The sequence below is a fragment of the Vreelandella songnenensis genome, from assembly GCF_003002925.1.
Lineage (GTDB): Bacteria > Pseudomonadota > Gammaproteobacteria > Pseudomonadales > Halomonadaceae > Vreelandella > Vreelandella songnenensis.
Map to the genome: position 1 here is coordinate 1 of NZ_PVTK01000004.1, position 226,899 is coordinate 226,899.

The following is a 226,899-nucleotide window of genomic DNA, read 5'->3' on the forward strand; positions in this document are numbered from 1 at the left end:
AACAAAAGCGGATCAAACTTGGCTCAAGGTTCAAACGAATTATACTGTGATACTCCGAAGAGTATCGCTGTGTTCGTCTGCCTTGATATTTGGTGACTTGTCACCCTCATCGGCAAACGCCCACATGAATTACCTGATCAAATTGTTAAAGAGCGGTTTCGCTTGAAGAAAGTATCGACTCGATGACCGGAGCCGCTTGCCTCAGCGAGGAAGGCGTATTCTACGCATTTCCTGGTGTTTGTCAAGGGCGTTGTTTTCGATGTAAAACCTGCCACATCCAAAACCGCTAACTACCTGACAAACCGAAGGTTTTCACCTTCGTGCACCGCTGGTAACGCTTGGCGTCCCCGGCAGCGGATGCGTACTTTACGGATTCGCTGCCGGTTGTGCAAGGCCTTTTTGCAAACAGGCTGAAAAAGTTTCAACCGGCTCTGATTTAGTGGTGCAAAGCTTCGATGCCACCTTGTTGGCAGTTACACTTAGCGCCATGCATGCCCCGCCCACTTATTATGAGGTCCATGATGAGCCAGCATCTGTTGACAGTCGATTCATTAAATCGCGCGAGCGTTGACCACCTTTTGCGTGTGGCCGCACGCATGGAGCCCATTGCCAGCCGCCGCCAGGTAACGCGGGTGCTGGAAGGTGCGGTGCTGGGCAACCTCTTTTTCGAAGCCAGTACCCGTACCCGGGTAAGTTTTCATACAGCGTTTTGTCGGTTGGGCGGCAGCGTATGCGATACAACGGGCTTTACCTTCTCCTCCATGGCCAAGGGCGAGTCACTTTACGACACCAGCCGGGTCATGAGCGGCTACTGCGACGCGATCGTGATGCGTCACCCAGACCAGGGGTCGGTTGCCGAGTTTGCTGCCGCCACTAACGTACCGGTCATCAACGGCGGTGACGGCCCGGGCGAACACCCGAGCCAGGCGCTGCTGGATCTCTACACCATCGACAAGGAGTTTCAGCGTCTGGGCAAGTCGCTTGGTGGAGCGCACATTTTACTGACCGGCGATCTCAAGTACGGGCGTACCGTGCACTCGCTGATAAAGCTGCTCTCTTTATACGATCCGCTGCGCATCACGCTGGTGTCACCGCCCGGGCTTGAAATGCCGACGTCCTTGATCGATCTGGTCACAGCCCGCGGGCATCAGGTAGAGGTGCGCGATCATCTGGCGACGGATTTCAGCGATCTGGACGTGGTGTACACTACGCGGATTCAGAAAGAGCGTTTTACCGAAGAGATGAACGAGAGCTTCAAGGGCGTCTCGGATGACTTCATGGTCAACAAGGCGTTTCTGGATCAGCGGTGCAGCGATTCGACCATCGTGATGCACCCGCTGCCTCGCGACAGCCGTGCCGGGGCCAATGATCTGAACGTGGATCTTAACGGCGACCCGCGCCTGGCGATCTTCCGCCAGACCGATAACGGCATCCCCATGCGGATGGCTATCTTTGCCACGCTGCTGAAAGTCGATGAACTGATCGAAAAGGATATGCGGCCCGTACGCTGGTTTGTACCCAGCCAGCTTGGCACGCTGGACCGTTAAGCGTTAATAGATAGCGCGCCCATCGGGAAGGCCTTCCTGATGGGCAAACCAGCCCTCCAGAATCAACACCGCTGCAATGCCATCCACGCTCTCTTCACGATAGTTGCCCCGGTGCCCGGCATCGCGGGCGATCTGCTTGGCTTCGCGGGTGGAACCGCGCTCGTCGACCATCACGCACGGCTTGCCGTAGCGCCCATGCAGGCGGTTACCAAACTTGCGCGCCCGCTTGCTCATCTCCGACTCGCTGTCATCCATATTGAGCGGCAAACCAACGACCAGAAGGTCTGGCTGCCACTCCTTGAGCAGTTGCTCTACTTTATTCCAGTCAGGAATACCGTCACGCGCGGTAAGCGGGGCAAGCTCACGAGCACTTCTGAGCAGCTCGTTGCCGACAGCCACGCCGATGCGCCGCGTGCCGTAGTCAAAGGCAAGAATCAAACGTTGGCCAGCTGCTGCCATCAGGCGTGCCCTGCGTCTCGTGTCATCAGATTGAGATCAACCCCGAGCAGCCCGGCCGCCGCCGTGAGACGCTCGGCAGGCGGCGTGCTGAACAGCACGTTGGCCTCGCCCTCCACTGTCAGCCAGGAGTTCTCCTTGAGTTCGTCTTCCAACTGACCCACTTCCCAACCCGCACAGCCCAGGCAGACCAGAAAATGTTCGGGGCCCTCACCGTTGGCCAGCGCCTGAAGGATATCCATGGAGGTGGTCAGCGCGATGCCGTCCTCTACCTGAACGCTGGAATCCCACGCCTGGCTTTCGCCAAGGTGCAGGATAAAGCCGCGGTCCTTGTGCATCGGCCCGCCGTAGTAGACCGGCGCATTGCGATGCGGACTCTCGTCACCGCCAAGCTCCAGCTGATCGAACAGTGCATCCAGGGTAATTTCCAGCGGGCGGTTGGCAATCACCCCCATGCAGCCGTTGTGATCGTGGTCGCAAAGATAGATCAGGCTGCCCTCGAAATTGGGGTCGTCCAGATGGGGCATGGCCATCAAGAAGTGGTGTTTCAGACTTTGCATGCGGCTCCTACGGCCTGCCGACCCTGCCGGCAGACCTTTATATCAGTAGTGAATCAGGCGTTCTGGGCGGTGCTCAGGCGGCGTTCGATGGCGTCGAGCAGCAGTCCGGCAATGTCGGTGCCGCGCTGATCATCGATCTCGCGCACGCAGGTGGGGCTCGTCACGTTGATTTCGGTGATGTAATCCCCGATCACATCAAGCCCCACGAACATCAGGCCCTTTTCACGGATCATGGGCTGGACCTGCTTGATCAGCCAGTGATCGCGCTCGGTCAGTTCGCGCGCCACGCCGCGCCCGCCGGCAGCCAGGTTGCCGCGGGTCTCGCCGGCCGAGGGAATGCGCGCAAGGCCAAAGGGCACCGGCTCACCATCGACCAGCAGAATGCGCGTATCGCCATCCTTGATCTCCGGCAGGTAGCGCTGAACCATGATCTGACGCTGACCGCGCAGTGTCAGCTGCTCGATGACGGCGCCGATGTTGCGCCCATCGGGACCAATATGAAAAATGCCGGTACCGCCCATACCGTCCAGCGGCTTGAAAATCACATCGCCGTGCTCGGCGTGGAAAGCGCGCAGCACATCGTCGCGGCTGGCCACCAGCGTCGGTGTGCAGCACTCGGGGAACTGCTGGGCAAACAGCTTTTCGTTGCACTGTAGCAGTGCAGCGGTGGGGTTCACGACCAGCACGCCATCAAGCTCGGCAAAGCCCAGAAGATGTACTGCGTTGGTGAAATCCGCATCCACCGGCGGGTCCTTGCGCATCAGCACCACGTCAAGCTCGGCAAGCGGGCGGTGGGTGGGCTCGCCCAGGTCGTACCAGTGCTCGGGGTCGCGATGAACCGTCAGCGGCCGCATGCGCGCGCAGGCCTGCCCCGCGTTCAAGAAAAGATCTTCCTGCTCCATATAGTGCAGGGTATAGCCGCGCTCCTGAGCCGCCCACAGCATGGCCAGGGTAGTATCTTTCTTGTAAGCGATGTCGCTGATGGGGTCCATCACGACGCCGAGATGCAGATTTGATTGACTCATCGGGGCAAATCCATACATGAACAATAGGTAAGCAGTATGCCGCACTGCCTGGCCGGCTCCAACCGTTGGCGCCGTTACGGGGCAAGCGCGCCTGGGTTCAGGCGTATTGCATCCGGTGCCAGGGTAATCAGTTGCTGCTTGTAGAGCCGCCCGATGGCCTGCTTGAACGCACTCTTGCTGACCCCCAGGCGCGCCTTGATGTCGTGGGCCGAACTCTTGTCGCCCAGCGGCAGGTAGCCTCCGCTTTCACGCAGCGCCTTGAGTATCTTCTCGCCGACTACGTCCAGGCGCGCAGCTCCCGGCGGCAGCATGGAAATGTCCAACCGGCCATCATCGCGGCGCTGCTTCACGTAGCCGGTGAGTGACTGCCCGCGGCGCAGCGGTTGGCTGATATCGTCCTGATAGATAAGCCCCCAGTAGCGATGATTGACCACCACCTTCATGCCCAGGTCAGTACGATCGGCTACCACCACGGCCACCTCGTCGCCCTGGGCCAGCGCCCAGGCGTCATCGGTCAGAAAACGGTCAAGGCGCATGGTGGCCACCGGGCGCCCCTGGTCGTCTTCATACAGCTTGACCAGCACACGCTTGCCCGGGTCCGGGCGAAATATCTGCTCGCTGTAGGGCAGCAAGACGTCCTTGGGCTGCCCCCAGCGCAGAAAGGCACCGGTGTTGTTCACCGCCGTCACCGTCAGATACGCCACTTCGCCTATCCGAGCAGATGCGTCACTGGCAGCGCGAGGGGGAGTCGTTGATTCACGGACCATGGATACCGTCCTTAAAAAATGAACCTGCATTATGGCGCCAGAAGCGCACAGGGCAAAGCAATAGCAGGCTCACCACAACCTGCTACGCTCAAAACATCAGCGGAATTAGCCTACAGGGACAGCACATGGAAGGTTTTACGCTCGTCGACATGACAGTCTTGATCGTTTATATCGGTCTGATCGCCTGGATCGGCTCACGCTTTGGCAAGGATCAGCATAGCCCGGAAGACTACTTTCTGGGCGGGCGCAAGATTCCCGGCTGGGCCATCGGCCTTTCGGTGATGGCCACCCAGGCAAGCGCCATCACCTTCATCGGCGCCCCCGGCTGGGGGTTCGAAGGCGGGCTTGAACGGCTGGTCACGTTCATCAACGTGCCCCTGGCGATGATCGTGCTGATCATGGTCTTCGTGCCGGTATTTCACCGGGCAGGCATCTACAGCATTTATGAGCTGCTCGAGCGCCGCTTCGGCCCGGCCACCCGCACACTGAGCGCTCTGCTGTTCTTGATCGCCCGAGGTCTTGCGACCGGCGTGGTGCTGTATGCGCCAGCACTCGTGCTTTCGGTGGTCACCGGATGGAGCGTCAACCTGACCATTATCATCATGGCGGTGCTGGCCATCAGCTACACCGTGCTGGGGGGCATGAGTGCGGTCATCTGGACCGACGTCATTCAGATGTTCGTGCTTTGGCTCGGGGCGCTTTTGAGCATCTTCCTGCTGGTGACCAGCCTGCCCGGCGGCTGGAGCGACGTGTTCGCCTTCGGTGCACAAAGCGGCATGTTCAATGCCATCGACCTGTCGCTCGACCCCAGCGTGACCTATTCGCTATGGGCAGGCCTGCTGGGCGGCTTCTTTCTTCACGTCGCCTACTTCGGGACCGACCAGAGCCAGATTCAGCGCGTGCTTTCGAGCCCTTCCGTACTCGATGCCCAGCGCTCGCTGCTGATCGGCGGCTACCTGTTGATTCCCCAGATGCTGCTGTTTCTGTTTATCGGCGTCATCCTGGCAACCTACTATCAGCAGCACGGCCTTACGCCGCCGGAGGACTTGAACGAGCTGCTGCCTCGCTATGTGGTCAACGCCTTCCCTACCGGCATGGCTGGACTGGTCATCGCGGGCGTGTTTGCCGCGGCCATGTCGAGCCTCGACTCGGCGCTCAATTCGCTGTCAGCGGTGACCGTGCGCGACTTCTACAGCCGCTATATCAAGCAGGACGCAAGCGACTCCCACTACCTGAAAGCTTCGCGGCTGGCCACGGTCTTCTGGGGGCTTTACGCTACCCTGTTCGCGTTTTTTGCTGGCAACCTGGGGCCGGTGATCGAAGCGGTCAATCAGATCGGCTCGTGGTTCTACGGCGCGCTGCTCGGCACCTTCCTGCTGGCGATCTTCAGCCACCGCTCCAACGCGCGCGGGGCGGTAACCGGGCTGATCGCCGGCATGCTGGCCGTCTGGTCGGTCTCCAGCCTGCTGGATGTATCATGGCTTTATAACAACACCATCGGCGTCGTGGTGTCGGTATCCGTCGGCTACCTGGTCAGCCTGACTAGCACCGCCCCACGCCCCGAGCAACTCTCCCACGTCATCATCGAAGAAACCGCCCCGGACATGCAGGCCATTCTTGCCGCCCGAAGTGCCAACGCTCCAAAAATAGGCCGAGAGGCACGCCTGACCAGGCGCCGCTGTATCGGCCTGTTTGTCTGGTTTGTAGTGATGCTGGGGCTGCTGGCCCTGCTGCAGGGGTGGGCCAATGGCTGAGCGCCTGACACTTTCCCGCCAGCTTGATGAGCACGCCGCCCGGCGTCGGCTTGGTCGGCTGGGCGCCACCACCCTGGAGCCTGCCTGGATGGCCCTGTGGGCCGCCCCGCTGGGCATGACGGGAAAACCACCCGGCGCGTGGCTGCTGGGTGCAAGAGAGATGCAGCGCGCGCTGCTGCTGACCGGCGCCGAGCTGCCCGTTCAGGTCGAGCGTCCCGATACGGGCATTCAATTGACCGGTGCCACTGCGCCCACGCCTGAAGCCACGCAACGACTCTGGCTATGGGAACGTATGGCCACACCCAGGCTATGGCGTATCCAGGCGCTGGATACGCCACCCACGCCGGTATGGCTACCCTGCTGGCTGGGTTACCGCGCGGGGCGAAAGCATCAGCTCACGGTGATCAGTGGTCTGTCAGGGGAAGTGCTCTCCATGATCAAGCCGCTGGTGCTTGCCGGGCTTGAACGCGCCCATGACCACGCCCAGGCAGACACCGAAAAGACGCTGCCCGCCGGATGACGCAGGAAAGAGAAGACAAGGTTAGTAAGCGCTTACAAATCGCCGAAGTAGTGCTGAAGAAGGGCCAGCGCCACCACTGGGGCTGTTTCGGTACGCAGCACGCGCGGCCCCAGCGTCAGCGGCGTGAAACCTGAGGCTTGAGCGGCACTGATGTCCGCCTCGGTCAGCCCACCTTCCGGGCCAATCAGCAGTGCTGCCGACGCCGGGCGCTCGGCGTGATCGAAGGCGTTGCCGGTGGCCAGGTGCAGCATCAGCCGCAGCGGCTCCTGGCGGTCCTTCAACCACTCATCGATTCCCAGCGGCGGATGCACCACCGGCACGACAGCACGGCCGCTCTGCTCGCAGGCACTGGCCGCAACGGCCTGCCAGTGGGCCAGCTTCTTGGCTTCACGGTCGCCTTTCAGGCGTACATCACCCCGCTCGGTATACAGCGGGGTAATGGCGGCGACTCCCAGCTCCACGGCTTTCTGGATCGCATAATCCATCCGGTCGCCCTTGGAGATCGCCTGGCCCAGGTGAACGGCCAAGGGAGACTCACCCGCCCCCGGCCATACCGCATCCACCGTAGCGGTGGTGTGCTTGCGGCTCACCTCCGTCAGGCGAACGCCGGCCTCCTGGCCCTGGCCATCGAACAGCACCAGCGGCGCGCCCTCGCCCATTCGCAGTACGCGGGTGACGTGGCGCGCCGGACCTTCCGGCAGCTCCAGCGCCTCGCCTACCGTGAACGGTACCGGCACATACAGGCGGGGCATCTTGCCATGCTGGGCATACCAGTCGTTGGCCTGCATGCTTAGTGAGTGCTTGCTTCGGCTTGTTGCTGCGCTTCGCGCTGCTTGCGCTGGGCGTACATGGCTTCGAAGTTCACCGGCGCCAGCATCAGCGGCGGGAAGCCGCCACGGTTGACCAGGTTATCCACGCACTCACGGGCGTAAGGGAACAGCAGATTGGGGCAAAACGCACCCAGGGTCTGCTCGAGCTGCGCGCCTTCGATACCCGAGATACGGAACAGGCCAGCCTGCTCGACTTCCGCCAGAAACGAGGTAGTGCCGGTCTCGCTGTCGTTGACCTGGGCGGTGACCTTCACGACCACTTCGTACTGGTCGTCGGCAATCTTGGTGCTGGTGGTGTTCAGATCCAGGTTGACCTTGGGCTTGAACGCCTGCTTGAACACGGACGGCGAGTTGGGCGCCTCGAAGGAGATATCCTTTACATAGATACGCTGCAAAGAGAACTTCAGCTGGGGCTTGTCATCAGACGCGCCAGCGCCCGCCTGCGGGGTGTTGTTATCTTCCGCCATGGAAAAACTCCTCGTTGTTCATTGAATAGATAAAAGGCGCAACTGCGCTTACTTCTTGACGACCGGGAGGCTATCCGCTTGCCACTGGGCCATGCCGCCTCTCAGTTTGGAGACACGCTCGAACCCGGCCTTGGCCAGCTTGGTCTGAACCGCACCGGCGCTCTGGCCATGCTTGCACACCACGATGATCGGCTGACCCTTCACTTTATTCAGCTCGTGCATGCGGCTGTCGATATTGGCCTGCGGAATGTTGCGTGCCCCGGCGATATGCCCAGCCTTGAACTCTTTGCTCTCGCGGATATCCAGCACGACCGCATCTTCGCGGTTGATGAGCTGGGTCGCCTGCGTGGACGTTACCGCATCAGTGGAAGCACTGCGCATTTCATAGGCAAGCCACGCGATCAGTACCAGGAAAAACGCCCCCACCAGCAGTGGGTGGTTCATTACGAATTCGTACAGCTGATCGATCATCGCGAACTCAATCTCTTGGTCTATGCAGAAAAAAGCGGCGAAGCCGCCGTCAAAACGCGACAAGTATACACGTCACAAGGCATCCCGCGCAGGCCTTGGTCATGACGCCCGGCAGTTGCCTACGTTATGATGCCCCAAGCGTGCGCCCGTCGCGACCCCCAAGGCATTGTCTACAAGGCAGGAGTCATACGCCCGAACTTTTTAAACAACGCCTTCGTCGCCAACAGCGCTTTCTTTTTGCCGCCTGGTCTACACAACCCAACGAGGTTCTCATGGCTACTTCTACCCCGCGCCCCGTTGCGCTGATCATCCTTGACGGCTACGGCCACAACCCGGATAGCGCCCACAACGCGGTGGCCTCTGCCCATACGCCGGTGATGGACGATCTATGGGCCAACCGGCCCCACGCCTTCGTGCACACCGACGGAGGCCACGTGGGCCTTCCCGATGGCCAGATGGGCAACTCGGAAGTCGGCCACATGAACCTCGGCGCCGGACGCATCGTCTACCAGGACTTCACGCGGATCACCAAGGCGATTGAAGAAGGCGACCTGGACGTGAATGAAAACCTGACCCAGCCCATGGATGAAGCGATTGCCCACGGGCGCGCCGTTCACCTGCTGGGCCTGCTCTCCCCCGGCGGCGTGCACAGCCACGAAGACCACTTTATCGCCATGGCGGAACTGGCGGCCCGGCGCGGCGCCCAGCGCATCTTCATTCACGCCTTCCTGGATGGCCGTGACATGCCGCCGCAAAGCGCGCTGGCTTCCATTGAACGCGCCAATGCTCGCCTCGCCGAGCTGGTAGGCGCCGACAACGGCTTCGTCGCCACTGTCATCGGGCGTTTCTACGCCATGGACCGCGATAACCGCTGGGAGCGCGTCGAGAAAGCCTACCGCCTGCTCACCGACGGCCACGCCGAGGTGTATGCCACCAGCGCCGAAACCGCTCTGCGCGACGCCTACGATCGCGGCGAGACCGACGAATTCGTTGCCCCCAGCAGCGTACTGCTCGACGATAACCCGGTCACGTTGCAGGACGGTGACGCGGCGTTTTTCATGAACTTTCGTGCCGACCGCGCCCGCGAACTCACCCGCGCGCTCGTGGAGCCGGACTTCACAGGCTTTTCACGCAAGGCCCGGCCCGCGCTTGCCGGCAAGGGGCTGGTAATGCTGACCCAGTACGCCGCCGACATTCCGGCGCCGGCCGCCTTTCCCCCGTTTGATCTGAACGACACCCTGGGCGAAGTGGTGGCCAAGCGCGGACTCAAGCAGCTGCGCATCGCGGAAACCGAGAAGTACCCCCACGTGACCTTCTTCTTCTCCGGTGGGCGCGAGGCGGAGTTCGACGGCGAGACGCGCATTCTGCTGCCCTCGCCGCAGGATGTCCGCACCTACGACGAAAAGCCCGAGATGAGTGCCTACGAGATTACCGAGAAGCTGGTCGAGGCCATCGACGCGGGGCAGTTCGACCTGATCGTGTGCAACTACGCCAACGGCGACATGGTCGGCCATACCGGCGATTTCGACGCGGCGGTAAAAGCCATCAAAACCGTGGATATCTGCGTGGGCCGGGTGGTAGCCGCCATCGAGCGTGCCGGCGGCGCCTGCCTGATCACCGCCGACCACGGCAACGCCGAGCAGATGGTGCACCCTGAAACCGGCGCACCGCAGACCGCCCACACCACCTTCGTGGTACCGCTGGTATACGTGGGCGAACGGGAAGGAGCGCTTGACGAGGGCCGCCTGTGCGATCTGGCGCCGACGCTTCTTACCATGATGGATCAACCCGTTCCCGAGGCAATGACCGGGAAGCCGCTGATCCGCTTCAACGGATGACAAGGCTTGCCCTGGCGCTCGGCGCGCTGCTGGTCTTGCTCGGCTCGACACCCGCCCTTGCCCAGCCGGATGAGGGCGCGGCCCGGGCGCAGCTGGATGCGCTGGGTCAGGAGATCGAATCGCTTTCCGGGCGCTTGAGCGCCACCGGCCAGGCCCGGGACAGCGCCGAGCGCGAGCTGCAAGGCGTGGAAACCGAGCTTGCCCAAACCCACCAGCGTCTGGATGCCCTGCAGGCCGAACGGCGCCAGGTGGATGATGAAATGACCCAGCTGCGCCAGCACCGCGACCGCCTGGAAGGCGAGCGTTCAAGCCAGTATGCAGCCCTTGGCCAGCAGCTGGCCGCGCTCTACCGGCTGGGCCCCACGCCTCAGCTCAAGCTCCTGCTCAACCAGGGCGACCCGGCCGAGCTTGACCGCATGCAGGCCTACCTGAACCGGTTTACCCAGGCGCGCAACCGGCGCCTTGCCGATATTGCCCGGCTGGATACCGCCCTTGCCGACACCGAACAGGCCCTGGATGAGCGCCAGACGCGCCTGGCAAGCCTTGCCGACGAGCTCGACACCCAGCGCGCCCGGCTGGTTGAACGCTCTGAAGAGCGGCGCAGCGTGGTAGCCACCCTGGACGACCGCTACGGCAGCGAAGCCGATCGGCTGGCGGATCTGAACGATAGCCGCGAGCAGGCCGAGCGCAAGCTGCGCGAAATTCAGGCCGAGCTTGCCCGCCTGGATGCGCCCACGCCCACCACCAATATCGTGCGCACCCAGGGCGATCTGCCCTGGCCGGTTCAGGGCGATATCACGTCGTCATTTAACCGTCGTGACGGGGTTCACTATAATGGTATTGTCATACAGGCCGGTGCTGGCACCCAGGTAGCCGCCGTGCATAGCGGACGGGTGGTGTTTGCCGACTGGATGCGCGGATTTGGCAACCTGCTGATTATCGATCACGGTGACCAGATCATGACACTCTACGCCCACCTTCAGCAGTTCAGCGCACGCCCCGGCCAGCAGGTCAGCCGCGGTGATGAAATCGGCCGAGTGGGAGATAGCGGTGGACAATCCCGCGCCGCGCTCTACTTTGAAGTACGTCAGCGTGGTGAACCCATCAATCCTCAGCGTTGGATTGCGCGCCGCTGACGGGATAAGCTGAAACGTATTAACAGCCAACTTAGGGTAGCGCCTTACGCCTGCCTATCGCCTTGCGGAGTCTGCATGACGCCATCTGTTACCCACATATCGGCCCCTGCCAAGCGCCTCTTGGCCGCCCTGCTACCCATTGCGCTGCTGTCGGCCCCGCTACCGCTGCTGGCCCAGTCCGCAAACCAGGCCTCCGCCGACCTGCCGCTTGAAGAGATTCAAACTTTCGCCGAGGTGTTCGAGCGCATCAAGCGCGGCTATGTGGAAGAGGTGGACGACCGCACGCTGCTGCGTAACGCCATGCGCGGCATGCTCAGCGAGCTGGACCCGCACTCCGCCTATCTCGATGAGGAGGAGTACCAGAGCCTGCGCGAGTCCACCCAGGGCGAGTTTGGCGGTATCGGTATCGAAGTGGGCATGGAAAACGGCCAGCTGATGGTGGTCACCCCCATCGATGACACCCCGGCCTCACGGGCGGGCCTGCTCTCGCGTGACATCATCATCGCCATCGACGGCACGCCCACCGACAGCATGTCGCTGCAGGAAGCCGTGACCATGATGCGCGGCGAGCCGGGCAGTGAACTGCGTATCTCGGTGCTGCGCTCAGGCGAAGAGACCCCGCGTACCTTCACGCTGAACCGCGAAGTGATTCGCAGCGAAAGCGTCAAGCACGAGCTTCTCGAAACCGGTTATGGGTACCTGCGCATCAGCCAGTTCCAGTCGCGCACGCCGGAGCAGGCACGTCAGGCCATCGAGCGCATGCAGCGCGACGCGCCGCTTGAAGGCCTGATTCTGGATCTGCGCAACAACCCCGGCGGCGTGCTGCAGGCAGCCGCAGGGGTAGCCGACCTGTTTCTGGATAGCGGTCTGATCGTGTATACCGAAGGACGGCTGGCCGATACGGCCATGTCGTTCTCGGCATCAAGAGACACGCCGGCCGGCGACGTGCCGTTGGTCGTACTGATCAACAGCGGCAGCGCCTCGGCTGCCGAGATCGTCGCCGGTGCCCTGCAGGATCAGCGGCGCGGAGTCATCATGGGCACGGACAGCTTCGGCAAGGGTTCGGTCCAGCAGATCATGCCGCTGGGCAACGGCGAAGGGCTAAAGCTCACCACCGCGCTCTACTACACGCCCAACGGCCGCTCCATTCAGGCCCAGGGCATCGAGCCGGATGTGGAAGTGGTGCGCGGCCGCCTTGAGCTTGCAGAAAGCCGCCTTGAGCTGCGCGAATCCGATCTCGACGGCCACCTGGGCGCCCAGCAGCCGGCATCCCAGGCGCGACAGTCTGCCTCGGAGCGGCTGCGTGACGACTACCAGATGAGCGAAGCGCTCAATCTGCTCAAGGCGCTTAACGTGGTGGACCGCCGCCGCCGTTAACGGCAGCTAAGCGGCAGGCGCCCCCGCTCTCCGGTCGCCTGCCGCATGACCACGCGTTTCACAGGGCTTAGCCGGTTCATGCCGCTCATGCCCAGATTGCGCGCCAGGGTAAACACCGGCATGCGCGAACCAAACAGCTCCCTGAAGCCCTTCATCAGCCCCAGCATGGCAGTGTTATCCAGCCGACGGCGGCGCTCGTAGCGGCCAAGCGTGCTCAACTCGCCCCAGGGCGCCCCGCGCGACCAGGCATTGATCACCTCCTCGGCCAGCACAGCGGCATCCATCAGTCCCAGATTCACCCCCTGCCCGGCCAGCGGATGAATGCTGTGCGCGGCATCCCCCACCAGTGCCAGGTGCGGTTTGACGTACTGCCGGGCGTGGCGCTGTACCAGCGCAAACCGGTAGACGCGATCGCACACGCTCACCTCGCCCAGGCGATGGCCAAACGCCTCGCCAAGCGCTTTGCCAAGCGCCTCGGGCGCAAGGCCGGCGAGCGTTTCAGCGTGTTCCGGCGTGGTCGACCAGACAATCGAGCAGTAGTGCGCATCGCCCTGAACCGTCAGTGGTAGAAAGGCCAGCGGGCCGCCTTCCATGAAGGCCTGACGGGCGCTGCCGCCATGTACCTGGGTGCATTTGACCGTCGTCACCACGGCTTCCTGGCCCATGTCGTCACTGGCCACGTCTATCTCCGCCAGATCGCGCAGCGTCGAGCGCGCCCCATCCGCCGCCACCAGCAGCGGCGCATGCACTCCCTGCCCGTCATCCAGGGTCAGCCAGCGCCCGGTCGCGGTGGTCTGCAGCGCCTTGATGGCGGTGCCAAAGAAGCACGTCACCTTGGGGTGCTCGAGCACAAGGTCGTTCAGAGCCATCTGGGTAATAGCGTTTTCGACAATATGCCCCAGCACCGCCACCCCGGCCTCGTCGGCGGAAAAATTGATCTCGCCGCTGCCTTCGGCATCCCAGACCTGCATGTAGCGATACGGGGTTACCCGCGCACGGGCCATGGCCGGCCAGGCGCCCAGATGGGTCAGCAGACGCTGGGATACCGGCGTCAGGGCGCTCACCCGCGCGCCGATCTGTGTGTCATCGAAGCCCTTCCACTGCAGCGGCTCTGCCTGCGCCTCCACCAGCGCCACCTGCATGCCGGCCTGGGCCAGCAAGGCGGTCAACGCCGTTCCCACCACGCCGGCCCCTACCACAATGACGTCAAAGCGTTTTGCCGGGTCCGTTTTCGTTGCAAGCGTATCCATAGCATTCCTGTATCAGGTGAAGGATTGCGGTTCGAGCAGCGTCTTAGCGCTCAAGCCCCATTGCTCGGCGCGCCAGACCGCGGCGCAGCGGGCCGAACAGGTTCAGACCGATCAATCCGGCCGCCCGGGCGTGGGGCAAGAGTGGCAGCGATTGGCCAAACAGACGCACCAGACCGTCGCTGAAGCGGATCACATTGCCACGGTCACGCGCACGCTTGCCCTCAAAGGCCAGCAGCGTCGTCATATCGCCAAGTGGCCGGCGGGCCTGTTCGCCCTGCTCAAGCGCCTCTACCAGATCCATGATGCCGCGTAGCGCCAGATTGAATCCCTGCCCCGCCACTGGATGCAGCGCGTGAGCGGCATTGCCCAGCACCGCCAGCCCCGGGCGCACAGGCTCCTTGGCCGTGACCAGCGAAAGCGGGTAGCTGTAGCGCTTGCCCGCCCGGGTAAAGCGCCCGACGCGGTCCCCGAACGCGGCTTGAAGCTGGGCAAGAAACTCGCGTTCGGGTAGCGCCATGCGCGCCTGCTCCTCGCCGCTCGGGTGCGTCCAGATCAGCTCCATCGCCTGGCCCGGCAGCGGTAGCAGCGCCATGGGGCCCTCCTGGGTAAAGCGTTCGTAGGCAACGCCCTGGTGCGCCTGACTGATCCCCACATGGGCAATCAGCGCCGTCTGCTCGTAGGAGTTGCGTCGGCTGCTGATGCCCAGCTGCTCCTTGAGCCCCGAGCGCCCGCCGTCAGCCAGCACGGTCAACGGCGCGCGCAGCTCGCTGCCGTCAGAAAGGCGCAGGTAGTGGCCACCCGCTTCCGGCGAGAGCTGCTCGACCTTGGCCGGGCAGAACCACTCGACGGGCAGGGTTCTCAAGTGGCGATGAAGCACCTGCCCCATCCAGGCGTTGGGAATCACGTGCCCCAGCGCCTCCACGCCAAGCTCCTGGGCATTGAGACGTGTAGCGCCCAGTCGGCCGCGCTCGCTGATATGAATCTGCCGGATAGGCGTGGCCTCTTCCTGCATGGCCTGCCACACGCCCAGCTGGCGAAAGCGCTGGGCCGAGCCTTCGGCAATGGCGCTTGCCCGAGCATCGAAGCTCGGCTGCCAGCGCTTGTCCAGCGCGGCATCATCCAGCGGTGCCGCCTCGATGATGGCGACTTTCCAGCCATAGCGCTCGATCAGTGGCGCCAGCGCGCAGCCCAGGCTGGCGCCGACCAGCCCCCCTCCTACGATGACGATATCGTGGGTCATCGCCCGCGGTGGCGTCTGCTCGGACTGCTGCATTGGCTTCTCCTGCTTACCCATCAATATTTCGTAATGGCGTAATGTAATTTACATAAATATGCTGATAACATGTTTTGACTGATTATTTATTGACCATCAACGCTTCAATTTCCGCCACTTGCTTGGGCGCCTTGGCGGTCAGATTTTCGTGTCCATCCCGGGTAACCACCAGGTTATCCTCGATTCGGATACCCATTCCGCGGTAGGCCGCGGGAATATCGTCTTCGTCGGGAATATACAAACCGGGCTCGACGGTCAGCACCATGCCTGGTTCGAGTGGGCGCGCCGTCTGTTCATCCAGGCGGTAGGTGCCCACATCGTGAACATCCAGACCCAGCCAGTGGGACGTGGAGTGCAGGTAGAAGCGCCGATAGCGTTGATCATCGATCAAAGCCTGCAGGTCGCCTTCCAGCAGGCCGAGGGCCATCAGCCCGGCGGTCAGATCCTCGACCACGCCCTGATGGATATCCGCCAGGGTAGCGCCGGGCCTGACCGCAGCAACGGCGCGCTCCTGGGCATCGAGCACGACCTGGTAGAGCGTGCGCTGGGCATCGCTGAACCGGCCAGCCACGGGGAAAGTGCGCGTAATGTCGCCAGCATAGAGCTCGAACTCGGCGCCGGCATCGATCAGTACCAGTGCGTTATCCGCCAGCACCGCGCGATTTTCAATATAGTGCAATACGCAGGCGTTCGCGCCGCTGCCCACGATGGTGCTATAGGCCGGGCCACTGCCGCCTTGCCAGACAAATTCATGCTCGAGCTCGGCCTGCAGCTGGTACTCGAAAAGGCCCGGGCGTGACGCTCGCATGGCGCGCACGTGTGCTTGTGCCGAGATCAGCGCCGCGTGGCGAAGCAGGGCGATTTCCGCTTCGCTCTTGATCAACCGCATGGCGTGAATCAGCGCGCTGACGTCCAGCCAGCCCTTGAGCGGCGCCCGCCCGCGACGAAGCCCCGCCTGGGCGGCCGCCAGGGCCTCTTCGGCGATGCCTTGGGCCTCGGTGTCTTGAAGCGGCAGGTAGAGCAGCTCGCGGCCTTCCAGCAGGGCAGGCAGCTGTACTTCGCGGTCGGTATTTTCGAACGCCTGCTCGATACCGTGCTCGCGCTCGACGCCCCGGGCACCCAGGCGGCGGCCGGTCCAGGCCTCCATGGTAGGGTCGCGGTCCTGGCAGAAAACGACGCTTTCTCCGGCCTCACGACCCGGCAGCAGCACCAGCAGCGCGTCGGGTTCGACAATGCCGGTCAGGTAATAGAAGTCGCTGTTCTGGCGAAACGCATATTCACTGTCGTGGGAACGCGTGACAAGCGCAGCGCCGGGCAGCACCACGGCAGCATTGGCAGGCACTTGTGCCATCAGCGCTTCGCGGCGTGCGCGGTACTCGTTTACCTCGATGGCCGGGGGCCGTGGCAGTAACTCGGGCAACATACAGCCTCCAAAGCTTAGTGGACGGGTGCGTCGGTCTGCTCGACCTGGGGCTTGCCGGGGTGCTGCTCGGTATACAGCAGCATGGCGGCCATGCGCGCATGCTCGGTCAGGGCAAACAGATCGTTTTCGTTTTCCGGGCTGTCATCGATATCGGTTTCGATCCGACTGAGCGCTTCCAGGTCGTCGATCGACTCGCGCAGCGCCTGGGACCAGCGCTCACGCAGCTCGCTGTCGACCACTTCATCGACCACCTCGATAAAGCCCAGCGTCCACTCCTTGAGCCCTTGGGCCTGCTCGGCCAGCGAGAAAAGCTCGTCAGGCAGCAGCGGGGCATAGTTCAAATCGCTGGCACTGAGTGCTTCCAGGGTCTGCTTGCGCCAGCCCAGCAGGCGTTCGGCGCTCGCTTCATCGCGGGGCTGCTCGACGCCCAGACTTATGCACACCTCTTCAAGCCAGGCCTGGGGAGTAACATCGCGCAGGGCCAGAAGCGCACATAGGCGGCCGTCCAGAAAGGCGGGCGACTGCATGCTGCCGTGAAGCAGAAAAACATCGGCAACGTCAGAAAAATCCTGGCGTTCATCGATCAGTGACATAGTGATAGCTCGCTGTGTAAATGGATCATACGTTAATGTGCCGCGGATACTTGCGCGTTGACCCCGCGCAAGCGCCTCTCTTATAGTGAGCGACGATAGTTTTTCCTATGCCATGATGTTAACGCATTGGGCCCCTCGCTGGCCCGCGCCGGAGCTTTTAATGAGTAACGCCAAGCGGCCAACGAAAGAGATCACCCTACTCGGGCGCAGCTACATGATCGCCTGTGATAAAGGGGAAGAAGCCAAGCTTGAGCGCGCGGCACGCTATCTGGACCGTGCCATGAACGGCATCAACGCCCAGAGCGGCACCCTGGGCAGCGAGCGCGTCACGCTGATGGCGGCGCTGAACATCACCCATGAACTGCTGGAAGCGCTCGACGAACACCGCGCCAGCGAAGCCAACCTGAACCGCCTGAACGACCGCTTAGAACGTGCCTTGACCAAGGCGCGGCAACCTTAGTTAACCTTTTATTCAACACTTTGGTATAAGCCGCAGCTCTGGTAGGATAGCGGGGTTCTCTGGGGTGTACGCCAGTCGTTATAGTCCCTCGAGCCTATGCGCAGTACCCAGGGGGCCAAATGCTAGCCAGGCCCGTGTGCATGTCCGTGCGTCGGAAAGCCTGACGGTCTGGCTGCGGCCACCCACTCTGAACCAGTAGGTTCAGGGCCAGAACGACAGCGGCATTCTGGGGAACACTCACTTTATGCAAAGCCTGCACGACCCTGACGCCAAGCGCGCCCTGCGCCGTCAACTGCGCCGCAAGCGCTCAGCTCTCTCTAGGGACGAGCAGCGCCAAGCCGCGCTCGATCTCTGCCTCAATCTCAAGCACCTGCCCGAAATTCAGCGCGCCCGGCGCATCAGCCTGTATCTGCCGGTCAATGGCGAGATTGATCCCACGCCGCTTTTATCCTGGTTTCAGAAACGTAACGTGGCGGTCTATCTGCCCGTTCTACGGCCGTTAAGCGACAATTCGCTCTGGTTTGTGGCCTATCATGCGCGCACGCCCATGGTGAAAAACCGCTTTGGCATTCTTGAGCCCGACACCCGGTTTGCCGCCCAGCGCCGCAACCGCCTGCCGGCCTGGGCGCTGGACACGCTGATCGTGCCGCTGGTGGGTTTCGATGGCCACGCCAACCGCATGGGCATGGGGGGCGGCTTTTATGATCGCAGCCTGGCCTTCATGCGCCGAGGCGGCCCGGCGCCTAACCTGATCGGCGTGGCCCATGCCTGCCAGCAGGTAGAAGCGCTGCCCGTGGAGCCCTGGGATGTGCCGCTCAGTGCGGTGGTGAGCGATGAGGCCGTGGTGCGAGCGAGCAAAAAAAAGAGCTGACCTTGATGAGGTCAGCCCGTATCGCCCTGCGGTAAATAGCGGCAATGCCTGAGCGTTTGGGTTAACTCCCCGATAACGCCTGGGCATAGCCAGTGGCCAGTACGCCCAATAGAAACACCACTGTCAACGCCATTACCATATCAGGCTTTTTCCGCCGCATGCCGACTCTCCAACACCTTGCGCCCTTGCACTGACGTATCACCCGGCTCATTTGGCAAGGGTGACGCGCCTCATCAATTTCGCTGACGACTATAGGGCTTTAAGGGTCTGGATGACAACTGCAAAACCGGTAATTTTTTAAGCCTATTTAAACCTTTTGATGATGTTCAAGCGCTCGGCACCTCTTGGCCTTGCAGTTAGTGAGCGCTTACATACATTTTGACTATCAAGCCATGAACAGTCGATAAGCTGGATTGTCGCTTTCCTGCCAGTAGCGATAGCCAATGGCGTCGAGATACTCGGCCACGTGTGTGCGGTCGCTGCTGGGTACCTGCATGCCTACCAGCACCCGCCCGTAGGCGGCGCCGTGGTTACGGTAGTGGAACAGCGAGATATTCCAGTCGTGAGGCAGCCGAGTCAAAAAGTTCATCAGTGCGCCCGGGCGCTCGGGAAACTCGAAGCGGTAAAGCTCTTCCTCGAACCGCTCGCTGGGCCGCCCACCGCTCAGGTGGCGAATGTGCAGCTTGGCAAGCTCGTTATCGGTCAAATCCTCCACCTGGTAGCCGCCTTCCTGAAGCTTTTCGATCACTGCGCGGCGGTCCTCGCCCCCAGGCTTCACCTGTACGCCGACGAAGATATGCGCCTCGCTGTTATCCGCGTAGCGGTAGCTGAACTCGGTCACCATCCGCTTGCCGAGCGTGCGGCAGAACTTCTTGAAGCTGCCGGGTTTCTCGTCGATGGTGACCGCCAGGATGGCTTCGCGCTGCTCGCCAAGCTCGGTGCGCTCGGCAATATGCTGCAGGCGGTCAAAGTTGGTGTTGGCGCCGGAGTTGATACATAAAAGCGTCTCGCCCTCGACCCCGGTCTGCTGCACGTACTTCTTCAAGCCGGCAAGCGACAGCGCCCCGGAAGTCTCGGCCACGGCCCGAGTGTCTTCGAAGATGTCCTTGACCGCCGCACACATCTCATCGGTATTGACCGTGATCACCTCGTCCACCAGGTCCTTCACCAGCATGAACGGCACCTCGCCGATCTGGGCAACCGCGACCCCTTCGGCAAAGACGCCGACCTGATCCAGCACCACGCGCTCATTGGCGTCGAGAGCCGCCTTGAGGCAGGCGCTGTCTTCTGCTTCAACGCCAATGATCCGGATATCCGGGCGCAGATACTTGACGTAGGCCGCCACGCCAGCGATCAGCCCGCCGCCGCCGACCGGCACGAAGATGGCGTCCAGCCGGCCACTGTGCTGGCGCAGTATCTCTACCCCGATGGTGCCTTGTCCTGCGATCACGTCTATGTCGTCAAAGGGGGGAATATAGGTGTAGCCATGCTCTTCCATCAGCTCCCGGGCGTGCTCGGCGGCGGCGGCAAAGGCATCGCCCTTGAGCACGACCTTGGCGCCACGGGCGCGTACCGCCTGCACCTTGATCTCCGGGGTGATGCGCGGCATCACGATGACCGCCTTCACGCCCATCAGCTTGGCCGCCATGGCCAGCCCCTGGGCGTGGTTACCCGCCGAGGCGGCAATCACGCCCTTGGCTTTCTGCTCCTCGGAGAGCTGGGCCATCTTGTTGTAGGCGCCGCGGATCTTGAACGAGAACACGGGCTGGAGATCTTCACGCTTGATCAGAATCTGGTTGTTGAAGCGACGCGACAAAAAGGGAGCGGGAGAAATCGGCGTCTCGCAAGCCGCCTCGTAAACATTGGCCTGGAGGATCTTTTTGACGGTAGCTTCAAGCATGGGGATATCCAAAGGAAAAACGTGAAGGTTGGGCAAGCAAAACGCGAACAAAGCCTGTATTGGTAGCAGATTACGCCTACCGGCGTCTACCGCGTTTCCATCGGCAGGCGCCGCTTTGGCCGGTATACTACCCCTACCATCCTCTGACTTACCCCTAAAGGCTTCCCCATGACGCAAGACGAACTCAAGGCCGCCGTGGCCGATGCGGCTATCAAAGAGATCGAATCAGGGCTTGAGAAGGACACCGTGCTGGGTATCGGCACCGGCTCGACCGCCAACCTGTTCATTGACCGATTGGGCCCGCTGCGCGACCGCTTCAAGGGCGCGGTGGCAAGTTCCGAAGCCAGTGCCAAGCGCCTGGAAGCGCTGGGTATCGAGGTGTTCGAGCTGAACAATGTGGGCACGGTGCCTTACTATATAGATGGTGCCGACGAAGTGAATGCTCACTTGCATATGATCAAGGGCGGCGGCGCTGCGCTTACCCGCGAGAAGATCGTGGCCGCCTGCGCCAAGCGCTTCATCTGCATTGCCGACGGTTCGAAATCCGTGGCCACGCTGGGCGATTTCCCGCTGCCCGTCGAGGTTATTCCCATGGCGCGCTCGTATGTCGCCCGCGAACTGGTGGCTCTGGGCGCTGACCCGGTCTATCGCCAGGGCGTGGTGACCGACAACGGCAACCAGATCATCGACTGCTACGACTTCATGATCGACGACCCGGTAGCCATGGAGGCCAGGATCAATGCCATCGTCGGCGTGGTCACCAACGGGCTGTTCGCTGCGCGCGGCGCTGACGTGCTGCTGCTGGGCAAGGCGGATGGCGTCGAGCGCATCACGAAGCCCTAGGCACCCCTAGGCATCGATCAGCATCGCCAGGCCATCCAGGGTGCGCGCCAGCGCGCCCTGGTGCGCTCTGATCACGCGGATCCCGGCCTGCCCCTCCTCCCTGCAGCGGGCAGGGTCATCGAGGCGGGCTTCGAGGGCGCGGACAAGCGCTGCAACGTCGTCTATGACCGTGAGCGCCCCCGCCGCCTGCAGCGGCTCGGTCACATCGGCAAAGTTTTCCATGAACGGACCGCTCAGTACCGGTTTGCCCAAAACGACGGGTTCCAGCACGTTGTGCCCGCCCAGGGGCACCAGGCTGCCGCCCACGAAAGCCACCTGCCCCGCGCCATACAGCAGGCCAAGCTCGCCCAGCGTATCGCCCAGGTAGATATGCGTTTCCCGGGTAGCAAGTTGGCCCAGGCTGCGCCGACGAGTCTCGAAGCCCTGAGCCGAACACAGGGCGGCCACCTCGTCAAAGCGCTGAGGGTGGCGCGGCGCCATGACCAGCAACGCGTCTGGAAAGCGCTCGAGCAGCTGGCGGTGGGCCTCAAGCAGCAGGGCCTCTTCGCCATCGCGGGTCGAACCCGCCACCCACACTGGCCGGTTTCCCCAGCTTTCAAGTAAGCGCTTACTTTCATCAAGCGCCGCTTCAGGCGTTACTTGTTCGAATTTAAGCGAGCCGACAATGGCGGTCTTCTCCGGCGCGCAGCCCAATGCTTCAAACCGTTCGGCATCGGCCGGGGACTTGGCGGCAAGCCACGTAACGTTACCCAGCGCGCTGGCCATCAGCGGAGTGATTTTCTGATAGCGGTTGAATGCTCGAGGCGACAGCCGGCCGTTGACCACCGCTACCGGCACGTCAAGGCGTCTGCAGACGTGCAGCAAGTTGGGCCACAGCTCGGTTTCAAACATGATCGCAAGAGCGGGCTTCACACGGCGCACGAAACGCCGCGCCGCGCCGGGAAAATCCAGGGGCAGGAAACAGTGGGCGAGCCGCGTCGGGTCATGCTGCTCATCGATGATCGCCCGGGCCTGCTGGGCACCGGTGGCGGTCATGGTGGTCAACAACAGGCCGTGCTGCGGGTAGCGCGTCAGAAGCGCGTCGATCAGCGGACGCGCGGCGCGCACCTCGCCTACCGACGCACAGTGCAGCCAGAGCCGTGGTGTATCGGGTAGCGTGCCCAGCTGAACGCCCAGCCGCTGCCCGCGCGAGTAGCCGGATAGCTGTTCACGCCAGATGCGCAGGCCAAGCAAGGGTGACAGCGCATACAGCGCGCCCGAGTAGGCCAGGCGCGGCCAGGCGCGGCGCTTTGGGCTATTGGCCACTACCCCTCGCGATCCAGAATGGAGCTGATCATGGCCGTGGTGGAGACGCCATCTTCAAAGCCAAGTACTTTGACCTCGCCGCCGTGGGCACGTACCGCGTCACCGCCGGCAATGTCTTCCGGCCGGTAGTCGCCGCCCTTGACCAGAATATCCGGCAGTACGGTTTCGATCAGTGCCTGCGGGGTATCGTTGCTGAACGGCACCACCCAATCCACGGCGCCCAGGCCTGCCAGTACCTGCATGCGCCGGTTGAGCGGGTTGATCGGCCGTTTGGGGCCTTTCAGGCGGCCAATCGAGGCGTCGTCGTTGACCGCCACGATCAGCCGGTCGCCCAGGCGGCGAGCCTGCTCGAGGTAGGCCACGTGCCCGGCGTGCAGGATATCGAAGCAGCCGTTGGTCATGACCACGCGCTCGCCGCGCAGCTGGGCGGCGCGTACCGCTTCGATCAGCGGCGCCTGCTCGATGACACCAAACTCGGCCAGCTTGTCACCGTGCAGCGCGGTATAAAGCTCGGCGACCGAAAGCGTAGCGGTGCCGGGCTTGGCCACCACCAGCCCGGCACCCAGGTTGGCCAGCATCATGGCTTCAGGCAGCGCGTGGCCGGCGGCCAACGCCAGGCCCATCAGGCCGATGACCGTGTCACCGGCGCCGGTAACGTCAAACACTTCCTGGGCGCGCGTGGGCAGATGAATCGGCGGCTGGCCCGCGCAGATCAGGGTCATGCCCTTTTCGCTCCGGGTAATCAGCAGCGCTTCAAGCTCGAGCTCGGCGCGCAGCGCTTCACCGCGACTGGCAAGCTCGGCATCACTTGCGCAGTGCCCCACCACCGCCTCGAACTCGGTAAGATTGGGAGTGATCAGGCTCGCGCCGCGGTACTTGGTGAAATCCTGGCCCTTGGGATCGATCAGCACGCGTTTGCCGTGGGCACGGGCCTGGGTGATCAGCCGCTCGACCTGGTTGAGAGTACCCTTGCCGTAGTCGGAAAGAATCACCACGTCGCAGTCGGGCAGGGCTTTTTCCACCTGCTCAAGCAGGCCGGTGGTGTCCACACGATCCAGGCGCTGCTCGAAATCCAGGCGCAGCAGCTGCTGGTTGCGGCTCATCACGCGCAGCTTGGTAATCGTGGGCACGTCGCTGCTGCGCTGAAAGTAAGTGCTTACATTGGCCGTATGCAGACGAGCTTCGAGCAGGTTGGCGTTGTCATCGTCTCCGACCACGCCGGCAAGTGCTGCATGCCCGCCCAGCGAGGCCACGTTGAGCGCCACGTTGGCCGCCCCGCCCGGGCGGTCGTCTGCTTCTTCCACGCGCACCACGGGCACCGGCGCTTCCGGGGAAATGCGCGACGTGCCGCCGTGCCAGTAGCGGTCGAGCATGACGTCACCCACGACCAGTACGTGGGCATGTTCAAGAGCGGTTAGATCAACTTTCATGACGGGATCCTGCAACGGTATCGGGGGCTGTATGCGCCAAGAGCGCGTCGAGCTTGGCGATGACGGTATCGGTCTTGATCAGCGCCATGGCGTCCTGATGGCGTACCCGCTGACCCCAGCTCACCGCGTCCACCTCTTTATGCAGGTAGGCGCGTACTGCTTCGGGGTAAGCGTTCACGGCAAAATCGCGCCAGCAGTAGGGCGCGGCGCGCTGCGGGTTGGTGGTCGCGTAGAGCCCAAGCGTTGGCGTACCCATGGCGTTGGCCATGTGTGCCGGGCCGGTGTCCGGGGCAATCACCGCCCGCGCCTGGCCAATCAGCGCCAGCACACCCTTGAGCGAGGTGCCGCCAATGGCGTTGATGACGCTGCCGGGCTGGCACAGGGCCTCGATCTGCTCGCCGATTTCGCGCTCCTGAGAGCTTCCACCGCCGGTCAGCACGCTTTTCAGACCATGCTGCACCCAGGCGTGTTCAATGACGCTGGCATAGCCTTCGACGGACCAGTTGCGAAAATTGCGCAGCCTGGCGTTGCTGCACGGGTTGATGACCAGATAAGGCGCCTCGCCGCTGATCGCCCGGGCTTCATCAAGGGCGGTTTGCGGTACCGGCATATCCCACTCAAGGCGGGTATCGGCAACGCCCAGCAGGCGGGCAAAATCCATGAACGACTCCAGCACGTGCGCCCGGTCATGAGGCGCCAGCTGATGTTGGGTAAACCAGTGCTGGGCATCCTTGGCGCGGGCCTTGTCATAGCCCACGCGCACGTCGGCTTTCAATCCCAGCGAAAGCACGCTGGCACGGATCGCCTGCTGCATGTGCAAGAGCACGTCAAAGCGCGTGTCGGCAAGCTCGCGCCACAGAGCGCGCATGCCGGCAATGCCGGTCGACTTGTCGTACACAACGAACTCGACCCCGGATAGCCCCGCCAGTAGACTGTGCTCCCCCTTGCCGATAATCCAGGTGATGCGCGCTTGTGGCCACTGGCGCTGTAGAGCGCGTACCGTCGGCACGAGATTGCACACGTCGCCCAGGGCGGAAAGGCGCAAAATGGCAATGTGTTTGGGTTCAGCAGGCAACGAGGGCTTCATGCGCTTAACGGCACTCCGGCAGAAAAATAGTCTGATTTTACATGATGCGGACAGTTTAAGTGACGCGCCGGGATCACACCAACTATCCCATCCCATCGGGCCTGCCCTGTTCAGCGCCGACTACTGGCGTGAACGGCAGCTGATAACCGGTGAAGCCCCTGGCCGGGGAAGCGCGCTTTTTCTACAGGCAACGCCGGATCAGCAGTGGGTATTGCGCCCTTATCGGCGTGGTGGCCTGGCCGCCAGGCTAAGCGACAAGCGCTACCTGTGGCTGGGCGCCGAGCGTACCCGGGCGTTTCAGGAGCTGCGCCTGACCGCCGCGCTTTTCGAGCAGGGCCTGCCGGTTCCCGCCCCCATCGCCTGCTGCGTGACGCGCCACGCCGTGACCTACGAGGCGGCGCTGATTACCGTGCGCATCCCCGGCGCCCGGGCACTGGCAAGCCTGCTTGAAGCGGATAGCGCCGACGACGCCCTGCTGCGCCGGGTGGGCGCCATGATCTGGCGCTTTCATCAGGCGGGGCTTGATCACGTGGATCTCAACGCCCGCAATATTTTGATCGACCCCGAGGCCGCCCCCTGGCTGATCGACCTGGACCGCTGCCGGCGGCGTAAACCCGGCAAATGGCAGGCGGCCAATCTGGCGCGGCTTGGCCGCTCGGTGGCCAAATTCAGCCCACCTGAGCGGGTCGAAGCCATCATGGCGACCGTTCATGAAGGCTACCGCGAGGATTACACCGCCCCCCGGTAAAGCTCGATCAACCGCTTGACGTGCTGCTTGTTGCTGAAGTGCTGCTCGACGCGCGCTCGGGCGGCCCGGCCCATCGCCGCGCGCCCGGCGTCATCGCGCACCATGGCGCCAATGGCACCCGCCCAGGCGTTGACGTCGTGCGGCCCTACCAGCACGCCGCAAGCGCTATCGACCAGCTCCGGCAGCGAGCCGGTGTTGGAGCCAATGATCGGCATGGCGCAGGCCATGGACTCGATGATCGTCAGCCCGAAGGCCTCGTTTTCCGAGGGAATGCAGACCATGTCCAGCACCGGCAGAATCTCGGTCAGATCGTCACGGTGTCCCAGAAAGGTAATCTTCTCGGCAAGCGGCGTGCCGGCAATCAATGCCTGCAGCTCGGCATAGAAACTTTCCGTACCGCCGGAGGCGTAGTCCGTCCCGCCGATGGAAAGTGCATGAAAATCAAGCGTGGGGGCAAGTTCGAGCAGCGCCTTGACCCACACATCCTGCCCCTTGCCGGGCGTGACCCGCCCCGGCAGGCCAATGGCCACCGCGCCTTCGGGCACGCCTAATGCGTCACGCTTGGCGCGGATCGCCCGCGGGTCATCCCACGGCCGGTAGGTATTGATATTCACCCCGTGGGGCAGGCAGATAACGTGTTCACGCGGCACGGGCAGGTTGCTGACATTGCGCTGGTGGGTAGCCTGGCTGATCGACAGAACGCGGTCCACCTTGCCATAGGCAAACCGGTGGTAGGGGTTTTTCTTGGGCCTGCGCCCGCCTACGTGGTCGGTATACAGCACGTTGAGCTCGGGCATCAGACACTTCAGCAGCGCGCTGAGCCTCAGATCGCTCGACTTGTGACAGTGAACCACCTTCACGCCCTGCTCGACCAGCCAGCGGCGGATACTCAGCACGCTGGCGAGCGCCGCGAGATTGCTCTTGAAGGCCTTGCAGGGCACCTCATGGCGCTGCATGTACGTTTCGATCCGGGTATTTTCAAGGCAGATGCCGATGACCTCCCAGCCCTCCGCCTTCAAATCCTCGATAACCCGGTCGACATAGAGCTCCATTCCACCCTTGCCGTCCGACATGCACAGTTGCAGCACCTTGTCCGCCATCCCGTCACCACCCATACGCACCGTTAAACAATGAATACAATCTCTTGTAGTATACAGGCTGCAATTAACAGGGCTTAAACCATGGCGAAGAAATTGCTCGTTGTGCGCAACGACAAGATCGGTGACTTTATGCTGGCCTGGCCAGCGCTGGCATGTCTGAAAAGCGCATCGCCCGCCCCGCACGTGACGGTACTGGTGCCCGCCTATACCGCTCCCTTGGCTCACGCCTGCCCGTGGGTGGATGAAGTGATCATCGACCCGGGCCAGCAGGCCGACAAAGCAGCCCAAAAAGCGCTGCTCGAAAGCGTCAAGGCCGCCCGGTTTGATGCCCTGCTGACGCTTTTTTCAACACCGCGGATTGGCTGGCTGGGCTTCAGGGCCAACATCGCCCTGCGCGTAGCCCCGGCGACCAAATGGGCGCAGCTGTTTTATAACGTGCGTATCCGCCAGCGGCGTTCGCGCTCGGAAAAGCCCGAGTATCAGTACAACGTTGATCTTGCCTGCGCGCTGCTCGCCCGCCTTTCGCTTTCGCTGAACGCCCTGCCCGCCCCGCCTTTCTGGCCGGTGGAGGACGCCCGAAAGGCCGAGCAGCGAAAGCGACTGGAAGGCGCCACCGAGGCGCCAGCCTCAGCCCGGCTGATAGTGGTTCACCCCGGCAGCGGCGGCTCGGCGGTCAATTTATCGATTGAGCAGTATGCGGCATTGATAGGTGGTGTTGAGCGGCAGTTGAGCGATTCAACCGCCTGCTGGCTGATCAGCGCAGGTCCTGGCGAGGAAGCGGGCGCCCAGGCATTGATTGATCAGTTGAAAAGTAGCGGAATTAGCGCACAGCGCCTGCCGGCAAGCGCAAGCGTGGCCGAGTTTGCCCAGCAGCTGGCCGGCACCGATATGTTGATCGCGGGTTCGACCGGCCCCCTGCATATTGCCGGCTGCCTGAACATTGCCACCGCCGGATTCTACCCGGCCAAGCGCTCGGCAACGCCGCTGCGCTGGCAAACCTGCAACAGCGCCGACCGGCGCCTGGCGTTCAGCCCGCCGGCAGCGGCCGACCAGCAGGATATGGCAGCGATCGATATCGATGCAGCGGTCAGGCAGATATCAGCGCTTCTCGACGGGTGACGTGCGGGTACGTATCCAGAGATCGGCGTACTTGTTGAACGTGGAGTGCGCCGAGAGCAGCGCCAGCAGAAAACCCTGCTTGCCGTCCCTGAAGCCCGCCTTGAGCACATACATCTTGAGAAAACAGGCAATCCCGTGGGTGACGCCGCTGCCTAATGTGGCGGTTTTCCCCTGGGCGGCGCGCTGTTCCGCCCAGGCCTGGGCGTAGTGGGCGGACTTTTCCAGGTAGTGGCGAAGATCACGATAGGTATAGTGCAGCAGGTCGCCGGACAGGCGCTTGACGGCCAACCCCTCCGGCACGTCCAGCTTTTCATGCACGAGCGCGGCGTTATAGACGGCCTGAGTTCTGGGATAAAGACGCAGTACCCGGTCCGGATACCAGCCGGAGTGGCGAATGAAGCGCCCGAAGCACCATGACAGGCGGCTGGCGCTGTAAACCGCCGGCGGCTGCTGTATGGCCTTGAGAATACTGGCACGCAGCTCAGGCGTTACCCGCTCGTCGGCATCCACCATCAGTACCCATTCGTGGCTGGCCAGCGCCTGGGCCCGCTGGCGCTGAACGCCGAAGCCCTGCCAGTCCGTCTCCACGCTGACGTTTTCGGTGTACTCGCGTGCGATGGCGCAGGTGTCATCCTGGCTGCCTGCATCCAGCACGACAATTTCATCGGCCCAGGCAAGGGTCTCCAGGCACTCACGCAAGTGATGCGCTTCGTTTTTTACAATCATAACGGCGGAAATCGGCACGGCTCACCTTTGCCAGAAAAGTGGGTAGGCGCGTATAAAAGCGTATTCGGCTACCGGGGATCAAGGCTCATGCTAGCACGCAGGGAGCAGGAATCGTCCCTTGGGCTGACAACATTTGGTAAGCTTGACGGCTTATTTTGCGCTATCGAAGGGATACGGCATGCCCGCATTGACGTCACTCAGGCTTACGCCTTGGCTGCCACTGGCGATTCTTGGCTTCAGCCTGGGCTATGCCACTACCGTGCTGACCCGCCTGCCCTGGTGGACCCTGCTTCCTATTGCGGCGGTGTGGATCGGCCTGGGCGTAAAGCTTGCCTGGGGCCGCCCGCCAAACGCTCGCTATCGTCGAATCTGGCCCTGGTCACTGGTGCCGCTGAGCCTGGCGGGCATCTACGTCTATCTGGCCGACAGCTTTGGCAACGTGGACCTGGGGGCGGTGTTCTTCCACTTGCAGGCCGGAATGGCGGAGCACGGCGGTGCAGGCAAGATGATCTCGGCGGTGCTTTATATCCTTGTAGTCATCGCCATTCTGGCCTCGGTCACCTGGCTTTCCCGGCACGATCAGCGCTGGCGTCTGGCCGAGCGCTTTTTTGCCATTCTCCTGCTGGCGGCCAATCCGCTGCTCTATGGCCTGGGCCAGCGCAGCGTGGCCCTAGTCGCGGATGATGGCGAGTGGCTCAATCGCCGCTACATGCCCCCGCCCATGGAAGAGCCCCAGCAGGCACCCAACCTGCTGATCATGTACCTGGAGAGTCTGGAGCGGACCTACGGAAACGATATCTTTGGCGACGCCTATGCCGATTTGAACGCGCTTGGCGAGCAGGGCCTGGTATTTGAAGGCATCCGGCAGATGGACAATACCGGCTGGACCATGGCCGGCATGATTGCCAGCCAGTGTGGTGTTCCGCTGATGCCTGCAGGGCTTTTACACGACACCCAGTTTGAGCCGCTCACGCAGGTGGTGCCGGGCGTCGACTGCCTGGGCGATATTCTTGCCGCCCAGGGCTACCGGCTCAGCTACCTGGGTGGCGCCAGCACGCAGTTTGCCGGCAAGGGGCTTTTCTATCGTGGACACCAGTTCAATACGGTAAAGGGCAAGGAGGACTTTCTGCCCGACATGGAGGACCCGGAGTATCTCAACAGCTGGGGACTCTATGACGACACGCTTTACGACCTGACCCTGGATGAGATCCGCCGCTTGAATGAGCAAGATAGCGGCCCTTGGGCGGTGGTGAATCTTAACCTTGCGGGCCACGCTCCCAGCGGCTTCCCGTCCCAGACCTGCCAGAATCGTCAAGGTCCCTTCGATGGCCAGGATATTCTCTACTCGGTGGAGTGTTCAGCCCATGAGGCGCGGGCATTCATCGAGCAGCTCGAGCGTGAAGGCCTGCTGGACAATACCCTGGTGGTCGTACTCAGCGACCATCTCACCATGCGGGTATCGGTATGGGATCAGCTCACGGCGCTGGATCGTGACAATACGCTGATCATGCTGGGCGACCATATCGCCCCCCAGCGTATTCGCCGGGATGCCACCATGCTGGATGTCTTCCCCACCATTCTGGAAGCGCTGGGCTTTACGCTCGATGAGCACCGCGCCGGGCTGGGTGCATCACTGCTTGGCGAAAAGCCCACGCTGGTGGAAGTCCACGGTATCGAAGTGCTCAACGAGCGCCTGCGCGAAGAGACCGCGCTACAGCACCGCCTGTGGGAAGGCCTTGCCCCCCAGCGACGTGATGTCGAGGAGTCGCCGGCCTCGCAGATATTCGAAACGCCGGCGGATCAGACCGACGAAGTGCCTATCATGCGTTGACGATCACGCCGCGTGCACGCTGTGCATCGGCGCGCATGGCCTGGTAGACCTGCTCGACATCCAGCTGATTCAGACAGTTGGTGTGCCCCAGCGGGCAGGTTCGCTCAAAACAGGGCGAGCAGGAAAGCCCCAGATAGTGGATCGCGGCGTTATCGGTGAGCGGCGGCGTATAGGCCGGCGAGGATGAGCCGTAAAGCGCATGAATGCGCACGCCTACCGCGGCGGCCACGTGCATCAGTCCCGAGTCGTTGGTGACCACCTGACGGCAGTCGGCCAGCAGGTCCACCGCGTCGGCCAGCTGGGTCTTGCCGCACAGGTTATGGGCGTGGGGCAGCCCCTTGACGATCGCCTCCCCTGCCGCATGGTCTTTCGGCCCCCCCAGTACGCGTATCTCGAAACCATCACCTATCAGACGTTTGGCCAGCGCGTGAAAATACGCCAGCGGCCACTGCTTGGCCGGGCCGTACTCGGCCCCCGGCATCATGCCAATCGCCGGGCGCGACGACAATGCATGGGTCAGACGCAGGTTCACCAGATTGTCCCGGTCAATGGTCAAACGCGGCTTGGGAATCGCGAACTCTCCCTGCTCGGCCTCGCTCAAGGGCAACCCCAGCGATACGAAGCGCTTGACGGTCTGATCCAGCACCTGCTTGTCGAGCTTGCGCCGCTCCTTGAGCAGCCCATAGCGGTGCTCGCCCAGAAACCCCACCCGCTCCGGTATGCGGGCCATGAACGGCACCAGTGCTGCCTTCCAGGAGCGCGGCAGTACGATGGCGCGATCAAAGCGGCCCTTCATCCGGCCGGCAAGTTCGCGGCGGTTGGCCAGGCCAAACTCGCCGTGGCCCACCGCCAGCGGCAGCACCTCGTCGACCTCTGGCATGCGCTCCAGAATCGGCTGCGACCAGGCCGGTGCCACCACGCCGATGGTGGCTTCAGGATCGCGGGCCTTGAGCGTCATGAACAGGCTCTGAGCCATGACCATATCGCCGACCCAGGAGGGGCCAACCACCAGCAAGCGTTTGGCTGAACTAGCCATTCAGCCACTCCAGATAGGCGGTCACGCCCTGTGCCACGGTCTTGAACTCGACGTCGCACCCGGCGTCGCGCAGGTGGCTGATATCCGCGCGCGTGTAGCTCTGATAGCGCCCCTTCAACTCTTCAGGGAAGTCGATGTAGTCAATCTGGCCCTTGCCGTAAAAGTCGATGACCGCCTCGCCAATCGCCTTGAAGGGTTCCGCCCGACCGGTGCCGAGGTTGAAGATGCCCGATGCCTGGGGGTTATCCAGAAACCAAAGATTGACGTCCACCACATCACCTACATAGACGAAGTCGCGACTCTGCATACCCGCTTCATAGCCGCCGTAGGCGCCAAACAGCTTGAGCGTTTCGCCGTTTCGGATCTGCAGATGGTTGTGGTAGGCCACGCTTGCCATCTTGCCCTTGTGCTGCTCACGGGGGCCATACACGTTGAAGTAACGAAACCCGACCACCTGAGTGGTCAGCTTGTCCCAGCGCGCACGCACGTGCTGGTCGAACAGAAGCTTCGAGTAGCCGTAGACGTTGAGTGGTTTCTCGTGCTCGGGGGCTTCCTTGAACACTTCGCTGCCGCCGTAGGTCGCTGCTGAAGAAGCGTACAGAAACGGGATGCCGAATTTCTCGCAGTAGTTGAGCAGCACCTTGGAGTACTCGAAGTTGTTTTCCATCATGTAGTGGCCGTCCCACTCCGTGGTATCGGAGCAGGCGCCCTCATGGAAAATGGCCTCGATTCTGGGCAGGTCCACGGTCTCGCCGCGCAGTGCCGCTTTCACTCGGGAAAGGAAATCGTCCTTGTCCAGATAGTCGGCCAGCGTGCAGTCCGCCAGGTTGACGAACTTGGTACCGTCGCGCAGGTCGTCGACCACCATGACGTCATCGCGGCCTCGCTCATTGAGGGCTTTGACAATATTGGCTCCAATGAAACCGGCACCGCCTGTTACAACGATCATTGCGTTCTCCTTACCAAAAGCTGCTGTGTTGGCATACGTGCCTGCTCGCATACATGGCTATTCGCATACGTGCCTATTCTCATACGTGCCTATAACCCATCTGCCTGGGATTGTATACTTGACGGCTTATGAATTCATGGCCAACGGTGCTTTCTGCGATGAGTGTCTCGACAAACCAATCGACACCTGATGTGTCGACCTTTCAAGGCTTGATCCTTGCTCTGCAACAGTACTGGGCAGAACAGGGCTGCGTGATCCTTCAGCCTCTCGATATGGAAGTCGGCGCGGGTACCTTCCATCCCGCCACCTTTCTGCGCTCGATTGGTCCGGAAAGCTGGAACGCGGCCTACGTGCAGCCCTCCCGCCGCCCGACCGACGGCCGCTACGGCGAGAACCCCAACCGCCTGCAGCACTACTACCAGTTCCAGACGGTGATGAAGCCCTCGCCCAGCAACCTGCAGGACCTTTACCTGGGCTCGCTCAAGCGCCTGGGTCTGGACCCGCTGGTGCACGACATCCGCTTTGTCGAGGACAACTGGGAGTCACCGACGCTGGGCGCCTGGGGCCTGGGCTGGGAAGTATGGCTCAACGGCATGGAAGTTACCCAGTTCACCTACTTCCAGCAGGCCGGCGGCATCGAGTGCTATCCGGTCACCGGCGAGCTGACGTACGGCCTCGAGCGTATCGCCATGTACCTGCAGAACGTCGATAGCGTCTACGACCTGGTCTGGGCCATCGCCCCGGACGGCAGCAAGGTGAGCTACGGCGACGTCTACCTGCAGAACGAGCGCGAGCAGTCGGCCTACAACTTCGAGCACGCCGACGTCGATCAGCTGTTTGCCTCCTTCGACCATCAGGAGCGCGAGTGCGCCAAGCTGCTGGCCGCCAACCTGCCGCTGCCCGCTTACGAGCAAGTGCTCAAGGCTTCGCACACCTTCAACCTGCTGGACGCCCGCCACGCCATTTCCGTGACCGAACGCCAGCGCTTCATTCTACGCGTGCGCACCATGGCCCGAGACGTTGCCCACGCCTACTATGAGTCACGCAAAGCAGAAGGTTTCCCAATGGCCCCTGAAGCCCTTCGCCGCGAACTGTTAGCCGATCAGGGAGACGCATGATGGCTGTTGATACACTTTTACTGGAACTGGGTGCCGAAGAGCTTCCCCCCACGGCGCTGGACGCTCTCTCCGATGCGTTTGCAGCCGGCATCGAAAAGGGCCTGCAGGAAGCCGAGATTCCGTTTCAAGGCGTGACGGCCTACGCCACGCCGCGCCGTTTGGCCGTTCAGGTCAGCGAACTTGCCGACAAGCAGCCTGACCGCGAAGTGGAGCGCCGTGGCCCGGCGCTTGCCGCCGCGTTCAAGGACGGCGCCCCGACGAAAGCCGCCGAAGGCTTCGCCCGCTCTTGTGGGGTCACCGTGGATGAGCTGATCCATCTGGAAACCGACAAGGGGACCTGGCTCGGCTTTCGCGAGCAGCAGCAGGGTGAAAGCGTTCAGGCGCTGCTGCCGGATATTCTGCGCAAGGCCGTAAGCGCCCTGCCGGTGCCCAAGAACATGCGCTGGGGCGCCTCACGGATTGAATTCTCCCGCCCGGTGCATTGGCTGGTCGCGCTTTACGGCACTGAGGTCATCGCCGCTGACGTACTGGGTTTGCAGGCCAGCCGCACGACCTACGGCCACCGCTTCCATGCGCCGGATGCCATTCAGCTCGAGCACGCCGACAGCTACCTGGCGGAGCTTGAGAACGCCTACGTGCTGGCGGACCGAAACATGCGCCGGGAACGTATTCGCGAGCAGGTGTTGGCCGAAGCTGAAGTTCAGGACGCCAATGCCGTCATCGATGAAGATCTGCTGGTCGAGGTAAGCGGCCTGGTCGAGTGGCCCGTCGCGCTGACCGGCAGCTTTGATGAGCGCTTTCTAGAGGTACCGGCAGAGTGTCTGATCTCCTCGATGAAGGCCAACCAGAAGTACTTCCACCTGCTGGATGACCAGGGCAAGCTCAAGCCGCTGTTCATTACCATCTCGAACATCGACAGTGCCGACCCTCAGCAGGTGATTTCAGGTAACGAGAAGGTCATTCGTCCACGCCTGGCCGATGCGGCCTTCTTCTACGATACCGACCGCAAGCGCACGCTTGCTTCGCGCATTGCGCAGCTGGAAAGCGTGGTGTTCCAGCAGCAGCTGGGTACGCTGGCGGACAAGGCGCGCCGCAGTACGGTGATTGCCACTTTCATCGCGCAGAAGATCGGTGCCGATGTTGCCAACGCCCAGCGCGCCGTCGCGCTTGCCAAGTGCGACCTGGTTACCGAAATGGTGCTCGAATTCCCCGAGCTTCAGGGCACCATGGGCCGTTACTATGCCGAGCAGGATGGCGAGCCTGCCGATGTTGCCCAGGCGCTTGAAGAGCAGTACCTGCCACGCTTTGCCAGCGACGCCATTCCGCAAAGCCTGACCGGCCAGGCGCTCGCCCTGGCGGACCGCCTGGATACGCTGGTGGGTATTTTCGGCATCGGCCAGCGCCCTACCGGCGCCAAGGACCCCTTTGCCCTGCGCCGCGCGTCTATCGGCGTATTGAACATTCTGGTGAAAGGCGAGCTTGATCTTGATCTGCGCGAACTGCTCAGAGTTGCCGCTGAACAGCATCAGGGGCTGCCTAAAGCAGAAGGCCTGGTCGAAGACGTGCTGACCTACATGCTCGACCGTTTCCGCGCCTGGGGCCAGGAAGAGGGTATCAGCGCCGAGATGTATCTGGCTGTGCGTGCCCGCCCGGTTACCAATCCGCTCGACTTTGCCCGCCGTCTGCGCGCCGTCAAGGCGTTTGCCCAGCGTGAAGAAGCTGCCGCTCTGGCCGCTGCCAACAAGCGAGTTTCCAATATCCTGAGCAAGCAGGAGCACGATGGCAGTACTCAGATCGATCAGAGTCTTCTCCAGGAAGACGCCGAGCGCACGCTGTTCGATGCCGTCAGCCAACGCCAGGCAGACGTTACACCGCTGTTCGCTGCGGGTAACTACCAGCAGGCCCTGGATACGCTGGCAACCCTGCGTGAGCCGGTCGACGCCTTTTTTGATCAGGTAATGGTCATGGCCGATGACGAGGCAATTCGCCGTAACCGCTTGGCGCTTCTGGCGAGCCTGCAAGCGCTGTTTCTTAAAGTGGCTGATATCTCCTTGCTGCCGCAATAAGCGCTAGTACGCTGCACTTAAAACCGATGGCAATGGCCATCGGTTTTTTTGTTTCACGTGAAACATTACGGTTATATGATCCCTGCTCAGGCAGCTGAGAATGGCTTATGGCTTTCGCGACCCAATAGCGAAGTCATTTCTGAACGTCTATTTCAATAAGCGTAACCACATTGCATTTGTTTTGTTTCACGTGAAACAAGGAGGTAAAATAATCGATATTTTATTCAAACGAATATTTTCTGCATATAAGTCGTTTTAGCGTCAACGATAGCAGCCGCTCCAGGCCAGCCAGGCCGTGAGGTAACCTTCATGTACGATCTCTTCTTGCTCGATACCATGCCTAAGCAGCAGGCCACCATGTCCGCGCATACGCTTAACGGCGAGCGAGTATGGCTAAAGCGTGCCGCCAAGCGTAATTCACACTTGGCCTATGCGCCTCTTAAACTGCTGGCCGCCTGGCTCAAGCTGGATGCTCTGAAACCCGTGCCTAACACCGGCGGCGAACAGAGTATCATCACCGAGGCTCAGCGTATCGAAGCGCTACGCCGCGCGGGCATTCAAGTCCCTACCATTCTGGCGCAAACGCCCAAGGCGCTGCTGCTGGCCGACGCAGGCACGTCAGAGGCGCCGGCCGTTACGCTGCTGGATAAACTCAAGAGTACCGATAACCCGGAGCAGATTGACCGGACACTTGCGCGCAGTATTGAAGCTCTCAACCGCGTTCACCAACGCGACTGCTACCTGAGTGAAGCCTTTGCGCGCAATATTCTGGTGACTGACGACAAGACCGTCTTCATCGATTTCGAAACTGATCCCGGCCAGGTACACCCGCCGGTGGACTGCATGGTGCGCGACTGGTACTGCTTTATCTTTTCGCTGTATGGCAAACTGTACAAGTCACCTACACAGTGCGAGCGTTTGACGCCTGCACTTCTGGAAGGCCTGCGTAACGCCAACCAGGAAGTGCGCGAACGCTTCTGCGAAATACTGCCGAAACTGCTTCGCTTGCAGCGCCTCCCCTTCAAGTTTCTGGGCAGCGACGGTCGCAAGATAAGCGTTACCCTGCAGGCGCTCGCCGTCCTCAACAAGCGACTTTAACGAGAGTTTCGATGCCGATAGCCCCTCAACAGCTGGTCATTCTTGATCGCGATGGTGTCATCAACCAGGATTCAGATGCCTACATCAAGTCGCTTGAGGAGTGGATCCCCTACCCCACCGCCATCAATGCCATTGCCCGCCTGAGCCAGGCGGGTTTCACGGTGGCGGTAGCGACCAATCAGTCAGGCATTGCCCGCGGCTATTACTCCGAGGCGGAGCTTGACCGCATGCATACGCGAATGAATTCACTGGTGGAAGAGGCCGGCGGGTGCATTGCGCATATTGCCTATTGCCCTCACGGACCGGATGATGCGTGCCGCTGTCGAAAACCCCTGCCCGGCCTGCTCCACGATATTCAGCAAGCATTGGCGTTGGACAGCCTGGCGGGTAGCTGGATGGTGGGCGACAGCCTGCGCGACCTGCAGGCGGGTGAAGCCTGCGGCTGCCGAACGGTCCTGGTCAAAACCGGCAAGGGGGAAAAAACCGCGGCAAAAGGCATTGGCCTGGAACACACATTGGTGTGCGCTGATCTGGCCGAATTTGTCGATACCCTGCTGGCGGGTACCATCGACTGACTCCACTCGACTGACTCTGCTTTTTATCGGTACGCCGTTAAAACAACCTGCATAAAAAAAGCCGCGAACCAAGGTCCGCGGCTTTCTTGTTTCAATGTTTCACGTGAAACATTCGTCAAGCGTCGCTACACATCGAGGTTCGCGACCAGAGCATTGGTCTCGATGAAGTCACGACGCGGCTCGACGTCATCGCCCATCAGCGTATTGAACATTCTGTCGGCGCCTACCGCATCTTCGATGGTTACACGCAGCATACGGCGACTGTCCGGATCCATCGTGGTTTCCCACAGCTGATCCGGGTTCATCTCACCAAGGCCCTTATAGCGCTGTACGGAAAGACCACGCTGGCCTTCCTGCATCAGCCAGGCAAGCACTTCAGAGAAGTGCGATACCGGCTTTTGACGCTCGCCGCGGGAAATGAACGCGCCCTCTTCCAGCAGCCCGTTGAGCGTGTCGCCGAGTGCGGCCACCGCGCGATAGTCGGCGCTTTCGAAGAAATCCAGGCCCCACTCGTACTCGGTAGTGACACCATGGGCGATCAGCGAAACCGTTGGCAGCAGCAGGCCGCGCTCGTCGTCTTCCTTGAGGTAGAAGGTGTAGCGTGGGCCACCTTCGTAGGCGACCATGTCGTCCATTGCCTTTTGCAGCTCGGCAATCCAGTTCTGCATGGTGACGCGATCTTTCAGGCTCGCCTCACCCTGTAGCCCGGAGGCGTGAATGATCTGCCTGAGCACTTCGATCGGGTACACGCGCGCCAGGCGATCAATACGCTTCATCACGTTACGGTATTGATTTACCAAGGCTTCAAGCTGCGAACCGGCAATACCCGGCGCGTCCGGATTGACGTAAAGCCCGGCACCGTCCAGTGCCGTGGTGGTCAGGTAATCGACCATGGCCTGCTCGTCTTTCAGGTAGAGTTCCTGCTTGCCGCGCTTGATCTTGTAAAGCGGCGGCTGGGCGATGAAGATGTGCCCACGCTCGATCAGCTCTGGCATCTGGCGGAAGAAGAACGTCAGCAGCAGCGTACGAATGTGCGAGCCGTCCACGTCCGCATCGGTCATGATGATGATCGAGTGGTAGCGCAGCTTGTCCGGATTGAACTCTTCACGGCCGATACCGCAACCCAGCGCGGTAATCAGCGTGCCGACTTCGGCGGATGACAGCATCTTGTCAAAGCGTGCCTTCTCGACGTTCAGGATCTTGCCTTTGAGCGGCAGAATTGCCTGAGTACGCCGGTCACGACCCTGCTTGGCGCTGCCGCCGGCCGAGTCACCCTCCACCAGGTAGAGCTCGGACTGGCTGGGGTCCTTTTCCTGGCAGTCCGCCAGCTTGCCGGGCAGACCTGCGATATCCAGCGCACCCTTGCGCCGCGTCATGTCACGGGCCTTGCGTGCCGCTTCACGAGCGCGGGCAGCGTCCAGCATCTTGTTGACGATAGCTTTCGCTTCGCTGGGTTTTTCGATCAGGTACTCGGCAAACAGACGGCCCATTTCCTGCTCAACGGCGGTCTTCACCTCAGACGAGACCAACTTGTCCTTGGTCTGCGATGAGAACTTCGGATCCGGCACCTTGACGGAAATAATCGCCGTCAGGCCTTCACGGGCATCATCGCCCGCCGTATTTACCTTGGTTTTCTTCAGCAGACCTTCGGCTTCGATGTAGTTGTTCATCGTCCGCGTCAGCGCTGCCCGGAAGCCGGCCAGGTGCGTCCCGCCATCCCGCTGGGGAATGTTGTTGGTATAGCAGAAAATGCTTTCGGTGAAGACATCGCTCCACTGCATGGCCACTTCGACTTCCACCCCGTCGTCGCGTACGGCGTTGAAATGAAACACCGGGTTGAGCACGGCCTTGTTGGAGTTCAGGTGATCGACAAAGGCCTTGAGGCCGCCTTCATAGTGAAACAGCTCTTCCTTGCCGCTGCGCTCGTCGATCAGGCGAATGGCAACGCCGGAGTTCAAAAACGACAGCTCGCGCAGGCGCTTGGCCAGAATATCGTAGTGGAATTCGATATTGGCAAAGGTGCCCGGCGAAGGGCGAAAATGCACGCGCGTACCGTGCTTTTCCGTTTTACCCACCACGCCCAGCGGCGCCTGAGGCACACCGTGCTGATAGATCTGCTCGAACACTTCACCCTGACGCCAGATGGTCAGACGCAGCTCTTCAGAAAGCGCGTTGACCACGGAGACGCCTACACCGTGGAGGCCACCCGACACCTTGTAGGAGTTGTCGTCAAATTTGCCGCCGGCGTGAAGCACGGTCATGATGACTTCAGCGGCAGAAACGCCCTCGCCTTCGTGCAATTCCGTAGGAATGCCACGCCCGTTATCGCTGACGGTAACCGATTCGTCGGCATGAATAACCACGCGAATCTCGCTGCAATGGCCTGCCAGAGCTTCATCGATGGAGTTATCCACCAGCTCGAAAACCATATGGTGCAGCCCGGTGCCATCATCGGTATCGCCGATGTACATACCGGGACGTTTACGTACCGCATCCAGCCCTTTGAGCACCTTGATGCTTGATGAATCGTAAGCCTGCTCGCTCATTGACCACTCCGTCGTGAAGTCTGTCTCGTTCCGTGTCGTTTACCCGTCCTGCCTCAACTGACCGAACCCCTGGTCGTCATGTTTCACGTGAAACATGCTTACTGCCGTCTGGGGTTGCCATGTGCGTTGTAGTGCAGTGGGTTCAACGCTGGTAATAAATGCCTGGCACTGCATCTCTTCAAGCAACTGACAAAAGCGCTGTTGATGCTGCGCGTCCAGTTCGGCCGGCAAGTCATCGATCAGATAGATACAGTGCCGCTGTGCTGTTCTTTCCAGAAACCGCCCCTGGGCGAGTTTCAATGCACTGACCACCAGCTTCTGCTGGCCTCTGGAAAGTACTTCAACCGCGGGCTGCTTGTTGAGCCTGATACGCAAATCCGCACGCTGTGGACCCTGCTGGGTAAACCCCATCTGCTGATCCGTGCTCCGACTGCCTTCCAGCACATCAAAAAGGCTGCGCTGCTTATCCCAGCCCCGCGCGTAGCCAAGTTTCAAGCCGGGCAGCGGAAGCAGTACGTTCAACGTCTCTTCAAATACCGGAAGAAACTCGTTGAACCACTCGCGGCGCAGTCTATCGACGACCTCGCCCCAAAGGGCCAGCTCCTGCTCCCAGGCAGCCATTTCCTGGGGATCTATTCTACCACGCCTGAGAAGCGCGTTCCGATGTTTCACTGCGCGCCGTGCGCGCTTCCAGGCCTCGAGAAAGTCATGTTTCACGTGAAACACTCCCCAATCGAAGAACTCACGCCGCCCGGCAGGCGAGCCTTCCAGAAGCCTGAAAGCATCAGGGTTGATCAGTTGCAGTGGCATGGCCTCGACAAGCTCGGCCAGGCGAACGTCCTTATCCCCGCGCAAACGCAGCTCAAGCTCGCGCTGCGCCCGCAAACGGCGCACCCCTATGCTCACCTCCGGCTCACCGGCAAGCCGGCCATAGAGCGTCATATGGGGAAGATCCGCCTGAATGGCATTCTTGAGCTGGCGAGTACGAAACGAACGGCCCATGCCCAGCACATGGATGCCCTCGAGCAGGCTGGTCTTGCCGCTACCGTTGGGGCCGCTGATGATATTGATGCCGGAAGAAGGTCGCATTTCAAGCGGCGTCAGATTCCGCAAGCCCTGGAAATTAAGCTGTATGAGGCTCATGTCAACTCGCAGGTGATGGCCGCAGCCACGCCATAAGACAAAGCGGCGCTTCTGCTGCCAGAAGCGCCGCTCTTGCTCAACAGTGGTTCAGCAGTTTGTTACAGCCGCATGGGCATGACGACGTACAGCGCATCGCCGCCGCCGGGCTCTTCCAGCAGCGCACTGCTGTTGGGATCGGCAAGGGTCAGCTGTACCCTGTCCTCATTCAGGACCGACAGTACATCCACCAGATAGCCTACGTTAAAACCTATTTCCATGGCCGAACCGTTGTACTCAACGGCAACGTTCTCTTCGGCTTCTTCCTGCTCGGGGTTGTTGGCCATTACCTTGAGGTTGCCCTCTTCAAGATAAAGCCGCACGCCGCGGTACTTCTCATTGGACAGGATCGCCGTACGCGAAAGTACCTGGCGCAGCTCGGCGCGCTCGGCAATCAATACCTTATCGCCGTTGCGCGGAACCACGCGCTCGTAATCGGGGAACTTGCCGTCGATCAGCTTGGAGGTAAAGGTAAAGTCACCAGTGTGAGCGCGCACGTGGGTCGAACCCAGCGTCAGGCTGACGGGCTCGTCGCTGTCATCCAGCAGGCGTGACAGCTCCATGATGCCCTTGCGCGGCACGATAAGCTTCTGCGACTGGCTGACCGCCACTTCCACCGGGCGCGAGCACATCGCAAGGCGGTGGCCGTCGGTCGCGACGGTACGCAGCAGGTTGCTCTGGATTTCCAGCAGCATGCCGTTCAGGTAGTAACGAACGTCCTGCTGTGCCATGGCAAAGGAGGTCGCTTCGATCAGGTGCTTGAGCGTTCCCCGGGGAACGCTGAGCTCCTGGCTACCGTCGCCATCTTCGATATTGGGGAACTCTGCCACGGGCAGTGTAGAGAGCGTAAACCGCGAGCGGCCGCTGCGCAGTACGGCGCGACCATCTTCAACCGCCAGATGAATCTCCGACTGGTCGGGCAACGATTTACAGATATCCATCAGCTTGCGAGCGGGCACGGTAGCCCCCCCTTGCTGGTCAACCTGGCTTGCCACGGTACGGCCGATAAGCTCGACTTCAAGGTCGGTGCCGGTCAGCGATACCTGATCGCCCTCTACCTGTATGAGTACGTTGGAAAGTACAGGCAGCGTCTGGCGCCGCTCGACCACGCCCGCCACCAGAGTCAGCGGGCGTAGCAACGCTTCTCGGGAAATTGAAAATTTCATCAACACTCCGGTTTATATCCTGAAAACCTGCAGACGGCAGGCCTATCCCTTGGATGGTTAGCTGGTTAATAGGCGCAGCAGATTCTTGTAATCCTCGCGAATATCCGCGCTCTCCTCTTGCAACGCTTTCACCTTGCGGCAGGCGTGAAGCACCGTGGTATGGTCGCGGCCGCCAAAAGCGTCGCCGATTTCCGGCAGGCTATGATTGGTCAGTTCCTTGGCCAGGGCCATGGCCACCTGCCGCGGGCGGGCCACGGAACGCGAGCGCCGTTTCGACAGCAGATCCGCGACCTTGATCTTGTAGTACTCGGCGACCGTGCGCTGAATATTGTCCACGCCCACCTGCTTGTCCTGAAGCGCAAGCAGATCCTTCAATGATTCACGGATGAAGTCCTGGGTAATCGGCTTGCCCATGAAGTGGGAGTCGGCAATGACCTTCTTGAGCGCGCCTTCCAGCTCACGAACGTTGGAACGGATCTTCTGAGCAATAAAGAACGCCGCATCATGTGGCAGCTCGACCTTAGCTTGGTCGGCTTTTTTCATCAAGATAGCCACCCGGGTTTCCAGCTCCGGCGGCTCGATGGCCACCGTCAGCCCCCAGCCGAAACGCGATTTGAGGCGCTCCTCCACGCCGCTGATCTCTTTTGGATAGCGGTCGGAGGTCAGAATCATCTGCTGACCGCCTTCCAGAAGCGCATTGAAGGTGTGGAAAAACTCTTCCTGAGAGCGCTCCTTTCCGGCAAAAAACTGAATGTCATCAATCAGTAACGCATCGACACTGCGGTAGAAACGCTTGAAGTCGTTGATCGCGTTCAGCTGAAGCGCCTTGACCATGTCGGCCACGAAACGCTCGGAGTGCAGATACACCACCCGAGCGTTATCCCGGCGGCCCGCCAGCGCGTTGCCCACTGCGTGCATCAGGTGAGTCTTACCCAGACCCACGCCGCCGTACAGAAACAATGGGTTATAGGCGCCGCCCGGGTTTTCTGATACCTGGCGCGAGGCCGCACGGGCCAGCTGGTTGGATTTACCTTCCACGAAGGTATCGAAGGTGAAATTGGGGTTGAGGCCGCTGCCGTGCTTGAGGCTGCCTTCTACCTGGACCTGGCGCTCGTTGTTGCGTCGCCGCGGGGCCTCTTCGCGCTCGCGCAGCTGGTCGATTTCACGCTCATCGCCGATATCGCCGCGCGCCGGCGTATGCACGGCGGGCGCCTCCGGGGAGGCCGACACCGGATTGCCAAGGTCTCGCGGCGCCGTGGCCGGGGTAGCCGGCCGACGGCTGCCTACGGTCAGGCTTACCTTGGGGGGCTTGGACGGTGCGAGTTCGCGGATGAGTTCGCTGATTCGCTTGGCGTACTTGTCACTCACCCAGTCGCGCACAAAGCGATTAGGCGCCAGTAGGCGCAGCTCGTTGGACTCTCCTTCTTCTGCCTGCAGCGGACGTATCCAGGTATTGAATTGCTGGGAATTCAATTCGTCCTGCAGGTAGTCCAGGCACTGTTGCCAAAGCGCGAGTGACACTCATCTCACCATCAGTTGAAAACGGCCGACCATTGTAGCGCCCTAAGCCCCGGTTATCCACACGGGTTTGGAGGCGATTTTTCGCCTGTGGACAACTTGTCATGAGCACGTGGGACAACCTCCTGAAGAGATGGGGACAGATCTGCTTTTTAGGGTTTTCCACACCTCTACTCACACCAAACCAACAGTTTACCGACCGGTTATTCGGCACTTATGCACACTGTTTTTATGATTTTAGTAATTTGATAAATAAAAGGAATAAGTGCTTATCCACAAATAGTATCCCCACTATTAATAACAACATCATTTAAAAACCTTAACTAGTAATAGTAGTTGTCGGTGTGTCAAACGACGATGGGTCATCGGGGCTTGGCCCTTTGCCTTTTTGTTGGTTTTTATGCAAGGAAAAATTGCACCCGACGCGGGAAGTCTCTACAATTTCCGGTCTTGAATTGAAACTCCCCGGCTAGTTTCCTCACTGGACCGGGTCTTTTGGATTCACATCCGTCCTAAACCACGTGGGAATTACGAGTTATGAAACGCACTTTTCAACCCAGCGTTCTCAAACGCAAGCGCACGCATGGCTTCCGTGCTCGCATGGCAACCAAGAACGGCCGCGCCGTTATCTCGCGCCGTCGTGCGAAAGGCCGCAAGCGTCTGAGCGCCTGATCTCGGATTGCGTGTGCCGCATCAAGGCTTTCCCCGGTGTTTACGTCTTTTAAACGCCGGGGATTTCAGTCACGTGTTTGAGCAAGCCGACCTCAAAGTGCATGGCAAAGGTATGATGGCGCTAGCGCGCATGAGTACCCGGGGCTACCCCCGCTTTGGACTGGTGGTAGGCAAGAAGAATGTAAAGCGCGCTGTAGATCGCAACCGCTTCAAGCGTCTTGTTCGTGAGTCCGCCAGACTTCGTCAGCATCACCTACCCTCCATGGATATCGTGATATTGGCCAAGCGCGGTGCGCAGGATATCGATAACGAAACGCTTAACCGCCAGCTACACGGCATGTGGAAACGCCTTCAGCGTGACGCCCAGACGGTACCAGCACCACCACCGCCTGATGGCGTAACACGTGACGCTTGACGATGCATCTCGCCGCTCGACCTCGGCCTGCCGCCTGGCAGGCTTTCGTGTGTCATGGGTCGAGTAAATGACACTGCGCCATAGCATGTTCATCACCCAGCGGGCAGACCCCTCATGGACGTAAAACGACTTCTCTTACTGATTCCACTGGCAGTACTTGCCTATCTGCTGGTCATCCAGTGGAATCAGGATTATGGGCCGACAGATTACGACTCGACGCCCGAGATTACGCAAAGCAGCAACAGCGCGCCTTTGCCCAATGCACAAAGTGGTAATGACGACCTGGCGGTTCCGTCAACGTCGGCACCGGACAGTGCAGTAGGCGAAGGCCTGGCTGGCGATACCGAAAGCGAAACCTCGAGCCGTGACTTTATCGCGGTGACTACCGATGTTCTCGACGTGCGCATTGATCCGCAAGGTGGCGATATCGTCTATGCCGCCCTGCCCCAGCACAAGATGACGCTGGATACCGAACGCAACTACGTGCTGCTTTCGGACAACGCCACGCGCAGCTACGTCGCGCGCTCAGGCCTGCAGCTGGACGGTCAGGCAAGCCGTATCGCCTTCACGCCGGAAAGCACCGCTTACCGCCTGGCCGATGATCAGGATCAGCTGAACGTTGACCTGCGCGCTGACATCAATGGCGTCGAGGTGATCAAGCGCCTGACGTTCAAGCGCGATAACTACGCGGTGGGCGTGAATTACTATATCGCCAACAACACCGATGCGCCGGTCAGCGCACGCTTTATCGGCCAGCTGGCACGTGATAATAGCCCCGACCCGTCCAGCGGCGTTGCCCTGGGCATGAAGTCCTATATCGGTGCTGCCTACTCCACGCCAGACGCGCGTTATGAAAAGATCGATTTTGAAGACATTCAAAATCGCAACTTTGAAAACCGCGAAGCGCAGGGCGGCTGGGTCGCGATTATCCAGCACTACTTCGTCTCTGCCTGGGCACCGGCGCAGGACCAGCAGAACCTCTACTACGTCACCACCGATTCAAGTGGTCGTAACGTCGTAGCCTTTGCTGGCCCGACCAGCAACATTGCCGCCGAAGGCGAAGCCACCCTGGGCGCAACGCTCTACATGGGCCCCAAGGTTCAGGACTACCTGGAACAGGTAGCGCCCAACCTGCGTCTGACCGTGGACTACGGCTGGCTGTGGTTCATCGCCAACCCGCTGTTCTGGCTGCTGGACAAGATCCACGACATCGTAGGCAACTGGGGCTGGTCGATCGTGCTGCTGACCGTGCTGGTCAAGGCCGCTCTCTTCCCGCTTTCTGCCAAGGCCTACAAGTCGATGGCACGGATGCGCAAGCTCGGCCCGGAAATGCAGCGCCTTAAAGAGATGTATGGCGATGACCGCCAGAAGATGTCTCAAGAGATGATGAAGTTCTACCAGAAGGAGAAGATCAATCCTCTGGGCGGCTGTCTGCCAATCGTCATCCAGATGCCGGTGTTCATCGCACTGTACTGGATGCTGCTGGAGTCCGTCGAGCTGCGCCACGCGCCGTTCATCTTCTGGATTCAGGACCTGTCGATCAAGGACCCGTACTTCATCCTGCCGATTCTGATGGGTGTGTCCATGTTCGTTCAGCAGATGCTGAACCCGACTCCGCCGGACCCGATGCAGGCGAAGATCATGAAGATGCTGCCGATCATCTTCACCTTCTTCTTCCTGTGGTTCCCGGCCGGCCTGGTTATCTACTGGGTGGTCAACAACATCATCTCGGTGGCGCAGCAGTACTTCATTACCAAGCGCATCGAGAAAGACCCAAGCGTCGGCAAGGGATTACGCACCAAGTAATCGTCCGCTTACGCTACCAGACCCCCGCCCTCGTGCGGGGGTCTGGCGTTTTATAGACGACAAATTCACAATGTATTCATCCATCAAAGAGGCGCGCCATGGCTGAACGACTTTATACCCAGGATACGATCACGGCACTGGCTACCCCGCCCGGGCGTGGTGGTGTGGGCATCATTCGTGTCTCAGGGCCCGCCTGCCGCGCAATCGCCGAGGCGGTACTCGGGCACTGCCCGGCGCCTCGCTACGCCCACTACGGCCCTTTCCAGGGCGCTGATGGCGTTATTGACGAAGGCCTTGCCCTGCTGTTCAACGGGCCCCACTCGTTTACCGGCGAGGACGTGCTGGAGCTGCAGGGCCACGGTGGCCCGATCATCATGGACATGCTGCTCGAGCGCTGCGTGGCCTTGGGAGCGCGCCTCGCCCGCCCCGGCGAGTTCTCCGAGCGCGCCTTTCTCAACGACAAGCTCGACCTGGCCCAGGCAGAAGCCATTGCCGATCTGATCGATGCCACCTCACGCTCGGCGGCGGAAAACGCCGTACGCTCGCTTCAGGGCGAGTTCTCGAGCCGCGTATCGGCGCTGGTTACTCGGCTCATCGAGCTGCGCGTGTACGTCGAAGCCGCGATCGACTTTCCGGAAGAGGAGATCGACTTTCTCGCCGATGGCCACGTGGCCACCCACCTGGCAGGCGTTCAGCAGGCGCTCGGTGAAGTACGCAAGGCGGCCGGCCAAGGGGCGCTACTGCGTGAGGGCATGAGCGTGGTGATTGCCGGGCGCCCCAACGCGGGTAAATCGAGCCTCTTGAACGCCCTGACCGAGCAGGACACCGCCATAGTGACCGATATTGCCGGCACCACCCGGGACGTACTGCGCGAATACATCCATATCGACGGCATGCCGCTGCATATCATCGATACGGCGGGCCTGCGTGACACGCCGGATGCGGTGGAGAAAATTGGCGTAGCCCGCGCCTGGGAGGAGATCGAGCGTGCCGACCGCGTGCTGCTGCTGGTGGACGCCTCGACCACCGATGCCACTGACCCGATGGCGATCTGGCCGGAGTTTGTGAAACGCCTGCCCGATCAGACCCGTCTGACCCTGGTGCGCAACAAGATCGACACGAGCGCCGAACCGGCGGAGATTGATTTATCCACAGCCACGCCCACCCTCCGCCTTTCGGCCAAGACCGGCGCCGGTGTGGATAACTTGAAAACGCATCTGAAAAGTGTGATGGGCTTTGCCGCCACCACTGAAGGCCGCTTCTCTGCCCGCCGGCGCCATCTGGATGCGCTGGATCGGGCCATGGCAGCGCTCGATAACGGCCGTGCCCAGCTGGAAGGCTTTGGCGCCGGCGAACTTCTGGCCGAAGACCTGCGCGATGCCCAGCAGGCGCTCGGCGAGATCACCGGTGATTTCAGCGCCGATGATCTCTTGGGTGAGATTTTCGGCAGTTTCTGTATCGGTAAGTAAGCTCGCCAGGGGCACTATCACTTTGCCCCGTGGGCCGACTTTTCAGGCGCGTAGCGACGATTGTGCAACTCCCGCGCGCCTTCCACCATAAGCACCGTCACCGCCAGCCAGATCGCGATATAGGTCGGCCATTCGCGAGCATCGATTGCCTCGCCTAACAGCAGCGCCACACCCAATAGCAGCACGGGTTCAACGTACACCAGCAGGCCAAAAAGACTTAGATTGAGCAGCGGAGCGGAGAGCGCCTGAAAGCCCAGCGCAAGCGCGCTAAGCAGTCCCAATCCCACCACCAGGGCGATAGCTTCGGCATCGAGTGCTTCCGTCATGGGTCCGCCATCGACAATGAAGTAAAGGCACACCGGCAGGCTAAGCAGCATATCCAGCCAGAGCCCGCCAATGTGGTTGGTATCGGTCTTGCGCCGTAGCCAGAAATAGGCCGGGTAGCCTAAGCACACCGTCAAGGTAGGCCAGGCCAGCGTTTGCGATATGACCAGCTGATTGACGATACCCGCCACCGCCAGCAGGCAGGCAACTTTCTGAAAGCCTGACAGGCGATCGCCGAACGCGATGCGCCCGATCACCACCATGGTGATCGGCATCATGAAATAGCCCAGCGATACCGCGAGGCCCTGACCATTGCGCGGCGCCCACATGAACAGCCAGAGCTGAATGCCCAGCATGGACGCTGACACCAGCCGGGTGGCCCAGAAGTAGCGCTCAGTGATCAGGCGCCGGCCAAGCGTCGCTACCTGCGCCCCATAGCCCCGCCACAGGATGAACAGACTCAGGCAGGGAAAGGTCAGCAGGATCCGCCAGCCGTAGATCTCACCGCCTTCCATGGCCGGAAGCAGAGCAGTATAGGCAAACAGTAAAGCAAACAAGGCCGAGGCGATCACGTTCAACGTAACGCCAGCAGCCGTCGTGGAGTCCGTGCGCATGAGCAGGTCCGGTCGGGAAATTCAGCGTCATTTTATTGCAGCACGCTTGATAAAGGCGCTTGTATTACCTACCGTCGGCGATAAATTTTCTCACCGGGCGCCCCTGATGACGCTGGATAATTTTGATCGCACCCTGCTTGAGCTTTTACAAAAGGATTGCCAGACGCCGCTTCGCGAGCTGGCCGAAAGGGTTCATCTGTCAACGGCGTCGGTACAGCGGCGCATACAGAAGCTCAAGAGCGGCGGCTTCATTCAGGCGAACGTGGCGGTACTCGACCCCGACCGTCTGGGCCAGGTGATCACCCTGCTGGTGGAAGTGCAGGCAAGCAAGACTCACGCCGCCGACCTTGCGCTGCTCAAGGCCCAGTTTTCCGGGCCAGAAATACAACAGTGCTACTACGTGACCGGCGAGGCGGACTTCATGCTGGTCCTGCTGGTGCCCAGCATGAGCCGGTTTCAGGAGCTCTGCGACACGCTTTTTCACAACAACCCCAACGTCAAATGGTTCAGAACCATCGTGGTGCTGGACCGGGTCAAGACCACGCTGGAGGTCATCTAGCTCTCGCTACTCCTCCACCCACCACTGCGCCTCATGGCGGCTTTCCTTGCCCAGGCGAGGAGTGATTTCGGCCATGGCGGCGGCCAGGCGCTCATCGAGGCCCCAGGGCGGATTGATGACCAGCATGCCGCTGCCGTACATGCCGTGGGTCTGCTCGCCGGGCGCGCGTAATAAAAGCTCGCTGCGCCATATCTTGCGTATACCGCTACCCTTCAGCGCGTCCAGCAGCACCTGGTGATGCCCGGCGGACAGCAGCGGGTACCAGATCAGCACCACGCCATGGCGGGCCTTTTCCAGCGTATGAATAACGGTGTCGGCCACCTCCTGGTACTCCGCCTTGCGCTCGAAGCTTGGATCGATCAGCACGCAAAGCCTCGGCGTCGCTACCGGCAGCATTGCCCCAAGCCCCGCCAGCCCATCGCCGTACACGCGCTTGGCCTGCGCGGGCAGCGCCTGGGCGCTCAAATGCTGGTGTTCGCCCGGATGAAGCTCGAACAGGTGCAGCCGGTCGTGCTTGCGCAGCGGCCGGCTCAGCCACCAGGGCGAGCCGGGGTAGTGCGTCAATGCATGATTATCTGGCTGTACTTCAGCGATGGCGCTTAGCCAGCTACCCAGCAACGCATCATCCAGCTGCTCACGCGCTTGCCACAGCGGCCAGATGCCCTCACGGTACTCCTGGAGGCGCTGGGTCTCCTTGGTAGCCAGTGGATAAAGCCCACGACCGGCATGCGTGTCTATATATGTAATGGCTTTTTCTTTACGTAATAGATAATCCATGACCGCGTAAAGCGTCAGGTGCTTGTGTACATCGGCAAAATTACCGGCATGGTAGGCGTGTTGGTAAGACAGCATGTTAGCTCGTGAAGTAAGGAACGAAAAAAGCCCGCTATGGGAGCATAGCGGGCTTTGAACGGCAATGCGTGGGTAAGAAAGTCTTAGCCCTGGCCGTTACCGGTAGGTGTCAAGGTGATCTCTACGCGGCGGTTCTGGGCACGGCCCTGGTCGGTGTTGTTGCTGGCGACCGGCTGATTGGCACCGTAACCCACGGTGTTAAGGCGTGAGGAAGAAACGCCGTTCTGGCTCAGGTAGCTACCTACCGCCTGGGCACGGCGCTCGGAGAGGCGCTGGTTGTAGCTGGCATCACCCGTGCTGTCGGTATGGCCGGCGATATTGATTCGCGTATCGGTATACTGGCTTACCACATTGGCCACTTCGTTGAGCGCGCTGCGCGCATCGCTCGTCAAATCAGAAGAGTCAAAGCCAAACGTAACGCTGCTGGGCATGTTCAGCACGATATCGTCGCCGCGACGGTCGATTTCAATGCGCGAACCCTGCAGGCTTTCACGCAGCTGGTTCTCCTGACGGTCCATGTACGCACCCACGCCCGCACCGGCAGCTGCCCCTACGGCGGCACCGATCAGCGCGCGGTCACGGCGGCTGGTGGCGCTACCCCCGGAAAGCGCGCCGGCAGCGGCGCCTACCGCGGCACCAATCCCGGTGCCAACGCCGGTAGATGAACGCTGCGTCTGGCCACCGTAAGGGTCGGAAGTAGCACAGCCGGCTACCAGGATGGCGGCTGCCAGCGGGGTCAGTAGTCGAGAAATACGCATCACTCACTCCTTGTTTGTCTTTGCGCTTGAGTTACTCGTCGCTGATCAAGGCCAGCAACTCGTTCAAGAATAATAGACCTTGGGGCGATGCACGCAGCTTTTCAGGCATTTCCATCAAAAGTCCTTTTTTGGAAGCACTCTGCAACCGGGCAAGCAAGACCTCTTCCGGGTGACCGGTATACGCCGCCCAGGTGGCCAGGGTGACGCCTTCGGTCAGGCGCAGCGCGTTCATGGCGAACTCCAGCGGCAGCTCATCCAGGGCGATTGGCTGCTTGCCGGCCAGAAAGCCGCGCGGATCATCCATGCGCCTCAAGTAAGCCTGCGGCTGGCGGGTCTTCCAGCGCCGCTCGATATGCCATTGTCCGTCAGCATCGATCACGGTCAGCTTGCCGTGGGCGCCGGCCCCGATACCCAGATAGTCGCCAAACTGCCAGTAGTTGAGATTATGGCGGCTCTGCTTGCCCGGCGTTGCATAGGCAGAAATCTCGTAGCGCGAAAAGCCGGCCTGCTCCAGACGCTGGTGGCCCATTTCCTGAATGTCCCAAAGCGCCTCCTCTTCGGGCAGCACCGGCGGGTGGGAATGAAACGCCGTATTGGGTTCAAGGGTCAGCTGATACCAGGAGAGGTGATCCGGCCTCAGCGCCAGTGCCTGGTCGATATCGGCCAGGGCGAGCTCTGGCGTCTGGCCGGGCAGGCCATGCATCAGGTCGATATTGATGTTCTCAAAGCCCGCCGTGCGCGCCTGGCCCACCGCACTGATCGCTTCATCGGCGCCGTGGATACGGCCAAGCGCGCTGAGCTGGGCGGGTTGAAAGCTTTGCGTACCCAGCGAAAGCCGGTTGATGCCCGCTTCCCGATAGCCGGTAAAGCGGTCCTGCTCCGTGGTACCCGGGTTGGCTTCCAGGGTGATTTCAATATCCTTTGAAAACGCCAGGCGCTGCTGAATGCGCTCGAAAAGACGCTTATAGAAGGCCGGAGACAGCAGGCTCGGCGTGCCGCCGCCGATAAAGATGGTGTGTATGTCACGCCCGGCGGCAAGCGCAAGATCGCCGTCCAGGTCTTTCAAGAGGGCATCGAGATACGCCGCCTCTGGCAGCGTTTGCGACTCGGGCTCGTGGGAGTTGAAATCGCAATAGGGGCACTTGCGAACGCACCACGGGGTATGGATATACAGCGACAGCGGCGGCAATGGCTTAGCCATGCGCCACCTTGAGCATATCCACCAGGCCTTTTAGCGCGCGACCGCGATGGCTCAAGCGATTCTTCATTTCGCTGGGCAGTTCCGCCACGCTCATGCTCTGTTCAGGCAGCCAGAAAAGCGGGTCGTAGCCAAAGCCCTGTTCACCGCGTGGATGCGCAAGCAACTCGCCTTCCCAACTGCGCTGCACGATGACCGGCACGGGGTCGGCCGGGTGGCGTAAATAGACCAGCACACACCAGTAACGCCCGGTGCGCTGACCCTCGGCGCAGTCGCTCAGCGCCGCCAGAAGCTTCTCGTTGTTACGCTGATCGCTTTTGGGCTCGCCGGCGTAGCGTGCCGAATAGATTCCCGGCTGGCCGGCCAGAGCATCCACTTCAAGCCCGGAGTCATCTGCCAAGGCAGGCAAGCCGCTGACCCGGCTCGCTTCACGCGCCTTTAACAAAGCATTTTCCACGAAGGTAAGTCCGGTTTCCTCGACATCGTGTACACCAAAATCAGCCTGCGGACGAACGTCAAAGCCTAAAGGTGCCAGTAACTGATTGAACTCTCTTAATTTTCCGGCGTTACCGCTGGCCAGAACAAGGGTATTAACCACGGACATCAGAGTATCTCCACGCATTGGAAAGCCAGTTTACGCCTAAAAAATTCGTTTCCTATCTAACAAAATGTTACCAAATGTATATTTAGATATTGGAAATCAAAGCATCAAAAAGATAATTAAACATATTTAATTACAACAGCTTATTAATATATAGCGCGTTTTCAAGTTAATCAGAAAAATCTTATTTACAAAGCACCTAGTAACAAAACTTTACGAAACCACACTTATGGATAACACTGTCTCCGTTAATGGCTCACTCCTTCTTACCAGAGGTTTTCTCATGAAGCGGGAACAATCCAACGATTCGGTGTATATCATCACCGAACAAAGCCCCCAATCTCAGCTATTTGCAGAATACCTGAACAAGCATACTGGTTATCAAGTAAGCATTTACTCTCGTGATTCTGCTCTTTCTATGGGCATGTCGGAAAAATTGCTGCTGCTGATCGACAGCGACCACATCAGCATCGATGCGCTACCCGAGTGGCAGGACCACCTGCCGGATGCGCTTTCAAAGGCAACGCTTGCGGCCTTCAATATCCGCAATATGGATCATGCGCTGGAGGCCCTCTCCTGCGCACATCTCACCGGCGTTTTCTACCGTGAGCAGAGCCTGGATATTATCTGCAAGGGTGTTCACGCGCTGTTGAATGGCGAGCTTTGGATGTCACGTGAGCTGATGGCGAAGCTGATCCTGTTTTACCGCAAATCACAGAACAATGCGTTCAGGCCGACCTGCGGGCTCACCAACCGGGAAATTGAAATCATCTCGCTGCTCAAGGCCGGCTCCTCCAACCAGCAGATCGCCGAGCGCCTGTTTGTCAGTGAACATACGGTCAAATCGCACCTTTATAATATCTTTCGAAAAATCAACGTACATAACCGCATTCAAGCGCTGAACTGGATTCACCAGAATCTGGGCCCCATCCTGCCGGCGATCGATAAGCCGCGCGGCCTGAAACACTAGGCTCAGGAGCGTGGGGAAATCGTTATGACGTCACTACGTTATCTGATGCTGGCCTGCTGCCTTTTCATGAGCATTAGCCCGCTTTTAGCCACCAGCGAAACCCAGCCCTCAACCGATGCACTGCCCATCAATGAGCAGGAGGCCATCGACTCGATCAATCAGCTCTCAAGTCCCGATGGGCCTGAAGTAGAGAGTGTCAGAAGCGCGAGTAGCGAGCTGACCGGCGTGATGGTCGACCGCACCATCACCATGGCCGGCAAGACGTTCTACCGCGCCTTCAGTCAGCGCGCCATGGACAACATGATTATCGGCAACGCCACCATCACGATCCAGGAGCGTCCCGATGCGCGCTGGGGCAGCCAGATCTGGGTGATGGACGGCAACCGGATGTATTTTCGCACGCAGCTTTCGCCAAGGATCAGCGAAGCGGATCGCGCCGCCGGAGAAGCGGTACAAATCGTCGAAGAGGCGCTGCTGCGCCATCAGATAGCCTCGGCACTGACCTCCGACAAAGACTTGGGAAGAGAGGAGATACGTTAATGAACGCAACGTTAAAAAGACCTGTAAAGCGGGCTCTTCTGGCCGTGGCTCTGAGCGCACTGATGATAACGACAGCAACGGGAGGCGAGCTGATCTACCAGCCGCTTAACCCCTCCTTCGGCGGCGACCCCTTCATGGGCACCTATCTGCTTGGGAAAGCGCAGTCTCAGGATACGAATACCGACCCCAACACTCGCAGTATCGAATCCATCTCCTCTACCGAGCGGCTGGTGCAGAGCCTGGAGAGCCGGCTGATTTCCCAGCTTATTTCAGACGTAGGCGCTGGCAACGTGGGGCAAGGCTCTTTCGATAGCGGTGATTTCAACGTAGTGGTGCGTGATGAGGGCGGGCAGTTGGTCGTACGCGTTGTGGATAAGGTAACCGGCGACGTCACCAATATCAGCGTCGGCGGTTTGTTCAATCCCTGACCCGCGCGTCTTGATAGCAATAACCAAAAACGAACAAGGCTTAAAAGGCCTCACCCACCTACTCAGCGGTCAGGGGAACACCATGAAATTCATAGCGCCACTTATTATGCTCGCCTTACTCAGCGGCTGTGCGGGGATGGTCGCCACGTCTGAAAACCTGGAAGGGGCACAGGCTACCCTCACACCCCGTGGGGCAACCTATCAGGACCTTGTCTCGCTACCGGCACCGTCCGGCAAGATCTTTGTTTCCGTATATGACTTCAGGGACCAGACCGGCCAATACCGACCCGCCCCGGCCAGCACCTTCTCGACCGCGGTTACCCAAGGGGCTGCGGCCATGTTGACCGGGGCGCTGGCCGACTCCGGCTGGTTCATTCCTCTTGAGCGTGTAGGCCTTCAGAACCTGCTTACCGAGCGGCGCATCATTCGAGCGGAATTCGAGCGCTTCGGCCAACCCGATACGCTACCTTCCTTGCGTGCGGCATCGGTCATGCTGGAAGGCGGTATCATCGCCTATGAATCCAACGTGCGCACCGGCGGCGCTGGCGCCGAGTATTTCGGTATCGGAGCTTCGGGGCAGTATCAGGTCGATCAGGTAACGGTCAATCTGCGCGCCGTGGAGATTTCCACCGGCGAGGTGCTGGCCAATGTCACCACGACCAAGACCATCTACTCCAAGGAGCTGCGCGCGGGCGTGTATCGATTTATCGATTTTCGCCGCCTGCTGGAAGCCGAAGTGGGTATCACGACCAACGAGCCCGTGCAGATGGCCGTCATGTCGGCGATTGAATCCGCCGTTATTCACCTGGTAGCCCGTGGCGTTGAAAGCAATCTGTGGAATCTTGCCAACGGAATCGACTTCCAGAACACTATTCTGGCCGATTATCTGAGCGCACCGACACCTATGCTTTAATCGATGGCACCTCTTTAGCCACGATCATCTTTTATTCGTCATTGTTTAATACTTGAAAGCGGTATTGCCACGGCAATACCGCTTTTTACTTATAGCCGACCGCGTTGAAAAAAGTATTAGTATCTTCACTATTTATACGTACAAAAGCATGAAAAATTGCGCCCATTAAATAACATATCTTCTGATAGCGTAAAACTTCAAATAGTCCAAACTCAACGCATGAAAGATAAATATACATAGGCACCTTATTTAAGCACTTCATGTAAGCACTCAAGAGTAAAAAAAATGAAACGTGAATCGGCCAACGTCCCAACGCAATCGATAACGGCAATCAATAAAACAGTAATGGCACTGATATTGATAACTGCTGTTTCATCATTTGCGATAAGCGCACAGGCTGATACAAGCCGGGTTCATCAATACTTCAACCAGGTCGATACCCAGAACCATCAGGGGAATTACAGCGTTATTTCCCAAGTGGGCAATAATAATCAGGTCAATGTCAAACAGTCCTATTCCGCCGCTTATCAAACCGGCAACTTTTCCCATATTCGCCAATACGGCAACGAGAATAACGCCTCTATCGCGCAAACGGGCGGTCGTAATATCGGCGTTATTCTCCAAGCGGGTAATTACCACACCGCCAATGTCAGCCAATCGGGAAGCCAACAGGAACTAAGCACCTACGTTTCCCAGACGGGCACTAGAAGCGACATACACGTTTCACAATCGGGGAGTGGCTATCGCAACATAGGCATAGAACAACAAGCATTCTCTGGCTATACACGACCAGTCACCGTCGAAACCTACTGAGCAACGCCGTTGACTCAGTAATAACTAAAGCAAGCATGACAGGATGGGGAAACACCATGAAAACACAAATTACGCTGATCGCCGCTGCCGTTGCCTTCACTATGAGCGCCGCTGCTTCTGCACAATCTTTCGGTAGCGGTGGAAGCGATTCCACTATTTACCAAAGCGGCAATAACAACACTAACGATATCACTCAGTGGGGCACGCAAACATCGCGTGTCTATCAGGAAGGCAGCTTCAACACCACGGCGGTTTCCCAGGATGACGTAGCAGGCGTGGCCACTACGCTGCCAGGTCGTAACGACTCGGGTATCGACCAGATTGGTCAGGCAAACTCGGCAAGCGTTGCGCAGTTAGGCGCCTGGAACGATTCGACCGTTTACCAGGAAGGCAGCAATAACGGCGCGTCGATCGATCAGGACGGTTTCAAGAATCGCTCTGTCACCACGCAAACCGGCCGTTTCAACGATGTCAGCGTCACGCAAGGTGGCCGGTTCAACGACAGCTACGCCTACCAGGAAGGTAGCAACAATACCGCGACCGTTACTCAGGAAGGTCTTGCCAACAAGTCCGTGGTCGAGGAAATCGGCAGCTTCAATGATGCCACTATTACCCAGAACGGCTCGTTCAACGATAGCTATGCTTACCTGGACGGAAACAACAACGTTGCCACCGTTACCCAGAACGGCGATTCGCTGGACAGCACCATCCTGGCAAGCGGCAATCACAACACCCATAGCGTGACCCAGTCTGGCTACGGACATGACTCCTACATCAACACCGTAGGCAGCTTCAACGAACATAACGTCAGCCAGAGCGGCGGCGCTTTCTGGGGCGGCGCTCAGCACACCTCCAGCATCGTGACCTACGGCAATGGCAACGTGAACACCGTAAGCCAGGCCAACTAAGCTCCAGGCCCAGGCTGCAAGCTCAAGCTTCGAACCTTAAAGATCGATTCAAGCCGCCCTCGCCGGGGCGGTTTTTTATGCTGGCCGCCTGGATGGGCTAGTGAATTCCAAGCGTCAGTACTCCCCCCGCCCCTTGGGTCGATGAGCGCGAACGGTTGCCGCCTTTCTGAATATCCACCTCCAGGCGCTGGTGATCGCCTAATGACCGGACGGTGCCTTCAAGCGCTGATCCGGTAAAGGTATATTCGGCGGGCACGCGGCCGCGCTCTTCAATATGCTCGATGGTTTCGCCATCCTGGGTAATACGCCAGTGGGCGGAAAAGACGGCGCCGGGGGTGCCTTCCATCTTGATATGGATGTTGTCCATTTCCTGCTCCTCATGAGCGTGGGCGTACAGCGAAAAACCAAGCACAAGCGCGGCGATCAGGGTATTGGGAAAGGGCTTGTCTATCAGCATGGTCAACCTCGCTAACCGCAAAAGCCGCTCGGGATGAGCGGCTTTTGAAGTGTAGCAGGCGCGTTACGTTCTGTTACATCACAGAAAAGGCTTTTTCCGCCGCGTCCAGGGTGAACTGGATGTCTTCCGGCGTATGTGCACTCGACATGAAGCCTGCTTCGAACGCAGAGGGTGCCAGGTAAACGCCGTGATCGAGCATGGCGCCGAAGAAACGGCGGAAAGCTTCCGGGTCGCAGGCGGTTGCCTGGGCAAAGTTGTCTACCCGGCGCTGCGAGGTAAAGAAGACGCCAAACATGCCGCCGGCAGACTGCGTCATCATGGGAATGCCCGCTGCATTGGCGCGCTCCTGCAACCCGTTGCACAGCGTTTCGACCCGCTGAGTGAGCGCATCGTGAAAGCCCGGTACCTGAAGTTTGGTGAGAAGCGCGATACCCGCCGCCATGGCCAGCGGATTACCCGACAGCGTGCCCGCCTGGTAGACCGGCCCCATGGGGGAGATATTCTGCATGATGTCGCGCTTGCCACCGAAGGCGCCGACCGGCATGCCGCCGCCCACGATCTTGCCCAGGCAGGTCAAGTCCGGGGTGATGTGGTAGTGCGCCTGGGCACCGCCCAGCGCCACCCGGAACCCGGTCATCACTTCATCAAAAATCAGGATGCTGCCGCTTTCGTTGCATACCCGGCGCAGGGTTTCCAGAAAGCCCGGCTGGGGTGGAATGCAGTTCATGTTGCCGGCCACGGGCTCGACGATAATACAGGCGATCTGCTCGCCGATGTCTGCAAAGCACTCCTCGACACCCTCGATATCGTTATAGGAGAGCGTGATGGTGTGTTCGGCAAGCGAGGCGGGAACGCCGGGCGAGCTGGGCTCACCGTGGGTCAGCGCGCCAGAGCCCGCCTTGACCAGCAGGGAATCCGAGTGGCCGTGATAGTTGCCCTCAAACTTGACGATCTTGTCGCGCCCGGTGGCCCCCCGCGCCAGGCGAATCGCCGACATGGTGGCTTCGGTGCCGGAGCTGGTCATGCGCACCATCTCCATGGAAGGGATCATCTCGCAGATCAGATCCGCCATGGTGGTTTCCACCGCCGTGGGCGTACCAAAGGAGAGGCCATTATCCAGCCGGGCACGTACGGCAGCCAGCACGTCCTGGTCGGCGTGGCCGGTAATCATCGGGCCCCAGGAGCCTACGTAATCGACGTAGCGGTTGCCTTCCACGTCGAACAGGTAAGCACCCTGAGCGCGTTCCATGAACACCGGCGGACGATGCAGCCCCTTGAAGGCACGGACCGGCGAATTGACGCCGCCCGGAATATGGCGGCTGGCAAGCTCAAACAGTTCTGCAGATGTGGTCATGGCGTCCTCAATATCAGTGGCGTTTAATGAGATCAAAAGCGGACCGGGCGTGGCAAGCGGTTGGGCAAACACTGCCCGCTGGGTGGCTGGTAGCCGTGAGACAGGCTTTCCCAGGTAAAGTGCTGGGCCTGCTCGCAGGCGGTAAGCAAGCGCTCACCCACGGCCAGACGCGCGGCAATGGCCGAGGCAAGCGTGCAGCCCGAACCGTGAAACTGCTCGGGCAGGCGTGGCCACTGCCATTGGCGGGTGGTATCGGGTGAATGCAACGTGTGCCTTACCTGCTGCTCGTTACCCGGCAGCGGCTCGTCGGTGGCGGTGACCAGCACCGCCTGGCAGCCCTGGGATAAAAGTGACACGGCGCGCGCCGTGTCGTCCCAGGGCTCGGTAATGTCCGGCGTCAGTTGAGCAAGCTCGAACCGGTTGGGCGTCAAGATATCCACAAGGGGTAGCAGGCGCTCGACGTAGAGTTTCTGCAATTCGGGTGTGGATAACCTGGCGCCGCCCCCGGCCTTGAGTACCGGGTCGGCGACGACTGGAATCCCGGGGAAGCGGCGAATGATCTGTTCGGCGGCGCGCAGCGTGGCCTCATCGGCCAGCAGCCCTATCTTGATCGCGGCAACCTGCATCTCGCTCAGCGCTTCGGCCATCTGGCGCATCAGCGCCGGATCCGCGGGCACCACGCGGGTCACGTCATGGCAGTTCTGTACCGTCAGGGCGGTAGGAATGGTGACCGCCCAGCCACCGCAGGCGGCCACGGTTTCACTGTCAGCTACCAGGCCCGCCCCGCCAGTGGGGTCGTGGCCTGCCAGTACCAGTACAACAGGTGAAAGCGGTTGGCGCATCAGAACGGTTTTACAACGGCAAGCAGCACGATCACTACCAGGGCAATCACCGGTGCTTCATTGAACCAGCGAAAGAAGGTGTGGCTCTTGGTGCAGCGATCCTGAGCAAACTGCTTCAAGTAGATCAGGCAGACGTGATGATAGGCGATCAGCAGCACCACAAAGGTGAGCTTGACGTGCATCCACCCTTGGCTGAACCAGCCGGGCACCAGGTAAAGCATCGCACCGCCAAAGATCAGCACCAGAATCATCGACGGCGTCATGATACCGCGATACAGCTTGCGCTCCATGGTCTTGAAGTAGGCCATGGACTGATCGTCGCCCTTGTCCCGCGCCATGGCGTGATACACGTAAAGCCGCGGCAGATAGAACAGCGCGGCAAACCAGGTCACCATGGCCATCAAGTGCAGGGCCTTTAACCATATGTACATTGTCTCTCCTTACTTACACGGCGGAATCGTTATCTTTCGGGTCGGCGTAATAGTAGTAACGCTCAATGGCGCCCCGGGTGATGATACCTGAAATTCGCTGCTGCTTTGGTCGATAGCCATGTACAACGTAGAGCGCGCCCAGAGCATCATCCTGCAGTTTCAAAAACGCCTCGGAAAGCGTCGCCTGCAGGCCAATCGGCGAAAGCTCCAGACGCTGCCCGGGAATCTCGAGTAAATCCACCCGCTCGCCTTCAGGGGGGTCCTTGCCCTCCAGCGCTTCGTCATGTTCCAGAAGCCAGCGCGCCAGCGTCGCGGCCTTCAGGGCCAGCACGGTCTTCTCCTCGCTCGAGCGCTCGATCACCAGCCACACCGGGTTGGACTCCAGCAGCCGCCGAGCCTGATCGATGGTTATCATGCGCTCGGTGCGCACCAGGTTGCGCTCCATTACCGCGGGCACCGAGACCCGGGAAAGCGCCTGCATCAACGGCTGCTGAAGCGGATGCAGCCCGTAGCGTACGGCACTGATGAAAAAGCCTTCGCAGCCGGTAAGCTGGCGCGAGGTCAGACAGGCCACCACCACCGCCAGCATCCCCGGCAGCATGATATTGGGCGTATGGGTAAGCTCCATCAAGGCCATCAGGGCGGCCAGCGGCGCCTGAAGTACCGCCCCCATCATGGCCGCCATCCCTAGCATGGCGTAGATACCCGGGTCGGCCGCCTTCTCGGGCCATATCCAGCCACCCAGCATGCCGCCGAGCGCTCCGGTGGCCGCGCCTACTACCAGCACAGGACCGATAATGCCAATCGGCACGCCGCCGGAAACGGTCAGCGCGGTGATCAGCAGCTTGGCGATCATCAGCGCCAGCAGCACCTTGATTTCCAATTGGTTGTTCAGCGCGGCGGCCACGCTGTCGTAGCCGATCCCCTGCACCTGGGGGAACCACCACGCCGCCACGGCGGTCGCCACGCCCACCGCTCCCAGACGAAGCCATAGCGGCCACTGCTGCAGGCGCGTGTTGCGTGAAATATGAATGAAGAGTCCGGCCAGCAGGCCGATCACAAGGCCCAGCAACACCACCCAGGGCAGGTTCATCAGCGAGCCCAGAGCCACCTCGGGAATGCGAAAGGCGGGTTCATTGCCGTACACCACCTGAGCCACCATGGCGGCCATGGTCGAGGCCAGAATGACCGGCATGAAGCTCATCAGGGTGTACTCCATCATGACCACTTCCATGGCAAAGATGACCCCGGCAATCGGCGTGTTGAACGATGCCGAAATTCCCGCCGCCGTGCCGCAGGCCACCAGCACGCGCAGGCTGTTGTTGGGCAGGCGAAGCTTGACTCCCAATCCGCTCGAGGCCGCCGCGCCCAGATGAATCGCCGGGCCTTCACGTCCGGCGGAAAGCCCGCCAAGTACCGAAACCACCCCCACCCACCACTGGTTGAGCCAGTTGTGCAGGGGAAAGCGTCCCTGGTGGTAGGAGAGGCGCTCGATCACGTGACCCACACCCATCTTGCGCGCACCGGCATTCTGACGGTAGAGCAGCACGCCAATCAGCGTGACCGCCACCAACGGCAGCAGCGAGCGCAGCCACGGCGTGAGGCCTTCGAACGCCTCCGGGTTGCCACCCGGCATGTAGAGCACGGCCCCGGCTTCGAGCAACAGCCGAAAAGCGACCATCACGGCCCCGGTAATCACCCCGGACAGCAGTCCCAGCACACACAGCTGCGGCAGGGCATCGACATTGGCCAGCTGGCGCCGAAAGCTCTCGAGAGTGAAATCAGACCGGGAAAAACGCGCCACGACGACCTTCCTTTGCTCTTGTGTTGTAGTTCTCTTGTGTATCATAGCCCGATACGCTTCGACAGCCTGCAGCAATCTGTTTAGGCTGTTAATTATTAACGTGTCTCAAGTGCGAAATTCGCAAGGAGTGGTTCGTGATCAAGGTAGGCATTGTGGGCGGTACCGGGTATACCGGCGTTGAGCTGTTGCGGTTACTGGCCCAGCACCCTCAGGTCAGCGTTGAAGCCATCACCTCGCGCTCGGAAACCGGCGTCAAGGTGTGCGACATGTACCCTAATCTACGCGGCCACTACGACACCCTGGCGTTCAGCGAACCGGATGCAAGGCAGCTGGGTGCTCTGGACGCCGTTTTTTTCGCCACCCCCCACGGGGTCGCCCACGCCCTGGCCGGCGAGCTTTTAGCCAACGGCACGCGAGTGATCGATCTTTCCGCGGATTTCCGGCTGCGCGACGCCGACGTATGGAGCGAATGGTACGGCCAGGCCCACGGCGCCCCGGAGCTGCTGGAAGAGGCGGTTTACGGTCTGCCCGAGATGCACCGCGAAAAGATCAGGAGCGCGCGCCTGATTGCGGTGCCTGGCTGCTACCCGACCGCTGTGCAACTGGGTTATCTGCCGCTGCTGGAAGCCGGCCTGATCGACCCGCAGCAGCTGATTGCCGACTGCAAGTCCGGCGTCACGGGTGCCGGCCGTGGTGCCAAGGTGGGCTCACTGCTGGCCGAAGCCAGCGAGTCGTTCAAGGCCTACGGCGCCTCGGGCCACCGCCACCTGCCGGAAATTCGCCAGGGGCTCAACGACATGCAGGCAAGCCCGGTGGGGCTGACCTTCGTGCCCCATCTGACCCCCATGATCCGCGGCATTCACGCCACCCTTTACAGCCAGCTCACCACCGGCGCGGATGACCTGCAGGCCCTGTTCGAGCAGCGCTACGCCAATGAGCCCTTCGTGGACGTCATGCCCGCCGGTAGCCACCCCGAAACGCGCAGTGTCAAAGGAATCAATACCTGCCGTCTGGCGGTACACCGCCCGGAAGGCAGCAACACGGTGGTAGTGCTGTCGGTCATCGACAACCTGGTGAAGGGCGCTTCGGGCCAGGCCATTCAGAACCTGAACCTGATGTTTGGCTTTGATGAAACCCTGGGGCTGAACGCCCCGGCGCTGATGCCTTAAGCGCTCCCTCCACGAGCGCCTGGTCATCGTTGTAAAGGGCAGCGTCACGCTGCCCTTTAGGCAATGCGCCAACACAATAGTTGACCCTTTTGCTCGGAATTACCCATAATTACCCCCCAATGCCGATTATTCGTTCTTAAAGCTCGCGGGAGGTACCCATGAGCGGTGCAGAAGCCTTTGTTCCAACCCCTTTAATGCTGTCCGACAGTGCGCGTAAACGTATCGGCGCCCTGATGGATGAAGAAAGCAACCCGGCCCTGAAGCTGCGCGTCTACGTCACCGGCGGCGGCTGTTCTGGCTTTCAGTACGGATTCGACTTTGCCGACAGCGTGGCCGAAGACGATACGGTCATCGAGTTCGGCAGCGCCACGCTGGTCGTCGACCCACTCTCCTACCAGTATCTGGTCGGCTCCACCGTGGATTACGAAGAGGGTCTTGCCGGTGCGCGTTTTCGGGTCCAGAACCCCAATGCCACCACCACCTGCGGCTGCGGCGCCTCGTTTATGGTCTAGTAGCGTTAACAGCAAGCGTTCCTCGTGACTTGACGCCTTGACGGTTTCTCGCCAAGGTTGATAGGTCAACAACCGCTCGTCGGGCGTCATACAGAGAGTCTTCTCTCGCTACAACGCCACAGAGCCAATAAAACACGGGGAAACGAATGAAAGCTTCAGCCACTAAAATCACTAAAACCGCTATTGCGTCCGCGATTGCCCTGAGCCTCTCCAGCGCCACCGTCGCCATGGCCCAGACGCCATCGGTCAACGTGGCCACCGACCCAAGTTTCGTCCCCTTTGAAATGATGGATCAGGAAACCGGCGAGATGGTCGGTTTCGATATGGACATCATCAACGAGATCGCCGAGCGCGCAGGCTTTGAAGTCAACCTGACCACCATGGAGTTTTCCGGTATCATTCCGGCAGTACAGACCGGTAGCCAGGAAATTGCCATTGCCGGCATCACGATTACCGACGAGCGCGCCCAGATCGTCGATTTCACCGATCCCTACTACGACTCCGGCCTGCAGATCATTGTCCGCGCCGATAACGAAGACGTCTCTTCCCTTGAAGACCTTCAAGACCTGACCATCGGCACCAAGATCGGCTCGACCAGCTACGACTTCCTGCAACAGGAACTGGGTGACAACGCCGATATCACGCCTTACCCCGGCACTGCGGACATGTACATGGCGCTGCTGGGCCGTAACGTCGACGCCGTGCTCTACGACTCCCCCAATGTTGCCTATTTCGCGCAGACCCGCGGTGAAGGCCGTACCAAAGTGGTCGGCCCGCTTTACGAAGGCCAGCAGTATGGCATCGTGTTCCACAAGGGCAGCGAGTGGGTAGAGCCTGCCAACGAAGCGCTGGCGGCCATGCGTGAAGACGGGACTTACGACGAGATTTATGAAAAGTGGTTTGGTGAAGCGCCCAGCGAAGATTAAGTAATCTGACGCTTTTATCCTTACCTACTGCCACAGGGCCGGGCGGCCATCCCCCCGGCCCTGTGGCGTTGTAACGTCGCTTTTTCTTCCTGGAGATAACGCGTGGATTTCGATTTTCAGTTTGACTGGTCGGCAGCGTTTGCATCGATCCCCTACCTGCTGCCGGGCATCCCCTGGACGCTGCTGATTTCCTTCGGCGGACTGGCGTTTGGTTTCTTTATCGGCATCTTCTTTGGCCTTTTGCGTATCAGCCCGATTCGCTGGCTGCGCTGGCTGGCCGTCTGCTACATAGAGATATTTCGCGGCACCCCCATTCTCGTGCAGGTGCTGTTCATCTTCTACGGCCTGCCCCAACTGCTGGGCAGCCCCATCAACGCCCTGGTGGCAGGTATCGCCGCCATTGCGGTCAACTCCGGGGCGTACATTTCCGAAATCGTCCGCGGCGGCGTGCAGTCGATCGAGCGCGGACAGCGCGAGGCCTCGCTTTCGCTCGGGCTTTCCCGTGTACAGGCATTTCGCTACGTGATCTGGCCCCAGGCGTTTCGCCGCATGATTCCGCCGCTGGGCAATCAGGGCATCATCAGCATCAAGGATACCTCGCTGTTTTCCGTGATTGGCGTGGGCGAGCTGGTTCGTCAGGGGCAGATCTATATCGCCACTACCTTTACCGCCCTTGAGGTCTACTTCATGGTCGCGCTGATGTACCTGGCGATCACCTGGACGCTCTCCATCCTGCTGCGCCAGCTTGAGCGCCGCGGCATCGCCGGCCAATAAGGACACGTACAATGACCGTTACTACGTCATCAGAACCCTCAATTGTGCGTATGCAGAAGCTCAACAAGCATTTTGGCAGCCTGCATGTACTCAATGATATCGACCTTGAAATTACCCCTGGCGAAGTTGTCGTGATCATTGGTGCCAGCGGCTCGGGTAAATCGACGCTGATTCGCTGTATCAACGGCCTGGAAGAGTTTCAGTCGGGCACCCTGACCGTCGATGGCAATACCCTGAAACCCGACGGCAAGAGCAGCAAGGCGCTGCAGACCATTCGTACTGAAGTCGGCATGGTCTTCCAGCAGTTCAACCTGTTTCCCCACCTCAGCGTCATCGACAACATTACTCTCGCCCCCATGAAAGTACGCGGCTGGAGCCGCAGTGATGCAGTGGCCACGGCAAAGCGCCTGCTGGATCGGGTAGGCATCGCCGACCAGGCCGACAAGTACCCAAGCCAGCTCTCCGGCGGCCAACAGCAGCGGGTGGCACTGGCGCGGGCGCTCGCCATGGAGCCACGCCTGATGCTGTTTGACGAGCCAACCTCAGCGCTTGATCCGGAGATGATCGGTGAAGTGCTGGACGCCATGCGTGAGCTTGCCAAGGAGGGCATGACCATGGTGATTGTCACCCACGAAATGGGCTTTGCCCGCGAGGTGGCTGATCGCATCATCTTTATCCATAAAGGTGAAATTGCCGAACAGGGCACACCTGAAGAGTTCTTCAGCGCGCCTAAAAATGACCATACGCGCTCTTTCCTTGCTCGCGTTCTGAAGCATTAAACGACGTAAAAAACGCGTTCAACGGCATTTTTTAATGGCCTGTCCCCGTGACAGGCCATTTTTTTGCCTGTGGATAATTTTTTTCCTGTTTAACGGCCCATGACGCTACGCTGCCCACCGTGCTGCCTTTCAAGCGGATTGAAAAGGCGTCAGCAACGTTGTTCACAGGTGCGGTAACAAGCCCGGTATGGGCAGGTGGATAAACGGTGTTTTCCAGGCGCTGTGGGTAAGTCTTCGTTTCATCCACAGGGCCCGCACCGCTTCTGCGCAGGCACTCCGCGCTTTAACCACGTAAAGGTCAACAATATAAAAGTATGAAATTTAAAACAATAATCCAGTTATGCACAGAAACTGTCCACACTAATAGTTACTACATCAATAGAACTTCTCTTATTTTATTTTTATGTTGTTATTAATAGAGACTGGTTAACGAATCGAGGTGTGGAAAAACCTGACGGTTACCCACAGGGGGTTTATACTGGCGGGCTTATTGAAACCGGGTGGTTATCCACCGACTCACATGATCCGTGCCGACTGGCGCAAGATGAGGTGTCTCTTGAATTACCCCGACCGCTTTGACGTGATTGTCATCGGCGGTGGCCATGCGGGAACTGAAGCCGCATTGGCCTCTGCTCGCATGGGCTGTCAAACCCTGCTGCTCACCCACAACATCGAAACCCTGGGCCAGATGTCGTGTAATCCCGCTATTGGCGGTATCGGCAAGAGCCATCTGGTCAAGGAAATCGATGCACTGGGCGGCGCGATGGGGCTTGCCACTGATTTGGGCGGCATCCAGTTTCGTGTGCTGAACGCCCGCAAGGGCCCGGCGGTGCGTGCCACGCGTGCCCAGGCCGACCGAATCCGCTACAAGGCAGCGATTCGCGGCATGCTGGAAAACCAGCCCAACCTGACCATCTTTCAGCAGGCAGCGGGCGATCTGATTGTGGATAACGACACCGTGCGTGGCGTGGTAACGGAAACCGGGATTCGTTTTCATGCCGAATCCGTGGTGCTTTCGACCGGCACGTTCCTGGGCGGCGTCATTCATATCGGTCTGGATCAAAGCCGCGGTGGCCGGGCAGGCGACCCGCCTTCCAATACCCTTGCAGAACGTCTGCGCGCCCTGCCGTTTCGGGTCGACCGGTTAAAAACCGGTACGCCACCGCGCATCGATGCCAAAAGCGTGGATTTTTCCCAGCTTGAAGAGCAGCCGGGCGACACGCCAACGCCGGTGATGTCCTATCTTGGCTCGCGGGACATGCACCCGCGGCAGGTCAGCTGCCATATTGCGCACACCAATGAGCGCACCCACGAGATCATCATGGCGAATCTTGACCGCTCGCCGATGTACTCTGGTGTCATCGAAGGCATTGGCCCGCGCTACTGCCCGTCGATCGAGGACAAGGTGCACCGCTTCGCGGACAAGTCGAGCCATCAGGTGTTCATCGAACCCGAAGGACTCGACACTCACGAGCTCTACCCCAACGGTATCTCCACCTCGCTGCCGTTTGACGTTCAGCTACAGGTAGTACGCTCGATCAAGGGACTGGAGAACGCGCACATCACGCGGCCGGGTTACGCCATCGAGTACGATTTCTTCGATCCGCGCGATCTGAAGCACTCGCTGGAAACCAAATTTATCCACAACCTGTTTTTCGCCGGTCAGATCAACGGCACCACGGGTTACGAGGAGGCCGGCGCCCAGGGACTACTGGCTGGCCTGAACGCCGCACGTCGTGCCAAGCAGCTGGACGCTTGGCACCCGCGCCGCGACGAGGCGTATCTGGGCGTGCTGGTAGACGACTTGATCACCCTGGGCACCAAGGAACCCTACCGCATGTTCACCTCCCGGGCGGAGTACCGCCTGCTGCTGCGTGAAGACAACGCGGATCTGCGCCTGACCGAAAAGGGCCGCGAGCTGGGGCTGGTCGATGATCAGCGCTGGAAGGCGTTCAGTGAGAAGCGTGAAGCCATTGCCCTTGAAACTGCCCGTCTGGCCAGCGTCTGGGTTCAGCCGACAAGCCCGGCGGCCGAAAGGATTGCCGAGAAGATCGGCAAGCCGCTCACGCGTGAATACCGCTTGAGCGATCTACTTCGCCGCCCCGAGCTTGGCTACGCCGACCTTGCGGATCTGCCGGGGCTGGATAACGTCCTCATCGATGACGAAGCGGTCGCCGAACAGGTGCAGATTCAGGCCAAGTACGAAGGCTATATCGAACGTCAGCAGGGTGAGATCGACAAGCTCAAGCGCCACGAGGCGATGCCACTCCCCGATGACCTGGATTACCAGCGGGTGGAAGGGCTCTCCAACGAGATTCGCCAGAAGCTTGCCGAAGCCCGGCCGGAAACCCTGGCCCAGGCGGCACGCATTTCCGGCGTGACCCCGGCGGCGGTTTCCATCCTGCTGGTGCATCTCAAGAAGCGCCGTCTGATTGCCTCTCCTGAGGTAGCCAACGGATGAGCGGTTTCAACACACTGCTGGCAAGTCTGCCGCCAAGCGTTTCCAAACGGCTGGAGGAAGGGCTTGACCAATTGGGGCTTGAGGTCAGCGCCCATCAGCGCGAGCAGCTGCTGGGTTTTGTTGCCCTGTTGCACAAGTGGAACAAGGCTTATAACCTCACCGCTGTCCGTGATATCGATGACATGGTGGCCCGCCACGTGCTGGATAGCGCATCGGTAGCCCCTCATGTAACCGGCCCTCGGCTGCTGGACGTTGGCGCAGGCCCCGGCCTGCCCGGCATCGTGCTGGCCATCCTGAACCCTGCCTTGGCGGTCACTCTGGTGGACAGCAATGGCAAGAAGGTTCGCTTTCAGCGCCAGGCGGTGATGGAGCTTGGGCTTTCCAACGTCACCCCCAGCCAGGCGCGGGTGGAAACGTTCAGCGAAGCCCCCTTCGATCAGGTGATTTCCCGGGCGTTTGCAAGCCTTGTGGATTTCGTCACGCTGACTCGCGAACTGCCCAGGCCAGGCGGGCAGTGGCTGGCCATGAAAGGGCCGGGCGCCGACGATGAGCTGCGCCAGTTGCCGGGCGGCGTCACGCTAAAAGCGCGCCACCCGTTGAAAGTCCCCTTTGAAACGGCCGAGCGACAGCTGTTGATTCTGACCGTTGATTCTGAACCCCAGGAAGGAGTTGAGTAAGTGAGCCAGATCATTGCCCTGACCAACCAAAAAGGCGGCGTGGGCAAGACCACCTCGGCCGTTAACCTGGCAGCCAGCCTCGCCGCCCTTGATCGGCGGGTGCTGCTGGTGGATCTTGATCCCCAGGGGCACGCCAGCATGGGCAGTGGCATTGATAAGCACGAACTCGACAAGAGCGTTCTTGATGTACTGCTCGGTGAAGCGACGGCCAGCGACACCATTGCCACTGGTCTTCCGGTCAATTACGACGTGCTGCCGGGCAACGGCGACCTGACCGCGGCAGAAGTCGAGCTTCTGGATGTGGACAAGCGCGAAAGCTGCCTGACTCAGGCACTCGAGTCGGTATCCGCTAACTATGACGTGGTACTGATCGACTGCCCGCCTTCACTGAACATGCTGACGGTCAACGCGCTTACCGCCGCCAACAGCGTGCTGATTCCGCTGCAGTGCGAGTTTTATGCCCTTGAAGGGTTGTCGGCGCTTCTGGATACCGTTGAACAGATCAAGCAGAGCGTTAATCCTGATCTGGCGATTGCCGGTATCCTGCGTACCATGTACGACAAGCGCACGAGCCTGACCCGCGAAGTAGACAAGCAGCTGCGCGACTTTTTTGGCGATGCGCTGCTCAAGACAACGATTCCGCGTAACGTGAAAGTGGCCGAGGCACCAAGCCATGGGCTGCCCGTCACCCAGTATGCCCGCTTCTCCCGGGGCAGCCAGGCGTACCGCGTGCTGGCAAAAGAGATGATTCGTCGGTTATCGCTATAACGTATTGATAGGTGCGAGGGAAAGCGAATGACGCGTAAACGCGCGCTAGGCCGTGGCCTGGATGCCCTGATTGGTGCGGGCGCCCGTCGCCGCGACACTCTGGAACTGAGCGGAAGCCCGGTATTGGAAGCCGCCCAGGAAGCGGTGGATACCGCCGTACCCGGTGAGGCCGCGCCTGATCGTCTGGAGCGCCTGCCGCTGGGTCAGCTGGCGCGGGGTAAATACCAGCCGCGCCGCGATATCCAGCCTGAAGCCCTGGAAGAGCTTGCCGATTCCATTCGCGCCCAGGGCGTAATGCAGCCCATCGTGGTGCGCCCGGTAGGCGAAGACCGTTACGAAATCATTGCCGGTGAACGCCGCTGGCGCGCCGCTCAGCTGGCCGAGCTCGACGTCATTCCGGCAGTGATTCGCGAAGTCAGCGACGAAGTGGCCCTGGCGCTTGCCCTGATCGAGAACATCCAGCGCGAGAATCTCAACGCCATTGAAGAGGCGCTGGCGCTCAAGCGCCTGGGCGATGAGTTCGAGCTGACCCAGCAGCAGATTGCCGACGCGGTGGGCAAGTCGCGTACCCAGGTTGCCAACCTGCTGCGCCTGCTGGCGCTGGATGGCGAAGTACAGACGCTTCTGGAGCGCGGTGACCTGGACATGGGCCATGCCCGTGCCCTGCTCTCTCTTGTCAGCGCCCAGCAGCGCCAGGTAGCTCACGAAGTAGTGAACGGCGATCTGACGGTGCGCGCCACCGAAGCGCTGGTCAAGAAGGTCCAAGCTGGCCAGCCCACCGCCAAGACCCCTGCCCGGCCCAGCAAGCCGGTGGACGTCTCACGTCTGGAAACCCAGCTTGGCGAGCTACTGGGTGCGCCGGTCTCGATTGACCACGGCAACAAGGGCAAGGGCAAGGTCACCATCCGCTATACGAGCCTCGATGAGCTGGACGGTATCCTCGCGCATATTAAGTAGCAGGCTTATTAAGATAACGTCAGAAGACGCCCTTTTTTCACCCTTTGGTCGCAAGACTCGGCTCAAACGCGTTAAATACGCGCAACTTCGGTTGAAGGTGTGATAGCGCTTCCCTATAATCGCGCAAGATTTGTGCAGGTTGTTCTTGAGTATCCTTTGAACAGCCGTTGGCTACCAGGGTGCTGGGTAATGAAACAGCGTATTGAAACCCAGCGGCGAAAGGCCCACGTCATTCGACTGACTGCCACGCAGCTGGTCATTGCGCTGATCGGCATGCTGGCAGCCTTGTGGGCTGATGGTCTGCCCGGTGTGGCATCGGTCATTCTGGGCGCTCTGGTGGCGTTACTGCCCCAGGCTTTCTTTATTCAGCGGCTGGGCATCTTGCGCGACGGGCGCCGGGCTTCAAAGGCTGTTAACCTGTTTCGCGCCGAAGCAGGCAAGTTTGGTTTGACGGTGGCACTGTTTACAGCCGTGTTCGTGGCCGTGCCCCCCTCAAACCCCGCTTTCTTCTTTAGTACTTATGTGGCGATCATTCTGGCCCATTGGCTCACGCCATTGATGCCCAAAAAATCGCACAATTGATTGAGGTGACATGGCTATGGCCGCAGGAAACGAAGTCTCGACGACTTATTATATCCAGCACCACTTGCAGAACCTGACCTTCGGAAAGCATCCGATCAACGGCTGGTCGCTTGCGGATTCTGCTGAAGAAGCTCGCGAAATGGGGTTCTGGGCTATTCACCTGGACACCATGGGCTGGTCGATCGCCATGGGCCTGCTGTTTATCTGGCTGTTCCGCAAGGCGGGAAAAATGGCCACCACCGGCGTGCCTGGCGGCTTGCAGAACGCTGTAGAGATGGTCGTCGAGTTTATCGAAAACCTGACGCGCTCGACCTTCCATGGTCGCAACCCGCATATCGCTCCGCTGGCGCTGACGCTATTCGTCTGGATCCTGCTGATGAACAGCCTCAAGATCATTCCGGTCGACTACGGCCCGGTGCTGTTTGCCAAGCTGGGCGTGGATTACATGAAGATCGTGCCTACCACCGACGTCAATGCGACGCTGGGCATGGCGCTGGGCGTGTTCGGCCTGATTCTCTACTACAACATCAAGGTGAAAGGTGCCGGCGGTTTCGCCCGTGAGCTTTCCCTGACACCGTTCAACCACTGGGCGCTGATTCCGTTCAACCTGGTACTGGAAATCGTCTCCCTGCTGGTCAAGCCGTTCAGTCTGGCAATGCGTCTGTTCGGCAACATGTTTGCCGGCGAAGTGATCTTCATCCTGATTGCGATGCTGCCATTCTGGGCCATCTGGGTGCTGGACGTGCCGTGGGCGATCTTCCACATCCTGGTAGTGACGCTGCAGGCCTTTATCTTTACCACGCTCACGATCGTTTATCTGAGCGCGGCGCACGAACATCATTAAGCAAGCGTTATCAACGGTTTCATTAACCCTCAACCCTTAACCAAAACTTAAACTCAGGAGCAACATCATGGAAATGGTTTATCTCTCAGCTGCCATCATCATCGGTATGGGCGCACTGGCTACCGGCATTGGCTTCGCTATTCTGGGCGGCAAACTGCTTGAGTCGACTGCACGTCAGCCGGAACTGGGCGACCAGCTGCAAACCAAGACCTTCATCATGGCAGGTCTGCTGGATGCTGTACCGATGATCGGTGTTGGTATTGCGATGTACCTGATTTTCGTTGTAGCCGGTTAATAACAGCACCACCGGGCGGGAAACCGCTCGGTTTTGTTTGAATCCGGTCGCCACGAACTTGTCAGAGGTACATCCCTGTGAATATCAACATGACGCTTATCGGGCAGACGATCGCCTTCGCGATCTTTGTCTGGTTTTGCATAAAGTACGTGTGGCCTCCGATCAGCAACGCGCTTCACGAGCGTCAGAAGAAAATTGCTGATGGCTTGGATGCAGCCAGCCGTGCTACCCGTGATCTTGAGCTTGCTCAGGAGCGGGCAGAACAAACGCTGCGTGAAAGCAAGGAGCAAGCTTCCCAGATCCTCGAGCAGGCCAACAAGCGCTCTGCCCAGATGATCGAAGAAGCCCGCGAACAGGCCCGCGCTGAAGGCGAACGCCTGATGGCGAGCGCACGTTCCGAGATCGAGCTAGAAGTTAACCGCGCGAAAGAAGAGCTGCGTGCCCAGGTATCTCACCTGGCCATCGTTGGCGCTGAGCGTGTTCTAGAAGCCTCTGTCGACGAGAAAGCGCATCGCGAGCTGCTTGATAAGTTAGCCGCTGAACTGTAAGGAGGTGAATCATGGCGGAATTACATACCGTCGCTCGTCCTTACGCTAAGGCGGCGTTTGAACACGCGCGTGATCATGACGCGCTTGATAGCTGGTCACAGGCGCTTGCGTATCTTGGCGCCGCCGTGGCAGACGATGAAGTGCATCGCCTGCTGGGCAGTCCGAAAATCGAGAACGCAAAGAAAGTCGCCCTGCTCGCCGAGATGTTCCCGGAGCAGCAGAGCGATCAGTTGACTCGCTTTCTGGAAGCCCTGGCCGACCAGGGCCGCTTGACGGCACTGCCTTCAATCGCTGAACAGTTCGAGCGCCTGCGCGCCGATCACGAGCAGCGTGTTGAAGTCATGGTAACGTCAGCCTACGCGCTGACGGCCGAAGAGCAGACCAAGCTAGCAAACGCGCTCAAGAAACGTCTGAATCGCGAAATCTCCATTACTACTCAGGTGGACAAGTCGCTTATCGGCGGTGTCATCCTGCGTGCCGGCGATACCGTCATTGACGGTTCGGTGCGTGGTCGATTGAACCGCCTTTCTGAAGCGCTGACCGTTTGAGTCTGAGGGACATGGCATGCAGCAACTGAATCCTTCCGAGATCAGCGACATCATCAAGCAGCGAATCGAAAAGCTTGACGTCGCATCCGAAGCCCGTAATCAGGGCACCATTGTGAGCGTTTCCGACGGTATCGTGAAAATTCACGGCCTCGAAGACGCCATGTTTGGTGAAATGATTGAATTCCCCAACAGCGTTTTCGGCATGGTACTCAACCTGGAGCGCGACTCCGTAGGTGCCGTTGTCCTGGGCGACTACCTGCTGCTTGAAGAAGGCATGACCGCCAAGTGTACCGGTCGCATTCTTGAAGTACCGGTAGGCCCTGAGCTGATTGGTCGCGTTGTCGATGCGCTCGGTAACCCGATCGACGGCAAGGGCGAGATCAACGCCAAGATGACCGACGCCGTCGAGAAAGTGGCGCCGGGCGTCATCACCCGCCAGTCGGTCGACGAGCCGATCCAGACGGGTCTGAAATCCATCGATGCCATGGTGCCGATCGGCCGTGGTCAGCGTGAGCTGATCATCGGTGACCGCCAGATTGGTAAATCGGCCATCGCCATCGATGCGATCATCAACCAGAAAGGCAAGGGCGTTACCTGTGTCTACGTTGCCATTGGTCAGAAGCAGTCGACCATTGCCAACATAGTGCGCAAGCTCGAAGAGCACGGCGCGATGGAACATACCATCGTCGTGGCGGCCGGCGCTGCCGATCCGGCACCCATGCAGTTCCTCTCCGCGTATTCCGGTTGCACCATGGGTGAGTACTTCCGTGACCGCGGTGAAGACGCGATGATCGTGTATGACGATCTTTCCAAGCAGGCCGTGGCTTATCGTCAGGTATCCCTGCTGCTGCGTCGTCCGCCGGGCCGTGAAGCCTACCCGGGTGACGTGTTCTATCTCCACTCGCGTCTGCTTGAGCGTGCTGCACGCGTCAACGTCGACTACGTCGAGAAATTCACCAATGGTGAAGTGACAGGCAAGACCGGTTCTCTGACCGCGCTGCCGATCATCGAAACCCAGGGTGGCGACGTGTCCGCGTTTGTTCCGACCAACGTGATCTCGATCACCGATGGTCAGATCTTCCTGGAAACCAACCTGTTCAACTCCGGCATTCGTCCGGCGATCAACGCAGGTCTGTCGGTTTCCCGTGTTGGTGGTGCAGCACAGACCAAGATCATCAAGAAGCTTGGCGGCAGCGTACGTCTGGCGCTTGCTCAGTACCGCGAGCTGGCAGCATTCTCGCAGTTTGCCTCCGACCTTGATGAAGCAACGCGCAAGCAGCTCGAGCACGGTCAGCGTGTTACCGAGCTGATGAAGCAGAACCAGTACTCGCCGATGTCTGTGGCAGAAATGGCTCTCTCGCTGTATGCCGCCAATGAAGGCTACCTGGATGACGTGAGCGTCGACAAGGTGCTGGACTTCGAACGTGCTCTGCACGGTTACATGAAGTCCGAGCACGGCGACCTGCTCGACAAGATCAACCAGAGCGGCGACTACAACGACGAGATTAAAGACGGCATGAAGTCGGGTCTCGAGAAGTTCAAGGCGACTCAGAGCTGGTAATGTCTGGCCCGCCTGCGGGCGGGCTTGCCTACTTCCTGAGAGCCACGAACGAAGGGTAGATCGCTATGGCAGCTGCAAAAGAGATACGCACCCAGATCGGGAGCATCAAGAATACGCAGAAGATCACCAGCGCCATGGAAATGGTGGCTGCATCGAAAATGCGTAAAGCACAAGATCTAATGAAGGCCAGCCAGCCTTACGCCAAGCAGATCCGTAACGTGGTAGGCCACCTGGCTAACGCCAATCCCGAGTATACGCACGACTACATGGTCGAGCGTAACGAGGTGAAACGCGTTGGTTATATCGTGGTTTCCACCGACCGTGGCCTGTGTGGCGGGTTGAACGTCAACCTGTTCAAAGCCGTGGTTAAAGATGCCGTGGCCTGGAAACAGGAAGGCGCCGAGCTGGACTTCTGTGCCCTTGGCTCCAAGGCCGGCGCTTTCTTCCGTAACTATGGCGGCAACCTGATTGCGGCCAAGAGTGGCATGGGAGAGAAGCCGACCGTCGAGGGTTTGATCGGAAGTATCAAGGTCATGCTCGAAGCGTACGACGAAGGACGACTCGACCGCCTGTTCGTGGTGTATAACGAATTCGTCAACACCATGACCCAGAGGCCGGTGGTTCGTCAGCTTCTTCCGCTATCGCCCGATATGGGCGTCAGCGAGCACGACGAAGAAAACGCCCGTCCCGGAAGTTGGGACTACCTGTATGAACCGGATGCCAAGGCGTTGCTTGATAGCCTGCTGGTTCGCTTCGTCGAATCACAGGTGTATCAGGCGGTAGTCGAAAACGGGGCCTGCGAACAGGCAGCCCGTATGATCGCCATGAAGAGCGCCACCGATAACGCAGGCAACCTGATTGATGATCTGGAAATGGTCTATAACAAGGCCCGCCAGGCTGCCATCACCCAGGAAATTTCCGAGATCGTCGGCGGCGCTTCAGCCGTATAACGCCAAGGGAGCCTAATGTTTCAAAGGCTCCCGGCAGACAGGTTTCATTTGCAGGTTTTTGAGAGGAACCAAGATGAGCGGACGTATCGTACAAATCATCGGCGCGGTGATTGACGTAGAGTTTCCGCGGGACTCTGTGCCCAAGGTCTACGACGCGCTGAAGGTCTCTGAAAAAGAGACCGTCCTCGAAGTCCAGCAGCAGCTGGGCGACGGCGTGGTACGCGCAATTGCCATGGGCTCCACCGAGGGTCTGAAGCGTGGCATGAACGCGGAAAATACCGGTACTGCCATTTCCGTACCCGTGGGTAAGGAAACGCTGGGCCGTATCATGAACGTACTTGGCGAGCCGATCGACGAAGCAGGTCCGATTGGTGAGCAAGAGCGTATGCCGATTCACCGCAAGGCACCCAGCTACGCCGACCAGGCCGCTTCCAACGAGCTGCTGGAAACCGGTATCAAGGTCATCGACCTGGTCTGCCCGTTTGCCAAGGGCGGCAAGGTGGGTCTCTTCGGCGGCGCCGGTGTAGGTAAAACCGTCAACATGATGGAGCTTATCCGCAACATCGCCACCGAACACAGCGGCTACTCTGTATTTGCCGGTGTGGGTGAGCGTACGCGTGAGGGTAACGACTTCTATCACGAGATGACAGAATCCAACGTTATCGACAAGGTAGCGCTGGTTTACGGTCAGATGAACGAGCCCCCGGGCAACCGTCTGCGCGTGGCGCTGACCGGTCTGACCATCGCGGAAAAATTCCGTGACGAAGGCCGCGACGTTCTGCTGTTCGTCGACAACATCTATCGTTACACCCTGGCCGGTACCGAAGTATCCGCCCTGCTTGGCCGTATGCCATCAGCGGTAGGTTACCAGCCGACGCTGGCCGAAGAGATGGGCGTTCTGCAGGAACGTATCACCTCGACCAAGACGGGCTCCATCACGTCAGTACAGGCGGTATACGTACCTGCCGATGACTTGACCGACCCGTCGCCGGCAACCACCTTCGCGCACCTGGATGCCACCGTCGTACTGGCACGTTCCATTGCCGAACTGGGTATCTACCCGGCCATCGACCCGCTGGACTCCACCTCGCGTCAGCTGGATCCGCTGGTCGTCGGTGAAGAGCACTATGCCACCGCTCGCGGTGTTCAGGGGGTTCTGCAGCGCTACAAGGAACTCAAGGATATCATCGCCATTCTGGGTATGGACGAGCTGTCTGATGAAGACAAGCTGGCCGTTGCCCGCGCGCGTAAGATCCAGCGTTTCCTGTCGCAGCCGTTCTTCGTGGCTGAGGTCTTCACCGGTTCGCCCGGCAAGTATGTTTCTCTGAAAGACACGATTCGTGGCTTCCAGGGCATTCTCGCAGGTGAATACGACGATATGCCGGAACAGGCCTTCTACATGGTTGGCTCCATCGACGAAGCGGTCGAGAAAGCCAACCAGATGAAGAAGTAATCCCGTCCATTAGGGGGATTCGCTATGGCGAATAGCTTCACTTGCAATATCGTCAGCGCGGAAGCATCCATCTTCTCAGGCACCGTTGAGCAGGTAGTGGCTTCCGGGATGATGGGTGATCTCGGCATCTTGCCGGGGCACGCTCCGCTGCTGACCGAGCTTCAGCCGGGTCCGATCCGCGTGATCCACGATGGCGGCAAGGAAGAGAACTTCTTTGTCTCGGGCGGCTTCATGGAAGTCCAGCCCGATGTCGTGACGATTCTGGCCGATGCGGCGTCCCGCGCAAGCGACCTTAACGAGGCCGCTGCCGAAGAAGCACGCCAGCAAGCGCTGCAAGCCTTCAACGAGAAGTCAGCCGAGCTTGACTATACTCGTGCGGCGGCAGAGCTTGCCGAAGCCGTTGCCCAGCTGCGAACGATTCAGCAGCTGCGCAAGAAGGCGGGTAAAGGCTAGAAACGCCTCTGGCGTTCGTAAAACGCTCCTTGAACCCGTGTTAGGGTTTAAGGGGCGTTTTTTTTGTTGGGTACTATGCTGCTACGCAGCGGCGTAGTGCTCGTTGGCAATCCAAGGAGGAGAGCGATGGCATTGAATGAAGAAACCCTGCAGGCGTTGAAAGCCGAACTGCTCGACGAATTGGGAAAAGAGGAGCCAAGCAGGGAGCGGCTATCCGGGCGTCTGGCGGAAATTCGCTCTGCCGATATCGGCGAAGTGCTTGAAGAGCTGATCGAAGAGGATGAAGAGCTGTCTGCGGCGCTTGGCGTACTGGATGTGCTTTCCACCGAGCGCGCTGCCAACGTGCTGGGCTATCTGCCCGGTGAGAGCCAGCTTGAAATAGTGGGCGAACTCTCCGATACCCAGGTACTCAAGCTTTTGGAGGAAATGGGCTCTGATGAGCGGGCCGACCTGTTCAACCTGCTTGACGATGATCGTCGTGAAGCGCTGCTGCGGCGTATGGCGCATCAGGAGCGCGAAGACCTGAAGCGCCTCTCGAGCTATGTAGAGGGCACTGCCGGCGCCATCATGACCTCTGACTATGTGGCCATAGCCAGTGGCATGACGGTGTCGCAGGCGCTGATGCGCGTACGCCAGACGGCACCTGATGCCGAAACGGTCTATCAGCTCTATATTCTGGCAAGCGATGGCCAGCTGATCGGCACCATGTCGCTGCGCCAACTGATGGTGGCGCGGCCGGGCGCGCTGGTCGATGACATCATGATCAAGGATGTGATCAGAACCGTCGTCGATGAAGCCCAGGAAGAAGCGGCGCGGATCGTGGCGCGCTACGATCTGCTGGCGCTACCGGTCATCGATGCCGAAAACCGCATGGTAGGCATCATTACCCACGATGACGCGATGGACGTGGCCGAATCCGAAGCCACTGAAGATATCCACAAGGGGATGTCCATCGGCCAGCTGGAAGACGGTGTCAGCCGAGTGAAGCTTTGGAGCCTTTACCGCAAACGGGTGACCTGGCTGGTACTGCTGGTATTTGCCAATCTGTTTTCCGGCGCAGGGATTGCCTACTTCGAAGATATCATTGCCGCCCAAGTGGCACTGGTCTTCTTCCTGCCGCTACTGATCGGCAGCGGCGGTAACGCCGGTGCCCAGGCCGCCACCTTGATGGTACGCGGGATGGCAACCGGCGATATCGGCGTGAAGGACTGGAGCAAGATGCTTGGCCGTGAACTGCTGGTCGCCGGCTCACTGGGGCTGACCATGGCGATTGCCGTGGCGCCAATCGGCGTGATGCGCGGCGGTGAAGCGGTCGCGGTCGTCGTGGCCCTGAGCATGGTCACCATCGTGCTGTTCGGCAGCCTGATCGGCATGTGTCTGCCCTTCGTGCTCGAGCGCTTCAAGGTCGACCCAGCCACCGCCTCGGCACCGCTGGTGACCACCCTGATCGACGCTACCGGCGTATTGATCTACTTCACCATCGCGACCGCCATTCTTTCCCAGCTATAAACCCAGGCGTTACGGGTACGGCCCTAGCGCCGTACCCAGCCGCGGTCGATCAGTGGCGAGAACACTCGGCGATAGCACCTCACCGCAACGCGCTCATAAAGCGGCATTACCAGCCAGGCACGGCCTAATCCCGTCAGGGCGGCGGCCACCGGCGCCAGCATCAGTGCGCCAACCATGTCCTGGGGAAAGTGAATACCCAGAAAGATCCGGGCCCAGGCCACCGGTAATGCCAGCACCAGCAGGCAGCGGCCGATGCGCCGGGTATGGTCGTGAAGCGTCAGGCTGAAAGCCACGGTCAGCATGATCGTCAGGTGATTGCTGGGAAAGGCAGGCGTGGCGGCATGGGCTTGCAGATACTCGCCCACAGGCACCATGAAAGGCCGCGGCAGGGGCCATAGCGCCCCGATCACCCAACTGGCCATCAGTGCCACCAGCGTTGCCACGAACGCTTCCAGAAGCGCGCGCTTGTGCGGTTCGTCGCCAAGCAGCCAGCCAATGACAAGAAGCACGGGTACCAGAAGGATAATGTCCGAGGCGCACCAGTGGGCGATCATTACCAGCCAGGCAGGAGAATCGGGCGGCGAGTTGAGCAGGTCAAACAGTACCAGGTTGAGCGTGTCCATGTTTTCCAGAGCGTCATGGTCAATGAGAGAGGCAAAGCGCGACGCTATAGGACCGCGTTTATCCTAAAGCGTTCTGGGCTTTCTAACGCATTGAGCTGCTGGCCGCTCGCGTGATGAACATCACTTCCACATGCCCAAGCCACTCTATGTCACCGGCCAGGGCCTTTAGCTGGCTGGCAAGGCACTGAGGAGGCTGATTGACCGCGTCGTCGATGATCAGCGATACCGATACCTTGTCATCCAGATAGTGCAGCTGCAGCTCGTTCAGCGTGCGCCATACCGGGTGGCGGTACCAGCGTTCGTTGAGCGCCGCTTCTACTTCAGGGCGCAGCGGCAGGCCAGGCAGGCGGCTCGGGTCGCCTTCACCGGCGTCATCCTCGGGGTCGACGTGAAAGATGACGTCGGTCAGCAGCGGGAATTCGTGGCGCAGGCGGCGGCTGACTTCATTGCCGATTTCGTGAGCTTCCGAGACGGTGATCTTGGGCCCGACCACCACGTGCAGATCGACCATCACCCAGCCCGCTGACTGGCGGGTGCGCAGATCGTGGACGCTATCCACGCCGGGCACGCTGCAGGCCACATCGTGCATCTGCTGCTGTACGTCCTCGGGCAGAGCGGTGTCGACCAGCTCCCGGGCCGACTCCCATAGAAGATCCCAGCCCACCTTGCCTACCAGCAGGCCGACCACGATGGCCGCCACTGCGTCCAGCCAGCCTACCCCGAATTGGGCGCCGACCAGAGCCACCAGCACCACGGCGGTCGAGAGCGCGTCGCTACGCGAGTGCCAGGCGTTGGCTTCCAGCAGGCGTGACTGAATACGTTTGGCCACCCGCATGGTGTAGCGAAATATCCACTCTTTGCTGATAAGCGCAATAAACGTGATCGCAATCGCCACCACGCCTGGCGCGGTCACCTCGGTGCCGTTGAACAGGCGGGCCAGACTCGACCAGGCGATACCCCCGGCCACGAAGATCAGCACGCTGCCGAGCAGCAGCGTGGTAAGCGTTTCTATACGCCCGTGACCATAGTGGTGGTCGTTGTCCGGCTCCTGGCGGCCATAATGAATCGCGGCCAGCACAAAACCATCGGTCACCAGATCCGAAAGCGAGTGGATGCCGTCGGCGATCAGGGCCGCCGAGCCTACGAAAAAACCGACCGCCACTTTCACGATGCTGAGCACGCCGTCAAGCCAGGCGCCGATGTAGGTCACGCGCTTGGCGGTCTGACTATCTTGCTCACGGTCGGGAACCACTGGCGTTTCAACGGTCTGAGTCATGGAATACCTGACAGGGCACGCGTTCGATAAAACGTTATTGTAGCGCACCGCTTGATGATCCCTTAAGCCCTTTGCGATGAAGTATTCGCTTTCGTATGACGCTATACGACGATGACCCATGGCGGACAAGTGACCGGTGGAGGTGTATCCTTGTGCGCCATTGTCATTCAACAACTTTTTGAATGTATAGGATGACCCATGGAGTGGTTGCAAATCGTGGTGCTTGCGGCAGTGCAAGGGCTCACCGAGTTTTTACCCGTTTCAAGCTCTGCCCACCTGATCCTGGTGCCGGTTTTAACCACCTGGGAAGACCAGGGGCTCGCCTTTGACGTGGCGCTTCACGTGGGAAGTCTGACCGCTGTCATGATCTATTTTCGAAAAGAGATCAAGCAGATAGTATCTGGAAGCCTCGGGGTGTTGAGCGGCGGCGAGATGAACAGGGACGCCCGGTTGGGGCTCTGGATTACGGTTGCCACTCTGCCGGTCTGCGTTATCGGTTTTCTGCTTCAGGACATCATCTCGACCTATATGCGCTCGACGCTGATCATTGGTATCAGCCTGATCGGCTTTGGCCTGTTGCTGGGCTATGCCGACTACTTCAAGCGCGGTACCCAGACCGAGTACCAGATCGGCTGGAAGGAAGTCCTGATTATCGGATTCTCCCAGGCGCTTGCCCTGATACCCGGCACGTCACGTTCGGGCATCAGCATGACCGCCGCATTGATGGTCGGCATGAGTCGTGAAGCCGCCGCCCGGTTCTCCTTTTTACTCTCCATTCCGGTCATCATCCTGGCAGGCGGGCTTGAAGCCATGAAGCTTCTCCGCCAGCCGCAGGCCATCGACTGGCTTTCGCTATTGGCCGGCACGCTGCTGTCTGGTGTCATTGCCTATCTGTGTATTCACTACTTTCTGGTCGTGATCAAAAAAATGGGCATGCAGCCTTTCGTTATCTATCGCGTGCTGTTTGGTGCGTGGCTAATCTGGTTTTTTCACTTCTAGAGCGAACTCATGATCTCATCAACGCCTGGGTCAACGCGGTTAATCAAACAGGCGGCTTTTGCCGCCGCACTTGTGCTCTTGGCCGGCTGTTCGGAAAAGGACCGCCCGCTTGAGTCTCCGGTACGCCTGGAAGGGGGGATCTTTGGCACCTTCTATCAGGTCTCGATCAGCGACCCCTTGACCCAGGAGCAGGCCGATCAACTGGAAAGCGGATTTCTGGCCGAGCTTGAAAGCGTGGATGTTGCCATGTCCACCTATCGCGACGACTCTGAACTCAGCGTGTTCAACCAGGCACCGCTTGATCAGTGGCAGCCGCTCTCCAATGAGCTGATCGAAGTGCTGGCCATCAGCCGCTCGGTGGCGGAAAAGAGCGACGGCACCTTTGACGTCACCGTGGGCGATCTGGTCAATCTGTGGAGCTTTGGCCCCGAGGCGCGTCCCAAGGAGATCCCCTCACAGGCGCTGCTTGAAGAGCGCCTTGGTCAGGTCGGGTTTGATGCAGTGGAAGTGGATACCCAGGCCATGCAGGCGCGGCGCGACCGCGATGTGTATGTGGATCTCTCTGGCGTTGCCAAGGGGCACGCCACCGACCGCGTGGCGGCCTATCTGGACAAGGAAGGCATCGAAGGGTATCTGATCAACCTGGGTGGCGACATGCTGGCGCGCGGCTATCGCGACGATCAGCAGACCCCCTGGCGTGTCGGCATCGAAACCCCGCAGTCGGGCGCCCCTCAGGCGCAGCATATCGTGCCGCTGCACGATATGTCGGTGGCTACTTCGGGCGATTACCGCAACTACTTCGAAGCCGACGGTCAGCGTTTCTCCCACACTATCGACCCGCGTACCGGGCGCCCGGTCACGCACAAGGTGGCCTCGGTATCCGTATTTCACCCCTCCAACGCCTGGGCCGATGCCTGGGCAACGGCACTGCTGGTCGTGGGTGAGGAAGCCGGCATGGCCATGGCAGTAGACCATAATCTGAGTGTTTTAATGTTGCTACGTGATGGCGATCATTGGCAGAGTGTCGTAAGCCCTGCCTTTGTGGACTATTTTGGCGAAGATCTGGTCGATGAACTGGGAATCGAGCAGTGGATAGACCCTAACGCGCGCACGGTACAAGAAGGTAATCAGGATGCATAACGAACTGGATGTCGTGATTCTCGCGGCGGGCAAGGGCACGCGGATGCGTTCGCAGACGCCCAAGGTACTTCATACCCTGGCGGGAAAGCCGATGGTAAGCCACGTGCTGGAAACCGCGGCAGGCCTTCAGCCGGCTCGCACCCACGTGGTGATCGGCCATGGTGCCGAGCAGCTTCGTGAAGCGCTGGCCAATGATGATGTCACCTTTGCCGTACAGGCCGAACAGAAGGGCACGGGCCACGCGGTTGCTCAGGCGGTCGATCAGCTGGGCAGTGGCAAGGTGCTGGTGCTCTACGGCGACGTGCCGCTGATTCAGCGCGAGACGCTAAGCGCGCTCCTGGCCCACGTCGATGAGCAGCACATGGGGCTTCTGACCGTTACTCTGGATGACCCGACGGGCTACGGGCGCATCGTGCGCAATGAAGCCGGCGATGCGGTGGCCATCGTCGAGCAGAAGGATGCCGGTGCTGCCGAGCTTGCGATTACCGAGTGCAATACCGGCATCATGGCGATGACCAGTGCCCAGCTTGCTCGCTGGCTGCCAAGGCTCTCCGCCGACAACGCCCAGGGCGAATACTACCTGACCGATGTCATCGAGATGGCCGCCAATGACGGCATCAAGGTATGCACCGAGCAGCCTGCCAGCGCCGCCGAGGTGGAAGGCGTCAACAATCGCGCCCAGATGGCGCGCCTGGAGCGTGCCTACCAGAGCCAGATGGCCAACCGGCTGATGGAGCAGGGCGTAGCGCTTGCGGACCCGGCACGCCTTGACGTTCGTGGCAGCCTGACCTGCGGGCACGATGTCTTCATCGACGTTGGCTGTATTTTCGAAGGCACGGTAGAGCTTGGCGAAGGTGTGCACGTAGGACCTTACTGTGTGATCAAGAACAGCACGATTGGCGCCGGTAGTCAGGTCGAGAGCCATAGCGTGATCGACAGCGCGGTCGCCGCCGGACGTAACCAGATTGGCCCCTATGCGCGGCTGCGCCCGGGCACGCGCCTGGCGGTCAACGCCAAGGTAGGCAACTTCGTGGAAACCAAGAATGCCGACGTGGGCGAGGGCAGCAAGATCAATCACCTGAGCTATGTGGGCGATGCCCGGCTGGGGCGCGATGTGAACGTGGGCGCCGGCACCATTACCTGCAACTACGACGGCGCCAACAAGCACCACACCGAAATAGGTGATAACGCCTTTATCGGCTCCAACAGCGCCCTGGTGGCGCCGGTCACCGTTGGCGCGGGCGCGACCGTTGGCGCGGGTTCGACGATTGCCAAGGATGTCAGCGAACACGCTCTGGCAGTAACGCGCCCAAGGCAGCTGGAAAAGGCCGACTGGCCGCGGCCCGTCAAGTCCCCCAAATAAGGCATCACTACCCTAACCGCTTTTGAAATCGCTTCGGAGAACCGCTTATGTGTGGCATCGTCGCCGCTGTTGCGCAGCGTAACGTGCAGGAAATACTGTTGGAAGGGCTTAAACGCCTGGAGTATCGCGGTTACGACTCAGCCGGCATGACGGTGTTGAACCATGAGCACGAACTGACCCGCCACCGGGCGCTGGGCAAGGTAGCCGCTCTTGAAGGCGAGCTTGTCAACGCGGCCCTGCCCGGGTTTTCAGGCATTGCCCATACCCGCTGGGCGACTCACGGTAAGCCCTCCGAAGCCAATGCCCACCCTCACCATAGCGGTCAGCAGGTGGCCGTGGTGCACAACGGCATCATCGAGAACTACGAATATATCAAGGAAACCCTGCAGGCCAGCGGCTACGCCTTCAGCTCGGAAACCGATACCGAAGTGATTGCCCATCTGCTGTCCGACAAGCTGCAAAGTGGTTTCAGCCTGTTCGATGCCACCCAGGAGATCGTCAACGGCCTGGGTGGGGCCTACGCGCTGGGCGTGATGAGCAGCCACGAGCCGGGGGTGGTGGTAGGCGCGCGTCAGGGTAGCCCGCTGGTGGTAGGTGTGGGCATCGATGAGGCATTTCTGGCTTCCGACCCGCTGGCGCTCTTGCAGGTGACCGACCGCTTTATCTACCTGGAAGAGGGCGATCTGGTCGAGCTGGGCAAGAAGGGCGCGATTCGTATCGTGGATCGCAGCGGTCAAGCGGTTGACCGGCCGGTACAGATTTTCGAGCATGGCGACGGTGCGGCCAGCAAGGGTGAGTATCGCCACTACATGCTCAAGGAGATATTCGAGCAGCCGCGGGTCATCCAGGCCGCCCTCGAAGGCCGGCTGAGCGGCAGCAGCGTACTGGTCGAGAGCTTCGGCCCGGACGCTCAGGCGCTGTTTCAGAAGACCCGCCAGGTGCATATCATTGCCTGCGGTACCAGCTACCATGCGGCCCTGGTGGCCCGCTACTGGCTGGAGCGCTACGCCGGTGTACCGGTTCAGGTCGAAGTGGCCTCCGAGTACCGTTACCGCCACCCTGTCGTGCCTGAAGGCAGCTTGTTCGTGACGCTTTCCCAGTCCGGGGAAACCGCCGATACGCTGGCCGCGCTGCGCTTTGCCAAGACCCTTGGCTACGTGGGTACGCTTGCGATCTGCAACGTGCCGGGAAGCTCTCTGGTACGCGAATCCGACATGACGCTGATGACCCGCGCCGGCCCGGAAATTGGTGTGGCCTCGACCAAGGCGTTCACCACTCAGCTGGTCGCGCTCATGCTGCTGACGCTATCGGTCAGCAAGGCCAAGCATCAGGAAGAGCATGCGGGGATCGTGGAAGCGCTGCAGACGCTCTCCGGGGTCTGCGAGCAGGTGCTGGCGCTGGATGGACAGATCGAACAGCTTTCCCAGGCGTTTGCCGAAAAGCATCACGCGCTGTTTCTGGGCCGTGGTGCCCACTACCCGATTGCGCTGGAAGGTGCGCTCAAGCTCAAGGAAATCTCCTATATCCACGCCGAGGCCTATCCGGCCGGTGAGCTGAAGCACGGGCCGCTGGCGCTGGTGGATAGCGAGATGCCGGTGATTTCCGTCGCGCCCAACGACGACCTGCTGGAGAAGCTCAAGTCCAACCTGCAGGAAGTGCGCGCCCGAGGCGGCCAGCTGTTTGTGTTCGCCGATGAAAACGTGGGCATCCGCTCTCAGGACAACATTCAGGTCATCGAGCTTCCCCACGTGCACGAAGCGCTGGCGCCGCTCGTTTATACGCTGCCGCTGCAGCTTTTGAGCTATCACGTGGCGGTTCTGAAAGGCACCGATGTCGACCAGCCACGCAATCTGGCCAAAAGCGTAACGGTTGAGTAAAACCCGCGTAAGAAAAGTTAGAACCCCCTCCAAAAAACCGCTTTACACGGTGCGGCATTAAGCCGCACCATATGCGCGGTCGCTGCGTTGCAGCAGTTAGTTAGTGTGCTTATTATCGTAGCGCCCTCTCTCTCAACCTGCCAGGATCACGCTGTCATGAAACCACCAAACGCCCTCGCTACTCGGCTCTCAGCTCGCCGGGTCGCTTGGTTGTTGATTGCTCTTTGCGCTGTTGCCTTTCCCTCCTTCTCCTACGCCGCTGCTGGCCCGCTTGATTTAACGCTCTCGATTGCCGGTATTACCAGTGTCTTCATCTTCGTATTGGCCTACGCCCTGGTCATGTCCGAAGAACTTATCCACATGCGTAAATCAAAACCCGTGCTGGTCGCGGCCGGCCTTATCTGGGCCATTGTGGCGTGGGTTTATGTGCAGGCGGGCATGCCCGAGGAGGCGGAAACCGCGTTTCGTGAAACGCTGCTTGAATATACCGAGCTTCTCTTGTTCCTGCTGGTGGCGATGACCTATATCAACGCCATGGAAGAGCGGCGCACCTTCGATGCGCTGCGCGCCTGGCTTGTACGCAAGGGGTTCAGCTACCGCAGCCTGTTCTGGATTACCGGTGTACTTGCCTTTGGTATTTCGGCCATTGCCAACAACATGACCACGGCCATGTTGATGTGCGCGGTGGTGCTCAAGGTGGCTGAAGGCGACAAGAAGTTCATCGGCCTGTGCTGCGTCAACGTGGTGGTGGCCTCCAACGCCGGCGGCGCGTTCAGCCCGTTTGGGGATATCACCACGCTGATGGTCTGGCAGGGCGGGCAAGTGCCTTTCGAAGGCTTCTTCGCGCTGTTGCTGCCCGCTATCGTCAATTTCATGGTGCCCGCCATCATCATGAACTTCTTCATCATCAACCGGCAGCCGGCAGCGCTGACCGAGAACGTCTGGATGAAGCGCGGTGCACGGCGAATCATCGTGCTGTTTCTGATTACCGTGGCCATTTCAGTACTCTGCCACTCGATTCTGTACCTGCCGCCCGCCATGGGCATGATGTTTGGCCTGGGCCTTCTGCAGTTCTTCGGCTACTACCTGCGCCGCAGCCTGCCACGTTCGCTGGAGCGCAAGCGCGAGCGCTACTCGCGCCGGGGTGACTGGAAGAAGCTCGAGCAGCTGGGTAGCGTGGTGCCCTTCGATATCTTCAGCCGGATCGCGCGCTCGGAGTGGGATACCCTGCTGTTCTTCTACGGGGTGGTGCTGTGCGTTGGCGGCCTGGGCTTCATGGGCTACCTGAGCCTTCTTTCCGAGACGCTCTACGGCGGCTGGAACCCGGTGTGGGCGAACGTGGTGCTGGGGCTTATTTCGGCGGTGGTGGATAACATCCCGGTGATGTTTGCCGTGCTCTCCATGGCGCCGGACATGTCCGAAGGCAACTGGCTGCTGATTACCCTGACCGCCGGCGTGGGCGGCAGCCTGCTCTCCATGGGTTCGGCGGCGGGCGTTGCCCTGATGGGCCAGGCGCGCGGCATCTACACCTTCATGGTGCATCTGCGCTGGGTGCCTGCCATCTTGCTGGGCTATGCCGCCAGCATTGCCACGCACCTGTTCATCAATGCCTCACTGTTTTGATTGATTGTTCTGAGTGGCGTTGACGATGCCCTAAAAGACAGAGCACTAAAAACGCCCCTTGCCGGTAACGGCAAGGGGCGTCTTGTTATCAGCGGCACGTTGGCCAGAAATACAGTGAAAACTCAGGGTTGTCTAAAATATGACCGCAACCCGAGGACTTGCTTACAGGTCGTGACCGGTAATGACCTGGCAGATATCGGCAAAGCTGCGCGCCATGGGCACGACGGTGCTCACTTCCCGGCCCACCGCGTTCTGGATATCGTTGGCGGACACCAGCCCGCGAATGGTCAGCTCGCGCTGCGCGTTGCGCTCGGTAATCAGCAGGTGCTGCTCGGTCACGTCTTCCATGACCAGTACCAGGTCCTCGATGGTCAGCGCCGAGAGCTGCTCGATGGGCATGGCGCTAAGCTTGCTCCAGGACGTCATGACCATTTCTGCGGTGATCTCGTCACGGTCCAGATTGCGCTGCTGCATGGCCAGATTGATGCGCCGGGTACCGATCAATTCTTTAGAAGTAAGAATGCCCAGGCAATGCTCCTGCTTGTCGGTGACGAACAGCAGGCGCACACCGCTATGGCGCATCTTGAGGTGGGCTTCGTCGATTGGCGTATCGGCGGTGACCGACTGGGGCTTCAAGGCACGAAAATCGGTCAGGACGTCGAGCGCGGAGCTGTCCGTGGTCAGACGCTTGGCCTCGGGAGAGGTCAAGCGCGGCGCAGTGCTGAACTGGATCAGGGATTTGGGAGAAAAAGCCACTTGGTTCATCAGGGTACCTCCTGTCATAGATGGTCAACTGCTGACTGCCAATCGACCTGGTACCTTCAGAGTTGCAGCTAATTCTTACCACAACCTTAAGACGCAAGAAACCGTTACAACAATTGTCGTAAAAACTAGTCTGGAGACAACCGCCGTTCAAGGGTTACCTGGACGCGCAGCCCGCCACCTGGGGCGTCATCAAAGGCAAGTGTGCCTCCCTGCTGGGTGACTACCCGCTCGACGATGGATAGCCCAAGCCCTGACCCGGCACCCGGCCCTGCCCGATGAAAGCGCGCGGTTACCGCTTTTCGTGCCGCTTGCGGAATGCCCGGACCCTGGTCGTCGACGGTCAGCGCTATATGTTTGGTGTCTGCCTCGAGATGCACATGAATGCTGCCGTTGGGCGGTGAGTGCTGAATGGCGTTACCCACCAGGTTCTGAATCAGAGTGCTCAACGCGCCGGGTACTTCGTTCAGCGCCCAGGGGCCGGACTCCTCGGCGTCCAGCTGCAGGGTCTGCTGCTGCTGCTGGGCCAACGGCAGCAGCTTGGCGAGCGCATCACGCACTTCAAAAAGTGCATCTACCGCGCGCAGCGGCGGGCGGGCTTCGTCCGGGTCAAGGCGGGCCAGCGTCAACAGCTGGCTGACCAGATGGGTCGCCCGCGCCACGCCCTGGCGCAGATAGACCAGCGACTCCTCGCGGTCCTGAGCGCTACTGGCTGCCAAAGCGTTCTGGGCGTGTAGATCGAGTACGGCAAGTGGGGTGCGCAGTTCGTGGGCGGCGTCGGCGATAAAGCGCTTCTCACGCTCGCGCAGGCGCTGGATGCGCATCAAGAGCCGGTTGAGCGCACCGGAGATGGTCGCAAGCTCGTAGGGCAGCGGCGAGAGCTTGAGCGGCTGAAGGTTGTGCGGGTCGCGGCTACGAATCTGCGCGGCCATGCGCGACAGCGGCGCAAGTCCCCAGCCGATGCTCCACCACAGCAGCGATGCCAGGATGATCAGGCCGATAAACTCCGGCAGCAGGGTACGCAGCGCCACGCGCTTGATCAGATGAAGGCGCACGTCGTCACGCTCGGCCACGATCACCCGGCGCTCGCTTCGGGCAAGCGGCAGCGTATAGGTCTGCCAGGTCTGGGAGGCGTGCTGCTGGCGGGCGTAGCCGGCTCTGGGCGCTTGCCGCGAAGCGACAAGCGGGGCCAGCGGCGCATCCGCCGAGCGTAGCAGCAGCTCGTCGCCTTCCCAGAGTTGAAACACCAGCGCATTGGGGGTGCGCGGCGCGGTCTGCAGGGTGTTCTCGACGCTGCGCAAAAGTGCCTGCTGATAGGCGGGGGGAATGGGTGCCTGCAGCAGTTCGCCCAGCAGGTGGGCGTGCCGGGCCAGGCTTTCGTCGTGCAGCCGCTGGATTTCATGGGTGGTGTAGCGGTAGCTGACCACGCTGATCACCATGATGCTGAACAAGAACAGCAGCAGGGTAAGACCCAGCGTCCGCCGGCGAATGGAGTTCTTCACCGTGCGCGCTCCGGTGGTGTCTTGTCCATCACGTAACCAATTCCGCGCAGCGTGCGGATGACCTCGGGAAACAGCTTACGGCGCAGGTGATGGATATGTACCTCGATGGCGTTGCTCTCCACATCCTCGTCCCAGCCGTAGACCAGGCTGGTCAGCGTATCGCGGGTAAACACTCGGCCCGGGTGGCCCATGAACTCCTGAAGCAGGGTAAATTCGCGCCGCGAAAGAGCAACGGTGTTGCCCTGATAGCTTACGCTCAGGGTCAGCGGGTCCAGGCGAATGCCTCGGCACTCCAGATGGTTGTCCGGCTGCCCCTGGCTGCGCCGCAGCAGGGCCCGCAGGCGAGCCTTCAGCTCTTCGACCTCGAACGGCTTGACCAGATAGTCGTCAGCCCCGGCATCAAGCCCTGCAATCCGGTCGTTGATGCCATCGCGGGCGGTGAGTACCAGGATGGGAATCTGGCTGCCCTGACGGCGCACCGCCTTGATGATCTGCAGGCCGTCCAGGCCCGGCAGGCCGAGATCCAGAATCACCGCATCAAACGGCTCGGACTCCTTGAGGGCCTGCAGGGCGCTGTTGCCATTATCCAGATGGTCGACCGTATAGTGCTCCGGCTTGAGCGCCAGGCGAATGCCCGAAGACAAGCTGGCGTCATCTTCAACCAGCAGTATGCGCATGGTGTCGGTTACTCCTGTAACGGGCCCGGTAAGAAGTAACAAAAGGTAGCATCGTTAGGGGGAGTCAGTCAGGATTAACGTCAACGAAAGCAACGCAATGGCGGTGTCATTCATGGCTGAACTGCCCACCTGCGGCGCCTCGGTGCGCCTGTGCCCTTCAACGCTTCGCCGTGAAGCGCTGCTGCATCTGGCCGCCGTGCACGAGCCTGCCCTGCAATCAGCGCTGCACGGCGCCCTTCAACAGGCAAGCCAGGCCGCCTGGGACGCGCTCTGGATCGCTGAACATCAAGGGCGCATTACCAGTGCACTCTGGGTGCAGCCGCTTGATCATGCCACAGCGCAGCTATGGCTTCCCTTGAAGCAGAGCCCGGCAAGCCTGGCGCTGCTTCAGACGGCGCGCACTTTTGTGGCAGAAAACTGCATGACGCTTTGCCACGTGATACTGCCGCCCAGCCACTACGCCTGGGAGCCTGTACTGCTCGAGCTTGGCATGACTCGCCTGGCGGCGCTTCGCCATATGGCCGTCAAGCTGGGCGGCCGGGTAGAGGCCTGTCAGCCTGCGGCGTCGATTCAGCTGGAGCCCTTCGAAGCGCTGGCGGCATCTACACAACACGCGCTGCTTGATGTGATCAGCCAAGGCTCGCTGGACAGCCCCGGCCTGTATGAGGCGCTGGGTGCAGAAGCGCTGCTGGCCGGTTTTTATCAACGGGCATCCGCGGCGCCGCGCCACTGGTATAGCGTCAATGTAGGCCGCGAGCGGGTAGGCGCGCTGTTGCTCGCGCCGGGGGCGGAGTGGGAGCTTTTATTGATGGGGGTGGTACCCGACTGGCGGGGCAAGGGGGTTGGCCGGGCGGTGTTAAGCGCCGCGTTACGCCTGGCCTGCGAAGCGGGCGCGCCTGAGTTGCTGCTCACCGTCGATGCCGACAATACGCCTGCCCGCCACCTTTACGAGCAGGCAGGATTCAGCGGCTACAAAGAGCAGCGCCTGCTGGCGTGGCAAAGCCCAGGCGGCGAGCAGCGCTGCTCCCGCAAGTGGTGTTAGCCAATCTTTCCAATTATCTTCTATACTGGAGCCGCACTACTCAGGAATGCTTCTTTTAATCATGGAGGAAAAGAAATGAAAATTTTGCTGTGGGTTATCATCTTTATTTTTGCCGTTGGCCTTCTGACCCTTACCGGCATCTTCAAGCTGATTTTCTAATCGGCTCTCGCCAGACCGCGCTTTCAGTTACTTCTACTTCCTCGACGATAGGCGTTTTTCACCTATCGACCGCTTGGTTGTCCTGCGTCAAAAAAACCTGTCCTGCTGCCCGCTGAAAAGCGGGTACTATCGCTTGATAAGCAGCGGTTTATTCTTGGCGCGGTCATGCAAGGGGGCTAGGTGAATTTTAAACGTGTACTGGGCGGTATGGTGGCGCTGGGGCTTTTTACGCCTATGGCGCTGGCGGGCGATGCCGCCGAGCTTGAGGCGCTTAGCGAGCGTCTCGCGCCGGTAGGCAAGCTCTGCCTTGAAGGGCAGGAGTGCGAGCGCCACGTGGCCCAGCAGGCGACTTTAGAGGCGCCGGGTAATGCAGAGGCTGGCCAGGTAGAAGAAGCGGCCGAGTCGGAAGGCGAGGTACTTTACGCCAAGGCCAGCTGCGGCGCCTGCCACGCGGCGGGTATCGCCGGCGCACCGGCCACCGGTGATCGCAATGCCTGGACGGCGCGGCTTGCCAAAGGGGACGCCACGCTCTACGCCAGTGCCATCAACGGGCTAGGCGCCATGCCGCCCAAGGGCGGCCGCTTCAACTTCAGCGATGACGAGATCAAGGCGATCGTGGACTACATGATCAGCGAAGTCGAATAACCTATCCACAGGTGCGGCGCTCAAACCGCCTGTGGATAATTTATCAGCCCACTATTATCAACCCAGCAGCGAGCGCAGCCCGGCAATCGCGTCCTTGCCACGGGCCTGCTTCTTGTCCGGATCTTCCTTGTCGGCGCGGCCTTCCCACTCCAGATCTTCCGCTGGCAGCTCATCCAGAAAACGGCTGGGCTGGCAGTCCATCAGCTCGCCATAGGCCTTGCGCTGGCGGGCAAGCGTCAGGGTCAGCGTGCGCCGCGCACGGGTGATGCCCACGTAAGCCAGGCGGCGCTCCTCTTCCACGGTGCCCACTTCGATGGCGTTGCGGTGGGGCAGCAGATCCTCTTCCAGGCCCAGCAGGTAGACGTGGGGAAACTCGAGGCCTTTGGAGGCGTGCATGGTGAGCAGCTGCACCTTGTCCGAATCATCCTCTTCGGCCTGCTGCTCGAGAATATCGCGCAGCACCAGGCGCGAAATGGCAGCCTCCACGCTGTCGGTTTCCGTCGCGGTGGCGTCGTCATCGTCTTCCGGGTCGCGGTTGAGAGATTTTTCCAGTTGATCGATCAGAATCCACACGTTGGCCATGCGCCGCTCGGCGATGGTGGGGGCGCTGGCGTTCTGATAGAGCCACGCCTCGTAATCCATGTCGCGCAGCATGTCGCGGATGGCGGCTATCGCGTCGCCCTGATCCATGCGTTGTCGCACGCCGTCGATGAAGTGGGTAAAGCGCGACAGTCGCTCCACGGCGCGGGTAGGTAGCACCTGCTCGAGGCCCAGCTCGTGGCAGGCGGCGAACAGCGAAATCGAGCGCTCGGTGGCGTAGTTGGCGAGCTTTTCGACCGTGCCGGGGCCGACCTCGCGGCGCGGCACGTTGACGATACGCAAGAAGGCGTTGTCATCGGCGGGGTTGATCAGAAGGCGCAGGTAGGCCATGGCGTCCTTGATCTCGTTGCGCGAGAAGAACGACGTGCCGCCGGAGAGCTTGTAGGGAATCTGGTAGTGCTGAAGCTTGAGCTCCAGGAGCCTGGCCTGGAAGTTGCCGCGATAGAGCACCGCAAAATCGCGCCACTCGGCTTTTTCCTTGATCCGCCGGGTGAGCATTTCGCTGGCCACCCGCTCTGACTCCGCCTCTTCATGGCGATTGACGATCACGCGGATCGGCGCACCGTCGCCCATGTCCGACCACAGCGTCTTGTCGTAGACGTGGGGGTTGTTGGCAATCAAGGTGTTGGCGGCGCGCAGGATGGTGCCGGTGGAGCGATAGTTCTGCTCCAGCTTGATCACCTTGAGCCGCGGGAAATCCTCGCCCAAAGTTACCAGGTTCTCGGGGCGCGCGCCGCGCCAGGCGTAGATCGACTGGTCGTCGTCGCCCACCACGGTAAAGGTTGAGCGCTCGGCCATCAAAAGCTTCACCAGCAGGTACTGGGAGACGTTGGTGTCCTGGTACTCATCCACCAGCATGTAGTGGATCTTGCGCCGCCAGCGCTCCAGGGCCTCGGCATCGTTTTTCAACAGCACCACGGGCAGCAGGATCAGGTCATCGAAATCCACTGCGTTGTAGGCTTTCAGGTGGCGGTTGTAGGCCTCGTACACCCGGGCGGCGAAGTGCTCGTCGTCATCGGCGGCAAACGAGAGGGCGTCGCTGGGCAGTACAAGATCGTTCTTCCAGGTGGAAATCTTGCTTTGCACGGTGTTGATCTGCTCGGCATCGACCTGGGCGTCCTTGTTCATCAAATCGCGTAACAGCGCCTTGGCATCTTCCGGGTCAAAAAGCGAAAAGCCCGGCTTGTAGCCCAGCGTCTTCAGCTCGCCGCGGATGATATTGAGCCCCAGGGTGTGAAAGGTCGACACGGTCAGGCCATGGCCCTCCTTGCCCTTGAGCATCTGCCCCACGCGCTCCTTCATCTCGCGGGCCGCCTTGTTGGTAAAGGTGACCGCGGCGATGCGCCGGGCGCTCATCCCGCACTCCTGCACCAGGTAGGCAATCTTGGTGGTGATGACGCTGGTCTTGCCCGAGCCTGCGCCCGCCAGTACCAGGCAGGGGCCATCGATATACCGCACGGCTTCCTGCTGGCGCGGATTGAGGCCTTTGATGCGGCTGAGAATAGAGGACATGACGGCAACCTGGGGAAAAGAGACGAGACGCTAGAGGCTCATCATACCCTTTTGATGGCGGGCGCGAGAAGCAGACCACACCCCGGCGCGCCGAGTAACGCGTGACAGGCCGGGCATTCGGCGCTATTTTCGCACCGGTTTCCACAACAATCAGCGCTCTGGGCAGAAGCCCAAGGCGATGAACAGGGTAGAAGGCGATGTTTGAAGTAGCGCTGTTCGAGCCGCGCATGGCGCCCAACACGGGTAACATCATGCGCCTGGTGGCCAACAACGGCTGTCGTTTGCATCTGATCGAGCCGCTGGGGTTCGACCTTGAAGAGAAGAAACTGCGCCGCGCGGGGCTGGATTATCGCGACCTGGCCAACGTGACCCGTCACGCCAACTTTGCCGCCTTCCAGGAGGCAATGCAGGGCCGGCGCATCTGGGCGATTACCACCAAAGGTACGCGAGCCCACAGCGAGGCGGATTTTGCCGCCGGCGACGTGCTGCTGTTTGGCTCGGAAACCGCCGGGCTATCCGCCGAGGTGCATCAGGCGCTGAATGATGCACAGAAGCTGCGCATTCCCATGCAGCCCAACAATCGCAGCCTCAATCTCTCCAATGCGGTGGCCATCGTGAGCTACGAAGCCTGGCGCCAGCAGCGCTATGCCGGCGCGCTAGAGGTCTAGCACTTAGCCCGCGATACCGTAGCGGTCGCGGTAGGCGCGCACGGCCTCGGCGTAGGCGAGCATTTCGCCGCCGGCGTGCTCTTCCAGATAAGTGAGCACTTGCTCAAGCGAGACAATGCTGACCACCGGCACGGCGTACTCGGCCTGCACTTCCTGAATCGCGCTCTGCTCGCCCTGGCCGCGCTCCTGGCGATCAAGCGCGATGATCACGCCCCCGGCGCGGGCACCGCTCTGCTCGATAATGCCCATTACCTCGCGAATGGCGGTGCCGGCAGTGATCACGTCATCGATGATCAGAATATCGCCGGAAAGCGCGGCGCCCACGATGCTGCCGCCTTCGCCGTGGGTCTTGGCCTCCTTGCGGTTGAAGGCATAGGGCATGTCCAGGTCATGATGGTCGGCCAGTGCCGCCGCGGTGACGGCGGCCAGAGGAATGCCCTTGTAGGCCGGGCCAAACAACACGTCGGCGTGAAGGCCGCTGTCCATGATCGCCTGAGCGTAGAAGCGGCCCAGCTTGGCCAGGGCGCGCCCGGTCTGGAACAGGCCTGCATTGAAAAAGTAAGGGCTTACTCGCCCGGATTTAAGCGTGAACTCACCAAACTTGAGAACGCCCTGCTCGATGGCAAAGGCGATGAATTCGCGCTGGTAGGGTTGTAGAGTGGTCGTCACGGCGATCCTCGTCAGGCGGGTGATTTATGTCAGCACAGAAGCGACAATAAAACGCAGGTAAATAGCAAGAATAAGTGGGTCTATTTACCCAAACGTCTAAACGTCGGGTATCATACAGCAGCGACGCAAAAGGGACGATTTATGAAAATTGCCAGCATCAATGTTAATGGTATACGTGATGCCGTCGACCGTGGCTTCCTGGACTGGCTGGCTCAGCAGGACGCCGATGTGGTCTGCGTGCAGAACATCAAGGCAAAGAGTTTTGAATTAGGTGACCACATTCTCTATCCGGAAGGCTATGAAGGCTACTTCCTGGATGCCGAAGAGGATGGGTTCGCCGGTGTCGGGCTTTACTGCCGCAAGATTCCCAAGGCCATCATGTACGGCCTGGGCTTTCCGCAGTGCGATCACGAAGGGCGCTTTCTGCAGGCGGACTATGACCGCTTCAGCATCGCCACCTTCCTGATGCCCGATGGCAGCGACCAGAAGGCCAAACAGGCGTTCATGGATCAGTACCAGGAGTACCTGACGAAGATGTCGCGCAAACGTCGCGAATACATCATCTGCGGTACCTGGCAGATTGCCCATAAGACCGTTGACCTTGCCAACTGGTCGGACAACCAGCTCACCTCTGGTTTCCGCCCTGAAGAGCGCGCCTGGATGGATCAGGTGCTCGGCCCGACCGGATTTATCGACACCTTCCGCGAAATCAATCGCGACGCTGGCGAATACACCTGGTGGCCGAAGCTCGACCAGGACGTGCCGCGTGACCGTCAGGAAGGCTGGCGGATCGACTACCAGCTGGTCGGCCCCAACTTCCGCCGTCACGTGGTCGACGCATGGATCGATAAAGAGGCGACGTTCTCCGAGTTCGCCCCGCTGATTGTCGAGTACGATCTCGCCCTTTAAGCATCTTTCCCGCGTCGTCGTTACCAATGAGCCGACCCTGGTCGGCTCATTGCGTTAACGGCATGCGCCTCGCTAGCCGCGAATGCCCAGCGCTTCGCGCTGATGCTCAAGCAACTCGCTACCTGCCTTTTCGGCCAGATCCAGCATGGCGTTGAGCTCGCTACGGCTGAACGCGCCGGCTTCGGCGGTGCCCTGCACCTCGATCAGCTCGCCGCCTTCCGTCATCACCACGTTCAGATCGGTATCGGCCTTGCTATCTTCCGGGTAGTCCAGATCCAGTACCGGCACACCTTTGTAGATACCCACCGAGACCGCGCTGACCATCTGCTTGAAGGGATCACTCTTGATCTTCTTCTCCCGCTGCAGATAGCGAATTGCATCCACCAATGCCACACAGCCGCCGGTAATCGATGCGGTGCGCGTGCCGCCATCGGCCTGGATCACATCGCAATCCACGGTGATGGTGAACTCGCCCAGCTTCTTCAGATTCACTGCTGCACGCAGGCTACGCCCGATCAGACGCTGAATTTCCAGCGTACGCCCACCCTGCTGGCCACGGGCGGCTTCACGGCCGCTGCGTGAATGAGTGGCGCGGGGCAGCATGCCGTACTCGGCGGTAATCCAGCCCTGGTTCTTGCCGCGCAGCCAGCGCGGCACGCCGGCTTCCACGCTGGCATTACACAACACCTTGGTATCGCCAAACTCGACCAGCACCGAGCCTTCCGCGTGACGGGTATAATCGCGGGTCAGGCGAATGTCACGCAGCTGGTCAGCTGCGCGATTGCTGGGGCGGACAACATCAGGACGCATGGCACCTCACAAAAAGCACTTCACATAAGCGCGTAATCAGGAAAAGCCCTCCATTGTACACGTCTTGCCGTTCAACCCCGCCCTTATCAGGTAGACTGAGTGGAAATGCGCTCTCAAAGGATTGACTCATGGCCACGACCCATCGCGTACACAGCATGACCGCGTTTGCCCGCCTTGAAGAGGCCGCCCCCTTCGGTACGCTGCAGATCGAGATTCGTTCGGTCAATCAGCGCTATCTGGAGCCGCACTTTCGCCTGCCGGACAGCCTGCGCGACCTTGAACCGGTACTGCGCGAGGCCCTGCGAAGCCGCCTTGCTCGCGGCAAGGTCGAGTGCAGCGTGCGCTTCGAGAGCGCAGAGACCGCCCAGGCGCCCACGCTAAACGCCCAGCGGCTGAAAGAGATTGCCGACGCCCTGGCGGCCATCCAGCAACAGGTGCCCAGCGCCGTACCGCCTACGACACTTGCGCTACTCAACCAGCCCGGCGTGATGGAAACCCAGCACCTGGATCAGGACGCGATCAAGGCCACCGCCAAGGTGCTGTTTACCCAGGTGCTGGATGAGCTCATCGATGCCCGCGCCCGCGAAGGCGAGAAGCTTGCCGAGATGATCACGACCCGGCTAACGGCGGTAAGCGAGCAGGTCGCGACGGTTAAAAGCCTGCTGCCGCAAATTCTGGAGCGCCAGCGGGCCCAGCTGCTGGAACGCCTGGAAATCGCCAAGACCGAACTCGACCCCCAACGCCTGGAAGCCGAGCTGGTGCTGGTGGCGCAAAAGGCCGACGTGGACGAAGAGCTCGACCGCCTGAGCGCCCACGTGGAAGAGGTCAGCCGCCAGCTCGCCGAAAAAGGCCCCAAAGGCCGCCGCCTGGATTTCCTGATGCAGGAGCTCAACCGTGAAGCCAACACGCTCTCGTCCAAGTCTGTTGTGGCGGAAACGACGCGCTGCGCGGTAGAGCTTAAGGTGCTGATCGAGCAGATGCGCGAGCAGATTCAGAATATTGAGTGAAGACGTACTGTTTACCCCGTGTGCTTAAAGTATCAGTTATGCAAAAAACCGCTAGCGAGTGGTTAACAGGAAAAAATAGGAATATAATCCGCTTTACCGGATTGCCTTCCTGCCCAGGAGTCGCTCGTGAATCAAGCAGAACAGAATAAAGAAGAGCTGTGCCGCTATATTTGCCAGGAATTACCTCGCCATCGCTTACAGCAAATGCTCGAAAGCATAGAGGCGGCATTTCAGAAGAGCGATAGCCACCTCAAAGAGATGTATAAGCATGTGCCGCTGGCTGGGCCAGGGCCGCAGTCCCATCATTTTACTGTGCAGGAAGCACTGCTAAGTTTGCCAAAAGATGAAAGCTTTGAAGTCAGTAATCAAGTGACCAAGCCTGCAGGAGGCCATTACGCATTGGTACATGCGGGCAGCATGCAGATCACTACGAGCGTGATCACCATGGGAAGGACACCTCCTATCCGCGATGCTCGTTTTAGACGTGTGCTTGGGCTCATAAATAAAGGGCTAGAGAAACAGCATCCTGACCTTTTCAAGGCGTCTGCTTTACCTTTAGGGCCGAGCCAGGAAGCACTTCATGCATTATTACTTCCCCACACAACGAAATGGACAGGTGGCAACGACCACAGTAGTCCAATCGGTGTGACCATCGCGGTGCCTTACAGTAACCCTCAGGCAGGGTTTCATCTATTTATGGATGTAGGCCAGTTGTGGCAGTACTACAGTGAAGTAGGCGATGAGGTAGAGGATATTGCCTATCCGACCCTGCGTGATAGGATGCGTCGCTCTGAGAACCTAGATCAACGTGAAGGTGGAAACGAGTGACATGAGAACAGGGGTAGATGGCTTTCAAGGTCAGCGGTTGAACCAACTGCGAATGGCCCAGAATCTGACCCTCGCGGAGCTGGGAGAGCAGGTAGGACGCTCTTCCAGCACGGTGTCGGCTTGGGAAAAAGGTACTCAACTACCTGAGGCCGAGTCGTTTGATCGCCTGTGCCACGTGTTTCAAGTGTCACGTATGTGGTTTTTGAAGCCTGTTCCTCCCGTTGTTCAGGAAAGCCAACGACCTTATTTTTTCCGTTCTCAAGCCTCTGCTCATAAACAAGCGCGTGAAAGATCACAGCTCTATTTATCATGGCTGCAAGAAATCTCCGGCTTCTTTCAGGAGGCAATGGATTGGCCAGAAGTCAATGTGCCGATGCTGGACGCGGACGATTGCCGATTGATCAGCGATGAAGAAATAGAAGATATCGCCAGAGAATGCCGTGAGGCTTGGAAGCTGGGCTCTGCCCCTATCCCAAACGTTATCCAGGTCATGGAAAATGCGGGAATCATTTGCACACGGGCCACCCTGGGACACGTCAAAATGGACGGTATTTCTCACGTCTCCGTTTTAGATGGCCGGCCCTATGTGTTGATCGCTGAAGACAAAGCCAATGCCATTCGTAACCGCTTTGATGCCGCGCATGAGTTAGGGCATGTCGTGCTGCACTCCAAAATATCGGCTGCGCAATACGCTAAAAAAGAGCTGTATGACCTGTTAGAAGGGCAGGCACACCGCTTCGCCAGCGCTTTCTTGATGCCTCCCGAGAGCTTTGCACAAGAAGTCGTATGGCCAACGCTGGATAATCTGCTTTCGCTCAAGTCGCGCTGGAAGGTCTCGGTCGCGTCGATGATCGTTCGCTGCCGAGATTTATCGCTGCTGACGGAGCAGTTAGAGCTAAGGCTGTGGAAAGGACGTTCGGCTCGTAAATGGACGAAAGGCGAGCCAGGCGATGATGCCTTGGCTTTCGAGCAACCCAAGTTGATGATGCGCGGCGCGCACCTTCTGGTAGATAGTGGCATCTTTGAACGCACTGAACTGGTTCACCAGATTGGCTTGCCCTCAGAGACCATAGAGATGCTATGTAATTTACGCCCAGGTTACCTAAGCGTTCAGCCTGATGCTGGTGACAACGTGGTGCCTCTCAAACTCAAGCGTGATACGACAAGGTCTGGCCGGACGAGGCGCGCAGAGGTGTTGCCATTCCCACAGTAGAGGAGAGTGATCGTAGCTTCTCGAAGAGGCAATGTGAGTGCTCAATAGAGTAATACCCTACACGGTTATTCTTTTTCCTGGACGAGAGACTCCTTTGCATCGGAAAAATATGCCTTGCCTGCCCATATATCTGCACTTCCTACTATGTAAAGGCGCTTTTTTGCCCGTGTCACTGCAACGTTGAGCAGGTTGGGCTTGCTTGATGCCCACTCCGCAGCACCGGATGACTCTTTTGCGAGGCCCAGCACGAAAATGACATTGTCCTCTTCCTTGCCCTGAAAGGTATGTACCGTCCCGACCCGCTGATGCAGCCAGTCGTGTAGTTTATCGCGTCCACCGAAAACATCGGCGGGCAGCGCCTGTTCCAGGTGCTGTTTAACGCCATTGGCCACTGCTTTGAAGGGCGAAATGATGTAGACGCTCGGTGGTTTGCCCGTCTTGGCGATATGGGGCTTGAGCATGCGAGCGACCTGTTCCGCCTGTGCAGGGACGAAATGTTTGCCCTGAACGCTACCTTCCACATCGAACCAGCGGCTGTCTCCTGGGCCAGGCGGTAACTTATCGTTTCCATGCAGCATCTTGTCGTTATAGGCGATGCGGTTGGCGATACTGAACATTGGTTCGTCGCAGCGCCGATGCACGCGCAAGGGGCTGCCGACCCAGAACTCATCGGAAATCTCGTTGGTGCCGTAGGGGTTGGCGCGATCCGCGACCACCTGCACCGAGGAGGTGGTCGGCGACCACAGGTACCAGTCGCGCTCGAACTCGCCCCTGGCCATCGCCTCGACCAGCCCGGCGGGCACGGTAAATACGGGTTCGATCTGCAGCGGGTCGCCCACCACCACGGCGCGCTTGGCCCGCCAAAGGGCGCCCACTGCCTGCTGGGGCGGCGCCTGGCCCGCTTCGTCCACGAACAGCCAGCCGATCCCGCCTTCGCCCAGCGCCCTGAACTGATTGGCGATGGAGGCAAACGTCGACGATACCACCGGCACGATCATAAACAATATCTGCCACAACGCCTTGGCGGCCTCGCGGTCATCGACACCACCGTTGAGCAGCGCCATCAATGAGCCAATGGTTGCCCAGAGCTGGTTTTTCTTGTCGGCGTAGGCCGCCACCAGCCACGCCTGATGCAGTTCAAACGCCCGCCCCGTCAGTTGCCCGCGCGCCTCGTTGAGCGCTTCGCAGTGGCCAAAGGAGGTGCGTTGAATAGCCGGGCATTCCAGGTCCAGCGCCGCATCGGGCAGCCGCAGATCTTGATACCGGGCTTCTAGAGGTTCGCACACCTGGCGCTGGGCATCGCGTTTTTTCTCAAGCGAGACCAGCCGCTGCTGGCTGACCTCGGCTTGCTGAGTGGTGCGCTGTTCCCGTTGTGCGATTCGTTTAAGTATTGCTCGGTGGCGAAAGTACGCGTTCAGTGGCCAAAAAGACACCCTGGCAGCCAGCTGGTCTTGCCGCCACAGCGCCACGCGGCGAGCCAGACGCTGTTTGACCTCGACCTGACGACGGGTCTGCTCGATCTGTGCCTCCAGCTGTTTTAACGCCTGCAGGCGTTCGATGTCCTGATGGATGGCCTCGACCTGGCGCGCGGCCGCCGTGAAGGCCCGCTGCGCGGCGCGAAAGTCTTGCAGCGCATCGCCCTTCTCGGCCAGTTCCTTGAGCGCGGGAACCAGCGTTCGATAATGCTCGGCCTCGCCGTCGGTTTGGCACTGCTGGGTCGGTTTGAAAAAGACTCGCTCGCCAAAGGTGGTGCGGTTGCTTTTGTTGCCCAATGCGGTGGCGATCAGCCCCCAGCACGCCTTGTCAGGGGGCAGCGTATCGACATGCAGCTTGCTACCGCGCGGCTCGTGGCTGGCCGCGAGTTTCTGGCCCACCGGTTTCAGGTACGCAAGTGCCTGGTAGGCATCGCCCAGCGCCTTGGTTTGCGGCAGCTCTTGGGTAACGTTTTCCACCGCGGCGTTGTTGCTGGAGGCCACCACCATTTCGAACCCCGTAAGCTCGGGGATCAGCGTCTTGATGGGCTTTAGCTGGTCGTCTAGCTTGACCGTCAGGTTCTCGCCAAAGGCCGCGCCCGGCGAGCCAAGCGCGGCCAGCACCTCGGCGCGCTTGGTGACGTTGCGCGCCACCAGGTCGCGCAGCATCGTCGTTTTGCCGGTGCCCGGCGGACCGTTAACGGAGTACAGGCCGCCGTCTTCCAGCTCCTGGTCGATGGTGTTGATGGCGAACTGCTGCATTAGGCTCATCGAGTGCGCGTCTTCCCCCGGCCAGCGCCCGGCGGGCATACGCCGGGGGGAAAGCTGTTCCATCAGCAGCGAACGGCCTTCGGGCAGCAGCAGATCCGGGTGGCGCTGCGCCTCGCCTGAGAGGTAGCGGGCCAGCGGCGAGCCGGGGGTCAGAGGGCGCTCTTTCAGCTGGCGCAGAATCGTTTCCAGGTCGCGGATGAAAAAGCTGTTGAGAATGGCGAGTTCGTTGATGGCCCCTGACGCCTCGCTGGTGCTTTCATCCGTGGTCGTTTCAATGGCTTCACCGTCCGGCGCGTCGAGGCGCTGGGCCAACTGCGCAAGCGGCGCCCATGCATCGGCGCCGGCAGGGGGCGTTTGGTCAGCGGGCGTCGCATAGTCGCTGCTGCCGGGCAGTAGCTGAACCACCAGCGCCGGGGCCTCGCTTTGCGGCGCAAAGGCGGTCCAGCCTTGCATCGCCTTGAGCATCTCGATGATCTCGAAAGTACTTAAGGCCGGCGGCAAACCGTGTTCACTTTTGAGGTTGTCCGCCACGGTCAAAATCGTGGTCAGCCGCTCGCGAAAAACTTCGGTGGCCGCCTCGAACGCGTCAAGGGTGACAGCGTCGAGGGTGCCCTGCTGTAGCGCGCCCAGCACCCAGGGCGCGGTGGATATCACGATACTACCCCGGTCCAGGGTGCCGTCTTCTCTGACCATGGCAGTCAGCGAGCAGGTCAGCCCCTCGTCGCGGCTGCGCTCCACCCAAGCCTCGCTCTGCTCCGGGTAGGCATCACGGGCCACCGCGAAAATCTCCTCCCGGCGAAACAGCCCCAGGTATAGCTTGAAGCGGTAGCTGTTATCCACCCGGTACTGCGTGCCCGCCCGTCGTATCGCCTGCTGGTCGAGCCAGGGCAGGCAGTTGGAGAACTCGACAAGCTCGTCGCTACGGTAGTGGATCGCCCCCTGACCGTGGTCGATGCCCTTTAGCTCGGCAGACTCGAAAAACTCGACCTTGTGCCAGTACGACAGAATGCGCTGGGCCTGAGACGCTGAGGATGCCGTCTGACTCATGGCGTCGCCTTCTTGCGGGTGCATTTTTTCAGGCGCCTTGGTCGCCCGCTCGGCCAGCTTGTCGATCATGGTTGCTCCTGGTGTGAAAAAGGCGCTTTTCTGCGCATTCTGGGTAAGTGGGCTGCTGCTATACGTTGACTTATTACCTCAGAGGTAACACACTTCGTGTTAAATGGACTGGGAGTACCCGGTCGGCGTCTAAACCTCGGTGAGCTTCATCGGGGTTTTTCGCTATCTGAACGATGCAAAAATCATGGCAAGTGCTTGAGCCCCCACTGGTCATACCCATCGCCGACTGCTTGCCTGCCCCCTTCGCAGTAAAATTTTCTTCGCAGCACATCGAATGCTTGATTGGACTGTGTTGGATTGAGCACATGCCGCCCGATAGGCCGCGCCACCAGGTCGGCTAGCTGAAGTCCTGCCGAGTTGCTGGTTTTCGCCGCCATGCGAATGCTAAAAGGCAGGTCATGCTGGTATTTGTTGTTGCCGTCGCAGATCCGGCGAAATTCCAGCTCGAGCTCGTCGTCTTCTTTTGCGCCGCGTTTTTCGACAATGACGTGGGTGACTAGCTTCTCCTGACCTTTCTCTTTAACGAGGTCAAAGAGTGTTTCCAAACAGTGCTTGAGCGCGAGGTGATATGGATTTTCTGCTTCTTCCTGACGGTTGAGCCGGTGCTTTTCGATGACACAGGAGGCAAGAATGAAATTACTGTCGTCGATCAACGTACTCAGACGCCCCATGAATGCCTGTCTGTCGGCTCGGTTTTTAAACAGCCTGAAATCGCCTTTTTCCTTACGGATTTCGTGTTCGTGGAGGATCACCAGATCATGGCCAAAGTAGTCGAACTTTAGCTGCTGCAACTTAGGCACCACGGTCGACAAGTAATGCCCTTTGTAAAAAATGCAAAAAGCCAGTACGAAGACCGGATAGTTGGGATCGATATTGGCCATGCCGTGGTCGCCGCTTTCATCGACGTATACCACGAAGTCACTGAATCCTCGCGCTTTACCCGTTACCGGCATTTCTGACTCGCTGGTCATGATAATCAAATTCCCTCAACATCCATGCCGTGTTCGGCGAGCCACTGTTTGCGGCTAGCGTAGTCGGGCATGGCGCGTTCGAGGCGTCGCCAGAACGCGTCGGAGTGGTTGGGTTCGTGCAGGTGTACCAACTCGTGTACCACTACGTACTCGGCGATGCGGGCGGGCAACATTATGGTTTTCCAGTGAAAGTAGAGCACGTCGCCCTTGCCGCAGGAGCCCCAGCGGTAGCCGAGATCCTGCACCTTGATCCCGGCCGGCTTCACCTCAAGCCGTGTGGCGAAGGTCTTCACGCGCTGGCCAAGCCACTGCCGACCGCGTTCGCTGTACCAACGAATGAAGTGGCGTCTGGCGTCCAAACGTGCATCCCGACGCAGATGAAAACGCCCATGTTCCCATTTGAGCGGCGCCGTCTGTTCATCGACCAGGTTCAAGCGATGATGACGCCCCAGATAAAGAAAGCCTTCGCCCTGAACGTAGCTTTTTTGGCGGACTTGCTTCTGCATAAGCGACTTTTCGGCAAGCTTCTGGTAGATCCATGCCTGCTTGCGGCGCACGAACGCTTCCAGTCGTTGAAGACTGACATTGGGCGGGGTGGTCAGCACTACGGACTGATCGCGCTCGACCGTGAGCTGCAGCGTTTTACGGTGCGTGCTTTCGCTCACGGTAATAGTCAGATCATCTACCGTTAGCGTCATGGCTGCTCCAGCTTGTAGCTGTTGGCGCGGGCAAGGTCGCGCAGCTTATCGACCAGCGGCGGGATCTGCTCGAACTCTAAAAGCTCACTTTCATAAATCCGTTCGAACAGCGCCTGCTCCAGCGCTTCCTGCATCGGCCGGCGGTGAGGTTCCCAGAAGCTCGGTGTTTTCACCTCATGGCTGATGTGTTCGACCAGGTACTCGGTGAGCTGGATCAGCTCCGATTGTGTAGCCAGGTCCGGTGGGGTATCGCCACATTTCACTTCGCGCAGCATGCGGTAGAAAGGCAGGTAGGTCTCGGGTACCTCGGGCAAACCCTCTTCATGGCGCGTGCTACCGCTATTCACTTCGTCGATGATGGTCTGCAGCGCCGTGATGAGGGCGTCCCACTGCCCGGCCAACCCGTCGAGAATCTCCTTGAGCCGCTCGCTAAGCTTGCCATAGTAGACCGGGTCTTCATCCAGCTTTTCGCTGACCTGGCTGCGAATGGCGTGCTCCATTTCCGAGGCCACGGCCTTGTTGGCTTTCTCGATGGTTTCAGCGCTATCGACGCCGTAGCTGGCCGCCTGCTCACGCACCTGATCGAGCTGCTGGCCGAACTGCGCATCGGTCAGGTTGACCGGGGCAATTTTGGGGTCGATCCCCAACGAAATGACGTGCTCGTCGATCAGGCGGCGCACCTTGGCACCTACGTCCTTACCAAGCACCGTGCTGTCGCGATAGCGCCGTCGTGCCTGGGCGTAGATCATCGCCAGCGCTTTGGCGTCACTTGTGAACGGCAGCGCCTCCGGGCGGGGCAGCACGGTATCCAGGCTCTGCATGAAGGTTTTCAGTTTGACGCCGAACTCCTGGCGGACGCGTTCGCTGTCCAGCGCCTGCACGCAGGTTTCAACGTCGTTCAAGTCCTCGATGCCGCGCGAACGCAGCACATCCACCGCGCGTAAGTGGCGGTCGCGCAGTGCGGGAATCTCATCTTTCAGGCTGCGAAGCGCGCCGTCGATATCCTCATCGCTGTAGGCCGCCAGCGCCTCTTTCAGATGATTGGCGACGCCATAGTAGTCCACCACGATGCCGACCTTCTTGCCAAAATCAGTGCGGTTGACGCGGGCCACTGTCTGGAGAAGTTCGGCTTCCTGCATCGAGCGGTCGAGATACATTACCCCCTCGATGGGCGCGTCGAAACCGGTCAACAGCATCGACTTGACGATCAGAAACGCCAGCGGGTCGGTCCTTGCCTCATCCCCTTCTTTCGCAAGCAGCGGCTTCTTGAAGCGCGCAATGGCCTCGTCCTGCCGGGCGCGATCGGTGTGCGGCTGCCACTCGGCGCCGTCGTTGTTGCTGCCGGAGACGATAGTGGCGAATTCCAGCCGCGCCAGCAGCTCGCGGTAGCGCCACGCCTGAATCCGCGCCTGAAGTTTGGGCGATTTATGCGTCAGCGCCTCGTCATCCAGCGCCTTGTGCTCGGCGCTGAGGCGCTCGGCATCGGCCAGCAGTTCATCCCGCGCGCCTTCGAACGCCGCCTTGTAGCGCACCGCCGCCACGCGGCTGTAGCCCACCACCTGAGCCTTGTAGCCGTTGGGCAGAATGTAGGTGACGTAGTGGCGCAGCATGTCCCGCGCCTTGTCGTCGATCAGCTGCTGGGCTTCCAGCACATGGCCGCGGGTGGCGTACTTCTGCTTGATCGCCTCCAACTCCTCCGCCGAGCGGTCGGCAAAGAAGTCCTCGAACAGCTCATCAAGGCTGCTGCCCTCCTTCACCGCGCCTGCCGCGGTACGGCCTTCGTAGAGGACCGGCACGGTGGCACCGTCCGCCTCGGACTCGCGAATGGTGTACTTGTCGATGAACTCGCCAAATATTTCGTGGGTGCGTTTCTTCTCGCCCATGATGATCGGCGTGCCGGTAAAGCCGATACGCGCAGCGTTGGGCAGCCCCGCCTGCAGGTTGGCGTGTAGATCGCCCGCCTGGGTGCGGTGGGCTTCGTCCACCATCACCAGAATGTCGCCGCTGGTGTTGAGCCGCTCGAACTCGCTGGCGGCGGCCTTGCCCTCGGCGTCGCGGTATTTCTGAATCATCGCGAACACCAGCCCCGGCCCTTGCTGGCGCAGCATCGTCTTGAGCTGGGCGGCGTTATTGGCCACGTGCACTAGATCACCGCTTAACGCGGCGGTAGCGGAGAGCTGCTTTTGCAGGTCGGTGCGGTCAGTCACCACCACGACCTTGAAGCGGCGAAGTGCCGGGTCGGTGCGCATACGGCGCACTAGAAACATCATGGTCAGCGACTTGCCCGAGCCCTGGGTGTGCCAGATGATGCCGCCGCGCCGGTCGTGCTCGCCGTCGTTTTGGCGCGTCTTGCCGTGGCGCAGCCGGTCGATGGCCTTCACCACCCCGCGGTACTGCTGGTAGCGGCACACCAGCTTGATGGCCTGCCCGCCGCTGGTGGTAAACAGCGTGAAGTGGCGCACGATGTCCAAAAGGGTTCCCGGTGCGAGCACGCCCGCTACGGTGCGCTGCTGGGCCGAAAGCGCGGTGACGCCGAGCGTCTTGGCTACCTCTGCCTCGCGCTGGTGCGGGTTATCGGCGCTCGCTACCGCTTTCCACGGCAGGTAGTGGCTGGCGCTCGCGCCAATCGTACCCACCCGGCAGTCATCAAAGCAGGTCGCCAGCAAGAGCTGGTTGGTGTTGAACAGCGCCGGGGCGCCTTCGTGGTCGCCCACTTCACCGCTGACAAAACGCTGATCGCTGTAGCGGCGCAGCTGGTCGATGGCCTCCGCCATCGGCTCGGCCGCGTTCGGGCTCTTGCACTCGATGACTACCAGCGGAATGCCGTTGACCAGCAGCACCAGGTCCGGGACGACGTGCTGCTTGGCGGTGTCATGCCCCGGTGGGCACGCCACCTTGTACTGGTTGATGACCGTAAAATGGTTGTTGGCCGGGGTGGCCCAGTCGATATAGTGAATCGTGCGCGAGCGCCCGCCGTCCCAGTCCACCAGGCCATCGACCACGACGCCCTCGGTGAGCCGCTCGGTGGCGATACGGTTGGCCTCCATCAGCCCGGGTGCTGCGATGCGCGTCAGCGCCGAGACCGCAGTGCTGATGCGCTCCTCATTTAGCCACTCGGCGCGGGTGCCATCGTCTAGCAGGCGGGTGTTGATCGCCCGGAGCCGCTCGCGCAGCACCTTGTGCTGCACCACCTCGGTAAAACTCGCACGCCCGGTCACGGCCGGGTCGCTCAGGCTGCCCTTGATGTAGCTCCAGCCCATCGCCTGTAGCTGCGCAATCAACGGCTGTTCGCTCAGTTGCCACTCCGGCCCCATCCGGCCTCTCCTTGTTCTGGTTAGCTGGCTTGTTGCTGTTGGTCGATCAGCTCGGTGACGCGGACCCGGCCTGTGAGCAGGTCGTCCATCAGCCCGGCTTTTTGTTTTTTTAGCTTATTTAAAAATTGGCTCTCTTTACTGATTTGACGTGCGGCTTCGTAAACACGCAGAGATATCATTTTTTGCTCAGTGGCTGGCGGTTCTTTTACCTTCAGGCTTTTCAAAGCAGACTGGCTAATATTTTTCATGCTCATACTTGTGCCTGTAGCGGCTACTTGTATTTGAGACCGAACCCAGGATTGAGTCAAAGTGTAAAAGAAAAAGGCTTTATCTTGGGCTTCCTTAAAATTCAGGCGTAAGGTTTTATCTGACAACATAAGCCTGCTTCTATCCGTATAGACAAGGCATGGCAAACCCACCAACTCAGGTGTGTTGGCCCTTGTGATTAATAAGTCTCCATCTTTGACTTCGAGTTGCGGGTTATGGAAAACACTTTGTTCGACAATTTTTGTTTCTTGTTCTTTAAATCCATCCGGGTGTACTGCACTTACCTTCAATACTCCCCACACACCACTAGGAGCAGGTATATCAGGGCAGTTTGGACTTCTGCCGGCATCAATATGTGAAAGAACATTGCCTAATTCTGTTGACTCCCACTCCTTCGGAATCCATCCCAGCGGCGACGCCTTATACAGCTCCGGCGCCTGCTCATAGGGCGGGCGAAGCTGACCGCTTTCGTCGATGCCGCGGGTGAGCAGGTCGTACAGCAGGCCCTGTTTGACATGCTGCAGCTTGGCGATGAGGGCCTCGGTCTGGCGGATTTGGGTGTCGAGGGTGTTGAGGATATTGGCGATAACCTGCTGCTCATTAATAGACGGTATAAAAGAATAAAAATCCTCAATTTGTCGTGCGCTTATATTTAACTGTGCAATCCCTGTTGCTATTTTGTTTGCGTATCGCAAATAATGTGAAGATGTTAGCAGCAATATAAGATATTGATATATGCCTGAACTCTGATCCTTTTTAACTATACGGCCTACCCTTTGGTTTAAATAAGAACTCTCTAGTTCTGAATCAACAACGCCATACGCCCCAAGGCTTCCGGACATTCCTATAAGAAAATCTCCATTTTGAAGCTTAAAACGGTCAAGGCCGATCACTTTTTTAGGGTCGACCCTGGCAGCTTTATTTAAAGTCACTATCCCCTTTTGAAGATCACTCATTCTTATTATAGGAACACCAAAATCTGAAAAGGCGTCGCTAGGAAAAGCGAAGCCTGATTCGACTTTTATGAAATCTCTAAGTTGTTTCCAATCAGACATATCCTAGCCCCTTCAAATACCCGGCCAATGTCTTTGCGGCATTGTCTCGCGCTTGCTCGATGTCGGTCAGCGTCACTTGGTACTTGTCCCACCAGTTTTCCACGGCGGCAACCACCTGCTGGCGATATCTTCTAATGTAGTGATCGACGATATTTTGCATATCGAGGTGCAGAGTGGTCAGCAGCAGCTCGGCGGCCTGGGTGTTGTCCAGCGCGTCGACCTTGCCGTTGAGTTCATCCGGCAAGGTGGCGCGCTTGGCCTTGAGTTTTTTGACAAGCGTAGTGCGCTGCTTTTTCCACTCCTTGATCTGTTTCTCCAGCTTGGTGCGTTCGATCTCTGAAAGTACTTCCTCGCCGTCGCTCTCGTCATCGTCGTCGCTGCCGCCGGGTTTGGGCAATTGCTCCTCGGTGGCCTTGATCTGGCTGTCGAGTTCGGCCTGCTGCTGTTCGAGCGTTTCCAGCTCGTTGAGAAAACTGCTTAGCAGTAGCTTCACCAGCTTGTGCTCCAGCGGGTCGTCCTTGTCGAGCTTGTCTTCCAGCGCGGTGACGATGCTGGTGCGCCAGGCATCGACCACGCCGCGGGCGTCGCGGGCCATCAGGGTCAGGAAGTCGTACTTCTGCTGGTGCCAGAAGCCCGCGATCATGCCGCTGATCTGGAAGTCATTCAGCAGGCCCACCGGGTGCAGGCTTTCGGTGAAGCTATTGAGCAGCTCCTGACGCAGGGCGGCGTACCGGCGATCCTCGGCCAGCGCGGTAATGCTCAGGCGATGACGGCCCCACCACGTTTCAAACGCATCGCGCAGCGCCTGCTCCTGGGCCAATACCCTGGCGTTGCCTTCAATGGCAGGTTTGATGTCGGCTTTGGTGGCGATTGCCTCGCGAAACAGCCAATAGCCGGGATCCTTCGGTTTGGGCTCGAAGATCGCCGCTGGGTCGAGGCCCTGGGCATCGAGCAGCCCCCGCTTGGCCGCGATTTCCGCCTCGGGAATGCCGCCGACCAGATGCGCATGCACGTCGTGGGGTTCCGGCGGTGGGGCGTTGTCGGCGTAACGGCGGATGTTGAGGTTGTAGCCGTTCTCCGCGAGCGTCTGATTGCTGACGATGCTGGCAAAGCCGGGCACGTCCTGTCCCTTTCCCGCGGCGAAGGCCTCGTAAAGGGCGGCGATCTTTTCGATGTGCTCGGGCATCAGATAATTCTGGGCGCGGCCTTCGAAATACTCCCGGTCAGCATTTATGAACAGCACCTTGCCCTGATTCTCAGGGTGCTTACTCGCGACCTGTTGAGCCCCGATGGTTTTCTTCTTGCGCAGAATCAAAATGCAGGCCGGAATGCCGGTGCCGTAGAACAAATTGGGCGGCAAACCGATGACGGCTTCGAGCAGGTCGTCGTCGATGATGCCTTGACGAATATTTCGCTCTTCACCGCCGCGAAACAGCACGCCGTGGGGCATGACGGTGGCGATCAGGCCATCGTCGGCGCAGACTGCCAGCATGTGCTGCAGAAACATCAGGTCGGCCTTTTTCGAGCCCAGCGGTACCTCGCCGTAGGTGAAGCGCTCGCTGCGAAAGGCTGGCTGAAATACCTCCTGGCCGCTGTCGTCGGTGTCCTTGCTACCGAAGTTATAGGAAAACGGCGGATTGGTCAGAATGCGATCAAACCGCAGAAGTTCACCGTTCTTTACGTGGCGCGGGTTTTCCAGGGTGTCGTCGTTTTCAAGGCTTGCGGTCGTAATGCCGTGGAGCAGCATGTTCATTTTGGCGATCGACCAGACGGTACCGGCGTTTTCCTGGCCGTAGCAGTCCAGCCGGTAACCCTCACCGCCGTGCTCGTCGATCCACTCTTTCGCGGCGATCAGCATGCCGCCGGAGCCACAGCAAGGGTCGTAGACGCGGTGATTCTGCTGCGGGTCGAGCAGGCGCACCATCATGCGCACCACCGAGCGGGGCGTGTAGAACTCGCCGCCTTTCTTACCGGCGGAATCGGCAAAATCGCCGATCAGGTATTCATAGGCCGCGCCCAGCAGGTCGGGAAACTCGAAATCCCGGTCGCGCAGGCGGTATTTGCTGAAGTGGTTGATCAACGAGCGCAGCTTGGCATCAGAAATCTTACTCTGGCCGACCTTGCGGTTGAAGTCGATGTGCTCCAGCACGTCCTGCAGGCTGGTGTTGCCCTGCTCCAGCCCGCCAAGCGCGCTATTGAGAGCGTCCCCCACGTTCTTGTGCGCTTCGTTGAGCAGATATGTCCAGCGCGAGGCTTCCGGCACGTAGAAACTCGTCTTGTACCAGAAACGGTTCTCGGCGATTTCCCGGGCCGCTTCTTGGCTTTTCCCTTTTCCCATCTGCTCGCGGACGACCTGCTCGAAGCGTTCGTCGAACACGTCCGAGCAGCGCTTTAAAAACAGCATGCCGAATATGTACTCCTTGAACTCCGAGGCATCCATCTTGCCGCGCAGAATATCGGCGGCGCTGAAGAGGTGGTTCTCCAGCTGAGAGAGCGTTAGGGGCATGATAATTAGCTCGTAAAATGTGTCTGGATATAGTTTAACATTTCATGACCAGATAAGGCTTCAGACTCAGATGACCTTCTGATGAAAAAATCTTTTTCGTCAATAAAAACAGGCCTAGGAGATCTTTTACAACTCACTAATAAAATTGTTTTACTTTCTAAGTACAATGCTTTAATGGTTATGAACTTACTTATGCCTTTTCCTAGATGAGTTTTAGCCTTGCTCTCCAAATCCTTTATATATTTTTCATTTTTTTTTATTTTCAACCGAATCATTTCTTCCTCGATACCGCTAATCTCCCCGGAGTCGTTTACACCAATTAGCAAAGACCCTCCTTCTGAATTAATAAATGACGCAATGTTTTTTAAAGCTTTTATCTGCTCTTCCTGATTGCGCACTATTTTTACTTGAGGTTTATAAACTTGCTCATTATTAAGGAAGAAGTGTTGCTTAAACTCAGTATACTTATCTTCGTTTTTATCGAGCATATATCTGACGCTCGCTTCGCTTCCCATATCTGAAAGGTCATGCACAAATCTATCCAGTCTTTCTCTTACGCTATTAGCCAATGAAGGTCTTGTTATTAGATTGTCCCAATTTTCGGAAATACTCTTTCTCGCCACGTCCAGCCTCTTTGCTAGATCTATAATGTCGTTTTGCTCTTTTAGAGGTGGGGCGTAAATTTTAAGATTTTTAATACTTTCGGCATTTGCTACCGAGAGCGTACCTTCTGGAAGCAAGTGCTGAATGGTTAATTGGCCCAATTCAGACATGAAGAAAAGCTTTGCATATTCTGAAAATATAATATCCTCACGGAGAACAACCTGAATATATTCGCCCTCTCCTTTTTTTTCTCGAATTTCATTGATTGAGCTGTATACCTCCCTTTTAGCAAATCTTCGGTTGAAAAATATTGAATTTCTTTTATTGTCAAATGACTTGGCTGCATTGATCTTTAAAACGGCTGAGCTTCCATCTTCAGGGTCGAATCCATAAAGATCATATTCTTTGTGGTACTCGCCTAGCTCTCTAATACGTTTGGAAGTTGGGGAATTATCAACATAGCTGTTAATTCTTAAATTGAAATCTTTAGCTGCTATTTCATCATAGCTCACAACCCTGGCGTAATGCCCTTGGCTTTTCCAAGTTTTATACGAATTGATAATTTTGTCAGTATCTTCTTCTCGTAGTTCATTCAAATATCTGTTCTTTTCATATTCATGAGCAGCATCGATGAAGATAATACTTCTCGACCTGTTTGGGAGCTTGTTTTTATTTAATACTAAAAGTGCAATTGGAATACCCGTGCCAGGTAATAAATTAGGCGGAAGACTAATTACTGCTTCAAGAACATCGTCTTCAATAATGCCTTGTCTAATCTCCTTTTCTTTCCCTCCGCGAAAAAGTACGCCGTGAGGAAGCACGCTCGCTACCATGCCTTCGTCGGCGCACACCGCCAGCATGTGCTGCAAAAACATCAGATCGGCTTTTTTCGACTCACCGTATTTGAAACGTTCGCTGTGAAAGGCTGGCTGAAATACCGGCTCGCTGCTGTCGTCGGTGTACTTGCTGTCGAAGTTAACAGAGAACGGCGGATTGGTCAGAATACGGTCAAACCGCAGCAGTTCGCCGTCTTTGGTGTGCAGCGGGTTCTCTAGCGTATCATCATGTTTCAGGCTGGCCGTGGTGATGCCGTGCAATAGCATGTTCATCTTGGCGACTGACCAAGTAGAACCATTCACTTCTTGGCCATTGAGATTTAGCAGGAGACCGTTACCTCCGGTTTCATCTACCCACTTTTTCGCGGCGATCAGCATGCCGCCGGAGCCGCAGCAGGGGTCATAGACGCTGTGGCCCTGCTGCGGGTCGAGCAGGCGTACCATCATGCGCACCACCGAGCGGGGAGTGTAGAACTCGCCGCCTTTCTTACCCGCCGAGTCGGCAAAATCGGCGATCAGGTACTCGTAGGCCGCCCCCAGCAGGTCCGGGAACTCGAAATCCCGGTCGCGCAGGCGGTATTTGCTGAAATGGTTGATGAGCGAGCGCAGCTTGGCGTCTGAAATCTTGCTCTGGCCCACCTTGCGGTTGAAGTCGATGTGCTCCAGCACGTCCTGCAGGCTGGTGTTGCCCTGCTCCAACCCGCCCAGGGCAGTGTTGAGCGCGTCGCCGACGTTTTTATGGGCGTCGTTGAGCAAATAACGCCAGCGCGAGGTTTCCGGCACAAAGAAGCTTGTCTTGTACCATATGCGGTTCTCTGCCACCTCGCGAGCAGCTTCTTCGCTTTTGCCCTTGGCCATCTGCTCGCTGACAACCTGCTCGAAACGTTCGTCGAACACGTCCGAGCAGCGCTTCAGAAACAGCATGCCGAAGATGTACTCCTTGAACTCCGAGGCATCCATCTTGCCGCGCAGAATGTCAGCGGCGCTGAAGAGGTGATTCTCCAGCTGGGAGAGCGTTAGGGGCATTCAGGTATTCCTTAATAGTTCATTAAGCTTGGCCTTATGGGGCAGCCTAAAGAACGAAATTTACATGTTGAATAGTCTAACGAATTACGCGCCGCCAAGGGAGAAATCAGGCAGTAACAGCGCTTGATATTCATTGCGTTTCGGTTCAGCGATTTGCTATGGATTAAGGCCACATGGCCATCGTCAACGGGTGAGCAGCCCCTTGTTGTCTCGCCTTGTCTGGTTCAGCTGCTGAGTCATCAGCGCCACCGTGCTGGCTTTGATCCCCAACTCTTTTGCAGTGTCAGAGAAGGTGCTGAGCACGTCGACGATTTCTTGAACGTGCGGCTGGGCCTGCTTCCAGGTCGCAAAGCCTGCCTGTGTCGCCAGCTGCTGAACCGCCTTGAGAGGCGGCTGCTTGCCGTAGCCTGCAAAGGCGGTGGCGTGTTCCGCGAAGGGGTGAGGGCTGAACGTCACGTCATAGAAGGGTGCGAGTTGCCATTGGCCCTGGTCGCTTTGCAAGAACGCCCAGTTTTTACTGTGATCATCCTGATTGCAGGCCAACAGGTTGAACAGTGCGCGGCGGAACTGAAGCTGCCCGACAGCGGGGGATTTACATAGTTGGCGGCTGGCCTTGATAAGGTCGGCGTAATCCAGGCTGGGGGTTCGAAAGTTGGCATCCAGCAGCCCGCAGGCACTATGCATATGCACTCGCCTCGGCGTACTGGCATGGCTGATCCAGTCAAACCGCTTGATGCCAAGCCAGGCGCGCTCACCCTGCGGCGTCGGTGTGCGTATCAACTGCCACGCTGGTGGTTCCAGGCCTGCCTCTTTAGCCAACGCCAGATAGGCCGCCTCGCACAGCCCTTCTTCGTGGCCCAAGGGCAAATGCTGCGAGGTGAATTTGACCAGCCACGCGTCATCGCCGGGCCGGGCAGTGGTTCGACACTGGTTCGATTGGCCTGGGGGCATGAAAAGCTGTGCTTTTGGTCTCGCTCCCCCGGAGCTACCCGCTGCCACTAACGCGCTCAGCACCTCGTCGGTCTGCCCATCAAACACGGCTTGGGCCTGAAGTCCGAGCGTCGCCAGGTCTTCGTCATCGCCTGGTGTCGGCGCTGCATCCGAAGCTGGCTCAAAAGCCAATGCGCCCATGCCGCGCTGACCCACAAAGGCCAGCCGATCCATCGCTGTAAGCTGCGTCGGCGCTATGCCATGCTGGCGGAATACTCTGTCTTGCAGCAGTAGTCCCCAGCCATCGGGTAAACAGTCGCCAAACACGCCGTGAAGCCTCTGATGCGGTGTTTTCGGGGCGGCATGAAGCGCCAGGCCGGGCGGCAACGTAAAGGGCGATAGACTGCCATGGCGCTGCTCATAGCTTTATGCGTATTGAAAAAAGACCCCTTGGTGGTTTTGCGCCAAGACGCCCACCGCGGCCTGTTCACCGGTCGATAGCGTGCGCGTGACGTTGAGCCGCTGTATTCGCTTAAAAGCCATGTTTGAGTACCTCATCAATCGAGGAGGGCGGGCTTGCGCTGTTTGTATTGTGCTGGGTCAGCGCATATAGCCGCGACAGATCATCAAGGCTTTGCCAGAGCAACAGCAGCTGGCGAAACGATATTTGACCGGTCGCTTCGAACTTCTTGATCGTGGGAGCGGGCACGCTACTGCGCTCGGCCAGCGCCGCACGGGATAACTTGGCCTCTTCACGCAGCCGACGCAGATGCGCGGCAAAGGCGTGCTGTACATCGGCATCGTCCAGTAGCAAGAAAGAGGGCATAGCGTTCACCGTTTGGATACCATGGTATCTATATTTTCAATTTATGTGCTTTGTTGGATATCATTGTATCTTTTAAAGATGGGTTTGCATGGTTGGTTCAGATCTACATCCTCGACAGTTCCTCGACGGGCAACTGCTGAGTTGCCTTCACTTCCCGCAGTGAAAGATTTGATCGAATGCTTGATACCCCCGGAAGCCTGCGCAGCACCTGCTCTACGAAGCCGCTGTAATCATCCAAATCGCGGGCGATCACCTGAAGAAGAAAGTCCGCCTCGCCAGTGGTGTTGTGGCAACTAAGTACGCGGGAGCTTGCTTGAATAATACGCTCGAACTCGGCGGTGGCGGCTTCATCGTGTTGGGTGCAGGTGATCTGTACGAAGGCCAGCACGCTGCCACCCAGTGCGCGGCGGTTCAGCGTGGCCTGGTAGCCTTCGATCACGCCCAGCTCTTCCAGGCGTTTATGGCGTCGCCAGCAGGTGGCTTCGCTGATCGAAAGCCGCTCGGCGAGTTTGGCGATGGAGAGGCGGCCGTCGATTTGTAAGTGCGCGACGAGCTTGGCGTCTACTTTATCGAGTTGGTCCAATATGAATGTCTCTTTCAAATAACGTTCTATTAGCGAAAGAGTGCTGCAAAATACGCTGATATGTCTACCTGATAGAAAAGTAATTTCAGGCATGGATGGTTATAGTGAAGTTACTTGAAACCGCGATGGAGTAATCCATGAAAGCCGTTGTTTTCGAAAACTTTTCCGCCCCACCGACTATCCAGCAGGTACCTGACCCGACGCCCGAACCCCACGGCGTGGTGGTGAAGGTGATGGCCAACGGCGTATGCCGCAGCGACTGGCACGCCTGGATGGGCCACGACCCGGATGTCGTGCTACCCCACGTGCCGGGACATGAGCTTTCTGGCATTGTGGAGGCGGTGGGCAAGGACGTGACCCAGTGGCGGGTGGGTGACCGCGTAACGGTGCCCTTCGTGGGTGGCTGTGGTACCTGCCCGGAGTGTAACGCAGGCCACCATCAGGTGTGCGACCGTCAGTTCCAGCCCGGCTTTACCCATTGGGGCTCCTTTGCCGAGTACGTGGGTATTCACTACGCCGATGTGAACCTGGTGGCGCTGCCGGAGACGCTCGATTTCGCCACTGCGGCGAGCTTAGGCTGTCGGTTCGTGACGTCCTTTCGTGCGGTGGTGGACCAGGGGAAAACGGCGGCGGGCCAGTGGGTGGCCGTTCACGGCTGCGGCGGCGTGGGACTTTCGGCGGTGATGATCGCCAATGCCGTTGGCGCCAACGTGGTGGCGGTGGATATCTCTGAAGACGCGTTGGCACTGGCCCGCCAGCTGGGAGCAGTGGCCACGGTCAATGCAGCAAAAGTGACGGATGTGGCCGAGGCGGTAACGGGCATCACCCGCGGCGGCGCCCACGTCTCGCTCGATGCGCTGGGCCATCCCACGACCTGTTTCAACTCCATCAGCAACCTGCGCAAGCGCGGCAAGCATGTTCAGGTCGGGCTGATGCTGGCGGATCACAGCACCCCGGCCATTCCCATGAGCAAGGTCATTGCCAACGAGCTGGAAATACTCGGTAGCCACGGCATGCAGGCGCACCGCTACGACGCCATGCTGGCGATGATCGAGTCCGGCAAGCTGGCCCCCGAACGGCTGATCGGCCGGCGGATCAGCCTTGAACAGTCCATTGATGCGTTAATGAACATGGACAAGTTTGAAGGGGCGGGTGTGACGGTGGTGACGGCGTTCTAGAAAAGTCCGAGCCAGCGCTTCTGCCAATTTCCTTCAATGCAATCGAATAAATTATTCGCTCAACATCGCCGGCGTCAGGTTTTAAGCTGAGGGTAATCTTGCAAGGAGTACCTTATGCCATCAGCGACCACCCCCACAGAGCGTCACGTGATTGCCCAGCATCCGGCGCGGCGCGATGATATCGGCGATCTGGTCACCCGGCGCCCGCTGCCGGGGCCGAAACTCGATCAGCTCGACCCGTTTCTGTTTCTGAACCACCACGGCCCGCAGGTATATCCGGCGAACAACCAGGGCCTGCCCTTTGGCCCGCACCCGCACCGCGGCTTCGAGACGGTGACCTTCATTCTGGAAGGCTCGCTTGCCCACGCTGACAGCGCGGATCATCAGAGCGTGATCCATGAAGGTGGCGTGCAGTGGATGACCGCCGGTAGCGGCATCGTGCACGCCGAGATCTCGCCGCCGGAATTTCTGCGCGACGGTGGGCCGCTTGAGATTCTTCAGCTGTGGGTCAACCTGCCGTCACGCTTGAAGATGAGCGCGCCGCGCTACGTGGGCCTTCAGAAGAACGACATTCCGGCGATTGCGCTTTCCGAAGGCGGCGAGCTGAACCTGATTGCCGGGCAGTGGGAAGGGCAATCAGGCCCCGTCGAGGCGTTGACCGGTGTGTTCATGTCGACGCTGAAGCTGCCCGCCGGTGCGCGCGAGCAGCTGCCCGTGGCACCCGGGCGGCAGGTGTTTCTCTACGTGGTCAGCGGCGACGTCAAGGTGGGCGGCGAGCCGGTCAAGGCGCACCATCTGATCGAAGTGGACCGCGACGGCGAGCACCTGGTGATCGAGGCCAGCAGCGACGCGCGGCTGGTGTTCGGCCACGGGGATGCGATCAATGAGCCGGTCTACTCCCACGGGCCGTTTGTCATGACGACCCGCGAGGAGATCGTGCAAGCCGTCGAGGACTACCAGGCGGGCAAGTTCGGCGGGCTGAACGCTTAAAGCGGCTCGCCGCGGTAGTAGTGCCACAGAAACAGCGACCCCACGCTGCGCCAGGGCGCCCAGTGTTCCACCATCTGGCGCGCCTGCTTGGGCGTGGGCTTGTCCTCCCTTCTTTTCAGCCGGCCCAGCGCCACGCGCAGGGCCAGGTCATCGGCAGGAAACACGTCCGGGCGCTTGAGCGAGAACATCAGGTAAATCTCGGCGCTCCAGCGGCCAAAGCCTCTAAGGGCGGTGATAGCGGCAATGACCTCGTCATCGCTCAAGTGCTCGAGGCCGTCGGCGCTGAAGGTGCCGGCAAGCTCCGCCTCGGCCAGGCCCTTGGCGTACTCGATCTTGCGCCAGGAGAGCCCGGCATCGCGCAGTGCCTGGCCTTCCACGTCCATTACCGCCTTGGCATGCAGTTCGGGCAGCACGGTATTCACGCGGCCCATGATGGCGCGCGCGGCCTCGACCGAAATCTGCTGGCTGACGATGGTGGAGAAAAACGTGGCAAAGCCTTTGTCGCGCTGGCGGGAAGGCGGTTCGCCGATGTGGGGCAGGGCGCGGGCGATATCGGCGTCGGCGGCGGCGAGTTCAGCCATGGCCTGAGTGATGGTGTCCGGTGTCATAAAAGCGTACTCGGTAGGCGCTATCGTATTGAGTTTAAACCCAACGTAGCAGCAAACCGGCGCGAACAGGATATTTTGTCCGTTAATATTTTAGACGTGGCGAGTTTCTACTTTCGTCTAATCCTGCGATCATTTACCCCATTCATAGACGGTTTAATGAGCAGGTGCTTTACGCACTTCGGGAGACAGTAATGCAAGCGTCATCACCAGGTCAGGCGCGCAATCCGCGCCTGGCCGAATTTGCGTTAGCGCTGGGTGGGTTCGGTATCGGCACCAGCGAATTCGTGATCATGGGACTGATGAATCGCGTAGCGGGTGACCTGGCGGTCAGCGTGCCCCAGGTGGGCTATGCGATCAGCAGCTATGCGCTGGGCGTGGTGGTCGGCGCGCCGCTGATCTCGGCGCTGGCCGCGCGGGTGCCCAAGCGGGCGCTGCTGATTGCCCTGATGCTGGTGTTTGCCGTGGGCAACATTGCCAGCGCCATGGCGCCGGGGTTCTGGTCGTTCGTGGGGCTGCGCTTTATCGCGGGCCTGCCGCACGGTGCCTATTTCGGCGTGGCGGCGTTGGTGGCGGCCGGGGCCGTGCCGGTAGATCAACGCGCCCGAGCCATTTCAAGGGTGATGCTGGGGCTGACCACGGCCATTCTGATCGGCGCGCCGTTGGGTACCTGGGCGGGCAATCAGTTTGGCTGGCAGATCGCCTTTGCCGGGGTCGGCGGTATTGCGCTGCTGACCGCCGTGCTGATTCGACTCTGGGTGCCCGTGCAGCCCTTCGATGCCCTGGCAAGCCCGCTTCGTGAGCTTGGCGCCTTGGTCAAGCAGCGCGTGCTGGTCACGGTGGCCATTGCCTGTGTGGGCTGTGGCGGCATGTTCTCGATCTTCAGCTACGTGATGCCGACGCTGACCCAGCAGGCTGGCATGAGCGAGTCGCTTGGGCCGCTGGTGCTGGTGATTTTCGGGATCGGCTCGATCATCGGCAACCTGGTCGGTGGGCGCATGGCGGACAGGAACCTGATGCGCGCCATTCCGCGTATCCTGATCTGGTGTGCGGTGATTCAGGGGGCCTACTACCTGGCGGCCGACTACGTCTGGTCGGGGCTTCTGTTCGTGGGCCTGGTGGGCACCTGCATGGCGCTGGCGCCTTCACTGCAGACCCGCTTGATGGACGTGGCAGGCGATGCCCAGACCATGGCCGCTTCGCTCAATCATGCGGCGTTCAACGGTGCCAATGCGCTGGGCGCCTGGCTTGCCGGGCTGGTGATCAGCGCGGGCTTCAGCTGGTCGAGCACGGGGCTGGTCGGTACGGGGCTGGCACTGTGTGGGCTGGGAATCTTCTTTCTGGGTAAATGGCTGGAAGCGCGCAATGCTCAGCCGGTGCCCGCCCACTCGCGGTCGCTTTAAAGTGGCAAAAAAGGCCAATCGTTTCTACTGTGTATAGGGTGCAACCCATAAGGAGATGACCCCATGCATACTCAAGTGACGAAAACTTCGCGTATTTTTACCCTTGGTGCCATTGCGGCGCTGACGATTGGTCTGGCAGGTTGTGGTTCAACGTCCGGTGAGCGCGCCACCAGCGGTGCTGGTGTAGGCGCAGCGGTTGGCGCAGGTACTGCTGCGGCAACCGGCGGCAGCATTGGCGGTGGCGCGATACTCGGCGCTGGTGCAGGTGCGGCAGCCGGCGCGCTGACCGACGAAGACGATATCAATCTGGAATAAGCCTTGCATGCTCCGCTGCTGCGCAGCCCCGTAATTGCGCAACCCCGTAATTTCGCAACATAGTTAGCGGCATACTCGAAAGCCGCGCATGCCCAAATGAAAATGATCGGCGTGCGCGGCGTTGTAGTCCGGGCCGATGACATTGCCAAAAGCCTTGCAACCGCCGTCCCGCGCAGCTCGCAGGAACTCCCCCGCTTCACCCTCATCATTCCAGTGATTGATCAGCGTAATACGCTGGCCGTTCTCGAACCGAAATCCCGTGACATCCAGGGCTTCCGCCGTGGCATGTTCACTGCGCCGTGCGTTCTCACGGTGATAGATATTGCGGCAGGCAAAGCTGCCCACGTGATCCACCTGACGCACCCGGCTGCCCATGATGGCTTCGGCGGCGGGCTGCAATTCGTGACGCTCATACATCACCCAGGCAAGCGCCAGCGGGCAACTGGCCACGAAACTCTGGTTGAACTGCACGCTGCTGGACTGCATGCGCACGATATTGCTCAGCGGGCAGTTGGCGGTCGGCGAGTAATCGGCAAGCGGTGTGTAGCGCAGCTCGCTCTCGGGGACGGTATCCAGCGCGGCCAGGCAGCCTTCCCGGTCGCCTTCCAGACGCTTGAGCTTGAGCTGCGTGACCGGGGTGACGGGGTCATCCACATGTAGCGGCGCCCAGGGGGCCCACTGGCGGGGAATCTCGATGATGCCTTTCTGCACCGCCACTCCCAAGCCAATCAACAGCAGTATCAACAGCGTGCTGCGCATCCAACCTCCCTATATTGATACAAACGCTGATATGAACGCTGACGCAAACGCTACAGTCGGCGTGGTGGGTGTGCGATACTGCGCACCTTTAAGCTAGTCACTGTGCGGTCAACATCGCCGATTGTCCTTTTAGTCACTATTTTTAGTCACTATCTTCAGTAACTATCTATCGCCAACTCTTTTGCTAACTAGGGAAGCGCTTCATGTCCCAGGGTACGCTTTTTATTGTTTCCGCGCCGTCGGGTGCCGGCAAGACCAGCCTGGTTCGCGAGCTGATCGAACGTCTTGACGGCATTCAGGTTTCGGTATCGCACACCACGCGCAAAATGCGCGACGGTGAGGTGGACGGCGTCAACTATCATTTCACCGATGTGGCCGGCTTTGAAGCAATGATTGAACGCGGCGACTTCTTTGAGTATGCCAGCGTCTTCGATAATTACTACGGCACGTCGCGTCAGGCGGCGCAAACGCTGCTGGCTGCCGGGCAGGACGTCATCCTGGAAATCGACTGGCAGGGCGCTCAGCAGGTACGCGAGCAGATGCCGGGAGCGGTATCCATCTTTATCCTGCCGCCATCGCGCGCCGAGCTCGAACGCCGCCTTTCAAGCCGCGGTACCGATGAGCACGCGGTGATCGCCCGGCGCATGCGCGATGCGATCAGCGAGATGTCGCATTTCGATGAGTATGACTACCTGGTGATCAACGATGACTTCACCACGGCGCTTTCAGAGCTTGAGTCTTTGGTGATCAGCCGTCGGCTGACCCAGGCGACCATGAGTCAGCGCCATGCGCCGTTGCTCGAAGCGCTCTTGTCACAGGCGCCCGGCGTCGAGTAATCTATCAGGTTCTATCACTATTCTTTTTCGCTGGGCCGGTGTCGTTATCCAACAACGTCGGCCCGGCGTCGTCATTACAGGAAGGCCCCCATGGCTCGCGTAACCGTTGAAGATTGTCTGGAAAATGTCGAAAACCGCTTCAAGCTGGTGATGATTTCCACCCAGCGTGCCCGCCAGCTGGCCCGCGGTTCGCGCGATGCGCAACTGGCGTGGGAAAACGACAAGCCCACCGTGATGGCACTGCGCGAAATCGCCGCGGGTCTGGTTGATCACACGGTACTCGACGAGCCGGTTGAAGCGCCCGTTCGCGCGCGCCCCGCCATGGCTCCCAGCGCCCAGATCGACGACTAAGCAACCCGGCAGAGGCGCGGTACATGTTCACCATCGATGACCTGGCCGATCGACTCGGCGGCTACTTACCCCCGGACGAGATCCAGCAGGTCAAACGCGCCTTCTACTACGCGGAACAGGCCCACGATGGCCAGCGCCGTCGCTCCGGCGAGCCCTACGTCACCCATCCGCTGGCGGTTGCCAATATTCTGGCCAACATGCACATGGACCATCAGAGCCTGATGGCCGCCATGCTGCACGATGTCATCGAAGATACCGGCGTTTCCAAGAAAGCCCTGGCCGCCCAGTTCGGCAAGCCGGTGGCGGAGCTGGTGGACGGCGTCTCCAAGCTGACCCAGATCACCTTTGAAGACAAGGCCGTCGCCCAGGCGGAAAACTTCCAGAAGATGGTGCTGGCGATGTCGCGGGATATCCGCGTCATCATCGTCAAGCTGGCCGACCGCCTGCACAACATGCGCACCCTCGGTGCCCTGCGCCCGGATAAAAAACGCCGTATTGCTCGGGAAACCCTGGAAATCTACGCGCGTATTGCCGGGCGGCTGGGCATCAACACCATCCGCATCGAGCTTGAGGATCTGTCGTTTCAGGCGATCCACCCCATGCGCTCCGAGCGTATCAAGCGGGCCGTGGCCAGCGCTCGTGGGCATCGGCGCAGTGCCATGCGTGAAATTCAGGCCTCGCTTCAGCAGAGCCTGGATGACGAGGTGCTACAAGGCACGGTGGTGGGCCGTCAGAAGCATCTGCTCTCGATCTACAAGAAGATGCGCGACCAGCGCAAGCCGTTTGCCGAGATCATGGACGTGTTCGGGTTTCGTATCATTACCGAAGATGTGGCCAGCTGCTATCGCATCCTGGGCGTGGTGCACAATCTGTACAAGCCGGTGCCGGGGCGTTTCAAGGACTACATTGCCATCCCCAAGGCCAACGGCTATCAAAGCCTGCACACCACGCTGTTCGGCCCGCGTGGCATGCCCATCGAAGTGCAGATCCGCACTCGCGAGATGGAAGCCATGGCCAACAACGGCATTGCCGCTCACTGGCTCTACAAGGCGGGACAGACGAGCCACCCGATTGCCGAAGGCAGCCACGCCCGCGCTCGCGCCTGGGTGAAGGGACTGCTTGAAATGCAGCGCCATGCGGGTAATTCGCTGGAGTTCATCGAGCACGTCAAGAACGATCTTTTCCCCGACGATATCTACGTGTTCACCCCGAAAGGCGACATCATGGAGCTGCCACAAGGCGCCACGGTGATCGACTTTGCCTACACCGTGCACACCGATATCGGCAACAACTGCATCGCCTGTCGGATCGATCGTCATCTCGCCCCGCTTTCCACGCGCCTGGAAAGCGGCCAGACACTGGAAATCATCACCGCCCCTGGCGCCCGCCCCAACCTTGCCTGGCTCAGCTTTGTGTCCACCGCCAAGGCGCGCTCCGCCATTCGTCATGCCCTGAAGCACCAGCAGCAGACCGAAGCGGTCACGCTCGGCCGGCGGCTGCTCAACAAGGCGCTGGCGCCGTTTGAAACCAGCCTGGAAGAGCTGGATGCCGAGGTACTGAAACAGGCGGTCAAGGAGCTTGAAGTGGCTTCGGAAGAAGCGCTTCTGGAGTCGCTTGGGCTGGGTAATCGCATGGCCCACGTGGTGGCTCGGCGGCTGGTGGATGTCGCCCACGGCGAGCGCTACGACGCCCAGCTGGCGGAGCTGGATAGCGACAAGGCGGTGCTGATCAGCGGCAGCGAAGGCATGGTGATCAACTTTGCCCGCTGCTGCCACCCGCTGCCCGGTGACCCGGTGCTGGGCCATCTTTCCATGGGCAAGGGGCTGGTGGTGCATCGCGCCGAGTGCCGCAATCTGGTCGAGCACAAGAACGACCCGGAAAAGCTCTTCACGCTGGAGTGGTCGGACGCCATCGACGAAGATTTCCCGGTAGCGCTGCGCATCGAGATCGAGAGCCGCCGCGGCCTGGTGGCCGAGCTTGCCGGCCTGGTGACCGACGCCGACGCCAATATCGAACGTATCGGCATCGAAGAGCGCGACGCGCGGCTCTCGACGGTCAATCTGACCCTGTCGGTCAAGGGCCGCGTACACCTTGCACGTATCATCAAGCGCATCCGCAATCTGCCGAACGTGGGCAAGATCACGCGTATGACCAATTAAGCCATATCGCCTTGGGCCGGCCCGCTTTGGGTATCGGCCGCGTTGCGCTATGGCTCGCGTTAATCGATAACTCTTGTTAATCAATAATTAAAGGAGCGAGACATCGTATGAGCAACAAAGCCGTTATCAATACCGACAAGGCCCCGGCCGCCATTGGCCCCTACTCGCAAGCCATCAAGGCAGGCAATACGGTCTACCTTTCCGGCCAGATTCCGCTTGATCCAACGACCATGGAAATCGTGTCCGAGGATTTCGAAGCCCAGGCGCGCCAGGTATTTACCAACCTGAAGGCGGTCTGTGAAGAAGCGGCGGGCTCGCTAAGTGACGTGGTAAAGCTCAATCTGTACCTGGTGGATCTGGACAACTTCGCCATTGTGAACAAGGTGATGGAAGAGTTCTTCGCCTCACCGTTCCCGGCCCGCGCCGCAGTAGGCGTCAAGGCGCTGCCCAAAGGCAGCCAGGTGGAAGCCGAAGCCGTCATGGTGATTGGCGATTGAGGACTGGCCGACCCGCTATTGTCAGTTCAAGCACCATAAAAAAACCGGCCCGCGCTTAGCGCCAGGGCCGGTGTTGTTTATAGGGCTTCGTTGGTGGCGAGTCTTACGCCTTTTGAGGCTGCAGGAAACCGCCCTCCTTGAGAATCTGCGCGTACCCTTCCCGATAGCTTGGGTAGGTGAATGTGTAGCCGGTTTCCAGGATGCGCGCATTATCGCAGCGCTTGCTGGCCCGGCGGCGCAGCGGCGACTGCATGGTGTCGGTGGATTCCACCTTCAGCTGCTTGCCGATCCAGGCCATGACGTTGTGCAGGGTGACCGGCTCGCAGTCGCTGCCCAGGTACAGGTCGGCGATAGGCTGGCCGTTCTCCTGACAGCGCATCAGGTGCGCCAGGATACCGGTGCAGTCGTCCCTGTGAATGCGGTTGGAGTAGATGACCGGGGTGACCGCGGCAATGCGGCCTTCCGCCACCTGGTGGATCAAGCGATCGCGACCCGGGCCATAGATGCCGGAAAAACGCACCACGGTGCCCGGCAGCGGGTGATTGAGCAGTGCCTGTTCGGCTTCATACATCAGCTTGCCGGAAAAGCTTGTCGCGTCGATGGGGGTATCTTCATTGACCGCCTCGCCTTCCTGCTGGCCATAGACGCTGGTAGAAGAGACGAAAAATACCCGGCGCGGCGGTTTTTCATGCTGCTCCATCACGCTCAGCACGCGTTTCAGGCCGTCTGGATAGGCGCTCTGGTAGGCACTCTCCTCGAAACGGTCGGCGCTGACGCTGTAAATCACGTAGTCTGCCTGAGGAAGGGCCGAAGCGCCCGCCTCGTCAAGCGTATTGAGGTCGAGTTTCAATGGCTTGATGCCCGTATCTTTCAGAGCATCGATGTTACGGCGTACGCCAATGACCTTGTGCCCCTCGTCGATCAGCTCGCGCCCCAGGGTAATGCCGATGTCCCCGCAGCCGATAATCAGTACCGTTAGCTTCACCTTATCCACTCCTTTTGATAAATATTCCCTATTAGATACAAAGTCCCTGCAAGATGTGACATGGTCAGCAGGGTTTGCCTGTCCCTTTCCGTGAGAGGATGCCCACTGGCGCCGCTATGACTTTAACAGAACTACGCTACATCGTAACCCTTGCACAGGAACGTCACTTTGGCCGCGCGGCCGAGCGCTGCCACGTTTCTCAACCTACGCTTTCGGTGGCGGTCAAGAAGCTCGAGGATGAGCTTGAGATACCGCTGTTCGAGCGCTCCAAATCGACCATTCAGGTGACGCCGCTGGGCGAGCAGATTATCGCCCAGGCCCAGCGGGTGCTGGAACAGAGTCGGCTGATCTACGAGATGGCCAGCGCCGGCAAGGACCAGCTCTCCAATACACTGCGTATCGGCGCCATTTATACCATCGGTCCCTATCTGTTTCCGCATCTGATTCCCGCCCTTGCCGATATCGCGCCGCAAATGCCGCTGTATATCGAAGAGGGTATGACCGGAACGCTACGTGCTAAGCTTAAAAATGGTGAACTCGACGTCATCATCGTGGCGCTGCCGTTTACCGATACCGATATCGTGACCAAGCCCATTTACGAAGAGCAATTTGAAGTCCTGATGCCTGCCAACCACCGCTGGGTCGAGCGTACCGCGATCCATAAAGAGGATTTGCTCGAAGAGCGGCTTTTGCTGCTGGGTGAAGGCCACTGCTTCCGCGACCAGATTCTCGAGGCGTGCCCGGCGATTACCCAGAAGCTCAACAGCCCCAACAACACGCTGATTGCCGAAGGCGGCTCGCTCGAGACCATCCGCCACATGGTGGCCTCGAAGCTGGGGATTACCGTGTTGCCGCAGTCGGCGCTCGGCACGGACCAGTACGAGAACGCCATGCTGGAAAGCCGCCCCTTCGTCGACCCGGCGCCCTCGCGCACGGTGGCCATTGCCTGGCGGGCGAGCTTTCCCCGACCCAAGGCCATTGATGCCCTGGTGGATGCGATCAGCCGCTGCCAGCAGCCCACCAAGTCGGTCAACACGGGCTCATGAGCGACCTGACCGGCCCCGTTACCGCGCTGAAAGGCGTGGGGGAAGCGCTGGCGCTGAAGCTTGCGCGGTTGGGAATCGAGCATGTCAGCGACCTGCTGTTCCACCTGCCGCTGCGCTATCAGGACCGTACTCGGCTCACCCCGATTGGCCTGCTGCGCGCCGGGCAGGAAGCCGTGGTCGAAGGCGACGTCACCGCCTGTGATGTGGTCAAGGGGCGCCGCCGCAGCCTGCTGGTGCGCCTGCGCGACGGCAGCGGCATCCTGAGCCTGCGCTTTTTTCACTTCTCGCCCGCCCAACAGCAGCAGATGCGCCCCGGCGCCACGGTGCGCGCCTTTGGCGAGGCGCGGGCGGGGGCCACGGGGCTTGAGATCTATCATCCTGAATATCGTCTGAGCGGCAGTAGCGAGACGCCGGTAGATGAGTACTTCACGCCCATCTACCCCACCACGGAAGGCTTGAATCAGGCGCGCCTGCGGGCGTTGACCCAGCAGGCCCTGGAGATGCTGGACAGTGCCCCGGAAGCGCTGCCCGATGTGATCCCCGAGCCGCTGCGTCAGCGCTTTCAACTGCCGGGGCTGCACGCCTGTTTACACCTGTTGCACCAGCCGCCGCCGGATGTGGATATCGACAAGCTGACCCTGGGCCAGCACCCCGCCACGCGGCGGCTGGCGCTGGAGGAGTTGCTGGCGCATCAGCTCAGCCTGCGCGAGGTGCGACTGCGTATCCAGGCCGATGGCGCGCCGGTACTGCCTTCCGGGCGCAGCCTCCAGGCGCGCTTTCTGGCTCAGCTGCCCTTCGCCCTGACCGGTGCCCAGCGCCGGGTGCTTGAAGAGATTGCGCTGGACCTGGGCCGCCCGGCCCCCATGCTGCGCCTGGTGCAGGGCGATGTAGGCTCGGGTAAGACCGTGGTGGCTGCCATGGCGGCGCTGGCGGCCCTGGCCGGCGACTGCCAGGCGGCAATCATGGCACCTACGGAAATCCTCGCCGAGCAGCACTACCGGGCGTTCAAGGCCTGGTTTGAACCGCTGGGGATTGAAGTAGCGTGGCTGGCGGGCAAACTCAAGGGGAAAACCCGGCTGGACGCCAAGGCGGCCATCGCCGATGGCCGGGCGCGCATGGTAGTGGGTACCCACGCCCTGTTTCAGAGTGACGTGCACTTCCAGTGCCTGGGGCTTGCAATCATCGACGAGCAGCACCGCTTCGGCGTTCATCAGCGTCTGGCGCTGCGTGAAAAGGGCGAAGCGGGCGGGCTGACCCCGCACCAACTGATCATGACCGCCACGCCCATTCCGCGCACGCTTGCCATGAGCGCCTACGCGGATCTGGATGTTTCGGTGATCGACGAGCTGCCGCCCGGGCGTACTCCGGTCAAGACCGTGGTGGTGTCTGACGAGCGCCGCCCGGAGGTGGTCGAGCGTATCCGCAAGGCATGTAGCGAAGGCCGCCAGGCCTATTGGGTATGTACGTTGATCGAAGAGTCCGAAGCCTTGCAGTGCCAGGCGGCGGAAGTCACCAGCCAGGAGCTGACCGAAGCGCTGCCTGAGCTTGCCATCGGGCTGATTCACGGGCGCATGAAGGCCGGTGAAAAGGCCGAGGTCATGGCTGCTTTCAAGGGAGGGGAGCTGGATCTGCTGGTCGCCACTACGGTGATCGAGGTAGGGGTGGATGTGCCCAACGCCAGCCTGATGATCATCGAGAATCCGGAGCGTCTCGGGCTTTCCCAGCTGCACCAGCTGCGCGGCCGGGTAGGGCGCGGCAGCACGGAAAGCTTCTGCGTGCTGCTTTACCATCCGCCGCTTTCCAAGACCTCCCGCCAGCGCCTGGGCGTGATGCGCGAAACCACCGACGGCTTTCGTATCGCCGAGAAGGACCTGGAAATCCGCGGCCCTGGCGAAGTGCTTGGCACCCGCCAGACGGGGCTTGCGCAGATGAAGATCGCCGACCTCGAGCGCGATGCCGACCTGCTCGAACGCGTCACCTCCCTGGCCTCGGAGCTACAGCACGCCCCGCAGGTAACCGCCGTGCTGGTACGCCGCTGGCTGGGCGAGGCGGCCGGGCGCTACGGACAGGTCTAACGTCCTGCCGCACACTCTTTTAGCATGTTTCAGCGCTTCACCGGGCTGATCAGCCGGTTGGCCGCTTCACCCAAGGGCGCCAGCTGTTCGCCAATCAGGCGCAGCTGGCTCTGGATCGGGCGGTACACCACGACCGCCTGCTCGTCAGCGCTGCCTTGCTCGTCCAACTGGGCTACCAGCGCGTCTGCCTGCTCGGCTAGCGTATCGGTCAACTGGCGCTTGTCGAGCCGTTCGGCCAGATGTTCCAGCATTTCGCTCATCTGCCGGGCTACCGGCACCAGCGCGGTATCGTCTTCGTCTTCAGCCAGCTGATGGCGGTGGGCGCCCAGGGCGGAAAGGTGGCTCAGCAGGGTATTGGAGAGCACCAGAAAGCGCAGGCCGTTATCCGCATCCTGCTTACGGTAGTGCCCGGGCTCGTGGAGCATGTTGGTCAGCAGCGTGGAAAGCGCGGCGTCGGCGTTATGGGCATTGCGGCGCGCCAGGCGGTAGGCCAGGCCATCCTGCTTGCCCTGCTGGTACTGGCTAACAATCTCGTCCAGGTAGCGGCGGTGGCTGGTGAGCACCTTGGCCGCTTCGCGATAAAGCCTGCGCCCCTGCCAGTCCGGCAGAATGAAAAACACGGCAAGCCCCGCAATCAGCGAGCCGATCAGCGTATCAAACAGGCGCGGCCAGATCAGGTTGAAGCCATCGCCCACCTGGTTGAAGCTGCACAGCACCAGCAGGGTGATGGACGCGGTTGCGACCACGTAGCGCTTCTCCCGGTTGGCAAAGAAGGTCACGCCCGCCGCCACGGCAATCATGCTCTGTACGCTTGGCTGGGGAAACAGGCTGATCGACGCCCAGCCGACCACCAGGCCCAGCACCGTGCCCATGATCCGCTGGGAAAGAAAGCGCCGCGTAGTGGCAAAGTTGGGCCGGCACACGAACAGCGTGGTCAGCAGAATCCAGAAGCCCTGCTCCGGGTCCAGCCACTGAAGCAGCCCATAACCCACCACCAGCGCGGAGGAGAGGCGTATGGCGTGGCGAAAGGTGGGGGAGCCCAAGGTGAGGTTGAGGCGCACCCGCTTCCAGGCTTCCAGCAGGCTGGAGGGCGAACGGTCAAACAGCGCGCTGTCGCGCCGATCGTCGTCCATGTCCGGGTTATGGGCGCTGGCAATCTGACCTTCGAGAGTGGCCAGGTTGTCCGCCAGAGCGTTGAGCGGGCGCATCAGCGGGCGCCATTCGGGCTTGCCGCGGTCGCTCAGGTTATCGATCGAGGCGCGCAGATCGGCCAGGGCCTCTTCGCTCTGGCGGTGATCGAACGGGCGGTTGAGCAGCAGCGATTTGGCCAGCTGGCGGCAGGCGCGGCCCTGCTGGTCCAGCAGGCGCTGGCAGCGAAACAGCACGTCGTGATGAAAGAAGGCCTCGGTCAGCGCGCTGTAGGGGTAGTGGGTCGAGCTTGCCCGTTCATGGATGTCCTGGGCGATAAAGTAGATGCGCAGGTAGCGGTTCAGCTTGCGGTTACCGCGCTGGCCCTCGAGGCGCCGAAAGATCATCTCCTTGGCCTGGTTGAGCGCGTCCACCACCTTGCCGTTCTGGCGCGCCAGCGCCACCCGCCGCGCTTCCACATCCACGCCGCGCACCGGCTCGAACAGCGCCGACTTCAGAATCAGGAACTCGCCCAGCGTCTTGTACAGCCGCGCCATGCTCTGCTTGAGCGGCTGGCGTGAGAAAAACGCGCACCACAATACCGAGATAAGCCCGTACCAGGCGGCCCCGGCAATCAGCTGCAGCTGGCGAGTGGAGACTTCATGATCGACCCCGCCGTGCTGCTCGATATTGATCATCGAATAGATCGACAGAATCAGCGTGCCCGAGGCAATCGTGGCATAGCGCTGGCCGATGGCGCCGAGCATGATCAGGGTAAAGGTGGACACCGCGAGGCCCCCGGCGAACAGCCACGGCCAGGGAAACAGCCACTGAACCACAAACGAGGCCAGGGTGAAGCATAGAAGGGTAACGACAAGTGCCTGAAGCCGCCCCTGCCAGCTATCGTCGGTTTCCGAGAGTGCGCAGGCAATAATGCCCAGAAACAGGGGGATAACGAGGGCAATGTTGCCAGAGTAGATGCTGAACAGCAGCGCGCCACTGAACGCCAGAAAGACACGCAGGCTGTAGGCAAACTTGTCCAGCGTCCAAAGACGCCGCAGCGGCAGTGAAAAAGAGGGCATAGACGCTCTTATTGTGGGTCGTTGTTAGACTTTAGTATACCTATTGTAGGCAGCCCGTTGCTATGGCTTAAACCATTATATTGCAGGGCCTTTCAAGGCATTGTCACTACCCGCTTGCCCAGGTGGCGGCGGATAAAACGAAAACAGCCAACCCGGATTTTAAAACGGGTTGGCTGCATAAGAGCATTATCTAATCGGGACTGACGCTAAACGTACTTCAACAGCTTCTGCAGCTTGTTCATGTCGGCAGAGTCGCCCACCAGGCGAACTTCGCCGTTGACCATGCCGTCGAGAAACGCCTGTTGGGTAGGCTTTCTGAGGATACGCAGTGCCGCGTCTTGATCACGAAAACGCAGCTCGAGATCCAGGTCTATCGGCAGACCTTTTTCAGAAGTGATGCCTTTGGGCGTCATTCGATAATGCCGGGCAACGCTCAGATCTTCTGTCGCGATGCCCCAGTCAAGGCGACGCATGCGCTCGAGCTGTTCACGAAAGCGCGGCTTGCGGCGCAGGGCACGCTTGAGCAACACGCCCAGGAGCCACAGCGTCAGCTTGAGCTTCATTAGGAAACGGCATCCTTGAGCGCCTTGCCCGGCTTGAAGGCGACGTTTTTGCTGGCAGGAATCTGCAGCGGCGCGCCGGTTTGCGGGTTCTTGCCGGTACGCGCTGCACGCTCGCGTACGGTAAAGGTGCCAAAGCCGATCAGTGCCACATCTTCGCCCTTGGCAACGCTGTTGGTGATCTCGTCCAGAATCACGTTCAGGACTTGACCAGCCTTGTCCTTGGACAGGTCGGCACTCTCAGCGATGGCAGCGGCGAGTTCAGGTTTGCGCATAAGGAATTCCCCTAGTGAAATAGTAAGCGTAAAGCATAACGGTGTTGTTAAAAGCGCCACCCAGGCTGGGTCAGCTTACCTAGCCTAGTCGTGAACGCGGTGAAAATCAGCCTAGCAGTACAGGAGCTGCTCTGGAAAGCTCCACTTTCCGTCTCACGCAGCCCCCTGTCAACGCAAAACCGACTAAATTCCCGTGTTTATCTTCACCCAGGGCGCTCATGTCGCCGCCTTCCCCCTCGATTCGCCAGCGCTCGACGCTCGCGGCCGGTGGGTAGGCAACGACCGGCAGCAGCGGTGTCTTGACGATGATCGGCCAGGCCCCGAAGCTGACCTGAGTCGGCGTGCCGGCAAGTGTAGCGGCCAGCGCCTTGGCGCTGGCCTGCAGCGGCTGCACGTACATGGCGTTGACCCCGGCAACACAGGCCACATCGCCAAGCGCGTAGATATGCGGGTCCGAGGTACGCAGGTAGCGGTCGACGTCGATACCGCGGCGGGATGCGTCAAGCCCTGCGGCGTCAGCCAGCGCAGTGCGGGGTGCCAAACCGGTAGCCAGCAGCACCAGGTCCACCTCAAAGGTAGTGTGATTATCCAGCGTAAGCTGAACGGCGCTGTTGCTGCCCGCGCTGATGTCGGCAAGCGTGCGGCCAAGGGCAAGCTGGATACCGGCGTCCTGAAAGGCGTCGCCCAAGGCGTTGCCGAGTGGTTCGGGCAGAAGCCGCGCCAGCGGTGTGGCTTCCGGTGCCACCAGCGTTACCTGATGCCCGCCTGAATGCAGGTCATTGGCGAACTCGCAGCCAACCAGGCCCGCGCCGATAACGGCAACGCGGGCTGGGTGTTCATCAAGTGCCGCTCGAAACCGGCGGTAGTCATCCAGGTCGTTCACGCTGAAAAAGCGCTGGGAGACGCTCTCCGGAATCGCAAACGGCGCTTGAGGGGCGGCGCCGGTCGCCAGCACCAGGGCGTCGTAGCCAAGCCGCTGGCCATCGCTCAAACGGATGGTGCGCGTCTTGGGCGTCAGCTGCTCAACGCGGGTATGCGTGATGACTCGGGCGTCCAGCTCATCGGCAAGCGCGGCTGCGCTGCGCTGGGCCAGCCGCTCGGGCGGCTGGCGCTTGGCAAGCCCTGTCGAGAGCAGGGGTTTACTGTAGTCATCGCCGCTGTCTGCGCTGATCAGGGTGATCGCGCGGTGGTCATCCAGGCGGCGCAGGGCGCGGGCAAGCCCGACGCCTGCCATCCCGGTGCCGATAATGACCAGCCCGGCGTGGTCAGTGGCATCAAGCGTGTGTGATACGGGCATGCCATCCTCAAATAGTCGATGCAATAAAAGCCTGTCTGGCCACCATGTTACACTAGCCACCCCGTTTTTTGCCCAGGAGCATCCGGTGGCGACTTCCTCTTTTCGGCCCACTTACGCTTTTCCTATCTGGCAGCCCGTGGCGGCGGTGCGGCCGGCCATGAGCGCGCCCTGGTGGCAGTGGGTGGCCTCCACCGATTCGCTGACGGCCCGCCTGATCAACGCAGGAGGCGAGCGGCCGTTTCGCGTACGCCTGCTGCATCAGGGAGTGGGTACGCCTCGGCTGGATGAAGCGCTGGCGCTGGGCATTGCACCGCGCCGTTACGCCTGGCTGCGGGAAGTGGCGCTGTGCGTGGGGGGCTCGCCCTGGGTGGTGGCGCGTTCGGTGGCGCCGCTGGCCCAGCTGCAGGGCCAGCATCTCAAGGGGCTGGGGGAGCGTTCGCTGGGCAGCTGGCTGTTTCAACAGCCTGACCTGGTGCGTGGCCCGATAGAGGCCAGTACCTGCGCACCGCGCGTCAAGTATCCAGAGAGTGATCAGGCACGAAGCCTGTGGGGGCGGCGCTCGGTGTTCCAGCACGGCGGTCTTTCACTGCTGGTGCAGGAGCACTTTTTAACCACCATGGCTGATGATCTTCGCCTGCCTTCGCGTTAGGCTTGCTCGGCATCTCTTCTTTTCGTGAGGTAAGCATGGATCGTTCTTTGTTGCGGCCGGCCGGCTGGGCGCGCGCCGCCGACTTCTTGCAGCTGATGCGCCTGGACCGGCCGATTGGCACCTGGCTTCTGATGTGGCCGACCCTGTGGGCGCTGTGGATTGCCACGCGAGGCGTGCCGGGCCGCAGCGTATTGCTGATTTTTGTGGCGGGCGTTTATGTGATGCGCGCTGCGGGCTGCGTGGTCAACGACTATGCGGACCGCCATTTCGATGGCCACGTAAAGCGCACCAAGACCCGCCCACTGGCCACGGGGCGTATCAGCGAGACGGAGGCGAAACTGCTGTTTGTCGGGTTGGTCGCGGTGGCCTTTGTTCTGGTACTGCTGACTAACGGGTTCACGGTGATGCTATCGCTGGGCGGCGTGGTGCTGGCGTTTATCTACCCGTTCATGAAGCGCTATACCCACTTTCCCCAGGTGGTGCTGGGCGCGGCTTTCTCCTGGGCGATTCCCATGGCGTTTGGCGCGGTGCTGGGCCATGTGCCGCTGGAGGCGTGGGTGCTGTTTCTGGCCAACGTACTCTGGACCGTGGCCTACGACACCCAGTACGCCATGGTTGATCGCGATGACGACCTGAAAATCGGCATCAAGTCGACCGCCGTGCTGTTTGGCAGCGCTGATCGGCTGATCATCGGCCTGCTGCAGCTGGCCACGCTTGTTCTGCTGGCCTGGGTGGGCCTGCGCGTGGGGCTGGGCGGCTTCTTCTGGCTGGGGCTTGGCGGCATGGCGGTAACGTTTATTCATCAGCAGCGGCTGATCAAGGGGCGTGAGCGTGACCCGTGCTTCCAGGCGTTTCTGAACAATCACTGGTCGGGCCTGCTGATCTTCGCCGGTATTGCGCTGAGCTGGTGGCCCGAGGCCGTGTAGTTGAAGTAGAGAGAAGGGCGGCCGATATTGGCACTTGTCATGGAAGTGTCATCAAGCCATGGTGTTATTGTCACAGATATGTCATTGAATCACCTTTCATTGAGCACCGTGAGGCCCTGGAATGACCGCCAAGACCGTTTTGATTGTCGATGATGAAGCGCCCATTCGCGAGATGATCGCCGTGGCGCTGGAAATGGCTGACTATCACGTGCTTGAAGCGGATAACGCCCAGGATGCCCACGCCATGGTGGTCGACCATCAGCCCGACTTGCTGCTGCTTGACTGGATGATGCCCGGCACCAGCGGTATCGAGCTTGCCAGGCGCTTGAAACGCGAAGAGGCCACCGCTGAGCTTCCAATCATCATGCTCACTGCCAAGGGTGAGGAAGATAACAAGATCCAGGGCCTTGAATCAGGTGCGGATGACTATATTACCAAGCCCTTTTCCCCGCGTGAGCTGGTGGCGCGTCTGAAAGCGGTGCTGCGCCGGGCGACGCCGCGCGGCGTTGAAGACCCCATCGAGATCAACGGCCTGCTGCTTGACCCGGTCAGCCATCGCGTAAGCGCCGACGGCAAGGCGCTTGAGATGGGGCCCACCGAATACCGCCTGCTGCAGTTCTTCATGACCCACCAGGAGCGCGCCTATACGCGCAGCCAACTGCTGGACCAGGTGTGGGGCGGCAACGTCTATGTCGAGGAGCGTACGGTGGATGTGCATATTCGCCGCTTGCGCAAGGCGCTGGGCGATGTGCATCAGAACCTTATCCAGACGGTACGGGGTACCGGTTACCGCTTCTCCGCTCGGGTGTAAGCATGCGCCTGTGGAGTCGTGAGCTGTGGCGCATTGCCTGGTTGGCGACCATTGGGGTTTGTGTGGGCTGGCTGTTGGGATCCGCCGGGCTGGGGCTGGCGGCCGGACTGAGCGTATGCCTGTTCCATCATCTGCGCCAGCTGCGCGCCCTGTTTCAATGGTTGACGCTTAACCCTCACGAAGAGCCGCCGGCGGCCAGCGGCATGTGGGGCGAACTGCTCGACCGCCTCTACCGCTATCAGAAAAGCCAGCGCATTACTCAAGGCCGCCTACGCGCCACCCTGGCACGCATTCAGGAGTCTTCAGAGGCCATGCGTGACAGCGTGGTGATGCTGGACCGTCACGGTGACCTTGAGTGGTGGAACAGCGCCGCGACGGACATGCTGGGCCTTCAAACCGCCCACGATCGCGGTCAGCATATTACCAACCTGCTGCGCGATCCGCGTTTTATCAGCTACTTCAATGCGCGCGAGTACGGCGAGCCGCTTACCTTGCCCTCACCGATCGACGAGCGCAGCGTCCTTCAGTATCAGATTACCCTTTACGGTGACGACGAGCGCCTGGTCATGGCGCGGGATATCACACGCCTGCACCGCCTGGAGCAGATGCGGCGTGATTTCGTGGCCAACGTTTCTCATGAATTGCGCACGCCGCTGACGGTGCTTTCCGGCTATCTGGAAACCTATGGCGACCTGGCCGAGCAGCTTCCACCCCGGTTAGGGCGTGGCATCGAACAGATGCAGGATCAGACCCAGCGAATGCAGAATCTGGTCAACGATCTGCTCCTTCTGTCTCGTCTGGAGATCGACCAGGGGGGGCAGGATCATCAGCCGCTCTCGGTTGAGCCGTTGCTGAATAGCGTCTGTCAGGATGCACTGGCCCTGTCGCATCGCAAGCATGCTGTCCGCGTGGTCATCGAAAGCGATGCCAGACTGCTTGGCAGCGAGCAGGAGATACGCAGCGCCATTTCCAACCTGGCCTTCAATGCCGTGCGCTATACCCCGGCGGGTAGTCAGATCACCTTGCGCTGGGCCGCGATGGGCAATGGTGGCGCCTGCATCGAGGTAGAAGATGATGGTGAAGGGATCGACCCGGTACATATCCCGCGTTTGACCGAGCGTTTTTATCGCGTCGATAAAGGGCGCAGCACCGCCACCGGCGGCACGGGGCTCGGGCTTGCTATCGTCAAGCACGTGCTGCTGCGCCACGATGCTCAGCTTCATGTCGAATCGCACCCCAATGAAGGTGCGCTATTCCGTTGTATCTTTCCTGCCAACCGGCTAATTCAGGCCTGAACCGCTGCGCCCTTCAATAGGCTTTGTACAAGTGTGCCAGGGTGACAGTCAATTATGGTCAAAGGTTGCTCATGTGCCATTTTTAACCAGTCAAACCGCGTCTTAACATCCTTGAAACCTGATTAATGCCAAATCTAGTTTTATATAAGTTGCTGTATTTTATTGATTTTATAATAATATGGCGTTTTCTGGCATCGCCTGTGCAATAACCTAGACAAGGAAGACTACCGCAGGAAATGGTAAGCCAGGAAGGCACTTCCTTAAATTTAAGCGGTATTCACAGCGATCTAGGAGACGGAACATGATGTCCAAGGAACTACTCAAGAAAGCTGGTATTTTAGGCGTAACCTTTGGTCTTATGGCAAGCCCCTTTGCTTTTGCCCAAGAGCCAGCCAACCCGAGTGGCAACATCACTGCAGATGATGAGCCGATGCAAACTCAATCAACTGATGCTGGCGCAAACTCTGCCACTTATGATCAGGATGACCTGATTCATGAAGAAGGCGATGCGGCAACGGCGACAGATGGCATGGACTCTTCGCACTCCTCTACCCACACCGACAATGATCCGATGGGTTCAGGACCGACAGGCGAAACATCAGGCGGTGATACTACTTTCGAATCTGATGACCTGCCGAAAGAAAATAGTTCAGTTACCACTGATCAGTAATTGTTAGTTAAAAATTATTGAAGCCCTTCGCTCAGGAGCGAGCGAAAGCGGGATAGGGATGTCCCACTGTAAGGATGCTTATCGATTCAAGGATTGAATCAAGTGACAGTCACAACGTTAGTCAGGGTAAATTCCAAGGTTGGAGTCCCGCAAAAGGATAGGAAGCTAGCGTTAGATATTGTCCAGTAGTAAAGCGATCAAGACCCTGCCACGGCGGGGTCTGATTTTTTGTGCGTGATTTTTTTATGTTGTCATGCCCGGCTATCTTCGTCTGCTGAGTAGATAGCGGCCAGGTGCTCAATGGAACAAGCAGCAACCTATCTGCTGTGTGTCACTTTTAAACATATACTTTTGGCGCATGTGTTATATTTGCACAATAAATTAGCTGGCTATCTATTTGCGCGGCAGTTTTTAGTACACGCTGAAAATAAATAAGTCTATGAAATTAATGATATTTTATGAATTGACGTCATGCTGGCATTGATAGTGCAATAATTATTGTGAAAGATAGCCGCCAAGCTGTATATGAATTGTAGAGTTTATTTCAGGCGGTTTTAATACATTCAGGAGCAAGTCATGTTATCTAAAGTATTGGTAAAAAAAGCAGGTATTCTGGGCGTTGCCTTTGGTCTGATCGCAAGCCCCATGGCATTTGCGCATACATCCATCGAACTCAACAAGGATCGCGGCGTAGGTGAAGTTCAAGACAAGCCGCAGTCTACCAACGAATCCGGCGCTGCCAGCTATTCGTCAACCGAACTCAACCATGGCGAACGCGATCGCATGAACTCCAACTACACGCCGTCTAGCCAACATGAGCGTGGCGAGCATGGTTCACGCGCCCATAGCGGCAACAGCAATACGTACAATACCTCTGACCTGACCCGCGACGAAGGTGATAGCACCGAGTGGTAAGTTGAACGTTTTACACAGGTCAGTATGAAAGACCCCGCTACGGCGGGGTCTTTGCGTTAATGCTCGGCCGTTGTTAAACCGTGCCTTGTACCGTCAGCTCGCGAGCTGTGCGATAGTGCTGATCCCACATCAATACCGCTCCCGCCACGGCACCTGGAATCAGAAACAGGTTGGCAAGCGGTATCCAGGTAATCAACGTTACCAACCCGCCATAGCTCAAACTTTGCCACCAGTGGTTGGAAAGGCGTTTTCGCATATCGCCAAAGGCCACCTTGTTGTTATCCATCGGATAATCCAGGTAGGTGATCGCCATCACCCAGGCGGAAAAAAGCCCCCATAGCAGTGGAGCGAACAGGTTCAGGCCGGGAATCCAGCTAATGACGAACAGCGCAGCGGCCCGTGGCGCGATATAGGCCAGCTTGACCATTTCTCGGCCAAGCGCATCGATAGCGGTCTTTGCAAGGTTTCGGTCATCCAGTGGAATGCGTCCAGTGGCCTGCACTTCCACCTTGGCGGCAAGAAATCCGTAAAAGGGGGCGGCAATGAGGTGGGTAATCAGGGTAAAGGTAAAAAACACCACGGCCAGCAGGCTGACCACGAACAGCGGCCAGATCAGCCAGGAGAGCCAATCAAGCCAGGTGGGGACCAGGCTCATCCAGTGATTCAGCCAGCCGGAAAAGCGGTTGACGACGACGCTCAGCATGGTGGCGTAAACGATGACATTGACGAGGATGGGCAGAAATATATACCGACGCAACCCCTTCCGATACACCAGGCGCGTGCCCTGGCCAAGCGCTGTCATGGCATTCAACATAGCACTATTTCCTCATAAACAGACGTCCGGGCTGGTATCAGCCCGGACGTATTGCATGAGGAATTGCCGGATGGGTCAAGGCTTTTTCAGTACCTTTTGATCCAGTGTGCCCGGGTCGCTATGGCGAATATCCAGCCCTTTCACCAGATACACCACGTACTCGGCGAGGTTGTTGGCGTGGTCGCCCACTCGCTCCAGCGCACGCAGTACCCACATGATGCTGAGTACCGAGCTGATGGCGCGGGAATCTTCCATCATGAAGGTCATCAGCGAACGCATGGCGCTGCCATACTCGTCATCCACCAGCTCGTCTTCGTGTACCACCTGCATGGCCAGTTCGGTATCAAAGCGGGCAAACGCGGTCAGCGCATCGCGCAACATCTTGCGTACGTGCTCGCTGATATGGCGAACTTCGATCAAGCCTCGCACGGTGCTGGTGTTTTCGCTTAACAGCAGGGCGTTGCGGGCAATCTTGCTGGCCTCATCGCCGATACGCTCGAGATCCGAGGTGGCGCGAATGACCGCCAGTACCAGGCGCAGGTCGGATGCCGCCGGCTGGCGGCGCGCCAATATGCGGGTACACTCGTCATCGATCTGTAGCTGCAGGTCGTTCACCTGGCGGTCGTTGTCGCGCACCTTCTCGGCCAGACGGGTGTCACCTTCCAGCAAGGCGTGCACGGCGTCCTGCACCTGTTTTTCCACCAGGCCGCCCATGGCCATCAGGTGGGTTTTCAGCTCTTCCAGCTCCTGATTGAACTGGCGCGAGATATGCTGGCTGTGGGTATTGCTCGTAATATCCATTGAGCGCTCCTGATGTCTTGTTGGTTAGGCCTGGGGGTGTTTCACGTCATGCGGCCGGTGATGTAGTTTTCGGTGCGCTGCAAGCGCGGGTTGGTAAAGACCTGATCCGTCGTCCCGTATTCGACCAGCTCGCCGCTGTGCATGAAGGCGGTATAGTCGGATACGCGAGCGGCCTGCTGCATGTTGTGCGTCACAAGGATCAGCGTCAGCTGCGACTTGAGATTGCGGATCAGCTCTTCAATTTTCAGGGTTGAAATAGGGTCCAGCGCCGATGCCGGCTCGTCCAGCAGCAGCACACCGGGCTGTACGGCAAGCGTACGGGCGATGACCAGACGCTGCTGCTGCCCGCCAGAGAGCTGCCAGGCAGAGCGATGCAGGCGATCCTTTACCTCATCCCACAGCGCCGCCGAGGTCAGCGCCCACTCGATGATGTCGTCGCGCTGGCGCTTGGGCAGGCGGTGTTGCAAGCGCAGGCCAAAGGCGACGTTTTCATAAATCGACATGGGAAACGGGTTGGGCGTCTGAAATACCATGCCCACACGGCGGCGAAGTTCGGTCACGTTGGTCTTGGGGGCGTAGATATCCTGGCCCTCAAGCTCGATCTGGCCGCTGTGCTCCACGCTCTCATTAAGATCGTGCAGACGATTGATGGCGCGCAGCAGCGTCGATTTTCCACAGCCCGATGGGCCGATGAACGCCGTCACCCGATGGCGCGGCACGCTGAGGGTAAGCTCGCGCAGCGCCGGTTTTCCCGCATAGGCGAGGCTGAAGCCTTCGATGCTCAGGGCGCGCTGTTCGGCTGCAAAGTGCGTCACCGGCGCCTGTGAGGCGTTGGCTGAGTCTAATGACGCTAGCATTCGTTTCCCCGTTGGCGCCTGAAATAATGACGCAGAAATATGGCAGTTAGATTAAGCATCAGCACGATCAGCACTAAAAGAAGCGCCGTGGCATACACCAGTGGCATGGCGGCCTGAACATCTTCGCCGTGAAAGGCGGTATCAAACAGATGATAGCCAAGATGCATGAACTTGCGTTCCAGGTGCAGGTAGGGAAATTCGCCGTCGACCGGCATCTGCGGGGCAAGCTTGGCCACGCCCACCAGCATGAGCGGCGCCACCTCGCCGGCGGCGCGGGCTACGGCCAGAATCACCCCGGTCAGCATGGCGGGTACGGCCATGGGCAGCACGATCCGCACCAGCATTTCCAGGCGCGTCGCACCCAGGGCCACCGCACCTTCACGCTGGGCGTCGGGGATTCGCGCCAGGCCCTCTTCGGTGGCCACGATCACCACCGGAAGCGTCAGCAGGGCCAGCGTCAGTGACGCCCACAGCAGCCCGCCCGTGCCGAACGTAGGCGAGGGCAGGGTATCGCTGAAGAACCAGCTATCCAGTGAACCGCCGATACCGTAGACGAACACGCCAAGGCCAAACACGCCGTAAACGATGGAGGGCACGCCCGCAAGGTTGCGTACGCCAATACGTACCAGACGCGTGAGACGGTTCTGGTGGGCGATCTCGTTAAGGTAGATGGCCGCCAGTACACCAAAGGGGGTCACGATGACCGACATCAAAATCACCATCAGCACGGTGCCGAAGATGGCCGGCCACACCCCGCCGCGGGTGTTGGCTGCCCGCGGGCCCTGGCTCAAGAACTGCCAGACGCGCTCGCCCCAGGTATGCGTTTTCTGCCACCACGCCATGGCATTGGGGGCCGTTGCGCCACTGATATTGGTCAGTGGTTGGCGCAGGGTCTGGCCGTCGGCGGTAGCCAGCAACAGCGCTCCGGCCGGGCGCTGGTTGGCAGGTAGCGCCAGGGCGGCAGTCAGGTAATCCCAGGCCGGCTGACCCTCGAGCCGCTCGCCGTCGCTTTCCACGCTTACCAGCCGGCCGATAAAGTCGCCCCAGGGCGTGCGCGTAAGGCGAACAAGATCCTCAGGCGTGGTGCGCTGGGCAATATCGTCCACCGGCACCCAGCGCCAGCTGGCACCCGCTACATCGCGATTGCCCGTAAAATAGAGCCTTTCATCGCCCGCCTGTTGAGGGAGCGGCGTCTCGCGAATGGCTTCGCCTGCCACCACTTCGCCGGAGCGCAGGGTGACCTCTTCAAGCGTAGCGGGCCAGAAGTGCCCCAATCCGCGTACCAGCAGCAGGGAGAGCAGCGCCGTCAGCATGAGCAGCGAAAGGGCAACGCTTGCCGCACAAAGCCAGGGCCATAGCCTGTCGAGCAGGCGCTGGGGGGCGGCAGTTAACCGGCGGGGCATCAGTGGCGCCCCGCTTTCTGGTAACGCCTGCGCATGCGCAGGCGGACCATTTCGGCCAAGGTATTGACCAGAAACGTGAAGACAAACAGTACCAGCGCGGCGAGTATCAGATAGCGATAGGTCAGCCCGCCCGGCGAGGCTTCGGGCAGCTCGATGGCGATGGCCGCCGCCATCGAGCGCATTCCCTCGAAAGGGCTTGCGCTGAGCAGCGCAGTATTGCCGCTGGCCATCAGCACTATCATGGTTTCACCCACGGCCCGGCCCGCGCCGATCATCACTGCCGAAAAAATGCCGGGCCCGGCCGCGGGTAGCGCCACTTTCCAGAGCGCCTGCCAACGGCTGGCGCCCAGCGCATGCGCGCCCTCCATCAGCGTGTCTGGCACATCGGCAAGTGCATCTTCGGCGAGCGCATAAATGCTGGGAATGACGGCAAACCCCATGGCGATGCCCACGATCAGCGCATTGCGCGTGGCGTAGTCCAGCCCCCAGCGCTGTTCCAGCAGCTGGCGAAGATCGCCGCCGGGCAGCAGGGTTTCCAGCAGCGGGGCGAACCAGAGTGCCAGCAGCAACATGCCGGCAATCCAGGGCACCAGCCACAAGCCTGCCCAGGAGAGCGGTAAAGCCTGACGCAGGCGTGAGGAGAGCAGATGCCAGAGTACGCCGGCCAACCCCGCACTTAGCGGCAGCCACACAAGCACCATCAGCGTGCTGGCCAGATTACGCTCCACCCAGGGCGCCAGCACCAGGCCGGCGATAAACCCGATCACCACGCCGGGAATGGCTTCCATCATCTCAAGCGCGGGTTTGATGCGGCTGCGCAGGCGTGCCGACATGAACAGGGCCGAATACATGGCGGCCCCCAGCGCAATCGGTAGAGCGAACAGCATGGCGGCGAGGGCGGCCTTCAAGGTGCCCCAGGCCAGCGGTGAAAGCTTGGTCAGTGCAAACGTCTCATCAAGGCTCAGCAGTGGCAGAGTTTCCCAGATGAGAAACACGCCAATGGCGAGAATGGCCAACAGTACGCCGATACCGCCAGCGGTAATCAGGCTGGTGGCGATGCGGTTTTTAAGCTGGCGTAGCGGTTGATGAGACACCGGCGCGCGTGGTGGGATCATGGCAACTTCATAGCGGGGTCACAGGCGTTACAGCTATCATCTTCATAAGCATTATCGTTTGCATAAAAACTATCTGCACGAGAACTCTCCTTACTCTACGTCACTTTTATGACAGTTAGATGATAGTGATTTACCAGGCACGCTGGGTGATAAGCTCGCTTTCAGGCAGCGGCACGAAACCGGCCGCGCGCGCAATCTGCTGGCCCTCTTCAGACAGGATGAGCGCTAGAAACGCCTGATCGGCAGGCGGCAGCGACTCACCCGGCGGCAAGTTCACATAAAGGTAGAGGTTGCGCGCCAGCGGATATTCGTTGCGCTGTATGGTCTGCTCGGTAGGGGCGATTTCCGTTCCATCCTGAGTGATCAGGCGTAGCGCATGCACCATGGGCGTCAGGTGGTTGTAACCGGCATAGCCCATGGCATTGGGTGATTCGCCAACGGCTGCCACTACCGCCGACGAGCCCGGATGTTCGCTGATATCCGGCCGGAAACGGCCGCCGCACAGCACCTCGGCCTGAAACAGCCCGTGAGTGCCCGAGGCCAGGTTACGCCCGTGAAGGGCAATGTGCCCGTAAGACCAGTCGTGCGTAGCGGGGAGTTCACTCCAGCGGCGGATGGGCGATGGTGCGCCGCAGGCCTGATCGGTGGAAAAAATGGCATCGGCCTGCTGGCGAGTAATGGCGTTTAGCGGATTATGGCGATGCACCACCAGCACCAGTGCATCCTTGGCGACTCTCAGCGCCAGCGGCGGATAGCCGTAGCGGTCGATAAACGCCTGGCGCTCCTCTGCGCTCATGGGGCGCGACATGGGGCCCAGGCGGGTAGTACCGGCGGTCAGTGCAGGCGGGACGCTTGCCGAGCCTGTCGCCTGGAACTGTACGCTGATACCAGGATAGCGGTTGGTCAGTGCCTCAGCCCAGCGCAGCGTCAGGCCCGCCATGGTGTCCGAGCCGATCGCGCTCAGGGTGCCGCTGATGGGTTGTGGTTGCCCAAAGGCCATGGATGCGCATAGCATGAGCGCCACGACGAGGACAGCGCGCAGGCGACAGCCCCGGTTGCGTGATAAATCGATACGCTTCAAACGTCTCTCCTCGTATGCTTAACTAACGCCTTTATATTGCGATGCAGCAGTGCCACAACAATAATCCTTTTAAGCGACCGACTCATGACACTCTTGGAAACCGATTTGGACGATGCCCCGGCACCTCAAGGCCAGCTCACCTTAAAGCTGCTGGCGTCTCGACAGGATACCAATCTTTACGGCGATATTCCGGGCGGTTGGCTGGTCAATCACATGGATCAGGCAGCGGAGCTTGCTGCCGGGCGTGAAGCCGGTGGTCGAACGGCGACCGTGGCCATCGAATCGATGGATTTCCTGAGTCCGGTGCGCGTGGGCTCGATGGTGAGTGTCTATACCCAGGTACAGGAGATCGGTCACAGTTCGATCAGGATTATCGTGGAGGTGTGGGTACGCCCACCCCACGGCCGGCGCCTTGAAGAGCGCCAGAAAGTGACCGAAGCGCGATTCGTGAGGGTGGCGCTGGACGACAATGGCCGCATTCGCGCCGTTCACGACTGATGCTTCACGCTATCCAGAAAAGCAGCAGGGGCGCCTAGGCGCCCCTGCTGCTTAGCCTGTCGTCTAACATCTGCTCTATGCAGATTGACCGCCGACCTGCTCGCGACCCTTGAAGTACGCATACTCGCCGATATCGCTGAATGGACGCATCACCTGCTGGAACGCCGAGTAGGACTCATACACGCGGCGGGAGTCATCATCGCTCTCCACCTGGCGCTGAATCACGGTCTGAGACGACTCGTAAAGCGCCTGAATCACGTCTTCGGGAAGCTCGCGCAGCTGCACGCCGTGTTCGTCAACCAGCGTTTCGAGCGCCTGGGCATTGCGGTAGGCGAACTCGGTGAACATGGCCAGGTTGGAAGCACGCGCCGCTTCGCGGATGACGTCCTGCAGATCTTCCGGCAGCTCGTTCCAGGCATCCAGGTTGATCATGGTCTCGACGGTAGCGGTCGGCTCGTTCCACACCGTGGTGTAGTAATAGTCGGCCACCTGATGCAGACCAAACGCCATGTCATTGTAGGGGCCTACCCAGTCGGCCGCGTCCAGCACGCCGGTTTGCAGCGAGGTGAAGATCTCGGATCCCGGCAGGTTGACGGTGCTGACCCCGATGCCATTCATGGCTTCACCGGCAAGTCCCGGCAAGCGCAGTTTCAGGCCCTGCATGTCGGCAAGCGAGTTGATCTCTTTCTTGAACCAGCCGGCCATCTGCGGGCCGGTATTGCCCACCGCAAACGGTTTGAGGTTGTGCTTGGCGTATATCTCGTCCCACAGCTCCTGGCCACCGCCGTGATACAGCCACGCGTTCATCTCGGTGGTGGTCATGCCGAAAGGCACGGCGGTGAAGAACTGCGAGGCGGCCAGCTTGCCGCGCCAGTAATAAGGCGTGGAGTGACCCATTTCAGCGGTACCGGCGGCAACGGCGTCAAAGACTTCCAGGGCCGGTACCAGCTCGCCTGCACCGTGTACGCGGATGGTCATCCGGCCATTCGAGAGCTGCTCGACGCGCTTGGCAAAGTCGTTGGCGCCGGTGCCCAGCGCCGGGAAGTTTTTCGGCCATGACGTGACCATGTCCCAGGTATAGGTTTCTTGCGCGTGGGCGCTGCTGACGAAAGGCGCGGCGGCGACACCGGCGGCACCTAGGCCGGCGGTTTTCAAAAATTGGCGGCGTTGCATGGCGGCATGACTCCGAGAAAGTATGATTTTTGTTTAATTGCACGTGAGCGCAAGTGTCCGCCCGTCAGTATGCGCTAATCACGTTTTATTGAGCAAGCTGCCCGCCGCTCCCGCAAGGCGGCGCTATAGCGGCGTCAGCTTGGCAAACCCCAGCACCAGCCACTTGACCCCGTCGCCTTCGAAACTCACCTGCACGCGGGCACGGGGGCCTTCACCTTCGGCGTTGAGAATCACCCCTTCGCCAAACACCGGGTGATCCACGCGCTGGCCCACGTGCAGTGCCGGCAGGTCGCCATCGCTCTCGACGCTTTGCTGGGCGAAGCTGGTTCGCGCGGCCGTTACCGGACGCGAGATATGTCCGCGCAGACGCACCTCTTCAAGCAGGTGCGGCGGCAGCTCGCGCAGAAAGCGCGACGGCCGGGGGAAGACTTCCTTGCCGTGCATGCGGCGAGTTTCCGCGTGGGTCAGGTAGAGCTTCTGCATGGCGCGGGTCACGCCCACGTAACAAAGCCGGCGCTCCTCTTCGAGCCGTCCCGGCTCTTCGATCGACATCTTGTGCGGGAACAGACCTTCTTCCACGCCGGCGATAAACACCACCGGAAACTCCAGGCCCTTGGCGGAGTGAAGCGTCATCAGCTGTACGCTGTCCTCGAACTCTTCGGCTTCGTGGTCGCCGGCGTTGAGCGCCGCTTCGGAAAGAAATGCCTCCAGCGCGGTCATGCCTTCCCCGGCTTCCGGGGTTTCGAAAGCGTCGCCCTGGGTAAAGGCCCGCGCGGCGGTGACCAGTTCTTCCAGGTTTTCCACCCGCGCCTGGCCCTTCTCGCCGCGCTCGCTCTTGTGATGCTCGATCAGTCCGGTGTGCTCGGTGACGTGATCGATGATTTCATAAAGCGTCAGGCCCGCGGCGTCGTTGTCGAGCTGCTCGATCAGATTGGCGAAGTTCTGCACGGCGTTACCCGCGCGGCCTTTCAGCGTGCCGTCGCCCAGCGCATCGTGCAGCGCCTGCCACAGGGAGATGCTCTCGAGCCGGGCGCGGTGGCGCAGAATTTCCACGGTGCGGGTGCCGATGCCACGGGTGGGCACGTTGATCACCCGCTCGAGAGAGGCGTCGTCGTCGCGGTTGAGCAGCAGGCGCAGGTAAGCCAGGGCGTTCTTGATCTCCAGGCGCTCGTAGAAGCGGTGCCCGCCGTAAATACGGTAAGGCATCCCCTGGCGGATCAAGGTCTCTTCCAGCAGCCGCGACTGGGCGTTGGAGCGGTAGAGAATGGCGATATCGCGCCGGTTGAAGCCTTCGTCGACGCGCTCCTTGATGGTATCGACGATATAGCGCGCCTCTTCCAGGTCGTTGAACCCGGCATAGACCGAAATCGGCTCGCCCTCGATGCCGTCGGTCCACAGGTTCTTGCCCATGCGCTCGCTGTTGTGGCTGATCAGGGCGTTGGCCGCATCCAGAATGGCGCTGGTCGAGCGGTAGTTCTGCTCCAGGCGCACGGTATGGGTCTGCGGAAACTCCTCCTCGAAGCGGCGGATGTTCTCGATCTTCGCCCCGCGCCAGCCGTAGATCGACTGATCGTCGTCGCCCACCGCGGTCATCGGCGTCTGCATCCCGGTCAGAAGCTTCAGCCAGGCGTACTGCAGGGTATTGGTATCCTGAAACTCATCCACCAGCACGTGGCCGAAGCGCTCGCGGTAGTGGTCCAGAAGCGGCGGGTTGTCGCGCAGAAGCTCCAGGCTTCTGAGCAGCAGCTCGCCGAAGTCCACCAGGCCGCCGCGCTCGCAGGTAAGCTGGTAGCGCTCGTAAAGCTCGACCATCTGCGCCATGTAGCCATCGCCATCCACGTTGACCTGATGAGGGCGCAGACCCTCTTCCTTGCAGCCGCCGATAAAGCCCTGCACCTGGCGTGGCGGGTAGCGCTCATCGTCGATCGAGTAGTCTTTCAGCAGCCGTTTGATCAGCCGCAGCTGGTCGTCGGAATCGATGATCTGGAAATTCTGCGGCAGGCGCGCGTCCTGCCAGTGGGTGCGCAACAGGCGGTGGGCAATCGAGTGGAAGGTACCCACCCAGACGTTGCGCAGCGAATGCCCCAGCAGCGCTTCAAGGCGCGTGCGCATTTCGCGGGCGGCCTTGTTGGTGAAGGTGACTGCCAGCAGCGCATAGGGCGAGAGGCCTTCGGCGTGCATCAGCCAGGCGATGCGGTGTACCAGCACCCGGGTTTTACCCGAACCGGCACCGGCCAGCACGAGAAGGTTGCCCTGAGGGGCGCTGACCGCCTCGCGCTGAGCGGTGTTGAGCTGATCGAGTATCGCCGTGACGTCGTCCATAAAAGCCGCTGCCGGATCGAAAATGGGCGCCTAGTCTAGCACAGCAAGCACACTGGCTGTGTATACAGGCGTTTACTTTGAGCGGCGCTTTTTTACGATGATCAGTTCTCTTCCGGGTAACGCAGCGTGTTGAGGCTCTTTTTCACCGCCTTGAGCTGTTCGGCAAGCTTTGGCCCGCGGGTCTTGGCGACACCCACGGCCAGAACGTCGATCAGCACCAGATGGGCAATGCGTGAACTGAGCGGTGTGTAGATCTCGGTGTCTTCGTGAACATCGATATACAGCGGCAGGCTGACCTCTTCAGCCAGCGGCGAGCCGCTGGGGCACAGGCCGATGACCGTGGCGCCCGCTTCACGGGCCAGGCGTACGCTGGCCACCAGCGCCTTGGTGCGCCCGGTCTGGGAGATGGCCACGACCACATCGCCCTCTTTAAGGGTCACCGCCGACATGTTCTGCATGTGCGGGTCAGCGTAGGCGGAGGTGGAAATCTGCAGGCGAAAGAACTTGTGCTGGGCATCAAAAGCGACGGCCCCCGAGGCCCCGAAGCCGTAGAACTCCACCCGGTTGGCCATGGCCAGGGCATTTACCGCCCGGCCGAGTGCATCGTTGTCGAGCCGGTCGCGTACGGACAGCAGGGTGCCCACGGTGGAGTCGAAGATGCTGTGCGAAAACTCGGCGACCGAGTCGCTATCGTTCATCGAGAACTGGGCGAACTGACTGCCGGATGCCAGCATCTGCGCCAGCTGCAGCTTGAAATCCTGAAAGCCGTTACAGCCCAGAGCGCGGCAGAATCGCACCACCGTGGGTTCGCTGACGCCTGCTTCGGTGGCCAGGTCCACGATCCGCATGTGGATAACTTCATCGGGGTTGCGCAGTACAAACCGCGCAACCTTCTGTTCGGAGCGGCGAAAGTGCTCCATGCGGCGTCTCATTTCATCGAACAGGGCGCGACTCACGGTAAGCTCCTCGTTTATTCTGCCGCTACCACGGCGTTTTCCTCAGTATGCCTGAGAGATGGCAAATATGGACAACGAAACCCACGCCGCTCAAGCGTTTAAAGCGCGTTTAGGTATTTCTTCCCGTTTCGTCATCATTTTGTCAAGTAGGTTATAGTAAGAAGTGAAGTGCCGCACTGCATCATTTAACAGTCGTCACGGATGCAGGTGGACAAAGGCATATTCACCTGGAGGCACGTCGATCATGAGAAACGTCGAACGAATCACCTCGGTAAAAAGCGAGCTTTTGGACATCTTCATGAGCATGGAAGTGGTTGAGCATGTTCAGCGCCAGCGTAGCGCCGCCCAGCGCAACTTGAGAGCGCGGAGGGGAATAGAACTGCATCGCGAGTTTCAGAAGCTGTCGCGGGATATCGCTCCCTTGCCCGAAGAAGAGCAGCAAGAGAGCGAATTACACTAGTCTGGCACGTTGCTGATTATACTTGCCCGACCATTGCCCCGCCGTTTGGCAGGGCAAGGTGCGGCTTAGATCAAGCCGGTTAAAAAGACCACAATGACGCCCAGTGGAGCGACATACTTCGCGAGCAGATTCCACAGAGTGAAGTCATAGATATCCAGGCGGAGTTCCTTGCGCGCTTCTTCCTTATCCAGGCAGAGCGAGAAGAAGATGATCGCGCCAAGCCCCGTCAACGGCAGCAAGATCTTGCTGGTGAAGGTATCCAGGAAGTCAAAGATATTGAGGCCGAAGAACAGCACATCGGACCAGACATTGAATGACAGTAGTGCCGCCACCCCGAGTAGCCACACGGCGATAGCGCTTACCAGCGTTGCGCCAATTCGGCTCAAGGACGTGCGCTCTTCCAGCGTTTCAACAACTGGCTCCAGCAGTGAAATAGCGGAAGTCAGTGCCGCAAAGGTCAGCAGCAAGAAGAACATCAGACCGAGAATCGTACCGCCGGACATATTGCCAAACGCCAGAGGCAGGGTAATGAAGATCAAGCCTGGACCTTCACTTGCACTTAGCCCGTTGGCGAATACGATCGGGAAGATCGCAAGGCCCGCCAGCAGGGCAATCGCCGTATCCAGAATGATAACGGTACGCGCGGTGCTGATCAGATTGACGTCTTCACCCAGGTAGGAGCCATACGCCATCATGATGCCCATCCCCAGAGAGAGGGTAAAGAAGGCCTGACCCATGGCAGCAAGGACCACACCACCATCCAGCGCGCCCCAGTCAGGGCTGAACATGAAGCTCAGTGCTTCACCAAAGTAGCCGCTTGCCATACCGTAGCCAACCAGCACCAGCAGAAGCACCACCAGCGCCGGCATCAGGATACGTGAAGCTGCTTCAAGCCCCTTGGTTACGCCACGTGCCACGATTCCAATGACCAGCAGCATGAAAGCGGTATGCCAGATGAGCAGCGCTTTGGGGTTACCCAGCAGCTCGCTGAACATGGCGCCCACCGTGTCGGCATCCTGACCGTCGAATGTGCCGATCACCGAGCCCAGCGTATAGTTGAGCGACCAGCCGCCAATCACGCTATAAAACGAAAGGATCAGAAAGGCGGCCAAGACGCCGCTGATACCAATCGATGCCCACGCACGCGAGCGACCGTGGCTGCTGGCCAGCTCTGCCATGGTGTTAATCGGGTTTTTCTGCCCGCGGCGGCCAATCATCCACTCCGCTACCAGAATCGGCAGACCAACCAGCGTTACACACGCCAGATAGACCAGCACGAAAGCAGCCCCACCGCTTTCGCCCGTCATGTACGAGAAGCGCCAGATATTTCCCAAGCCTACTGCCGATCCCGCAGCAGCCAGCACAAAGCCCATCTTCGATGACCATTGTGCATGTGCAAGCTTTGCCATACATCACCTACAAGTTAGTTAGATTGTAATAAGTCGCTATGCGCCCCATTTACGCATGTTCGATAAACACAGATAGCCTGCGTTTATCGAAAGTATGCGCAATTTATCCGATCAGGCGGGCCCGTGCCAGTCAGGTGCTAATAACGTTAGGCTAAAACAGCTGGTTTTGTGTCTCGCCGGGAAAGGCGGATAGCGGCGGCAGGCAGGTGGTTTCGCCAAGGGTGTTGTAGAGCGTACGGGCCATGTCAGGGGATTCGCGATTATCCGCAGTATGCACAAATAAGAAAGGGGTTTTCCCCTGACTTATCCACAGGTTTAGCTGGGCTTTCCACGGTTCGAAGTAGTGCCTGTTGATGGCTTTGTCAATATGCCCGATAAAGCGGATGACCGGAAAATTTCCTGTGGAAAGCACGTGTAGCGGGAGTTTCGGCTTTTCCTGCTGGGCGTGGGCAAGCCCTGGGTGGCCATCGGCAGGCGTTGAAAACACCGGACGTACGTCCAGCATCACGCGGTTGGCGCAATAAGTTATCAACAATTGGTTCAGGGCTTTTTCAGCCGCTCCCTTGTGAAAAAAGGCAGGATGGCGAACCTCGACGGCGCAAGCTAAATGCGCAGGCCAGCGAGCCAGCAGGGCCTCCAGGTGCGGCAGTTCGTCAGGGCCGAAATCGCGCGGCAGCTGAACCATGGTCGGGCCAAGGCGATCATGCAGCGGGGCGAGGGCATCCAGGAATGCCCAGGCAGCGTCCAGATCGGTCAGGCGCTGGTCGTGGGTGACGCTTGCCGGCAGCTTGAAGCAGAAGCGAAAGTGAGGCGGCGCCTGGCGTGACCAGGCGGCAATCGTCTCGGCCTTGGGCGCGCCGCTATAAAAGGTGGTGTTGCCTTCCACACTCGAGAACACGCGGCCATAGTCGCTGAGCAGGTCGGTTCTGGCGTGGCGGGCATACAGGCTGCCCTGCCAGTCCTGGTTGGCCCACATGGGCAGGCCTAGGTAGAGGGGGAGGGTCATGGGGCAACTAACCTGCTGCATTTCTAAAGCGTACTAATGTAGCATGAAGCTATTAAAGCGTTGGTGAATAACTGACCGCCAGACCCGATAGACAGACAAGGAAATACGCATGCCGACTACGCCACGTGTTCTGGTACTCCACGGTCCCAATCTCAACTTGCTGGGTACTCGGCAGCCGGAAATCTATGGGGCTGAGACGTTGGACGACGTGAACAGCCTGCTACGTGAAAAGGCGATAGCCGCCGGGTGGGACATCGAGTGCCTGCAGAGTAATCATGAAGGCGTGCTGATCGATGCCATCCATAGCGCAAGACGTGATGGAACTCAGGCGATCATCATCAACCCGGCGGCCTATACGCACACGTCGGTTGCCATTCTGGATGCGCTCAACGCTTTTGATGGTCGGGTGATCGAAGTGCATATTTCCAACGTGCATAAACGCGAAAGCTTTCGCCACCACTCCTATATTTCGCTGCGCGCCGAGGGTGTCATTGCCGGACTAGGCATACAGGGGTACTTGGCGGCGCTAGAGGCAATCATCAAGGCTAATAACAAGTAGATGGCGGTTTAGCCTTCAAGGCCTGAAAGGTATCTTCTCCAGGGTCAATTGATGTTCAGCCTGATCTGGGCGGCCTTTTTCTGCATGATCGGCAAGTAGCGACCCAGCAGCGTATCCAGATCTACCCTGGCTGCATTCGTGCTGACATTGATGGCGCCGATCAGGTGGCCTTTGGCATCAAAGGCAGGCACGGCCAAGGAGCGTAATCCAGGATCAAGTTCCTGATCAGCGATGGCATACCCTTGCTGGCGTGCGGTAATGATTTGATGCCTCAACTTATCTATATCGGTAATGGTTTTTTCCGTATGCTTTTCCAGCTTGAGATTGGCCAGGTAATTATCCAGTTCAGCGCCATCGAGCTGGGCGAGAAGCACCCGCCCCAAGGACGTATGCGCAGCAGGTAAGCGAGTACCCACGGATAGTGTAATGGCCATCAAGCGATGCTTGGCGGCTGAGCGTGCGACGTAAATGACGTCTTCGCCATCCAGCACCCCCAAAGAGGAGGACTCGCCGATTTCCAGCGTGATGTCTTCCAGATATTGCTGAATGACGCCGCGGTAGTTGTTGGCCGACAAAAAGGCATAGCCCAGCTGAAGCACCCGTGGAGCAAGCTCAAAATAGCGCTGCTGTTTACGCACATAGCCCAAGGAGTGCAGTGTCAGCAGAAAGCGCCTCGCCTTTGCTCTATTCATGCCTGTACGTGTGGCCACTTCGCTGAGCGTCATCCGTGGGTGCTCAGAGTCGAATGCGCGTATGACTTCCAGGCCGCTGGCAAGCGCTGTCACAAAGTCCCGGCTTTCAGGGTCGAGAATATCTTCAAGCATGTTTTCCCTGCCTAGGTGTATCGATTTCGCTAATCAAATAAGCGTAATACGCGATTCTATCGGATAATAGTTCGTTATGCGAACATATGGTTTTCTGATTTTCTCCCTCTCTTGTTTCTGGCGAATGGAAACGCGATGAGCAGATGCTACTAAAGTTGTGTTTTGTAGAGTGGCTATAACGCAGTAGTCTGCGTGTGTGTAATGCGAATACATGTACGTATTGCGAACAAATAGCCAGCTACGCACAGGAAGTTAATACAATGAAAAAACTCATCAGCGCCACTTGTATAGCTGCCTGCGGCAGCGCCTTGCTTATTTCTGCCTCCCTTTCAACCGCCCACGCTGCGGATTGGCCTACAGGCGACGTTCGCCTGGTAGTGCCCTACGCGCCGGGCGGCACCACTGACGTGCTGTCACGTCGCGTGGCCGACCTGCTCAAAGATGCGCTGGATACCAACGTCATCGTCGAGAACCGCCCGGGTGCCGGTTCCACCGTGGGTACCGGCCGCCTGGCACGTGGCGGTCGCGATGCTGACCATACGCTCTTGATGGCATCGCCGGGCCACACGATCGGCGCCGCCATTTACCCGGACCTTGCTTACGACCCTGTCGAAGACTTCGTTTTCATCCAGAACGTGATCGATATACCCAACGTGATGGTGGTGCCCGCCAGCAGCCCTTACAACTCGGTTGTTGAGTTTATTGAAGCCGCCCAGGATCAGAACATGGCGTTCAGCCATAGCGGCGTGGGTAGCTCCATCCATATGTCCGGCGAGCTGTTCAAGACGCTGACCGGCTCCAACATGACCGCCGTGCCTTTCGCGGGAAGCGGTGCGGCCCTGCCGGCGCTGCTGGGTGGCGATGTAGACGTCTCCTTTGAAAATATGCCGACCGTCTATTCGCATATCAAATCCGGCGACCTGCGTGCCCTGGCCGTCACCTCGGCAGAGCGCTCACCTTACCTGCCCGACGTACCCACGCTCTCGGAAATCGGTGAATACAACCTTGACCAGTTCGTGACCACGGCCTGGTTCGGACTCATCGCGCACAACTCGTTCCCGGAAGAAGGCTATGAAGCCATGCAGCAAGCGCTGGACGAAGTGATGGAGCGTGAAGAGTTCCTGGATTTCGCCAAGCAGCTAGGCGCGCAACCGGGCCAGGTAGAGGGTGAAGAGTTCAAGCAGTTCGTGATCGATGATCTGGCACGCTGGCAGGAAGTGGCCGAACAGGCCGGCATCAGTCAGTAAACAGCACTAGAGATGGAGGCGGAGGTTGTCATGACCTTCGCCTTCACTGCTTTCTTTAGCTTGTCCCTTTGGAGAGGCTCTCATGTCATCCTCTGATTACCGTGCCGTGAACAGAATCAAAGATATCCTGGATTTCACTACCGGCATCATTTTGCTGGTGGTTTCGTTAGTGCTGGCGCTATATCTCGTGCCCAATCATATCGGTGAGCCGCCCATCATGCAGAACCCCATGATGTCGCCGCGCTGGCTACCCAATATCGTCAGTTGGCTGATGCTGGCCTTTTCAGTCTTGCTGATTCTTCAAGGGTTGCTGGTAGCCGATAAAAATGAAAGCGATGAACGCAAGTTCATCAAGGGCTCTCTGCGCCGCTTCGTCATCATGGTGATCGCCTTTCTGGTTTACGTACTGTTTTTCGAAACCCTGGGCGCCATCCTGACCGGCATCCTGGCCACCGTCCTTCTCTTTCTGGCACACCCTGTCAGGACCTGGTGGGTCTACGGGTTTGCCGTGGCTTTTCCTGTGGGCGTGACGCTGCTGTTTGTCAATGTGATGAATGTTCCACTTCCGCTAATGCCCTATTAACAACTTCTTGGCGGCGCTGCCCGGGTGATATATGGAAAACCTTAACGAAGTCCTGCAACTTTTCTTGAGTATCGACAACTTCATAGCCATTGCACTTGGCGTGGTCATCGGCGTTACCGTAGGCTCCATTCCGGGGTTGACGGCCACCATGGCGGTCGCGCTGGCCCTGCCATTTACCTTCTCGATGCAGCCGGTTGCCGCGATTCTTCTGCTGGTGGGTATCTACAAAGGCGGCATGTACGGCGGCTCGATTACCGCTATCCTGATCCGTACGCCGGGCTCGCCTGCCTCTGCCTGTACGCTGCTGGACGGTTATCCCATGGCGCAGCAGGGCCATGCCAAAAAGGCGCTGAAAACAGCCCTGTTCTCTTCGGTCATCGCGGACTTCATTTCCAATATCGCCCTGATATTCTTTGCCGCTTATCTTGCCAAGATAGCGCTCAACTTTGGCGCGCCGGAGTTCTTCTGGCTGATCTGCTTCTCGCTGACCATCATCATTTCTCTGGCCAGTGGTTCCATGGTGAAGGGCCTTCTGGCGGCGCTGATGGGGATACTGCTGTCATTGGTCGGACTCGATTCGGTATTCGGGTCGCAGCGCCTTACCTTTGGCAACTACAACCTGATGGATTCGATCTCCTTCATTCCGCTGCTGATCGGTCTGTTTGCCATCCCCGAAATCATCGAGTTCTATAGAAAAAAAGTGGTGCCTCACATCAAGGCAAAGGCAAGCGGCGCAGGCATGACCCTGGCCGAGCTCAAGCGCTGCATGAAAAGTATCGTCCGCGGCAGCCTGATCGGCGTGATCATCGGCGCCATTCCCGGTACCGGGGCGACGGCGGCAGCCTTTATCTCCTATAGCGATGCCCGCCGTCGCTCGCCCAACAGGGATAATTTCGGCAAGGGTGAAGTCGAGGGTGTCGCGGCGGCCGAGGCGGGCAATAACGGGGTGGCAGGCGCTACGCTGATACCGCTGCTTTCGCTGGGGATTCCAGGCGACGTGATCACCGCCATCATTCTGGGAGCGTTCATGGTGCATGGCCTGACCCCTGGCCCCATCATGTTCCAGGAAAACCTTTCGCTCATCTATGCGCTGTTTCTAGGCATCATGCTCAGCTCATTGATATTGCTGGTGGTCGGTAACGCGGCGATCAAGTATTTCTCGCTGATCGCGGATATTCCCAAGTCGATCCTCTTTCCTATCGTCTTGATGTTCTGCATCTACGGCGCCTATGCGGTCAACAACGCCACGTTTGATATCTGGCTGATGCTGGCCTTTGGCGTGGTGGGCTATCTGTTCAATCGGACGGGTATTCCCGCCGCACCGTTTTTGATCGGCTTTATTCTTGGGCCCATGTTCGAAGACAACCTCAGGCGTTCTCTGCTGATCGGCAATGGGGATCTCTCCATCTTTGTACGTGGACCCATTACCTGGTTCTTTATCGCCATCACCTTTGGCTCGATTGCCTTTGCCCTGTACAGGTTTTTCCAAGCGCGCAAGCAAGCCAGTAACGCCAGGCAACTCAATAACGGCTAGGCAAGGCGATGGGAATTTACGGTGGCGAGTGTCTAAACGCGTGGGAGAGTGTGTATGTCAGGGCCTTTGAACGGATTACGCGTACTCGATTTGAGCAGGGTAATGGCAGGTCCCTGGTGTACGCAGATACTCGCCGACATGGGGGCGGAGGTCATCAAGATAGAGCGCCCGGGCCTTGGCGACGATACGCGTCACTGGGGGCCGCCCTGGTGGCAGGGGGAGGGCGAGCAGGCACCTCAATCGGCTTACTATCTTTCCGCCAACCGTGGCAAGCACTCGGTGACCGTCGATATCGCACGCCCCGAGGGCCAGGCGCTACTGCATGAGCTGGCGGCCCAGTGCGATATCGTCGTGGAGAACTTCAAGACCGGCGGGCTGGTCGACAAGCGGCTCGACTATGTCAGCCTCTCGGCGATCAACCCCGCCCTTATCTACTGCTCCGTTACGGGGTTCGGCCAGACCGGGCCCATGGCCAGGATGGCGGGCTACGACTACCTGATTCAGGCCCAGGCGGGGCTGATGAGCATCACCGGCGTGCCGGATGGCTTGCCCGGTGCCGGGCCGCAGCGGGTAGGCATGGCCGTGGCGGATCTGACCACGGGAATGAATGCCGCGGTGGCCATTCTGGGCGCCCTGCATCATCGCCACCAGACCGGCGAAGGGCAGCATATCGACATGGCGCTGCTGGATGTGCAGGTAAGCTGGCTGGCCAATCAGGCGCTCAACTACTTCTGCAGCGACACGCCCCCCAAGCGCACCGGTGAATACCACCCCAATCTCGTGCCCTACCAGCCGTTTCCGACCGCGAACGGGGAAAAGGTGATCATTGCCATCGGCAATGACGGCCAGTTCCGGCGTTTCTGTAACGCGGTAGGCATTGCTCCTGTGGCGGATGATCCACGCTTTGTCACCAATCCTCAGCGCGTCAAGCATCGCGAAGCGCTGGTCGCGTTGATCAGTGACGTAACACGCGGTTTTGAAAGCACGGCACTCACCACGCTGCTGCAATCCATCAGCGTTCCCTGTGGCCCGATTCAGGATATCGCCCAGGTCTTCGAGGATGAGCAGGTAAAGGCTCGCGGCATGAAGATCGATGTACCTGGCAAGGCGGGCAGCGTGCCCGGCGTCGCCAACCCCATCAAGTACTCCAAAACGGCCTTGAGCTACACCAAGGCACCGCCGGCGCTGGGTGAAGACACCCGGGACGTGTTGACCCGGCTGCTGGGTAAAAGCGACGAAGCGGTTCGCCGCTTGCAGGAAAAGGGCGTGGTCTAGCGGCTCAGCCGACGGTGACGCCACCGCAGACGAACAGGGTCTGGCCAGTGATGAACCCGCTGCGCTGATCGCAGAAGAAGCTGACCGCGTGGGCGACCTCTTCAGGCTGGCCCATGCGCCCTACCGGCACGTTATCGATGATGCGCCGCGCGCGCTCGGAGTCCGGCGGGTTGTTCGCCCAGAACGCCGTGGTGGCAATCGGACCCGGGGCAACGCAGTTGACGGTAATGCCATCCTGTGCGAGCTCCAGTGCCCAGGTGCGCGCCATGGCCTGTACGGCGCCCTTGGTAGCGCTGTAGAGCGTTCTTGCCTCCTTGCCCAATACAACGCGGCTGGCGTTGAAGACAATCCGCCCGTTGCCGCTTTCGCGAAGCTTGGACAGCAGCGCCTTGGTGCACACCAATGCCGCGCGCACGTTCAGGTGCATCAACGTATCGAAATCATCGATGTCGGTATCATCAAGCAGCGCGGGCGCCACAATGCCGACGTTGTTGACCAGGCAGGCGACGGGCAGGCCCTCGGTGACTTTCAACAGAAGCTGCTGGGTGGCGGCGACGTCCGAGAGGTCGACCTGATAGGCGTGCTCCTTCAGCGAAGGCGCTTCAGGTTCGACGATGTCGAGCACGATGACGCGGTAGCCATCCTGCTGCAGACGCAGGGCGATTGCCTGACCGATATTACGGGCGCCGCCGGTAACGACAGCGAAGGGAGTCGTCATGAGTGCTCCTGGTAGGTAATGAGGCCGAGACGGGTCGCTCAGCTATCGTCGTCGCGAATGGACGAGGGGTGACGGCACAGCGGCCTCACCGTAATGTCCATGTAGGGAAAGAGTGGCAGGTTCGAGAGGAGCTCATGCAGTTCGCTATTGCTCTCTACATCAAAGATGCTGACGTTGGCGTAGCTGCCGGCGATGCGCCACAGATGGCGCCACTTGCCCTGAGCCTGAAGGTCCTGAGCATACTGCCGCTCTTGCGTCTTGATCTCGTTGGCCACGTCCTTGGACATGTCATGGGGCAGATTGACCACCATCTCCACGTGAAATAGCATCGCAATTTCTCCTCTTTGTGTGTTTCAAAAGGCGTTACAAGTAGCCAATACCATCCAGATAAGCCTTGCGCCAGCGACAGATGACGACACGCTCGAACAGGTCGGCCTGGCTGAACGGGTCAGCGTCGATGAAGGCCTGCGCCGCTTCGCGCGTTTCACAGTCGAGCAGGTAAAGTCCCCCGGAAGCGGTCTTGCCATCGTCGGAGAGCTTGGCACCGCAGGCCAGCAGACGCTCCTTGTGTGCGTCCAGATAGGCCAGGTGAACATCCCGGACCTCAAGGCGCAGCGCTTGGTGGTCGGGCTTGTCGAAGGTTTCGATCATGTACGGCACTGTCATCGCTCCTATGGTCAGAATTACGCGCCCAGATAGCCCCAGAGCCACACGGCGCCAGCGAAAATGACGCCCAGGTACATCAGGATCAACACCATGTAGCCCATCACGTCACGCAGTTTCAGGCCTGAAATGGCGAGTACGGGAAGTATCCAGAAGGGCTGAACCATATTGGTCCACTGATCGCCGATCTGTACTGCCAGCGCCGTCGCTGCATGAGAGGCGCCAAGCTCCGTGGCTGCCTCGATCATGACCGGCCCCTGAACGGCCCATTGGCCACCCCCGGAAGGCGCCAGAATGTTGATGACGCCGCCGCTGATAAACGACCAGATAGGCAGGGTCGCCGCACTCGAGATATCCACGAACAGGTTGGCAAAGCTGACCATCAGCCCAGAGCCTACGAGGATACCCATGATGCCGGCGTAGAAGGGGTACTGAATGATGATGCCCGATACGATGCGCACGCCGTCGTTCAAGGCGGCAAGATACTGGGCGGGCGATGCGAACAGCAGAATGCCGAGAAATACGAAAGTGAAGTTGACCGTATTGAGATTCAGCGATCCGCCGTTGAGGCTGTAGAGTGCTACATAGAGCATGCCCAGCAGGCCAATGCCGATGCCGATGAAACGACTATGATTGAGCCGCTCGGCCAGGGTGGCGCTCTGGATGTCACCCGGCGCTGGTGCCGCTGGCCTGTCTACGGTAGCGGGGTCGATTTCGACGATATCCTCGGGGCGCCTGGGGTGAAGCCAGGCGTTGAAAAGTGGCAGCGTGGCAATAATGAGGCCACTTGTAATAAGCAGAACCGGGGAGAAGATCGTTTCGGAAAGCGGGATCAGCCCCATCTCACCCTGCAGGAAATGTCCCTCGGTCGCGATCAGGAGCGGGACGCTTCCGGAAAGGCCAATACCGTAAAGCGCAAAGCCGGAATACGCCGCCGCGATGACCAACGGGTAATGCAGGCCCTTGACCTTCAAGGCCAGTTTCTGCGCCACGATACCACCGATCACCAGGCCAAACCCCCAGTTGAGCCAACTGCCGATACCCCCGATCAGCGTGGCAACCACGATGGCGGCAAAAGGCGTTCTGACGCAACCCGCGATGCGATCGAGAAGCCGGTCGACCAACGGCGTCTTGGCCAGAATGTAGCCCGCCAGCAGGATGACGGTCATCTGCATGCTGAAGGCGAGAAGCCCCCAGAAACCGTCTCCCCAGAAGCGGGTAGCGGCGAATACCGAGGTGCCTTCCACCAGCATGGCGAGCACGATAGTGACGGCGGTCAGCAGAATGGCGATGACCAGCGGATCAGGCATGTAGCGACTGACCAAGCGAGTAAAGAAATTGGCCATAGCCTGCATGGCGATTCTCCTGGAGTTGAAGTACTTTAATTGTACGTATGGCGTACTAGTGTTCGCATTGTGGTGATGATTGAGCTTATTGAGCGGGCTAACAATGCGACGTTAGTCGCAGCTTGTTCCATATGGCATCAAAGGAGAGACAGAGAGCATGACACAACCCATTGAGCGCGTCGTGATCGTGGGGGCTGGCACCATGGGTGTCACGCTTGCCAAGCTGATGCTGGCGCATCGGCTACCGGTGCGCATGATCGATAAGCAGGCGACCGCGCTTGAGGCGTGCCGCCGTGAGATCGAGCGGACGTTCTCTGAACATCTTGCGGCGGCAGGCGAGTTCGATGTCCAGACACACTGGTCCCAGGAGGGTGAAACCAGCATTATCATCGAGAGCGTAACGGAAAACCTGGCTATCAAGCGCGCGGTGATCGCCGAGGCCGAAGCGCACTGCGCCGCTACCACGCTGATCGTCACCAATACCTCCGGGCTTTCCATCGATGCGATTGGCCAGGGTATGCGTCATCCCGAACGCCTGGCCGGCGCGCACTTCTTTAACCCGGCGGATCTGATTCCCGCCGTGGAAGTCATTCCCGGCGCAGCCACTACGAAAGCGACGATTCACCATACCTGCACTTTCTTGACGGGGCTTGGCAAACGCCCTGCCGTACTCAATCAGAGCGTTCCGGGCTTTGTCGCCAACCGCATCCAGCACGCCATCATGCGCGAATGTCTCTCCCTCTTGGAGAAGGGCGTGGTCGATGCTGAGGCGCTGGATGAGATCGTCCAGTTCTCTATCGGCGTTCGGCTGGCGCTTAACGGGCCGCTGATGCAGCGCGACCTCAACGGACTTGATACACACCTCAATATTGCCCGCTACCTGTACGAGGATCTCGAAGACACTCACACGCCGTCCCGTCTGCTTGAAGAGTACGTGGCACAAGGGCGGCTGGGTGCCAAGACCGGGCAAGGGTTCTACTCATGGGATGACGCGCGTATCAAACGCCAGGAGCACCAGACCCGCGATAGCCTGGAGCGCATTATCGCGGTGGCAATGGAAGAAAAGAGGAGCGGTAACGATGGCGAACGCTAGCCAAGACCCACGTTGGCAACAGCGCCCGGAAGGGGCTAACTGGGGGGATTTCGGCCCCGATGACCAGCTGGGCAGAGTCAATCTGCTGGGACCCGAGCAGGTGCTGAAGGGGGCCCGCGAGGTCGTAACGGGAAACGTCTTCAGCCTGTCGCTGCCGCTGGATTTGCCGGGCGGCAATGCGCTCAATCCGCGGCGCTTTCCACCGCGTCTTGCGCCGACAAGCCTTGGCCAGAACGACTACCTCAACTTTCCGCTTGCCAACCTGCACCCGGGCCTCGTCGATGTCATCAGCGACGATCAGGTCGTGCTGTCGCTTCAGTACTCCTCCCAGTGGGATTCCCTGGCCCATGTAGGAGCGCTTTTCGACGCCGATGGTGATGGCCACGCCGAGCGGTGCTACTACAACGGCTATCGGGCTGAAACCGATATCCAGCGCCTGGACGGTGAAGAGGCATTGGGCCACTCTCGCGCCCAGCGTCTTGGGGTGGAAAACATGGCGGTGCACGGCATGCAGGGCCGAGGCGTATTGGTGGATCTGGTCCGTGTATACGGTCATGGACGCACGCTTGTCGGCTACAAGGAGCTGATGCGCGCCCTGGATGAGCTGAACGTCACCATTGAACCCGGCGACATGCTGGTGCTGCGCACGGGCTTTGCTGATGCAATCTTGGAGATGGCGGGTCAGCCGGATGTCGAAAAGCTAAAGCGGACCGGGGCGGTTCTGGACGGTACGGATGCGTCGCTGCTGCAATGGATAAGCGACAGCGGCATCGTTGCCATTTGCGCCGATAACTATGCCGTCGAGAATGCGGACAAGGCTATCGCGCCGGAGGATTGCTGCAAGCTGCCGTTACACCACCACTGCCTTTTCAAGCTGGGTCTGCCGCTTGCAGAGCTCTGGTATCTCACGCCCCTGGCCGATTGGCTGCACGAGCATCAGCGCTCACGTTTCTTGCTGACCGCGCCCCCTCTGAGATTACCCGGTGCTATCGGGTCACCGGTGACGCCTATTGCCACCGTCTGATACTACCCCTTCGGGGGGCACTGCTTCTCATACTTTTGTCGTGTGATGCTCGCTTCATGTCAGCGCTCTACGGTTCAACTTTTAGCTATGTGCATGTTTTAAATGGCTATTTTTTTAAGCTAAACGAAGGGAGGCCTGGCCTCCCTTTTTTAGTGGTTTGACGTAGCGCCAAGGCCTCTTTATTTTGTTCGTATTGCAAATCAATGTTCGTTTTACGAACAAATCTATTATGACGGCAATAAAATAGCTAAGAGGCAATTCAATGGCCGAGTTTCTCAGCTTGCATGACGCGGTAGCCCGCTACGTCGAAGACGGCGCTACCGTGGCCATGGAAGGTTTTACCCATCTCATTCCGTTCGCGGCGGGTCATGAAGTGATTCGTCAGCAAAAGCGCGACCTGACGCTGATCCGCATGACGCCGGACATCATCTACGATCAGTTGATCGGTGCCGGCTGCGCCAGGAAGGTAATCTTCTCCTGGGGCGGCAACCCGGGAGTGGGGTCACTGCACCGTTTGCGCGACGCCGTCGAGAAGGGCTGGCCGCACAAGGTCGAGATTCTCGAGCACAGCCACGCCGCCATGGCCTGCGCGTTCGAAGCCGGCGCGGCGGGCCTGCCGCTGGCGGTTTTCCGCGGCTATATCGGCAGCGAGTTGCCCAGCGTCAACGACCAGATCAAGTTCATCGAGTGCCCGTTTACCGGGGAACGCCTGGCCGCCGTGCCTTCGGTGCGCCCGGATGTGTCGATCATTCATGCCCAGCGGGCGGATCGCCAGGGCAACGTGCTGGTGGAAGGCATCGTCGGCGTGCAGAAGGAAGCCGTGCTGGCGGCCAAACACAGCATCGTCACCGTCGAGGAGGTCGTCGATGATCTTGACGCCCACCCCAACGCCTGCGTGATTCCCGGCTGGGCCATCAGCGCCGTGGCGGTTGCCGAGAAAGGAGCGCTGCCTTCCTATACCCACGGCTACTACGGGCGCAGCAACCGTTTCTACAAGGAGTGGGACGCCATTGCCCGCGACCGAGATACCTTCACTCAGTGGCTTGACGAAAACGTCTACCGTACACAGGAGAGCGCCCAATGAGCCTGGAGTATTCCGCTTCTGAAATGATGTCGGTGACCGCCGCCCGCGCGCTGGAAAACGGCTCGACCTGCTTTGTCGGTATCGGCCTGCCCTCAGAAGCCGCCAACCTGGCGCGCCTGACCCACGCCCCTGATGTGGTGCTGATCTACGAGTCCGGCACGCTGCAGACCAAACCCAACGTACTGCCGCTTTCCATCGGCGATGGCGAGCTTGCCGAAACCGCGCTGACCACGGTGGGCGTGCCGGAGATGTTCCGCTACTGGCTGCAGGGCGGCAAGATCGACGTCGGCTTCCTGGGCACCGCGCAGATCGACAAGTACTGCAATCTCAATACCACGCTGATCGGCGACTACCGCGAACCCAAGGTGCGCCTGCCCGGCGGTGGCGGGGCGCCCGAGATTGCCACCAATGCCGGTGAGGTATTCATCACGCTCAGGCATTCCCGGCGGGCGTTCGTCAAAAACGTCGATTTTGTCACTACGCTTGGCTTTGGTCGTGACGGCAAGGGGCGCGACAACGTACCCAATATCGGTAAAGGGCCGACCCGCGTGATTACCGACCTGTGTGTGATGAAGCCCGACCCGGACACCAAGGAGCTGGTCGTGGTATCGCTGCACCCCGGGGTCACTCGCGAAGAGGTCATGGACGCCACCGGCTGGGAAGTACGCTTTGCCGAGCGGCTTGAAAGTACGCCCGAACCAAGCGAAAACGAACTGACCATTCTGCGCGAGCTGAAAGCACGCACCGAGCAGGCCCACGCGGGCGCCTGAGGAGTTGATGATGACCGACGTTTATCTATGCCACCCCCGTCGTACGGCGGTAGGCCGCTTTGGTGGCACGCTGGCCGCCGTTCGCCCGGACGATATGGCCGCGACGATTTTCAAGGCCGTACTCGATGAAGCGGCGAATCTCGACCCGGCCGCCATCGAAGAGGTCTTCATGGGCTGTGCCAATCAGGCCGGTGAGGACAACCGCAACGTGGCGCGCATGGCGTCGCTTTTGGCGGGCATTCCCACCAGCGTGCCCGGCACCACCATGAACCGCCTGTGCGGCTCGGGCATGGACGCGGTGGGCACCGCGTTTCGCGCCATCAAGGCGGGCGAAATGGCCCTCGCCCTGGCCGGCGGCGTGGAGTCGATGTCCCGCGCGCCTTATGTCATGGGCAAGGCCGACAGCGCCTTCTCCCGCGGCCAGAAGATCGAGGACACCACCATCGGCTGGCGCTTCGTCAATCCGGCCATGAAAAAGTCCTTCGGCATCGACTCCATGCCGGAGACCGCGGAAAACGTCGCCGAGCAGTTCAATATCTCCCGCGAAGACCAGGACGCCTTTGCGCTGCGCTCCCAGCAGAAGGCCGCCGCTGCGCAAAAAGCCGGGCGCTTTACGCGTGAGATCACCGCCATCGAGATTCCGCGCCGCAAGCAGGAGCCGCTGGTGTTCGATACCGACGAGCACCCGCGGGAAACCTCGCTCGAGAAACTTGCCAGCCTGCCGACGCCCTTTCGTGACGGCGGCAGCGTGACCGCCGGCAACGCCTCCGGCGTCAACGACGGCGCTGCCGCCATGCTGGTGGCAAACGAGGAGGCGGTGAAGCGCCACGGCCTGACGCCGATGGCGAAGATCATCGGCATGGCCACGGCCGGGGTCGAGCCGCGCATCATGGGTTATGGCCCGGTGCCGGCGGTGAAGAAGCTGCTCGAGCGTACCGGGGTCGCCCTCGATGATATCGACGTGTTCGAGTTCAATGAAGCCTTCGCTGCTCAGGCGCTCGCCTGCATGCGCGACCTGGGGCTTGCGGATGACGACCCGCGGGTCAACCCCAACGGCGGCGCGATTGCGCTCGGCCATCCGCTCGGCATGTCCGGTGCGCGGCTGCTGCTGACCGCCGCTCATGAGCTGCAGCAAAGCGGTAAGCGCTACGCCCTGTGCACCATGTGCGTGGGTGTGGGACAAGGCATCGCCACGCTGATCGAACGCGCCTGACGGAGGTTGCATGACGTTTCTGGAGATCAATGGCCGCAGCGTGGCTTACCGGCTGCTCGGCGCGCACACCAGCCCGCTGGTGGTGCTGGCGCACCCGCTGGGCATGAGCCAGGCGGTGTGGGACGACGTCATCCCGGCACTCTTGCCGCGCTATCGTGTGCTGACCTGGGATCTGCCCGGTCACGGCGCAAGCCAGGGCGTGAGCGGCGAGCGCGTCACGCCGGCGGATCTCGCCAATGAGGCGCTGGCGCTGGTGGCTCAGGCCGGCGACGCACACTTTCACTTTGTGGGCACGTCCATCGGCGGAGTGATCGGTCAGCAGTTGATCGAGGCGCACAACGACCGGCTACTGTCGGCCACGCTCACCAATACCGGCGCGGTCATCGGCAATCCCGAGCTCTGGAATACCCGCGCTGCGCGGGTGCGCCAGGAAGGCCTTGCGGCGATGTCCCAGGAGATCGTGCCGCGCTGGTTTGCCCCCGCTACCTTTGAGGCGAACCCGGCGCTGAAGGCGGGGTGGTGCGTGCAGATGGGCCGCGGCGACGACGAATCCTACGCCCAGCTGTGCGAGATGCTCGGCCGCGATACCTTCACCGGGAAGCTTTCCGGCAAGGGCGTCAAGGTGCAGCTGATCGGCGGCAGTGAGGACCTCGCCACGCCGCCCGCGACGCTGAAAGCGCTGTCGGATGAGCTTGGCGGTGCGTCACTGGAGGTGCTTGATGGCGTGGGGCATGTGCCATCAGTAGAATCGCCAGAACAAATGGTGAAACATCTGAAGGAGGTGCTGGGCGCCTGGCGTTAGCCCTGACCCTATAGGGGCCAGGGCGGATAAAGCCAGCGTTGCCCAGGTTTAAAAGCCCAGGTTAAAAATAGGGCGCGAGCCTTGCACGCAGCTGCTCACGATAGCCAGAGCCATCGATTCGACTGTTGGTCAGCATGTTGTCCAGAAGCGCCTGACGTTTCTTGGCGGACGCAGGGAGCGCCTTGACGTGGGTGTCGATCCAGATGAGACGCTGCTGATGGTCCACCAGCAGGTTATCCAGGTGCAGGTCGCGGTGGTAGTAGCCGGCCTGGGCCAGTTCGGTCACCTGCGCGCTCAGGGTGTCGATGAACGTTGAACGACGCGCTTCATCCAGCCTTTCAAAATAGGTATGACCCGTCACGCAGTTATCCAGCCGCTCCATCGCATAAAGCGACCCTAGCGGGTTCAAAAAATTGAGTGCCACGCCGTAGCAGCGCACCGCTACGGTATTTTGCCCCAGTCCTTCGAGGATACGGCGGCTGGTGAACTCTTTATACGCATCATAGGAACCCGTCAGGCGCTTGGAGATGATATCGCGTCCCAGCCAGCGCCAGAAATCCTCTCTGGGCGAGTACTTGTCGCGTACCAGTTTAAAAAGGGTGCTGGTTTGCGCCTGGAAGTAGAAGTGGCTGCTGCTTTGACGATCAAGCTCGGGCAGCGGCTCCAGTTCTTCCAGGCTTAAAGACGGGGCAGCCGGGCCACCATGCACCAGGTACCAGCAAGGCTGTTGAGAGAAGCGAAAGCGCTGTAGCTTTTTTAACATGGGGAAACCTTACGAGTCACCTTATGGTGCTGGCCCTTGGCAGCATCGACGTCGATACGTCAATGCGTTGCCACAGTGTCAATGTGGGTTTCAAAAGGCGGGGAATTCACAAATACTGACACCATAGCGTAATAGTTATACTGCTAATATCAAGAATTTTCACCAGCGGCCCGGCGGCTTGTCTGTGTAAAACGCCAGCAGCAAAAAGCCCAGGCAAGGCCTGGGCTTTTTGTAGAAAGGCGGTACTCGGTTCTTGCCTCAACACTCGATGGCATTCACCGCCAACCCCCCCTTGGAGGTCTCCTTGTACTTGTCGAGCATGTCGCGGCCGGTGTCACGCATGGTGCGGATCACCTTGTCGAGCGAGATGAAGTGGGTGCCGTCGCCGCGCAGGGCCATCTGGGCGGCGTTGATCGCCTTGATGGTGGCAATCGCGTTGCGCTCGATGCAGGGCACTTGAACCAGCCCTCCCACCGGGTCGCAGGTCAGCCCAAGGTTGTGCTCAAGGCCGATCTCCGCGGCGTTTTCCACCTGCTCAGGCGTTGCTCCCATGACCTCGGCCAGGCCCGCTGCGGCCATGGCGCAGGCGGAGCCCACCTCGCCCTGACAACCCACTTCCGCGCCGGAGATGGAGGCGTTCTTCTTGCACAGGATGCCGATGGCGCCCGCCGCCAGCAGGAAATCCACCACGTTGCGCTCGCAGGCACCGTCCTGGAACTTCATGTAGTAGTGCAGCACGGCGGGAATGATGCCCGCGGCCCCGTTGGTGGGTGCGGTGACCATGCGCCCGCCGGCGGCGTTCTCCTCGTTCACGGCCAGCGCGAAGATATTGACCCACTCCATGGCGGAAAAGGTCGTGGCAATCAGGCAGGTGTTCTGCTCGGCCGCAATCAGACGCTGGTGAAGCTGGCGTGCCCGGCGCTTGACGTTGAGCCCGCCGGGCAGCACGCCTTCATGGGTCAGGCCGTTGTCGATGCACTCGCACATGACCTGCCAGATGCGCCAGAGCTCATTCCGGACCTCCTGCTCGCCGCGCCAGGTCTTCTCGTTTTCCAGCATCAGCTGGCTGATGCTCATGTTCTCGCGCTTGCAGATCGCCAGCAGCTCTTCGGCGGAGTTGAAATCGAAGGGGATCTTGGCGGTGTCCATGTCCTCGAGCTTGGCATCCACCTGGCTCTGGTCGACCACGAAGCCGCCGCCCACCGAGTAGTAGGTGTTCTCCAGCAGCGCACGGCCGTCTTGATCGAAGGCGCAGAGCTTCATGGCATTGGGGTGATGGGGCAGGCTCTCTTCGTGAAAGATCATGTCCCGTTCCCAGACGAACTCGATATCCACCTGACGATCGAGCGCCAGCCGTCGGGTCTCCTTCAGCGTGGCGATCTCGGGGGTGATGATCGATGGGTCGATCGCATCAGGGCGTTCGCCGAGCAGGCCCATGATGATGGCGTGGTCGGTTCCATGCCCGATACCGGTGGCCGAGAGCGAGCCGTACAGATGCACTTCCAGGCGGCTTGCCTGGCCAAGCACCTGCTTGTCCCGCAGGGCCGCCGTGAACTTGAAGGCGGCCATCATGGGGCCGACCGTGTGCGAGCTGGACGGCCCGACGCCGATCTTGAAAAGGTCGAAGACACTGATGGGCATGGAAGACCTCTGAACTGGAAATAAAAAGCCGGCTCACCGGACGTTGGACAGGATAAACGCGGATTGATGCCGCCCGTCGCGCCAGACAGTGAGCAGACTTGATTATTGTTCTGCTGATAGTGGGTATACGTTAACCCGCAAGGCTAGTTGCCGAACACCACCGTGCGACCGTTGTGCAAGAACACGCGACGCTCGAGATGATAGCCAATGGCCCGGGCGAGCGTCAGGCACTCGATATCGCGCCCCTTGGCCACCAGATCTTCCGGGTAGTGGGCGTGATCGACCGGCTCGACCCCCTGGGCGATGATCGGCCCTTCGTCGAGGTCGTTGTTGATGTAGTGCGCCGTGGCACCCACGAGCTTCACGCCTTTCTCGTAGGCCTGGTGATAGGGTTTTGCGCCCTTGAAACCGGGCAGCAGCGAGTGGTGAATATTGATCGCCCGCCCGTCCAGAAGCTCGCACATGCGCGGCGACAGTACCTGCATGTAGCGCGCCAGGATCACCAGCTCCGCCCCGGTTTCCTCGATGATATCGAGCACCTGGGCTTCCTGCTCGGCCTTGGTATCGGGGGTGATCGGTAGATGATGGTAAGGCAGATCGTGCCAGCTCGCCAGGGATTCAAGGTCCGGATGGTTGGAGATGATCGCCTTGATATCCAGCGGCAGCTGCCCGGTGCGGTAGCGGTAGAGCAGATCGTTCAGACAGTGATCCGCCTTGGAGACGAGAATCACCGCCCCCGTGCGCTTGGCCGGCGCGGTCAGCTCGAAGGTCATGTCGAACTCGTCCGCCCGCGGCTGAAAATCGTTCTGAAACGCCTGCTCGTCGAACGCCTCGCGCTCGGGGCGGAACTCCGCCCGGATGAAGAAGCGCTCGCCCAGCCGGTCATCGAACGAGCTGAGTTCGGTAATGTAGCAGTGCTGCTCTTTCAAGAAGCGAGTCACCACATCCACCGTGCCCAGAATGCTGGGGCATTGGGCGGCAAGTATCCAGGTATCCGTCATTCGGCTCATGGCGCGTCTCTTTCATCGGCTGGGTCAGCAGTCAGGGCAGGCCGGCCGTACCGGCCTGTGGGTTTATTGTTGTAGATCGACGCCGTACTCGCTTGATGCGTCGAGCAGCCAGCGGTAGCAGTAGTCGGCGAAGCTGCGGCGCACGACCAGCTCCCACTCGGCCTCGGACGGGCGGCGCAGAACCACACTGGCCTTGGCGAACACCGTGGTCACCCCCTTGCCTACCGGGAAGGCGCTGGGGTGCACGTCGTAGGAGATCGACTTCATCAGCACCTCGCGGGCGTTCTCGCCGCTCAAGCTGAGCACGGTCTGACCGCCGCTGGCGTTGACGATGCTGAAGTGAGCGTCACCAAGCGCCTCGCGCAGCGCGTGCTCGAGCGTGCACTCCTCGCCACCGGGCACGATGAGGAGCCACTCGTCCGGGGAGAGCCATTGAATCGAGCGCTCGCCGCTGTCATCGAAGACAAGCGCGTTGGGCTTGGCCGGCAGGTTCATGTCCAGCACCTGGCGCACCGCTTCATCCAGCACGATCGCCCCGCCGCGCAGTACCAGATGGCCCAGCAGGGCCTTTTCACGCAGGGTGACGCCGGCGCGCTGGCTGCCAGCACCCGGTACCGGGTGCTGGCGATAGCTCCACGCCAGGGGGGATTCGACCTGCGGATTGCCCTCAGGCACGGTGTTGAACTCTCGCACGTTAGACATGCTGGCGCTCTCCTTTCGGGTCGATGAAGACGGGGCTTACGATTTCGGCCTCGTAGACCGTGCCATCGGTCATGGGGATGTAGACGGTCTGGCCCATCCGGTCGCGGCCCCCCATGACCACCGCCAGCGCAAAGCCGTGCTTGAGTGATGCGCTGTAGTAGCTCGAGGTCACGTGGCCCTTCATGTCCATGGGAATCGACTGCTTGCCGTCGAAGACGATCTGCGCGCCCTCTTCCAGCACGACATTCGGGTCTTTCGGCTTCAGGCCGACGAACTGCTTGCGGTCGCCGCGCAGCGTATCCGGGCGGCTGAGGGCGCGCTTGCCGATCCAGGGGAAGGGCTTGTCGTAGCCGATCGCCCACTGCATGCCGAGATCTTCCGGTGTCACCGAACCGTCGGTGTCCTGGCCGACGATGATCAGGCCCTTTTCGGCACGCAGCACGTGCATGGTTTCGGTGCCGTAGGGCGTGAGGTTGTACTTCTCGCCGTGCTCGAAGAGCTTCTTCCAGACGTGCAGGGCGTAGTTGGCCTGCACGTTAATCTCGAAGGCCAGCTCGCCGGTGAACGAGATACGGAAGATGCGTGCCGGCACCTCGGCGACGGTCGCGTCGCGCCAGTCCATGAACTTGAAGCTCTCGCGATCGAGGTCCATGTCGGTCAGCTCGGACAACAGCTTGCGCGCGTCCGGGCCGGTGACGGTCATGGTTGCCCAGTGGTCGGTCACGGAGTTGAAGTAGACCTGAAGCTCCGGCCACTCGGTCTGGTGCCAAAGCTCCAGCCACTCGAGCACGCCTGCCGCGCCGCCGGTGGTGGTGGTCATCAAAAAGTGGTTATCACCCAGGCAGCTGGTAGTGCCGTCGTCCATCAGCATGCCGTCGTCTTTACACATCAGCCCGTAGCGTACGCGCCCGGGCGCCAGCTGGGCCCACTTGTTGGTGTAGACACGGCCCAGGAACTCGCGGGCGTCCGGACCCTGAATGTCGATCTTGCCAAGTGTCGAGGCATCGAGAATGCCCACGCCTTCGCGTACCGCCAGGCACTCGCGGTTGACCGCTTCATGCAGGGTCTCTTTCTTGCCGTTCACCGTCCGGGGAAAATACCAGGGACGCTTCCACTGGCCCACGTCCTCGAATTCGGCGCCGTTTTCCACATGCCACTGATGCAGCGCGGTGTAGCGTTTCGGGTCGAACAACTCGCCACAGTGGCGGCCGACTATGGCGCCGAAGGTGACCGGCGTGTAGTTGGGGCGAAAGACCGTGGTGCCGACTTCGGGAATCGAGCGGTCCAGGCAGCGCGCGGCGATGGCCATGCCGTTGATGTTGCCAAGCTTGCCCTGGTCGGTTCCAAAGCCAAGCGCGGTGTAGCGCTTGACGTGCTCGATGGACTCGAAGCCTTCCCGCGTGGCGACTTCGATGCCCGCGGCGGTCACATCGTTTTGCAGATCGACGAACTGCTTGGGCGCACGCAGGGCGCTCTTTTCATGAGGCACCTGGTAGAGCGCACAGGCCGGAGATTCACGCCGCGTGCGAGTGGCGGGCAGGGCGATATCCTGCGCGCCGGAAAAGCCGCGTTCCTGTGCGGCCTGACGGCCCGCACGGGCGCCGTCAGCGAGCGTTTCACCCAGATCAAACTGGCCGGCCACCCCGCCCGCCGAGATCATGCCCTTGACCTTGCCGGGCACGAAGCCCAAAAGCGCTTCATCCCACTGCGGGCGTGTGCCGGTGTGCGATGAGAGGTGCACCACCGGGCTGTAGCCGCCGGAGGTGGCGATGGTGTCGCACTCGAGCTCATCAACCTTGCCGGTGACCACGAAGCGCTCGAGGTCGACGGCGGAGACGCGGGCGCCGGTGACGCGCTGATGGCCGCGTGCCTCGATGACGGCGCTATTGGTAATCACGCGAATGCCGCTGTCACGGGCCTGACGCACCAGGTCGCCGTCCGGGTTGGCGCGCGCATCGACGATCGCCACCACCTTGCGTCCGGCTTCCTGCCAGTCAAGCGCGGCGCGGTAGGCGTGGTCGTTGCTGGTAGAGAGCACCAGGCGGTTACCGGGCACCACTGCATAACGGCGGATGTAGTTGGAGACGGCACCGGCGAGCATATTGCCGGGCAGGTCGTTATTGGCGTAAACGAGCGGGCGCTCGTGGGTGCCGCTGGCAAGTACCACCTGGCCTGCGCGTACGCGGTGCAGCCGCGCCCGGGACTGCCCCGAAAAGCCCGCCGCGCGGGCGGTATCGGCCAGGTGTTCGGTGCGCCGCTCGTGCAGGGTGACGAAATTGTGGTCGTGATAGCCGTTGGCGGTGGTGCGCGGCAGCAGTGTGACATTGGCAAGGCCCGCAAGCTCCTTGAGCGTCTGCTCGACCCAGCGCGTGGCGGCAACGCCGTCCAGGGTCTCGCGGCTATCAAGAAGCGAGCCGCCCATCTCTTCCTGCTCGTCGCAGAGAATCACCCGCGCCCCGGCACGCGCTGCGGCCAGCGCTGCGGCAAGTCCTGCCGGGCCTGCGCCAATCACCATCACATCGCAGTGGTGGTGCATGTGATCGTAGATATCCGGGTCGGACTCGGTCGGGGCGCGGCCAAGGCCCGCGCCCATGCGGATGTACTTTTCATAGGTCATCCACATCGAGGCCGGCGCCATGAAGGTCTTGTAGTAGAACCCCGGCGGCATGAAGCCACCCCCCAGGCGGCCCACCCAGCTCATCACATCGCGCTGGACGTTGGGCCAGCCGTTGGTGCTGCGCGCGACCAGGCCGTTGTAAAGCCCCTGCTGGGTCGCGCGGACGTTGGGCACCTGGGTGTCGGCGCGGGCACCCAGCTGCACCACGGCATTGGGCTCTTCGGCCCCGGCGGCGACGATGCCGCGGGCGCGTGAGTACTTGAAGCTACGGTTGACGATGTTCACGCCGTTGGCGAGCAGCGCCGAGGCCAGGGTATCGCCCTTGAAGCCCTGATAGCGCTGGCCGTTGAAGGTGAACTCGAGCACCTGCGAGCGATCGACACGCCCGCCGGCATCAATACGATTGGACTGGGTCATGACGAGGTCTCCTCGTTCAGTGCCTTGGATTCGGGCTGGGCGCCCACGGTCTGCCAGCCGCCGTCGGCGGTTTGTACGCCTTGCTCCTTGCGTAGCTTTTCCGAGTCGGCCGTGATGGTCGGCTGCTCTCCCATGGGGTAGGTCTCGAGAATGTCGTAGGTCACCGTGTTGCGGGTGATGTTGAAAAACTTGCGACAGCCCACCGAATGAACCCACATCTCGTGGTGAATACCGCGCGGGTTGTTGCGAAAGAACAGGTAGTCGCCCCACTCCTCGTCGCTGGTATTGTCCGGGTCAGCAGGGCGCATCAGGTGGGCCTGGCCGCGAGCGTGAAATTCCTCTTCCTCGCGGTGCTCCTGGCAGTAGGGGCAGAAGATATGAAACATGTCGGGCTCTCCTCAGTGCGCTACGCCAGCGGCGCCGTGTTCATCGATCAGCGCGCCGGTATGGAAACGGTCGATGGAAAAAGGCGCAGCGATGGGATGCATTTCACCCTTGGCAAGGCTTGCGGCAAACACGTGGCCGGAACCGGGGGTGGCCTTGAAGCCACCGGTGCCCCAGCCGCAGTTGAAATAAAGGCCCTTGACCTTCGTCTTCGAAAGAATCGGGCAGGCGTCCGGGCAGGTATCCACGATGCCGCCCCACTGGCGGTTCATGCGCACCCGCGAGAACATCGGGAACATTTCGACGATGGCCTGAAGGGTGTGTTCGATGGTCGGGTAGCTGCCGCGCTGGCCGTAGCCGACGTAGCCATCGATACCGGCGCCGATGACCAGGTCGCCCTTGTCGGACTGGCTCACGTAGCCGTGCACGTGGTTGGACATGGTGACGGTGTTGAGCACCGGCTTGAGCGGCTCGGACACCAGCGCCTGCAGCGGGTGAGATTCCAGCGGAAGCCGGATGCCAGCCATGTTGGCAAGCACCCCGGAGTTGCCTGCGGCCACGCAGCCCACGGTGTTGGCTTCGATATCGCCGCGGTTGGTGTGCACACCCAGCACCTTGCCGTCGAGGATCTTGAAGCCGGTGACCTCGGTATTCTGCAGAAGGTCGACGCCGAGGGCGTCGGCGCCACGGGCATAGCCCCAGGCCACCGCGTCGTGGCGGGCCACACCGGCACTCTTCTGCCAGGAAGCGCCCATGATCGGATAGCGCGCGCGGCTTGAGATATCAAGCTCGGGCTCGATCTCCTTGATCTGCCCCGGGGTGACCACTTCACTGTCGATGCCGTTCAAGCGGTTGGCGTGAACGCGGCGCTGAATATCGCGCATGTCCTGCAGGGTGTGGCCAAGGTTCAGCACGCCGCGCTGGGAGAACATGACGTTGTAGTTCAAATCCTGGGAAAGACCCTTCCACAGATCCAGCGAGTGGTTGTAGAGCCTGGCGGCCTCGTCCCACAGGTAGTTGGAGCGCACGATGGTGGTGTTACGCGCGGTGTTGCCGCCGCCCAGCCAGCCCTTTTCGACCACGGCGACGTTCTTGACGCCGAACTCCTTGGCCAGATAGTAGGCGGTGGCCAAGCCGTGGCCGCCGCCGCCCACGATGATGACGTCGTAGCGCTTCTTGGGGGTGGGATTGCGCCACTGGCGCTCCCAGTTCTCGTGGTGACCGAGCGCATGTTTGACCAGTCCGAAGCCGGAATAACGTTGCATGAAATCTCTCCTGAATCGACTCCGAGGGAGCCCGGTAGCGGCTGATCGTTACGCGACGGAGGTGGCGCTTTCAGCGACCTGCTCGCTCTGGGATTGGGCCTGGCCGTACACCGGGTGGCGGGCGCACAGTTCACTGACGTTGTCGCGTACCCGGTTCTCCACCTCGGTGGTGTCTTTCTGGTCGGCCAGCGCATCGAGAATGTCGCAGATCCAGCCGGCCAGCTGTTCGCAGTCGTCCTCGTTCATGCCGCGAGTGGTCACCGCCGGGGTGCCGATACGCAGACCCGAGGTCACGAACGGGCTTTGCGGGTCGTTGGGTACGCTGTTCTTGTTGACCGTGATATGCGCGCGCCCAAGTGCGGCGTCGGCGTCCTTACCGGTCACGCCCTGCTTGATCAGGGAGACCAGGAACAGGTGGTCGTCGGTACCGCCGGAGACGACGTCAAAACCACGCTCGACGAAGACGCGGGCCATGGCCTGGGCATTGGTGATGACCTGACGCTGATAGTTGACGAAGTCCTGATTCATCGCTTCCTTGAACGCCACCGCCTTGGCCGCGATCACGTGCATGAGCGGGCCACCCTGCTGGCCCGGGAACACCGCGCCGTTGAGCTTCTTGTAAAGGGTCTCGTCGCCATCGGCGGAGAGAATCAGACCGCCACGCGGGCCGCGCAGTGTCTTGTGCGTGGTCGTGGTCACCACGTGGGCGTGGGGCAGCGGGCTCGGGTAGAGGCCGGCGGCGACCAGGCCTGCCACGTGGGCCATGTCGACCATCAGGTAAGCGCCCACCTCATCGGCGATGGAGCGGAAACGGCGCCAGTCGACCACGCGGGAATAGGCCGAGAAACCGGCAATGATCATTTTCGGCTTGTGCTCGCGGGCCAGGCGCTCGACCTCGTCGTAGTCGATCTCGCCGGTGCCCTCGACCAGTCCGTACTGGATAGCGTTGTAGTGCTTGCCGGAGAAGTTGGGCGCCGCACCGTGGGTCAGGTGGCCGCCGTGGGCCAGGCTCATGCCCAGAATGGTGTCGCCGGGGCTGACCAGTGCCATGAACACCGCGGCATTCGCCTGGGCGCCGGAGTGGGGCTGTACGTTGGCGTAGTTGGCGCCGAACAGGCTGCAGGCCCGCTCGATGGCAAGCGCCTCGACCTTGTCGACGAACTCGCAACCGCCGTAATAGCGCTTGCCCGGGTAGCCTTCGGCGTACTTGTTGGTCAACTGGGTGCCCTGGGCTTCCATCACCAGCTTGCTGGTATAGTTTTCGGAAGCAATCAGTTCGATGTGGGCTTCCTGGCGCGCTGTCTCTTCAGCAATGGCCGAGGCAAGGGCTGTGTCGTAGTGGGCCAAGCGGGCATCAGAGAGAAAATTGTTATGTGACATCGGGTGCTCCGGGCTAGTCGCTTTGTTCGGTCTGAGAGTCTGTTAGCGTCGGTCATTGCAACACCGGTAAACGCTATCCTGCCGCGATAGTATCGCCGGGGCTTCCCCCCAAGATGCTTGCCGACGTCACCGCTCGGCGTATTTGCGACATCGGCGTCGATTTTTTCACGGGGTTCAACAAGGCGTCGCCCAGCTGTTGTTCGACGTCGTTTATGAGTAATTGCGCCCTCTCCGGGTGGGCCATGCTGCGGCAACAGGTTGATGTCTTTAGTTGGCCTGCGGATCAACAGGCGTCTCTTGCAGACGTTTCAAATACGCCAGCTCGATTCAAACGCGATTCAATAATAACGACGCTGTCGCCGTGATCGAGACGCTCTTCGAAGCCACTTCTCAAGAGCGCTTTTCGAGACGGCGCCCGCGCCCGGAAGAGAGGATTCTGCATGTCCAACAATCGTGGTGTTGTTTATATCGGCGACGGTAAGGTCGAAGTTCAGGATATCGCCTACCCGAAAATGGAAACGCCCAATGGCAAGCCCATTGATCACGGCGTCATTCTCAAGGTGGTCTCTACCAACATCTGCGGCTCCGACCAGCACATGGTGCGCGGCCGCACCACGGCGCCTACCGGCATGGTGCTGGGTCACGAGATCACCGGTGAAGTGATCGAGAAGGGCAAGGGTGTCGAGTTTCTGAGTATCGGCGACATCGTCTCCGTGCCGTTCAACGTGGCCTGCGGGCGCTGCCGTACCTGCAAGGAGGGGCATACCGGCCTTTGCCTGCACGTCAACGACGACCGCGCCGGCGGCGCCTACGGTTACGTGGACATGGGCGGCTGGGTGGGCGGGCAGGCGCACTACGTGATGGTGCCCTACGCCGACTTCAACCTGCTGAAGTTTCCGGACCGCGATCAGGCCATGACTCAGATCCGCGATCTGACCATGCTCAGCGATATCCTCCCGACCGGCTTCCACGGCGCGCTGAAGGCTGGCGTGGGTGCAGGTTCCACCGTGTACGTAGCAGGCGCGGGACCAGTAGGCCTGGCAGCGGCTGCTTCCGCACGTCTTCTGGGCGCGGCGGTGGTCATGATCGGCGACTTCAATCAGGCGCGCCTGGAGCACGCCCGCAAGATGGGCTTCGTGCCGATCGATCTGAGCAAGCACGACCGCCTGGGCGAAATGATTGCCGCGGTGGTGGGTGAGCCGAGCGTGGACAGCGCCATCGATGCGGTCGGTTTTGAAGCAATCGGTCATGGCGGCAAGGAGCAGCCGGCGGTGGTGCTCAACCAGATGATGGAAGTGACCCGCGAAGGCGGCTCCATCGGCATTCCGGGGCTTTATGTGACCGAAGATCCGGGCGCGACGGAAAAAGCCGCGCAAACCGGAAGCCTGAGCCTGCGTTTTGGCCAGGGCTGGGCCAAGGGACTCTCCTTCCATACCGGCCAGACGCCGGTGGTGCAGTACAATCGCCAGCTGATGCAGGCCATTCTGCACGGGCGCCTGAACATCGCCGAGATCGTCAATGCCCAGGTGATCTCGCTGGAAGACGCGCCCAAGGGCTACGAGCAGTTCGATGCGGGCGTGGCGAGCAAGTTCGTGCTCGATCCGCATGGACTTCTCGGCGCCGCCTGATCAGCCGCGCAGACGATCCGAAACGCTCATGGCGCAGGCCATGGGCGTTTTTTTTGTGTCCAAAAAAGACGGCGACCGGGGCAGACCGGTCGCCGTCTTTCGTCGCGCCAGTGGTGGTGGTTGTCGGGCTAGAAATCTACCACCAGATTGCCTTTCGGGCGGCTGCAGCAGGAAAGAATGTACCCCTCTTCGATATCTTCCTCGGTGATACCGCCGTTGTGCTCCATTTCTACCTCGCCGGATTTAAGCTCTACCCGGCAGGTGCCGCAGATGCCCATGCCGCAGGCCTTGGGAATATGCAGGCCAAGCTTCGCCGCTGCGGCGTGCACCGTTTCACCGGGCTGGATGCGCACACTCTTGTTGGATTGGGCGAACTCGATGTTGATCAACTCTTCGGGTTCGGCCTGTTCGGCTTCCACTTCGGCCTGCTCGGCAAGCTCCAGGACATCTTCCTGAACGTCCATCGGCGTCGCGCCAAACGACTCTTCATGGTAATGATCCATGTCGTAGTTGTTGGCGCGCAAAATTGCCTTGATGGCGTTCATGTAAGGTGTCGGACCACAGCAGAATATTTCCCGTTCAAGGAAGTCCGGCGCCATCAGCTCAAGCATGGGCTGGGTCAGATAACCGCGATAGCCCGCCCACGCTTCCCCGATATCGTCTTTCTTTTCACACACGATATGCAGCTTGAACTCGGGGATACGCGAGAACATGTGCACAAGCTCGCGGTGATAGATCACATCGCGCGGCGCACGGGCGCTGTGGATGAATTCGACGTCCACGTTGGCGTTGGTATCAAAGAACCAGCGCGTCATCGACATCAGCGGCGTAATGCCCACGCCGCCGGAGAGAAACAGTACCTTCTCGGCGGGAAAGTCGATGGAGTTGAAGTTGCCCACCGGCCCGTGAACCACCAGCTCGTCGCCCACCTTGAGGTTGGCATGCAGCCAATTGGAAACCTGGCCGCCCGGCACCTGCTTGACCGTGATGGAAAAGCTGTAAGGCACGGAGGGGGAGCTTGAAATCGTATAGGAGCGCATGATCGGCTGGCCGTCGATCTCGAGCTCCAGGGTCACGAACTGGCCCGGCTTGAAGAAGAACATTACCGGCTGTTCAGCCATGAAACAGAAGGTGCGAACGTCCCAGGTTTCCTGAATGATCTTGACGCACCGCACATGGTGACGGCCGTTGGTCCAGGTCTGGGTCGTGACGGGGTTGAAGAAGTTCATTGTCATGATTGTCTCGATATGGCCGTGCTATCGCGTTGCCTTCACCGGCCCGTCCTTCTGCACGGTCCAGCACCATTAACCTGCATTCTGGGTACGCGCTTTAGGGCCAGCTTGCCTGTCAGCGACACGCACTTACCTTGCTTCACCGTCGACGCCGCGAAAATCTCGTTTCTCGTCGTCGCCACGCTACATAGTGTCGTGGGTAGATAATTGACCCTAAAAGCCCTGCACCACAATCCAACAACCAGTAGCAAGCGCTGCGCGTCCTAGACAATCGCCAGGTTACGCAACTCAACAACAAGACAATCACGTTTGGTTAACGACTCTGTCGCCACCCTGGATAAGGGCGGCGGCGTTTAAAAGGATATCTGGTATGAACAAGACAATGGATTACACGCTCAACGACCCCCTGGCCGCCATGCGTGAAGCGACGGTCGAAATGCTTGAGTCCCGGGCGCGCACCTATTCTCTGCCTCAGCCGTTCTACAACGATGCACGGCTTTTCGCGCTGGATATGCAGGAAATCTTCGAAAAGGAGTGGCTCTTTGCGGGCATGAGCTGCGAGATACCCGCCAAGGGCAACTTCATGACCCTGGAGATTGGCGACAACCCCATCGTGATCGTGCGTGGCGGTGAAGGCCAGATCCACGCCTTCCATAACGTCTGCCGCCACCGCGGTTCACGGCTTTGCACTACCCACAAGGGCAAGGTGGCCAAGCTCGTGTGCCCCTACCACCAGTGGACCTACGAGCTCGACGGGCGTCTGCTGTTTGCCGGCAGCGACATGGGCACCAGTTTCGATCTCGACCAGTTCGGCCTGAAGCCGGTGAGTGTGCGCACTGCCGGTGGTTTCATGTTCATCAACCTGAGCGAGAACCCGCCAGCCATCGACGACTTCCTGGTCACGCTCGAGCACTACCTCGAGCCCTACCAGATGGATAACGTCAAGGTGGCCGTGGAGTCGAGCATCGTCGAGCAGGCCAACTGGAAGCTGGTCATCGAGAACAACCGCGAGTGCTACCACTGCAACGGCTCGCACCCGGAGCTTCTCAACTCGCTGATGGAGTTCGATGACACCGAAGATCCGCGCGCAACGGACAAGTACAAGGACCTGGTGGCCCGCAAGCAGTCGGACTGGAACGGTGAACAGGTGCCCTGGCAGCTCAAGCGCTTCGGCAAGCGTAACCGTATTACCCGCACCCCGCTGCTGGATGGCGTGGTCTCGATGACCATGGACGGAAAGCCCGCCTGCAACAAGTTGATGGGCCGGTTGACCAGCCCGGACATGGGCTCGCTGCGCATTCTGCACCTGCCCAATTCCTGGAACCACTTCATGGGCGACCACTCCATCGTGTTCCGCGTGCTGCCGCTTGGTCCGCAGCAGACCATGGTCACCACCAAGTGGCTGGTGCACAAGGACGCGGTCGAAGGCGTGGATTACGATCCGGAAAACATGCGCCGGGTGTGGGATGCCACCAACGATCAGGATCGAAAGCTTGCCGAAGAGAACCAGCGCGGCATCAACTCCAAGGCCTACCAGCCCGGCCCTTACTCGGAAACCTACGAGTTCGGTGTGATCGACTTCATCGACTGGTACGCCGAGCGCATGCTGCAAAACCTGAGCGGCGACAGCGTCTCGCTGCAGCTGGCAAAAGGCTAGGCACGCAAAAGGCTGGCTGGCCCTGCCTGGGCCAGCCAGCCGCCTTGTAAAGGTGGTTGACGGTTACTCCACGGGCAGAAAGCGCTCGATCGCCTGACGTACGGCAGGCAGCAGAATATCCCTTTGATTCATCAGCTCGCGCACCGTTTCCGGCAGCCCTTCCACGGCCTGCACCCGGTGGGTCTCGGCGGCGATTCTCGCACTCGTTTCGGGGTCGGCATCTTCTGGAATATCGACACCCAGTGCGCTCAGCCGCGCCCGGAAATCATCACCATCAATCAGCTCGACAATCATCATGACGGCACTCTCCTTACAGAGTCGTTGAGTGATCTAGTCGTTGAACGTTCAGTGTACCTGTCGCGCGTTAAAAACAGAGCGGCTTAAGCGGCTTTAGCTATGTGAAGGTCGGTTTTAAACAACTGCACAGTGGCGTCTCGTCCAAGAATTCCAAGGGCCGTATCCGCCGCCCTGGCGCACCGCGGCCAATAAAAAAACAATGAGGACAACCTATGGACCACGAGGATCCTATCCTGACCCCCGGTCAGGATAACAAGCAGGTCATGGGGCTGGATTTTCATAACCCCGTCTTTCCACTCTCCGCACTCGCCATTCTGCTGTTCATTCTCTATGCGCTGGTCTACCCGGATGCGGCCAATACGCAGCTGGGCCTGGCCAAGAACTGGTCGATCGAGCACTTCGACTGGCTGTTCATGATCGCCGGCAATATCTTCGTGGTGTTCTGCCTGGCGCTGATCTGCCTGCCGGTCGGGCGGATACGCCTGGGTGGAAGCACGGCCAGGCCCGAGTACTCGCGCACCTCCTGGTTTGCCATGCTGTTTGCCGCCGGTATGGGCATCGGGCTGATGTTCTGGAGCGTGGCGGAGCCAGTGGCCTACTACACCGACTGGTACGGCACGCCCCTGAACACGCCCGCCAATACGCCGGAAGGCGCGAGCGCGGCGATGGGCGCGACCATGTTCCACTGGGGGCTGCACCCCTGGGCGATCTACGCCGTGGTCGGGCTGTCGCTGGCGTTTTTTGCCTATAACCGGGGGCTGCCGCTGACGCTACGCTCGGCGTTCTACCCGATTCTGGGCGAGCGTACCCGCGGCTGGGCGGGGCACATCATCGATATTCTCGCGGTGCTGGCGACCATCTTCGGCTTGGCGACGTCGCTTGGCTTCGGCGCCACCCAGGCGGCCAGCGGCATGGCGTACCTGTTCGGCACGCCCAATACCATCGGCACGCAGCTCGCCATCATCGTGGTGGTCACGGTGATCGCGCTGATTTCGGTCTGGCGCGGGCTCGATGGCGGGGTGAAGCTTTTCTCGAACATCAACATGGTAATCGCCGCCATCCTTTTGATCTTCGTGATCGCCGCCGGCCCGACGCTTGCGATCCTGACGGGCATCGGCACCACGGCGGTCGACTACGCCAGCCACCTGCTGCCGCTGTCGAACTGGGTCGGCCGCGATGACGACACCTGGTATCACGGCTGGACCATCTTCTACTGGGCGTGGTGGATCTCCTGGTCGCCCTTCGTGGGCATGTTCATTGCCCGCGTATCCCGGGGGCGCACGGTGCGCGAGTTCCTGATCGCGGTGCTGCTGGTGCCCACTCTGGTCACCCTGGTATGGATGAGCGCGTTTGGCGGCACGGCGCTGTTCCAGGCGGAAAACGGCGTGGGAGAGCTTGCCAACGGCATTTCTGATGTTTCGCTTGCCATGTTCCACATGCTCGAACAGCTGCCCTTGACCGGTATCACCTCGACGCTTGCCATCGTGCTGGTGCTGGTATTCTTCATTACCTCCTCGGACTCCGGGTCGCTGGTAATCGACAGCATTACCGCCGGCGGCAAGACCGACGCGCCCAAGGGCCAGCGGGTGTTCTGGGCGGCGCTTGAAGGGGTGATTGCCGGTGTACTGCTTTACGGCGGGGGCAGTACCGCGTTAAGCGCCTTGCAGGCCGGAGCTGTGGCCACGGGGCTGCCCTTCACGCTGGTGCTGCTGCTGATGTGCTTCAGCCTTTACAAGGGGCTTCACCGGGAGTGGCGCGAACAAAACGCGCTGCCCAGAATGGCCCGATAAACCAGGCTTGGGGATTCAAGGAGGGCGCCACTGAAGGGCGCCCTTTTGAGTTTATGGATGCCGTGTCGTAATTTCCGCCATTTCTGGCGCTAACAGCAATGAGTGTACTGTTAAAGCGCTGCACGATACCTACATACGATGGCTATACACCATCATGGCTACATAACATCAATAACTTCACGGCTATTTCAATGATTTACACCATCGCAATACTGCTGAGCCTGATTGGCTACTTCGTTATCGGGCATCTGGCCGGGCGGCGCGTCAAGGGGCTGGACGACTATCTGGTGGCCGGGCGCAATGCGCCCACCTTCTTCATTCTGGGCACGCTGGTAGCGAGTTACCTGAGCACCAGCGCCTTTCTCGGCGAAACCGGCTTTGCCTATCAGGGGTATCCATTCGTGATGCTGATTTTTGCTGCGGTCAGCACCTCGGGCTGTCTGCTGGGGGCGCTGGTGTTCGGGCGCTACCTGCGCCGCAGCGGGGCGCGCACCGTGCCGGAATTCTTTGGCAAGCGCTTTGCCTCGCGCCGGGTACAGATGATCGCCGGGCTGACCACCATCATCGGCCTGGGCGCGTATCTTCTGGGCGTGATGCAGGGGGCCGGCATCATGTTCTCCGAGCTGACCGGCATGCCCTACTGGGTGGGTCTGGTGCTGGTATGGGCGACTTACACCGGCTTCATCCTTTACTCGGGGTCGCCCGGCGTCATGCTTACCGACACCATCATGTTCGTGATCTTCTCGCTGGCGGCCCTCGGGGGTTCGCTCTACGTGATTCAGGATCTCGGCGGCTGGAGCGGGGTCGTGGAAGGGCTTCTGACCCAGACCGACAAACCCGGCATCGCGCTGTGGCACGGCGTGCTGGAAGGCCCCGAGGCGAGCTTCTCTTCGCCGGGTGAAGCGCTGACCTGGGGGCTGACGCTTGGCTTGGTGTGGGCAGCGGTGCTGGCCGCCAGCCCCTGGCAGTCAAGCCGCTACCTGATGGCGCGCAACGAGCACGTGGTGATGCGCTCGGCCATGCTGACCGCCGTGGCGCTGGCGATCTTCTATGCGCTGATGATGATGACCGGCGCGGCGATCAACCTATACGATGCGGGGCTCGACCCGGAGCGCTCGATGATCTGGGTGGCGCTCAACGTGCTGCCGACCTGGCTTGGCGTGGTGATTCTGACCGGCGTCTTCGCCGCCGGGCTATCGTCGTGTTCGACGTTTCTGTCGATCATCGGCTTCAGCCTTTCCAACGACATCCTGGCCGCCTCGAAAGATGACGCTTCGGCGATGCGCAAGAGCCGGCTGGCGGTGCTGGGCGCGGGCCTGGTAGCGCTGCTGCTGGCGCTCTTCCAGCCGCCGGCGGTGATGTCGGTGGTATGGTTTGCAGCCACGCTGTTTGCCTCCTCCTGGGGCCCGGTGGCGCTGATGAGCATCTGGAGCCGCCGCATTACCGCGGCGGGTGCAGGCTGGGGGCTGGCGGTAGGTTTTGCCGGCAACGTCGCCATTTCGCTGATGATTCAAGCCGAGTGGCTGAGCCTGCCGGTCTACCTGCACCCGGTGCTGCTGAGCACGCTGATGGCGCTGGTCGCGATTGTGCTGGCCTCCCGCGTCACCCGCGTGACCCAAGCCGAGCAGGCGTACCGGGCGTTTCTGCATACCTTCGATGCCGAGGCGGTGGCCGGCTGGGTAACGGGCACGCGTCTGATCGCGTTTTGCACCATGCTCTCCGGTGTGGCCATCGGGGTATTCCTGTGGCGTCAGTACGCAGTCACGCTTGATGGGTTGGCCGCGCAGTTCAGCGTGGCCGCCGGGGCAGTGCAGGGCGGTTACGTCTTGGCCATTGGTTGTGGCTGCATGCTGTTGATGGCTGGGGCGGTGGGGTTCTGGGTGGCCCGCCCCGGCCAGCAAAAGGCTTCCACTGCGCGGATGACCGTGTCGCATAGCCGATAACTCGATGCACTGGCAGTGAGCCTTTGCTCAGCTGCTACGCTTAACCGCTCGCCTTCGGCGGGCGGTTATGTTTTCTGCCAACCTCAACCGGGAGTCAACCGCATGGTGTTGAGTGCTTACCAGCGTGGCCTGCTGATGGTGGTGCTGGGCGTGGTGTTTCTGAGCTTCGACGGGCTGCTGATTCGTCTGGCGGACACGGATGGATTTACCGTCGTGTTCTGGCGCGGTTTTCTGATGTTCAGCGTGCTGGGGATTTTGTGCCTGGTGGGCAATCGGCTGGCGTCACTGCGCGTTCATCCTTGCGCGTCGCTGGCCTCGGCGATTCTGCTGGGGCTGATTTCGGCGCTGTTCGTGCTGGCGGTGATGAACGCCAGTGTGGCCAACGTGGTGGTGATTCTGAGCACCGCGCCTTTGTTCGCCGCGCTGTTTTCGCGGATATTTCTGGGCGAGCGTGTCGCGCTGCGCACCCTGGTGGCGATTGCACTTTGCATGCTGGGCATGGGCCTGGTCTTTCTGGGCGAGGGCGCTGCGGGGATGCTCGTGGGCAACCTGTATGCGCTGGCCGCGGCGCTGGCGATCGGCGGCAACCTGACGGTGCTGCGCCGCTATCCGAATATCGACCGCATTGCGGTGCTTGCCGGGGGCGGGCTATTGTCAGCGGCCATTGCGCTCCCGCTGGCTTCACCCTTTGCGCTGGACGCCCCGCGTTACGGGGTGCTGGCCGTGATGGGGCTTGTCCAGATGCCGCTGGCAACCGTGCTGATCAACAGCGCCACGCGCTATCTGCCTTCGACGGAAGTGGCGCTTTTCTATCTGGTGGAAACCGCGCTGGGCACGCTCTGGGTGTGGTGGTGGCTGGGCGAGGAGCCGACCGCCTCGACCCTGGCGGGCGGGGCGGTGGTCATCACCGTGCTGGTGGTGCACGCGGGGATCGGCCTGCACCGGGAAAGACAGCGTCTGCGGCTCTATCCGGGGATTATAGGAAAATAGTAAAAGAAGGCCCGCCGGTCAGGCGGGCTGAAAAGCAACATCACCAGACGTAATTCGTACCTAACGCAGTACCCCCTCCTCCTTGAGCAGCTTGAAGATCGCCTCGGCACCCTGTTCCGGGGTGACGTCAGAAAGCGTCTGTCCACCGCCGCCGTCGGCCTTGGCAGCGGCGGCCTTGAAGCGGTCGCGCGCCGAGGAGGACTTGACGATCTTGAGGCGCTTGGGCCGTTTGCGCGCCGGCTGAACCTGCCACGCCGCGAGCGCTTCGTCGACTTCGCTTGTTGCATCCAGGGGTTCAAGCGCACCCCGTTTGGCCGGGCCGAAGGCGCTCTGGCGCGCGGCGGGGGCACTGGTGTCCACGGTAGCAATTGCCGGCAGGCGAATGCGCAGGCGCCGGCGCTTGCCCCGGGGCAGGGCCTGCAGCACCGTGGCCATGCCCTGTTCGACTTTCTCGACCGCTGCAAGGCCGGTAATGATTGGCCAGCCCAGCGCTTCGGCCAGCAGGTAAGGCAGTACGCCAGAGGCTTCATGGGTTTCCGCCCGCGTGCCGGTAAGCACCAGCTGCGGGGCGCCTTCACGCAGTGCGTCCGCCAGCGCCGGCACCACGTCGGCCTGGGGGCGCTGCTGGATCAGGTTGACGCTATCGATACCCATGCCCAGATAGCCGCGCAGGGCCTCTTCGTGCTCGCGCTCGTGTTGGCCGGCGTGCAGCAGGCTGACCGAGGCGCCTTCCAGGGTCAGGGCCATTTCCACCGCGCGGGCGTCCTGGTCGGCGCGGCGCGTGCGTGCGGTCAGCGGGTGGCGGCCGATGGAGACCAGCACGGCCACGTTCAGGCCGTCAGGCGTTGCTGACTTGGCACGGTTACTCACATCATGCGGCATCACGGTTCTCCTGCTGCTCAAAGCGGTACTGCTCGACGCGTTTCACCAGTGCGGCAAGCACCGCGCTGGCATCGCCGATCACGGCCAGATCGGCGCGCTTGACCATGTCGCAGCCCTCATCGAGGTTGATGGCCACGACCTTGTCGCAGCTCTGAATGCCTTGAAGGTGCTGGATGGCGCCGGAGATGCCCACTGCCACGTAGACGCGGGCGGAGACCCAGGTGCCGGTGGCGCCCACCTGGCGGTCGCGGGGCATGTAGCCGTCGTCCACCGCCACGCGAGAAGCCCCCTTGGTGGCGCCGAGCACCTCGGCGGCGTGGTGGTAGCTGTCCCACTCTTTCACACCGTTGCCAGCGGAAAGAATGAATTCGGCTTCGGCAAGCGCAACGCTGGCCGGATCCACCGCGACTTCGCCCAGGTCTTCGATACGCCCGAGTATATCGGGCAGCCCTTGGGCAAGCGTGACGGGATCACAGGCGTGGCGGGTTTCGCTCACCGGGTCGGCGCATTCGGCCAGCGCCAGCACCACGCGGGGCAGAGCGCGAGTGATATCGTCGCGGCCAGCGGCGCCGCGGGCGGTACAGCGCCAGCCGGTGGGGCTGTCGCTTGCGGTTTCCACCTGCCAGACCTGCGCCGCCGGGCGCTCGCCAAGCCGTGCGGCCAGGCGCCGGCCCAGCTCGCCGCCGCCGAGGTTGGAATCGGGCAGCAGCCAGTAGCGCGGCGCGATTTCACGCTCCACGCCCTGCAGCGTGGCCACCTTGAGCTCCGGCAGGTAGCCCGAGAAGCGCTCGCCTTCCACATGCAGCAGCCGGTCGATCCCCGCCTCATCGAAGGCGGTTTCCTTGTGCTCGCCGAACACCACGGCGAGTACCGCGCCGGGCTGGCTCGGGTCGGCATCGGCCAGTTGACGGGCCAGGCCCAGCAGGTCGCGGTCGTGGGCTGACAGGCGCCCGCCGACCATGTCCGGTACCACCGCGACCATGAAGTCCGGGGTGTCGATGGTGATACGCTGGCGTGCATCCTTGGTTTCAGCGCTGCGCCCCGGGGCCTGGGCGGCCTGCTGGGCACCGCTTCTGTCGATACGGCGAATGCCGTTGGGGCCGGTAAAGCCGACCGCGTGAGGGTTCTTGCGCATCACGCCGTGGGGGCCCATCCACTCGCTGGTCTGGGCACCGCCGCCGAGTTCGGCCAGCATGTCCTGATGCTGCGGGTGCAGGCGGTTACGAATGATCCACTCCCTGCGCGGATCGCGGCGAATCAGATCACTCATGGCGTTACCTCCAGGGCGGGGCGCGGCGTTGCCGGCGCTTCCTGACGTTGGGGTGACTTTTCGGCGGCCGTTTCGATGATCAGCGCATCGGCCACCAGCTCGGCGATATCCTTGATCGCGGCGCGGGGCTCCACCACGCCTTCGAGCATGGCGGTACACTGCGGGCAACCTACCGCCACGAGATCCGCGCCGGTTTCACGTACGTCTTCCATGCGCATGTCGGGAATTCGCTGCTTGCCGGGGATATCGGTGATCGGCGCGCCGCCACCGCCGCCGCAACAGCGCGAGCGATAGCCGGAGCGAGCCATCTCCTTGACCTCGATGCCGAGCGCCCGGAGCACATCCCTCGGGGCCTCGTACTCGCCGTTGTAACGGCCGAGATAGCAAGGGTCGTGATAGGTCACGCTGCCGCCTTTCCAGGCCTTGAAGGTGAGCCTGCCCGCGACCACCAGCTCGTTGATGTAGGTGCTGTGATGCTGCACATGATAATCAGCGGGCGTCTGTGGCGTTCCAAGCTCCCCGTACTCGTTTTTCAGCACGTGGAAGCTGTGCGGGTCGCAGGTGACGATGCGCGAGAAACGGTACCGGGAAAGTGTCTGGATATTGCGTCGGGCCAGGCTCTGGAAGGTGGCTTCATCGCCCAGGCGTCGCGCCACGTCGCCGCTGTCGCGCTCCTCGGTGCCGAGTACCGCAAAGTCCACCTGGGCGGCGCGCAGCACGCTGATAAAGGCGCGCAGGGTGCGCTGGTTGCGCATGTCGAACACGCCGTCGCCCAGCCATAAAAGCACCTCGGCCTCTTTCTTGTCCGACATCAACGGCAGGTTCAAATCCGCCGCCCAGTGCAGGCGTGAATCCGGATCAAAGCCGCCGGGGTTGTCCGTGGCAATCAGGTTGTCCAGCACCTCAGCACCCTTGTTGGGCGTGTTGCCGTGCTCAAGCGTCAGGAAGCGGCGCATGTCGACGATGGCATCGACGTGTTCGATCATCATCGGACACTCTTCCACGCAGGCGCGGCACGTCGTGCAGGACCAGAGCGTTTCGGCATCCACCAGCGTGGTGCCTTCGCGGGCAACGATTGGCCCGTGCGGGTCGCCTTTATGCTCGCCCACCGGCTTGCCGGGGTAGGGGGAGCCTGCGTAGTGGGCATCGCTGCCGCCAGCCATGCCGACCACCATGTCCTGAATCAGCTTTTTCGGGTTGAGCGGCTGGCCGGCGGCAAACGCCGGGCACATGGCTTCGCAGCGCCCGCACTGGACGCAGGCGTCGAACCCCAGCAGCTGGTTCCAGGTGAAGTCGGCGGGCTTTTCCACGCCGAGCTTGGCGCTTTCATCGTCGAGTTTCAGTGCTTTCAGGCCGGTGGAGCGGTGCTCCCCGCCCGTGGCGTCGGAAAAGCGCTCCGGGCGGCGGTGAAAGGCCAGATGCAGCGCACCTGCAAAGGCGTGCTTCATCGGCCCGCCCCAGGTCATGCCGAAGAACATCTCCCCCAGCCCCCAGACGATGACCGCGGCAAGCACCAAGGCCGCGAACCAGCCCACGCCGCTCTGAAAAACGCCCTCCGGTAGAATACCGGCGGTCGGCAGGGTGACCACGAACATGCCGATCGAGAACGCCATCAGGCTCTTGGGCAGGCGCATCCACGGGCCCTTGGAGAGCCGTGAAGGGGGCGGGCTGCGCCGTTTGGCGACCAGCAGGCTGCCGATGAACATGCTGGTGGTGGCGGCCAGCAGTACCCAGGCAAGAATGGCGCTGTCCAGGCCAAGGCCGTGAACCACGATGGCAAGCAACGCGGCCAGCACGAAGCCGCCGGCGGTGGCCACGTGGGTATGGGAGATGTACTTGTCCCGCTCGACGACGTGGTGCAGATCCACCAGGTAGCGCCGGGGAACCTGCATCAACCCTTTGATCACGGGAACGGAAGAGGGGCGCCCCTGACGCCACAGGCGCACCCGGCGCACGGCCCCGATGGCGGCAAGCGCAAGCGCAGAAAACAGCAATATCGGCAGAAGGGTATCGAGCATGGCGTCTCTCCTCTCAGAGACACCGTAAGTACAAAACGTCATGAGCCGGGAGGCCCATGACGTTCAGCTTACAGCGTTATTGTCAGAAGTCCTTGCAAAGCCGCAGCGCGTCATAGATGGCGGCGTGCGTATTGCGTGGCGCGGTGCAGTCGCCCAGGCGGAACAGGGCAAACCCCTCGCCCCCGTCCGTCAGGCAGGGCTGAGGCTTGATCGCGTAGAGCGCCTCGATATCGGTCTGGCCCTTGTTGCGCGAACGCTCCTTGAGGCTGTAATAGAGGGCTTCATCCGGACGCACGCCGTTTTCCACCACCACCTGATCCACCACCCGCTCTTCAAGCGCGCCGGTGTACTCGTTCTCGAGCACCGCCACTAATGAATCGCCTTCCCGGTACACCTTGTGCAGGGCAAGATCCGAGGTCATGATCACCTCTTTCTCGTACAGGCTGCGGTAGTAGGTGGGGAAAGTGGTGCCGCCCACCGCCGCGCCCGGCTTGATATCGTCGGTGACGATCTCGACCCGAGAGCCCTTGTCGGCCAGGTAATCCGCCGCGGATACGCCGGAGAACTCGCAGATGGTGTCGAAGATCAGCACGTTCTTGCCCGGCGCCACGCGGCCTTCGAGGATGTCCCAGGTGCTGACCACCAGGCTCTTGTCGGTATCCGCGTCATAGCCCCACTCCGGCACCTGGGTGAGAAACGGCTGGCCGCCGGTGGCCAGAATCACCACGTCCGGGCGCAGGTCCTGGATGGTTGCCTCGTCGGCACGGGTACCCAGGCGCTGATCCACCTCGAGACGGTTGAGCTCCAGCTGATACCAGCGCGTGATACCGGCAATCTGGTCGCGTTGGGGCGCTTTCGAGGCGATGGTGATCTGGCCGCCGATCTGCTCGTTGGCTTCGAACAGCGTCACTTCGTGGCCGCGTTCGGCGCACACCCTGGCGGCTTCCATGCCCGCCGGGCCACCACCCACCACGACCACCTTGCGTTTGGGGCCTTCGCTTTTTTCGATGATGTGCGGCAGGCCCATGTACTCGCGAGAGGTCGCGGCATTCTGGATGCACAGCACGTCCAGGCCCTGATACTGGCGGTCGATGCAGTAGTTGGCGCCGACACACTGCTTGATCTGGTCGATCTGGCCCATCTTGATCTTGGCGATCAGGTGCGGGTCGGCAATGTGGGCGCGGGTCATGCCGACCAGGTCCACGTAGCCGCCTTCCAGAATACGCTGGGCCTGGTTGGGGTCCTTGATGTTCTGGGCGTGAATGACCGGCACGTTGACCACTTCCTTGATGCCCGAGGCCAGGTGCAGGAAGGGCTCCGGCGGAAACGACATGTTGGGAATGACGTTGGCAAGCGTATTGTGGGTATCGCAGCCCGAACCCACCACGCCGAAGTAATCGACCATGCCGGTGGCGTCGTAGTAGGCGGCGATCTGCTTCATGTCCTCGTGGGTCAGGCCGTCCGGATGGAACTCGTCGCCGGTGATGCGCATGCCCACCACGAAGTCGTCGCCCACCTCGGCGCGCACCGCCTTGAGTACCTCCATGCCGAAGCGCATGCGGTTTTCGAAGCTGCCGCCCCATTCATCGGTACGCTTGTTGACCCGCGGGCTCCAGAACTGGTCGATCAGGTGCTGGTGCACGGCGGAAAGCTCCACGCCGTCCAGGCCGCCCTCCTTCGCCCGGCGCGCGGCCTGGGTGAAGTCGTAGATGATGCGGTGAATTTCTTCGACCTCGATGGTCTTGCAGGTCGAGCGGTGCACCGGCTCGCGGATACCCGACGGCGACACCAGCGTCGACCAGTCATGCCCATCCCAGCGTGAGCGGCGGCCCATGTGGGTAATCTGGATCATGATCTTGCCGCCGTGCTTGTGCACGGCATCCGCCAGGTTCTGGAAGTGCGGAATGATGCGGTCGGTCGAGAGGTTGACCGAACTCCACCAGCCCTGGGGGCTGTCGATGGAGACGATCGACGAACCGCCGCAGATGCACAGCCCGCAGCCGCCCTTGGCCTTCTCTTCGTAGTATTTGACGTAGCGCTCGGTGGTCATGCCGCCGTCGGTGGCGTACACCTCGGCATGCGCCGTGCTGACCACGCGATTGCGGATGGTCTGGCTGCCGATCTGGATCGGCTTGAACAGTGCTTCGAATGCCATGGCGACGCTCCTCAGTGCTTGGGCGTGACAACAAACAGGCCGTGCTCACAGCCCTCTTCAGCGCCGCTTTGGGTCTGTTCGGCGACCGTGCGCATCTCGCTTCCGCGTGCCGCCAGAATCTGATCCATGGCGCCGGCGAACCAGCCGGTGAACATGTACTCGATCTTGCGGTTCACCTTGCCCATCTGATAAACGAACGCGCTGTGCTCAAGGCGTACGCGGGCGGTACCGGCGTCGAGGTCGATCTCTTCAGTGATGAACAGCCCCCAGCCGCGCTGGGAAAGGCGCTTCATGTAGTGCTCGAATACATCCACGCCTTCAAGCCCGTGGAGCTCGGCCTCTTTCTCGCACCAGTGCCAGGCGCTCTTGTAGCCGGCGTGGTAGAGAATCTCGGCGTATTTTTCCGCGCCGAGGGCTTCCTCGACGGCCATGTGGTTGTTGACGAAAAAGTGGCGTGGTACGTACAGCATCGGCAGCGCGTCGGTCGTCCAGATACCGGTTTCGCTGTCGACGTTGATCGGGAGTTCGGGGGCGGTCGTGGTCACGGTCGTATTCCTTGCGCTTATAGTTGTTCAACAATAGTTTTCAAGAACAAGTTTTAAAAAACAGGTGCAAAAGCCTCTGGGGCAGGGCGCTTATTCGCCCCATACATCCTTCAGCGTGCGCACCCAGTTCTCGCCCATGATCTTTCGCACCTGGGACTCGCTCATGCCGCGCTTCAAGAGCGCCTCGGTCAGGTTGGGGAATTCGCCGATGGTACGGATGCCTTCCGGGTTGATGATCTTGCCGAAGCTGGTCAGGCGGCGGGCGTAGCCCTTGTCGTGGGTCAGCCACTCGAAGAAGTTCTGGTCATGGCCCTGGGTGAAGTCGGTGCCGATGCCGATGGCGTCCTCGCCGACGATGTTCATGATGTACTCGATGGCTTCGCAGTAGTCGTCGATGGTCGAGTCCACGCCCTTCTTGAGAAACGGGGTGAACATGGTCACGCCGACAAAGCCGCCGTGGTCGGCGATGAACTTGAGCTCTGCATCGGACTTGTTGCGCGGGTGCTCCTTGAGGCCTGACGGCAGGCAGTGGGAGTAGCACACCGGCTTCTTGGATTCGAGAATGACCTCTTCTGACGTCTTGGCGCCCACGTGGGAAAGGTCGCACAGCATGCCAACGCGGTTCATCTCGGCGACGATCTCGCGGCCAAAGCCCGATAGCCCGCCGTCACGCTCGTAGCAGCCGGTACCCACCAGGTTCTGGGTGTTGTAGCACATCTGCACGATGCCCACGCCCAGCTGCTTGAAGATCTCGACGTAGCCGATCTGGTCTTCGAAGGCGTGGGCGTTCTGGAAGCCGAAGATGATGCCGGTCTTGCCCTCTTCCTTGGCCCGGGTGATATCACGCGTGGTGCGTACCGGGCGGACCAGATCGCTGCACTCGTCCATCAGCTTGTTGGACGCGACGATATTGTCCACCGTTGCCTTGAACCCCTCCCAGACCGAGACGGTGCAGTTGGCAGCGGTCAAACCGCCCCGGCGCATGTCTTCCAGAAGCTCGCGGTTCCATTTGGCGATGATCAGACCGTCGATGACGATGGCGTCTTGGTGTAATTCAGCAGGGGTCATAGCGAGGCTCCGGAATTGTTTATGTGAGGAGCATAGCGCCGAGGTGGTGTCGGTCTGCGCTTGGAAACGACGACGGAAATTCCAAAAGCGTCATCCTGGGAAAAGCGCCTGTGGGCAATATGGCGAGGGGCCGCATTAAGCGGTACAAAAGAAAAAGAGCTGCCTTTGAGGCAGCTCTTGTATCGGCACTAAATAGCCTGACGCTTGAACATCGTCAGGTGAGCAGTGGCACGCTTGCAAAGGTGGGCTCGCCCTGGGCGTAGGCGAGCGCCAGCAGGGCACTTGAGGCAGGCTCGCTGCTGACAGGCTCGACGCCCCAGCGTTTCAGCAGCGGGGGCGATTTTTCCGAGTGCTTCTGACGCGTATGGATCCCCAGGCGCTCATCGCGCGGGGGAATGCCAAAGCATTCGCGGTAGCATTTGGAAAAGTGCGGTGTGGAGACGAAGCCGCACACCGAGGCGATCTCGATGATGGAGAGCGAGGTCTGCTTCAGGAGCTGACGCGCGCGTACCAACCTGAGCTTCAGGTAGTAGCGTGAGGGCGAGCAGTGCAGGTAGCGCTGAAACAGTCGCTCCAGCTGGCGCCGGGAAACGTCCACATAGCTTGCCAGCTCATCGAGTTCCAGAGGCTCTTCCAGATTGGACTCCATCAGTGCCACGATTTCCAGCAGCTTGGGCTGGGTGGTGCCCAGCACGTGCTTGAGCGGTACGCGCTGCTGATCCTGCTCGTTACGCATGCGCTCGTAGATGAACATCTCGGAAATGCCCGCCGAAAGCTCCTTGCCGTGATCGTGGGCGATCAGATTGAGCATCATGTCCAAAGGCGCCGTACCGCCCGAGGCGGTAAACCGGTCGCGGTCGATGGAAAAAAGCCGCGTGGTCAGCACGATCTTGGGGAACGCTTCCTGAATCGACGCCAGGCACTCCCAGTGAATGCTGGTTTCGTAATGATCCAACAGGCCGGCCTGCCCGAGTGCCCAGCTGCCGGTACAGATGGCGCCCAGGCGGCGCAGCTGGCGCGACTGCGCCTGCAGCCAGTGGAGATGCTCACGGCTGACGCTATGCTGAGGGGCTACGCCGCCGCATACGATGACCCAGTCCAGCGATAGCGGTGCGTGCATGGAAGCGTCGGGCGTTACGTGCAAACCGTCGCTGGCGCGCACCGGAGCGCCATCCTGGGTCAGGGTGTACCAGCGATAAAGCTCGCGACCGGCCAGCTGGTTGGCCATGCGCAGTGGTTCAATCGCTGATGCCAGGGAGATCAGGGTGAAGTTGTCCAACAGCAGAAAACCGAGGGTTTGCGGTACGTTGGAGTGACCTGCTGGGGGTGTGTTTTTTACTTGATCTGGTGTCATGGTCTTTACCTCTATCACCTGAACGTCATTGGTTTTCTTTTTATTATCTTTTTACGTCGCTGGCGTTTGTTCTAATCCCTGCGCTAAATACTCTCTGCCTGTCTGCATATTGGCACGAATGACACTTATACTGACAAAGCAATCTGAAAAGCAATTCAATGTATGTCGTTAATGGAACATTGAAGGTCGCCTGGAGTGTCATTAAGCAGGCGTTAAGATCGCCGGCGGTGGTTTTTGAAACACTTGTTTCACGGTATTGCGGTGTTTCTTTAAGTCATTGAACCGAAAGGCTTTACGTTTAAAAACGTTATATGCTAATAAGCTAAGCAAATGAAAGGAAAAGCTGATGGCCAAGTTTTTTAAGGAGTTTCGCGAGTTTGCCGTTAAAGGTAACGTCATCGATATGGCGGTGGGGATTATCATTGGCGGCGCTTTTACGCTTATCGTGCAAAGCCTTGTCAGAGACGTCATGAACCCGGTGATCGGCCTGCTGGTGGGGGGAATCGATTTCTCCAACCTGTTTGTCGTGCTGCGTGAAGGGATGACATCCGGACCTTACCCAACGCTTGCCGCGGCTCAGGCGGACGGTGCGGTCACGCTGAACCTTGGATTATTCCTGAATGCCGTCGTAAGCTTTACCATCGTGGCGTTTGTGGTCTTCATGCTGGTAAGAACCATCAACCGCTTGAAGCGTGAAGAGGTGGAGGCGCCCAAGAGCCCGGTCGAGAAGGCCTGCCCTTACTGCTTCATGACCGTGCCGATCAAGGCGACCCGGTGCGGGCACTGTACGTCCGAGCTGCCTCTACCCACGGAAGCTGAGCAGCAGTCTCTGAAGGCCGCATCACCGCCACCTCATGTGTAAGGTGCATGGGGTATTCATGAAAAAGGCGCCCACAGGGGGCGCCTTTTGCGTGGCTTGCGTTAAACACTAGGCGCGCTTCTTGCCCGTTTTCGTGCCTGGTGTCTGACTGTCGCTGGCATCGCTTGGCTGGGGCAGCGAAGGCAGTGACTTGGCCAGCATGTCCACACTGTGGCGGTAGTAGAGCTGGCTCTTGTTGTGCTCGCCAAGGCTTGCGTAAAGGCGGGCAAGCTCGGCGCACACTTCGCCGCTGGGGCGCTGACGCTGGCTGGCCTCGAAGTACTCCAGGGCCTTTTCCCACTTGCCGGTACGAAGCGAAAGACGCCCGCAGGTCAACAGGAGTTCCGGGTCGTTGGGGCGTTCCTGCAGCCACTTTTCGGCTTTCGCCAGCTGGCGGCCGGCGTTCACGTTCAAAAGGCCGTAGCGCTTCACCAGACGTGCGTCCCAGTGATGGTCCAGCGAGTGGTTGAGCAGGCGCTCGGCAATGGTTTCCTCGTTGGCCTGAAGCAATGCATCGGTGTACAGCACGATCAGCTCGGTGTTGCCGCGCAGATACTCCGGCATGTCTGCCCAGAGGCTGCGAACCCGTTCGATGTTGCTGGGGTTCTTGGCTTCGAACAGGATCAGTTCGCGGTACGCCTTGAACTCGAGCTGCTCGCGCTCCTGCGGGGCAATCAGCTTCTGGGCCGCCAAGCGCGGCAGTAGCCAGCGCAGGCCTTCCCAGTCGTTGACGCTCAGATGCACCTGCTTGAGCAGCTTCAGTACCTGCGGATGGTCGTTAAGCTTCTTGTCCAGACGATTGAGGATCGCCAGTGCCTCTTCGGGCTGCTGGCGGTCGATCATCAACTGCGCCTGCATCAGGCCAATGGCGGTATCGGCGCCTTCGGTGCTGAGCTGGGCCTGGTTCAGGTGCTCCTGGGATTTTTCGTGATTGCCCTGATAGTGAGCGGCCAGCGCAGCTGACAGATAGTTGACCAGCGGCGTGCTGGAATCGTCGGCTGCATGTACCAGGGTCTTTTCGGCCTTTTTCCAGCGCCCTTCGGTCAGCGCGACCAGACCGCGCACGGTACGCTTCATGGCGCGGCGGTTACGAGCGCGGCCGTTCCAGGTACGAAAGCGGCCCACCGGGCGAATGATGCCGCTGAGCAGGCGCAGGGCAAAATGCACCACGATGAACGCCGCCAGCAGAAGGATCAGGCCAAACCAGAAGGAGGTCTGGATCGAGGTATCGCCTACCCGAATCAGCCAGTAACCGGGCACCGACATCATCAGGTGCCCGAACAGGGCACCGACGGCAAGACCCGCTACCAGCAGGAGGATGAGCTTTCTCATGCGTCACCTCCCTCTTCGTCATCTTGCTGGCGCGACCGGAAGCGGTTTTCGATGAAGCTGGCCATGGCCTGCTGGGACGCGCTGATATCCGGAAGCTCGGGCTCGATTTCGGCCTGCTTGAGCTCCTGCAGACGCTCGATCACACTCTGGGTCGCGTCGCGCTCAAGGTCGTAGTAGCCGTTGAGCAGTTCCAGCGCCTTGTCGATGCTGGCTTCATACAACGGCTGCTCTTCCTTGAGCAGGGCAAGCTGAGCCTGCTCGAGAATCAGGCGCAGGCTCTGACGCAGGTAAGACTCCTGCTCCGGGGTCACCAGGGTTTCCATGGCTTCATCGTGATGACGAATCACCACCAGATCCTTCAGCTCTTCGCCAAAGCGGGCCAGCTGGCGCTGGAAGGTGCCGGTAGGCGGCTGTTCGATGCCTGACGTGACCGCACGCTCTTCGACTTCCTGGGAAAGTCGCAGGCCGGCCACACGCTCCTGCTGCGCGTTGAGCGCCAGGTAAAGGCCGGTGCGGTCGACGCGTGGCACGCCGTCAAGGGCGGCAAGCTCGCTGGCGATTTCGCGACGTACCGAGGTCAGGGCCGGGTTGTCGGCATCGGCCAGACGGGCATCAGCGGTGCGCAGCAGGGCCGCGGCGCCTTCCACGTCGCCTTCAAGCTGCAGGCGCTGGTTGGCCAGGCGCAGCAGATAGGCGGCTTCGGCGTGCAGCCAGTCGCGGTCGTCGGTGTCCTGAGCCTGGGAGAGCTGGGCGAGCACGTCATCGAGCGTGCTGTTGACGTCGCTGCGGTAGCTGTCGAGTTCGCCGCGCAGTTCATCCAGGGTGCTTTCCAGCGCCTGGTCACGTTCGCTTTCGCTGCTTTCAATCCGTGACTGAAGGTCGCTGACGGTTTGCTGGGTGGCGCTGTTTTCTGCCTGCTGGCTCAGCTCGTTGATACGCTGCTGCTGGCTATCCAGGCGCTGCCAGCCCTGCCAGGCGACGATCACCAGCGCGATGGCCAGCAGCACGACCAGAATCAGTGCCAGCAGGCCACCCTTGCCGCCGCTGCGCTTGCCGCCACTGCCTGAGGGTGGAGTGGGCGGTGCGTTGTTGCCGCTGCCGGAAGGCGTGGATTTGGAAGCTGGTGCCGCGCTTGGCGCAGTGCTGGCGGCGGAGGGCTTGGCGGTACCGGACGTCGCTGCGCCGGGCGTCGCTACGCCGGGTGTGGCCGTGCTGGCAGACGCGGTGCCGCTGGGGGTAGTCGAGCCAGAAGCCGTCGAGTTCGCCGCGGCCTGACTCTGACTGCCGCCCTTGCCGCGCCGCCGGGAGCGGCCGTTTTTGGCCGCCGTGCTTGCAGGCTGAGCGTCAGTACCGCTTGGCGTGCTGCTCTCTACCTTGCTGGCGTCTGCCGTGCTGGCAGGTGGTGTAGGAGAGGCTGGCGCGGCAGCGTCGTTCGGCTTGATGCTGTCCTGAGGCGCATCGGCGGACGACTTTTGTACGCCTTCCTGGTCGTTTGGTTGTTTGCTCATCTGTCGCTAGCCCTTAATGAAGTTCCTTGATCGACATCGGCACCCTTAGGGTTACAGGACCTTTCCAACGTGGCTGCCAGTGCAGCCGGCGTTGCTCCCGACGCCACCTTGAGGTCACTAAAACCCAGTGTACCGGCCAGTGTAGCTAAACGGTGACTGGAAACGATTAGCGGTTGGTTCAACGCTGCCTGATCACACCATTTTGCCAGATGTTCAAGCAGTTCGCCGCTGGTGACGATTAACGCGCGGTAATCACCTGCTCTCAACCGCGCCTGCATGGCAGCAGACGGCGGGCTGAAGACGCGCCGATAAACGGCAAGGCGCGTCACCATGGCGCCGCGCTCTGCCAGCGTGTCGGCCAGCAGCGTGCGACCGCCTTCACCGGCCACCAGCAGTATCCGCTGGTGGGAAACGTTCTTGAGCGAGGCAAGCGTCAGCAGTGCTTCGCTGGTATTCTCGCCGCGCTCACTTTCAGCGCTGGCCTTTAAAGAAGCGGCAGGGGGGATGCGCACCCGCACGCCCAACTGGTCAAACAGTATGCTCGCTGTGGCGCTCCCCACGCTGTAATAATCAATCCCCACCGGCAATTGCGGCCAGTAGCGGTCCAGCGCCTCGCTCAGACACTCGGCCGCGAAAGGGCTGATGACCACGATCTTGTCGTACTGATCAATATTCAGCCACACACTGCGTGTAGCCGAATCTTCCGGCAAGGCTTCAAGGGCCATGACGTCAAGCGCCTCGACCTCGGCGCCGCCGCTGCGCAGAAGGCTTGCCAGCGCATCACCGCGCGCGCCGGGCCGGCAGATCAGAACCGGCTGCGTCATACGTTGTTGCCGTACACCTCGGCCAGGATATCGCCCGCGCCCTGATCAAGCAGCTCTTCGGCGATACGGATACCCAGCGCTTCGGGCTCGTGAATCGAGCCGCGGCCTTCGGCGCGCAGCACTTCCGTGCCTTCGGGGTTGCCTACCAGCCCGCGCAGCCAGATCGTCTCATTGGCCTTGTCGAGCACGGCAAAGCCGGCAATCGGTACCTGGCAGCCGCCTTCAAGGCGTGTGTTCATGGCGCGCTCGGCGCGCACGCGGGTGGCGGTGTCCGGGTCGTCCAGCGGTGCCAGCAGGCCGATCAGTTCCGGGTCATGCAGGCGGCACTCGATTCCCAGCGCGCCCTGACCACAGGCGGGCAGGCACACTTCCGGGGGCAGCGCCTGGGCGATGCGCGCATCCAGGCCCAGGCGTTTCAGGCCAGAGGTCGCCAGAATGATGGCATCGAATTCGCCGTCGTCCAGCTTGCCCAGGCGGGTCTGAACGTTGCCGCGCAGGTTGAGAATTTCAAGGTCCGGGCGGATTTCACGCAACTGCAGCCCGCGACGCAAACTGGCGGTGCCGATCTTGGCGCCTTCAGGCAACTCATCGACGCTTTTGTAGTGGTTGGATACGAAAGCATCGGTCGGGTCGGCGCCTTCCAGAATCACCGAAAGCCCCAGGCCCTCGGGAAACAGCATCGGCACATCCTTCATGGAGTGCACGGCGATGTCCGCGCGGCCGTCCAGCATGGCGTCTTCCAACTCCTTGACGAACAGACCCTTGCCGCCAATCTTGGAAAGCGGGGTATCAAGAATCTTGTCGCCCTTGGTGGAGAGCGCCACCAGCTCGACTTCCAGACCTTCGTGCGCGGCCATCAGGCGGTCGCGAACGTGTTCGGCCTGCCACATGGCCAGCTGGCTCTTGCGCGTGGCGATACGCAGTTTGGTGATGGTTGACACGTTATTCTCCCTTTGCCGCTGACGCGGCGCGTCAAGCTATGATGTGTCTCATCATAAAGCACCCGGCCACACAGTAAAAATCAGCCGCTTTATTTAAGATAAGCGCCAGGCGGTTTAAACGCCATCGGGCGAAAAGCGCCGTGCCCTTTGAACTCAAGCAATCAGGGCAATGACTCTGTTACACTTTCCGTCAACGACTCTTTTGTTTTTGTCAGCAGGATATGCCTCCGATGAGCCAAGCTACGAATCAGTCCTGGGGCGGTCGCTTCAGCGAGCCCACCGATGCCTTTGTGGCGCGTTTTACCGCGTCTGTCACCTTCGACCAGCGCTTCGCGCGTCAGGATATTCAGGGCTCGATTGCCCATGCCACCATGCTTGCCCGCGTGGGCGTGCTTACCGACGACGAGCGTGACGCCATCATCAATGGCCTGACCGAGATTCAGGGCGAGATCGAGCGCGGCGAATTCAACTGGTCGGTGCCTCTTGAAGACGTGCACATGAACATCGAGGCGCGCCTGACCGACAAGATCGGCATCACTGGCAAGAAGCTTCACACCGGGCGTTCGCGTAATGATCAGGTGGCCACCGACATTCGCCTGTTCATGCGCGACGAGATCGACGTCATCGAGGTGGAGTTAAAGCGTCTGCGTGAAGGCATGATCGAACTTGCCGACCGCGAAGCCGACACCATCATGCCGGGCTTTACCCACCTGCAGACCGCCCAGCCGGTGACTTTTGGCCATCATCTGCTGGCCTGGCAGGAAATGCTCGCCCGCGACCACGAGCGTTTGCTTGACTGTCGCAAGCGCGTCAACGTGCTGCCGCTGGGCGCCGCGGCCCTTGCCGGCACCACTTACCCGATCGACCGCCACGTGACCGCCGAGCTTCTGGGCTTTGACCGCCCGGCGGAAAACTCGCTGGACGCGGTGTCGGATCGCGACTTCGCGATCGAATTCACCAGCTTCGCCAGCATCCTGATGATGCACCTGTCGCGCATGAGCGAAGAGCTTGTGCTGTGGACCAGCGCCCAGTTCGACTTCATCGATCTGCCTGACCGCTTCTGCACCGGCTCCTCGATCATGCCGCAGAAGAAAAATCCCGACGTGCCGGAGCTGGTGCGCGGCAAGACCGGCCGGGTCTATGGTCATCTGATGGGCCTTCTGACGCTGATGAAATCCCAGCCGCTGGCCTACAACAAGGATAACCAGGAAGACAAGGAGCCGCTGTTCGACGCCGTGGATACGGTGCGCGACTGCCTGAAAGCCTTTGCCGACATGGTGCCCGCCATCGAGCCGAAGAAGGACAGCATGTATGAAGCGGCGCGGCGCGGGTTCTCGACCGCGACCGATCTGGCCGACTACCTGGTTCGCAAAGGCGTGGCCTTCCGCGATGCCCACGAGATTGTCGGCCAGTCGGTGGCCTACGGTCTCAAGTCCAGGAAAGATCTGTCGGAAATGAGTCTGGAAGAGCTTCAGCAGTTCTCGACGATCATCGAGCAGGACGTGTTTGACGTCTTGACCCTCGAGGGTTCGGTGGCCGCGCGTAACCATATCGGCGGTACCGCGCCGGATCAGGTGCGTGCCGCCGCCCAGCGGGCACGCGAGGCGCTGGGTGCCCTTGAGGTGCGCGCATGAAGGCGCTGGCAGTTATCGTGCTCATCGCGCTATTCATCGCCGGCTGTGGCCAGAAGGGCCCGCTGTACATGCCCGAGGATAGTGCGCCCCAAGACGGCGCTACCGAACAGGCTGGGTAAGCGGCTGCAGGAGACAGGTTCATGGATTACTTCAACTATCGCGACGGCGTGCTTTACGCCGAAGACGTGCCGCTCTCGCAGATTGCCGAAGAGCACGGCACGCCTTGTTACGTCTACTCCCGGGCAACGTTCGAGCGCCACTTTCGCGCCTATACCGAAGCCCTGGGCAGCCACCCGCACCTGATTTGTTACGCGGTAAAGGCCAACTCGAACCTGGCGGTGCTGGGGCTGCTGGCCCGCCTGGGCGCCGGGTTCGATATCGTCTCGGTGGGTGAGCTCGAGCGCGTGCTGGCCGCCGGCGGCGACCCCGCCAAGGTGGTGTTCTCAGGCGTTGCCAAGCAGCCCCATGAGATGGCCCGCGCGCTTGAGGTGGGTATCAAGTGCTTCAACGTGGAGTCGCGCCCGGAGCTTGAGCGCCTGAACGCGGTGGCGGGTGAGCTTGGCAAGGTGGCCCCGGTGTCGCTGCGCGTGAATCCGGATGTCGACGCGGGCACCCATCCGTATATCTCCACCGGGCTCAAGGACAACAAGTTCGGCATCGCCGTGGATGATGCGCTGGATGTCTACGCCCTTGCCGCCAGCCTTCCCAACCTGCGCGTGACCGGGATGGATTGCCATATCGGCTCGCAGCTGACAGAAAGCGCGCCGTTTCTGGATGCCCTGGAGCGCCTGCTGGTGCTGATGGAGCGTCTGCGCGAACGCGGTATCGAGATCGACCATCTGGATCTGGGCGGCGGTTTGGGGGTTACCTACCGCGATGAAACACCCCCGCAGCCCTTCGATTACGCCAGCAAGCTCTTGACGCGCCTGTCGCGCTGGGAAGGTGGCGAGAAGCTGACGCTGCTGTTCGAGCCCGGCCGCTCGATTGCCGCCAATGCGGGCGTGATGCTGACCCGGGTCGAGTTCCTCAAGCCCGGCGAAACCAAGAACTTCGCGATTGTCGATGCGGCCATGAACGACCTGATCCGCCCGGCGCTGTACCAGGCGTGGCAGGCCATCGTGCCGGTGGATACGCGCAGCGCGCGTTCGAGCGCCACGTACGACGTGGTTGGACCGGTGTGTGAAACCGGCGACTTTCTGGGCAAGGAGCGTGAGCTGGCGATTGCCGAGGGAGATCTTCTGGCGGTACGTTCGGCGGGGGCTTACGGGTTCGTGATGGCCTCGAACTACAACAGCCGCCCACGCCCCGCCGAGCTGATGGTGGATGGCGACACCTGCCACGTGGTGCGCGCCCGGGAAACCGTGCAGAGCCTGTGGGCCGGTGAAGCGCTGCTGCCCGAAGGAGCACGCTGATGCTTTTGCATTTCACCAAGATGCACGGTCTCGGCAACGACTTCATGGTCGTGGACCTGGTTACCCAGCGCGCCCGGCTGCGCGAAGAGCAGATTCGCCAGCTGGCCGACCGCCGCTTCGGCATCGGCTTTGACCAGCTGTTGATCGTCGAGCCGCCCCGCGAGCCGGAAATGGACTTTCGCTACCGTATCTACAACGCCGACGGCAGCGAAGTGGAGAACTGCGGTAACGGGGCGCGCTGTTTTGCGCGCTTTGTCCGCGACCAGCGCCTGACCCACAAGCACGAGATTCACGTGGAAACTGCCGGCGGCCCGCTGGTGCTGCACGTACAGCACGACGGTCTGGTGCGCGTGGACATGGGGCGGCCGCGCTTCAGCCCGGCGGCACTGCCCTTTGACGCCGAGGGCGACCAGCCGCTGCACGCGCTTGAAGTGGACGGTGAAATGCTTGAAGTGGGCGTGGTCTCCATGGGCAACCCGCACGCGGTAATGCAGGTTGAGAGCGTCGAGCAGGCTCCTGTCGAGCGCCTGGGCCCGCTGGTGGAAGCGCATCCGCGGTTTCCCAAGCGGGTCAACGTGGGCTTCATGCAGGTGCTCTCGCCCAACCGGATTCGCCTGCGGGTGTTCGAGCGCGGCAGCGGCGAAACGCTTGCCTGCGGCACCGGCGCCTGCGCCGCCGTGGCCAGCGGCATCCGCCAAGGGCTTTTGAAAAGCCCGGTCAGCGTCCAACTACCCGGCGGCGAGCTGACCATCGAATGGCCCGACCCCGAAGCGTCGCTGGTCATGGTCGGCCCCGCCACGCGCGTCTATGACGGTCGCGTCGCGCTCAACTGATTCAAGGAGTACGGTGATGTCTCAAGCCCCTGAACCGCGCAAGACGCTCGATCCAGACCAGGTAGCATTTTGGCTTGCCCGTCATCCCGATTTTTTTGTAGGCCGCGAAGGGCTGCTGCAGCAGCTAAAGGTTCCCCACCCGCATATCGACGGCGCCGTCTCGCTGCTGGAAAGGCTGGTGCTGGACCTGCGTCAGCGGGCGGAAACCGCCGAAGACCGCCTTGAGCATCTGCTGGAAACCGCGCGCCACAACGAAGCCCAGTACCGGCGCCTGCGTGAAACCCTGCTGGCGCTGGTCGAGGCCGATACCCGGGACGCGCTGGCCCAGGCACTGGCCACGCAGTTGAACGAGCGCTTTGATACCCCGGCCATGGCGCTGTGGTGCCCGGCCACGCTCAGCGACAGCGAGCCGGCGCTGCCCCAGCCGCCGCGCCATGTGCTCGACCAGCACGCCAGCGCCCGGCTGGCTGCCCTGCTGGACGGCAAGACCAGCCGCTGTGCCAAGCTGAGCGTCAGCGACTGGAAATGCCTGCTGCCGCACACCAAGCCTCCGCGCAAGGCGGGCTCCTGCGCCATTTCGCGGCTTTCGGCTGGAGAGTCGCTGGGCTATCTGCTGCTTGCCAGCCCCAACCCGGAAAGCTATCGTGCCAGCATGGATACGCTGTTTACCGAGTACCTGGGCGATATCGTGGCGCGGCTGTTGATTCGTCTGGAAGCGCATGGCTGAATCGGCGCTGACGGCTTCGGTGGCAGGCTATCTCGACGCGCTCGCCCGTCATGCAAGCCCAGCTACCGTGGCGGCGTACCGGCAGGACCTGAGCGCCCTGTGCCGGTTCGCCGAACAGCGCGAGGTAGGCGACCCGGCGGCGCTGGATACGGCGCTGTTGCGCACCTTCCTGGGTACCGAGCGCAGCCGCGGGCTGGGCGCGCGCAGCCTGGCCCGCCGCCGGGCCGCGCTTTCCCGCTTTGCCGACTATCTCGTAAGGCAGAACATTCTGGCGGATAACCCGGTCGGGCTTCTGCGCACGCCCAAGCAGCCCAGCCACCTGCCGCGCCCGGTGGATGTCGATGCCCTGGCACGCTTTCTGGACAGCCCCCACGACGGCTCGCCGCTGGCGGTGCGCGACCAGGCCATGCTGGAGCTTTTCTACTCCAGCGGGCTGCGCCTGGCGGAGCTTGCCGCGCTTGATCTTCACGACCTGCAGACAAGCCGCGTGCGGGTCATCGGCAAGGGCAGCAAGCCGCGCCAGGTACCGGTGGGCCGCCGCGCCCAGCAGGCGCTGGCCGAGTGGCTGACCTGCCGGGCCGGCATGGCGAAAGAGGGGGAAATTGCGCTGTTTGTCGGCCAGCAGGGCGCGCGCCTTGGCCACCGGGCGATTCAGAAGCGCCTGGCGCAGCTCTCGATCACCCGCGGGCTGCCGGAGCATCTGCACCCGCACCGGCTGCGCCACTCCTTCGCCAGCCACCTGCTCGAATCCAGCCAGGATCTGCGCGCGGTGCAGGAGCTTTTAGGCCACGCCAATCTTTCGACCACCCAGGTATACACACGGCTGGACTGGCAGCACCTGGCCACCAGCTACGATGCCGCCCACCCTCGCGCCAAACGCGGCCCCCGGAGCAAATCATGACTGCACTGCAAGCCATCACCTTTGATCTCGACGATACACTGTGGGACAACCACGGTGTCATGCTGCGCACGGAAGAGGGCCACTACGCGTGGCTGCTTGAAGCGCTTGGCATGTGGCGCGCCACCCGTCAGGAGGCGCCGCTGGCGCTGGGGTATGAAGCGGGATTGCAGGACTACCTGGCGCGCCGCCAGCAGTTTGCCAAGGACGTGCCCGAGCGGCGCGGCGACTTCACCTGGCTGCGTCTGCGTGCCCTGGAAGCCCAGCTGGAAGCCGAAGGCCTGCCGCGCAGTGCGGCCATCCTGTGGGCGGCGGCGGCCATGAACGAGTTTCATCGCCTGCGCGTGCAGGTAACGCCTCATCCGGAAGCGGCGGGGCTGCTCGCGGCTCTGGGGGAGCGTTACCAGCTGGCGGCCATTACCAACGGCAATATCCATTTGAAGCGCCAGCCTCTGGCGGCCTATTTTCCGGTGGCCATTGCCGCCGGCGAGCTGTTGGCTCCCAAGCCGGACCACACGCCTTTTTTGACCGCCTTGGCCAAAATGGACGTGGCACCGGAGTGCGCCATGCACGTGGGTGATTCCTGGGCGGAAGACATACTGCCGGCCCAGGAGCTGGGCATGCTAGCCGTGTGGATCTCAAACGATAGCGAACAGGCGCTGCCGCCCCGGGTGCACCGTATTGCGCATATCAAGGAACTGCCGGGCGTGCTTGAGCGGCTGAACGGCTAATTTTCTTACTCGGACTCAGGCGTGTGCAGCCACTGGTCAAGCTTGTGTGAAAGCGTGTCGACGCCGTCGCGCTTGAGCGATGAGAACAGCTGGACCGACACCAGGTCTTCCCACTCTTTCAGCCGTGAGCGCACCTTTTGCAACGCCGCGCTCGCCGGGCCCTTCTTGAGCTTGTCGGACTTGGTCAGCAGGATATGCACCGGCATGTTGCGCGTGTCGGCATAGCTGAGCATCATCTGGTCGAATTCGGTAAGCGGATGGCGAACGTCCATCAGCAGCACCAGACCGCGCAGGCTGAAACGGCCGCGCAGGTAGTCCGAAAGATGCTGCTGCCACTCCAGCTTGACCGCTTCGGGCACCTTGGCGTAGCCGTAGCCGGGCAGATCGACCAGGCGGCGTGCGTCGTCGTTCATCACGCTGAAGAAGTTGATCAACTGGGTGCGGCCAGGCGTGCGCGAGGTGCGGGCCAGCGCCTTTTGCTGGGTCAGCGCATTGATGGCGCTGGATTTGCCCGCATTCGAACGCCCGGCAAACGCCACTTCAGCGCCGGTGTCATCCGGGCAGGTGGCAAGCGTGGGCGCGCTGATGATAAAGCTGGCGGTAGGATAGTTGAGCCGAGGGACGGGGCTATCTTGGAGGGTGGACATGGAAAGAATCCTGAATCGAACCTATAGAACAGTCTGCGTTAACCACGCGTATAATGACATGGCACGCCGCGCTGCGACGAATTACCCCGTCAGTCGGGTCAAACGGTGCGTTGAGAGCGCTACTACCCGTGATCTGGGGCGCTAGTGTAACACCGCCGCGCGAGGGGCGCTGCTTAACGTCATTCACCCTTAACTGCAAGCGAGTTGCCATGAGAGTAGTGCTGCCAGGCCTGATGGCCATGTTGATGGCGTGGAGCGTGGCCTACGCCCAGGCGGATGATCAGCTGCTTTTGGACGCCGCCGCCGGCGAGCAGCGTGCGCAGACCTGTGCGGCCTGTCACGGCCAGGCCGGTATCAGCCCGGTCAGTGCCTTTCCTCATCTGGCCGGCCAGCAGGCCTCCTATCTTGCCAAGCAGATCAGGGATATTCGTGACGGCGAGCGCGTAGTGCCGCAGATGATGGGCATGGTCGATGGCTTTTCCGACCAGGATACCCTGGATGTGGCCGCCTACTACGCCGGCCAAGAGGCTAACCTGGGACAGGTCAGTCTTGATGACGCAGCCCTGATTGCCCGCGGTGAAGCGCTCTACCGGGCGGGTGACGCCGAGCTTGGCATTCCTGCGTGCAGTGCCTGTCATACCCCCACTGGCGCCGGTATCGACAGCGCCGTTTACCCGGCGCTTTCCGGGCAGTATCCGGCTTACACCGCCGCGGCGCTGCGTGCTTTTGCCTCCGGCGAGCGCACCAACGACCCGAGTGGCAGCATGAACACTATCGCTGCCAAGCTCAGTGCCGAAGACCGCCAAGCCGTGGCCGAATACCTATTCGGATTACACTAAGTTTGCGTTAGAAAGGCGCGCCGCGCCGCATCGCTCTGTTTCCTAACGTGAGGGAACCTGATAGCGTTATCAACAGTCTCAGCTTGCGCTTACCCCTTGGAGAATTGTCGCTATGTTCAAAACGTTAATGGTTGCGATGGCCGGTCTGGGCCTGTCTGCTGCCGTCAGTGCTCAGGAATTGGTCGAAGGCCAGGACTACACGCTGCTTGAGGCGCCGGTCGCGACCCAGGTGGATGATGATCAGATCGAAGTGACCGAGGTGTTCTGGTTCGGCTGCCCGCACTGCTACCGCCTGCAAACCCCGGTCAGCGAGTGGTACGAAACCCTTGAAGATGACGTAAGCGTTGTGCACATGCCGGCCACCATGGGCGGCAACTGGAACACTCACGCCGCTGCCTTCTATGCCGCAGAGTCGCTGGGTATCGAAGAAGACCTGCACGCCGATTTCTTTGACGCGATCCATCAGGACGGCCGTAAACTGGTCGATGCCGACGAGATCGCCGAATTCTTTGCCAACTATGGCGTGAGTGAAGAGGAAGCGAAAAAGGCCCTGACCTCTTTCACCGTGCGCAGTGAAGTCAACAAGGCCAACAGCCGCATGCGCGAAATGCGCCTGATGGGCGTACCGGCACTGGTGGTCGATGGTCGCTTCGTGATTACGCCCAGCACCGCCGGCAGCCTTGAAAACATGCCTCAAGTAGCGGAAGCACTGATTGAACGTGTACGCGAGGAACGTGCCCAGGAAGGGTAAGCAACCAAGGAATCAGGTGACAAGCAGATGGTCGATACGACAGCGATGAACCAGGGATCCGGGCCATTGCCTCTGCGCGAACGGGGGCATCTTCGCCTGCTGACGTTCAACTTGCAGGTAGGTATACAGACATCTGCTTATCACCACTACGTGACCCGTAGCTGGCAGCACTTCTTGCCTCATCCACAGCGGGTCAAGCGCCTGGACATCATGGGTGACGTGCTGGGTCAGTTTGACGTGGTGGGGCTTCAGGAGGCCGACGGTGGCAGCTTTCGCACCGGGCGCATCAATCAGGTTGAGTACCTCGCGGCCAAGGCCGGGTTCCCCCACTACTTCAAGCAGTTGAACCGCAACCTGGGCCATGTTGCCCAGCACAGCAACGGGCTGCTTTCACGCCTGGTGCCCACCAAGATCGAAGAGCACCGCCTGCCCGGCACGCTGCCGGGGCGCGGGGCCATTCACGTACGCTTTGGCAATGGCCCGGACGCGCTGCATGTCTTTGTAGCGCATCTGGCGCTTAGCCACCGGGGCCGGGTACGTCAGCTCAACTATTTAAGCGATATCATCGAGCCGCTGCGCCACGTGGTAGTGATGGGGGATCTCAACTGTACCCCGGATCAGTTGCATGCTCATGAGCGTTTCAGCACCTCACTGCCGCTGCACCCGGTCAAGCCGCTGCTCAGCTATCCGTCCTGGCAGCCGCGGCGTGCGCTCGATCATATTCTGCTCTCGCAGACCCTTGAAGCCGCCGAGGTTCGGGTGATGGACCATCTGTTTTCCGACCATCTACCGATCGCGGTGGATTTACCGCTGCCGGCGGCCTGCCTGTTAGCCATTGAAAAGGCAACGCCTTCGGCTTCCTGAGTCGCTTAGCGGCAATAAAAGGTCGCACAAGCGGGCTTGGGGGATGACGTTCGGCCCAGAATCAGCGATGATTCTGGGCCGTTTTCTTTCTCCAGGACATTTAACATGCTCGCCAATGCCCATGAGCCGCGCTTGCTCCGCTGGCTCGACTGCGTGACCGAGGGAGTGGGCCGGGCCATTGCCTGGCTGGTGGTCATCATGATGGTCGTCCAGTTTGCCATCGTCGTGCTGCGCTATGCCTTCGGTATCAACAGCATCGTGATGCAGGAATCCGTGATGTACATGCACGCCGCCGTGTTCATGCTGGGCGCCGGATGGACGCTGCGTCACGATGGGCATGTGCGAGTCGATATCTTCTACCGCAAGATGTCGGATAAAGGCCGTGCCTGGATCGACCTGCTGGGCACGCTGTTTCTGCTGATCCCCGTGGTCTCCTTCATTGCCATCTCAAGCTTTCATTATGTAATGACCAGTTGGGCGATCATGGAGCGCTCGGGGGATGGCGGCATTCCGGCGGTTTACCTGCTCAAGTCCCTGATACTGGCGATGGTCGCTCTGCTGCTGATCCAGGCGGTAGCCCAGATGATCCGTCAGGTGCTGATTATCCGGGGCAAGTTATCCGGTTGTGCCCCTGTACACGAGGAGATCATCTAGTGCTGGCGATTCTAATGGAAGGTATGCCGCTGGTACTGTTTGCCACGGTATGCGGTGTCTTGATGCTGGGCTATCCGGTAGCGCTTTCGCTGGCCGGGACGGCGCTGGCTTTTGCCGGACTAGGTTTTCTGCTGCAGTCGCTGGGCGTTCCGGTGCACTTCGAGGCGCGCTGGATGAGCTCCATGCCCAACCGCATCTACGGCATCATGACCAACAACACCCTGCTGGCGGTGCCCCTGTTCGTGCTGATGGGGGTCCTGCTCGAGAAGTCGCGGGTAGCGGAAACCCTGCTGGATGCAATGACCATGGCGTTTGGCGCCCTGCGCGGCGGCCTGGGCATTGCCGTGGTGCTGGTAGGCATGCTGCTGGCGGCGTCGACCGGCATCGTGGGGGCCACGGTAGTGACCATGGGCCTGCTTTCCCTGCCCACCATGCTCAAGCGTGGCTACTCGCCAGCGCTTGCGACCGGCACCATCTGCGCCACGGGGACACTTGGCCAGATCATTCCGCCCTCCATCGCCCTGGTGCTGCTGGGGGACGTGCTTAACAACGCCTACCAGCAGGCCCAGCTTGCCATGGGCTCATGGAGTCCCAAGACGCTCTCCGTGGGGGATCTGTTTATCGGCGCGCTGATACCCGGCCTGCTGCTGGTGGTGGCCTATATCATCTATCTGCTCATGGTGGCGTGGCTGAAACCCAGCGCGGCCCCGGCGGCGGACCGTGACGCGCTGATGCAGGAGTTGGGCCATACCGGCAGCGTCTGGCCGCTGCTGTTGAAGGGGCTCTTGCCGCCGGTCCTGCTGATCGTGGCCGTGCTGGGCTCGATTCTGGGCGGCTTTGCCACGCCCACTGAGGCCTCGGCAGTGGGAGCGTTCGGCGCGCTGCTGCTGGCGGCGGCCAATCGGCGGCTAAGCTTCACCATGCTGCGCGATGTCGTGCGCTCCACCGCTCAGGTCACCAGCATGGTATTTTTGATCCTGATTGGTGCGGCGCTGTTTTCGCTGGTATTCCGGGCGTTTGGCGGTGAAGAGCTGGTCACCCACCTGTTCGAGGGAATGCCGGGCGGCGTTGTCGGAGCCACGCTTGTCGTCATGCTGGTGATCTTCCTGCTTGGCTTCATTCTCGACTTTATCGAGATCACCTTTGTGGTGGTGCCGATTGTCGGCCCGGTGCTGCTTGCCATGGGGCTTGACCCCATCTGGCTCGGCATCATGATCGCCGTCAACCTGCAAACCTCGTTTTTGACGCCGCCGTTCGGGTTTGCGCTCTTCTATCTGCGCGGCGTCACGCCGCAGAACGTGCCTACCTCGGCCATCTACCGTGGCGTCGTTCCGTTCATTCTCATGCAGCTGGCGATGTTGCTGGCGCTGGCGCTGTTCCCGGGTCTTGCCACCTGGCTGCCGTCGGTCATCTAGGAGGCGTCATGGCATCAAGCGTCAATGTACTGACCATTGCCGGCTCCGACCCCTCCGGCGGGGCCGGTATTCAGGCCGATCTCAAGACGTTCTCGGCGCTGGGGGCTTATGGCACCAGCGTGATCACCGCGCTGACAGCCCAGAACACCCAGGGCGTGCGCGGCGTTTATCCGATTCCTGCGGACTTCATTCGCGCGCAGCTTGAAACGCTGATGGATGACGTTGAACTCGATGCGGTCAAGATCGGCATGGTGGCGAGCCGCGACGTTGCCGAGGTGATCAAGGAGGTGCTGGAAAAGCATCGCCCGCGCTGGATCGTGCTCGACCCGGTGATGGTCGCCAAGAGCGGCGATATTCTGGTGGATGATGCAGGCATCCGAGCCGTGCGCGATATCCTGGTGCCGCTGGCCGATATGATTACACCCAACCTGCCGGAGGCGGCGGTGCTGCTGGATACCGGCTCGCCCGAGAGCCTGGACGCTATGGAGGCCATGCTGCCGGGCCTGACCCGCCTGGGCGCGCCCTATGTGGTGCTCAAGGGTGGCCACCTGCGCGGCGAAACCTGCCCGGACCTGCTGGCCACACCTGACAGCCATGAATGGCTGCCCGCCTCGCGCATCCAGACCGACAACCTGCACGGCACCGGCTGTGCGCTGTCATCGGCGATGACCGCCTGCCTTGCCAGGCTGCCGGTTGGGGCATCCGGCGCTGAGGTCGTTGCCGCCATTACGGAAGCCAAGCGCTGGCTGCACGAAGCGCTCGAGGCAAGCGGCCGGCTGAGCGTGGGCAAGGGGCGCGGGCCGGTTCACCATTTTCACGCCTGGTGGTAGGCGCCTGAACCAGGCACGAGGAGACGCGCAGTGAAAGTGCTGATACAGCGAGTCCAGAAGGCCAGCGTAACGGTCGAGGGGCAAACCATTGGCGCCATCGACCAAGGGCTTTTGGCCCTGGTCGGCGTAGAGAAGGGGGATAGTGAAGCCGCCGTCGAGAAAATGCTGCACAAGCTTTTGCACTACCGAGTGTTCAGCGACGCCGAAGGCAAGATGAACCTCAACCTTCAACAGATAGACGGCGGCCTGCTGCTGGTGTCCCAGTTCACTCTGGCCGCCGAGACTCACAAGGGCCTGCGGCCGGGCTTTTCCAGTGCCGCCCCGCCCGCCGAAGGCGAGCGGCTGTTCAATGCGCTGGTTACCCAGGCCCGTTCGGCCTGGCCGAACGTGGCGACGGGCCAGTTCGGTGCTGATATGCAGGTCGCGCTGGTCAACGACGGCCCGGTTACCTTTCTGCTGGAAAGCTGAAGCCGGGCGCCGTCAGGCCTCTGCGCTTTCGCTGGCCAGAAGCTCCGCTTCCATGGCTTCCAGCGCTTCTTCGGCGGCCAGCCACTGCTGCTCGGCGCTGTCCAGACGCGCCTTGATGGTAGCCTGCTGGGCCAGCGCATCGGTCAGTTCGGCCTTGCGGGCACTGTCGGTATATAGCGCCGGGTCAGCCAGTACGGCTTCCACCTCTTCCAGGGCTGCCTGAGCTTTTTCCATGCTTTTCTCGGCCTGATCGCGCTCCTTTTTCAGCGGGCGCAGCTTCTCGCGCAGCTCGGCGGCGGCCTTGCGGGCAGCCTTGCGCGCTTCGCGGCTGTCGCCGCTTGGCTGCTGGCTCTGACGCTCGGCCTTTTCGCTGCGCGAATCCCGGCGGCTCTCTTCAAGGCGCGCTTTCAGCCAGGCACGGTAATCCTCAAGGTCGCCATCGAACGGCTCCACCCGGTGATCCGCCACGCGCCAGAACTCGTCGACCGTGGCACGCAGCAGGTGGCGGTCGTGGGAGACCAGAATCACGGTGCCTTCAAACCCCGCCAGGGCTTCGGTCAGCGCTTCGCGCATCTCAAGGTCCAGGTGGTTGGTCGGCTCATCGAGCAGCAACAGGTTGGGTTTTTGCCAGGCCACCAGCGAGAGCGCCAAGCGCGCCTTTTCACCGCCGGAGAAGGTCGCCACTTCGCCAAAGGCGTCGTCGCCCTTGAAGCCAAAGCCGCCCAGGAAATTGCGGATCTCCTGCTCGCTTGCCTTGGGTGACAGACGCTGCACGTGCATGAACGGCGTCGAGGTGACGTCCAGGCCTTCCAGCTGGTGCTGGGCAAAGTAGCCAATCGCCAGGTGCTCGCCGGGCACGCGCTTGCCGGTCAGCAGCTCAAGCTCGCCGGTAAGCGACTTGATCAGGGTCGATTTACCCGCCCCGTTGGGGCCTAGAAGGCCAATACGGCTGCCCGGCAGGAGCGTGATGTTGACCTTGTCCAGCTGGACGTTGTCGCGCTCCTCGCTTCGATAGCCGAGCTGGGCCTGATCAAGCACCAGCAGCGGGTGAGAGGTCTTGTCGGCGGCGGGCAGGGTGAAGTGAAACGGCGAATCGACGTGGGCCATGGCGATATCCTCCATGCGCTCCAGCATCTTTACCCGGCTCTGGGCCTGACGGGCCTTGGTAGCCTTGGCCTTGAAGCGGGCGATAAAGCGCTCGATCTCTTCGCGCCGTGCCTGCTGCTTGGCGGCTTCGGCCTGCTGCAGGGCGAGTTTTTCAGCGCGGGTGCGCTCAAAGCGCGAGTAGTTGCCCCGGTAAAGCTCCAGGGTCTGGTGGTGCATGTGCACAATGTGATCGCACACGGCATCCAGAAAATCCCGGTCGTGGGAGATCAGCAGCAGGGTGCCGGGGTAGCGGGTCAGCCACTGCTCGAGCCACAGCAGAGCGTCCAGATCCAGGTGGTTGGTCGGCTCATCGAGCAGCAGCAGGTCAGAGGGCATGAACAGCGTGCGCGCCAGATTCACGCGCATCCGCCAGCCACCGGAGAAGTCCGACAGCGGGCGGGCAAGGTCAGCCTGCACAAAGCCAAGCCCGACCAGCAGCTGGGCGGCGCGGGACTCGGCGCGGTAGCCGTCCAGGGTTTCGATCAAGCCGTGCAGCTCCGCTTCGCGGTGGGCTTCACCCGCCTTCTGGGCCGCCGCCAGCTCGGCTTCGGCCTGGCGCAGCGCCTTGTCGCCGTCCAGCACGTACTCGATGATCGGCCGGTCAAGGGCTTCCACTTCCTGGGCCATGTGCGCGATACGCTGGCCGCCGCTCATTTCCACATCGCCCTGGTCCGGGCCCAGCTCACTCAACAGCAGCTTGAAAAGGCTCGATTTACCAGCGCCGTTTGCCCCGATGATGCCCGCCTTGATACCGTCGTGCAGGGTCAGGTCGGCGTTCTCGAGTAGCGTTTGCGTGCCGCGTTGCAGGGCGACTTGGCGCAGTGCGATCATGCTCTCTCCCAAAAGAAGTGGGTAAACCAATGCTCGATTCTAACCGATTGCGCCGCCTGGAGCAGATGCCGTTATGGGATTTTGCGCTAGCGTTTTACGCAGACCCCGAGGTCGAACGGGCCTGCCTGGCACTACAGGATGCTGGCGGGGTCGATGTATGCGAGCTTCTGCTGCACGGCTGGCTTTATGTGCACGGCCTTGAGGCGCTGCCGGATGCGCTGGCCGAACAGCGCCAATCACGGGAAGCGTGGCAGCGGGAAGTGACCCAGGTGTTGCGCCACTTGCGGCGCAGTCTCAAGCCCGAAGCGCTGAACAGCGACTCGATTGCCGCGCTGCGCAAGACGATACAGAAGGCTGAGCTGCAGGCCGAACGTGAAAATCTTCAACGCTGGCAGAGCTGGGCGCTGGAAGTTGTGGCGTTTGAAGGCCGGTTGAAAAACGCTGCGCCACGTTCGCAGGATGTTGCAAAATGGCTGCAAGATAGCCTGTATTTGGCTCAACTTGACAAGGAGTGCGTTGATACGTCAGGCGCGCGCGAAAGCGTTTCACAAGCCTTTCAGGTTCTGGCAACCCGGCTTGACCGCTTCGAAGTGCCGCGCTAGCCTGAAAATGAGCTGCTTTTGAATAATCATTCGTTATACGTCCGCTGACCCGCAGCAATGGATAACGTTTTTGCGTGTCAGCGAATGTAAAAAAATAAGAGCAGATTTCTGCGCACGCGTATAGCGCGCTTACCACTGCAAGGGGAACATCGCATGAAGGCAAGCAAGTTAGTAACGACGGCAAGCGTAGGTGCACTGCTGTTTGGCATGACCGCCGCTGCACAGGCAGATAACTGGCGTTACGCGCACGAAGAGTACGAAGGCGACGTACAGGATGTGTTCGCCCTCGCGTTCAAGGAGTACATCGAAGACAACTCCGATCACACCGTCCAGGTCTATCGTTTCGGCGAGCTGGGCGAGTCCGATGACATCATGGAGCAGACCCAGAACGGTATCCTGCAGTTCGTGAACCAGTCGCCCGGCTTTACCGGTGCCTTGATTCCCGAAGCCCAGATCTTCTTCATTCCCTATCTGCTGCCCACCGATGAAGAGACCGTACTGACGTTCTTCAACGAAAGCGAAGCGATCAACGAGACGTTCCCGGAGCTTTACGCCGAGCAGGGCCTTGAGCTTCTGAAAATGTATCCTGAAGGTGAAATGGTCATCACCACCGACGAGCCGATCAGCTCGCCGGAGGATATGAGCAACAAGAAAATCCGCACCATGACCAACCCGCTGCTTTCCGAAACCTACGACGCCTTTGGCGCCACGCCCACGCCGCTGCCCTGGGGCGAAGTGTATGGCGGTCTGCAGACCGGCATTCTGGATGGCCAGGAAAACCCGATCTTCTGGATCGAGTCCGGCGGGCTGTACGAAGTATCGCCGCACCTGACCTTCACCGGCCACGGCTGGTTCACGACCGCCATGATGGCTAACCAGGACTTCTTCGAAGGGCTCTCCGACGAAGATAAAGAGCTGGTGCGTGACGCATCCGAAGCCGCTTATGACCACACTATGGATCATATCCAGGGCCTGGCCGAAGAATCACTGGAAAAAATTCAGGCAGCGTCTGACGAGGTCACCGTGACGCGTCTGGATGAAGAGCAGATTCAGGCGTTCCGTGATCGCGCCCCGCAGGTGGAAGAGGCCTTCCTTGAAATGACCGGCGAGCGCGGTGCCGAGCTGCTTGAGCAGTTCAAGGCCGATCTGGAAGCCGTTACCAACGAGTAACCGCTGGTTGGCTGTTCAAGCCAGACAGAGGACTTGAAAAGGGGGGCAGTCAACGCTGCCCCTTTTTTATTGCCTGGATTGCCGCGCCACGGCGCCTGCAAAGGGCATTTAGGGCAAGCGGTGCGTTGGCAATTATTTGCCCAACGCTAAGGCGCAAAGCCCAGTCACCCGTTACGCTTAGAGTGCGTCAACGCACTTTAATCATCTCTTCGTGAGTCAATTATCCAGCGTGCTATTGGCGTGCCATGCGCCATAGTCATGCCGAAAAAGGGAGTTCGGCCATGACCGATGAAGAATCCGAGAAGAATTACCACTCAGGGTTACCCGGTGTGTTGGGCGTGATCGACACTGCAATTAGCAAAATCGAGTCAGTGATACTGGCGCTAGGGGTTTTGCTAATGGCGCTGAATACGGTCACCAACGTTATCGCCCGGTTTGTGTTTGGCAACAGCATCATGTTCTCAGGTGAGCTGAACCGTATCCTGATCATCATGGTCACCTTTGCCGGTATCGGCTATGCGGCGCGTCACGGCCGACATATTCGCATGTCGGCCATCTACGATGCGCTGCCGGCCGGCGGGCGCAAGGCGTTGATGATCGGCATCTCGCTGTTCACCTCGCTGATCATGTTCTTTCTACTCTATTACTCGATCGTCTATATCCAGGACCTTTACAGCAAGGGGCGCGTATTGCCGGCGCTTAGCCTGCCGGTCTGGATGATTTATCTGTGGGTGCCGATGGGCTTTCTGATCACGGGTATTCAATACCTGCTGACCGCCATCAAGAACCTCACCAGCCGGGAGGTGTATCTCTCGACCGGCGTGGTGGATGGTTATAAAGATGTCGAAACCGACATTTGACGCAGGGCACTGCACACGAGGGGAATACGCATGACGACGATAATGGTAGTGACCATGATCGCCCTGCTGCTGCTGGGCTTTCCAATGATGGTGCCGCTGATTGCCGCGGCGGTCATCGGCTTTTACATGATGTTCAACGGCTTCGGCCAGATGGATACGCTGATCCAGCAGATGATGGCGGGCATCCGGCCGGCGTCGCTGATCGCCGTGCCCATGTTCATTCTGGCGGCGGATATCATGACCCGCGGCCAGTCGGCCAACCGCTTGATCGATATGGTCATGGCCTTTATCGGCCATATCAAGGGCGGGCTTGCGGTGAGTACGGCGGCGTCATGTACGCTGTTCGGGGCCGTCTCCGGCTCTACTCAGGCGACCGTGGTAGCGGTGGGTTCGCCACTGCGCCCGAAGATGCTCAAGGCGGGCTACTCCGACTCGTTCACCCTGGCGCTGATCATCAACGCAAGCGACATCGCGTTTCTGATTCCGCCGAGTATCGGCATGATCATCTACGGGGTCATCTCCGGCACCTCGATCGGCGAGCTGTTCATCGCCGGCATCGGGCCGGGCCTTTTGATCCTGCTGATGTTTTCGGCCTACTGCATCGTCTATGCGATCGTGAAGGACGTACCTACCGAGGCGCGGGCCAGCTGGAAAGAGCGCGGCACGGCGGTACAGAGAGCGCTCTGGCCGCTGGGTTTTCCGGTGATCATCGTGGGCGGCATCTACGGCGGCATCTTCAGCCCCACCGAAGCCGCTGCCGCCTGCGTGCTGTACGCTGTGCTGCTCGAGTTCGTGGTGTTCCGCTCGCTCAAGATGCGCGATATCTACGCCATCGCCAAATCGACCGGCCTGATCACCGCGGTGGTGTTCATTTTAGTGGCGGTAGGCAACAGCTTTTCGTGGATCATCTCGTTTGCCCAGATTCCGCAGGCCATCCTGGAGTCCGTCGGGGTGAATGACGCAGGGCCTACCGGCGTTCTGATCGCGATCTGCGTCTCTTTCTTCATTGCCTGCATGTTCGTCGACCCTATCGTCGTCATTCTGGTGCTGACCCCGATCTTTGCCCCGGCCATTGCGGCAACCGGGCTTGACCCGGTACTGGTGGGTATCCTGATTACCCTGCAGGTGGCCATAGGCTCGGCGACGCCACCCTTTGGCTGCGATATCTTTACCGCCATCGCAATCTTCAAGCGTCCCTACTGGGAAGTCATCAGGGGTACGCCGCCGTTCATTTTCATGCTGATTCTGACCGCCGCGCTTCTGATCATGTTCCCGCAGATCGCCTTGTTCCTGCGCGATGTGGCTTTCCGCTAAGGCTGCATGAAGAGCGCGTCACACAACGTGGCTAAACCTCCCGGCGAAACGGAGGTCGTATCTACATCCGCTGCCTGGTATGCACTAACAGGCGGCGGGTGGTAGTCTTTGAGATATCTCACATATGGCGTATGACGCCGCCGAATAAGGTTATTCTTGCTATGAAAACACTGCTCACTTCAACGGCCTTGACCAGCCTCCTGCTGGTAGCGCCTTTTGTTGCTGCCGCGCCGGACACTGACGAGCAGCGTCTTGCCTACAGCCTCGGTGTTACCCTGGGTGGAAGCATGAAAGCCGACCTCGAAGAACTGGATCTCGATGCGTTCAATGACGGCATGCGTGACGTGTTCGAGGACAACGAACTGGCGCTTAGCGAAGAAGACATGGTTGAGTCCATCATGGCTTTCCAGGAGCGCTCCATGCAGGCGCGCGAAGAGGAAGCCGCCGAAATCGCCGAGATGAACCAGCAGGAAGGCGATGATTTCCTGGCGGAAAACGCCGAGCGTGACGGTATCGAAGTCACCGAGTCTGGCCTTCAGTACGAAGTGCTGGAGTCTGGCGATGGCGAAACCCCGGGGCCGGAAGACACCGTTGAAGTGAACTACGAAGGCATGCTGCTCGACGGCACCGTCTTCGATAGCTCCTTTGAGCGTGGCGAGCCGGTCAGCTTCCAGGTCAATCAGGTCATCGATGGTTGGCAGGAAGCTCTTCAGCTGATGAGCGTTGGCGACAGCTGGATGCTGTACATCCCGGCCGAGCTTGCCTACGGTGAACACGGCCAAGGCCCGATTGGCCCTAACGAAATGCTCACCTTCCGCGTTGAACTGCTGGGTGTAGAGTAAATCATGCCCAAGGCGGCGGCCCGCTACGCAGCGTATGTGTTGCTGGCTGGCGCGCCGCTTGCGGTGAGTGCTGACGAGCCACTGCCTGCCCTTGGCGCGTTGAACGGGCAGACGAGCGTGGTTGGCGTATCCTCGGGTGGTTACATGGCGACACAGCTGGCGGTTGCCTGGCCCGAGCGCTTTGCCGGGGTAGGCGTGGTGGCCGCCGGGCCCTGGGGCTGCTCTCAGGGTTCGCTCAGCATGACGCTGAACCGTTGCATGAAAACCCGTGGCGGTCTGCCCAATCTTGAGGCTCTTGAAGAGCGCCGGGTGCGTTACCAGGCAGACGGGCTGGTAGGCGATCAAGCGCCCCTTGGTCGGTTAAGAGCCTTTATCTGGCATGGCGGGGCGGATGACGTTGTCGAGCCTGGGCTGGTTGAGCTTCTGGCCGGGCAGTGGCGTCAGTGGCTGGCGGCATCCGATCAATTGAAGTTCGTGCGCCATCAGGCTGCGGGTCACGGCTGGCCGGTGCGCCTGCACGCAGAGGAAACGGTGGGACCCCACGAGCTGGGCAACTGCCGGCAGGGCGGGGGCAGCCATGTGCTCGCCTGCGATGAGGATGTGGCCCGCGATATGCTCGACTGGCTCTATCCTGAGCGTGACGTGCAGACAGCAGAGCCCGGTGAGCTGGTTGCCTTCGACCAGTCGGCGTTTGCCGCCAAGGGGCTTGCCGATACGGGCTATCTGTATGTGCCCGCCTCCTGCCAGGAGGAAGCCTGCCCGGTCACCATTGCCCTGCACGGATGCCAGATGAGCACCAATGCCATCGACGATACCTTTGTCAGCCACAGCGGTTTGAATCACTGGGCCGCGCGGCATCGCCAGCTGGTGCTTTACCCCCAGGTCGACAGCAGCCTTTCCAACCCTCAGGGCTGCTGGGACTGGTGGGGCTACGCCGAAAGCCTCTGGCAGCAGAACCCGCTGCACGATACCCGCGAAGGCGCCCAGATAAGCGCCTTGATGGCCATGCTGGATCGTCTTGAAGAACCTGCAGTCGACGCCGATTAACTTCTGCGTACGTCAAAGTCGAACCAGCTGCCCAGCCTGCCCTTGGGCGTATCCAGTATCACTCGCGCCCGCCAGGGTGCAGTGGCAGCGGTTGCGCTGCCTCTCTGCTCTCCCAGTTGCCCATGGCCGCGAAAGTGGTCAGGGGTGACGGCGTCAAGCATAAAGCGGTAAACATCGTCTTTCTTGTGCCGACTGACAAAATCCACGCTGACCTGGCTGGAAGTAACGCCTTGGATATCCACCGCCAGAGGAAGCGGGGTTAGCGCCTGGATTGGACCGCGGGTGTCGATATGCAAGGTCAACTGGCCTGCATCGCCGAGCCTTGCGGCACAGGCCTGGACGTTCAGATCGCACTGGGCAGCCGGAGGAAACCAGGTAACGTCATCGTGCAGGCGGTGGAAAAGTACGTACCAGGTGCACACGGCCAGCCCCAGGCCGGTCATCAGAATCAGCGCTTTGAGTCCCGGTAAGCGCGCAAAGTAAGCAGGCTTGGGTCGTATCTTCATGGCAGAATAATCGCTGCGCAGGCCGTGAGGCGGGATCGTTTCATGGTAACAGCAAAAAAGCCGATGTCGTTGCGCTGAGATGTCGCAGTCAATAAGGAAACGCCATGGAGAGTATTACCGCCGCCCTCGGGCCGCTGTTTCTGCTGATTCTACTGGGCGCTGGCCTGGGCTACTGGCGCTGGCCGAGCCCGGATTTCTGGCCCGCCATGGAGCGGCTGATCTACTTTGTGCTGTTCCCGGCGATGCTGGTGGGCACGCTGGCGAATGCGGATGTAAGCCAGGTGCCGGTAGGCCGGCTGGCGCTGGTGCTGCTTGGCGCCATGGCGCTGTTTGGCATTCTGATCTGGCGCTTTCGCCACTGGCTGCGCCTGACGCCGGCGGCGTTTACCTCGGTGTTTCAAGGCGCGGTACGCTTCAATACCTACGTGGGCGTGGCCGGTGCCGCTGCCCTGCACGGTACGGCGGGAGCCACCACGGCGGCGGTTGCCGTGGCTCTGATGGTGCCCGTGGTCAATGTGATGTGCGTGGCAAGCTTTGTCGGGGCCGGCACGCTGGGTAGCGCCAGCCTGGGCAAGAGCGTGATGGCGCTGGTGAAAAACCCGTTGATCCTTGCCTGCCTGACGGGAATCGCGCTGAACC

Annotated in this window: 212 protein-coding genes and 1 other RNA gene (1 of these 213 only partly in view); 115 read left to right on the forward strand and 98 right to left on the reverse strand. The window is 60.4% G+C overall.

All coding sequences use genetic code 11. The features are described 5' to 3' along the window. Positions 1-521 precede the first annotated feature (521 nt). A complete protein-coding gene (gene pyrB, locus B0H98_RS08000) occupies positions 522-1,547 on the forward strand; it encodes an aspartate carbamoyltransferase (protein ID WP_106374547.1) in 1,026 nt (341 codons plus the stop codon). Between the two features lie 3 nt (positions 1,548-1,550). Here pyrB and ruvX read toward each other — a convergent pair whose 3' ends face one another. The 4 genes from ruvX to B0H98_RS08020 form a co-directional block, all read right to left on the reverse strand. Beyond that, positions 1,551-2,006 (reverse strand): Holliday junction resolvase RuvX, encoded by a 456-nt coding sequence (gene ruvX, locus B0H98_RS08005; RefSeq protein WP_106374548.1) that lies wholly within the window; start codon positions 2,004-2,006, stop codon positions 1,551-1,553. Continuing rightward, positions 2,006-2,563 carry a YqgE/AlgH family protein gene (locus tag B0H98_RS08010; protein ID WP_106374549.1) on the reverse strand — a complete coding sequence of 186 codons (558 nt, stop codon included), beginning with the start codon at positions 2,561-2,563 and terminating at the stop codon, positions 2,006-2,008. The genes ruvX and B0H98_RS08010 overlap by 1 nt, the downstream gene beginning before the upstream one ends. A 53-nt stretch (positions 2,564-2,616) precedes the next feature. Further along, positions 2,617-3,588 carry a glutathione synthase gene (gene gshB / locus B0H98_RS08015; protein WP_106374550.1) on the reverse strand — a complete coding sequence of 324 codons (972 nt, stop codon included), beginning with the start codon at positions 3,586-3,588 and terminating at the stop codon, positions 2,617-2,619. 74 nt (positions 3,589-3,662) lie between these two features. Beyond that, on the reverse strand, positions 3,663-4,355 hold the full coding sequence (locus B0H98_RS08020) for a CvfB family protein (RefSeq protein ID WP_106374551.1): 693 nt from the start codon (positions 4,353-4,355) through the stop codon (positions 3,663-3,665). Between the two features lie 125 nt (positions 4,356-4,480). Between B0H98_RS08020 and B0H98_RS08025 the strand changes: the two genes are divergently transcribed. Then, positions 4,481-6,109 carry a sodium:solute symporter family protein gene (locus tag B0H98_RS08025; protein WP_106374552.1) on the forward strand — a complete coding sequence of 543 codons (1,629 nt, stop codon included), beginning with the start codon at positions 4,481-4,483 and terminating at the stop codon, positions 6,107-6,109. Then, on the forward strand, positions 6,102-6,629 hold the full coding sequence (locus tag B0H98_RS08030) for a hypothetical protein (RefSeq protein WP_106374553.1): 528 nt from the start codon (positions 6,102-6,104) through the stop codon (positions 6,627-6,629). The genes B0H98_RS08025 and B0H98_RS08030 overlap by 8 nt, the downstream gene beginning before the upstream one ends. 32 nt (positions 6,630-6,661) lie before the next feature. Here the strand turns inward: B0H98_RS08030 and B0H98_RS08035 are convergent, their stop codons facing one another. From B0H98_RS08035 to B0H98_RS08045, 3 genes are read right to left on the reverse strand one after another with little or no spacing between them, the layout of a single operon-like run. Continuing rightward, a complete protein-coding gene (locus B0H98_RS08035; RefSeq protein WP_106374554.1) occupies positions 6,662-7,417 on the reverse strand; it encodes a 16S rRNA (uracil(1498)-N(3))-methyltransferase in 756 nt (251 codons plus the stop codon). Positions 7,418-7,419: 2 nt separating this feature from the next. Next, positions 7,420-7,926 carry a protein-export chaperone SecB gene (gene secB, locus B0H98_RS08040; protein WP_106374555.1) on the reverse strand — a complete coding sequence of 169 codons (507 nt, stop codon included), beginning with the start codon at positions 7,924-7,926 and terminating at the stop codon, positions 7,420-7,422. A 48-nt stretch (positions 7,927-7,974) separates the two neighbouring features. Beyond that, the gene (locus B0H98_RS08045; protein ID WP_106374809.1) at positions 7,975-8,397 is read right to left on the reverse strand and encodes a rhodanese-like domain-containing protein; all 423 of its coding nucleotides are present in this window, start codon (positions 8,395-8,397) and stop codon (positions 7,975-7,977) included. A 272-nt stretch (positions 8,398-8,669) separates the two neighbouring features. Here B0H98_RS08045 and gpmI point away from each other — a divergent pair, with 272 nt between their 5' ends. The 3 genes from gpmI to B0H98_RS08060 all read left to right on the forward strand — a co-directional run bounded on the left by gpmI (position 8,670) and on the right by B0H98_RS08060 (position 12,748). Continuing rightward, entirely contained in the window at positions 8,670-10,235 is a 1,566-nt protein-coding gene (gene gpmI / locus B0H98_RS08050) for a 2,3-bisphosphoglycerate-independent phosphoglycerate mutase (RefSeq protein ID WP_106374556.1), read from the forward strand. After that, on the forward strand, positions 10,232-11,371 hold the full coding sequence (locus B0H98_RS08055; protein ID WP_106374557.1) for a murein hydrolase activator EnvC family protein: 1,140 nt from the start codon (positions 10,232-10,234) through the stop codon (positions 11,369-11,371). The genes gpmI and B0H98_RS08055 overlap by 4 nt, the downstream gene beginning before the upstream one ends. 75 nt (positions 11,372-11,446) lie before the next feature. After that, a complete protein-coding gene (locus tag B0H98_RS08060; RefSeq protein WP_106374558.1) occupies positions 11,447-12,748 on the forward strand; it encodes a S41 family peptidase in 1,302 nt (433 codons plus the stop codon). Here the strand turns inward: B0H98_RS08060 and B0H98_RS08065 are convergent. From B0H98_RS08065 to B0H98_RS08080, 4 genes are all read right to left on the reverse strand, one after another. Beyond that, positions 12,745-13,998, reverse strand: a complete 1,254-nt coding sequence (locus tag B0H98_RS08065) for a UbiH/UbiF/VisC/COQ6 family ubiquinone biosynthesis hydroxylase (RefSeq protein WP_106374559.1) — start codon at positions 13,996-13,998, stop codon at positions 12,745-12,747. The genes B0H98_RS08060 and B0H98_RS08065 overlap by 4 nt on opposite strands. A gap of 43 nt (positions 13,999-14,041) precedes the next feature. Further along, positions 14,042-15,271, reverse strand: coding sequence for a 2-octaprenyl-6-methoxyphenyl hydroxylase (gene ubiH, locus B0H98_RS08070; protein ID WP_106374560.1), 1,230 nt, complete (start codon positions 15,269-15,271; stop codon positions 14,042-14,044). Between the two features lie 82 nt (positions 15,272-15,353). Then, a complete protein-coding gene (pepP, locus tag B0H98_RS08075; protein WP_106374561.1) occupies positions 15,354-16,694 on the reverse strand; it encodes a Xaa-Pro aminopeptidase in 1,341 nt (446 codons plus the stop codon). Between the two features lie 14 nt (positions 16,695-16,708). Continuing rightward, on the reverse strand, positions 16,709-17,287 hold the full coding sequence (locus tag B0H98_RS08080) for a UPF0149 family protein (RefSeq protein ID WP_106374562.1): 579 nt from the start codon (positions 17,285-17,287) through the stop codon (positions 16,709-16,711). 160 nt (positions 17,288-17,447) lie between these two features. On the opposite strand from B0H98_RS08080, the gene B0H98_RS08085 reads away from it, so the two are divergent. The 3 genes from B0H98_RS08085 to B0H98_RS08095 all read left to right on the forward strand — a co-directional run bounded on the left by B0H98_RS08085 (position 17,448) and on the right by B0H98_RS08095 (position 18,618). Next, positions 17,448-17,747: a cell division protein ZapA gene (locus B0H98_RS08085; protein ID WP_106374563.1), complete on the forward strand. Its 300-nt coding sequence runs from the start codon at positions 17,448-17,450 to the stop codon at positions 17,745-17,747. Between the two features lie 53 nt (positions 17,748-17,800). Beyond that, positions 17,801-17,984: non-coding RNA, 6S RNA (gene ssrS / locus B0H98_RS08090), on the forward strand. A gap of 7 nt (positions 17,985-17,991) precedes the next feature. After that, positions 17,992-18,618, forward strand: coding sequence for a 5-formyltetrahydrofolate cyclo-ligase (locus tag B0H98_RS08095; RefSeq protein WP_106374564.1), 627 nt, complete (start codon positions 17,992-17,994; stop codon positions 18,616-18,618). 385 nt (positions 18,619-19,003) lie between these two features. On the opposite strand, the gene ilvA is transcribed toward B0H98_RS08095, so the two are convergent. Next, the gene (ilvA, locus tag B0H98_RS08100; RefSeq protein ID WP_106374565.1) at positions 19,004-20,518 is read right to left on the reverse strand and encodes a threonine ammonia-lyase, biosynthetic; all 1,515 of its coding nucleotides are present in this window, start codon (positions 20,516-20,518) and stop codon (positions 19,004-19,006) included. Positions 20,519-20,686: 168 nt separating this feature from the next. Between ilvA and rpiA the strand changes: the two genes are divergently transcribed. Further along, on the forward strand, positions 20,687-21,361 hold the full coding sequence (gene rpiA, locus B0H98_RS08105) for a ribose-5-phosphate isomerase RpiA (protein WP_106374566.1): 675 nt from the start codon (positions 20,687-20,689) through the stop codon (positions 21,359-21,361). Between the two features lie 6 nt (positions 21,362-21,367). On the opposite strand, the gene waaA is transcribed toward rpiA, so the two are convergent. From waaA to B0H98_RS08120, 3 genes are read right to left on the reverse strand one after another with little or no spacing between them, the layout of a single operon-like run. After that, the gene (waaA, locus tag B0H98_RS08110) at positions 21,368-22,666 is read right to left on the reverse strand and encodes a lipid IV(A) 3-deoxy-D-manno-octulosonic acid transferase (RefSeq protein WP_244183037.1); all 1,299 of its coding nucleotides are present in this window, start codon (positions 22,664-22,666) and stop codon (positions 21,368-21,370) included. Beyond that, complete coding sequence (hldE, locus tag B0H98_RS08115; RefSeq protein ID WP_106374567.1) at positions 22,666-24,096, reverse strand: bifunctional D-glycero-beta-D-manno-heptose-7-phosphate kinase/D-glycero-beta-D-manno-heptose 1-phosphate adenylyltransferase HldE; 1,431 nt, start codon at positions 24,094-24,096, stop codon at positions 22,666-22,668. The genes waaA and hldE overlap by 1 nt, the downstream gene beginning before the upstream one ends. Further along, complete coding sequence (locus B0H98_RS08120) at positions 24,086-25,183, reverse strand: glycosyltransferase family 9 protein (protein ID WP_106374568.1); 1,098 nt, start codon at positions 25,181-25,183, stop codon at positions 24,086-24,088. The genes hldE and B0H98_RS08120 overlap by 11 nt, the downstream gene beginning before the upstream one ends. Here B0H98_RS08120 and B0H98_RS08125 point away from each other — a divergent pair. Then, the gene (locus B0H98_RS08125; protein WP_106374569.1) at positions 25,182-25,931 is read left to right on the forward strand and encodes a 3-deoxy-D-manno-octulosonic acid kinase; all 750 of its coding nucleotides are present in this window, start codon (positions 25,182-25,184) and stop codon (positions 25,929-25,931) included. The genes B0H98_RS08120 and B0H98_RS08125 overlap by 2 nt on opposite strands. Here B0H98_RS08125 and B0H98_RS08130 read toward each other — a convergent pair. Further along, on the reverse strand, positions 25,913-27,046 hold the full coding sequence (locus B0H98_RS08130; protein WP_244183038.1) for a glycosyltransferase: 1,134 nt from the start codon (positions 27,044-27,046) through the stop codon (positions 25,913-25,915). The two genes, B0H98_RS08125 and B0H98_RS08130, sit on opposite strands and share 19 nt — an antisense overlap. 66 nt (positions 27,047-27,112) lie before the next feature. On the opposite strand from B0H98_RS08130, the gene B0H98_RS08135 reads away from it, so the two are divergent. After that, positions 27,113-28,150: a glycosyltransferase family 9 protein gene (locus B0H98_RS08135; protein ID WP_106374570.1), complete on the forward strand. Its 1,038-nt coding sequence runs from the start codon at positions 27,113-27,115 to the stop codon at positions 28,148-28,150. On the opposite strand, the gene B0H98_RS08140 is transcribed toward B0H98_RS08135, so the two are convergent. Continuing rightward, positions 28,130-28,876 (reverse strand): glycosyltransferase family 2 protein, encoded by a 747-nt coding sequence (locus B0H98_RS08140; RefSeq protein WP_106374571.1) that lies wholly within the window; start codon positions 28,874-28,876, stop codon positions 28,130-28,132. The genes B0H98_RS08135 and B0H98_RS08140 overlap by 21 nt on opposite strands. A gap of 178 nt (positions 28,877-29,054) precedes the next feature. On the opposite strand from B0H98_RS08140, the gene B0H98_RS08145 reads away from it, so the two are divergent. Beyond that, entirely contained in the window at positions 29,055-30,707 is a 1,653-nt protein-coding gene (locus B0H98_RS08145) for a sulfatase-like hydrolase/transferase (protein ID WP_106374572.1), read from the forward strand. Here B0H98_RS08145 and waaF read toward each other — a convergent pair. After that, on the reverse strand, positions 30,697-31,743 hold the full coding sequence (gene waaF, locus B0H98_RS08150; RefSeq protein ID WP_106374573.1) for a lipopolysaccharide heptosyltransferase II: 1,047 nt from the start codon (positions 31,741-31,743) through the stop codon (positions 30,697-30,699). The two genes, B0H98_RS08145 and waaF, sit on opposite strands and share 11 nt — an antisense overlap. Next, the gene (gene rfaD / locus B0H98_RS08155) at positions 31,736-32,692 is read right to left on the reverse strand and encodes an ADP-glyceromanno-heptose 6-epimerase (protein ID WP_106374574.1); all 957 of its coding nucleotides are present in this window, start codon (positions 32,690-32,692) and stop codon (positions 31,736-31,738) included. Before rfaD ends, waaF begins: the two co-directional genes overlap by 8 nt. Positions 32,693-32,850: 158 nt before the next feature. On the opposite strand from rfaD, the gene glyQ reads away from it, so the two are divergent. The 4 genes from glyQ (at position 32,851) to gmhB (ending at position 37,549) form a co-directional block, all read left to right on the forward strand. Further along, complete coding sequence (gene glyQ / locus B0H98_RS08160; protein ID WP_106374575.1) at positions 32,851-33,810, forward strand: glycine--tRNA ligase subunit alpha; 960 nt, start codon at positions 32,851-32,853, stop codon at positions 33,808-33,810. Continuing rightward, entirely contained in the window at positions 33,810-35,876 is a 2,067-nt protein-coding gene (gene glyS / locus B0H98_RS08165) for a glycine--tRNA ligase subunit beta (protein WP_106374576.1), read from the forward strand. Before glyQ ends, glyS begins: the two co-directional genes overlap by 1 nt. 309 nt (positions 35,877-36,185) lie before the next feature. Continuing rightward, the gene (locus B0H98_RS08170; RefSeq protein ID WP_106374577.1) at positions 36,186-36,974 is read left to right on the forward strand and encodes a BUD32 family EKC/KEOPS complex subunit; all 789 of its coding nucleotides are present in this window, start codon (positions 36,186-36,188) and stop codon (positions 36,972-36,974) included. A gap of 11 nt (positions 36,975-36,985) precedes the next feature. Then, a complete protein-coding gene (gene gmhB / locus B0H98_RS08175; RefSeq protein WP_106374578.1) occupies positions 36,986-37,549 on the forward strand; it encodes a D-glycero-beta-D-manno-heptose 1,7-bisphosphate 7-phosphatase in 564 nt (187 codons plus the stop codon). 125 nt (positions 37,550-37,674) lie between these two features. Here the strand turns inward: gmhB and gyrB are convergent, their stop codons facing one another. The 4 genes from gyrB to dnaA form a co-directional block, all read right to left on the reverse strand. Further along, positions 37,675-40,095 (reverse strand): DNA topoisomerase (ATP-hydrolyzing) subunit B, encoded by a 2,421-nt coding sequence (gene gyrB, locus B0H98_RS08180; protein ID WP_106374579.1) that lies wholly within the window; start codon positions 40,093-40,095, stop codon positions 37,675-37,677. 39 nt (positions 40,096-40,134) lie between these two features. After that, complete coding sequence (gene recF, locus B0H98_RS08185) at positions 40,135-41,238, reverse strand: DNA replication/repair protein RecF (RefSeq protein ID WP_106374580.1); 1,104 nt, start codon at positions 41,236-41,238, stop codon at positions 40,135-40,137. Between the two features lie 98 nt (positions 41,239-41,336). Continuing rightward, on the reverse strand, positions 41,337-42,440 hold the full coding sequence (gene dnaN, locus B0H98_RS08190) for a DNA polymerase III subunit beta (RefSeq protein WP_106374581.1): 1,104 nt from the start codon (positions 42,438-42,440) through the stop codon (positions 41,337-41,339). A 57-nt stretch (positions 42,441-42,497) separates the two neighbouring features. After that, positions 42,498-43,961, reverse strand: coding sequence for a chromosomal replication initiator protein DnaA (gene dnaA / locus B0H98_RS08195; RefSeq protein ID WP_106374582.1), 1,464 nt, complete (start codon positions 43,959-43,961; stop codon positions 42,498-42,500). A gap of 534 nt (positions 43,962-44,495) precedes the next feature. Here dnaA and rpmH point away from each other — a divergent pair. From rpmH to mnmE, 4 genes are all read left to right on the forward strand, one after another. After that, positions 44,496-44,630, forward strand: coding sequence for a 50S ribosomal protein L34 (gene rpmH / locus B0H98_RS08200; protein WP_087106981.1), 135 nt, complete (start codon positions 44,496-44,498; stop codon positions 44,628-44,630). 13 nt (positions 44,631-44,643) lie between these two features. Beyond that, positions 44,644-45,045: a ribonuclease P protein component gene (gene rnpA / locus B0H98_RS08205; protein WP_106374583.1), complete on the forward strand. Its 402-nt coding sequence runs from the start codon at positions 44,644-44,646 to the stop codon at positions 45,043-45,045. Positions 45,046-45,159: 114 nt separating this feature from the next. Further along, positions 45,160-46,851 carry a membrane protein insertase YidC gene (gene yidC / locus B0H98_RS08210; protein WP_106374584.1) on the forward strand — a complete coding sequence of 564 codons (1,692 nt, stop codon included), beginning with the start codon at positions 45,160-45,162 and terminating at the stop codon, positions 46,849-46,851. Positions 46,852-46,949: 98 nt separating this feature from the next. Further along, complete coding sequence (gene mnmE, locus B0H98_RS08215) at positions 46,950-48,320, forward strand: tRNA uridine-5-carboxymethylaminomethyl(34) synthesis GTPase MnmE (protein WP_106374585.1); 1,371 nt, start codon at positions 46,950-46,952, stop codon at positions 48,318-48,320. A 17-nt stretch (positions 48,321-48,337) separates the two neighbouring features. On the opposite strand, the gene rarD is transcribed toward mnmE, so the two are convergent. Then, on the reverse strand, positions 48,338-49,258 hold the full coding sequence (gene rarD, locus B0H98_RS08220; RefSeq protein WP_106374586.1) for an EamA family transporter RarD: 921 nt from the start codon (positions 49,256-49,258) through the stop codon (positions 48,338-48,340). Here rarD and B0H98_RS08225 point away from each other — a divergent pair. Beyond that, entirely contained in the window at positions 49,257-49,817 is a 561-nt protein-coding gene (locus tag B0H98_RS08225) for an Lrp/AsnC family transcriptional regulator (protein WP_208623597.1), read from the forward strand. The two genes, rarD and B0H98_RS08225, sit on opposite strands and share 2 nt — an antisense overlap. A gap of 6 nt (positions 49,818-49,823) precedes the next feature. On the opposite strand, the gene B0H98_RS08230 is transcribed toward B0H98_RS08225, so the two are convergent. The 4 genes from B0H98_RS08230 to rdgB all read right to left on the reverse strand — a co-directional run bounded on the left by B0H98_RS08230 (position 49,824) and on the right by rdgB (position 53,229). Beyond that, the gene (locus B0H98_RS08230) at positions 49,824-50,669 is read right to left on the reverse strand and encodes a 23S rRNA (adenine(2030)-N(6))-methyltransferase RlmJ (protein ID WP_106374587.1); all 846 of its coding nucleotides are present in this window, start codon (positions 50,667-50,669) and stop codon (positions 49,824-49,826) included. Positions 50,670-50,752: 83 nt separating this feature from the next. Then, positions 50,753-51,427: a YiaD family glycine zipper/OmpA-like lipoprotein gene (locus tag B0H98_RS08235; RefSeq protein WP_106374588.1), complete on the reverse strand. Its 675-nt coding sequence runs from the start codon at positions 51,425-51,427 to the stop codon at positions 50,753-50,755. 31 nt (positions 51,428-51,458) lie between these two features. Beyond that, positions 51,459-52,628, reverse strand: coding sequence for a radical SAM family heme chaperone HemW (gene hemW / locus B0H98_RS08240; protein ID WP_106374589.1), 1,170 nt, complete (start codon positions 52,626-52,628; stop codon positions 51,459-51,461). Next, positions 52,621-53,229, reverse strand: a complete 609-nt coding sequence (gene rdgB, locus B0H98_RS08245) for an RdgB/HAM1 family non-canonical purine NTP pyrophosphatase (RefSeq protein WP_106374590.1) — start codon at positions 53,227-53,229, stop codon at positions 52,621-52,623. Before rdgB ends, hemW begins: the two co-directional genes overlap by 8 nt. Positions 53,230-53,509: 280 nt before the next feature. On the opposite strand from rdgB, the gene B0H98_RS08250 reads away from it, so the two are divergent. From B0H98_RS08250 to B0H98_RS08275, 6 genes are all read left to right on the forward strand, one after another. After that, positions 53,510-54,196, forward strand: a complete 687-nt coding sequence (locus B0H98_RS08250) for a response regulator transcription factor (RefSeq protein ID WP_106374591.1) — start codon at positions 53,510-53,512, stop codon at positions 54,194-54,196. 24 nt (positions 54,197-54,220) lie between these two features. Then, entirely contained in the window at positions 54,221-54,736 is a 516-nt protein-coding gene (locus B0H98_RS08255; RefSeq protein WP_106374592.1) for a CsgE family curli-type amyloid fiber assembly protein, read from the forward strand. Further along, entirely contained in the window at positions 54,736-55,164 is a 429-nt protein-coding gene (locus B0H98_RS08260; protein ID WP_106374593.1) for a curli assembly protein CsgF, read from the forward strand. Before B0H98_RS08255 ends, B0H98_RS08260 begins: the two co-directional genes overlap by 1 nt. A 106-nt stretch (positions 55,165-55,270) precedes the next feature. Next, complete coding sequence (locus tag B0H98_RS08265; RefSeq protein WP_244183040.1) at positions 55,271-56,077, forward strand: CsgG/HfaB family protein; 807 nt, start codon at positions 55,271-55,273, stop codon at positions 56,075-56,077. Positions 56,078-56,362: 285 nt separating this feature from the next. Continuing rightward, a complete protein-coding gene (locus tag B0H98_RS08270; protein ID WP_106374595.1) occupies positions 56,363-56,890 on the forward strand; it encodes a hypothetical protein in 528 nt (175 codons plus the stop codon). Positions 56,891-56,946: 56 nt separating this feature from the next. Continuing rightward, on the forward strand, positions 56,947-57,798 hold the full coding sequence (locus B0H98_RS08275; RefSeq protein ID WP_167392658.1) for a curlin subunit CsgB: 852 nt from the start codon (positions 56,947-56,949) through the stop codon (positions 57,796-57,798). Positions 57,799-57,895: 97 nt separating this feature from the next. Here B0H98_RS08275 and B0H98_RS08280 read toward each other — a convergent pair whose 3' ends face one another. From B0H98_RS08280 to B0H98_RS08300, 5 genes are all read right to left on the reverse strand, one after another. Beyond that, positions 57,896-58,255: a hypothetical protein gene (locus B0H98_RS08280; protein ID WP_106374596.1), complete on the reverse strand. Its 360-nt coding sequence runs from the start codon at positions 58,253-58,255 to the stop codon at positions 57,896-57,898. 73 nt (positions 58,256-58,328) lie between these two features. After that, positions 58,329-59,609 (reverse strand): glutamate-1-semialdehyde 2,1-aminomutase, encoded by a 1,281-nt coding sequence (gene hemL, locus B0H98_RS08285; RefSeq protein WP_106374597.1) that lies wholly within the window; start codon positions 59,607-59,609, stop codon positions 58,329-58,331. Between the two features lie 32 nt (positions 59,610-59,641). Then, positions 59,642-60,451, reverse strand: coding sequence for a bifunctional hydroxymethylpyrimidine kinase/phosphomethylpyrimidine kinase (thiD, locus tag B0H98_RS08290; protein WP_106374598.1), 810 nt, complete (start codon positions 60,449-60,451; stop codon positions 59,642-59,644). After that, positions 60,451-60,882 (reverse strand): protoporphyrinogen oxidase HemJ, encoded by a 432-nt coding sequence (gene hemJ / locus B0H98_RS08295; RefSeq protein ID WP_106374599.1) that lies wholly within the window; start codon positions 60,880-60,882, stop codon positions 60,451-60,453. The genes thiD (B0H98_RS08290) and hemJ overlap by 1 nt, the downstream gene beginning before the upstream one ends. A gap of 13 nt (positions 60,883-60,895) precedes the next feature. Continuing rightward, the gene (locus tag B0H98_RS08300; RefSeq protein ID WP_106374600.1) at positions 60,896-62,686 is read right to left on the reverse strand and encodes a chloride channel protein; all 1,791 of its coding nucleotides are present in this window, start codon (positions 62,684-62,686) and stop codon (positions 60,896-60,898) included. A 134-nt stretch (positions 62,687-62,820) separates the two neighbouring features. On the opposite strand from B0H98_RS08300, the gene argC reads away from it, so the two are divergent. The 19 genes from argC to mgtE all read left to right on the forward strand — a co-directional run bounded on the left by argC (position 62,821) and on the right by mgtE (position 80,452). Then, a complete protein-coding gene (gene argC, locus B0H98_RS08305; RefSeq protein WP_106374601.1) occupies positions 62,821-63,855 on the forward strand; it encodes an N-acetyl-gamma-glutamyl-phosphate reductase in 1,035 nt (344 codons plus the stop codon). A 158-nt stretch (positions 63,856-64,013) separates the two neighbouring features. Beyond that, positions 64,014-64,367, forward strand: a complete 354-nt coding sequence (erpA, locus tag B0H98_RS08310; RefSeq protein WP_106374602.1) for an iron-sulfur cluster insertion protein ErpA — start codon at positions 64,014-64,016, stop codon at positions 64,365-64,367. A 146-nt stretch (positions 64,368-64,513) separates the two neighbouring features. Further along, on the forward strand, positions 64,514-65,293 hold the full coding sequence (locus B0H98_RS08315; protein WP_106374603.1) for a transporter substrate-binding domain-containing protein: 780 nt from the start codon (positions 64,514-64,516) through the stop codon (positions 65,291-65,293). 102 nt (positions 65,294-65,395) lie between these two features. Next, positions 65,396-66,067, forward strand: coding sequence for an amino acid ABC transporter permease (locus tag B0H98_RS08320; RefSeq protein ID WP_106374604.1), 672 nt, complete (start codon positions 65,396-65,398; stop codon positions 66,065-66,067). 11 nt (positions 66,068-66,078) lie between these two features. Beyond that, on the forward strand, positions 66,079-66,846 hold the full coding sequence (locus B0H98_RS08325) for an amino acid ABC transporter ATP-binding protein (protein WP_106374605.1): 768 nt from the start codon (positions 66,079-66,081) through the stop codon (positions 66,844-66,846). 556 nt (positions 66,847-67,402) lie between these two features. Further along, positions 67,403-69,307: a tRNA uridine-5-carboxymethylaminomethyl(34) synthesis enzyme MnmG gene (gene mnmG, locus B0H98_RS08330; protein WP_106374606.1), complete on the forward strand. Its 1,905-nt coding sequence runs from the start codon at positions 67,403-67,405 to the stop codon at positions 69,305-69,307. Beyond that, on the forward strand, positions 69,304-69,984 hold the full coding sequence (gene rsmG / locus B0H98_RS08335) for a 16S rRNA (guanine(527)-N(7))-methyltransferase RsmG (RefSeq protein WP_106374607.1): 681 nt from the start codon (positions 69,304-69,306) through the stop codon (positions 69,982-69,984). The genes mnmG and rsmG overlap by 4 nt, the downstream gene beginning before the upstream one ends. Further along, positions 69,985-70,752: a ParA family protein gene (locus tag B0H98_RS08340; protein ID WP_106374608.1), complete on the forward strand. Its 768-nt coding sequence runs from the start codon at positions 69,985-69,987 to the stop codon at positions 70,750-70,752. It abuts the gene before it with no gap. A 27-nt stretch (positions 70,753-70,779) separates the two neighbouring features. Continuing rightward, a complete protein-coding gene (locus B0H98_RS08345) occupies positions 70,780-71,709 on the forward strand; it encodes a ParB/RepB/Spo0J family partition protein (RefSeq protein WP_106374609.1) in 930 nt (309 codons plus the stop codon). Between the two features lie 189 nt (positions 71,710-71,898). Then, the gene (locus B0H98_RS08350; RefSeq protein WP_106374610.1) at positions 71,899-72,291 is read left to right on the forward strand and encodes an ATP synthase subunit I; all 393 of its coding nucleotides are present in this window, start codon (positions 71,899-71,901) and stop codon (positions 72,289-72,291) included. Positions 72,292-72,307: 16 nt separating this feature from the next. Continuing rightward, a complete protein-coding gene (atpB, locus tag B0H98_RS08355) occupies positions 72,308-73,135 on the forward strand; it encodes a F0F1 ATP synthase subunit A (RefSeq protein ID WP_106374814.1) in 828 nt (275 codons plus the stop codon). A gap of 67 nt (positions 73,136-73,202) precedes the next feature. Further along, entirely contained in the window at positions 73,203-73,430 is a 228-nt protein-coding gene (atpE, locus tag B0H98_RS08360; protein WP_106374611.1) for a F0F1 ATP synthase subunit C, read from the forward strand. A gap of 77 nt (positions 73,431-73,507) precedes the next feature. Continuing rightward, positions 73,508-73,978 (forward strand): F0F1 ATP synthase subunit B, encoded by a 471-nt coding sequence (locus B0H98_RS08365; RefSeq protein WP_106374612.1) that lies wholly within the window; start codon positions 73,508-73,510, stop codon positions 73,976-73,978. Positions 73,979-73,989: 11 nt separating this feature from the next. Next, entirely contained in the window at positions 73,990-74,526 is a 537-nt protein-coding gene (locus tag B0H98_RS08370; protein ID WP_106374613.1) for a F0F1 ATP synthase subunit delta, read from the forward strand. A gap of 16 nt (positions 74,527-74,542) precedes the next feature. After that, positions 74,543-76,087: a F0F1 ATP synthase subunit alpha gene (gene atpA / locus B0H98_RS08375; protein WP_106374614.1), complete on the forward strand. Its 1,545-nt coding sequence runs from the start codon at positions 74,543-74,545 to the stop codon at positions 76,085-76,087. 65 nt (positions 76,088-76,152) lie between these two features. Beyond that, the gene (gene atpG / locus B0H98_RS08380; protein ID WP_106374615.1) at positions 76,153-77,037 is read left to right on the forward strand and encodes a F0F1 ATP synthase subunit gamma; all 885 of its coding nucleotides are present in this window, start codon (positions 76,153-76,155) and stop codon (positions 77,035-77,037) included. A 73-nt stretch (positions 77,038-77,110) separates the two neighbouring features. Further along, complete coding sequence (gene atpD, locus B0H98_RS08385) at positions 77,111-78,490, forward strand: F0F1 ATP synthase subunit beta (RefSeq protein ID WP_106374616.1); 1,380 nt, start codon at positions 77,111-77,113, stop codon at positions 78,488-78,490. A gap of 24 nt (positions 78,491-78,514) precedes the next feature. Beyond that, positions 78,515-78,943 carry a F0F1 ATP synthase subunit epsilon gene (locus B0H98_RS08390; RefSeq protein ID WP_106374617.1) on the forward strand — a complete coding sequence of 143 codons (429 nt, stop codon included), beginning with the start codon at positions 78,515-78,517 and terminating at the stop codon, positions 78,941-78,943. A 126-nt stretch (positions 78,944-79,069) separates the two neighbouring features. Beyond that, entirely contained in the window at positions 79,070-80,452 is a 1,383-nt protein-coding gene (mgtE, locus tag B0H98_RS08395; RefSeq protein ID WP_106374618.1) for a magnesium transporter, read from the forward strand. A 23-nt stretch (positions 80,453-80,475) separates the two neighbouring features. On the opposite strand, the gene B0H98_RS08400 is transcribed toward mgtE, so the two are convergent. Both B0H98_RS08400 and B0H98_RS08405 read right to left on the reverse strand, forming a co-directional pair. Further along, positions 80,476-81,075 carry a phosphatase PAP2 family protein gene (locus B0H98_RS08400; protein WP_106374619.1) on the reverse strand — a complete coding sequence of 200 codons (600 nt, stop codon included), beginning with the start codon at positions 81,073-81,075 and terminating at the stop codon, positions 80,476-80,478. Between the two features lie 82 nt (positions 81,076-81,157). After that, positions 81,158-82,351, reverse strand: a complete 1,194-nt coding sequence (locus tag B0H98_RS08405; protein ID WP_106374620.1) for a cation diffusion facilitator family transporter — start codon at positions 82,349-82,351, stop codon at positions 81,158-81,160. A 198-nt stretch (positions 82,352-82,549) separates the two neighbouring features. Between B0H98_RS08405 and B0H98_RS08410 the strand changes: the two genes are divergently transcribed. The 5 genes from B0H98_RS08410 to nhaD all read left to right on the forward strand — a co-directional run bounded on the left by B0H98_RS08410 (position 82,550) and on the right by nhaD (position 89,353). Continuing rightward, entirely contained in the window at positions 82,550-83,350 is an 801-nt protein-coding gene (locus B0H98_RS08410; protein WP_106374621.1) for an undecaprenyl-diphosphate phosphatase, read from the forward strand. Between the two features lie 9 nt (positions 83,351-83,359). Continuing rightward, a complete protein-coding gene (locus B0H98_RS08415) occupies positions 83,360-84,490 on the forward strand; it encodes an FAD:protein FMN transferase (RefSeq protein WP_106374622.1) in 1,131 nt (376 codons plus the stop codon). After that, positions 84,483-85,853, forward strand: a complete 1,371-nt coding sequence (gene glmU, locus B0H98_RS08420) for a bifunctional UDP-N-acetylglucosamine diphosphorylase/glucosamine-1-phosphate N-acetyltransferase GlmU (protein ID WP_106374623.1) — start codon at positions 84,483-84,485, stop codon at positions 85,851-85,853. The genes B0H98_RS08415 and glmU overlap by 8 nt, the downstream gene beginning before the upstream one ends. 47 nt (positions 85,854-85,900) lie before the next feature. Further along, on the forward strand, positions 85,901-87,730 hold the full coding sequence (gene glmS / locus B0H98_RS08425) for a glutamine--fructose-6-phosphate transaminase (isomerizing) (RefSeq protein ID WP_106374624.1): 1,830 nt from the start codon (positions 85,901-85,903) through the stop codon (positions 87,728-87,730). Between the two features lie 156 nt (positions 87,731-87,886). After that, positions 87,887-89,353 (forward strand): sodium:proton antiporter NhaD, encoded by a 1,467-nt coding sequence (gene nhaD / locus B0H98_RS08430; protein WP_106374625.1) that lies wholly within the window; start codon positions 87,887-87,889, stop codon positions 89,351-89,353. Positions 89,354-89,515: 162 nt separating this feature from the next. Here nhaD and B0H98_RS08435 read toward each other — a convergent pair whose 3' ends face one another. From B0H98_RS08435 to B0H98_RS08445, 3 genes are all read right to left on the reverse strand, one after another. After that, entirely contained in the window at positions 89,516-90,118 is a 603-nt protein-coding gene (locus B0H98_RS08435) for a CBS domain-containing protein (RefSeq protein ID WP_106374626.1), read from the reverse strand. Between the two features lie 125 nt (positions 90,119-90,243). Beyond that, entirely contained in the window at positions 90,244-91,617 is a 1,374-nt protein-coding gene (locus B0H98_RS08440) for an ATP-binding protein (RefSeq protein WP_340162378.1), read from the reverse strand. Continuing rightward, positions 91,614-92,294, reverse strand: coding sequence for a response regulator transcription factor (locus B0H98_RS08445; protein ID WP_106374627.1), 681 nt, complete (start codon positions 92,292-92,294; stop codon positions 91,614-91,616). Before B0H98_RS08445 ends, B0H98_RS08440 begins: the two co-directional genes overlap by 4 nt. Before the next feature lie 112 nt (positions 92,295-92,406). Between B0H98_RS08445 and B0H98_RS08450 the strand changes: the two genes are divergently transcribed. Then, entirely contained in the window at positions 92,407-93,336 is a 930-nt protein-coding gene (locus B0H98_RS08450; RefSeq protein ID WP_167392659.1) for a GNAT family N-acetyltransferase, read from the forward strand. Between the two features lie 339 nt (positions 93,337-93,675). Then, positions 93,676-94,140, forward strand: coding sequence for a c-type cytochrome (locus B0H98_RS08455; RefSeq protein ID WP_106374629.1), 465 nt, complete (start codon positions 93,676-93,678; stop codon positions 94,138-94,140). A 57-nt stretch (positions 94,141-94,197) separates the two neighbouring features. Here the strand turns inward: B0H98_RS08455 and rep are convergent, their stop codons facing one another. Beyond that, positions 94,198-96,252, reverse strand: a complete 2,055-nt coding sequence (rep, locus tag B0H98_RS08460; protein WP_106374630.1) for a DNA helicase Rep — start codon at positions 96,250-96,252, stop codon at positions 94,198-94,200. Between the two features lie 197 nt (positions 96,253-96,449). Here rep and B0H98_RS08465 point away from each other — a divergent pair, with 197 nt between their 5' ends. Then, the gene (locus B0H98_RS08465; RefSeq protein ID WP_106374631.1) at positions 96,450-96,920 is read left to right on the forward strand and encodes a tRNA (cytidine(34)-2'-O)-methyltransferase; all 471 of its coding nucleotides are present in this window, start codon (positions 96,450-96,452) and stop codon (positions 96,918-96,920) included. Positions 96,921-96,923: 3 nt separating this feature from the next. Here B0H98_RS08465 and pyrE read toward each other — a convergent pair whose 3' ends face one another. Beyond that, positions 96,924-97,589, reverse strand: a complete 666-nt coding sequence (gene pyrE / locus B0H98_RS08470; RefSeq protein ID WP_106374632.1) for an orotate phosphoribosyltransferase — start codon at positions 97,587-97,589, stop codon at positions 96,924-96,926. Positions 97,590-97,730: 141 nt separating this feature from the next. Here pyrE and B0H98_RS08475 point away from each other — a divergent pair, with 141 nt between their 5' ends. Beyond that, positions 97,731-98,498, forward strand: a complete 768-nt coding sequence (locus B0H98_RS08475; protein ID WP_106374633.1) for an exodeoxyribonuclease III — start codon at positions 97,731-97,733, stop codon at positions 98,496-98,498. 72 nt (positions 98,499-98,570) lie between these two features. On the opposite strand, the gene rph is transcribed toward B0H98_RS08475, so the two are convergent. Next, positions 98,571-99,308 carry a ribonuclease PH gene (rph, locus tag B0H98_RS08480; RefSeq protein ID WP_106374634.1) on the reverse strand — a complete coding sequence of 246 codons (738 nt, stop codon included), beginning with the start codon at positions 99,306-99,308 and terminating at the stop codon, positions 98,571-98,573. A gap of 128 nt (positions 99,309-99,436) precedes the next feature. Here rph and B0H98_RS08485 point away from each other — a divergent pair, with 128 nt between their 5' ends. The 3 genes from B0H98_RS08485 to B0H98_RS08495 all read left to right on the forward strand — a co-directional run bounded on the left by B0H98_RS08485 (position 99,437) and on the right by B0H98_RS08495 (position 102,356). Beyond that, entirely contained in the window at positions 99,437-100,315 is an 879-nt protein-coding gene (locus tag B0H98_RS08485; RefSeq protein WP_106374635.1) for a YicC/YloC family endoribonuclease, read from the forward strand. A 126-nt stretch (positions 100,316-100,441) separates the two neighbouring features. Beyond that, positions 100,442-101,143: a hypothetical protein gene (locus B0H98_RS08490; protein ID WP_106374636.1), complete on the forward strand. Its 702-nt coding sequence runs from the start codon at positions 100,442-100,444 to the stop codon at positions 101,141-101,143. 1 nt (position 101,144) lies between these two features. Beyond that, positions 101,145-102,356 (forward strand): helix-turn-helix domain-containing protein, encoded by a 1,212-nt coding sequence (locus B0H98_RS08495; RefSeq protein ID WP_106374637.1) that lies wholly within the window; start codon positions 101,145-101,147, stop codon positions 102,354-102,356. Positions 102,357-102,421: 65 nt separating this feature from the next. Here the strand turns inward: B0H98_RS08495 and B0H98_RS08500 are convergent, their stop codons facing one another. From B0H98_RS08500 to B0H98_RS08545, 10 genes are all read right to left on the reverse strand, one after another. Next, positions 102,422-105,715: a DEAD/DEAH box helicase gene (locus tag B0H98_RS08500; RefSeq protein WP_208623598.1), complete on the reverse strand. Its 3,294-nt coding sequence runs from the start codon at positions 105,713-105,715 to the stop codon at positions 102,422-102,424. 182 nt (positions 105,716-105,897) lie between these two features. Continuing rightward, positions 105,898-106,686 carry a DUF3800 domain-containing protein gene (locus B0H98_RS08505; RefSeq protein WP_106374638.1) on the reverse strand — a complete coding sequence of 263 codons (789 nt, stop codon included), beginning with the start codon at positions 106,684-106,686 and terminating at the stop codon, positions 105,898-105,900. A 5-nt stretch (positions 106,687-106,691) separates the two neighbouring features. Beyond that, positions 106,692-107,384 carry a M48 family metallopeptidase gene (locus B0H98_RS08510; RefSeq protein ID WP_106374639.1) on the reverse strand — a complete coding sequence of 231 codons (693 nt, stop codon included), beginning with the start codon at positions 107,382-107,384 and terminating at the stop codon, positions 106,692-106,694. After that, positions 107,381-110,698: a type I restriction endonuclease subunit R gene (locus B0H98_RS08515; protein ID WP_106374640.1), complete on the reverse strand. Its 3,318-nt coding sequence runs from the start codon at positions 110,696-110,698 to the stop codon at positions 107,381-107,383. Before B0H98_RS08515 ends, B0H98_RS08510 begins: the two co-directional genes overlap by 4 nt. 20 nt (positions 110,699-110,718) lie before the next feature. Then, positions 110,719-112,020 (reverse strand): restriction endonuclease subunit S, encoded by a 1,302-nt coding sequence (locus B0H98_RS08520; protein ID WP_106374641.1) that lies wholly within the window; start codon positions 112,018-112,020, stop codon positions 110,719-110,721. Next, complete coding sequence (locus B0H98_RS08525; RefSeq protein WP_106374642.1) at positions 112,013-114,526, reverse strand: type I restriction-modification system subunit M; 2,514 nt, start codon at positions 114,524-114,526, stop codon at positions 112,013-112,015. Before B0H98_RS08525 ends, B0H98_RS08520 begins: the two co-directional genes overlap by 8 nt. 5 nt (positions 114,527-114,531) lie before the next feature. Next, positions 114,532-116,991, reverse strand: coding sequence for an N-6 DNA methylase (locus B0H98_RS08530; RefSeq protein ID WP_106374643.1), 2,460 nt, complete (start codon positions 116,989-116,991; stop codon positions 114,532-114,534). A gap of 183 nt (positions 116,992-117,174) precedes the next feature. Beyond that, positions 117,175-118,308, reverse strand: coding sequence for a type II toxin-antitoxin system HipA family toxin (locus tag B0H98_RS08535; RefSeq protein ID WP_167392660.1), 1,134 nt, complete (start codon positions 118,306-118,308; stop codon positions 117,175-117,177). Between the two features lie 145 nt (positions 118,309-118,453). Beyond that, on the reverse strand, positions 118,454-118,747 hold the full coding sequence (locus tag B0H98_RS08540; RefSeq protein ID WP_106374644.1) for a helix-turn-helix domain-containing protein: 294 nt from the start codon (positions 118,745-118,747) through the stop codon (positions 118,454-118,456). A gap of 103 nt (positions 118,748-118,850) precedes the next feature. Next, a complete protein-coding gene (locus B0H98_RS08545; protein WP_106374645.1) occupies positions 118,851-119,330 on the reverse strand; it encodes an Lrp/AsnC family transcriptional regulator in 480 nt (159 codons plus the stop codon). Positions 119,331-119,467: 137 nt separating this feature from the next. Between B0H98_RS08545 and B0H98_RS08550 the strand changes: the two genes are divergently transcribed. Both B0H98_RS08550 and B0H98_RS08555 read left to right on the forward strand, forming a co-directional pair. Continuing rightward, positions 119,468-120,508, forward strand: coding sequence for a zinc-dependent alcohol dehydrogenase family protein (locus B0H98_RS08550; protein WP_106374646.1), 1,041 nt, complete (start codon positions 119,468-119,470; stop codon positions 120,506-120,508). A 114-nt stretch (positions 120,509-120,622) separates the two neighbouring features. Continuing rightward, positions 120,623-121,498, forward strand: coding sequence for a pirin family protein (locus B0H98_RS08555; protein WP_106374647.1), 876 nt, complete (start codon positions 120,623-120,625; stop codon positions 121,496-121,498). Here B0H98_RS08555 and B0H98_RS08560 read toward each other — a convergent pair. Next, positions 121,495-122,106, reverse strand: a complete 612-nt coding sequence (locus B0H98_RS08560; RefSeq protein ID WP_106374648.1) for a DNA-3-methyladenine glycosylase family protein — start codon at positions 122,104-122,106, stop codon at positions 121,495-121,497. The two genes, B0H98_RS08555 and B0H98_RS08560, sit on opposite strands and share 4 nt — an antisense overlap. A gap of 191 nt (positions 122,107-122,297) precedes the next feature. Between B0H98_RS08560 and B0H98_RS08565 the strand changes: the two genes are divergently transcribed. Together B0H98_RS08565 and B0H98_RS08570 are read left to right on the forward strand one after the other, a co-directional pair. Then, positions 122,298-123,506 (forward strand): MFS transporter, encoded by a 1,209-nt coding sequence (locus tag B0H98_RS08565; protein ID WP_106374649.1) that lies wholly within the window; start codon positions 122,298-122,300, stop codon positions 123,504-123,506. A 63-nt stretch (positions 123,507-123,569) separates the two neighbouring features. Next, on the forward strand, positions 123,570-123,821 hold the full coding sequence (locus tag B0H98_RS08570) for a hypothetical protein (protein WP_106374650.1): 252 nt from the start codon (positions 123,570-123,572) through the stop codon (positions 123,819-123,821). 63 nt (positions 123,822-123,884) lie between these two features. Here the strand turns inward: B0H98_RS08570 and B0H98_RS08575 are convergent, their stop codons facing one another. Continuing rightward, positions 123,885-124,580 carry an extensin-like domain-containing protein gene (locus B0H98_RS08575; RefSeq protein ID WP_106374651.1) on the reverse strand — a complete coding sequence of 232 codons (696 nt, stop codon included), beginning with the start codon at positions 124,578-124,580 and terminating at the stop codon, positions 123,885-123,887. A gap of 203 nt (positions 124,581-124,783) precedes the next feature. Between B0H98_RS08575 and gmk the strand changes: the two genes are divergently transcribed. The 4 genes from gmk to B0H98_RS08595 all read left to right on the forward strand — a co-directional run bounded on the left by gmk (position 124,784) and on the right by B0H98_RS08595 (position 128,423). Then, positions 124,784-125,416, forward strand: a complete 633-nt coding sequence (gmk, locus tag B0H98_RS08580; protein ID WP_106374652.1) for a guanylate kinase — start codon at positions 124,784-124,786, stop codon at positions 125,414-125,416. Positions 125,417-125,506: 90 nt separating this feature from the next. Beyond that, on the forward strand, positions 125,507-125,767 hold the full coding sequence (rpoZ, locus tag B0H98_RS08585) for a DNA-directed RNA polymerase subunit omega (RefSeq protein ID WP_018918467.1): 261 nt from the start codon (positions 125,507-125,509) through the stop codon (positions 125,765-125,767). A 23-nt stretch (positions 125,768-125,790) separates the two neighbouring features. Then, positions 125,791-127,926 carry a RelA/SpoT family protein gene (locus B0H98_RS08590; RefSeq protein ID WP_106374653.1) on the forward strand — a complete coding sequence of 712 codons (2,136 nt, stop codon included), beginning with the start codon at positions 125,791-125,793 and terminating at the stop codon, positions 127,924-127,926. 107 nt (positions 127,927-128,033) lie between these two features. Continuing rightward, positions 128,034-128,423 carry a RidA family protein gene (locus B0H98_RS08595; protein ID WP_106374654.1) on the forward strand — a complete coding sequence of 130 codons (390 nt, stop codon included), beginning with the start codon at positions 128,034-128,036 and terminating at the stop codon, positions 128,421-128,423. Between the two features lie 103 nt (positions 128,424-128,526). On the opposite strand, the gene B0H98_RS08600 is transcribed toward B0H98_RS08595, so the two are convergent. Then, a complete protein-coding gene (locus tag B0H98_RS08600; RefSeq protein WP_106374655.1) occupies positions 128,527-129,408 on the reverse strand; it encodes an SDR family oxidoreductase in 882 nt (293 codons plus the stop codon). A gap of 116 nt (positions 129,409-129,524) precedes the next feature. Here B0H98_RS08600 and B0H98_RS08605 point away from each other — a divergent pair, with 116 nt between their 5' ends. Both B0H98_RS08605 and recG read left to right on the forward strand, forming a co-directional pair. After that, the gene (locus B0H98_RS08605; protein WP_106374656.1) at positions 129,525-130,454 is read left to right on the forward strand and encodes a hydrogen peroxide-inducible genes activator; all 930 of its coding nucleotides are present in this window, start codon (positions 129,525-129,527) and stop codon (positions 130,452-130,454) included. Next, positions 130,451-132,529 carry an ATP-dependent DNA helicase RecG gene (recG, locus tag B0H98_RS08610; RefSeq protein WP_106374657.1) on the forward strand — a complete coding sequence of 693 codons (2,079 nt, stop codon included), beginning with the start codon at positions 130,451-130,453 and terminating at the stop codon, positions 132,527-132,529. The genes B0H98_RS08605 and recG overlap by 4 nt, the downstream gene beginning before the upstream one ends. 29 nt (positions 132,530-132,558) lie before the next feature. On the opposite strand, the gene yccS is transcribed toward recG, so the two are convergent. The 4 genes from yccS to B0H98_RS08630 form a co-directional block, all read right to left on the reverse strand. Further along, entirely contained in the window at positions 132,559-134,739 is a 2,181-nt protein-coding gene (yccS, locus tag B0H98_RS08615; protein ID WP_106374658.1) for a YccS family putative transporter, read from the reverse strand. 206 nt (positions 134,740-134,945) lie between these two features. Beyond that, positions 134,946-135,302, reverse strand: coding sequence for a hypothetical protein (locus tag B0H98_RS08620; protein WP_106374659.1), 357 nt, complete (start codon positions 135,300-135,302; stop codon positions 134,946-134,948). Beyond that, positions 135,302-135,574 carry an HU family DNA-binding protein gene (locus B0H98_RS08625; protein ID WP_018918476.1) on the reverse strand — a complete coding sequence of 91 codons (273 nt, stop codon included), beginning with the start codon at positions 135,572-135,574 and terminating at the stop codon, positions 135,302-135,304. The genes B0H98_RS08620 and B0H98_RS08625 overlap by 1 nt, the downstream gene beginning before the upstream one ends. Positions 135,575-135,680: 106 nt before the next feature. Then, positions 135,681-136,871, reverse strand: coding sequence for an NAD(P)/FAD-dependent oxidoreductase (locus B0H98_RS08630; RefSeq protein WP_106374660.1), 1,191 nt, complete (start codon positions 136,869-136,871; stop codon positions 135,681-135,683). Positions 136,872-136,956: 85 nt separating this feature from the next. On the opposite strand from B0H98_RS08630, the gene B0H98_RS08635 reads away from it, so the two are divergent. The 6 genes from B0H98_RS08635 (at position 136,957) to B0H98_RS08660 (ending at position 142,137) form a co-directional block, all read left to right on the forward strand. Continuing rightward, the gene (locus tag B0H98_RS08635; RefSeq protein ID WP_244183041.1) at positions 136,957-137,520 is read left to right on the forward strand and encodes a chorismate--pyruvate lyase family protein; all 564 of its coding nucleotides are present in this window, start codon (positions 136,957-136,959) and stop codon (positions 137,518-137,520) included. A gap of 35 nt (positions 137,521-137,555) precedes the next feature. Then, positions 137,556-138,446, forward strand: a complete 891-nt coding sequence (ubiA, locus tag B0H98_RS08640; protein ID WP_106374662.1) for a 4-hydroxybenzoate octaprenyltransferase — start codon at positions 137,556-137,558, stop codon at positions 138,444-138,446. Between the two features lie 121 nt (positions 138,447-138,567). Next, complete coding sequence (phoB, locus tag B0H98_RS08645; protein WP_106374663.1) at positions 138,568-139,257, forward strand: phosphate regulon transcriptional regulator PhoB; 690 nt, start codon at positions 138,568-138,570, stop codon at positions 139,255-139,257. 2 nt (positions 139,258-139,259) lie between these two features. Further along, positions 139,260-140,552 carry a phosphate regulon sensor histidine kinase PhoR gene (phoR, locus tag B0H98_RS08650; RefSeq protein ID WP_106374664.1) on the forward strand — a complete coding sequence of 431 codons (1,293 nt, stop codon included), beginning with the start codon at positions 139,260-139,262 and terminating at the stop codon, positions 140,550-140,552. 301 nt (positions 140,553-140,853) lie between these two features. After that, positions 140,854-141,222 (forward strand): hypothetical protein, encoded by a 369-nt coding sequence (locus B0H98_RS08655; protein ID WP_106374665.1) that lies wholly within the window; start codon positions 140,854-140,856, stop codon positions 141,220-141,222. Positions 141,223-141,798: 576 nt separating this feature from the next. Then, positions 141,799-142,137 (forward strand): hypothetical protein, encoded by a 339-nt coding sequence (locus B0H98_RS08660; RefSeq protein ID WP_106374666.1) that lies wholly within the window; start codon positions 141,799-141,801, stop codon positions 142,135-142,137. Positions 142,138-142,210: 73 nt separating this feature from the next. On the opposite strand, the gene cysZ is transcribed toward B0H98_RS08660, so the two are convergent. From cysZ to B0H98_RS08690, 6 genes are all read right to left on the reverse strand, one after another. After that, entirely contained in the window at positions 142,211-142,951 is a 741-nt protein-coding gene (cysZ, locus tag B0H98_RS08665) for a sulfate transporter CysZ (protein WP_106374667.1), read from the reverse strand. A gap of 75 nt (positions 142,952-143,026) precedes the next feature. Further along, the gene (phoU, locus tag B0H98_RS08670; protein ID WP_106374668.1) at positions 143,027-143,752 is read right to left on the reverse strand and encodes a phosphate signaling complex protein PhoU; all 726 of its coding nucleotides are present in this window, start codon (positions 143,750-143,752) and stop codon (positions 143,027-143,029) included. 41 nt (positions 143,753-143,793) lie between these two features. Continuing rightward, complete coding sequence (pstB, locus tag B0H98_RS08675; RefSeq protein WP_106374669.1) at positions 143,794-144,609, reverse strand: phosphate ABC transporter ATP-binding protein PstB; 816 nt, start codon at positions 144,607-144,609, stop codon at positions 143,794-143,796. Beyond that, positions 144,603-146,012 carry a phosphate ABC transporter permease PstA gene (gene pstA / locus B0H98_RS08680; protein ID WP_106374670.1) on the reverse strand — a complete coding sequence of 470 codons (1,410 nt, stop codon included), beginning with the start codon at positions 146,010-146,012 and terminating at the stop codon, positions 144,603-144,605. The genes pstB and pstA overlap by 7 nt, the downstream gene beginning before the upstream one ends. Further along, positions 146,012-147,127, reverse strand: coding sequence for an ABC transporter permease subunit (locus tag B0H98_RS08685; RefSeq protein WP_106374671.1), 1,116 nt, complete (start codon positions 147,125-147,127; stop codon positions 146,012-146,014). The genes pstA and B0H98_RS08685 overlap by 1 nt, the downstream gene beginning before the upstream one ends. Before the next feature lie 130 nt (positions 147,128-147,257). Then, positions 147,258-148,208 carry a PstS family phosphate ABC transporter substrate-binding protein gene (locus B0H98_RS08690; protein WP_106374672.1) on the reverse strand — a complete coding sequence of 317 codons (951 nt, stop codon included), beginning with the start codon at positions 148,206-148,208 and terminating at the stop codon, positions 147,258-147,260. Positions 148,209-148,292: 84 nt separating this feature from the next. On the opposite strand from B0H98_RS08690, the gene B0H98_RS08695 reads away from it, so the two are divergent. Further along, positions 148,293-148,706: an acyl-CoA thioesterase gene (locus B0H98_RS08695; RefSeq protein WP_106374673.1), complete on the forward strand. Its 414-nt coding sequence runs from the start codon at positions 148,293-148,295 to the stop codon at positions 148,704-148,706. 75 nt (positions 148,707-148,781) lie between these two features. On the opposite strand, the gene B0H98_RS08700 is transcribed toward B0H98_RS08695, so the two are convergent. The 3 genes from B0H98_RS08700 to hexR all read right to left on the reverse strand — a co-directional run bounded on the left by B0H98_RS08700 (position 148,782) and on the right by hexR (position 153,157). Next, the gene (locus B0H98_RS08700; RefSeq protein WP_106374674.1) at positions 148,782-149,879 is read right to left on the reverse strand and encodes a TRAP transporter substrate-binding protein; all 1,098 of its coding nucleotides are present in this window, start codon (positions 149,877-149,879) and stop codon (positions 148,782-148,784) included. A gap of 123 nt (positions 149,880-150,002) precedes the next feature. Then, positions 150,003-152,201 carry a DNA helicase II gene (gene uvrD, locus B0H98_RS08705; RefSeq protein WP_106374675.1) on the reverse strand — a complete coding sequence of 733 codons (2,199 nt, stop codon included), beginning with the start codon at positions 152,199-152,201 and terminating at the stop codon, positions 150,003-150,005. A gap of 101 nt (positions 152,202-152,302) precedes the next feature. Further along, positions 152,303-153,157 carry a transcriptional regulator HexR gene (gene hexR, locus B0H98_RS08710; protein WP_106374676.1) on the reverse strand — a complete coding sequence of 285 codons (855 nt, stop codon included), beginning with the start codon at positions 153,155-153,157 and terminating at the stop codon, positions 152,303-152,305. Positions 153,158-153,401: 244 nt separating this feature from the next. Here hexR and B0H98_RS08715 point away from each other — a divergent pair, with 244 nt between their 5' ends. Continuing rightward, positions 153,402-153,617, forward strand: coding sequence for a PA3496 family putative envelope integrity protein (locus B0H98_RS08715; protein WP_106374677.1), 216 nt, complete (start codon positions 153,402-153,404; stop codon positions 153,615-153,617). Positions 153,618-153,682: 65 nt separating this feature from the next. Here the strand turns inward: B0H98_RS08715 and B0H98_RS08720 are convergent, their stop codons facing one another. Together B0H98_RS08720 and B0H98_RS08725 are read right to left on the reverse strand one after the other, a co-directional pair. Further along, positions 153,683-155,026, reverse strand: coding sequence for a sodium-dependent transporter (locus tag B0H98_RS08720; protein ID WP_106374678.1), 1,344 nt, complete (start codon positions 155,024-155,026; stop codon positions 153,683-153,685). A gap of 151 nt (positions 155,027-155,177) precedes the next feature. Then, positions 155,178-156,032 (reverse strand): DUF72 domain-containing protein, encoded by an 855-nt coding sequence (locus tag B0H98_RS08725; RefSeq protein ID WP_106374679.1) that lies wholly within the window; start codon positions 156,030-156,032, stop codon positions 155,178-155,180. Positions 156,033-156,141: 109 nt separating this feature from the next. On the opposite strand from B0H98_RS08725, the gene aroQ reads away from it, so the two are divergent. After that, the gene (aroQ, locus tag B0H98_RS08730) at positions 156,142-156,591 is read left to right on the forward strand and encodes a type II 3-dehydroquinate dehydratase (RefSeq protein ID WP_106374680.1); all 450 of its coding nucleotides are present in this window, start codon (positions 156,142-156,144) and stop codon (positions 156,589-156,591) included. Between the two features lie 44 nt (positions 156,592-156,635). Here aroQ and B0H98_RS08735 read toward each other — a convergent pair whose 3' ends face one another. Beyond that, positions 156,636-157,415: an IclR family transcriptional regulator domain-containing protein gene (locus tag B0H98_RS08735; RefSeq protein WP_106374681.1), complete on the reverse strand. Its 780-nt coding sequence runs from the start codon at positions 157,413-157,415 to the stop codon at positions 156,636-156,638. A gap of 260 nt (positions 157,416-157,675) precedes the next feature. On the opposite strand from B0H98_RS08735, the gene B0H98_RS08740 reads away from it, so the two are divergent. From B0H98_RS08740 to B0H98_RS08755, 4 genes are all read left to right on the forward strand, one after another. Next, positions 157,676-158,662 (forward strand): Bug family tripartite tricarboxylate transporter substrate binding protein, encoded by a 987-nt coding sequence (locus B0H98_RS08740; RefSeq protein WP_106374682.1) that lies wholly within the window; start codon positions 157,676-157,678, stop codon positions 158,660-158,662. 82 nt (positions 158,663-158,744) lie between these two features. Then, entirely contained in the window at positions 158,745-159,245 is a 501-nt protein-coding gene (locus tag B0H98_RS08745) for a tripartite tricarboxylate transporter TctB family protein (RefSeq protein WP_106374683.1), read from the forward strand. Positions 159,246-159,276: 31 nt separating this feature from the next. Continuing rightward, a complete protein-coding gene (locus B0H98_RS08750) occupies positions 159,277-160,779 on the forward strand; it encodes a tripartite tricarboxylate transporter permease (RefSeq protein ID WP_106374684.1) in 1,503 nt (500 codons plus the stop codon). Positions 160,780-160,833: 54 nt separating this feature from the next. Then, positions 160,834-162,054: a CaiB/BaiF CoA transferase family protein gene (locus tag B0H98_RS08755; protein WP_106374685.1), complete on the forward strand. Its 1,221-nt coding sequence runs from the start codon at positions 160,834-160,836 to the stop codon at positions 162,052-162,054. Between the two features lie 4 nt (positions 162,055-162,058). Here the strand turns inward: B0H98_RS08755 and B0H98_RS08760 are convergent, their stop codons facing one another. From B0H98_RS08760 to B0H98_RS08775, 4 genes are read right to left on the reverse strand one after another with little or no spacing between them, the layout of a single operon-like run. Beyond that, on the reverse strand, positions 162,059-162,772 hold the full coding sequence (locus B0H98_RS08760; RefSeq protein WP_106374686.1) for an SDR family NAD(P)-dependent oxidoreductase: 714 nt from the start codon (positions 162,770-162,772) through the stop codon (positions 162,059-162,061). Between the two features lie 38 nt (positions 162,773-162,810). After that, on the reverse strand, positions 162,811-163,101 hold the full coding sequence (gene catC / locus B0H98_RS08765; RefSeq protein ID WP_106374687.1) for a muconolactone Delta-isomerase: 291 nt from the start codon (positions 163,099-163,101) through the stop codon (positions 162,811-162,813). Positions 163,102-163,135: 34 nt separating this feature from the next. Continuing rightward, a complete protein-coding gene (locus tag B0H98_RS08770) occupies positions 163,136-163,423 on the reverse strand; it encodes a YciI family protein (RefSeq protein WP_244183052.1) in 288 nt (95 codons plus the stop codon). Positions 163,424-163,455: 32 nt separating this feature from the next. Further along, positions 163,456-164,790 (reverse strand): short-chain fatty acid transporter, encoded by a 1,335-nt coding sequence (locus B0H98_RS08775; protein WP_106374689.1) that lies wholly within the window; start codon positions 164,788-164,790, stop codon positions 163,456-163,458. A gap of 148 nt (positions 164,791-164,938) precedes the next feature. On the opposite strand from B0H98_RS08775, the gene B0H98_RS08780 reads away from it, so the two are divergent. The 6 genes from B0H98_RS08780 (at position 164,939) to B0H98_RS08805 (ending at position 170,767) form a co-directional block, all read left to right on the forward strand. Further along, positions 164,939-165,874, forward strand: a complete 936-nt coding sequence (locus B0H98_RS08780) for a 3-hydroxyacyl-CoA dehydrogenase NAD-binding domain-containing protein (protein WP_106374690.1) — start codon at positions 164,939-164,941, stop codon at positions 165,872-165,874. Further along, the gene (locus tag B0H98_RS08785) at positions 165,861-166,898 is read left to right on the forward strand and encodes a cyclase family protein (protein WP_106374691.1); all 1,038 of its coding nucleotides are present in this window, start codon (positions 165,861-165,863) and stop codon (positions 166,896-166,898) included. The genes B0H98_RS08780 and B0H98_RS08785 overlap by 14 nt, the downstream gene beginning before the upstream one ends. A 262-nt stretch (positions 166,899-167,160) precedes the next feature. Next, the gene (locus B0H98_RS08790) at positions 167,161-167,982 is read left to right on the forward strand and encodes a CoA transferase subunit A (protein ID WP_106374692.1); all 822 of its coding nucleotides are present in this window, start codon (positions 167,161-167,163) and stop codon (positions 167,980-167,982) included. Then, the gene (locus B0H98_RS08795) at positions 167,979-168,752 is read left to right on the forward strand and encodes a CoA-transferase subunit beta (protein WP_106374693.1); all 774 of its coding nucleotides are present in this window, start codon (positions 167,979-167,981) and stop codon (positions 168,750-168,752) included. Before B0H98_RS08790 ends, B0H98_RS08795 begins: the two co-directional genes overlap by 4 nt. A 10-nt stretch (positions 168,753-168,762) precedes the next feature. Next, positions 168,763-169,965 (forward strand): 3-oxoadipyl-CoA thiolase, encoded by a 1,203-nt coding sequence (gene pcaF / locus B0H98_RS08800; RefSeq protein WP_106374694.1) that lies wholly within the window; start codon positions 168,763-168,765, stop codon positions 169,963-169,965. Positions 169,966-169,975: 10 nt separating this feature from the next. Beyond that, positions 169,976-170,767 carry an alpha/beta fold hydrolase gene (locus B0H98_RS08805; protein ID WP_106374695.1) on the forward strand — a complete coding sequence of 264 codons (792 nt, stop codon included), beginning with the start codon at positions 169,976-169,978 and terminating at the stop codon, positions 170,765-170,767. A gap of 61 nt (positions 170,768-170,828) precedes the next feature. On the opposite strand, the gene B0H98_RS08810 is transcribed toward B0H98_RS08805, so the two are convergent. The 8 genes from B0H98_RS08810 to glyA all read right to left on the reverse strand — a co-directional run bounded on the left by B0H98_RS08810 (position 170,829) and on the right by glyA (position 180,946). Next, positions 170,829-171,530 (reverse strand): protein kinase family protein, encoded by a 702-nt coding sequence (locus B0H98_RS08810; RefSeq protein ID WP_106374696.1) that lies wholly within the window; start codon positions 171,528-171,530, stop codon positions 170,829-170,831. A 258-nt stretch (positions 171,531-171,788) separates the two neighbouring features. Next, a complete protein-coding gene (locus B0H98_RS08815) occupies positions 171,789-173,171 on the reverse strand; it encodes an L-serine ammonia-lyase (protein WP_106374697.1) in 1,383 nt (460 codons plus the stop codon). Between the two features lie 143 nt (positions 173,172-173,314). Then, positions 173,315-174,181 (reverse strand): formyltetrahydrofolate deformylase, encoded by an 867-nt coding sequence (gene purU, locus B0H98_RS08820; RefSeq protein ID WP_106374698.1) that lies wholly within the window; start codon positions 174,179-174,181, stop codon positions 173,315-173,317. 63 nt (positions 174,182-174,244) lie between these two features. Then, entirely contained in the window at positions 174,245-174,883 is a 639-nt protein-coding gene (locus B0H98_RS08825) for a sarcosine oxidase subunit gamma (protein ID WP_106374699.1), read from the reverse strand. Beyond that, positions 174,876-177,917, reverse strand: coding sequence for a sarcosine oxidase subunit alpha family protein (locus B0H98_RS08830; protein ID WP_106374700.1), 3,042 nt, complete (start codon positions 177,915-177,917; stop codon positions 174,876-174,878). The genes B0H98_RS08825 and B0H98_RS08830 overlap by 8 nt, the downstream gene beginning before the upstream one ends. Beyond that, entirely contained in the window at positions 177,914-178,303 is a 390-nt protein-coding gene (locus tag B0H98_RS08835; protein ID WP_106374701.1) for a sarcosine oxidase subunit delta, read from the reverse strand. Before B0H98_RS08835 ends, B0H98_RS08830 begins: the two co-directional genes overlap by 4 nt. Positions 178,304-178,315: 12 nt before the next feature. Beyond that, positions 178,316-179,566, reverse strand: a complete 1,251-nt coding sequence (locus B0H98_RS08840) for a sarcosine oxidase subunit beta family protein (protein WP_106374702.1) — start codon at positions 179,564-179,566, stop codon at positions 178,316-178,318. A gap of 48 nt (positions 179,567-179,614) precedes the next feature. Continuing rightward, positions 179,615-180,946 carry a serine hydroxymethyltransferase gene (gene glyA, locus B0H98_RS08845; protein WP_106374703.1) on the reverse strand — a complete coding sequence of 444 codons (1,332 nt, stop codon included), beginning with the start codon at positions 180,944-180,946 and terminating at the stop codon, positions 179,615-179,617. A 440-nt stretch (positions 180,947-181,386) separates the two neighbouring features. Between glyA and fdhA the strand changes: the two genes are divergently transcribed. Next, the gene (gene fdhA, locus B0H98_RS08850; RefSeq protein WP_106374704.1) at positions 181,387-182,574 is read left to right on the forward strand and encodes a formaldehyde dehydrogenase, glutathione-independent; all 1,188 of its coding nucleotides are present in this window, start codon (positions 181,387-181,389) and stop codon (positions 182,572-182,574) included. Between the two features lie 128 nt (positions 182,575-182,702). Here the strand turns inward: fdhA and B0H98_RS08855 are convergent, their stop codons facing one another. After that, the gene (locus tag B0H98_RS08855) at positions 182,703-183,809 is read right to left on the reverse strand and encodes an FAD-binding oxidoreductase (protein WP_106374705.1); all 1,107 of its coding nucleotides are present in this window, start codon (positions 183,807-183,809) and stop codon (positions 182,703-182,705) included. A gap of 367 nt (positions 183,810-184,176) precedes the next feature. Here B0H98_RS08855 and B0H98_RS08860 point away from each other — a divergent pair, with 367 nt between their 5' ends. Further along, positions 184,177-185,463 (forward strand): aromatic ring-hydroxylating oxygenase subunit alpha, encoded by a 1,287-nt coding sequence (locus B0H98_RS08860; RefSeq protein ID WP_106374706.1) that lies wholly within the window; start codon positions 184,177-184,179, stop codon positions 185,461-185,463. 63 nt (positions 185,464-185,526) lie between these two features. Here the strand turns inward: B0H98_RS08860 and B0H98_RS08865 are convergent, their stop codons facing one another. Then, on the reverse strand, positions 185,527-185,760 hold the full coding sequence (locus B0H98_RS08865; RefSeq protein ID WP_106374707.1) for a hypothetical protein: 234 nt from the start codon (positions 185,758-185,760) through the stop codon (positions 185,527-185,529). 212 nt (positions 185,761-185,972) lie between these two features. On the opposite strand from B0H98_RS08865, the gene B0H98_RS08870 reads away from it, so the two are divergent. The 3 genes from B0H98_RS08870 to B0H98_RS08880 all read left to right on the forward strand — a co-directional run bounded on the left by B0H98_RS08870 (position 185,973) and on the right by B0H98_RS08880 (position 190,483). Continuing rightward, entirely contained in the window at positions 185,973-187,550 is a 1,578-nt protein-coding gene (locus tag B0H98_RS08870) for a BCCT family transporter (protein ID WP_106374708.1), read from the forward strand. A gap of 191 nt (positions 187,551-187,741) precedes the next feature. Next, the gene (locus B0H98_RS08875) at positions 187,742-189,493 is read left to right on the forward strand and encodes a sodium:solute symporter family protein (RefSeq protein WP_106374709.1); all 1,752 of its coding nucleotides are present in this window, start codon (positions 187,742-187,744) and stop codon (positions 189,491-189,493) included. Between the two features lie 102 nt (positions 189,494-189,595). Continuing rightward, entirely contained in the window at positions 189,596-190,483 is an 888-nt protein-coding gene (locus B0H98_RS08880) for a DMT family transporter (RefSeq protein WP_106374710.1), read from the forward strand. Positions 190,484-190,543: 60 nt separating this feature from the next. Here B0H98_RS08880 and etfB read toward each other — a convergent pair whose 3' ends face one another. The 7 genes from etfB to gbdR all read right to left on the reverse strand — a co-directional run bounded on the left by etfB (position 190,544) and on the right by gbdR (position 199,775). After that, positions 190,544-191,365, reverse strand: a complete 822-nt coding sequence (gene etfB / locus B0H98_RS08885; RefSeq protein ID WP_106374711.1) for an electron transfer flavoprotein subunit beta — start codon at positions 191,363-191,365, stop codon at positions 190,544-190,546. Further along, positions 191,355-192,635 carry an electron transfer flavoprotein subunit alpha gene (etfA, locus tag B0H98_RS08890; protein ID WP_106374712.1) on the reverse strand — a complete coding sequence of 427 codons (1,281 nt, stop codon included), beginning with the start codon at positions 192,633-192,635 and terminating at the stop codon, positions 191,355-191,357. The genes etfB and etfA overlap by 11 nt, the downstream gene beginning before the upstream one ends. Further along, entirely contained in the window at positions 192,632-194,653 is a 2,022-nt protein-coding gene (locus tag B0H98_RS08895; RefSeq protein WP_106374713.1) for a (Fe-S)-binding protein, read from the reverse strand. The genes etfA and B0H98_RS08895 overlap by 4 nt, the downstream gene beginning before the upstream one ends. Positions 194,654-194,735: 82 nt before the next feature. Beyond that, positions 194,736-196,808: a dimethylglycine demethylation protein DgcA gene (gene dgcA, locus B0H98_RS08900; RefSeq protein WP_106374714.1), complete on the reverse strand. Its 2,073-nt coding sequence runs from the start codon at positions 196,806-196,808 to the stop codon at positions 194,736-194,738. Positions 196,809-196,819: 11 nt separating this feature from the next. Continuing rightward, positions 196,820-197,353 (reverse strand): 4-vinyl reductase, encoded by a 534-nt coding sequence (locus B0H98_RS08905; protein ID WP_106374715.1) that lies wholly within the window; start codon positions 197,351-197,353, stop codon positions 196,820-196,822. A gap of 90 nt (positions 197,354-197,443) precedes the next feature. Continuing rightward, complete coding sequence (locus B0H98_RS08910; RefSeq protein ID WP_106374716.1) at positions 197,444-198,421, reverse strand: dipeptidase; 978 nt, start codon at positions 198,419-198,421, stop codon at positions 197,444-197,446. A gap of 214 nt (positions 198,422-198,635) precedes the next feature. Continuing rightward, positions 198,636-199,775, reverse strand: coding sequence for a choline metabolism transcriptional regulator GbdR (gene gbdR, locus B0H98_RS08915; RefSeq protein ID WP_106374717.1), 1,140 nt, complete (start codon positions 199,773-199,775; stop codon positions 198,636-198,638). A 346-nt stretch (positions 199,776-200,121) separates the two neighbouring features. On the opposite strand from gbdR, the gene mscL reads away from it, so the two are divergent. Next, on the forward strand, positions 200,122-200,637 hold the full coding sequence (gene mscL, locus B0H98_RS08920; protein WP_106374718.1) for a large-conductance mechanosensitive channel protein MscL: 516 nt from the start codon (positions 200,122-200,124) through the stop codon (positions 200,635-200,637). A 66-nt stretch (positions 200,638-200,703) separates the two neighbouring features. Here mscL and B0H98_RS08925 read toward each other — a convergent pair whose 3' ends face one another. Genes B0H98_RS08925 through hemC form a run of 4 tightly spaced genes read right to left on the reverse strand, consistent with a single transcriptional unit; the run spans position 200,704 to position 205,239 of the window. Beyond that, positions 200,704-201,966 (reverse strand): heme biosynthesis HemY N-terminal domain-containing protein, encoded by a 1,263-nt coding sequence (locus tag B0H98_RS08925; protein WP_106374719.1) that lies wholly within the window; start codon positions 201,964-201,966, stop codon positions 200,704-200,706. Next, the gene (locus B0H98_RS08930) at positions 201,963-203,474 is read right to left on the reverse strand and encodes a uroporphyrinogen-III C-methyltransferase (RefSeq protein ID WP_106374720.1); all 1,512 of its coding nucleotides are present in this window, start codon (positions 203,472-203,474) and stop codon (positions 201,963-201,965) included. Before B0H98_RS08930 ends, B0H98_RS08925 begins: the two co-directional genes overlap by 4 nt. Further along, positions 203,471-204,298 (reverse strand): uroporphyrinogen-III synthase, encoded by an 828-nt coding sequence (locus B0H98_RS08935; protein WP_106374721.1) that lies wholly within the window; start codon positions 204,296-204,298, stop codon positions 203,471-203,473. The genes B0H98_RS08930 and B0H98_RS08935 overlap by 4 nt, the downstream gene beginning before the upstream one ends. Further along, the gene (hemC, locus tag B0H98_RS08940; RefSeq protein ID WP_106374722.1) at positions 204,295-205,239 is read right to left on the reverse strand and encodes a hydroxymethylbilane synthase; all 945 of its coding nucleotides are present in this window, start codon (positions 205,237-205,239) and stop codon (positions 204,295-204,297) included. Before hemC ends, B0H98_RS08935 begins: the two co-directional genes overlap by 4 nt. A gap of 230 nt (positions 205,240-205,469) precedes the next feature. Between hemC and argH the strand changes: the two genes are divergently transcribed. The 7 genes from argH to B0H98_RS08975 are packed head-to-tail and all read left to right on the forward strand — an operon-like array spanning position 205,470 to position 211,474. Next, a complete protein-coding gene (gene argH, locus B0H98_RS08945) occupies positions 205,470-206,873 on the forward strand; it encodes an argininosuccinate lyase (protein WP_106374723.1) in 1,404 nt (467 codons plus the stop codon). Next, positions 206,870-206,992: an LPS translocon maturation chaperone LptM gene (gene lptM, locus B0H98_RS08950; RefSeq protein WP_106374724.1), complete on the forward strand. Its 123-nt coding sequence runs from the start codon at positions 206,870-206,872 to the stop codon at positions 206,990-206,992. The genes argH and lptM overlap by 4 nt, the downstream gene beginning before the upstream one ends. A gap of 21 nt (positions 206,993-207,013) precedes the next feature. Continuing rightward, positions 207,014-208,285 carry a diaminopimelate decarboxylase gene (gene lysA / locus B0H98_RS08955; protein WP_106374725.1) on the forward strand — a complete coding sequence of 424 codons (1,272 nt, stop codon included), beginning with the start codon at positions 207,014-207,016 and terminating at the stop codon, positions 208,283-208,285. Then, a complete protein-coding gene (dapF, locus tag B0H98_RS08960) occupies positions 208,285-209,118 on the forward strand; it encodes a diaminopimelate epimerase (RefSeq protein ID WP_106374726.1) in 834 nt (277 codons plus the stop codon). The genes lysA and dapF overlap by 1 nt, the downstream gene beginning before the upstream one ends. 16 nt (positions 209,119-209,134) lie before the next feature. After that, positions 209,135-209,845 (forward strand): DUF484 family protein, encoded by a 711-nt coding sequence (locus B0H98_RS08965; RefSeq protein ID WP_106374727.1) that lies wholly within the window; start codon positions 209,135-209,137, stop codon positions 209,843-209,845. Continuing rightward, positions 209,838-210,746, forward strand: a complete 909-nt coding sequence (locus tag B0H98_RS08970) for a tyrosine recombinase XerC (RefSeq protein ID WP_106374728.1) — start codon at positions 209,838-209,840, stop codon at positions 210,744-210,746. Before B0H98_RS08965 ends, B0H98_RS08970 begins: the two co-directional genes overlap by 8 nt. Then, complete coding sequence (locus B0H98_RS08975) at positions 210,743-211,474, forward strand: HAD family hydrolase (protein ID WP_106374729.1); 732 nt, start codon at positions 210,743-210,745, stop codon at positions 211,472-211,474. Before B0H98_RS08970 ends, B0H98_RS08975 begins: the two co-directional genes overlap by 4 nt. 5 nt (positions 211,475-211,479) lie before the next feature. Here the strand turns inward: B0H98_RS08975 and yihA are convergent, their stop codons facing one another. Continuing rightward, positions 211,480-212,121, reverse strand: coding sequence for a ribosome biogenesis GTP-binding protein YihA/YsxC (gene yihA / locus B0H98_RS08980; protein ID WP_106374730.1), 642 nt, complete (start codon positions 212,119-212,121; stop codon positions 211,480-211,482). 209 nt (positions 212,122-212,330) lie between these two features. Between yihA and B0H98_RS08985 the strand changes: the two genes are divergently transcribed. From B0H98_RS08985 to dtd, 7 genes are all read left to right on the forward strand, one after another. Continuing rightward, complete coding sequence (locus tag B0H98_RS08985) at positions 212,331-212,960, forward strand: c-type cytochrome (protein ID WP_106374731.1); 630 nt, start codon at positions 212,331-212,333, stop codon at positions 212,958-212,960. Between the two features lie 112 nt (positions 212,961-213,072). Further along, positions 213,073-213,711, forward strand: a complete 639-nt coding sequence (locus B0H98_RS08990; RefSeq protein WP_106374732.1) for a thiol:disulfide interchange protein DsbA/DsbL — start codon at positions 213,073-213,075, stop codon at positions 213,709-213,711. 27 nt (positions 213,712-213,738) lie between these two features. Next, entirely contained in the window at positions 213,739-214,575 is an 837-nt protein-coding gene (locus B0H98_RS08995) for an endonuclease/exonuclease/phosphatase family protein (RefSeq protein WP_106374733.1), read from the forward strand. 105 nt (positions 214,576-214,680) lie between these two features. Then, positions 214,681-215,229, forward strand: a complete 549-nt coding sequence (locus tag B0H98_RS09000) for a TRAP transporter small permease subunit (RefSeq protein WP_106374734.1) — start codon at positions 214,681-214,683, stop codon at positions 215,227-215,229. Then, complete coding sequence (locus B0H98_RS09005) at positions 215,229-216,644, forward strand: TRAP transporter large permease (RefSeq protein WP_106374735.1); 1,416 nt, start codon at positions 215,229-215,231, stop codon at positions 216,642-216,644. Before B0H98_RS09000 ends, B0H98_RS09005 begins: the two co-directional genes overlap by 1 nt. 8 nt (positions 216,645-216,652) lie before the next feature. Then, positions 216,653-217,474, forward strand: coding sequence for a bifunctional hydroxymethylpyrimidine kinase/phosphomethylpyrimidine kinase (gene thiD / locus B0H98_RS09010; RefSeq protein ID WP_106374736.1), 822 nt, complete (start codon positions 216,653-216,655; stop codon positions 217,472-217,474). A gap of 30 nt (positions 217,475-217,504) precedes the next feature. Beyond that, complete coding sequence (gene dtd / locus B0H98_RS09015; protein ID WP_106374737.1) at positions 217,505-217,942, forward strand: D-aminoacyl-tRNA deacylase; 438 nt, start codon at positions 217,505-217,507, stop codon at positions 217,940-217,942. Between the two features lie 12 nt (positions 217,943-217,954). On the opposite strand, the gene abc-f is transcribed toward dtd, so the two are convergent. After that, positions 217,955-219,919 (reverse strand): ribosomal protection-like ABC-F family protein, encoded by a 1,965-nt coding sequence (abc-f, locus tag B0H98_RS09020; RefSeq protein WP_106374738.1) that lies wholly within the window; start codon positions 219,917-219,919, stop codon positions 217,955-217,957. 29 nt (positions 219,920-219,948) lie between these two features. Between abc-f and B0H98_RS09025 the strand changes: the two genes are divergently transcribed. The 6 genes from B0H98_RS09025 to B0H98_RS09050 all read left to right on the forward strand — a co-directional run bounded on the left by B0H98_RS09025 (position 219,949) and on the right by B0H98_RS09050 (position 225,754). Beyond that, positions 219,949-220,521 (forward strand): TIGR02444 family protein, encoded by a 573-nt coding sequence (locus tag B0H98_RS09025; protein WP_106374739.1) that lies wholly within the window; start codon positions 219,949-219,951, stop codon positions 220,519-220,521. 153 nt (positions 220,522-220,674) lie between these two features. After that, a complete protein-coding gene (locus B0H98_RS09030) occupies positions 220,675-221,691 on the forward strand; it encodes a TRAP transporter substrate-binding protein (RefSeq protein ID WP_106374740.1) in 1,017 nt (338 codons plus the stop codon). 281 nt (positions 221,692-221,972) lie between these two features. Then, on the forward strand, positions 221,973-222,551 hold the full coding sequence (locus B0H98_RS09035) for a TRAP transporter small permease (protein WP_106374741.1): 579 nt from the start codon (positions 221,973-221,975) through the stop codon (positions 222,549-222,551). A 30-nt stretch (positions 222,552-222,581) separates the two neighbouring features. Beyond that, entirely contained in the window at positions 222,582-223,865 is a 1,284-nt protein-coding gene (locus B0H98_RS09040; RefSeq protein ID WP_106374742.1) for a TRAP transporter large permease, read from the forward strand. 161 nt (positions 223,866-224,026) lie between these two features. Then, positions 224,027-224,707 carry a BamJ family beta-barrel-assembly machinery protein gene (locus B0H98_RS09045; protein ID WP_106374743.1) on the forward strand — a complete coding sequence of 227 codons (681 nt, stop codon included), beginning with the start codon at positions 224,027-224,029 and terminating at the stop codon, positions 224,705-224,707. A gap of 3 nt (positions 224,708-224,710) precedes the next feature. Next, a complete protein-coding gene (locus tag B0H98_RS09050) occupies positions 224,711-225,754 on the forward strand; it encodes an alpha/beta hydrolase family protein (RefSeq protein ID WP_106374744.1) in 1,044 nt (347 codons plus the stop codon). Here the strand turns inward: B0H98_RS09050 and B0H98_RS09055 are convergent. Next, entirely contained in the window at positions 225,751-226,260 is a 510-nt protein-coding gene (locus B0H98_RS09055; RefSeq protein WP_106374745.1) for a hypothetical protein, read from the reverse strand. The genes B0H98_RS09050 and B0H98_RS09055 overlap by 4 nt on opposite strands. 104 nt (positions 226,261-226,364) lie before the next feature. Here B0H98_RS09055 and B0H98_RS09060 point away from each other — a divergent pair, with 104 nt between their 5' ends. After that, on the forward strand, positions 226,365-226,899 hold the 5' portion of the coding sequence (locus B0H98_RS09060; RefSeq protein ID WP_106374746.1) for an AEC family transporter. 380 nt of this gene lie beyond the right edge of the window; only the first 535 of its 915 coding nucleotides appear in the window; its start codon is at positions 226,365-226,367; its stop codon lies off the right edge, out of view.

Coding starts and splice junctions, on each gene's coding strand:
- B0H98_RS08965 (WP_106374727.1), top strand. CDS start 209,135: ATGTCTCAAGCCCCTGAACCGCGCAAGACGCTCGATCCAGACCAGGTA.
- B0H98_RS08080 (WP_106374562.1), bottom strand. CDS start 17,287: ATGTCACTGATCGATGAACGCCAGGATTTTTCTGACGTTGCCGATGTT.
- argH (WP_106374723.1), top strand. CDS start 205,470: ATGAGCCAAGCTACGAATCAGTCCTGGGGCGGTCGCTTCAGCGAGCCC.
- atpD (WP_106374616.1), top strand. CDS start 77,111: ATGAGCGGACGTATCGTACAAATCATCGGCGCGGTGATTGACGTAGAG.
- fdhA (WP_106374704.1), top strand. CDS start 181,387: ATGTCCAACAATCGTGGTGTTGTTTATATCGGCGACGGTAAGGTCGAA.
- hemW (WP_106374589.1), bottom strand. CDS start 52,628: ATGGCTAAGCCATTGCCGCCGCTGTCGCTGTATATCCATACCCCGTGG.
- pepP (WP_106374561.1), bottom strand. CDS start 16,694: ATGTTGCCCGAGTTACTGCCACGGCCCCCGGCCATCGAGGTAAACGAG.
- B0H98_RS08370 (WP_106374613.1), top strand. CDS start 73,990: ATGGCGGAATTACATACCGTCGCTCGTCCTTACGCTAAGGCGGCGTTT.
- B0H98_RS08510 (WP_106374639.1), bottom strand. CDS start 107,384: ATGACGCTAACGGTAGATGATCTGACTATTACCGTGAGCGAAAGCACG.
- ubiA (WP_106374662.1), top strand. CDS start 137,556: ATGGATCGTTCTTTGTTGCGGCCGGCCGGCTGGGCGCGCGCCGCCGAC.
- rsmG (WP_106374607.1), top strand. CDS start 69,304: ATGAGCGGTTTCAACACACTGCTGGCAAGTCTGCCGCCAAGCGTTTCC.
- B0H98_RS08770 (WP_244183052.1), bottom strand. CDS start 163,423: ATGATCGAAACCTTCGACAAGCCCGACCACCAAGCGCTGCGCCTTGAG.
- B0H98_RS08575 (WP_106374651.1), bottom strand. CDS start 124,580: ATGCGCAGCACGCTGTTGATACTGCTGTTGATTGGCTTGGGAGTGGCG.
- gpmI (WP_106374556.1), top strand. CDS start 8,670: ATGGCTACTTCTACCCCGCGCCCCGTTGCGCTGATCATCCTTGACGGC.
- rep (WP_106374630.1), bottom strand. CDS start 96,252: ATGTCCTCTATTCTCAGCCGCATCAAAGGCCTCAATCCGCGCCAGCAG.
- B0H98_RS08275 (WP_167392658.1), top strand. CDS start 56,947: ATGAAAACACAAATTACGCTGATCGCCGCTGCCGTTGCCTTCACTATG.
- B0H98_RS08725 (WP_106374679.1), bottom strand. CDS start 156,032: ATGACCCTCCCCCTCTACCTAGGCCTGCCCATGTGGGCCAACCAGGAC.
- B0H98_RS08435 (WP_106374626.1), bottom strand. CDS start 90,118: ATGAACCAAGTGGCTTTTTCTCCCAAATCCCTGATCCAGTTCAGCACT.
- ilvA (WP_106374565.1), bottom strand. CDS start 20,518: ATGCTTGAAGCTACCGTCAAAAAGATCCTCCAGGCCAATGTTTACGAG.
- B0H98_RS08415 (WP_106374622.1), top strand. CDS start 83,360: ATGATCTCATCAACGCCTGGGTCAACGCGGTTAATCAAACAGGCGGCT.
- mscL (WP_106374718.1), top strand. CDS start 200,122: ATGGCCAAGTTTTTTAAGGAGTTTCGCGAGTTTGCCGTTAAAGGTAAC.
- gbdR (WP_106374717.1), bottom strand. CDS start 199,775: ATGACACCAGATCAAGTAAAAAACACACCCCCAGCAGGTCACTCCAAC.
- recG (WP_106374657.1), top strand. CDS start 130,451: ATGAGCGACCTGACCGGCCCCGTTACCGCGCTGAAAGGCGTGGGGGAA.
- B0H98_RS08020 (WP_106374551.1), bottom strand. CDS start 4,355: ATGGTCCGTGAATCAACGACTCCCCCTCGCGCTGCCAGTGACGCATCT.
- glyS (WP_106374576.1), top strand. CDS start 33,810: ATGGCTGTTGATACACTTTTACTGGAACTGGGTGCCGAAGAGCTTCCC.
- B0H98_RS08445 (WP_106374627.1), bottom strand. CDS start 92,294: ATGCGCATACTGCTGGTTGAAGATGACGCCAGCTTGTCTTCGGGCATT.
- gmhB (WP_106374578.1), top strand. CDS start 36,986: ATGCCGATAGCCCCTCAACAGCTGGTCATTCTTGATCGCGATGGTGTC.
- B0H98_RS09045 (WP_106374743.1), top strand. CDS start 224,027: ATGAAAACACTGCTCACTTCAACGGCCTTGACCAGCCTCCTGCTGGTA.
- B0H98_RS08140 (WP_106374571.1), bottom strand. CDS start 28,876: ATGATTGTAAAAAACGAAGCGCATCACTTGCGTGAGTGCCTGGAGACC.
- etfA (WP_106374712.1), bottom strand. CDS start 192,635: ATGAGTGATCTGATTCGCCGCGATCCGCGCAGGGAGTGGATCATTCGT.
- B0H98_RS08750 (WP_106374684.1), top strand. CDS start 159,277: ATGGAAAACCTTAACGAAGTCCTGCAACTTTTCTTGAGTATCGACAAC.
- yccS (WP_106374658.1), bottom strand. CDS start 134,739: ATGCCCTCTTTTTCACTGCCGCTGCGGCGTCTTTGGACGCTGGACAAG.
- B0H98_RS08830 (WP_106374700.1), bottom strand. CDS start 177,917: ATGACCCAGTCCAATCGTATTGATGCCGGCGGGCGTGTCGATCGCTCG.
- atpA (WP_106374614.1), top strand. CDS start 74,543: ATGCAGCAACTGAATCCTTCCGAGATCAGCGACATCATCAAGCAGCGA.
- B0H98_RS08810 (WP_106374696.1), bottom strand. CDS start 171,530: ATGTTAAAAAAGCTACAGCGCTTTCGCTTCTCTCAACAGCCTTGCTGG.
- cysZ (WP_106374667.1), bottom strand. CDS start 142,951: ATGTTGAATGCCATGACAGCGCTTGGCCAGGGCACGCGCCTGGTGTAT.
- B0H98_RS08035 (WP_106374554.1), bottom strand. CDS start 7,417: ATGCAGGCCAACGACTGGTATGCCCAGCATGGCAAGATGCCCCGCCTG.
- B0H98_RS08325 (WP_106374605.1), top strand. CDS start 66,079: ATGACCGTTACTACGTCATCAGAACCCTCAATTGTGCGTATGCAGAAG.
- B0H98_RS09000 (WP_106374734.1), top strand. CDS start 214,681: ATGCTCGCCAATGCCCATGAGCCGCGCTTGCTCCGCTGGCTCGACTGC.
- B0H98_RS08125 (WP_106374569.1), top strand. CDS start 25,182: ATGCGCTTAACGGCACTCCGGCAGAAAAATAGTCTGATTTTACATGAT.
- ubiH (WP_106374560.1), bottom strand. CDS start 15,271: ATGCAGCAGTCCGAGCAGACGCCACCGCGGGCGATGACCCACGATATC.
- rarD (WP_106374586.1), bottom strand. CDS start 49,258: ATGCGCACGGACTCCACGACGGCTGCTGGCGTTACGTTGAACGTGATC.
- B0H98_RS08270 (WP_106374595.1), top strand. CDS start 56,363: ATGAAACGTGAATCGGCCAACGTCCCAACGCAATCGATAACGGCAATC.
- phoR (WP_106374664.1), top strand. CDS start 139,260: ATGCGCCTGTGGAGTCGTGAGCTGTGGCGCATTGCCTGGTTGGCGACC.
- dgcA (WP_106374714.1), bottom strand. CDS start 196,808: ATGGCATTCGAAGCACTGTTCAAGCCGATCCAGATCGGCAGCCAGACC.
- phoU (WP_106374668.1), bottom strand. CDS start 143,752: ATGGATATTACGAGCAATACCCACAGCCAGCATATCTCGCGCCAGTTC.
- B0H98_RS08515 (WP_106374640.1), bottom strand. CDS start 110,698: ATGGGGCCGGAGTGGCAACTGAGCGAACAGCCGTTGATTGCGCAGCTA.
- B0H98_RS08605 (WP_106374656.1), top strand. CDS start 129,525: ATGACTTTAACAGAACTACGCTACATCGTAACCCTTGCACAGGAACGT.
- B0H98_RS08990 (WP_106374732.1), top strand. CDS start 213,073: ATGTTCAAAACGTTAATGGTTGCGATGGCCGGTCTGGGCCTGTCTGCT.
- B0H98_RS08505 (WP_106374638.1), bottom strand. CDS start 106,686: ATGACCAGCGAGTCAGAAATGCCGGTAACGGGTAAAGCGCGAGGATTC.
- B0H98_RS08450 (WP_167392659.1), top strand. CDS start 92,407: ATGGCTGAACTGCCCACCTGCGGCGCCTCGGTGCGCCTGTGCCCTTCA.
- B0H98_RS08390 (WP_106374617.1), top strand. CDS start 78,515: ATGGCGAATAGCTTCACTTGCAATATCGTCAGCGCGGAAGCATCCATC.
- B0H98_RS08720 (WP_106374678.1), bottom strand. CDS start 155,026: ATGGCAAAGCTTGCACATGCACAATGGTCATCGAAGATGGGCTTTGTG.
- B0H98_RS08660 (WP_106374666.1), top strand. CDS start 141,799: ATGTTATCTAAAGTATTGGTAAAAAAAGCAGGTATTCTGGGCGTTGCC.
- B0H98_RS08735 (WP_106374681.1), bottom strand. CDS start 157,415: ATGCTTGAAGATATTCTCGACCCTGAAAGCCGGGACTTTGTGACAGCG.
- gshB (WP_106374550.1), bottom strand. CDS start 3,588: ATGAGTCAATCAAATCTGCATCTCGGCGTCGTGATGGACCCCATCAGC.
- B0H98_RS08715 (WP_106374677.1), top strand. CDS start 153,402: ATGAGAAACGTCGAACGAATCACCTCGGTAAAAAGCGAGCTTTTGGAC.
- gyrB (WP_106374579.1), bottom strand. CDS start 40,095: ATGAGCGAGCAGGCTTACGATTCATCAAGCATCAAGGTGCTCAAAGGG.
- B0H98_RS08540 (WP_106374644.1), bottom strand. CDS start 118,747: ATGCCCTCTTTCTTGCTACTGGACGATGCCGATGTACAGCACGCCTTT.
- B0H98_RS08315 (WP_106374603.1), top strand. CDS start 64,514: ATGAAAGCTTCAGCCACTAAAATCACTAAAACCGCTATTGCGTCCGCG.
- B0H98_RS08760 (WP_106374686.1), bottom strand. CDS start 162,772: ATGACGACTCCCTTCGCTGTCGTTACCGGCGGCGCCCGTAATATCGGT.
- B0H98_RS08655 (WP_106374665.1), top strand. CDS start 140,854: ATGATGTCCAAGGAACTACTCAAGAAAGCTGGTATTTTAGGCGTAACC.
- B0H98_RS08345 (WP_106374609.1), top strand. CDS start 70,780: ATGACGCGTAAACGCGCGCTAGGCCGTGGCCTGGATGCCCTGATTGGT.
- B0H98_RS09025 (WP_106374739.1), top strand. CDS start 219,949: ATGCTCGATTCTAACCGATTGCGCCGCCTGGAGCAGATGCCGTTATGG.
- nhaD (WP_106374625.1), top strand. CDS start 87,887: ATGAAACCACCAAACGCCCTCGCTACTCGGCTCTCAGCTCGCCGGGTC.
- abc-f (WP_106374738.1), bottom strand. CDS start 219,919: ATGATCGCACTGCGCCAAGTCGCCCTGCAACGCGGCACGCAAACGCTA.
- rpmH (WP_087106981.1), top strand. CDS start 44,496: ATGAAACGCACTTTTCAACCCAGCGTTCTCAAACGCAAGCGCACGCAT.
- B0H98_RS08775 (WP_106374689.1), bottom strand. CDS start 164,790: ATGCAGGCTATGGCCAATTTCTTTACTCGCTTGGTCAGTCGCTACATG.
- B0H98_RS08055 (WP_106374557.1), top strand. CDS start 10,232: ATGACAAGGCTTGCCCTGGCGCTCGGCGCGCTGCTGGTCTTGCTCGGC.
- B0H98_RS08400 (WP_106374619.1), bottom strand. CDS start 81,075: ATGGACACGCTCAACCTGGTACTGTTTGACCTGCTCAACTCGCCGCCC.
- thiD (WP_106374736.1), top strand. CDS start 216,653: ATGGCATCAAGCGTCAATGTACTGACCATTGCCGGCTCCGACCCCTCC.
- waaF (WP_106374573.1), bottom strand. CDS start 31,743: ATGGCTAGTTCAGCCAAACGCTTGCTGGTGGTTGGCCCCTCCTGGGTC.
- B0H98_RS08895 (WP_106374713.1), bottom strand. CDS start 194,653: ATGCTCGATACCCTTCTGCCGATATTGCTGTTTTCTGCGCTTGCGCTT.
- rfaD (WP_106374574.1), bottom strand. CDS start 32,692: ATGATCGTTGTAACAGGCGGTGCCGGTTTCATTGGAGCCAATATTGTC.
- B0H98_RS09055 (WP_106374745.1), bottom strand. CDS start 226,260: ATGAAGATACGACCCAAGCCTGCTTACTTTGCGCGCTTACCGGGACTC.
- B0H98_RS08025 (WP_106374552.1), top strand. CDS start 4,481: ATGGAAGGTTTTACGCTCGTCGACATGACAGTCTTGATCGTTTATATC.
- B0H98_RS08910 (WP_106374716.1), bottom strand. CDS start 198,421: ATGACCCCTGCTGAATTACACCAAGACGCCATCGTCATCGACGGTCTG.
- B0H98_RS08410 (WP_106374621.1), top strand. CDS start 82,550: ATGGAGTGGTTGCAAATCGTGGTGCTTGCGGCAGTGCAAGGGCTCACC.
- B0H98_RS08170 (WP_106374577.1), top strand. CDS start 36,186: ATGTACGATCTCTTCTTGCTCGATACCATGCCTAAGCAGCAGGCCACC.
- B0H98_RS08265 (WP_244183040.1), top strand. CDS start 55,271: ATGCTCGCCTTACTCAGCGGCTGTGCGGGGATGGTCGCCACGTCTGAA.
- rpiA (WP_106374566.1), top strand. CDS start 20,687: ATGACGCAAGACGAACTCAAGGCCGCCGTGGCCGATGCGGCTATCAAA.
- pcaF (WP_106374694.1), top strand. CDS start 168,763: ATGACCGACGTTTATCTATGCCACCCCCGTCGTACGGCGGTAGGCCGC.
- hemJ (WP_106374599.1), bottom strand. CDS start 60,882: ATGTACATATGGTTAAAGGCCCTGCACTTGATGGCCATGGTGACCTGG.
- atpB (WP_106374814.1), top strand. CDS start 72,308: ATGGCCGCAGGAAACGAAGTCTCGACGACTTATTATATCCAGCACCAC.
- uvrD (WP_106374675.1), bottom strand. CDS start 152,201: ATGGACGACGTCACGGCGATACTCGATCAGCTCAACACCGCTCAGCGC.
- dnaN (WP_106374581.1), bottom strand. CDS start 42,440: ATGAAATTTTCAATTTCCCGAGAAGCGTTGCTACGCCCGCTGACTCTG.
- B0H98_RS08010 (WP_106374549.1), bottom strand. CDS start 2,563: ATGCAAAGTCTGAAACACCACTTCTTGATGGCCATGCCCCATCTGGAC.
- B0H98_RS08620 (WP_106374659.1), bottom strand. CDS start 135,302: ATGAAGCTCAAGCTGACGCTGTGGCTCCTGGGCGTGTTGCTCAAGCGT.
- B0H98_RS08870 (WP_106374708.1), top strand. CDS start 185,973: ATGGACCACGAGGATCCTATCCTGACCCCCGGTCAGGATAACAAGCAG.
- B0H98_RS08685 (WP_106374671.1), bottom strand. CDS start 147,127: ATGATCCCACCACGCGCGCCGGTGTCTCATCAACCGCTACGCCAGCTT.
- rpoZ (WP_018918467.1), top strand. CDS start 125,507: ATGGCTCGCGTAACCGTTGAAGATTGTCTGGAAAATGTCGAAAACCGC.
- hemL (WP_106374597.1), bottom strand. CDS start 59,609: ATGACCACATCTGCAGAACTGTTTGAGCTTGCCAGCCGCCATATTCCG.
- B0H98_RS08595 (WP_106374654.1), top strand. CDS start 128,034: ATGAGCAACAAAGCCGTTATCAATACCGACAAGGCCCCGGCCGCCATT.
- B0H98_RS08230 (WP_106374587.1), bottom strand. CDS start 50,669: ATGCTGTCTTACCAACACGCCTACCATGCCGGTAATTTTGCCGATGTA.
- B0H98_RS08970 (WP_106374728.1), top strand. CDS start 209,838: ATGGCTGAATCGGCGCTGACGGCTTCGGTGGCAGGCTATCTCGACGCG.
- B0H98_RS08225 (WP_208623597.1), top strand. CDS start 49,257: ATGAGCAGGTCCGGTCGGGAAATTCAGCGTCATTTTATTGCAGCACGC.
- pstB (WP_106374669.1), bottom strand. CDS start 144,609: ATGCTAGCGTCATTAGACTCAGCCAACGCCTCACAGGCGCCGGTGACG.
- B0H98_RS09035 (WP_106374741.1), top strand. CDS start 221,973: ATGACCGATGAAGAATCCGAGAAGAATTACCACTCAGGGTTACCCGGT.
- B0H98_RS08625 (WP_018918476.1), bottom strand. CDS start 135,574: ATGCGCAAACCTGAACTCGCCGCTGCCATCGCTGAGAGTGCCGACCTG.
- B0H98_RS08745 (WP_106374683.1), top strand. CDS start 158,745: ATGTCATCCTCTGATTACCGTGCCGTGAACAGAATCAAAGATATCCTG.
- mnmE (WP_106374585.1), top strand. CDS start 46,950: ATGGCTGAACGACTTTATACCCAGGATACGATCACGGCACTGGCTACC.
- glyQ (WP_106374575.1), top strand. CDS start 32,851: ATGAGTGTCTCGACAAACCAATCGACACCTGATGTGTCGACCTTTCAA.
- B0H98_RS08065 (WP_106374559.1), bottom strand. CDS start 13,998: ATGGATACGCTTGCAACGAAAACGGACCCGGCAAAACGCTTTGACGTC.
- B0H98_RS08145 (WP_106374572.1), top strand. CDS start 29,055: ATGCCCGCATTGACGTCACTCAGGCTTACGCCTTGGCTGCCACTGGCG.
- rph (WP_106374634.1), bottom strand. CDS start 99,308: ATGCGTCCTGATGTTGTCCGCCCCAGCAATCGCGCAGCTGACCAGCTG.
- B0H98_RS08805 (WP_106374695.1), top strand. CDS start 169,976: ATGACGTTTCTGGAGATCAATGGCCGCAGCGTGGCTTACCGGCTGCTC.
- aroQ (WP_106374680.1), top strand. CDS start 156,142: ATGCCGACTACGCCACGTGTTCTGGTACTCCACGGTCCCAATCTCAAC.
- hldE (WP_106374567.1), bottom strand. CDS start 24,096: ATGAAAGTTGATCTAACCGCTCTTGAACATGCCCACGTACTGGTCGTG.
- B0H98_RS08405 (WP_106374620.1), bottom strand. CDS start 82,351: ATGACTCAGACCGTTGAAACGCCAGTGGTTCCCGACCGTGAGCAAGAT.
- B0H98_RS08860 (WP_106374706.1), top strand. CDS start 184,177: ATGAACAAGACAATGGATTACACGCTCAACGACCCCCTGGCCGCCATG.
- atpE (WP_106374611.1), top strand. CDS start 73,203: ATGGAAATGGTTTATCTCTCAGCTGCCATCATCATCGGTATGGGCGCA.
- glmS (WP_106374624.1), top strand. CDS start 85,901: ATGTGTGGCATCGTCGCCGCTGTTGCGCAGCGTAACGTGCAGGAAATA.
- B0H98_RS08485 (WP_106374635.1), top strand. CDS start 99,437: ATGGCCACGACCCATCGCGTACACAGCATGACCGCGTTTGCCCGCCTT.
- B0H98_RS08095 (WP_106374564.1), top strand. CDS start 17,992: ATGCAAAGCCTGCACGACCCTGACGCCAAGCGCGCCCTGCGCCGTCAA.
- B0H98_RS08630 (WP_106374660.1), bottom strand. CDS start 136,871: ATGCCCGTATCACACACGCTTGATGCCACTGACCACGCCGGGCTGGTC.
- B0H98_RS08255 (WP_106374592.1), top strand. CDS start 54,221: ATGACGTCACTACGTTATCTGATGCTGGCCTGCTGCCTTTTCATGAGC.
- B0H98_RS08280 (WP_106374596.1), bottom strand. CDS start 58,255: ATGCTGATAGACAAGCCCTTTCCCAATACCCTGATCGCCGCGCTTGTG.
- B0H98_RS08975 (WP_106374729.1), top strand. CDS start 210,743: ATGACTGCACTGCAAGCCATCACCTTTGATCTCGACGATACACTGTGG.
- B0H98_RS08825 (WP_106374699.1), bottom strand. CDS start 174,883: ATGTCTAACGTGCGAGAGTTCAACACCGTGCCTGAGGGCAATCCGCAG.
- B0H98_RS08135 (WP_106374570.1), top strand. CDS start 27,113: ATGGCGAAGAAATTGCTCGTTGTGCGCAACGACAAGATCGGTGACTTT.
- B0H98_RS08755 (WP_106374685.1), top strand. CDS start 160,834: ATGTCAGGGCCTTTGAACGGATTACGCGTACTCGATTTGAGCAGGGTA.
- dapF (WP_106374726.1), top strand. CDS start 208,285: ATGCTTTTGCATTTCACCAAGATGCACGGTCTCGGCAACGACTTCATG.
- B0H98_RS08465 (WP_106374631.1), top strand. CDS start 96,450: ATGTTTGAAGTAGCGCTGTTCGAGCCGCGCATGGCGCCCAACACGGGT.
- B0H98_RS08560 (WP_106374648.1), bottom strand. CDS start 122,106: ATGACACCGGACACCATCACTCAGGCCATGGCTGAACTCGCCGCCGCC.
- B0H98_RS08875 (WP_106374709.1), top strand. CDS start 187,742: ATGATTTACACCATCGCAATACTGCTGAGCCTGATTGGCTACTTCGTT.
- B0H98_RS08935 (WP_106374721.1), bottom strand. CDS start 204,298: ATGACGCAGCCGGTTCTGATCTGCCGGCCCGGCGCGCGCGGTGATGCG.
- B0H98_RS08555 (WP_106374647.1), top strand. CDS start 120,623: ATGCCATCAGCGACCACCCCCACAGAGCGTCACGTGATTGCCCAGCAT.
- B0H98_RS08815 (WP_106374697.1), bottom strand. CDS start 173,171: ATGCCCATCAGTGTCTTCGACCTTTTCAAGATCGGCGTCGGGCCGTCC.
- mgtE (WP_106374618.1), top strand. CDS start 79,070: ATGGCATTGAATGAAGAAACCCTGCAGGCGTTGAAAGCCGAACTGCTC.
- yihA (WP_106374730.1), bottom strand. CDS start 212,121: ATGTCCACCCTCCAAGATAGCCCCGTCCCTCGGCTCAACTATCCTACC.
- B0H98_RS08695 (WP_106374673.1), top strand. CDS start 148,293: ATGACACTCTTGGAAACCGATTTGGACGATGCCCCGGCACCTCAAGGC.
- B0H98_RS08930 (WP_106374720.1), bottom strand. CDS start 203,474: ATGAGCAAACAACCAAACGACCAGGAAGGCGTACAAAAGTCGTCCGCC.
- B0H98_RS08530 (WP_106374643.1), bottom strand. CDS start 116,991: ATGCCCCTAACGCTCTCCCAGCTGGAGAATCACCTCTTCAGCGCCGCT.
- glyA (WP_106374703.1), bottom strand. CDS start 180,946: ATGTCACATAACAATTTTCTCTCTGATGCCCGCTTGGCCCACTACGAC.
- B0H98_RS08520 (WP_106374641.1), bottom strand. CDS start 112,020: ATGTCTGATTGGAAACAACTTAGAGATTTCATAAAAGTCGAATCAGGC.
- B0H98_RS09040 (WP_106374742.1), top strand. CDS start 222,582: ATGACGACGATAATGGTAGTGACCATGATCGCCCTGCTGCTGCTGGGC.
- B0H98_RS08880 (WP_106374710.1), top strand. CDS start 189,596: ATGGTGTTGAGTGCTTACCAGCGTGGCCTGCTGATGGTGGTGCTGGGC.
- B0H98_RS09050 (WP_106374744.1), top strand. CDS start 224,711: ATGCCCAAGGCGGCGGCCCGCTACGCAGCGTATGTGTTGCTGGCTGGC.
- glmU (WP_106374623.1), top strand. CDS start 84,483: ATGCATAACGAACTGGATGTCGTGATTCTCGCGGCGGGCAAGGGCACG.
- phoB (WP_106374663.1), top strand. CDS start 138,568: ATGACCGCCAAGACCGTTTTGATTGTCGATGATGAAGCGCCCATTCGC.
- ruvX (WP_106374548.1), bottom strand. CDS start 2,006: ATGGCAGCAGCTGGCCAACGTTTGATTCTTGCCTTTGACTACGGCACG.
- B0H98_RS08780 (WP_106374690.1), top strand. CDS start 164,939: ATGACACAACCCATTGAGCGCGTCGTGATCGTGGGGGCTGGCACCATG.
- B0H98_RS08030 (WP_106374553.1), top strand. CDS start 6,102: ATGGCTGAGCGCCTGACACTTTCCCGCCAGCTTGATGAGCACGCCGCC.
- B0H98_RS08840 (WP_106374702.1), bottom strand. CDS start 179,566: ATGCAACGTTATTCCGGCTTCGGACTGGTCAAACATGCGCTCGGTCAC.
- B0H98_RS08500 (WP_208623598.1), bottom strand. CDS start 105,715: ATGATCGACAAGCTGGCCGAGCGGGCGACCAAGGCGCCTGAAAAAATG.
- lptM (WP_106374724.1), top strand. CDS start 206,870: ATGAAGGCGCTGGCAGTTATCGTGCTCATCGCGCTATTCATCGCCGGC.
- B0H98_RS08865 (WP_106374707.1), bottom strand. CDS start 185,760: ATGATGATTGTCGAGCTGATTGATGGTGATGATTTCCGGGCGCGGCTG.
- lysA (WP_106374725.1), top strand. CDS start 207,014: ATGGATTACTTCAACTATCGCGACGGCGTGCTTTACGCCGAAGACGTG.
- B0H98_RS08740 (WP_106374682.1), top strand. CDS start 157,676: ATGAAAAAACTCATCAGCGCCACTTGTATAGCTGCCTGCGGCAGCGCC.
- B0H98_RS08785 (WP_106374691.1), top strand. CDS start 165,861: ATGGCGAACGCTAGCCAAGACCCACGTTGGCAACAGCGCCCGGAAGGG.
- purU (WP_106374698.1), bottom strand. CDS start 174,181: ATGAGCCGAATGACGGATACCTGGATACTTGCCGCCCAATGCCCCAGC.
- B0H98_RS08795 (WP_106374693.1), top strand. CDS start 167,979: ATGAGCCTGGAGTATTCCGCTTCTGAAATGATGTCGGTGACCGCCGCC.
- B0H98_RS08995 (WP_106374733.1), top strand. CDS start 213,739: ATGGTCGATACGACAGCGATGAACCAGGGATCCGGGCCATTGCCTCTG.
- recF (WP_106374580.1), bottom strand. CDS start 41,238: ATGAGCCTCATACAGCTTAATTTCCAGGGCTTGCGGAATCTGACGCCG.
- B0H98_RS08790 (WP_106374692.1), top strand. CDS start 167,161: ATGGCCGAGTTTCTCAGCTTGCATGACGCGGTAGCCCGCTACGTCGAA.
- catC (WP_106374687.1), bottom strand. CDS start 163,101: ATGCTATTTCACGTGGAGATGGTGGTCAATCTGCCCCATGACATGTCC.
- B0H98_RS08590 (WP_106374653.1), top strand. CDS start 125,791: ATGTTCACCATCGATGACCTGGCCGATCGACTCGGCGGCTACTTACCC.
- pyrB (WP_106374547.1), top strand. CDS start 522: ATGAGCCAGCATCTGTTGACAGTCGATTCATTAAATCGCGCGAGCGTT.
- B0H98_RS09030 (WP_106374740.1), top strand. CDS start 220,675: ATGAAGGCAAGCAAGTTAGTAACGACGGCAAGCGTAGGTGCACTGCTG.
- B0H98_RS08085 (WP_106374563.1), top strand. CDS start 17,448: ATGAGTAACGCCAAGCGGCCAACGAAAGAGATCACCCTACTCGGGCGC.
- B0H98_RS08985 (WP_106374731.1), top strand. CDS start 212,331: ATGAGAGTAGTGCTGCCAGGCCTGATGGCCATGTTGATGGCGTGGAGC.
- B0H98_RS08045 (WP_106374809.1), bottom strand. CDS start 8,397: ATGATCGATCAGCTGTACGAATTCGTAATGAACCACCCACTGCTGGTG.
- pstA (WP_106374670.1), bottom strand. CDS start 146,012: ATGCCCCGCCGGTTAACTGCCGCCCCCCAGCGCCTGCTCGACAGGCTA.
- B0H98_RS08855 (WP_106374705.1), bottom strand. CDS start 183,809: ATGACAATGAACTTCTTCAACCCCGTCACGACCCAGACCTGGACCAAC.
- B0H98_RS08565 (WP_106374649.1), top strand. CDS start 122,298: ATGCAAGCGTCATCACCAGGTCAGGCGCGCAATCCGCGCCTGGCCGAA.
- B0H98_RS08700 (WP_106374674.1), bottom strand. CDS start 149,879: ATGCAACGCCGCCAATTTTTGAAAACCGCCGGCCTAGGTGCCGCCGGT.
- B0H98_RS08495 (WP_106374637.1), top strand. CDS start 101,145: ATGAGAACAGGGGTAGATGGCTTTCAAGGTCAGCGGTTGAACCAACTG.
- B0H98_RS08835 (WP_106374701.1), bottom strand. CDS start 178,303: ATGTTTCATATCTTCTGCCCCTACTGCCAGGAGCACCGCGAGGAAGAG.
- B0H98_RS08525 (WP_106374642.1), bottom strand. CDS start 114,526: ATGCCCCTAACGCTCTCTCAGCTGGAGAACCACCTCTTCAGCGCCGCC.
- B0H98_RS08250 (WP_106374591.1), top strand. CDS start 53,510: ATGAAGCGGGAACAATCCAACGATTCGGTGTATATCATCACCGAACAA.
- yidC (WP_106374584.1), top strand. CDS start 45,160: ATGGACGTAAAACGACTTCTCTTACTGATTCCACTGGCAGTACTTGCC.
- B0H98_RS08550 (WP_106374646.1), top strand. CDS start 119,468: ATGAAAGCCGTTGTTTTCGAAAACTTTTCCGCCCCACCGACTATCCAG.
- B0H98_RS08120 (WP_106374568.1), bottom strand. CDS start 25,183: ATGAAGCCCTCGTTGCCTGCTGAACCCAAACACATTGCCATTTTGCGC.
- B0H98_RS08060 (WP_106374558.1), top strand. CDS start 11,447: ATGACGCCATCTGTTACCCACATATCGGCCCCTGCCAAGCGCCTCTTG.
- erpA (WP_106374602.1), top strand. CDS start 64,014: ATGAGCGGTGCAGAAGCCTTTGTTCCAACCCCTTTAATGCTGTCCGAC.
- atpG (WP_106374615.1), top strand. CDS start 76,153: ATGGCAGCTGCAAAAGAGATACGCACCCAGATCGGGAGCATCAAGAAT.
- rdgB (WP_106374590.1), bottom strand. CDS start 53,229: ATGTCCGTGGTTAATACCCTTGTTCTGGCCAGCGGTAACGCCGGAAAA.
- etfB (WP_106374711.1), bottom strand. CDS start 191,365: ATGCCGCATGATGTGAGTAACCGTGCCAAGTCAGCAACGCCTGACGGC.
- gmk (WP_106374652.1), top strand. CDS start 124,784: ATGTCCCAGGGTACGCTTTTTATTGTTTCCGCGCCGTCGGGTGCCGGC.
- thiD (WP_106374598.1), bottom strand. CDS start 60,451: ATGCGCCAACCGCTTTCACCTGTTGTACTGGTACTGGCAGGCCACGAC.
- B0H98_RS08130 (WP_244183038.1), bottom strand. CDS start 27,046: ATGGGTGGTGACGGGATGGCGGACAAGGTGCTGCAACTGTGCATGTCG.
- B0H98_RS08570 (WP_106374650.1), top strand. CDS start 123,570: ATGCATACTCAAGTGACGAAAACTTCGCGTATTTTTACCCTTGGTGCC.
- B0H98_RS08350 (WP_106374610.1), top strand. CDS start 71,899: ATGAAACAGCGTATTGAAACCCAGCGGCGAAAGGCCCACGTCATTCGA.
- B0H98_RS08235 (WP_106374588.1), bottom strand. CDS start 51,427: ATGCGTATTTCTCGACTACTGACCCCGCTGGCAGCCGCCATCCTGGTA.
- B0H98_RS08925 (WP_106374719.1), bottom strand. CDS start 201,966: ATGAGAAAGCTCATCCTCCTGCTGGTAGCGGGTCTTGCCGTCGGTGCC.
- secB (WP_106374555.1), bottom strand. CDS start 7,926: ATGGCGGAAGATAACAACACCCCGCAGGCGGGCGCTGGCGCGTCTGAT.
- B0H98_RS08260 (WP_106374593.1), top strand. CDS start 54,736: ATGAACGCAACGTTAAAAAGACCTGTAAAGCGGGCTCTTCTGGCCGTG.
- B0H98_RS08475 (WP_106374633.1), top strand. CDS start 97,731: ATGAAAATTGCCAGCATCAATGTTAATGGTATACGTGATGCCGTCGAC.